Genomic DNA, 223,973 nt, shown 5'->3' with positions numbered 1-223,973 from the left:
GAAGCGTCGCTGTTTGCCGCCGGCGAGCCGCTGAAGAACACGCCGGACTACCGCCGCGACCTGGTTGAACGGGTGCTGCATTCGCAGGACCCGGAGGCCTTCAATGCGCTGGCGCCGGGCATGGGGCTGCGCGCTGCCGGTGACAAGGCGCTGACCGGATACGTCGCCGGCGATCCGCTCAGCGAACTGGCCTGGCGCATGGCCGCCTGCGAACTGGGCATGCCATGCGGCCCAGACAGTGTGCTGGTCAACAGTTACTGCGCGAACGGCGGCATCTGTTCGACCAGTGGCGGCCAGGATTTCCGGGATTTCGTTTATGACGCCGCAGTGTCGCGGCAGGGTTCGGGGAAAATGAACGAGTGGGTCAAGCAATTGCTCAAGACGAGGGGACGTCGATGAATTACCGTCGATTCCTGCACGGGGCCAAGTTCTGGTTCTGGGTGGTGTTGTTCGTGGCGTATTCGGCCGGTGCGGTCGGGTTGTTGATGATCGATACCTATGAAGACCGGTACCGGTACCTGTCCAAGGTCGAAACCACGTCGGTGGCGTCACGTGACGAGGTGCGCCGTGCCGGTGCCAGCCAGGTCGCAGCGGTCTACCGCGCGCAGAGCGGCATGCCGTTCTCTTCCCTGCCGGCCGGCAGCACGTTCCAGGTGGTCTGGCCCGATGGCTCGACCGAGACGATGGTGGTGGTGGACCCGACCTCGCCCAACGGCGTGCAGCCGCTGTCCCGGACGCAGGTGCCGGCCACTGCGGCGGACGCGCGCTGAGCGCACCGCCGGCAGCCGCCAGGCAATGAAAAAGGGCGGGGAGTTCCCCGCCCTTTTTCTGTGTCCCGCGCGTGCGGGGCGTCAGGTCAGCGCGATCGACTGGTTCTTGCGCTCGGCCAGGCGCTTTTCCAGGTAGTGGATGTTCTGCCCACCGCCCTGGAAGCCCTTGTCGCGCATGATCCGCTGCTGCAGCGCGATGTTGGTCTTGATGCCATCGACCACCATCTCGCTCAGCGCCACGCGCATGCGGGCGATGGCGGTTTCGCGGTCCGGGCCATGCACGATCAGCTTGCCGATCATCGAATCGTAGTTCGACGGCACGCGGTAGCCACTGTAGATGTGGGTGTCCACGCGCACGCCGGGGCCGCCCGGCGGATGGAAGCCGGTGATGGTGCCCGGGCTCGGCACGAAGGTTTCAGCATCTTCGGCGTTGATGCGGCATTCGATGGCATGGCCGGTCAGCACCACGTCGCTCTGCTTGATCGACAGCTTCTGGCCGGCGGCGATCTTCAGCTGCTCGGCCACCAGGTCGATGCCGGTGACCATTTCGGTGACCGGATGCTCCACCTGGATGCGGGTGTTCATTTCGATGAAGTAGAAGCGACCGTCTTCGTACAGGAACTCGAAGGTGCCGGCGCCACGGTAGCCGATGCGCACGCAGGCTTCGGTGCAGACCTTGCCGATCTGCTCGCGCTGTTCGGCGCTGATGCCCGGGGCCGGTGCTTCTTCCACCACCTTCTGGTGGCGGCGCTGCATCGAGCAGTCGCGCTCGCCCAGGTGGATGGCGTTGCCCTGGCCGTCGGCCAGCACCTGGATTTCCACGTGGCGCGGGTTCTCCAGGAACTTCTCCATGTAGACCTCGCCATTGCCGAACGCGGCCTTGGCTTCGCTCTTGGTGGTTTCGATGGAGGTCTTCAGCGCGGCTTCGGCGTGCACCACGCGCATGCCACGGCCACCACCACCACCGGCCGCCTTGATGATGACCGGGTAGCCGATCTCACGGGCGATCTTGGTGTTGGCGACGATGTCCTCGCCGAGCGGGCCGCCCGAGCCGGGCACGCACGGCACGCCGGCGGCCTTCATCGCGCGGATGGCTTCGACCTTGTCACCCATCATGCGGATGGTGTCGGCCTTGGGGCCGATGAAGATGAAGCCAGACTGCTCCACGCGTTCGGCGAAGTCGGCGTTCTCGGACAGGAAGCCGTAGCCGGGGTGGATGGCCTGTGCGTCGGTGACCTCGGCGGCGGCGATCAGTGCCGGCACGTTGAGGTAGCTTTCCGGCGACGGCGCCGGGCCGATGCAGACCGATTCATCGGCCATGGCCACGTGCTTGAGGTTGCGGTCGACCGTGGAATGCACGGCGACCGTGCGGATGCCCAGGGTGTGGCACGCGCGCAGGATGCGCAGCGCGATCTCCCCTCGGTTGGCGATGACGACTTTGTCGAGCATGGCGTGAGCCCCTTAGCCGATCACGAACAGCGGCTGGTCGAACTCCACCGGCTGGCCGTTTTCGCCGAGGATGGCGACGATCGTGCCCGACGCATCGGCTTCGATCGGGTTGAACATCTTCATCGCTTCGATGATGGCCAGGGTTTCACCGGCCTTGACCTGCTGCCCGACGGTGACGAAGGCCGGCTTGTCCGGGGCGGCCGAGGCATAGAAGGTGCCGACCATCGGCGAGCGCAGCACGTGGCCTTCCGGCAGCGCCGGGCCCGGCTTGGCGGTGCCGCCGGTGGAGGCTTCGGTCGGCGACTGCATCGGCATCGCCTGCGGCGCCGGCGCGGCCGGGGCGGCATACACCGGGGCAGCGACCGGGGCGGCATAACCCGCGACCGGGGCACGCGACAGGCGCACGGACTCTTCGCCTTCCTTGATTTCGATCTCGGCCAGGTTCGACTCTTCCAGCAGGTCGATCAGCTTCTTGATTTTGCGCAGATCCATGGGGGCCTCTTTGTTTTTTATCTGGGTGAGGTAGGGCGGGTACGCCCGACGTGGATGATCAGGGGGTCAACGGGGCGCCACGCGCAGCAGCGCAGCGTCCATGGCATAGCGGTAGCTGTCCGCGCCGAAGCCGCAGATCACGCCCACCGCCTTGTCGCTGAAATAGCTGTGCTGGCGGAACGGTTCGCGGGCATGCGGGTTGGACAGGTGGATCTCGATGAACGGCACGGCCACCGCGGCCAGCGCGTCGCGCAGGGCGACCGAGGTGTGGGTGAACGCGGCGGGGTTGATCAGGATGAACGCGGTGCCGTCGTTCTGCGCGGCCTGCACCCGGTCCACCAGCACGTGTTCGGCATTGGACTGCAGGCTTTCCAGGGTGTGCCCGGCGGCGGCGGCCTGTGCCTGCAGCGCCTGGTCGATCTGCGCCAGCGTGGTGTGCCCATAGACCCCCGGCTCGCGGGTGCCGAGCAGATTCAGATTGGGGCCATGCAGGACCAGCAGCTGTGCCATGGGGACCAAGGGTACCGGGAAGGGCGGCAGTCTGGCGGAACCCGGAATTAATGTCCAGTTCGGCGAAGTTTCGTGCGTTTCAATCGCCTGTTTGAATCCGTGGGGCGGCAGCGGTGGCGTGGATACAGCATTCCATCCCCGTGGCTTGTGAGGGAAATTCCGGATGTTACTTTTGGTAGGTAATGACCTCCCGGACCTTTCCCCATGCACAGCCTGATCGTTCTTGCCCATCCCGACCCCGCCTCGCTGACCCATGCCGTCGCCCACCGCATCGGGCAGGCCATCCTGGCGGCCGGCGATGACAATACCGTCGCGTTCGCCGATCTTGCCGCCGAAGGCTTCGACCCGCGTTTCACCGGGGCGGACAACGCGCTGTTCCGCCAGACCGGGCCGGTACCGGCCGATGTGGCTGCCGAACACGCCCGGCTGGCGGCGGCCGATACCCTGGTGCTGGTCTACCCGCTGTACTGGTGGTCGTTCCCGGCGCTGCTCAAGGGCTGGATCGACCGGGTGTTCACCCAGGGCTGGGCCTATGCCGACGGGCCCGACGGCAAGGTCGAGAAGAAGCTGCAGCACCTGCAGGTGCACCTGGTCGGCCTGGGTGGGGCAGGGCAGGACATGATCGAACGCCGCGGCTATGGCGCGGCGATGAAGACGCAGATCGACAAGGGCATCTTCGATTACTGCGGCGCGCGCGTGCTGTCCTCCACGCTGCTGCTGGACAGCGACACCGGCGGCGCGCAGGCGCATCTGCAGGCAGCCACGGCGATCGGCACTAAGATGGCGGCACCCACGCCGTGATGAGTTTCCGCACCCGCCATGCCTGCTGCCCCTGCCCGCCGCCGGATGCCCCGCCCGCAACGCACGCGCCAGCTGCTTGACGTGGCCTGGGCCCTGGTCGGTGCGGAAGGCACCGACCAGCTCTCGCTGGGGCGGTTGGCGGAGGCGGCCGGCGTGACCAAGCCGGTGGCCTACGATCACTTCGCCACCCGCGAAGGCCTGCTGGCCGCGCTGTATGACGACTACGACCGGCGGCAGACGGCCCTGTTCGACGAGCGCATCGCCGCCGCCGGTGCGACCCTGCAGGAACGGGCCGGGGCCATCGCCTCCGGCTACATCGACTGCGTGCTCACCCAGGGCCGCGATGTGCAGGACATCCTGGCGGCATTGAGCGGCTCGCCGGAGATGCTGGCGGTCAAGCGCCGCTACCAGCAGGACTTCATCGGCAAGTGCGCGGACTGGCTGGCGCCGTTCGCGCCCGGTGCGCGCGTGCCGCGTGCTGCGCTGTGGACGGTGCTGGGGGCCGCCGAGGCGCTGTCCGATGCCGTAGCCGCCGGTGCATTGGCCCAGCCCCAGGCGCAGGCCGAACTGCAGCAGCTGATCCAGTCCGTCGCCATCCGCGGCGACTGAGCCCTGTTCCCGCGATCGGCCGGACTGAACGCCGGTTTACCGTTTCTGGCTGTTAAGTCTACATATGTAGACATTGGTGGGGCCGGTCTCTACAGTGCGCCCAACCCCGTTCTGTAAGCTGGAGCCTTCCAGCGGAACGGATGGAGAACGTGCATGAACGCTTCGATTTCCCCGCAGACTGTGCTGGTGACTGGTGGCACCGGCTTCATCGCCCAGCACTGCATCCTGTCCCTGCTGGCCGCCGGGTACCGCGTGCGCACCACCGTGCGTTCGCTCAGCCGCGAAGAAGAGGTCCGCCGCCAGCTGCTGGCCGGTGGCACCGACGCCGGTGACCGCCTGTCCTTCGTGGTGGCCGACCTGACCGACGATGCGGGCTGGGCCGAGGCCGCCGCTGGCTGTACCTTCGCCCTGCACTGCGCCTCGGCCACGCCGACCGGCGAGCAGCGCAGCGAGCAGGACTGGATCGCCCCGGCCATCGACGGCACGCTGCGCGTGCTGCGCGCCGCCCGCGATGCCGGGCTCACCCGCGTGGTGCTCACCTCGGCCTTCGGTGCCATCTGCGCCGGGCACTCGGAACTGGATCGCCCGTTCAATGAAACCGACTGGAGCGATCTGACCGCCGAGGATGTGTGGCTGTACCAGAAGTCCAAGACGCTGTCCGAACAGGCGGCCTGGGCGTTCATCCGTACCGAAGGCAACGGCCTGCAGCTGTCGGCGGTCAATCCGACCGGCGTGCTCGGCCCGGTGCTGGGGGCGGACTACTCGCACTCCATCCGCCTGATCAAGGACCTGCTGGAAGGGCAGCCGGGCGTGCCCCGGATCAACTGCGGCTTTGTCGACGTGCGCGATGTCGCCGATCTGCACCTGCGGGCGATGACCCACCCGGCCGCCAACGGCGAGCGCTTCCTTGCCATCTCCGGCGACAGCCTGTGGATCATCGACGTCGCCCGCGTGCTGCGTGAGCGGCTGGGCGAGGCGGCCGGCGCGGTGACCTCGACCGAGCTGCCGGACGAGGTGGTGCGCCAGGCAGCGGTCGGCAGCCCTGCGCTGCGCGGGGCGCTGCCGTTGCTGGGCCGGAACATGAACGCCACCAGCGAAAAGGCCATCCGCCTGCTGGGCTGGCAGCCGCGCCCGCGCGAGGAGGCCATCGTGGCCACCGCTGAAAGCCTGCTGCGGTTGGGGCTTATCGCCCGGCACGCCGCCGCCTGAGGTGCCTCACGCGCGCCGGCCTCCTGAGCGGGGCCGGCATGCTGGATCGTGATATATGGATCGTATATGATTCATATATCACCCTCAGGAGCCCCCCATGGGCATCGTCAACATCGACGACGAACTGCACGACCAGCTGCGCCGTGCCTGCACCGTCAGCCACCGCTCGATCAATGCGCAGGCCAACTTCTGGATCAAGGTCGGCATGCTGTGCGAGATGCACCCGGAACTGAGTTTCCAGGACATCGTCGCCCGTGAACTGCGGGCGGCCGGCGTGCAGCCACAACCGATGGCGCCGGGGCGGGCATGAACGGCAGCGGCATGGTCAAGCAGCCGGCCGAACTGGCATTGATGGCGCAGTCCGGCGCGTTGCTGGCGCAGGTGTTCCATGCGCTGGACCAGCTGCCGCTGGAAGGGCGCAGCACGATGGCGATCAATGATTTCGTCGAACGCATGATCGTCGATGACCTGCAGGCGCGGCCGGCCAGCAAGGGCCAGTACGATTTCCCGTATGTGCTCAACGCCTCCATCGACGATGTGGTCTGCCATGGCATGCCATCCCACCAGGACGTGCTGCGCAGCGGCCAGATCGTCAACCTGGACATCACCCTGGAGAAGAACGGGTATATCGCCGATTCCAGCACCACCTATCTGGTCGGCGAGGTGGACTACGCAGCGCGGCGGCTGGTACGCACGGCCTACCAGGCGATGTGGAAGGGGATTGCCGCGGTCCGTCCCGGCGCGCGGCTGGGCGATATCGGCCATGCCATCGCCCGTCATGCACGCGAACACGGCTACAGCGTGGTCAAGGAATACTGTGGCCACGGCATCGGCCGGGAGATGCATGAGGAGCCGCAGATCCTGCATTACGGGCATGCCGGCACCGGCCTGGTGCTGGAAGAAGGCATGGTGTTCACCATTGAACCCATGCTCAACCAGGGCAAGGCGGCGATCCGCCATTCACCCGATGCCTGGCCGGTGCACACGCGCGATGGCCGGTTGTCGGCGCAGTTCGAGCACACCGTGGCGGTGACCCGCACCGGCGTGCAGGTGCTGACCCTGCGCCCGGGTGAAACCCCACTGTGCGTGCTGGGCTGATGGCGTAAGGTCGAGCCATGTCCATCGTGGAGGCCGACATGCATCCTGCCCCGACCGATCTGGCCGCGCGCCGCGCCGCCTTCCGCGCGCTGCATGCGCAGGGCTGCTTCGTGCTGCCCAATCCGTGGGACGTGGGCAGCGCCCGCTACCTCGCCCGGCAGGGCTTCGCGGCGCTGGCCACCACCAGTGCCGGTTGTGCCTGGAGCGAAGGCCGCCCTGACGGCGCAGTGTCCCTGCAGGCCACGCTGGAGCACCTGCGGCTGATGGTGGCTGCCACGCCGTTGCCGGTGAATGCCGATTTCGGTGATGGCTTCGGTGCCACGCCCGATGCGGTCGGCCAGGCGGTGGCAGCGGCCATCGATACCGGTGTTGCCGCACTGTCGATCGAAGATGCCAGTGGCGATGCGCAGGCGCCGGTACGCCCGCTGGACGATGCGCTGGCGCGCCTGCGCGCCGCGCGCGTGGCGATCGACCGCAGCGGTGCCGATGTCCTGCTGGTGGCCCGTGCGGAAAACTTCTTCGTCGGCGTGCCCGACCTGGACGACACGCTGCGGCGCCTGCGCGCGTTCGCTGCTGCCGGTGCCGATGTGCTCTATGCGCCGGGCATCCAGACCCGCGAGCAGATCGTGGCCGTGGTGGATGCCGTGGCCCCCAAGCCGGTGAACCTGCTGGTGGGCGGCCCGGTGCCGTTCACCCTGCCGGACCTGGCTGCGCTGGGCGTGCGCCGGATCAGCCTGGGTGGCGCGCTGGCGCGTGCCGCGTGGGGTGGGTTGATGCAGGCGGTTGAACCGATATGCGGCCAGGGCCGCTTTGACGGATTGCAGGGCGCAGCGTCCGGTGCAGCGCTCAATGCGTTGTTCGCCTGAGCGCCTGTGACGGATCGTCCCGGGCATGGGCGTGTGCAGCGATCCAGGCCGCGAACGCATCCAGGTCGGTGGTTCCGGCATTGGAAAGCAGGATGACGGTCAGCCCGCCATCCAGATCGTGGTACAGCTTGCTGCGTGCCCCCATGATCCGCCCGGGCCGCGACAGGAAGCGGTGCGGGGTGCCGGCAATGCGCTGCGATCGGATCCACACCCCATAGCCATGGTCATCCAGGCCCGGGGTGGTCATACGGCGCTGGGCATCGGGTGCCAGCAACCGGCCACTGAACAGCGCATCGCTGAAGCGCAGCAGGTCTTCGGCCGTGGAGTACAGGCCACCGGCCGCATCCCAGTTCTCGGTGTACACCGGTGGATCGTTTTCCAGCGTCGTGCCGTCGGCGGCCAGTGAATAGGTGCTGGCCAGGCCGGGAACAGGCACCGCCTGCCGGGCCATGCCGGTGTGCGTCATGCCCAGCGGGGCCAGTAGCTGTTCGGTGAGCACCTGCGTGTAGGACGTGCCGTGCAGCGCCTCGATGATGCGGCCGAGCACGATGTAATCGGCATTGTTGTAATCAAAGCGTGTTCCCGGTGGCGCCACCCGGGGGCCGCGGCAGAACCGCTGCATCAGTTCTTCCGGCGTGTAAGGTGTCTGGTAGAGCGGCAGGCGCTGCTGCGTGCGGGCATCATCCAGCGCGGCGGCGATCCAGGCGCGGCGGTCCTCGATGTTGGGAATGGCATCGATGTTGGCCAGCCCGGAGGTGTGGTTCAGCAGCTGGTGCAGCGTGACCTGCCCGACAGCATCGTGCGCCAGGGCCGGCAGGTAGTGGGCCACCGTCTGCTGCAGGTCCAGGCGCCCCTGTTCGTGCAGCTGCAGTACCAGCACCGCGGTGAACAGCTTGGTGATCGACGCGATGCGGTAGACCGTCTGGTTGGTGTCGGGCACGCCGAAGCGGCGGTCGGCAAGCCCGAAGCTGCGCAGCAGCAACGGTTGTCCGGCCTGCTGCACCAGCACGGTGCCGTTGAAATCCAGCGCCTGGGCGCGTTGTGCGACGAGGTCCGGCAACGGGTCCCGTGCCAGCGCCAGCATCGGCCAGCACAGCAGCATGGACAGCAGGAACCGGCGTGCGCGGTGCATGAGGGACGTCCTGGTCGGCCGATGGCGGCCCGAGCCTAGCAGGTGCCCGCAACGCGCGCGCGTGCCGTCGGTCCTGTGAACGTCTCAGCCGGCCACGACATCGGCGTACCCTACAGTGGAGGCGTTACCGACATGCAGGCGGAGGCACGGAAGACGTGAAGCACGCATACGCAGGTGAGGTGCGCTGGCTGAGTTTCAGGCTGCGCAATGGTCAATCGATCGGCCCGGCGGCATTGAGCGCCGGCTGGAGCCAGGCGGCGGCCACCAACGGCTGCACGGTGCGCCGTGAAGCCATCGAAGGTGCGGGCGTGGTCTACGCGCTGTACGGGCCCAATTCGCTGCCCTCGCCGCGTGCGGCGGAACTGAACATGCGTCGCTTCCTGGAAGACGCCGGTTATGTCTTCACCATGGGCTCGCTGGGCGGGCGGGTCGCACCGGTCGCCTGAGCCGCGCGCTTATGGGCGCGCACCGGGCCCGCCCCGCAGGGTCACGGCCTGTCCCGCGCGTGCGAAGGCATCGCGCAGGAACGGACCGGCCGTGAGCAGTTCCACGTCGGCGAACAGGGCGTGGCGTGCAGCCGCATCGCGCGCCACCGGCACGGCCACGGCCTGCGCGATCACGGTGAAACGGTCAGGCAGCACGCGATGGCCCGGATGGGCCTGCGCCCAGGCCTGCAGCGGTTGGCGCACGCCTGCCGCAGCCTCCAGCCGTTGCTGCTGGAACAGGGTGATCGCAGCGGCGGAGGTGGCGGCACGTTCAATGACGGCATGCTGCAGCGCACGCGCAAGGAACAGGTCGTAGGCCGCACCACGCCCGACGGCGATGCGCGCGCCGGGATGGTCCAGGTCGGCTACCGACCGGGCGGGACTGTCATCGCGCACCAGGTAGGTCCCTTCGATTTCCGCATACGGCGCACTGAACGCGATGCGCTCGGCACGGGCCGGGTCCACCGCCAGGAAGGCAAGATCCCAGTCGTCGGTGCCGGCGGCCGCGACCACGTCGGCGGCCGCCGGATGGCAGGTGAAGTGCACCGGTGCCTGGAGCCGCCGGGCCAGTTCATGGGCCAGCTCCACCGAAGGCCCGCGCGGTGCTTCGGGCGTGCCCTGGGCCAGCACCGGGTTGCCAAGATTGATCGCCACCCGCAGTACGCCGTGCGGTGCCAGTGTGGCGCGATGATCGACAAGCGGCATGTCCGGCTCCCGGTCGCCATGGAAAACGCCAGCATGGCATCCTGCCGTCCTTTCCCGCGTGAGCCCGCCGATGATGAACCCGGTCCTGCACGTTGAAATACCGGCCACCGACCTGCAGCGCGCCTGCCGCTTCTATGCGCAGTGGCTGCAATGCGAAGTCCAGGCGCCGGTTGATCTGCACGGGTGCCGGATGGCCTACCTGCCGTTCGATGATGACGGTGCGGGTGCCAGCGTGGCGCTGGTGAGCGGCGAGGGCTATCTCCCCGCCGCACGCGGCGCGCGCCTCTACTTCGGTGTCGATGCGCTGCAGGCCAGCCTGGCGCGGGCGCTGCAGGCCGGTGCCGTACTGCGTTTCGGTCCGGCGCAGGCCGGTGACTGGCATGTGGCGGAGATCCTGGACAGCGAAGGCAATCTCATCGCGCTGCAGGCGGAGCAGGCCTGACGGTCAGGCCTGGGCTGAACGCTGCAGCCAGTCGCTGATCGCCGGGTCCAGCCGCGGGTCATCCGGCAATGCCATGCCGAACGCCTCGCGCAGTACCTGGCGGACGTCGGCGGCGTCGCGCAGCGCACGCCTGTCCGCGGGCTGGCCCGGGTGGTACTGGGTGTAGTGGCCGCTGCCGATCGTGCGGCGCCAGTCCGGCCCGGTCAGCGAGGCACGCAGCTGGCCGGGGAAGCTGGAGTCGGGATGGGTGCAGACGTACCAGTTGGCGACCACGTTGTCGGCCGCTTCCGGTGCCTGCAGATCGAAACGGTACAGCCGGCGCCAGCCCTGCTCGCCTTCGGCCAGCAGCGTGAAATCCTCGCCGTCGCGGTCGATGCGGTAGGCCTCATGTGGCGTGGCCTGTACCGCGCGGTCGTGCAGCCGCAGGGGAACGGTCGGGGTCAGGCTGCCGAAGCCGGCATCCACCAGCCAGTCATCGCCCTCCAGGTGGACGCGCAGCAGCAGGTGCGTGCGTGCGCTCAGCGCGCCATCGGCCACCGACAGCAGCACGCGTGCGGCCAGTGGCCGGGCGTCGAAGCCCAGCGCCTGCAGCAGGGCCAGCAGTGCGCCATTGAGTTCGAAGCAGTAACCGCCACGGCCCTGCACCAGCAGCTTGCGCTGCACGCTGTCCAGGTCGATCGGTACCGCATCGCGCAGCAGGCTGGTCACGGTTTCAAACGGCAGCAGAGCGTTGTGGCGCTGCTGCAGCAGGGTCAACCCGGACAGGCTGACCGCTGGGGCGGTCTGCAACTGCAGGCGGTGCAGGTAACGGGGAACATCGAGCGTGGTCATGGCGGGGGCCGGGAGCCGGTGGGGCACCTACTGTGCGACCGCAACCGGGGTTGAGGTCAAGCGCGGTGTCATCGGCGCGTCGCCTGCGGCCGGTACAAAGGCCGCGCGCGCCAGCCCTCCGGCGTGTGCGGCTCAGGCCCTGCACGGCGACGGCGTGCCACATGCGACCCTAAAGTTGCTGGAATGCCTGCCGATAACGAGGCGTCATTACGCCTGGAGTCTGACATGCTGGCCGTCGTTCCCCGCCTGCGGTCCCTGCGCACCCGTGCAGCGGCGCTGCGTCCCGCCCTTCCCGGCCTGTTGGCGTGGCTGCAGCCGCACCGGCTGAGCGTTGCCAACAAGCTCAAGGCCACCGTGCTGGTATGCAGTGCCGGCCTGGTGGCCATCGCCGCAGTCTATGGCTGGAGCCATCATGCCAGCGCGCAGGCTGAACGCAGCTATGCCAGCTACCAGCGCGGCACCGACCTGGCCGCCTCGCTAGCCACCCAGGTTGCCGAAGCGCGGCGCCTGCAGACGCAGTATGCGCGCAGCTTCGATGCGGCGGACCGCCAGCAGCTGCTGGCGGCGCAGAAGGCCCTGCAGGAAGACCTGCGCGCGCTGCGTGCATTGCCGATGGATGCCGGCCGGCGGAAGGCCCTGCAGGCACTGGCCGCGTCGGTGGACAGCTTCGCCGAGGGCATGGCGGCGCTGTTCGCGCGGGTGGATGAAATGGGGCGCGGGGAGGCCGGGCTGGCAGCCCAGCTGCAGCAGGCGGCCGATACCCTGCAGTCGCGCGTGGACGCGGCGCAGCGCCCTGCGCTGGACCTGCACCTGCAGAAGATGCGGCGGCAGGAGGCCCTGCTGCTGCTCAGCGGTGATGCCGCCCATGCCGACCGGGCCAGCGAGGAAAAACTGCCGTTCGAACTGGGGTTGGCCGGTCTGCGGGCCGATGCGCAGGATGCACTGCGTGCAGGCATGGAAGCCTACCAGGGCAGCCTGCTGGCATACACCGCCGCCCGCGTCGGCCTGGACGTGGAGGCCGCGTCGCTGGCCGATACCGCGGCCACCGTTGCTTCGGCGCTGGATACGCTGCAGCAGGCGCAGGCCACGGCCCTGGCCAACGCACGGGCACGCCAGCAGGCCGCGGCACGCACGATGACGGTGCTGTTCGCGGCGACGCTGCTGCTGGTGGCCAGCGTGCTGATCACCAGCCTGGTGCTGGTGCTGCGCGCGGTACGCCGCCCGATCGAAGACACCCTGCGCTTTGCCGGTGACATCGCCGATGACCGTCTTGATACCCAGCTGCGTGTCTACAACGCCAATGACGAGATCGGCCAGCTGGCGCAGCGCCTGATCCACATGCAGCAGCAGCTGCGCGAGCGCATCGATACCGAACGCGCGGTGGCACGCGGCAACAGCCGCGTGCGCCAGGCACTGGACTGCGCACAGACCGGCCTGATGGTGGTCGATACCGATGGCCGGGTGGCCTACGCCAACCCCGCACTGCTGGCCCTGCTGGGCATTCCCGCACCGGCGCTGCTGGGCCAGCCGGCCGATGGCCTGCACCCGGCACTGGCCGCGCTGCTGCGGGTGCGCCGGCGCGAGGAGCGGGAAATCACCCATGACGGCACCCGCTTCCAGCTGGTGGCCAATGCCATCATCGAGGACGGCCATGCCCTGGGGGTTGCCGTGGAATGGCGCAGCCGCGCGCTGGAGACCCTGATGGAAACCGAAGTGGCGGCCCTGGTGGATGCCGCTGCCCAGGGCGAACTGCAGGGCCGGATCGCGCTGGAGGGCAAGCAGGGTTTCGTGCTGACCCTGTCCACCAGCCTCAACCGCCTGCTGGCGGCCTTCGAGCGCAACCTGGGTGACCTGCAGGCGCTGCTGGCCGCGTTGGCACGCGGAGACCTGAGCGTACGCATGGACGGCGACCTGCAGGGCGTGTTCGCCACCATGCGCGACGATGCCAACGCCACCCTGGCCCAGCTCAACCGCATCGTCGGCCGCATCCAGCAGGCCGCCCATGCGATCGATAGCGACGTGGCCGGCATCGCGGCAGGCCACCATGACCTGTCACGCCGCACCGAACAGCAGGCCGCCAACCTGGAGGAGGCCGCCGCGTCCATGCATGAGCTCACCGATACGGTGGGCCGCAATGCCACGGCGGCCGGCGAGGCCGATGCGCTGGTGCAATCCACCGCCGATGTCGCCACGCGCGGTGGGCAGGCCGTGGGCAAGGTGGTGGCGACCATGCAGGACATCAGCGGTGCATCGCGCCGCATCGGTGAGATCACCAACCTGATCGATGGCATTGCCTTCCAGACCAACATCCTTGCGCTCAATGCCGCCGTGGAAGCCGCGCGTGCCGGTGAGCAGGGCCGCAGCTTCGCCGTGGTGGCCGCCGAAGTGCGGCTGCTGGCCCAGCGCAGCGCCGATGCCGCAAAGCAGATCAAGGGACTGATTGCCGATTCGGTGGCCCAGGTCGGCCAGGGCACGGCGCTGGTGGCCGAAGCGGGTACCACCATGGAAGCGATCGTCGAAGGCGTGCGGCAGCTCACCACGCTGGTGGCCAGCATCCGTGCCGCCTCGCAGGAACAGCATGCGGGCATCGCCCAGGTGAACCAGACCGTGGTGCAGATGGAAGCCACGACCCAGCGCAATGCCAGCCTGGTCGAGGAGGCCGGCGCATCCACCCAGGCGATGCAGGCCCAGGTGCGTGCGTTGGCCGATGCCGTGGCCGCGTTCCAGCTGGCACCATCGCCACGCCGCGCGGCGGCGTGAGGCAACGGCAGTGCGACCCGGGGCCAGCGCCCCGGATCGTGCTGTCAGGCCTCAGTAGACATCACGCCGGTAGCGCCCCTGTTCCAGCAGGCTTTCCACGTGGTCCTCGCCCAGCACGTCGCGCAGCACGGCATCCACGCCACTGGCCATGCCCTGCAGCGAACCACAGACATGGATCACGGCATCGTGTGCCATCCACGCGCGCAGCGTGTCGGCGGCGCCGGCCAGGCGATGCTGCACGTAGTCCGGCGTGGCGCCATCGCGCGAGAAGGAGCGGTCCACCCGTACCAGGTGCCCGCTGGCCTGCCAGGCCATGATCTCCGCGTCGAACAGGGCGTCGTGCGCACGCTGGCGTTCGCCGAACAGCAGCCAGTGGCCGGCTTCGCCCGCATGCGCCGCTTCGCGCAGCAGGCTGCGCAGGCCGGCAATGCCGGTACCGTTGCCGATCAGCAGCATGCGGTGGCCAGGCAGGCGGTGGAAGCCGGCATTGCGGTGCACGCGCGCGGCAATGCGGCCGCCCACGGGGGCATGCAGGCACAGCCAGCCCGAACCCAGCCCCGGCCGGCCGCCAGCATCACGGACCTGCCGCACGACCAGTTCCACATCGGTGTCGTGGCCGGCGCTGGCGATGGAATACTCACGACCGGGCAGCAGGGGCAGGCCGGCCAGCCAGCGTGCGCCGTCCTGCACCGGCAGCGCGCTGCCGGCATCGGGCAGCTGGCGTTCGGCGGCCAGCTCCAGCAGGGTGCGCAGCTGCCCATCGACCTGCACCGGGCACAGCGGGTCCACGCCATGGGCGTCAAGCACGGCTGCCACCTGCCGGGGGTCCTGGCGTGGTGCGATATGCAGGATGTCGCCGGCGTTCCAGGCGGTGCCGGCGGGGGGCGCCAGCCGCACCTGCCAGATCGGGCCGCCCTGGCTGCCGGCGTTGAGCAGGTGGCGGCCCTGCAGCGTCCAGTCGTGCAGCCGGGTGCTGGGCGGCAGCGCGCTGTCCTCGTCGGTGGCCACGCCGGTCAGCGTGGACAACTGGCGCTGCCAGTGCCGCAGCATGCCGGCATCGGCGGCGTCCACGTCCACGCGTGCGAACAGCGCCCGCGCGCCCTGCCGCAGCAGCCAGTCATCCACCTGCCGGCCGAACCCGCAGAAGCGCGGGTACTGCTGGTCACCCAGTGCGAGCAGCGCGTAATGCAACTGCGGCAGCGGCGCCACCTGTGGCAGTACCTGGCGTGCGAAACGGCGCGCCGAATCCGGTGGCTCGCCGTCGCCGAAGGTGCTCAGCACGAACAACGCGCGCGTGGCGCGCTGCAGCCGTGCCACCTCCAGCCGTACCAGCGGCAGCACCTGCACCGCCATGCCGGCGCCCTGCAGCTGCGCCGCGGCCCGCCAGGCCAGCTGTTCGGCCAGGCCGCTCTGGCTGGCGTGGACCACCAGCCACGGTGCGTCGGTGCCGGCCGGCGGTGCCGGGGCGGGCGCGGTGTGGCGCAACGCCCGTGCAGCGCGCTGGCTGCGGCGGCGGTCCAGGTACAGCAGCCAGCCGGTGATGAAGAACAGGCTCATCGCCAGGCTGGTCAGCATCAGCACGATGCGGCCGGGTACGCCGAAGAAGCTGCCCGAGTGCAGCGCGAGCATGCTGATGGTCAGCTTGGTGCCGGCAGTGAGCGTGGCATAGGGGCGGTAATCGAGGATGGCGCCGGTGGCCGGGTCGAGCTGTAGCAGGTCCTGGGCACGATCGTGGTGGCCGCCGCGCAGGGCCGGATCACCCGCCATCACGCGCGCCGTCAGCGGCTGCCCGGGCTTGCCGGGCAGGCGCAGGTCGATGAAGCCGGTGCGGACCCCCGGCAACGCATACAGGCTGGCCTGCACCCGTTCCAGGTCCAGCCTCGCCTGCGTGTCGGCAATCACATGTACCGGCGGCGTGGCACCCAGCAGGCGCGTGGCGCCGTTGCGGTACCAGTCGAAGGACCACCACAGCCCGGTCAGTGCACTCATCAGGTACACCAGCAGCACCCAGCTGCCGACCACCGAATGCAGGCTCCACAGGAAGCTGCGGCCGCTGCGCTGCCATTCCACCACCAGCCAGCTGCGCCAGTGCCACCAGCGCCGGGGCCAGCGCAGGTACAGGCCGGACAGGGCGAAGAACAGCAGCGCGATGGCACAGCTGCCGACCACCAGCTTGCCGCGCTCGCCGACGGCCAGATGGCGGTGCAGGTCTTCGACGAAGTCGAAGAAGGCCTGCCCGCGCAGCGCGCTGAAGCGCTCGCCGGTATAGGGATCGAACGTGATCCAGTGTTCCTTGCCCCCGGTGAAGCGGGCGGTGGACAGGCGCTGGCCGGTGGCATCCACGCGCAGCCGCTGCAGCGCGCGGCCATCCTCGTGGGCCAGCCGCGGTACCAGTTCATCCAGGGGCAGCGGTGGCTGGCCCTGCTGGTGCTGTTCGACGATTTCCTGCAGGCCCGGGTTGAGCGCCCGCAGCATTTCGTCCTCGAAAGAGAGGGTCGCGCCACTCAGGCCCATCACGGCCAGTACGGTGCCCGCGGTGATGCCCAGCAGCCAGTGCAGTTGGAACAGAACGGTCTTGAGCATCGGAAGGCAACCGGCGCGCTGCCGCCCGTCTCCGTGCGCAACAGCAAATGAGAATTGATCGCGAATTCTGCGGGGCCCGGGCAGGGCGGTCAACTGCGGGCGCGGGTGCTCAGGGCGCGCTTGCCCAGGCTTCGATCTCGCCGTGGGCGAAGGGCCCCAGCCGGGTCTTCAGCAGGCGGCCCTGGGCATCGAACAGGGCCGTGTAGGGCAGCAGCCCCTGCCGGTTGCCCAACTGCACGCTGGCATCGGCCGGGCCGGGCGTTTCCAGCACGATGGGGTAGTCCACCGGCACCTGTTGCAGGAAATCGCGCACACCCTCGGGCGTGTCCAGCGCCAGCCCCAGCACCTGCACGCCGGCCGGGCCCTGGGCCTGGGCGAAGCGGGCCAGTTCAGGCATTTCCTCCACGCAGGGGGCGCACCAGCTGGCCCATACATTCACCAGCAGGGGCCGCCCGCGGGCGTGCTGGCGCAGGTCCAGCGGCGGTCCGTCCAACTGCGGCAGCACCAGGGCGGGCAGGGCGTCGCCGGGCTGCAGGGGCGCCACCGCCGCGCGCGCGGCGGGCGCGGCCGCAGGGGGGATGGCCGGGGCACTCAGGCGGTGGCCCGCCCACAGGCCCAGGCCACCGGCCAGCACCGCTGTCCACAGCAGTGCGGGCCGGCGCCAGTTCACCGGGCGGTGCGCAGCAGCGCTTCTTCGACCAGTGCCTGGGTCAGCACGGTCGGCAGCACGGTCGGCGGTGCGCCGGGGCCGTACACCACGTACAGCGGCACGCCCACGGCCTTGTGCTCGTCCAGGAAGGCGGTGATCACCGGGTCGACATTGGTGTAGTCACCGCGCATGTACACCGCGTTGGTGCGCTTGATCAGGTCCTTGAATTCCTTGCGCCCGAGCACGGCGCGTTCGTTGGCCTTGCAGCTCACGCACCAGTCGGCGGTCATGTTGACGAACACCACCCGGTTGTCCGCGCGCAGGCGGCCGAGCAGTTCCGGCGAATACTCCACCACGTTCTCGCTGACCGGCTGCGCGGCACGTGCCGGCGGGTCCATGCGGGTGACCATCCAGGCCGGCACCGCGGCCGACAACGCCAGCAGCACGCCCAGCAGGCTGGCTGCCTGGCGGCTGCGCCAGCGGCTGCGCTCGTACAGCCACAGGCCCAGTGCCAGCAGCAGCAGGCCGAACAGGGCCAGCGCCATGCCATCCACACCGCGCTGCTTGCCCAGCACCCACAGCAGCCACAGCGCGGTGGCGTACATGGGGAAGGCCAGCACGTTCTTCAGCGTTTCCATCCACGGGCCGGGCTTGGGCAGGCGGCGTGCCAGCGCCGGCACGAAGCCGATCAGCAGGAACGGCAGCGCCAGGCCCAGGCCGAGGAACAGGAACACCAGCATCGCCTTGAACGGCGGGGCGATGAACGCATAGGCCACCGCGCCGCCCATGAACGGGCCGACGCAGGCGCTGCCGACCACGCAGGCCAGGGCGCCGGTGAAGAAATCGCCCAGCGGCCCGCTGCGGTTGGCCAGCGACTGGCCCAGGTTGCCCAGCCCACCGCCCAGGGTGAACACGCCGGACAGGCTCAGGCCCACGGCGAACATCACAAAGGCCAGCGCAACCACCACGCCGGGGTGCTGCAGCTGGAAGCCGATGCCCACCGCCTGGCCGAGCATGCGCAGGCCGACCATCAGCGCGCCCACCACCGCGAAGGCCACCAGCACGCCCAGCGTGTACCACAGGGCGTGGCTGCGGGCGCGTTCGGCGCTCTCGCCGCTCTGCGCCACGCTGAGCACCTTCAGCGACAGGATCGGCAGCACGCAGGGCATCAGGTTCAGTACCAGCCCGCCTGCCAGGGCCAGCATCAGCACCCACAGGAACGAGCGTTCCGGATCAGGCGTGCTGGCCGGTGCCCGGGTGCGCAGGGCGTTGTCGCTGCGTGCATCGGCGCTGCCGATGGGCGCGGCGTCGGCCGCCGCGGCATTGGGCACGGTGGGCAGCAGGCGCAGCGGCGCCCCGTCGGTACCCGCGCGGTTGCCCGGCACATCCACCGCCTGCGCCGTGGCGATGACGGCGCTGCTGGGAGCTTCCCCGGCGGCCTTGGTGCGGGTGTCGCCCGCCGGGATGGCCAGCTTCACCCGCCGGGTCATCGGCGGGTAGCAGATGCCATCGGTCTGGCAGCCCTGGAAGGTCACCACCAGGGTGCCGTCAGTGGCTTCGGCACGGCTGCGGTTGAGCGGCAGCGGCACTTCCACCTGGTTGAAGTACACCGCCACATCGCCGAAGTGCTCGTCGCGGTGCGACTGCGCGGCCGGCCAGCGCAGCGCGGCCGGCTTCACGCCGGCGGCGTTTTCCAGCTTCAGCGAGGTGCGGTCGCGGTACAGGTAATAGCCCGGTGCAGGGCTGAAACGCAGCAGCAGGGTGTTGCCGTCGGTGGCGATGGCATCGAAGCCGAACGCCTGCTCGGCCGGCAGCGGCAGGGCCTGCGCGGTGCTGGCCGTGCCCGGCAGGCGCAGGCCGCCACTGCTGCCAGCGCCGGCCAGCGGGTTGCGGAACGGCGTGCCCTTGTCCGCGGCCAGCGGGGCGCTGGCCGTCGCATCACCGCCGGGCAGGGTTACCTGCACCACGCGCTTCTGCGGCGGGTAGCAGACGCCGGCATCGGCGCAGCCCTGGTAATGCACTTCCAGGCTGATGGTACCGGCCGCGTCGGTCGGCGCGCCGGGCAGGGTGGCCTGCAGGCGCTGCCGGTAGGTTTCCACCTCGCCGAAGAAATCGTCGTGGTGCTTGTCGCCGGCCGGCATCTGCAGCGTGCCGGCATTGAAGGCCGGATCGGCCTTGACGCTGGTGCGGTGCCGGTAGAGGTAATAGCCGGGGGCGATCCTGAAATCCAGCTGCACCTGGTCACGGGCGGTGGCCTTGGTGGTCAGCGCGAAGGCCTGGTCCACCGGCAGCAGGTCTTTCTCGCTGACCGCCCAGGCGGGCAGGGCGAGCAGGTACAACGCGCCCAACAGGGCGGCACGACGAAACAGCGTCATCAATCAGCGTCCTCCCGGGTCTGTGCCCGGATCCAATCCAGATAGGCCGGCAGTCCGGCCCGGGTTTCGACCGCGATGCACTCGGGGAGTTCATACGGGTGCAGTTCGACAATCCGGGCAATTGCGTCATCGACGCACGCGGCCGTGGTTTTCACCAGCAGCTGCAGCTCGGTGTCGGTGGTGATCTCGCCCTGCCAGCGGTAGGTGGACTGCGCGCCTTCAAGGCGCGTCACGCAGGCGGCCAGCTGTTCGCCCACCAGCGCGTGCGCGATGCGGTCGGCACTGGCCCGGTCCGGGCAGGTGGTGAGCAGCAGCAGAACGGGCGAGGCAGTCGGCATGACCGCCGAGTATAGGGCCGCTGCCCGGCCACAGGGGCCGGGCAGCGGGATACAACATTTCGTAAATCGATGCCGCCGGCCGGTTCAGTTCGCCAGCTGGCAGGTGGCCGGTTTGGTGGAGGTGAACAGCGCCGGGGTCGCCCACTCCGGGTGGTCGATGAACGGGTTGCGGTTGCCCTGGAAGCTGTAGACCACGTCGTTGCGGGCGCGTTCGGTGGCATCCGGCGGGTCGGCCAGGTGCCATTCGATCAGGGTCGAGAGCAGGCCCATGTAGGCCGGCGAGCTGCTGGTCTTGACGATTTTGCTGCGGTCGTCGGTCAGCTCCAGGTCCGGCTCGGACTGGCCGGTGGCCGCATCCTTGCCGCCCTCATAGCGGATGGCCATGTACATCACCGCACGCGCCATGTCGCCCTTTCGGTGGCCCCATACCTGGAAGGTGCCGGCATTGCCATCCGGGCTGCGCACCCAGTTGGAGTTGCCCGGGTAGCCGCCGCTGCCGCCGCCCTGGCCGTTGTTGGCCTCGGTGGCGCGCTCGCCACAGCTGGCATCGCAGGTGCCGAACGGCTTGTTGCCACGGTCGGCGTTCCACTGCGCATCGGTCAGGTACAGCATGTGGGTGTCGGTGTAGGGCGCATACGGCAGGCCCTTGTCGCCGGTGGTGCTGGCAAAGCCCAGCGAGTTGGGCCAGGTGTGCTCGCGGTTGTACTTCAGGCCGCCGCCACTGCCGGCGCGGTCGGTGACCTTGGCATAGCTGCGGTTGCGGTAGGCATCCAGGATCCGGTTCGGGTTGTTCGGGTCCTCATCGGCGATTTCCAGGATGGTCCAGGTGCTGGTGCCCGAGCCGCTGTACGGGTACACCGTGTGGCCCTTGATGGTGGCGTGCAGCGAGCAGCGCAGCTGGCTGGGGCTGGAGGTATTCACCCGCGCGTAGTAGCCGGCCGGGCCGCCGGGGGTACCCGGGTCCGGGTTGCCGGTGCTGCTGGCCACGGTGAAGGCGATGCGCGAATCGGCCGCCGGATGGGCGCCGTCGGCATCGGTGATGCGCGCGGCGCGGATGTCGAAGCGGCAGGCCTCGCCGGCCACCAGTGCCGTGTTGGTGGACAGCTTGACCGTGCGGCCGCTGGCCGGGTGGCTCAGGGCGATGGCCCCGGACTGGCCGCAGCTCAGCGCGAACGCGCCGCTGGCCAGGTTCACCGTTTCGCTGAACACCACTTCCAGGTCGCCGGCGGCCGGGAAGGTGCTGCTGCCCTGCGCCGGGGTGGTGGTGGACACCGAGGGCGGCGTGTTCGGGCCCGGGGTGCCGCCGCCGCCGTTGAAGGCCTGGCCGTGGTTGCAGCTGCCGAAGGTCTGCGCGGCCGATTCGGCCCAGGTGAAGTGGGCGTACTGGCTGCCGCTGCCGGTCAGCTGCAGCGAGGTGCCCGGGGCGGTGCTGTTGGTCTCGGCCACCGGGATGTTCTGGCTGGTCATGCCCGCCGCCGGGCCGTTGGCCGCGGTGATGCCGCCTTCATAGCTCAGGAACTGCACGACCTTGCCGCTGGCATCGACCAGGGCGATGCCGTCGTTGGGGCCGTTCTGGATGCCGTTGGTCGGGTAGGTGACCACGGCCAGGGTGGCGCTGCCGCAGCCGGCGGCGGTGCCGGCCGGCACCGCGGTGTTGGCATAGACGGTTGCGGCCGACGGCGTGCTGCCGTTGTACAGGTACAGGCGGTAGCCGGTCAGGTCCTCGCCGGCGGTGGCGACGACCTCGATGGCCTCGCCGACGTCGCCGGCGGGCGTGCTGTCGTCGTAATGCAGCTCGTTGATGAAGACATCGGCCCGGGCCGGGCTGGCGGCCAGGGCCAGCAGGCAGGCCAGGGCAATCGGGGACTGCGGTCGCATCGAACACTCCTTGTGATTGATGTTTCCCGGCCGAATCTACCCAAACCATGTGACAGGGCTATCGAGTGACCGGTAGCGCGTGCCCGATCCGCGACGTGGGTCACCCAAAAATTTTCGGCAGGCGCCCCTTGAAAGGTCCGGGGTGGTCTCCATCTCTGCTTCGTCCCGAGTCATCGGGTTTCTTCACGTGCGGTTCTGGCAGTCCCCTGGGGGGAGTGCTAAAATCGCCGGACTTTTTCAGACCAATCAACAACTTAAGAGGTCTCACATGAGCATCAAGCCGCTGCACGACCGCGTCGTGGTCAAGCCGATCGAAGCCGACGAAATCTCCGCCGGTGGCATCGTCATTCCGGATTCGGCCAAGGAAAAGTCCACCAAGGGTGAAGTCGTGGCCGTCGGCCCGGGCAAGCCGCTGGACAACGGCAGCGTGCGTGCGCCGTCGCTGAAGGTCGGCGACAAGGTCATCTACGGCCAGTACGCCGGCAGCTCGTACAAGAGCGAAGGCGTCGAGTACAAGGTCCTGCGCGAAGACGACGTGCTCGCCGTCATCGGCTGAGCCCCGGCGCGACCTGTTCCATCCCCTGATTCCAAACACCCAGCCGCCGGGCATGGCCCGGCGCTACCAATGAGGTAATCGCAATGGCTGCCAAGGATATTCGTTTCGGTGAAGACGCCCGTTCGCGCATGGTGCGCGGCGTCAACGTTCTCGCCAATGCCGTCAAGGCCACCCTGGGCCCGAAGGGCCGCAACGTCGTGCTGGAAAAGAGCTTCGGCGCCCCGACCATCACCAAGGACGGCGTCTCCGTCGCCAAGGAAATCGAACTGGCTGACAAGTTCGAGAACATGGGCGCGCAGATGGTGAAGGAAGTCGCTTCGCGCACCAACGACGACGCCGGCGACGGCACCACCACCGCCACCGTGCTGGCCCAGGCCCTGATCCGCGAAGGCGCCAAGGCCGTGGCCGCCGGCATGAACCCGATGGACCTCAAGCGCGGTATCGACAAGGCCGTCGTGGCCGCCGTCACCGAGCTGAAGAACATCTCCAAGCCGACCGCCGACGACAAGGCGATCGCCCAGGTCGGCACCATCTCGGCCAACTCGGACGAGTCGATCGGCCAGATCATCGCCGACGCGATGAAGGAAGTCGGCAAGGAAGGCGTCATCACCGTTGAAGAAGGCTCGGGCCTGGACAACGAGCTGGACGTGGTCAAGGGCATGCAGTTCGACCGCGGCTACCTGTCCCCGTACTTCATCAACAACCAGCAGTCGCAGACCGCTGACCTGGATGACCCGTTCATCCTGCTGCACGACAAGAAGATCTCCAACGTCCGTGACCTGCTGCCGGTGCTGGAAGGCGTCGCCAAGGCCGGCAAGCCGCTGCTGATCGTTGCCGAAGAAGTCGAAGGCGAAGCGCTGGCGACCCTGGTGGTCAACACCATCCGTGGCATCGTCAAGGTCGTGGCCGTCAAGGCACCGGGCTTCGGCGACCGTCGCAAGGCGATGCTGGAAGACATGGCCGTGCTGACCGGCGGCACCGTGATCTCCGAAGAAGTCGGCCTGTCGCTGGAAAAGGCCACCATCAAGGACCTGGGCCGCGCCAAGAAGGTGCAGGTTTCCAAGGAAAACACCACCATCATCGACGGCGTGGGCGACAAGGCCAACGTTGATGCACGCGTGGGCCAGATCAAGACCCAGATCCAGGACACCTCCTCCGATTACGATCGCGAGAAGCTGCAGGAACGCGTGGCCAAGCTGGCCGGCGGCGTGGCCGTGATCAAGGTCGGTGCCTCGACCGAAATCGAAATGAAGGAAAAGAAGGACCGCGTCGACGACGCCCTGCACGCTACCCGTGCAGCCGTTGAAGAAGGCGTGGTCCCGGGCGGCGGCGTGGCCCTGGTCCGTGCGGTCACCGCACTGGCCGGCCTGAAGGGTGCCAACGAAGACCAGAACCACGGCATCCAGATCGCCCTGCGCGCGATGGAAGCCCCGCTGCGCGAAATCGTCGCCAACGCCGGTGAAGAGCCGTCGGTCATCATCAACAAGGTCAAGGAAGGCACCGGCAGCTTCGGCTACAACGCCGCCACCGGCGAGTTCGGCGACATGCTGCAGTTCGGCATCCTGGACCCGACCAAGGTGACCCGTTCGGCCCTGCAGAACGCTGCCTCGATCGCTGGCCTGATGATCACCACCGAAGCCATGGTTGCCGAAGCGCCGAAGAAGGACGAGCCCGCCATGGGCGGCGCCGGTGGCATGGGCGGCATGGGTGGCATGGGCGGCATGGACTTCTAAGTCCACGCGTTCCCGATGCAATCAGAAAACCCCGCCGCAAGGCGGGGTTTTTTTGTGGGCCGCTCTACGCCCGCCGGCAGATCCACGCCCTGCGGGGAGGATCTCAGCGCACGAACACCTTCTTCGCCCCGTACTCCCACGTCCACGGCACGCCGGTATCGCCCAGCACGAAGGCCACCAGCGCCGGGAACGTCGCCTCGGCCCGCACATCGTTGCCCAGGATCACCACGCAGCGCTGGCCCTGTTCGATGCACACCAGCGTGTTGCCCACCGCATCATCATGGCCGCCCTTGTAGAAGCCGGCGCCCTGCGGCCCGCTGAAGGTGACCACGCCCAGCCCGGCCGACAGGTCCTTGCGACGCTGCGCCACCGGCAGTTCCGGCTGCAGCGTGGGGAACTGGCTGGCGGTGGTGATCGGCAGCTGCGGGCGCACCAGGTCACGCCGCGCAGCCGTTGAAAGGCCGTTGCCGCTGACATAGCCGGCAGCGAAGTTGGCCATGTCGGCGATGGTGGTATCCATCGAGCCGGCCGCACGCACGCGGCTGCGCTCATCGTGCGGTTCGGCCGTGCCGTCCTGGGTCCAGCCATCGGCCAGGTTGCCGGCAAAATCCGCGCGCCACATCATGCTGGTACGGGGCATGCCGAAGCGGTCGAACACCCGTTGCTGCATCAGTGCACCCACGTCCTGGCCCAGCCCGCGTTCCAGCACGAACTGCAGCAGGATCAGCCCTTCGCCGCTGTAGCCATAGCGGCTGCCCGGGTCGAAGTGGAACGTCAGCTTGCCGTCGGGTTCGAGAAACCCGAAGTTGGCAAAGCCGCTGGCGTGGTTCAGCAGCAGGCGCGGGGTCAGCTGCCGCCAGCGTGCATCGTCGGCCAGCACGGTGTAGTCGGCGTACTTCTTCGGTTCGGCCGCGTAGTCGGGCAGCGGCTTGGCCAGGTCGTCGGCGATGGAGGCATCCAGGCCGATCACCTTGTCCTGCGCCAGCTGCGCGACCAGATGCCCGAACGCCATCTTGGTCAGCGATGCGGCATACATCACCGTGTCGGTCTGCAGGGGATCGCCGGCGGCGTTGCGTTCGCCATAGGCGGCCACGTGCACCACCCTGCCGCGGTCGATGACCGCCAGCGCCATGCCGCGGGCCTGCGCGGCCTGCATCAACCGGCGGGCTTCGGCATCGATCTGCGCAGGGGAAGGGATAGGGCGTTGCGCGGCCAGGCAGGCCAGCGGGAACAGCGTCAGCAACAACAGGACAGCACGGCGCATGCGTGGGACTCCCGGGAGGACGTGGCGCCGATCCTACGCGGGCCCGGCGCCGTCGTCATGGCCGAAGGTCATCCCCCGGCCTGGCGCCGCAGGCAGATGCGTTCGGCGCCGGCGCTGATGTCGACCTGCCCATCACGCAGGGCATCGGCCCCCAGGATCAGCGCAGGCCGGTCCTCCAGCCCGATGGCCCGGAACACCGACAGCGCGCTGATGCGTACTTCCATGGCCGGGTGTTGCCATCCCGCGCTGGCCAGCACGGGCAGGTCATGCAGCCAGGTCGGCTGCGGCTGGCCGCCCAGGCCCTCGGTCCCCTTGGCACGCACCCGCACCCGCGCGTCGCTGCCATCGATGCGCAGGCCCAACGCCCGGGCGGCGGCCAGGTTGAGCACGGTCTGGGCGGCACCGGTATCGACCACCGCGATGGCCGGTACCTGCGGCTGGCCCAACTGCACGGTGATGATGGCGAAATCGCGCAGGCCCTCCCCGCGGTGTGGCAGTGCATTGGGCTGGCAGCCGGCGCCGTTGCCCAGCGTGCCGGGCTGCCACAGTGCCAGCGTGCCGCCGGCGAAATCCCAGCGCGTATCCCAGCGAGCGGTGATGTCGTTGCCGATGATGCCGTCGATGGCCGGGGCATCGCCATTGGCCAGGTTGCCCAGATCGGCCTGCACGCCGCTGGCCTCGAACTGCAGGCTGCCCAGCTGCCAGCGCGTGCTGCGCAGGCGGCGCAGTTCCGCGCCCTGTGCGCTGGCGCCCTGCGCCTGGCTGACCGGTGCGGTGGTGTCCTCCAGCCCGTAGCGGCGTGCCACCCGCCCATCGACCAGCGTGGCACCGGCCGCACTGTCGACCACGAAGCGCAGTGGTTCGGGTCGCCCCTCCAGCGTGACAGCGATGGCGGGGTGGTTTGACTGCATCCACAGGGGCAGCGCATGGACGGGCGCGGTAGTGGGCAGGGCGGCGGCAAGCAGGGCGAACAGGGGCATGGCGATGGGCCGTCAGGAAGGAGCCGCCATTCACGCGCGCAGCGGTATCGCGCGGATGTCCGGGTTGATACCGTGCCGATACACAGCCCGGGGATACTGAGCGCATGACTGCTCCTGCCCGCATCATCGTTGTCGATGACGATGCCAGCATCCGTGATGCCATCGCCGACTGCCTGGAACTGCAGGGCTACCAGGTGCGCCTGGCGGCCGACGCGGTGGCGCTTGACCAGCTGCTGCAGACCGAGCGCCCCGACGCGATCATCCTGGACTGGATGATGCCCGGCGAAGATGGGCTGTCGGTCTGCCGCCGGCTGCAGGCGCGGGCCATTCCGATCCTGATGCTGTCGGCGATGGGCAGCACGCCCGACCGGGTGATCGGGCTGGAAATGGGCGCCGATGATTACCTGGCCAAGCCGTTCGACCCGCGCGAACTGCTGGCGCGCGTGCGCGCGCTGCTGCGCCGGCAGGACAAGCTGCGCGTGCAGGAAGTGGTCGAGCTGCGCTTTGCCGGCTGGCGGTTGTTGCCCGCGCAGCGGCAGCTGATCGCACCCGATGGCAACGACGTGGCGCTGAGCCGCGGTGAATTCACGTTGCTGCAGGTGTTGGCCGAGCGCGCTGGGCGGGTGCTGCATCGCGAGCAGTTGATGCAGCTCACCCGGGGGGATGACAGCGAGAGCGTGGACCGCGCGATCGACCTGGCCATCAGCCGCCTGCGGCGCAAGCTCGGACAGGCCGCCACCGGCGGCGAGGTGCTGGTGCAGACCCTGCGCGGCGAGGGCTACCGCTTCAGTGCGGTGGTGGAGCGGTTGTGATGCGGCGCGGGTCGACCACCCGCTGGATCGTGATGCTGGCCACCACCAGCGTGGTGCTGGCCACGCTGGTGAGCATCCTGGTCATTGCCTGGATTCCGCGCCCGCCACCGCCGGCGATGCGCCTGCAGGAGGCCGTGCAGGTGCAGCGCGGCCAGGTGTCCGCGGCAGCCGTGGGCCTGCGCGTGAGCCTGCGCGCGACGCCGCCACAGGGCACCCGCAGCGACTGGCTGTCACGCCTGGCCGCGCAGCAGCTGGGCCGGCCACCGGCACAGGTACGCCTGGTCTGGGTGGGGGGCGGCAAGGTGCCGGAGGTGCAGGTGATCGAAGGCGGTACGGTGCTCGATGGCGGTGGCCGTGATCGTGTCCTGAAGGAGCAGGGCGCGTTGCTGGCGGCCATGCAGTGGCCCCTGTTCGAACTGGGCGTGCAGCAGCCCGACGGGCGTTGGCAGGTGGTGGGCAGCGACTACAGCGGCCTGTCGGCGTGGCGCCGGCAGGCACTGCTGGCATTGCTGGGGGGGATGGTGCTGCTCGCTCCGCTGGTCGCCTGGGCCGCCGTCCGCCTGGGCCGCCCGCTGCGCCGCCTGGCCGAGGCCAGTGAAGTGATCGACCTGCATGCCTCCACGCCGCTGCCCAACGACGGGCCGCGCGAAGTGCAGGTGCTGGCCGATGCCATCCATGCCGGGCGCGAACGCCTGCGTGAGCAGGCGCAGGAAATGACACGCATGCTGGCGGCGGTGGCGCACGATCTGCGCACGCCATTGACCGGCCTGCGCCTGCGCGCCGAGTTCGCTCCCCCGGCGCAGGCCGCGCGCATGGTGGCCGACATCGAGCGCATGAACAGCATGATCACGCAGGTGCTGGACTATGCCCGCGGTGAACTGGAACCGCCGGATCTGCAGCTGCTGGATCTGGTGCCGATGCTGGAGGACAGTGTGCACGCCGCGCGGCTGCGTGGCGTGGCGATCCACGCCGATCTGCCTGCAACGCTGCCGTGGGTCGCCGACGCACTGCTGCTGCGCCGTGCGCTGGACAACCTGATCGACAACGCGGCGCGCTACGCCGGTGCGCTGGAACTGCATGGGCAGCAGCACGGTGACACGCTGCACCTGGATGTTCTGGACCGTGGCCCCGGCATTCCCCTCGTGGATCGTGAGCGCCTGCTGCAGCCGTTCCAGCGCAGCGAGGCCTCGCGCAGCCGCGCCACCGGCGGTGCGGGGCTGGGCCTGGCCCTGGCGGCCAATGCCGCGCGCCAGCACGGCGGGCAGCTGCAGCTGCTGGATCGCGAGGGGGGGGGATTGAGGGCCCGGTTGCTGCTGCGCAGGGCTCCGTAACGTGGGCTGGACGGCACGCTTCCCTGCCGCTGCCGCCGGCCTGAACGGTTGTTGCAGTTGCTGTTGAAACATTTTGCACTGCGCAAAAGCTGTGTTATCAATAGCCCCATGAACGCAGCCGCTACCCGCTTTTACTGGTATTACTTTCCGAAGCCACTGGCGGAGGAAGGACTGCGCTCACCCTGAAGAAACCTTCAGACGCATTCCCGAAAGCCGCCAGCGAACCTGGCGGCTTTTTTCATGCCGCCACGCTGGGGACCCCCAACGTTCCGGAGATCTCCCCCATGCCCCCCCATACCGACGACCTGCGCATCCGCAAGATCGAACCGTTGACACCGCCGGCCCAGTTGCTGGCGCTGCTGCCCTGCGACGATGAAGCCTCCGCCACCGTCAGCGCCTCGCGCGCGGCCCTGCACGAGATCCTGCATGGCCGCGACGACCGCCTGGCCGTGGTGGTCGGGCCCTGCTCGATCCACGATCCCGTCGCTGCCATCGAATACGCCCGGCGCCTGAAGCCGCTGCGTGACGCGCTGGCCGGCGAACTGGAAATCGTCATGCGCGTGTACTTCGAGAAGCCGCGCACCACGGTGGGCTGGAAGGGCCTGATCAACGACCCGGACCTGGACGGCACCTTCAACATCAACAAGGGCCTGCGCGTGGCGCGGGGCCTGCTGCGCGACATCAACAAGCTGGGCCTGCCGGCCGGTGTCGAATTCCTTGACGTGATCTCGCCGCAGTACATCGCCGATCTGGTCGCCTGGGGCGCCATCGGCGCGCGCACAACCGAAAGCCAGGTGCACCGCGAACTGGCCTCGGGGCTGTCGTGCCCGGTCGGCTTCAAGAACGGCACCGATGGCAACGTGAAGATCGCCGCCGATGCGGTCGGTGCGGCGTCCAACCCGCATCATTTCCTGTCGGTCACCAAGCAGGGCGACACCGCCATCGTGGCCACCGCCGGCAACCCCGATTGCCACGTCATCCTGCGGGGCGGCAAGCAGCCCAACTACGATGCGGCCAGCATCGCCGAGGCCTGCCAGGTGCTGGCCAAGGCCAAGCTGCCGGCCCGCCTGATGGTCGATGCCAGCCATGCCAACAGCCTGAAGAATCCGGACAACCAGCCCCGGGTGATCGATGACATCGCCGTTCAGCTGGAAGACGGCGAACAGCGCATCGTTGGTGTGATGATCGAGAGCCATCTGGTGGGTGGCCGCCAGGAGCTGGTGGAAGGGCAGCCGCTGATCTACGGACAGAGCATCACCGATGGCTGCATCGATTGGGACACCACCGTGCAGGTGCTGGAGCGGCTCGCCCTTGCCGTTCGCGCCCGCCGTGAGGAGACGGTGTCCGAAGCTGCCTGAGTGCGGCACGCGTGTGGATGGCGGCCTGCGCCTGCGGGGGTGCGGCCGCGATCAATGGTGGACGCTGTGTTGGCAGCGTCCGCGTCCGCACCGGCGATGCGCCTGGCGCTGCGCATGCGCGCCAGCGCCAGGTCCATCGCCGGGGTGGTGGAGCGGGGCGGCGTGCCCCGGCCCCTTCAATGCACCTCGTCGTGGTACACGAACTTGGGCATTTCCCAGCGGTAATGGATGGCCAGCAGGCGCAGCGCGAAGCCGCCGCCCAGGCAGCACAGGATGGCCACGCTGTCGGCCACGTTCCAGTACAGCAGCAGCAGGTACGCCGCACCGGTCAGCAGCGAGATGATCGCGTACAGTTCCTTCTGGAAGATCAGCGGCACTTCGTTGCAGAGGATGTCGCGCAGCACGCCACCGAACGCACCGGTCAGCATGCCGGCGATCAGCACGATGGGCGTGGCGTGGCCCGCATCGCGTGCGATCGCGCAGCCGATCAGGGTGAAGGCGATCAGGCCCAGGCCATCGAGTACCAGGAAGGTACGGCGGAAGTGGTGCATCCAGCGCGCCACCCAGGTGGCGATCAGCGCCGCACACACGGTGAAGCCCAGGTACTCGGGGTGCTTCACCCAGCCCAGCGGGTAGTGGCCGAGCAGGATGTCGCGCAGCGAACCGCCGCCCAGGGCGGTCACGCAGGCGATCATGACCACGCCGAACAGGTCCATGCGGCGGCGGCCGGCGGACAGCGCGCCGGTCATGGCTTCGGCGGAAATGGCGATCAGGTAGATGATGGACAGCAGCATGGGACAGGCTCCGGGCGCGGATGGGCCGGCCATGCGCCCATCACGCCATTGCCTGCGCAATGACGGGATGAGGATGACCGGTGCCGCTCCCGCTGTCCTTTTGCCTGAGAGTTCAGCGGCGTGGGCCGCGTGCCCCTTCGGCGGATCGTCCCGGGCATGCCCGGGGACCTCTCTCCAGCTCGGCGAGTCGGATGCATGGTTGGTGGGATTCCAGCCCACCGGCCTGAGCGATCATGGGAGCCTGCGCCTTCGGCGGGCGCCAGCGCGGCGCCTCTCTCCTGCATCCGGGGGCAGTATATCCGCTGCACTGCAGCACGGCATAATCCGGGCATGGCCCCGTCCCTCCGTCCGTGGTTCCTGTACCTGCTCGAATGCCGTGACGGCAGCTTCTACGCCGGCATCAGCACCGACGTGGACGCCCGTTTCGCCGCCCACCAGGCCGGCAAGGGCGCGCGCTATACCCGCGCCCGTCCGCCGCTGCGCATCCTGGCCGTGCGTGAGTACCCGGATCGCGCTGCCGCCTCGCGTGCCGAATGGCAGCTCAAGCAGCAGCCGCGCGAGCGCAAGCTGGCCTGGCTGCTGGCGCCGGATCCGGCCCCCCTGTAGATCCACCCCATGCGTGGATGGGGTGATCCCATGCGATGATCGCCCCGCCCTCAGCGCTGGAGATCCGGATGTCCGCCGTTGCCCTGCTGTTTGCACTTTCCGCCGCTGCCAGCCCCACCGCCGATCCCGCCACGATCGCCGCCATCGAGGCCACCTGCCACGATTACGTGGATGGCCAGCTGGAAGGTGACCCGCAGCGCGTGGCCCGTTCGCTGCACCCGGACCTGGCCAAGCGCGCGGTGCTGGGGGATACGCCCGACGAGCGCCTGGGCCTGCGCCGGATGTCGAAGGAGGAACTGGTCGCACTGACCCGGCAGGGGGCGCTGAAGACCCCGAAGGACCAATGGGACCGCCGCTGCACCGTACTCGATGTGACCGGCAATGCCGCCTCGGTGCGATTGGAAACCCCATGGTTTGTCGATTACTTCCACATGGGGCGCTTCGACCAGCGCTGGGTCATCGTCAACGCGCTGTGGTACCCGAAGCCGAAAGCGGACTAGGCAATGCCCGGCGCAACGCAGAGGCCCGCCATCCACGCATGGCGTGGATCTACCGGTCGAGTGCAGTGCGTGAATCATCTTCCAGCATGATCAGGAGGATTGCCTGCTCGGGTAGATCCACGCCATGCGTGGATAGGGCGCAGCAAGTTACCGGGGCCGGCGATCCTCCTGGTCATCGCCAAAAATGATCCGCGCACTGCGCTGGTAGCTCCAGTACGCCACGGCCCAGTTGAGCAGCACCACGATGCGGTTGCGGAAACCGATCAGGAAGAACACGTGCGCGGCCAGCCAGAACCACCACGCCAGGATGCCGGACAGCTGCAGCCGGCCCAGGTGCACGATCGCGGCCATGCGGCCGATGGTGGCCAGGTTGCCGAAGTCGGCGTACTTGAAGGGCCCCGGAGAGGGCTTGCCGTGCAGCCGTGCGCGGATCGTCGCGGCCACGTGCTTGCCCATCTGCTTGGCCGCAGGGGCAACCCCCGGCACCGGTTTGCCGTCGGCCTGGCTGACGGCGGCCAGATCGCCGGCCACGAAGATGTCCGGGTGCCCGTCCAGGGTCAGGTCGGGCTGCACCGGCACGCGGCCGGCGCGGTCCAGCGGCACCTCCAGCGTGCGTGCCAGCGGCGAGGCGGCAACGCCGGCGGCCCAGACCACGGTGCGCGCGGCGATGAACTGCCCGCCCAGCTGGAAACCTTCGCCATCGATGTGGCTGACCGGGGTGCCGGTCAGCACGTCCACGCCGAGTTTTTCCAGCTGCCGGCGGGCCTTGAGCGAAAGCACCTCGGGGAAGCTGGACAGTACGCGCGGGCCGGCTTCCACCAGACGCACCTTGGCACTGGCCGGGTCGATATGGCGGAACTCATTGCGCAGCGTGTGCCGTGCGATCTCGGCCAGGGTGCCGGCCAGTTCGACGCCGGTCGGGCCGCCGCCGACCACTGCAAAGCTCAGCCACGCCGCCTTCTTCGCCGGGTCCGGTTCGGCCTCGGCACGTTCGAAGGCCAGCAGCAGCTTGCGGCGCAGCGCGATGGCGTCATCCAGGGTCTTCAGGCCGGGCGCATCCTCGGCCCACTGGTCATTGCCGAAGTAGGCATGGGTGGCACCGGTGCACAGCAGCAGCGTGTCGTAGCCCAGCGCGGTGCCGTCGGCCAGGTGGACCTGGCGCCCGCCCTTGTCGATGGACACCACCTCGCCCAGGCGCACTTCCACGTTGCGCTGCTGGCCGAGGATGTGGCGCAGCGGCGCGGCGATGTCCGGTGCGGACAGGCCGGCGGTGGCCACCTGGTACAGCAGCGGCTGGAACAGGTGATGGTTGCGGCGGTCGACCAGGGTGATGCGCATCCGTTCGCCGGCCAGGGCGCGGGTGGCCCAGAGGCCGGCAAATCCGCCGCCGACGATGATCAGGTGGGGGACACGATCACGGCTCATCGATTCACTCCAGTGTGGGGAGGGTGGGGGGGAATCGAGCGTCATCTTCGCACGTCACGTCGCGTGCCAGCGGCAAGGCGCATACTGCAGTTCAGACAGCCGCCGAGGAGTTCCTGTGTCCGAACCGGAAAAGCGCATCGCCCTGCTGATCGACGCCGACAATGCGCCGGCCTCGAAGATCGATGAAGTGCTGGCAGAGGTGGCGCGCTACGGCGTGGCCAATGTCCGCCGCGCCTATGGCAACTGGAAAAGCCCGCGCCTGAAGGGCTGGGAAGCCGTGCTGCACGAGTACGCGATCCGCCCGATCCAGCAGTTCGCCTACAGCAAGGGCAAGAACGCCTCGGACATGGCCATGGTCATCGATGCCATGGACCTGCTGTACGCACGCAACCTGGACGGTTTCGCCATCGTGTCCAGCGATGCCGACTTCACCCCGATGGTGATGCGCCTGCTGACCGACGGGGTGAAGGTGTATGGCTTCGGCGAGAAGAAAACCCCCGAGCCCTTCGTCAATGCCTGTTCCAAGTTCACCTACCTGGAAGCACTGGGGCAGGCCCATGCCTCCACGCCGGATGTCGAACAGGCGCCCAGCGAAACCGTGGCCAGTGACGAGGCACGCCCGCGCAAGTCCGGTGCGGAACTGCGCAGCGACACGCGCCTGGTGAAGATGCTGCGCCGGGCCGTGTCTTCGGCCGAAGGCGAGGATGGCTGGTCCCACCTGGGGCCGGTGGGCAGCCAGATCGGCAACCAGGCTTCGTTCGATCCGCGCAACTATGGCTATGGCAAGCTCAGCGACCTGCTGGCCGCCATCGGCCTGTTCGAACTCAAGAAGGACGGCAAGTCCTCCTACGTGCGCGCACTGCCGAAGAAGGTCAGGTAGCGCCGGGCCATGCCCGTCCAAGTCGTGGGGGCATCACAGCGTGCGTGCCCCCGCGTTGGCATAGCCTTCGGCGACGCCCCTGCTGAAGTCCTCCACACCGTTGGAGGCCAGCAGCAACAGCCCGGCGCACAGCATCAGGTTGCGGCTGGAACGGCGGTACCCCAGCACCAGCGCGGTCACGCCCAGTGCCAGCAGCGTGTAGTTGGCCACATCCCATGCGTTCATCTCGTCACTCCTTGTCGATGGGCGTATCGTAGCGGCTCCGCGCCATCGTCGCGCACGCCTGCCTGCAAGGAATACCCGCATGTTGAAGATCTGGGGCCGCCGCAATTCCAGCAACGTCCGCAAGGTGGTGTGGTGTGCGGAAGAACTCGGCCTGGCCTACGAATCGATCGAGGTCGGCGGCAGCTTCGGTGGCAACCGCACCTCCGAATACACGGCGATGAACCCCAACGGGCTGGTGCCGGTGATCGAGGATGAAGGCCTGGTGCTGTGGGAATCCAACAGCATCGTGCGCTACCTCGCCTCACGCCATGCCGCAGGCACGCTGTATCCGCTGGACCCGGCGCAGCGCGCGCAGGGCGAGAAGTGGATGGACTGGACCATTTCGCGCATGGCGCCGCTGTACTCGGAACTGATCTGGGGCGTGATGCGCACGGCACCGGCCGACCGCGATGAAACCCGCATCAATGCCGCGCTGGTGAAGGCCAGCGACCTGCTGGCAATGGCCGATGCCACGCTGGCCCGGCAGCCGTACCTGTCCGGCGAGCAGTTCGCGATGGGGGACATTCCGCTGGGCGCACTGGTCTATGCCTGGTTTGAAATGCCGATCCAGCGCCCGCACATGCCGCACCTGGAAGCCTGGTACGCCCGCCTGCGCGAGCGCCCGGCGTACCAGCGCGGCGTGATGACCTCGATGACGTAAGGGGGAAGCCGGGCATGCCCGGCACCGCCGTCAGTACAGATCCACCGGGTCCACATCCAGCGACCAGCGCACCTTGCGTGCCTCCGGCAGTGCGTACAGCTGCGGCACCCGCGTATCGAGCAATGCGTGCAGCGGCGGCCGCTGCGCGCACGACAGCAGCAGCTGGGTGCGCTGGTAGCCCGCACGCCGTGGCATCGGTGCCGGCATCGGCCCATAGACATCCACCGCGCGCTGTTCGCCCAGCAGGCTGCGTGCGGCCAGCAGGAAGGCATTGGCATGCTCAAGCTGCTGCGCTTCGGCACGCAGCAGCGCCAGGTGCGCGAACGGCGGGAAACCGGCGGCCTGGCGCTGGTTCAGTTCGGCCTGCGCGAACGGGTGGTAGCCACCGCTGACCAGCGTTTCCAGCAGCGGGTGGCCGGGGTGGTGGGTCTGCAGCCAGACTTCGCCCGGGTCGCGTGCGCGGCCGGCGCGGCCGGCGACCTGGATCAACTGCTGCGCCAGTTTCTCGCTGGCGCGGAAATCGGCCGAGAACAGCCCTTCGTCGATGCCCACCACCACCACCAGGGTGAGCTTGGGCAGGTCGTGCCCTTTGGCCAGGATCTGCGTGCCGACCAGGATGCCGGCCCTGTCCCCCAGCGTGGCCAGCTGCTGTTCCAGTGCGTCACGGCGCGCAGTGGTGCCGCGGTCGATGCGCACCACCGGGTAATCGGCGAATGCACTGGCCAGGTGTTCTTCCAGGCGTTCGGTGCCGATGCCCTGCGGCTGCAGCGCCAGGCTGCCGCAGGCGGGGCAGGCCAGCGGTGCCGGCTGCCGTGCGCCGCAGTGGTGGCACTGCAGCCGGCGGCCGCCGCCGTGCACGGTCATCGGTGCGTCGCAGCGCTGGCACGGCGCGGTCCAGCCGCAGTCATGGCACAGCAGCACCGGTGCATAGCCGCGGCGGTTCTTGAACACCAGCACCTGCTGGCCCGCGCGCAGGTGCTGGCCGATACCCTCCAGCACATCGGCGGACAGGCCATCACGCAGCGGCCGTTTGCGCACATCCAGGATGCGCACCCGTGGTGGGCGCGCATCGCCAGCACGCTGTTTCAGGCGCAGGTGGGCGTAACGGCCGGCATGCGCGTTGTGCAGCGATTCCAGCGACGGCGTCGCGCTGCCCAGCAGCACCGGCACGCCCAGCGCCTTGCCACGTACCAGCGCGAAATCACGCGCGTGGTAACGGATGCCGTCCTGCTGCTTGTAGCTGCCGTCGTGTTCCTCGTCGATGATGATCAGCCCGGCCGCAGGCAGGGGCGTGAACACCGCCGAGCGCGTGCCGACGATCACCCGTGCTTCGCCGCGCGCGGCGGCGGCCCACACGCGCGCGCGTTCGTTGTCGTTCAACCCCGAATGCAGCGCGTGCACGGCGATTCCCAGGCGCCCGCGGAAACGGGCCAGGGTCTGCGGCGTCAGGCCGATTTCCGGCACCAGCACCAGCGCCTGGCCGCCGCGTGCCAGGCACTGCACGATGGCCTGCAGGTACACCTCGGTCTTGCCGCTGCCGGTCACTCCGTCCAGCAGGAAGGGCTGGAAGCCGTCAGCGCTGTTGATCGCGGCGACGGCGGCGGCCTGTTCCGGGTTCAGGCGGGGTCCCGGCAAGGGCTGGGCGTGCTGCGGGGCCACGCTCAGCCCGATGCGCTCGACCAGGCCGCGCTTGGCCAGGCTGCGCGCTGCGCCGCGCCAGTCCTCCATGCGTGCGCCCAGCACGTCCTCGTCCACCACGGCGTCGGCCAGCAGCTCGGCCAGTTGCCGTGGGCGGCTGCCGGCCCGCAGCCGGTCGCGCTGGGCGTGGCCGTCGGCGGTCAGCTGCCAGCCCCAGTGGTGGGTGTCCGGCAGCGGATCGCCCTGGCGCAGGGGGGCGGGCAGGGCGGTGCTGAGCACCTCGCCCAACGGGGCATGGGTGTAGCGCGCCAGCCACTGCAGGCTCTGCCACAGCTCGCCCTGGAACAGCGGGGCTGGATCGGCCCAGGCCAGTGCCTGGCGCAGCCCCTGCCCGTCATCCAGCTGGCCATGGCCCGCCACCAGGCCGACCAGCTCGCGGTTGCCGAACGGCACTTTTAGCCGGCAGCCCACCGCGACCTGCGGCGCCGGGCCGTCCGGGGCCAGGTAGTCGAACAGCCGCGGCAGCGGCACGGGCAGGGCGACCTGCAGGGTCGGAATGGGTCCAGGCATCGGGCCAGTGTAGCGGTCCGGTGCCGTGCGCTGGCCGGGGTCGGGCAAGGGCGACAGTCATGGGGCGGACCATAAATGCCACCTAAATATCGGTGTCTATTGGAGATTCAGTCTTATCCACATCTTCTGTGGATAACGTTGTGCGTTAACGGTATACGAGGCGCTCCAATGCCGATGGCAACGGCGTTACGCTCGGGTTGGTCAAAAAATAGCCACATACAAAAGTATATTTAAATCAATACTTTGCATGTGAAACAAAGCTGAAACAGGGTGAATGGCCACCGTCACAGGGGTTTTCCCGCAGGGTTTCTTGACGCTGTGCACAACCTGCAGCACGAAGCGCCCGGCGGCGCAAGTCCTGCCGGCCATCGATGGGCTGCCGCTATCATTCCGATAGATCCCTGGAGTGACTGATGACGGCTGCGCCCGCCCCTGTTTCCCCGACTGCGGCCGCTGCGCTGTCGGCTTTCCTGCGAGGCGTCGAGCGCCGTGCCCTGGTGGTTGCTGAACTGCAGTGTGGTGATGCCGCGCGTGCCGAGCAGGCCCTAGTGGCGGTGATGCGCGCCTTCACCGCCGTGGCCAGCGACCTGCCGATGGCACAGTGGCCACCCCGCTTCTGGGCCCTGCTCGCCCAGCGCCAGGCGTTGCGTGAACCGGCCGGAGGCCATTGGCCGGCACCGCTGCAGCACCTGGGTACGCTGCCGCCGCTGCCGCGCCTGGCCCTGCTGCTGCGGGTGGGGGGCAGCCTGGATGAAGGCATTGCCGCGCGCGTGCTTGACCAGGAGGAGGCGCATTACCAGGCCCTGCTGGCCCAGGCCTGCCCGCGTGACGGCCGTGGCCAGCCCGATGCGGTGGCCTGGCGTGCCGTGGCCGAGCGGGTGCAGCAGCAGGTGCGTGAGCTGCCGCTCAAGCGCCTGCAGCAGTTGCAGCAGCCGGCCGCGCCGCCGGCGCCGGGCAGCAAGGACAACAACAGCCGCAGCTGGCGTGCCCCCGTGGCGGACGAACGTCCCGCCCCCCGGCGCCGTCGTGGGGGCGGCCGCCCGCGCTGGCGTGGCCCGGCCATCCTGCTGGGCACGGTGGTGGTGCTGCTGCTGGCCGCACTGGGCTGGCGTCACTGGCAGGGCCGCACGGTGGCCGCCGCGGGCGATCTGCCCGACGGGGTCGTGGCGGAAGCCGGCCCGGTCAGCGTGGAAGCGCTGCCGGACAGCACGGTCAGCCCCGGGCCTGCCGCCGCCGGGGCGCAGGCGGCCGAGGATGCCCAGATGCTGGCCGATCGTGATTCGGCCCTGGTCCCCGATGCGGACCTGTATGCCTGGATGGCCGCCGGTGGTCCGCTGCCGGTGGACGAATCCACTCCAAAGCCCACCCGCCCCGAGCCGGTGGGTGCCGCACTGGAGACGGCGGCGGCTGATGAATAAGATGCTGCTGCCGATCCTGCTGCTGGTGCCGGCGCTGGCCGCTGCCACCCCCAACAACCGCCTGCCGGTGCCGTTGCCCGCCCCGGATAGCAGCACCGCCGTCGGGCCGGCCCCGTGGCAGCAGCTGGACCCGGCGCAGCAGCGCCAGCGGCGCACCGACTACGCGGCATGGCGGGCCCTGCCGGACAGCGAGCGCGAGCACATCCGCCAGGCCGCTGCGCGCTTCAACGCCCTGCCGGCCGACCAGCAGCAGCGCCTGCGCACGCAGTTCAACGCCCAGGACCAGGCCTTCCGCGATGGCTGGCGCCTGGGGCCGCAGCTGGGCCTTGCGTTCCCGAAGCTGCAGGGCCTGTTCGGGTTCGTGCCCGCCGGGGAGCGCGAGGCCACGCTGGCCGTGCTGCGCCAGCTCAGCCCGGCACAACTGGTCCAGTTGTCACTGGTGGCCCAGCGCACTCCGCCACAGGATCGCGACAGCGTACGCAGCGCGTTCCTGGCGGTGCCAGCGGCCGAACGCGACAGCTGGCTCAAGCGTCAGGCCGGGCAGTAACCCCATCGGGGCCGGACAGGCCCCTTTTTGGTGCCGCCCGCGCGTAAAATGGCGGCCCGCTACCCGGTGCCTGTGCCCTTCGCGCGCAACCGTAGTCGCGTCCTGCAACGCCATGTCTACCGCAACCCCCTCGCCGCGCTTCAGCAAGGAAGTCGGCGCGACCGGTCTGCTCGCCCTGCCTCTCGTGCTCGGGCATGTATCGACCGGTCTGATCTCCTTCGTCGACAACGTCATCGCCGGCCACCACGGCACCCAGACCCTGGCCGCAGTCACCATCGGCACGGCCCTGCTGTGGCTGCCGATGCTGATCCCCATCGGTACGCTGATCTCGCTCACCGCCTCGGTATCGCAGCTGCACGGTGCCGGCCGCGAGCGCGAGATCGGCCCCCTGTTCCGCCAGGCGCTGTGGCTGGCGCTGGGCCTGGGGCTGATCATGTTCACCTTCCTCACGGTGGTGCCGCCGCTGCTGCCGGCCTTCGGCATCGCGCCGGACATCGTGCCCGGCGCCACCGGCTTCCTGCATGCCGTGCGCTGGGGCGGGCCCGCGCTGACGCTGTATTTCTGCATGCGCTACCTCAGCGAAGGCATGCACTGGACGCTGCCGACCATGCTGCTGGGCTTCGGCGGCCTGCTGGTGCTGGCGCCGATGGGCTACGTGCTGGCCAACGGCAAGCTTGGCTTCCCGGAACTGGGCGCCGAGGGCCTGGGCATGGCCTCGGCCATCATGATGTGGCTGCAGGCCATCGCGTTTGCCACCTACCTGTGGCGGACCAAGCGCTTTGCCCACCTGCAGCTGTTCTCGCATTTCGAGCCGCCGCGCCTGCCTGCCATCTGGGACCTGCTGCGGACCGGCCTGCCGATCGGCATCACCGTGCTGATGGAAGGCGGCCTGTTCATCGTCACTGCGCTGCTGATCGGCCGCCTGGGCGCCAACGAGGCGGCCGCACACCAGATCGCCATCAACGTGGCGCAGCTGTGCTTCATGATCCCGATGGGCGTGGCCGAAGCGACCACCGTGCGCGTGGGCCATGCGGTCGGCCGTGGCGATGGCTTCGGCGTGCGCCGCGCGGCCTGGGCCGGCTACGCGATCATCATGGGCACGCAGACACTGTCGGCGGCCGTGCTGCTGTTCGGCCACGATGCCATCGTCGGTGTCTACACCAACGACCTGGCCGTGGCCGGGCTGGCCTCCACCCTGCTGCTGTATGCGGCCACCTTCCAGTTCCCCGACGGCATCCAGGTGCTGTCCGCCGGCGCGCTGCGCGGGCTGAAGGACACCCGCGTGCCGATGTTCATCGCCATGTTCGCCTACTGGGGCCTGGGCATGCCGCTCGGTGCCGGCCTCGGCCTGGGCTGGGGCATGGGCCCGCAGGGCATGTGGATCGGGCTGATCGTCGGCCTGACCGCCGCGGCGGTGCTGATGGGCTGGCGCCTGTACCGCAGCAGCGCCCGGATAGGGCAGTCATCGTTGACGTGACTGTCCACGCCGTTGCCCGATCATGACCGCCGCACCCCTGACTTGTGTCCGATGCCGCCACGACCGGCATTGTCTAAGCTGATCCAGCACATACACTGGCATGACGCCAACCGGAGCAATCCATGAATCAACCCGTGCCCCCACTGCCCCCGCTGCCCCCCGCGCGCCGCAACCCGGTCGCCAGCTTCTTCGTGGGCCTGTGGGACGTGATGAACTTCACCCGCCGGTTGATCCTCAACCTGCTGTTCTTCGGCCTGCTGCTGCTGATCCTGATCGGCATGGTCGTGGCCGCCGGCATGGGCGCCAGCGGCAGCAAGGCGCTGCAGGACCGCACCACCCTGGTGATCGCACCGGAAGGCCGCCTGGTCGAGCAGTTCAGTGCCGACCCGGTCAGCCGCGCGCTGGCCAAGGTGGTGGGCGACAACGGTGCCGAGGAAATCCAGCTGCGTGACCTGATCCGGGTGATCGAGGCCGCCAAGGATGACAAGAAGATCGAGCGCGTCGTGCTGGAACTGGACAAGCTGCAGCCGTCCGGTTTCGCCTCGCTGCGCGAAGTGGCCGCCGCGCTGCAGGAGCTGCGTGCCTCGGGCAAGCAGATCGTGGCCTTCAGCCAGAGCATGAGCCAGGCGCAGTACCTGCTGGCCGCGCAGGCCGACGAGGTCTACCTGGACCCGATGGGGTCGGTCGTGCTGGAAGGCCTGGGCCGTTACCGCCAGTATTTCCGCAGCGGCCTGCAGGACAAGCTGGGCGTGGACGTGCACCTGTTCAAGGTGGGCGAGTACAAGTCGGCCGCTGAACCGTACGTGCTGGATGCGGCCTCGCCGGCCTCCAAGGAAGCCGACCTGTACTGGATGAACGACGTGTGGCAGCGCTACCTGGGCGACATCGCCAAGGCACGCCGCCTGGACCCGGCACAGCTGGCCGCCGGCATCGACACCCTGCCCGAAGGCATCGCCGCCGCCGGTGGCGACCTGGCCAAGTTCGCGCTGCAGCAGAAGCTGGTCACCGCGCTGAAGACCCGCGAGGAGTTCGAGGACCTGATGATCGAGCGCGGCGTGGCCGACGACGATGCCGACGGCGGCTTCCGCAGCGTCAACCTCGATGCCTACCAGACTCTGGTCGATGCCCGCCGCAACCCGGTGGATACGCGTCCGCAGGTGGCGGTGGTGGTCGCGGCCGGCGAGATCAGCGGCGGCGATCTGCCGGCGGGCCGCATCGGCGGCGAATCAACCTCGGCGCTGCTGCGCGAAGCGCGTGACGACGACCAGGTGAAGGCCGTGGTGCTGCGCGTGGATTCGCCCGGCGGTGAAGTGTTCGCTTCCGAGCAGATCCGCCGCGAAGTGGTGGCCCTGCAGGCCGCCGGCAAGCCGGTGGTGGTGTCGATGGGTGACCTGGCCGCCTCCGGTGGCTACTGGATCAGCATGAACGCCGACCGCATCTATGCCGATCCCTCGACCATCACCGGTTCGATCGGCATCTTCGGCATGATCCCGAACTTCAACCGTGCGCTGGACAAGATCGGCGTGCATACCGATGGCGTGGGCACCACCCGCTTTGCCGGTGCCTTCGATGTCACCCGCCCGATGGACCCGGCCGTGGGCCAGGTCATCCAGTCGGTCATCGACAAGGGCTATGCCGACTTCACCGGCCGCGTGGCCGAAGCGCGCAAGAAGCCGGTCGAGGCCGTGGACGAAGTGGCCCGTGGCCGCGTCTGGAGTGGTGCGCAGGCCAAGGAACGGGGCCTGGTCGACGACTTCGGCGGCCTGAAGGAAGCGGTGGCCGATGCGGCCGGCCGCGCCAAGCTGGGGGCCACCGACAAGTACCGCGTGCGCTACATCGAAAAGGCCGCCTCGCCGTTCGCGCAGTTCGTCAGTGGTTTCGCCGGCAGCCGCGCCGGTGCGTGGATGCTGTCCGATTCGGGCATGGCGCGCATGATGCTGGCCCGCACGATGCCGGAAATGGATACCCAGCTGCGCTTCGTGGAGAACGCGGCCCGCGACAAGGGCAACGGCGCCCCGGTCAAGGCTCTGGCCTACTGCTTCTGCGGGTTCTGACCGGGTAACGCATCCACGCAGGGCGTGGATCGGCTGGAAACCAGAACGCCCGGCTTTGGCCGGGCGTTTTTTTTGTCGGGTACCGCCGGGCGTGGCCTGGTGCCTGCCGCGCTACTGCGCGTCGGCCGCGGCCTGCTGTTCGCGCTTGGCCGCATCGTCCACGGTCTTCTGCACGCCTTTGGCGCGGTCCAGCGGCGCGTTGACCGCCTGGCGCAGCGCCTGTGGTTCCGGCGGCTTGTCACGGTCGGGCGTGGGCGGGCGTTGGCAGGCGGCCAGCAGGGGAAGCAGGCACAGGGCCAGGGACAGGGCGCGCATGGCGTTACTCCACGGTGGCGGTGAGGCGAGTGTGCCACCGGCGGCGGCCGCGCACCGTGAGCGCGTATCCTTGCGGCAACGAAACCGGTTGGGCGCAGGCCCGGAGGAAGCATGAACCCGCAGCGTTGGCGCCTGGATGGACAGACCGCCCTGATCACCGGGGCCAGTGCCGGCATCGGCCTGGCGATCGCCCATGAACTGGCCGGTTTCGGCGCCGACCTGATGATCGTCGGGCGCGACCTGGATGCGCTGGAATCGGCGCGCGACGAACTGCTCGATGCCTATCCCCAGCACCAGGTGCATGCGCTGGCGGCCGATGTGTCCGATGACGAGGACCGCCGGCAGATCCTGGACTGGGTGGAGGACCATGCCGACGGCCTGCACATCCTGGTCAACAATGCCGGCGGCAACGTCACCAAGGCGGCGACGGAGTATTCCGAGGACGAATGGCGCGGGATCTTCGAGACCAACCTGTTCTCGGCCTTTGAACTGGCGCGTTATGCGCATCCGCTGCTGGCCCGCCACGCGGCGTCGAGCATCGTCAACGTCGGCAGCGTATCGGGCCTGACCCATGTGCGCAGCGGCGTGGTGTACGGCATGACCAAGGCGGCCATGCACCAGATGACGCGCAACCTGGCGGTGGAGTGGGCCGAGGATGGCATCCGGGTCAATGCCGTGGCCCCGTGGTACATCCGCACCCGTCGTACGTCCGGTCCGCTGTCCGACCCGGACTACTACGAGGAAGTGATCGCACGCACGCCGATGCAGCGCATCGGTGAGCCGGAGGAAGTGGCCGCTGCGGTGGGCTTCCTGTGCCTGCCGGCCGCCAGCTACGTCACCGGCGAATGCATCGCCGTGGACGGTGGCTTCCTGCGCTACGGGTTCTAGCCAGCAGATCGGGGGCGCTGGATCCACGCCCTGCGGGGATGGCGCGGTCCATGGCGCCAGGCGCTTTGCCCGGTACTGGCGGTTACTGCGGTACCGGGCAATGACTGGCCTGCAGCACGCCCTGCAGGCGCTGGCGTTCGGCCTGCGCGGCGGCCTGGTTGTCCGGCGTGGCGAAGCGTTCGCGGCCGCGGGCATCGCGGAAGCGCTGCTGCCAGGTGCCACAGGCCTGCTCGGCCGGCACTTCGGTGCAGGTATCGCGCACGACTTCGCAGCTGGCCGCGTTCACCGGTGTCGCACCACCGCCCAGTCCGCTGATGGCCAAGGCCACGCAACGGGGCGGGGCGGGTTCGCGCTCGTGCAGGTAGCGGCCGCCATCGGCGCCCTGGCACTGGAAGATCGGCGGCAGGGGAAGCGCCGCAGCGGCATCGGCATCCGCGTCGACGGCCGGTTGGGCGCGCGGCAGCAACGCGCTGTCGAGGATGGCGTCGCCTCCCTCATGCTCGACCATGCGCGCTTCCATGATCGTGCGTTCTTCGCCGGCGCGTGGTGGTGCGGGGGGCGGTGCGGCGGTGGCCGCCGCTGCCGTGTCGGCTGCCGGGGCCGCGGCACGAGGCGCGGTGTCGGGCACTGTCAGGATGCGCTGCTGGCTGCCGGCGGGGCAGGGCGTGCGCTGCAGGGTGGGGACACCGTCGCCGGACGCACAGCGGTAGATGACGGTGTCCTGGGCCAGCGCGGTGCCTGGCAGCAGGCACAGGGCCAGCCAGAAGAATCGGTTCATGCGTGCAGGGTACACCGCGCCGGTGCAGGCCTAGCGGCGCCCGCAGTCCTGCGCGATGCGGGCATCGATGCTGCGCTGTTCGCGGGTGATGGCCGTGCGTTCACTCTGCAGGGCACTGTTGTAGCGCCGGTCCAGTTCCCAGCGGCGGTCGTCCAGGCGCGCGCAGACTTCCTGCTGTGGCAGCGCATGGCAGGTGTCGCGGACCAGGATGCTGCCAGCGGGCAGGCTCACCCCGACACCGACCGAGGGCGGGTGCGGATACCCGCCCGGCCCACGCAGCGGCTCGGCGCCGGCAACCTCGGCCGGCCTGACCGGTGCGATGCCGCCGCCGCGCCCGTCCCAGGGCCGGCGATGCGGCGCCCAGGCCGTGGCCCACAGCGGCACCCAGCGTGGGTTGCCCTCGTTGCTGTCGCTGACGTAGCGGTCACCGTCCTGGCTGATGCATTCGTACATCGGCTGCGGCGGCTGCACGAACACATGGCGCACTTCGCGTTCGGGCCGGGGGGCGGCTGCGTCGGCGGGCGGGGCATCACTGCGTACCCCCCGCGGTGCCGGATCACGCGGGCGCTGCAGGTCGCGGACTTCCTGCCTGCCCTGGCTGCATGGGCGGTCCTGCAGGGACACGCTGCCGGTGCTGCTGACGCAGCGGTACACGCGCACCTCATCGGCCGTGGCCACGGTGGCCGCGGGCAGGCACAGGCCCAGCAGCAGGAGCAGGCGCAGCAGGTTCATGGGCGCAGCGTGCGTGAAAGCGGGCGGCCGCGCAATCACCGGGTCAGGACCGCAGCACCTGGCCGCTCAGGGCATCGCGGATCGGCGTGGGCTGGGCCAGGCCGCCGGTATCGCCATCGAGGATGCCATCGAGCAGGCGCAGCAGGCGCGGGTCCAGTTCGGCGCGCGCGCGCGCGGGGGGCTCGCCGGCCAGGTTGGCACTGGTGGACACCAGCGGACCGCCCCAGGCACGGCACAGCGCCGCCACCAGCGGGTGGTCGCTGATGCGCACGGCAATGCCGCTGTGCTCGCCGGTGATCCAGCGCGGCGCGCGCGGGCCGGCCGGCAGGATCCAGGTATTGGCGCCTGGCCAGCTGGCCAGGACTTCGCGCTGGCGCGCATCGGGCAGCGCGTGCAGGTGCACCCAGTGCTGCAGCTGCGGCAGCTCGGCGGCGACCAGGATCATGCCTTTCTCGATCGGCCGCTGCTTCAGCCGCAGCAGGGCATGCACGGCGGTTTCATGGCTGGGGTCGCAGCCCAGGCCCCAGACGGCCTCGGTGGGGTAGGCGATGACGCCGCCCGCGCGCAGGGTCGCGACGGCGGTGTCCAGGGTGAGTTCTTTCATGGGGGCGACGTGCCGGGCCGGGACGGCCGGCCTGTGGGCCGATTATCCTCCCCGCGCGTGCACAACGGGTGGATCCTGTGGGGGCTGGCCGGGCGCCTGGTGGGGCGGACCTGGGTCCGCGCACCCCCTCATCCACGCAGGGCGTGGAGCTACTTCTTGACGGCCTTTTTCACGGCCTTCTTGGCTGCCTTTTTGGCCGGTGCCTTCTTGGCGGGGGCTTTCTTGGCAGCGGCCTTCTTCGGCGCGGCGTCCTTCTTCACCGCTTCCTTCTTCACCGCCGCCTTCTTGGCCGGGGCCTTCTTCGCAGCGGCCTTCTTGGCGCCGAAGCCCTTGCGCACCGGCTTGCCGGTTTCTTCCATCAGCTGCTGCACTTCGGCCAGGGTCAGCGAGGCCGGTTCGCGATCCTTGGGGATCTTGCCGTTCATCTTGCCGTCGCTGATGTACGGGCCGAAGCGGCCGTTCAGCACCTGGATGTCGCTGCCGTCGAATTCCTTGATGATCCGGTTGCGCGCGATCTCTTCCTTCTCTTCGATCAGGAACACGGCGCGGGCCAGGTCGATGGTGTACGGGTCATCTTCCTTCTTCAGCGAGGCATAGGTGCTGCCGCGCTTGGCGAACGGGCCGAAGCGGCCGATGCCGACGCTGACCGGCTCGCCGTTGTCCTCGCCCAGGGCGCGCGGCATCAGGAACAGTTCCAGCGCGTCTTCCAGGGAAATGGTGTGCATCGACTGGCCGGGGCGCAGCGAAGCGAACTTGGGCTTCTCCTCGGCGTCCTCGGCGGTGCTGCCGATGGCCGCATACGGCCCGAACCGGCCCAGCCGCACGCTGACCGGCTTGCCGGTCTTGGGGTCGGTGCCCAGCTCGCGCGCGCCACTGGCTTCGGCGCGGTCGACCGATTCCTTCTTGTCCTCGACCAGTTCCTTGAACGGTTCCCAGAAGCGCGACATCAGCGGGATCCACTCTTCCTCGCCACGCGAGACGGCATCGAGCTCGTCTTCCAGCTTGGCGGTGAAGTCGTAGTCCACGTACTGGGTGAAATGGCTGGACAGGAACTTGGACACCGCGCGGCCGACGTCGGACGGGCGGAAGCTGCGGCCTTCCATTTCCACGTACTTGCGGAACAGCAGGGTCTGGATGATCGAGGCGTAGGTCGAGGGACGGCCGATGCCGTACTCTTCCAGCGCCTTCACCAGCGCCGCTTCGGTGTAGCGCGGCGGCGGCTGGGTGAAGTGCTGCTCGGCCAGGACGCGTTCCAGCGGCACGCGGTCGCCGGGCTTCATCGCCGGCAGCTTGCGGCCTTCGTCTTCATCCTCGGCGCTCTTGTTGTCCTTGCCTTCCTCGTACACGGCCAGGAAGCCGGGCACGACCACGGTGGTGCCGCTGGCGCGGAACACGTGCTCGCTGCCGGCCGACAGGTCGACGCTGACGGTGTTGAGCGTGGCCGGGATCATCTGGCAGGCCACGGCGCGCTTCCAGATCAGCTCGTACAGGCGGCGCTCGTCGTCGCTGAGGAAGCGCGCGACCTGGGACGGGGTGCGCAGCGCCGAGGTCGGGCGCACCGCTTCGTGCGCTTCCTGGGCGTTCTTGGACTTGGTCTGGTAGGTGTTGGGCTGGTCCGGCAGCGACGCGATGCCGTAGTCACGGGCGATCACGTCGCGGATCTCGGCCAGCGCGTCCTGCGACAGGTTCACCGAGTCGGTACGCATGTACGAGATCAGGCCGACGGTGCCTTCATCGCCAATGGCCACGCCTTCGTACAGCTTCTGCGCCACCTGCATGGTCTTGCGGGTGGTGAAGCCGAGCTTGCGCGAGGCTTCCTGCTGCAGGGTGGAGGTGGTGAACGGCGGCGCCGGGCGGCGCTTGCGTTCCTTGCTGGCCACGTCGGTGACATGCAGCGCGCCCTGCGCGGCCTGCTGGATGCGCAGGCGTGCCGCTTCAGCGGTGTCGCCGTCGGTGATGGTGAACTGCTCGAACTTCTGCCCGTCCAGCTTGATCAGCTTGGCGTTGAAGTGCTGGCTGGGGTGTGCGCACTCGGCGGCGATCGACCAGTATTCGCGGGCGATGAAGGCTTCGATCTCCTCCTCGCGCTCGACGATCATGCGCAGCGCCGGGCTCTGCACGCGGCCGGCGGACAGGCCGCGCTGGACCTTGCGCCACAGTACCGGGGACAGGTTGAAGCCGACCAGGTAGTCCAGCGCGCGGCGCGCCTGCTGGGCATCGACCAGGTCGCTGGCGATCGCGCGGGGCTGGTTGATGGCTTCCTTGATGGCGCGCGGGGTGATTTCGGTGAACACCACCCGCTGCATGGGCTTGTCCTTGACCAGCCCGCGTTCCTTCAGGATCTCGGCGATATGCCAGCTGATCGCCTCACCCTCGCGGTCCGGGTCGGTCGCCAGCAGGATGTCGTCGGCGCCCTTGGCGGCCTTGGCGATGGCATCGACGTGCTTCTCGTTCTTGTCGATGACGTCGTAGTGCATGGCGAACCCGTTGTCCGGGTCGACCGCGCCTTCCTTCGGAATCAGGTCACGCACATGCCCATACGAGGCCAGGACCGTGTAGTCCTTGCCGAGGTATTTGTTGATCGTCTTGGCCTTGGCGGGCGATTCGACGATGAGCAGGTGCTTGGGCATGTCGGAGGAGGTCTGTGGGCGGACCGGGGGGGAGGGGCCGCTAGGGTGGAGCAAATGGACGCATTAGTGAAGCGGCCACGGCGAAATCCATAAACCGAACGCCCGGGTGTGGACCGGGCGTTCAGGTTTCCCTACTAGTGGAATCACGCCCGGGCCGCCCCTGTCAAGCGGCCGGATGTGAGGATGGCCTCAGGCCATCTTGGCGATGTAGCCGATGAAGACAGCCAGCAGGGCCAGCAGGACCAGCAGGCCGATGCCGCCCAGCACCAGCACGATGACGGTGGCCGTGCCCAGTTCCTTGCGCTGCAGGTGGGGCTGGTCGGTGAAGGCCCAGCGATCGACGACCACGGTGTCGCACATCATGTCGTGCAGGGCCTGCTTGCGGTCGGTGAAGGCGGCCATCACATAGCCGATGCACAGCACCAGGCTGCTGACGATGGTCGCGAAGAAGCGGCCGACGCCGCGCAGGAAGGTGATCCGCTCGCCATCCGGGCGCACCACCTTGATGCCGATGGCCATCTTGCCGGGCGTGGCGCCGCCACGGGACGCATGGAAGCCGGCGTAGTAGGCCACGCCCAGCGCCAGCGTCACCAGCAGGTTCACGATCTGGGCCAGCACGCTGCCGGCGGTCTCGCCTGCGGCCACGCTGGCCACGCCACCCACGGCCAGCACCACCACCACCGCCACGATCCAGGTCGCCACGGTGACGATGACGTAGTCGATCAGGTAGGCGGCCACGCGCTTCCAGAAGCCGGCATAGACCACTTCGCCCCCGCTGACGTGCTGGGCGGCATAGGCGGCCGAGGACGGGGCACTGTACGGGGAACTGCTCAGGGCGCCGGTGCCGGGCAGGGGCGCGGTACCGTTGTCGATGGCCGTGTAGTCGCCGCGCAGGTCGATGCCGTTGCCGGCGTCGGTGCTGGCCGATGCCAGCGTCTGCAGGCCCAGTTCGTCCACCACCTGGCGCAGTGCGGCCCATTGCGGCATTCCTTCGCGCCAGACCAGGGTGTCCAGGGACAGCTGGGCGCGCTGGAAGCGCTGGCGGATGTCCTCCACCGGGAACGGGCCGTGGCGCTGCTGGCCTTCTGCGTAATACCACTCAGTCATTGCATCTCCCCCGGTTTCGGGTCGTCCTTGGATCGGGATGGGGCGGGCCGGCTATCAGCCCCGGCACTGCAGCGGCAGTACCTTGTCCGGGCTTTCACCGCTGCATTCCCAGCGGTTGCCCTCGCGGTCGTATTCCAGCCACAGCAGGTCGCCATCGATGGGCTCGCCGGGCACGGCAAGCGCGGCTTCGATACCGCAATGCCCGCTTTCGAAGCGGCCGATGTTGACCGTGGCCAGGCCGTTGCTGGTGAAGTCGCCCGGGGCCGGGAAGCCGGCATCGTTCTCGTTCGGGCAGCGGCCGTTCTGCAGGGTGAATTCTTCCACCTGTGCCTTCAACGGCCCCAGGGTGGCCACCGCGCCGGCCACCTTGGCACGCACGGTGTACTCCTGGTAGGCCGGCAGGGCGATGGCCGCCAGGATGCCCAGCACCGCGATCAGCAGCAGGAGCACGCCACCGATGACGATCGCGATGATCGCACCGCTGGACAGGCCTGATTTCGCCGGTGCCGCCGAGGCGGGGGCAGGCGGGGCAGGGCTGGCATAGGGGGTGTCCGGCAGGGAAGGGGGCGCCGGTGGGGCCGGGGGCAGCGGTGGCTGCGCATCCACGGCCGGAACGATCAGGCCCAGTTCGTCCACGACGGCGCGCAGGGGCTGCCACTGCGCCATGCCGTCGCGCCAGACAAGGGTGTCCAGGCTGACCTGGTTGCTGCGGAACAGTTCCACCAGTTGCCCGGCCGGAACCGGGCCCTGTTGGCGGTTGCCTTCTGCATGGAACCACTCACTCACGGGGACGCTCCTGAATGCGCAAGGGCCCCAGTGTACGGTCAATGCAGCGGTTCTGGCTCGTCCATGAACATCTGGGTTTCCATCCAGGCGTAGGCCGCCTCGGCCCCGGGCTGGTTGAACAGGACCATCAGCACGACCCACTTCAGGTCGTCCAGGTCCAGTTCGTCCTGGTCCAGCGCCATGGCACGATCCAGCACCAGTTCACGCTGGCCCGCATCGAGGATGCCGTGCTGTTCCAGATACAGCAGGAAGCCACGGCATTCCACGTCCAGCTTGTCCAGTTCCGGGCCATGGTAGATGCGCACCGGGCCATCGACCCGTGCCTGGGCCACGCTGGGGCGCTGCGCGGCCAGCGCATCGAGCCAGTCGAAGGCCTTGTTGATCTCGGTGGGGCTGAAACCGGCCTGGATCAGGCCGTTCTGGAGCGAATCGCGGTCACGGATCAGGTCCGCATCTTCGCTGAAATAGTGTTCAAACAGGTACAGCAGTACATCCAGAATGCTCTCTTTCATTGCCCCTCGGCCTGCGTCGGCGGACGCTGTGGAGGTGAAGAAACTAGGGACGTCGACAGTAGCGGCCGTGTACGGACACCACGATTCCCGCCAGTTCCATGGCCAGCAGCATGGAGGACACCTCCGGCGCCGTCAATCCGCAGCGCGCGATCAGTGAATCCATACCGGTGGGGTCGTGGTCCAGCGCGCGCCACAAGCACTGGTAGTGGGGGTTGTCGGCCCAGCCTGCCGGCAGGGTCGCCGGCGCTGCCTGTTCAGTGGGGGCGGCCAGCTGCTTTCGCAAGGCCGGCAGGTGGTGGGCCAGGACCGGGGCGAGCAGGGCCAGGACTTCATCCGGGCCTTCCACCAGGGCCGCGCCCTCGCGGATCAGGCGATGGCAGCCCTGTGAACGGGGGTTGAGCACCGAGCCGGGCACGGCGCAGACCTCCCGGCCGGCCTCGGCGGCCAGGCGGGCGGTGATCAGCGCGCCGGAGCGGTGGGCGGCCTCGATCACCACGGTGGCCAGCGCCAGCCCCGCCACCAGCCGGTTGCGGGCGGGGAACTGGCCCGGGCGTGCCGGCGTACCCGGCGGGTATTCGCTGAGCACGACGCCCTGGTGGGCGATGCGCGCCTGCAGGGTGCGGTGGCCCGCCGGGTAGGCCTGGTCCGGGCCGGTTCCGATGACCGCCACCGTGGTGCCACCGGCGTCCAGCGTGGCGGCATGGGCGGCCGCGTCGATGCCGGCCGCCAGCCCGCTGACGACGGCCAGTCCGGCGCGGGCGAAATGTGCCGAGAAACGTGCCGCCAATGCGCGCCCGGTGGGCGTGGGGGAGCGGCTGCCCACCACCGCCACCGCCGGTTGCCAGGTCAGTACCGGATCACCGGCGGCAAACAGCGCCAGCGGTGCTTCGGGCAACGTACGCAGCACCGGTGGCGTGGCCGGGGCGTGCAGAGGCAACAGGTGCCGGTCGGGTGCGGCCAGCCATTGCCGGGCGCGGGCCTGTCTGGCCGGATCGGGCCGCCCCAGTGCCGCGCACTGGGGCGGCGTGCAGCCGTGGGCCTTCCAGGCAGCGCTGCCGGCAGCCACCGCCGCCGCGGCGCTGCCGGTAGCCGCCAGCAGCGCCCGCCGGGGCGCGAGCGGGCCGCCGGCCAGTACCAGGGTCAGCAGGGCATCGTCATGGTCCACCCGGCAACTGTGGCGTACAGACGAAGACGGCGCCCTCGGGCGCCGTCGGATGCTGCTGTCAGGTACTGCCGCGCGCTGCGGTCAGTTGGCGTCCGGGTGCTTGCCGGCGTAGCCCACCAACACCGGCTTCACGCCCTGCATGACCAGCGCGTAGCTGACGTTGTCGAAGGTGCGGAACACCATGGCATGCGCGGCGTACTCGTCGGGCAGGTCCACCCGGTTGGCACCGGCGGACAGGCCCTGGGTGTCCTGCGAGGTGGTGGGGTGCTTGATCCGGTCCACCACGTGGCGGCCCTGCCGCCACAGCGAGAACACCGTGCCGTTGTCCACGCCCTGGGCGCGCCCGGCCGACAGCGCGATCACGTCGCGGGGCCCACCGACGATGAACGCATCGGTCACCGCCAGCACGCGCACGTCCAGGCCTTCCACGCCGGCCGCAGGCACATGCGGCACGAACTGCAGGTCGTACGGGGTCGCTTCGACCGGGACCAGGCGGTCACCGGTGCGCACTTCGCGGCCATCGCCATTGTCCTGCAGCAGCAGCGAGGTGACCCCGCGCGGGCCTTCGGCCACCTTGGTCACCGTGCCCACGGTCAGCTGGGCCAGTTCGTAGCCCAGCATCTGGTGGCGCTTGCTCTGCACCGTGAAGGATTTCCATAGGTTGCCGCTGCCGGGAACCACATCGCCACTGGCGGTCAGGTCTTCGGTCGGCTTGGGCAGGCTGTAGCGCACGGTGGGCCGTACCACCGCCCAGCGCTGGCCGGGCTGGGCGCCCTGCAGGCCGTTCACGTAGGCGGTCTGGCCGCTGGTGGCGCGCAGGCGGTTGTCCTCAAGGCTGACCACGTAGGGCAGGTCCTTGATGCTGTCCACCACGCTGAGCTGCTTCAGGAACGGTTCCACCTGGGCCAGCGGAATGGCGTTGATCGGCGCTTCCTGGCGGGGGCCGGGCTGGGCCGTGACCTGCTGGACGCGGTCCAGGTAGGCCAGGCTGAGTACGTCACCGGGATAGATCAGGTGCGGGTTGGCGATCTGCGGATTGGCCTGCCAGATTTCCGGCCAGAGCCAGGGTTTCTTCAGGAAACGCGCAGAGATGTCCCAGAGGGTATCCCCCTTGCGCACCACATAGGTGTCCGGGTGCCCGCCATTCACTTCCACGGCGGTAGCATAGGCAGCCACGGTCAGCATCGCCGCGGCGAAGACCGTACGAAAACGAAGCAACATAAGAGTGTGAGCCCTGATTCCCCAACAGGTTGCCGCACTATAGTCCAGAAACCGGGGCGCAAGGCAAGCGTTGGCGGTAGAATCTGCGACGTATGCCGGCGTACCCGGCCCCCAACCCGGAACCTGCCATGGCCCTGCTCCCCATCCTCGAGTTTCCCGACCCGCGCCTGCGTACCAAGGCGGCGCTGATCGACGCCGCCGAAGTGACCACGCCGGCGTTCCAGGCACTGATCGACAACATGTTCGAGACCATGTACGACGCTCCCGGCATCGGCCTGGCCGCCAGCCAGGTGGATGTGCACAAGCGATTCATGGTCATTGACGTCAGCGAAGAAAAAAATGAACCGCGGGTGTTCATCAATCCGGACATCGTCGCCAAGGACGGGGGACAGGTGTACCAGGAGGGCTGCCTGTCGGTGCCGGGCATCTTCGCCGACGTCACCCGTGCCGACACCATCACGGTGAAGTACCTGGACCGCCAGGGCCAGCCGCAGGAGCTGACCACCGATGGCCTGCTGGCCGTGTGCGTGCAGCACGAGATGGACCACCTGGACGGTAAGCTGTTCATCGATTACCTCTCGCCGCTCAAGCGCGAAATGGTCCGCAAGAAGCTGGCCAAGCAGCGCAAGCACGTGGCGTGACCCCATCGCGGGGCCGCCCTGCGGGGTGGTCCCTGCCCGCGCCGGGGGCGTGGGCCGTACGGCGCCTTGCGATGGCGCCGTTTTTTTTCCCGCACGTTTTCAATCTGCAAGTGGGGTAGCCATGAGGATTGTCTTTGCCGGTACGCCGGAATTCGCGGTGTCGTCGCTGCGCGCAGCGGCACGCCACCATGAAGTGGTCGCCGTGTACACCCAGCCGGACCGACCGGCCGGCCGTGGCCGCGGCCTGGCCGCCTCGCCGGTCAAGCTCGAAGCGGTGTCCCGTGGCATCCCGGTGTACCAGCCCGAATCGCTCAAGGACGCGGCCGCCCAGCAGCAGCTGCGCGACCTGCAGCCGGACCTGATGGTGGTGGTGGCCTATGGGCTGATCCTGCCGCGTGCCGTGCTGGACATTCCCACCCATGGCTGCTGGAACGTGCATGCCTCGCTGCTGCCGCGCTGGCGCGGCGCCGCACCGATCCAGCGTGCGATCCAGGCCGGCGATGCCACCACCGGCGTGTGCCTGATGCAGATGGAAGCCGGCCTGGATACCGGTCCGGTGCTGCTGCACCAGGAAGTGGCCATTGCCGACACCGCCACTGGTGGCCAGCTGCACGACACGCTGGCCGAACTGGGCGCACAGGTGCTGGCCGATGGCCTGGGCCTGCTGCGGGCCGGCATCAAGCCGATCGCACGGCCGCAGCCGGCGCAGGGCGTGACCTACGCGCACAAGCTGGACAAGGCCGAGGCGAAGCTGGACTGGGCGCAGGAGGCGGCCGGGCTGGCGCGTACCGTGCGTGCGTTCAACCCGTGGCCGGTCGCCGAAGCCACCCTGGCCGGCGAACGCGTGCGCATCCACGGTGCCGTGGCGCTGGACCTGGCCCACGGCCAGGCACCGGGCACGGTCCTGGCGGCCAGCCGCGAGGGCATCGACATCGCCTGCGGGCAGGGCGCACTGCGCCTGCGCGTGCTGCAGCGTGAGGGCGGCAAGGCGATCACCGCGGCCGACTACCTCAATGCCCGCCGCGACCTGCGCGTGGGGGCCTGATCCGGTGGCTGCACCCGCTTCTTCCCGCCCGGCGCAGGCCCCGGGCGTTCCGACCCGCCTGCTGGCCACCCGCGTGCTGGCCCAGGTGCTGGGCCGCGGCCGTTCGCTGAAGGCCGAACTGTCCGCGGCGCTGCCGCGGCTGGCCGATGGCCGTGACCGCGCGCTGCTTGAAGCCCTGTGTTTTGCCGTGCTGCGCCGGCGCAATGCCTACGATGCCGCGCTGGCGCAGTGGATGCAGAAGCCGCTGGCCGCGCGTGATGCCGACCTGCGGGCCCTGTTGATGGTCGGTTTCGCCCAGCTGGATGTGCTGGCGTTGCCGCCGCATGCCGCGTTGTCGGCCACGGTCGATGCCGCCCGCGCGCTGGGGCGCGAGCGCCAGGCCGGGCTGGTCAACGCCATCCTGCGCCGCGCGCAGCGTGAAGGCTTCCCCGAGCAGCCGCCGCGTGCAGCGTTCCCTGCCTGGCTGGCGCAGCGCATCGTGCAGGACTGGCCCGGACAGGCCGAGGCGGTGTTCAGTGCCAGCCTGCAGCCGGCCCCGCTGTGGCTGCGGGTGAACCGCCAGCAGGGCAGCCGCGAACAGGCCCTGCAGGCGCTGGCGGCCGCCGGCATTGCCGCCGAGGCATCGCCGATCGGCAGCGACGCCCTGCGCCTGGACGAGGCGGTGGCGGTGAACCAGCTGCCGGGTTTCAGCGATGGCGCGCTGTCGGTGCAGGACCTGTCGGCGCAGCGCGTGGCCGATGCGCTGGCGCCGGCCGCCGGAGCGCGTGTGCTTGATGCCTGCGCCGCACCGGGCGGCAAATCCGCGCACCTGCTCGAGCGCGACCCGACCCTGCGCCTGCTGGCGCTGGACATCGACCCACGCCGCATGCAGCGCATCAGTGACACCTTCGCCCGTACCGGCGTGGGCCAGGCGGCACAGGTGCGTGCGGCCGATGCCGGCCATCCTGCCAGCTGGTGGGATGGCACGGCGTTCGATGCGGTCCTGCTGGATGCGCCCTGTTCGGCCACCGGCATCATCCGCCGCCAGCCCGATGTGCTGCTGCACCGGCGTGCAGAGGACATCGACGCGCTGGTGGCCACGCAGGCGCGCCTGCTCGATGCCTGCTGGAGCGTGCTGCGCCCCGGTGGCGTGCTGGTCTATGCGACCTGCTCGATCCTGTCCGCGGAAAACGCAGCCCAGGTGCAGGCGTTCCTGCAGCGCCAGGCCGATGCGCAGCTGCAACCGCTTGATGCGGGCTTCGGCCACGATGTCGGGGCGGGCCATCAGCGCCTGCCGGGTGAAGACGGCGCCGACGGGTTCTTCTACGCGCGCCTGCTGAAAACCGGCTGACGCCACCGCGGCTGCCCCCACCGCCTTCCCCGCAGGGCCGGGGGCGGGCGGGGCTGCTGCGGGCCGGGGGGCCAAGCGGACGGGCCCGGTTGCCGGTGCCGGCGCACCGGACTCACGCTTCGTTACAGGATCTGCGACGATACTCCGCGACGTTTGCCGTCTGCCGGAATCCGCGCCTCCCGTGCACGGGGGCGGACAGAACTGCCCGCTGATGCCCTTCCGACTGTCCCTGCCCTGCCTGTGATCGCCAACGCTTCTGTGCACTCTCCTCTCGTCCGTTTCCTTGGCTGGGCGTTTGCCGGCATCACCGGGTTGCTGCCGGTCCTGTTGATGACCACCACCGACGGTGGCAGTGCGGGCTACTACCTGCTGGTGCTGCTGGCCGTGCTGCTGCTGGCGCTGCCGCGCGCGCCGGGCCTGCCGGTGCTCGATACCGCCCATCGCCGTGCCTACCTGGGCCTGGGTATCGCCGCGGGCGTGCTGTTGCTGGGGGTGATGGTCAGCCTGCTGGTGCACGGGCTGTGGAAAGGGTCGGAAGTGGAGAAGGGGGCCCGCCTGCTGACCGTGGTCGGCCTGCTGCTGGCGGCGCTGCGCGTGCCGCGTCCGGTGCTGGCGCGGGCCCTGCTGGGCACGCTGCCAGCGGTGTGGTGCGCGGCCGCCACCGTGGGCTGGCTGGTGCTGTCCACCGGCGGCCGCCCGGCCACGGCGCAGTTCAACGCGGTGACCTATGGCGACCTGACCCTGCTGTTCTCGGTCATCTGCTTCTTCTCGCTGGGCATGCAGCTCACCCCGTGGCGGCGTACCGAAACCGTGCTCAAGGTCATCACCTGCGTGCTGGGCGTGGGGGCCTTCCTGCTGACCCAGACCCGCGGCGGGCTGCTGGCCATTCCCTGCTTCGTGCTGATCGGCATCCTGGTGCAGGGCCGGCGCATGAACCTGTACAAGTGGGCCGGTGCGCTGGTGCTGCTGGCGGGCATCGGCGCGCTGGTGGCGCAGGACAGTTCGCTGCGCCAGCGCATCGATGCCGGCGTGAGCGAGTACAGCGACTGCCAGCCCACCCATCTGGCCGATACCTCGGTGTGCATCCGCCTGCAGCTGTGGAACGCGGCCCTGCACATGTACCGCAGCGAGCCCTGGGTGGGCGTGGGCGGGGGCGACCGCTTCCGCCAGGAGCTGGAGGCGCTGGCCAGCCAGCAGAAGGTGTCGGAAATGGTGGCGCGCGACTTCGGCGAAGCCCACAACGACCTGCTGTACTTCATGGCCACCTATGGTGTGCTGGGCGGGCTGGGCCTGGTGCTGACCTACCTGGCGCCGGCCCTGCTGTTCGCGCCGCGGCTGTGGCGTGGCAGCCCTGCCCAGCGCCTGTTTGCCGGGGCCGGCATGGCCATGTGCGTGGGCTTTGCGGTGTTCGGCATCACCGAGATGATGCTGCGTGACATGCGCACCGCCTCGTTCTATGCCGCGTGGATCGGCCTGTTCCTGGCACTGTCGCACCGCCGCGCCGAGGATGCTGCCGATCAGCCCCCGGCCAGCGCTGCGCGGTAACTGGCGTCGGTCGCCTCGGCAAAGTCCTGCACGCTGAACGCACGTTCGGCGTGGGCGCGGGCCGCGATGCCACGCGCATGCAGCGCATCGCGTTCGTGCAGCAGGGCCTGCACCTGGGCGGCGATGGCCGCCACGTCGCGCACCGGCACGACCCAGCCATCTTCGCCGGGGGTGATGTTTTCCGGCAGGCCGGCGTAATCGCTGACCATCACCGGCAGCCCCATGGCCATCATTTCGCGGCACGCGAAGGAAATGGTTTCCACATCGTAGGACAGCACGAAGCCGGCATCGCCGGCGGCGATGAACGGCCGCGGGTCGGCCAGCAGGCCGGCGTGGTGCACCTGTGCGGCCACGCCCAGGGCCTGGACCTCGGCCATCAGGTGCGGTTCCGGATCACGCCCGGCGATGGCCATGTGCACGCGCGTGCGCAGCGCAGGGGGCAGGCGGGCGATGGCACGCGCCAGGTCGATCCAGCCCTTGTGGTCATCGGTGCCGGCATTGCTGACCAGCACCAGCGCAGCGGGGTCCTGCGTCCAGCCGGCACGCAGTTCACGGCCCTGCGCGGCATGCCCCGGGGCGAAGTGCTGCAGGTCCACGCCATTGCGGATGACATCGATCGGCAGGCGGCGGTAAGGCGTATCGAGCAGCAGCCGACGGGTGTGCGCCGATACCGCGATCACCCGGTCGGTACCGAAGCGCGCGCGCCAGGCATTGCCCAGGCTGCTGCTGGATTTGCTGTTGTGCTTGGTGAAGACGATCTTCGGGCGGTTGCGCAGGCCGGACAGGGCCTGCATCACGAAGCGATGGTCGCGCGCACCGTTGGCATGCACCAGGTCGATGCCCCGGTCGCGCACGAGCGCACGCAGCGTGCCGATGTCGCGGCGCTGCTGTGCGAACGTGGCCAGCCCGCTGCCGAAAGCGATCTGCAGCGGACGGGCCGTGCCCTCGGCCGCCACCGTGCGCAGCACGCGGCTGTCGGCCGGGCTGGCCACGTGCAGTTCATGCCGGGCGCCCAGCGCGCGGGCCAGCGAGACGATGTAGGTGGTATGGCCGCCGCCATCGCCTTCGTGGAAATTGGTATAGAGGATTCGCATGGGCAACCCGTTTCAAGCCGGGGTAGTGTGCCATGCGGGGCTCAGGGGGTCTTGTCGTCCGCTGGCGGGTCGGCCACGGCCTGGCCGTTGCCCAGCATCCACAGCATGATGGTCTTCTGCCGCACGTAGTTGGCACGCACATAGGCATAGACCAACCCATGCCAGCCATCGCGGAAACCACCGCGGAACACGAAGCCGCGCCAGAACCGCCAGGCCGGGGCCAGTACCAGCTTGCCCAGGGTGGCACGCTTGCCGCGCGCGAATTCGTGCTCGGCCATCATCCGCGCGTACTTCTCGGTCTTGGCCAGCTGCTGCTGCAAGGAGCGGTAGGGGTAATGGATGAGATCGCCGCGCAGGGTGCCGACGCTGCCATCCACGCTGGCCGCCTCGTGGATCTCGCGCTTGCCGCGCCAGCCACCCTGGCGGCGGTCGAACAGGCGCATCACCCGGTCCGGGTAGGCGTTGCCGTGGCGCAGGAACCGGCCGAAATACTCGGACAGGCGGGCGAAGCGGTAACCGGCATGGCCGGCGAAACCGCCCTCACGGGCCTGCTCGATGGCCGCGCGCAGTTCGGGGCTGATGCGCTCGTCGGCATCCAGGCACAGTACCCAGTCGTGGCGGGCCTGCGCCACGCAGAAGGCCTTCTGGCTGCGGAAGCCCTCGAACGGGCGCTGCAGCACGCGGGCGCCTGCCGCCTCGGCGATGGCCACGGTGGCATCGGTGGAATGGGAGTCCACCACCACGATCTCATCGCAGAAGGCCAGTGAGGCCAGGCAGTCGCCGATGCGGCCGGCCTCGTTGAACGCGATAATGCAGGCCGAGATGCGAGGCCGTTCGATGGGGACGGTCGTGGAGGACATGATGGCCGGGTACCTGTTGTTTGCGACGGAGCGCTACGCGCTGCCTATTCTCGCCCCGTTGGCGCAGGCCTTGCACGCCTCCGGCCAGGAGGTGGCGGCCTGGTTCGAGGACGGCGCGGCCGGCAGCAGCCTGCCGGGGGTGCCCAGCATCGGCCTGAAGCAGGCCCTGGCGATGCGCCCGCGCGCGGTGTTCAGCGCGGCCAACTGGGTACCGACCTTCCTGTCCGGGGCCAAGGTACAGCTGTTCCATGGCTTCAACGTGGAAAAGCGCGACAGCGCGCGTGGCCACTTCCGGGTGCGCGGCATGTTCGACCTGTACTGCACGCAGGGCCCGGCCACCACCACGCCGTTCCGCGAGATTGCTGAGCAGCAGGGCCATTTCGCGGTGGCCGAGACCGGCTGGCCGAAGCTGGACCCGCTATTCCGCGACGATGGCGGCGAAAGTGCCGCGCTGCGCGCGCCGGCCGGCGGTCGCCCGGTGGTCCTGTTCGGTTCCACCTTCACCGAACGGCTGAGCGCGGCGCCGCACCTGCATGCGCAGATCACCGCCGACATCGCCGCCGGTGAACGCTACTGGCTGCTGACCCTGCACCCGAAGTGCCCGCCGGAGCTGTTCGAGCGCTACCGCGCGCTGGCCGGTGCCAACGCGCGCTTCATCGAGCCGGAGCAGGTGATGGCCGCGCAGCGCGCCGCCGACGTGCTGGTCTCGGACACGTCCTCGATCGTTTCGGAGTTCATCGTCCAGCACAAGCCGGTGGTGACCTTCCGCAACCGCGTGCCGAAGCCGCACATGATCGATTTCGACGACCCCGCGCAGCTGCCGGCCATGCTGCAGCGTGCGCTGCATCCCGATGCGGCGCTGCAGGCGCAGATCGTGCAGTACGCCGATGCCATCCACCCCTACCGCGATGGTCGCTCCAGCGAGCGGGTGATCGCCGCCACCGAAGAGTTCCTGTCCGGTGAACTGGGCCGGCTGCGGCGCAAGCCGTTCGGCAGCTGGCTGCGCAACCTGCAGATCCGCAAGGACCTGGGTTACTGGGGCCCCTCACAGCGCTGAGGCGTGCTTACCGGCATTGCGCCCACGCTCTGGGTAGGGGCTCCGGGTTCCGCCATGGATTCATCCAGGCATGGCCTGGATCTACCCGATGCGGGGAGGCCTCGGGTGCTCGTGGCCCGGTAGATCCACGCCGTGCGGGGAGGCGTCGGGTGCTCGTGGTCCGGTAGATCCACACCATGCGGGGAGGCGTCGGGTGCTCGTGGTCCGGTAGATCCACGCCGTGCGGGGAGGCGTCGGGTGCTCGTGGTCCGGTAGATCCACGCCATGCGGGGAGGCCTCGGGTGCTCGTGGTCCGGTAGATCCACGCCATGCGGGGAGGCCTCGGGTGCTCGTGGTCCGGTAGATCCACGCCATGCGTGGATGGGGGCGCCCGCTACCAGCGCAGCTTCCGCCGGGCCAGGGCCCCGCCCAGCTGGTCCATCAGCCTGCGTGCCTGGGCCAGGTCCAGGAAGCGCAGCTGCAGCGGAACATCACCCTGCGCACCGGCGGTATCCAGCACCAGGCTGGCGGTACCCAGCAGCTTGTCCAGCGGGGTGCGCTGCAGCCGCAGGCCCTGCACCTTGTCCAGTTCGGCCCAGCGCCACCAGCGTGTCCACCAGCCGCCGCGCACGGCGACCAGGCGTTCATCCACATGCCAGCCGATACGGGCGATCTGCTGGCGTGCCACCCACAGGGACAAGGGCAGCCAGGCCAGGGCCAGCAGGCCCCACGGGCCCCAGCGCCATACCAGCACGGCGCTGATCAGCGGCACCAGCAGCAGTGCATCCAGGCTCAGCCGCCACCAGCCGCGCTGGGGCACGGGCTGCCACTGCGCGGGCGGCCACTGCACCTGTGGCAACAGGTGCTGCACCAGCGCATCGCACGCCGCCGGCGTGGCCAGCGGGGCCAGTTCGCGCAGCGCCCGCTGCTGGCCATGTTCGCCTGTGCCACCGGCCGCGCTGTCGATGCGCAGCTGGCGGCGCCCGAACAGGCGCTGCAGCAGGGTTTCCTGCAGGGTCCAGGCCTGGATGCGGCGGCGTGCCACGCTGCTGCGGGTGCGGCTGAACATGCCCGACACCACGGTCAGGCGCCGGTCCTGTTCGCCCAGGGTGAAGCCGTGGTAACGCAGCAGTGCCAATGCCACCGACAGCACCCGCAGCAGCAGCCAGCCGGCCAGCAGCACGGCCACGCCCACCAGCAGCAGCGTGGGCAGCCCACCCTGCAGGTGCGTGGCATAGCCGAAGGCTTCGCGGCCGCCACGCTCGATCACGCTGTCGAGCTGGTTGCGGGGAAGCAGCTGCAGCAGGCCACCCACCGCGGCCGCCACCAGCACCCAGCCCCGGTTGCTGAGCAGGCCCAGCCGCACCAGCTCGGCCGTGGGCAGGCGCAGCAGTACCTGGCCGCCGGCATCCGCGTGGGCCCCCGGCAGCGGGGGGGGCACGGCCTGGGCGGCGTCCTGCGCCGCAGTGGGAGCCTGCGCACGCTGGCGCACCAGCTGTTCCAGCGCCAAGGCCTGGTCCAGCCGCAGCACGCGCATCTGCGCTTCCGGTTCGGTGCCGCCGGCCGATTCCAGCCGGACCTCGGCCACGCCGAACACACGGTGCAGCGGGTTCTGCTGCACTTCCACGTTGTGGATGCGCGCGAAGGGAATTTCGCGGCGGTTGCGCGAGAGCAGGCCGCTGCGCACGGTGATGGCATCGGCGCCGATGCGGTAACGGAAACTCAGGTACTGGGCGATGGAGATGCCCACCAGCACCACCAGCACGATCAGCGGGGTGAGGTGTGCCCAGAACGGGTCGCGGTCGCCACGCTGGCCGAACACCACCAGCGCAATCAGCGGCAGCAGGTAGTGGCGCAGCTGCATGAGCAGTACGAACAGCCACGACCACGGGTGCAGCCGGTGGTCGCCACCGTCGGCAGGCAGCGGCGAGGGAAGGGGGGGCGGGTGGCTCACAGGGCGTCGTCGTCCTGGTCGAGCTGGTGGGAGAGCGTGTCACGCAGCCGCTCGGCGTCGGCGACGGCCAGCCCGTGCACGCTGACCGCGCTCATGCGGGTGCCGGCGGTGTGCACCACCAGCGTGGCCAGGCCCAGCGAACGCTGCAGCGGGCCGCGGCGCAGGTCCAGGTGCTGCACGCGCGAAACGGGTACGCGCGATTCCACCTGCCAGAGCAGGTCGCGGCGCAGGCCCAGCCCCTGTGCATCCAGCCGCCAGAACGTGCGTCGGGTGCGGCGGTGGCCGATGAAGGCCATCAGCGCGGCGGCGGCCAGCAGCAGCGCCGCCGCCGCCCACAGCCCGCCGGGCCGGTCGGTGAACCACCACCCGGCCAGCAGCGGCAGGCCCGGCACGAACAGGCCGCCGAGCAGGCCTTCCAGCGCCTTCAGGTGGGCGGCACGGGGCGGCAGGGGCTGCCAGTGGGCAGCAGGGAGGGCATCGGCGGGAAGGTCGTGCACGCAGGCGTCCGTCAGCAGAGGGGCGGGCGGCCCTCATGGCCGCACCGCGCTGACGTTAGCAAATCGCCGCGCTTACTGGGCGGCCTGGATCAGCGCGTCCACGTCCAGCAGGTGGCCGGCACGCGCGGCCTTGGTGCGCAGGTACTGCTCGTTCTCGGTGGTGATCTCACCGGTGACCGGAATGCAGTCCAGCACTTCGATGCCGGCATTGCGCAGGCGCTGCGCCTTGGTCGGGTTGTTGCTGAGCAGGGCCACGCGGCTCACGCCCAGCCCCTGCAGCATCGCCACCGCGCTGCCGTAACGGCGCTCATCGGCGCCAAAGCCCAGCTGCGCGTCGGCATCGATGGTGTCCAGCCCGTCGTGCTGGTAGCCGTAGGCGCGCATCTTGGCGGCGATGCCGGTGCCACGGCCTTCCTGGTCCAGGTACAGCAGCACGCCGCCGCCCAGTTCCTTCAGCTTGAGCAGGCCGCGCCGCAGCTGGTCGCCGCAGTCGCACTTGAGCGAGCCGAACAGATCGCCGGTCAGGCATGAGGAATGCACCCGCACCGGCACCACGGCCGACAGGTCCGGTTCGCCGACGATGATCGCCACCTGGTCGCGCTGGGCCACGCCACCGCGGAACACGGCAAAGGTGGTCATGCCCACATCGCGCAGCGGCACCGGGGTGCGCGCCACCAGTTCGTAATCGTGGACCGCATGCGCGGCGCCCTCGACCAGGTCGCACAGGCCCACGTCGGCCGCACCGTCGAACGCCGTCTCGCCTTCGGCCAGCGGCACGGCCACCATCGCCGGCAGCAACAGGCCCAGGCGGGCCAGTTCCACCGCGCCGGCATCGAAGGCATCGCCGGCGGTCCAGCCCGGCGGCATCGGGCCCGGTTCGCGCAGGTAGCCCAGCGTGGGCAGCGCATCGAAGGCCACGCCCGCCAGCGGCAGGCGCGCACCGTGCGGTGCATCCACGCCCAGCACCCGGGCACGGATGCTGGTCAGGAACAGGTAATGGCGGTCCTGCGCGGCCTGGGCGAAGGCCGCGAAGCTGCGCGCGGTGGCGCTGTCCAGCGCGATCACCGCCAGGCGCTGGCCCTGGTCGTCATGGAGCAGGACCGGGCGGCCGGCACGCAGTTCGGCGACCGCGCGTTCGCAGCGGATCGCGGCCGGGTCACCGAACAGGGAAGAAGCAGCAGGCATGGCAGGACCGGGGGAGGGGGACATCGCTGCTCTCTATGGGGGCTGCCCGGTCGTATTCAACACGGCGGCCAGCCGGCGGCCAGGGCCTCAGTGCGGGTGCCGGTCGGTGGCGTAGGGGTCTTCCTCGCCGCTGCCGGGCGGCCGCAGCGAGTAGCGCTTGTAGGTCCACTGGTACTGCGCCGGATCGCGGCGGGCGATGCGCTCGATACCGGCATTCAGCGCGGCCACGCCCACCTGCGGGTCCGGGTCGGCCACGGCCGGGTCGGCCGGTTCCACATGCAGGGCGAACTGCATGCCCGGGCCGATGCGCTCGCACCAGCCGTACAGCACGGTGGCGCCGGTGCGCTCGGCCAGGCGGTTGACCAGGGTCATGGTCAGTGCCTGCCGGCCGAAGAACGGCACGAATACGCCATCGCCGGCCTTGGGCTGCTGGTCGGGCAGGATGCCGGTGGCGCCGCCTTCCTTGAGCACCTTGAACAGCTGGCGCACGGCCGGGCCTTCGGCCCGCACCTGCTGCACGTTGTCGCCGCCGCGTACCAGCTGCAGGAAGGCGTCGCTGGCTTCTTCCTCCGGCGGTTTGTAGACGATGGCCACCTTGCCGCGCGAGGCCAGCCACTGGTTCAGCAGCTCCCAGTTGCCGAAGTGCGGAGCGGCCACGATCACGCCCTTGCCGCTGGCCAGGGCCGCGTCGTACAGCGCCTCGCCATGGCGCTCGCGCAGGTGCAGGCGCAGGTTGCGCTCGGCCGGGCGGGTCCACAGGGCCAGGGTCTCCACCGCCTGCAGGGCCGTGGAGCGCAGCACCTGCTGGTGCATCCGGGCGCGCTCGGTCGCGCTCACTTCGGGGTAGGCCAGCTCCAGGTTGCGGCGGGTGACCCGGCTTTCGCGGGCGTCCAGGCGGATCCAGGCCCAGGCCAGCAGCCGGGCGAAGCCGCGCAGCACAAGCCAGGGCAGGCGGGTGAACAGGGCGGCGGCGCGGTAGGCCAGCTGGGCTTTGCGGTGCGGATTCATCAGGCCAAGTTTAGGCTATGGTGCCCGGCTGTTCCCTACCGGTGCCGCCCATGCTCGTCCTGATCCAGCGTGTTTCCCAGGCCGCCGTCCATGTCGATGGCCAGGCCGTCGGCCAGATCGGGCCGGGCCTGCTGGCCCTGGTGGGCATGGAGCCGGGCGATACCGAAGCGCAGCTGCAGCGCATGGCCCAGCGCCTGCTGGGCTACCGGGTGTTTGCCGACGATGCCGGCCGCATGAACCGTTCCCTGGCCGATACCGGCGGCGGCCTGCTGCTGGTCAGCCAGTTCACCCTGGCCGCCGACACCCGCTCGGGCATGCGGCCCAGCTTCACCACGGCCGCCCCGCCGGAAGAGGCTGAACGCGGGTTCAATCGATTTGTGGCGATCTGCCGTGAAAATCACGCGCCGGGGGTGGAAACGGGGCAGTTTGGTGCCCATATGGTCGTCAGCCTGGTCAACGACGGCCCGGTCACTTTCCTCCTCCGACCCTGAGCCTGCGGGACCACCGCCCGGCAGGCAGGGCGGCAGGCTGGTATAATGCTACGTTCCCTATTTCCCTCCCAGCCGGTGGCGCGAGCACTACATGGCCAACGAACGTCCTGCCCAATCCGAAATCAAGCAACTGATCAGCAAGGGCCTGGAACAGGGCTACCTGACCTACGCCGAAGTCAATGACCATCTGCCGGACGACATGGTCGACCCGGAGCAGATCGAAGACATCATCGGCATGATCAACGGCATGGGCATCGATGTCCATGAAGTTGCCCCCGATGCTGAAACCCTGCTGCTCAACGACGGCAACACCGGCAACCGCGAGGTGGATGACACCGCCGCTGAAGAAGCCGCCGCCGCGCTGAGCGCACTGGATACCGAAGGTGGCCGCACCACCGACCCGGTGCGCATGTACATGCGCGAAATGGGTACGGTCGAGCTGCTGACCCGCGAAGGCGAAATCGCCATCGCCAAGCGCATCGAAGAAGGCCTGGGCCAGGTGCAGGCCGCCCTGGGCCTGTTCCCGGTCTCGGTCGAATCGCTGCTGCTGGACTACGACGCCCACAAGGAAGGCAAGAAGCGTCTGGCCGAAGTGATCGTCGGCTTCAACGACCTGACCGAAGAAGAGCCGGCCCCGCCGGCGGCCGTCGCGTCCGACGACGGCGATGATGCCGACGCCGATGCCGACGAGGACGAGGACGACGATGTCGACGGCGGCGATGAAGAAGCCGCGCCGACCGGTCCGGACCCGGAAGAAGTGGCTGCACGCATGCAGGCCCTGGCCGATGCCTACGGCGCCTTCAGGAAGGCGGCTGCCAAGGGCGACAAGAAGAACCTGCTGAAGCTGCGCGAAGACATGTCGGCGGTGTTCGTCACCCTGAAGCTGCCGCTGCCGCTGACCGACGTGCTGACCAAGCAGCTGCGCGACACCATGGCCGACATCAAGGCCCATGAGCGCCGCGTGCTGAACCTGGCCACGGTGACCGCGCGCATGCCGCGCAAGGACTTCATCCGTTCCTGGGAAGGCAACCAGACCAACCTGGAGTGGGTGGAAGACGCACTGAAGCGCAAGCAGAAGTGGTCCTCGGCCCTGCGCGATGTGAAGGACCAGATCATCGCCGAGCAGCAGGCCACCATCGACATCGAGAAGGCCACCTCGCTCGACCTGGACGACCTGAAGGAAATCAGCCGCGCGATGGCCTATGGCGAAGCCAAGGCACGCAAGGCCAAGAAGGAAATGGTCGAGGCCAACCTGCGTCTGGTCATCTCCATCGCCAAGAAGTACACCAACCGTGGCCTGCAGTTCCTCGACCTGATCCAGGAAGGCAACATCGGCCTGATGAAGGCCGTGGACAAGTTCGAGTACCGCCGCGGTTACAAGTTCTCGACCTACGCCACCTGGTGGATCCGTCAGGCGATCACCCGCTCGATTGCCGACCAGGCACGCACCATCCGTATTCCGGTGCACATGATCGAGACGATCAACAAGTTGAACCGCATTTCCCGCCAGATGCTCCAGCAGTACGGCCGCGAGGCCACGCCGGAGGAGCTGGCCAAGGAAATGGACATGCCGGAAGACAAGATCCGCAAGGTGATGAAGATCGCCAAGGAGCCGATCTCGATGGAAACCCCGATCGGCGACGACGAGGATTCCCATCTGGGCGACTTCATCGAGGACACCAACGTGGAGTCCCCGATCGAGAACACCACCAACATCAATCTGTCTGAAACCGTGCGCGACGTGCTGGCCGGCCTCACCCCGAGGGAAGCCAAGGTGCTGCGCATGCGCTTCGGCATCGACATGAACACCGACCACACGCTGGAAGAAGTCGGCAAGCAGTTCGACGTGACCCGCGAGCGCATCCGCCAGATCGAAGCGAAGGCCCTGCGCAAGCTGCGTCACCCGAGCCGTTCGGAACAGCTGCGCAGCTTCCTGGATATCGACTGATACCGGGTAGTTGGTGAAGCGTTGAGAGAAACCCCGCCTGGTGCGGGGTTTTTCTTTTTTGGGGTGGTGCTGGGTCGTGTTGGGTGCACGCGAATCTTCCGCTTCCTTTTCCCGCCCAGTAGCGCCAGGCCATGCCTGGCGGATGTTTCCGAAGTCGCGTATGCCCTTTGAACTCTTCGCGCAGTGCCTGCAAGCTGGCTGCGCAGATGCTCAACACATCACGTAGGCGGGCCGGTCATCACCGGTACCGGTGCAGGCGCGCAACAGGTCACGCACACCCCGTGCGGCCTGGTGCGGTGATTCGTTATGCATCTGGAGATACGCCATGAATGATGTAGATCGCGACAGGCCTGATTCCCTGCGAACCGACTTCCTGCCGCTGCTGGGCTGGGAGGAGGTGATGCAGGATGAGCAACAGGATCGGCTGGGCTTTGCCCGCCGTGCCACCCTCGCGCTACTGACGAAATCCGGCCCGGCGCTTGTTGAGGGCTTCCGCCGTGGTGGTTGTGAGGCGCTGGGTTCGGCGATGGTGGCCGTGGATACCTTTGATCAGCAACTGCGTGAGAAGGCTGCCATGGCACTGCTGGCGCGGGACCGGTTGCTGCGGGTGGCTGAGGCGCTGGGTTGGAATGGGGCGCCTGAGTAGCGGTCGGGAGCGCCGGTCTACTACACTAGACCGCTGCGCTAGGGCCTATAGCTCAACGGTTAGAGCAGGGGACTCATAATCCCTTGGTTCCAGGTTCGAATCCTGGTGGGCCCACCAATTAGACGTCTAAGGACGTCCAGAGCAGTCCAAAGAATCTCCGAAAGCGCAAAATACAAGGGTTTTGATGTCGCCGAGGTTTCCCTTTATCTGCACCGGTAGGACGTCCTCGGTCCGGCTGCGATGGCGCGCGAGGTCGCGGGGCTATACCGCCGGAGCTCTTCTATTTGGAGTGAACCTGTGCCGCAGACTAGCCCTAAATCGCCGTACGCGAAGATTAAACTGCTGGAAGCCCAGAGGAGGCTGATCGAGTAGCGTGATGGCGAGATAGCTAATGCGCTGGCCTTGCTCCAGAAGTACGCCAAGGTACTACCACTGTTCAGGGGCCCCGTACGCGGTGTGAAGAGGCGAGGGAGTCTCAGACCGAGGTAGCTAAGAGCCTCGGTTGGCCCCAGCAGCAGTGGCTTCCGGCTATGGAGGCTGGAGCCCGCCGGCTCGACATCACTGAGTTCGTTGAGCTCACTGGGCACCTCGGCCTGGATCCCTCGAAGACGATCAAGAAGCTCACATCTGGCTAAGTCTGATGTGAGACGGAGGCATGCTGGTGGCCTACCCGCAGGATGAGCTGGCAAGCCTCGAGAACTACGATACCTAGTGCTGCCCTGACAAACTCTTGATCCTGTCAGTTGCTCGCATGCGATTGCTTACAGATGCTGTCTTCCACCTCAATGGTAAAGGCTAGATCGTAGCGCCCTGCAATGCCACCTTCCCAGGTGCGCTGTTTCAGCGCCAAAGCGTATCCATTGATCACAATGGGTTGCTCGTTGACCTTGATGTCGAGGTGCTGTCCGGAGAGCCGCCAACCCGGGATTGCCGCGTTTGCAAGGAGCGATGCGAGCTGCGAGAAGCGCTCTTGCGCCTGCTCTGCTTCCTCTGGGGCGTTGACGTTCAGAACCAGCTTCAGCTTTGCAACGCTGAGCTCGGCACCTTCAACGTAGTAAGCGATGTTGTTGGGAAACGGCGCTTTTCCGACATTCAGGTAGTCCGAGCTTGCTCGCCAGCCATCATGTGTAGGGTGGTAGGCATTTGTAGGAAGGCCCGCACTGGCTAGGAGCGTGGTTGCGTGGTGCGGAAGCCAGCCAAACCGAGGAGATACCTTGGGAGGTCGTACTGAAAGACGTCTCGCTTTACTGACTTCTGCAATTGACGCATCTATCTCGGCCTCATCCTGAGGCGGGAACAAGGCTACGTGATGCTGCCAACGTAGCAATCCCACGGTGTCTGTCCTAAGTGCTTTGATCAGCTTCCATGCCGCATAACGACGCAGGGTCGGATCCTTCATGGCGAAGTGAAAGCTGGAGAACACACTTTCGTAGACCGAGTAGAGGTGAAGGCAGTAGAGGAACGGCAGGAACATCACCGTAAGTAAAATTGGGATGGCGAAATCGCGCGCAGTGACTGCACTAGCGAATTCATTGAGACGGGTAATGGAGTAGTAGATCGAGTTTCCGAGCATCAGCAAGCCTAGTACGATCATTAGCGCCATGCCTCCGAGATGAATCGACCTCAGCTTCTCGGTCCGATCACTCAGTGCGACGACCAAGCTCAACAGAACTAGGGCAGCGGCAATGATCAGCTCAGTAACGAGGCTGAAGGTGTGGCTCGCGGTGACAAAGGAGACCACGGCCGCCAGGCCGGTTGCCTCAACTAACGTGGACTTGAAGTAGGCCTTTCCAGCCGAAATTTTCTGGAAGTTGTAGAGAGAAAGCAGCGCCGAGCCACCCGCCCAGAGCAGCGTAGTCTTTAGATTGTCCCACCGCCACCATCCCAAGGCGGAAATCACCCATACAGATGCAAGCACATATAGGGTTGCGGAGCCGAAAACGTATGCCAGCGGTGGCTTGGCGAGCAGGCTGAGGGCTCGAAACGGGCTCCGGGGCAATCTTATCGTGCCTTCACCTCTGTTCCACTCTTGTCTATTGGCGGTTGCCCGGAAGCGCGAGCATTCACGAGGGCGGTATTCCTGAGTGTGTCAGGGAATTCTTACCCCTCATTGTGCTGCGTCTAGTGGAGGTTTCTGCTCCCGCGCGGCATGATAGGCGCAGGGGAAGGAAAAGCTGCTCAATTGAGACTTGGGTTCCAATCCCCACCACTTCCATATTGCAGGGGATATCGATGGCTTACACCGCTGAGATCAGCAGAACCAGTCCAACCGCGTTCCTGTTTCTCGTCGATCAGTCCGGATCGATGCAGGACACGATGGAAAACGGCAAGTCCAAGGCGCAGTTCGTCGCAGATGTGCTCAATCGCACGCTCGCAACCTTGATCACACGATGCACCAAGTCCGAAGGCACCCGCGATTATTTTGAGGTCGGGGTCCTGGGTTATTCGGGTTCTTCGGCCGAAAACGGGTTGAGCGGTGGACTGGCATCGAACGTACTCAATCCCATTTCCCAGATCGAAGCCGACCCTCTGCGAGTCGAGAACCGCAGCAAGCGCGTGGATGACGGTGCCGGCGGTCTGGTCGATCAGTCCATCAAGTTCCCCGTGTGGTTTGAAGCCAAGGCCTCGGGTGGAACTCCCATGTGCACAGCGATCACTTCTGCCGCTGGCGAACTGGTCGCCTGGTGCGACGCTCATCCGGACAGCTATCCGCCGACGGTGCTCCACGTCACCGATGGCGAGTCCACTGACGGGGATCCGGAAGCGCTTGCCCAACAGCTGCAGCAGATCAGTACCAACGATGGCAACGTGCTGCTGTTCAATCTGCACGTGAGCACCAGTGGCGGTGATCCGGTCAAGTTCCCGAGTTCGGATGCGGGCCTGAGCGACGCCTACGCCAAGCTGCTGTTCCGGATGTCTAGTGCGCTGCCGCCCCATCTGCAGAAAGTCGCAGAGGAAAAGGGTATCAAGGCAACCATGGAGTCCAAGGGTTTCGTGTTCAACGGTGAGATTGCCGAGATCGTGGACTTCTTCGATATTGGCACGAGGGCTGCGCAGCTGCGCTGATCATGGCACTGACCGTTCTCTTCGAAGGGACGGTGGCCAAGCATGTTGAGTCACCGGATGACAATGAGGATGCCCGCTGCCTGGCCCCTGAGAGGGGGCGGGTGGTGCTGTCTGATGGCGCGTCTGAGTCGTTCGATGCCCGCAACTGGGCGCGTCTACTTGTCGAGCGCATCCTGGAGGAAGAGCTGTCGATGGATACGGTTGCCGTATGCGCGCGGTCATACGAAGCGATCTATGATCCAGACACTCTTTCCTGGTCAAAGGCAGCGGCCTACGAGCGAGGTAGCTTCGCCACGCTCCTGATTGCGCAGGATCTGCCCGATGCTAATACCGTACAGATCACCGCAGTGGGGGACAGCCTGGCTGTATGGCTAGACGGTGATCAGTGGATGGCCTCAGCCCCCTATGAGCGCTCAGACCAGTTCCAAGAGAAGCCTTCGTTGCTGGCCACTCGGCTGGAGCTGAATGAGTCTGATGATGAACATTGGAGTGTTCGGGAATGGAAGTATGAGGCCCAGGGAGATCGCTTTCTTCTCTGCATGACCGACGCGCTTGGCGCCTGGCTTCTGGCTCATCAGGAACGGGGCGATTCTTCGGCACTAAAGCTGTTGTCTGGCATACGCTACGTACAGGAGCTCACAGAGCTGGTTGAGAGGGAGCGTTCTGCAGGGCGAATGCGCCGAGACGACTCCACGCTGATCATCGCGTCTGTAACCCAGTCCTGAGGCGCACCGAGCGATGGCCTACCCATCTTTGGAGCAGTACAACGAGGCCCTGCAGCACCCGCATCTGGTGTTACTTGACCCTGAGCTCAAGCGCGGCACCCTGAGAACCACCGGACTGGGATTGCCACTGGCGCTATGCGGCGGCTTCGCCTTGACCTATGCGGTTACGGTTGGTGCAAAGAAGTACGCGTTGCGCTGCTTCCACAAGGAGTCTCGGGAGCTGGAGCGGCGCTACCAGGCCATCTCGACCCGACTGGATCAGCTCAAGAGCCCGTACTTCCTGCCATTTGAATTCAATCCTGCCGGGATCAGGATTCAGGGTAGCACGTACCCCACCGTCAAGATGGCTTGGGCCAACGGCAGCACGCTGGCCGAGTTCCTTGAGGCCAAGCACGCCAACAAGGTGGCTCTTCAGAATCTCCGCAAGGCCCTGACGTCCTTGGCCAGTTACCTGGAGCAGAACAACCTCGCCCACGGAGACATCCAGCCCGAGAATCTGATGGTCAGCGCCGATGGCGCCAAAGTCCAGTTGATTGACTACGATGGTCTCTATGTTGAGTCGCTCAAAGGGTCGAGGGCGACCGAGTTAGGCCAGCTCAACTTCCAGCATCCCCAGCGGTCCGCGAATGACTTTGGTCCCACGCTTGATCGCTTCTCGTTCCTGACGCTGGATGTCGCCCTACAGGTCCTGATTGCCGCTCCCAGGATGTGGGCAACCTCGCGCTCCGAGCCGAGCGCCGTTGTATTCCGGCGAAATGACTTCCTCGACCTTGCGCAGTCGACCGCATTTCAGGACGCGGTTGCCTTACCCGGCGTCAAGGCTCATGTGGAGAATCTGGCTAAAGTTGCTGCGGGAACCTTCTCGGCTGTCCCATCCCTCGTTGATTTCCTGCAGGGCAAGGGAGTTCCTGCGGGCTCGATCGCTATTCGAGCTGCTGCCCAAGCACTGGTGTACCAAGGCCCCTATGTGGTTGCCGACGCCGCCGATTACGGCCAGGTCCTCCAGATGGTGGGAAGTCGCGTTGAACTTGTAGGACGCGTTTACGGTGTGACGCATCAAAAGACCAGTAGTGGCAAGCCCTACATCTTCGTAAACTTCGCTGATTGGCGAGGCTTGGCGGTCAAGCTATCCATCTGGTCGGAGGGCATCGATGCCATCAAGCCCAACCTGCCCGACAAGTCATGGGTTGGACGCTGGCTATCGGTCTCGGGCCTGATCGATCCGCCCTTCAGCAAGAGGTCCTACACGCACCTGTCGATCACCATCAGCTCACCTGGACAGATTCAGACGCTGGCGGAGAAGGATGCAAAGTTCCGTCTGCAGGTCGCAGGAAAGGCGGCTGGTGCTGCTGCGCCGACCGCGAACAGTCACAATGCGGGCATCTTGAAAGGCATGGGAGGGGGAGCGATAAGGCCGATAGTCCCGGTAGCTCCATCGACTCCACCCGCGCCTCCGCAGAGTCGCAATCAGTCCATTCTGGGCACGATGCAGCGACAGACGACGAATCAGGCTCCCGTCCCATCCCATCGACCGGCCCCTCCGAGTACGCCACAGCTGGGATCCACGTCATCCAACAAGGGGTGTTGGCCGGTGCTGCTTATCGGCGGATTCTTCCTGCTGGCGCTACGGGCATGCGCTGGATAGGGCGAACAGCTCGTACGTTCGGAGCAACTCAATCTGCCGATGCGTAGCCCATCACTTGTATGGTTGGCTTCGCGGCGCATGTTCTATCAATCTATAGGGGATGGTCATGTCCAGTTTGGTTCAGGAGATTCAGCGAGATGCGCTCGACCCAGCGGTGGGTGTGAGCGACTTATTGCGTAAGGCGCTGGTTGTTTCAACCAAGCTCAAGATCACCGTTGATACCGCGTGGATCAAGTCAGAGCTATCGGGCTATGGGGGTGATGTCGAATTGCCAAATTACAGGGAACTTCGCGGTATCCCTCAAGTTCATAACCCTCGGCACGGCTACATGCCTCTTCAGATGCCGCCGGAGATGGAACTGGAGTTCTGCAGGCTTCCGATGGGATTTAGCGTGGCTGAGGTTGAGTCGCTCCTTCAGCAGAACGAGGGGCTGCTCCGCTTCACCTTTCCCGCGCCGGTCACAGCTCACTTCTTGAAGCATATGGAAGTGAAGATGCAGCCTTCATTGGCCATTTCCCCCAGCGTCTTCCATGGAGTGCTGGACACGGTACGCAACCGCGTTCTGCAGTGGGCTCTCGATCTGGAAGGTGCGGGAGTCGTTGGCGACGGCATGAGCTTCAGCCCAACAGACGTGAAGGCTGCGCAGCACGTGACCACTATCACCAACAACATTGGGTCGATGCACAACTCCCAGCTTCAGCAGCTTTCTTCTGGCCAGCAGTCGTACCAGATCGCGGAAAGCCGTGAGGAGCTCTCAGCCCTTCTGAAGGAAATCAGAAGTGCGGCTGAGTCGAAGGTCGGAGCAGGGCAGGTTCTGGTTGACGTTGACACCGTGTTGGTGCAACTCCAGTCAGCAGAGCCAAAGTGCGGAATCGTCGAGGAATCACTCAGGTCGTTGCGGACTGTGCTTGAGGGTGCCGCTGGCGGAGCATTGACAGCCTATGTACCAAAGCTCATCGCTTTGATGGCCGCGATCGGGATGGGATGAAGGTGCTCAGGTCATCTGGCGGCACGCGCGACGTTCGAATGAGCACCCCACCGCGAATGTCAGGGGTATCAACCAATTGCCACCACTCGAACGACGGTTCGGCTATCGCCAATCGAGGATTGGGACCTGGGTGGCTAGAGAACTCTCAATGCGAGTCACACACCCTGGCTTCGGGTTGACCAAGAAGCGCTCGTGGGCAAGCTCCAGAACTGGAAGGTCTGTACTGTGGTCGTGTAGGTCGCTGCCCACGGTGGGGCGCGCCGGCAAGCTCCTGAGAGACAGGGGCTTCCTGCAGATCAACTTGATGGCAGTTCGCTTGATCTCTGCCCATATCGAGTCCGCACTTCTTCCTTTTGAGGAGAGGTTGGTACGGGCAGCAGGAGCTGACTTATCCGGGACGGCAGCTCTGTTCCGGCAGTCGGGTCATCTGTCGGGGGCATAGATGGGGAGGGCGGCGGATCGGGTGCTGCGGGTACTGGGTAGCGCGACCCTCCGGGCGGCGCGGAGGTTGGCCGGTGACGGGGCGGTGGTCAGAGTGAGCCGAGCTGGTTGCGTCCATGCCTTTGGACCTCTCTCGATCCATTCAGCTCGGACCCGGTAGTTGGTCGGAAAGGAGGGCTGCGGGTGTCTTGCAAGGCTGGTTAAGAACGGGTCAGAAGCGAAGATCTGGAGCTGCTGCAATGTAAGTTTTTGAAAAATAAAGCTTAATTCGTTCAGATCTTCTCTCGACAGCGCTGGCGTCCGTGGTCTGAGTTTGCTATAAAAAGCGATATGTTTTTTATAGAAAATTGACATGAAGCTGCCCGTCCCAGCTCCTCAGGTGAGCGAAATGCTGATGAGTCATCACGATCAGCTATCCAAGATCCTTTCGGCCAATCTGGGTCCGGAAGTCAATGGAGTGTATGAGCACTGGGACAAGCTCAGGCACCGGACTCCGCCGGCCGGTCTGACGCCTGAGGAGTGGTGGCTGGCCATCAGGTTTCGCAGGTCAGGCATGGCCAAGCGACTGCCATTGGTCGACAGTGCGCAGAAGCACTTCGTGCTTTCCTTGACTGACTCAATGCAGCGTCGCCTTCACTTCATTGATCGGGAGGCGGCCGGCGCGATCAAGGGAATGGACGCCTCTGGCAGCCAGGGCCGCTTCCTGATTCGTTCGCTCATTGAGGAGGCGATGACATCGTCTCAGCTGGAGGGAGCAGCGACAACTAGAGCGGTTGCGAAGGAGATGCTCTCCACGGGGCGGCCTCCGCGGGATCAGTCCGAGCGGATGATCTACAACAACTACGTAGCCATGAACATGATTCGGGAACGTGGTGTCAGGCCAATCACTCCTGAGGAAGTGTTGGAGCTCCACAGCATTCTGACCGACGGCACCTTGGAGGCCGCCTCTGACTGTGGCCGATTCCGGACTGCAGAAGACAATGTAGTGATCTACGATCGAGGAAGTCCCCCGACGTTGCTCCACATACCGCCCCCCGCATCCCAAGTCTCAGATCGTCTGGCCAAGCTGTGCGCCTTCGTGAACGACGGAGCCGGCGAACCTTTCATCCACCCGGTTGTTCGAGCGATCGTGCTGCACTTCCAGATCGGGTATGACCATCCGTTCGTTGATGGCAATGGAAGAACCGCCAGAGCACTCTTCTACTGGGCGATGATGAATGCTGGGTACTGGCTGACAGAGTACCTGTCCATCTCCAGTGTCCTGAAGAAGTCTCCGGCCAAGTACATGCGCGCCTATCTCTACACCGAGAGTGATGGGCAGGATGTCAGTTACTTTGTCGCTCAGCAGCTTGAAGCACTGGAAGAATCCATCCAGGCGCTTCACGCCTACATTGCCAAGAAAAATCAGGAAGACAGAGCGGCACGGCGCGTACTGCGTAGCGCGAAAGTGGGAGAGGTGGTCCTTAACCATCGCCAGCGGGCGTTGTTGGTCAATGCGCTCAAAGACCCCGATCGCGTGTACACAGTTGCGAGCCATCAGGCTGCGCATACGATCACCTATCCAACAGCATTGAACGACCTCAACGTCTTGGTCGGCGCGGGCCTCTTGCTCAAGCAGAGGATCGGGAAGGCCAACGAGTTCCTGGTTGTTCCGGGTCTTGGAAAGAAGTTGGCCCTCTGATGGTCCGTGCTTGGCAGCTGGGGGACCTCATCACAGCCTTGGATCTTGATCAGAAGTGCGCCCGCAGCTGCGATAGCAAAGCTCGTTGGGATCTAAGCTGCGCTGATTCGACCATCTGATAGAGTCCAGGGAATGGGACGCACAGGCACATGGAGATGAGCGACGTGGCAGGAAGATCGTCTGGGACAGCTGGAATGGTCATCGTCGGACTCCTGGTAGTGGTCATTGCCATGTGCAACGGAGGCGGGCGGCAAGGCCCTCAGTCCTTGTCGTCAGATAGGGAGCTGCTCCCCACGCCAATTGAGCCGGAACCCCGTCCCGTAGAGAATGCAGAGGCACAGTTTGTCTCGGCGACCGCTCTCAACCAGCGTTCCTCGCCCAACGGCAAGGTCGTCGGAAAGCTGGCCGGTGGCGACTCCGTTGTGGTGTATGAACGTCAAGGGAGCTGGGCACGGGTGTCGCCCGAGGGTTCTTCCGCCAGATGGGTCAGCTCCAACCTTCTTTGCAGCGGGAGCGGGTGCTACAGGTCTGCTAGCAAGCCCTCTTCGCGATCACCTGAAAGCTCTCGTCGAGCTCGCAGCAACTATCTGGATGGAGGGTGCCCATGTTCGGGGTCTCGAGTGTGTATTGGCCCGCGCGGTGGACGCTACTGCATTACATCTGGTGGGAACAAGCGATACGGCGTCTGATGAAGTCAGCTGCTGCCGCTGAAAAAGGCAGGGTGCCCGCCGATCACAGGTGGCACCCGGGGGCGAACGGCCGTTTGCACGCACAAGGAGAGTAGATTGGTGGAGATTGACTGGACAGCGATCGCTGCAGGAATAGCTCTTTTCATCTGGATTGCCGATAAATTCCAGCGATCGCGTGAGAGGTCCGCTACCAGGAGACTATTGGCGCAGATTATGACGTCTCCAATAGGAAACGCGCGCCTCGATGTTGTAAAGATACGTTTCGGGCTTGCCGAGAATGGTGCCGAACAGCTTCAGGATTTGGCGAGCTCTCGCGATGCGCGCGTCGATTTCTGGGATCAGATTAAGTCCCTGAACGTTGATCTGCCACCTCAGTTCTACGACAAAGCAGACATCTTTGATACCTCAACTACCCGGACTCTGGCCGTAGCGCTCTCGGCGGTAAACGAGTTGCGGTCCATCGTTAAGATGACCTCCGAGCTAGCCGCTTCGGCAACAGAGGACGATGTCTATGCTCACATTCGCACAGTCGGCGAGAAGGTTATTGCCGCGGACGCTGCACTGGAGCATGCCTTCGATGAACTGATAAGAGTTGGGAGGGTAAGTTAGCTCAGTCACTTGATCAAGAGTGTGGTTCACAAGCTGGACATCTCGTCATCCCTCGCTATAACGGCCCACGGGGCTGCTCGTGTAAGGCTCCCCCGCATCCATCTTTCGTGGGAGGTAGTTGAGGCGCACTGCGTTGGCTCCAGGCGGATGAGGCGACTGGCTGGAGTCCCGTGCGCTGATGCTGGCCACTACTGCGTGGAATGCACTGGATGCCGACTATCGCTTCTTCCTCATGGCAGATACTTCGTGGTGAACTCAGAGAGAGACAGAAGGAGGTCATCGTCCTTTGCTTTCCCATTGACGAAAACGGCTCTCTGCCAACGCTTGACGGCCCTGCACCAAGCCCTTTCGTCACCAATTTCGTATGTCCCGAGGGCCCGTCTAGCCTGAGTTACCAAGATGCCATTCGTCTTGGGGTCCATCGATCCCGCCGGATCCTTAGGGCTCTGATAGATCCCTTCGAAAGAGATCTTGTCTGAGGGAAGGTCGTAGTAGAACGAGAGTATCTCTGCGGCCGGGGGCATCTTCGTCCAGTTCTCCCAGGCATCGATGCCGCTCCCTAGTTCTTCTTGGAGCTGCGCTACCTTCCTTTCAACCTTTCTGCTGTAGGGTTCATAGTCGAGACTGATGAACAGGCTCTTCATCGCGAATGCTTTGGGGTTCTCCTTCACCGCGCTGAGCAGGTCGAGTGGGTCCACACGAAGCGTAGGCGGTGCCCGGTCAGCTTGCTCGAGCAGGATCTGAGCAATCTCTGGGATAGAGAGGTCTGCTGCTATCTTCCAGAGCGAGTCAAACCAGGCAGTCAGCTGACTGATCTCATCAGGGCCGTCGATCAACGTACAGGCCTCGTTCCAGCCAGATCCGTCCTTGTTGAGACCCAGTCCATCGGCTGACGCGTTGGCCGAGCCAAGTACGGCCGAGGTGGGACCCAGGTAGACCTTGGCATGCAGGGACGCAAGTGCACGCACCTGGAAGCCACGTTTGATCAGATCACGGATCACGTCAGGATTGCAGCCGCCTACAGACAGGTTGCAGAGGATTCGCACTCCAGCCGTTTGGCTTCTCTCCAGCCCAAGTGCCTTAAGCGCCCCCCAGCCCCAGAAGGGAACGGCGATGCGAGCTGGTGACAGGGCAATTGCTCGCTTGATGGCGCCACAGATGGCATTCGGGCACGTCAGAATCGATGTTGCCATAGCCTGCTTATAGCCAGTGATTGAACACATTCAGAGTAGCAGCTGCGTGGGAAATGGGGGGATCCCTGATGGAGTCGGGCATTGCGTTCGAGGCGCCCTGCTCGGAAGTAGTACGCCAAGAGCATCGCCGCCGCCTATCAGCTAGCAGGGGTCTCCAAATGGGTGATATAGGGTTCTTCCTCCCGGACCTTCCCCAATTCACCGGAAATAGGTCGAAGTAGCGCTGAAGAGTTCGCCCTTGGGTCTGACTAGCTAAGGGATAGCTCTCCCAAGTTCTATGCGCCGTCGTCCTATCACGGCCTGGAGCCCAGATATCGTCTCTGCTGATCGGACGCGAATGGGGGGCGCAGTCGACTAGTCTGGGCGCTAGTAACAAGCACTTCGCGCAGAAATCCGCCTGCCACGGCGCATTAGATCAAGCTGACGGTGCGTGCATTACATGCGTCTACGCACAATCCGGACGGGTTCCCTTAGTGGATGCCCACCATGATCGAACTCGGTTAGGTGAGTGCTAGCGCTCTTCAGTTGCGGCGAGCAGCTGATCAGCTAGTTCTTTGGCGCGCACCTCTCCGCAGCCGCGAGCGGTGCAGATTCGATTCTGTCGTCATCTCCGACATGCACTGGTTTGCCAGTATACGAAGTACTGCCGCCCGTTGATCGCATCATTCCGGTACTGCATCAGGTGCTGTCCGAGCTTGCTCGACAGTTGCGTGTAGGTCCGAGCGCGTACCAGTGTCTCGCTCCGGTCTCTGAAGAGCGCGTTTAGAGGATACATAGGCCGTACAAAAGATGCCTGAGACAGGGCCTACGTTCTGGCGTTGTGCTGCCGTGGCGAAGGGAGGTCAATTCTGTGGTTTGTGACTGGGCCCAAGTACCCTTCGCCAGACCGCAGTCCCCCGACAACGTGCTCCGCACCTTGTCGAACCACCGTTAGCGTATGGACTATCTCGGCAGTAAACATCTGCAATGAACTTCCTTCCGCAGTACGCATGCCCTTGATCACAAATGAATGGTTTGCATCAGAGTCGTTCGCGCCGTCATTTTCCGGTTCGTCGGTCCAAGGGAACGCGGAGGTCATAAACCACGATTCGTTGAGTATGCAGATGCTGCCAGGCATTTGGTCAATGTTGCTAATCCCCAGTTGCGTCCATAGTTCGCCGCTAGTCATTGCAGCCGTAAACTGTCCGGTCGCTGTACTTCCATATCCGATGATTCCTGCAAAGTAATGATCACGCGGAACGCCCGAAGCATCAAGTAGATCGATTGCGCTTCTAATATTGTTCAGTGCGTCAACGAGAGTTCCGGCCCATTCGTACTCGCCTATAGAATCCTGCCATCGTCCCTGGGTGTTGTCCTTTGATCGCTTTTTGAAAAGCGTGAGGTCGCTCTTGATTTCGATTACTGCAGCGACTGCTTTGGGAACGACGATCGTGAAATCGGTCGATTTCAAGAGTGGCGCGTATAAGTTCTGCTCGTGGATCAAACAGTCGATCTGCTTGGATGAATGCTTGTAGATGCTGCCACTATGGGGGTCGTGGGCGGTTACAAAGCCGGTCGTCACCTCATAGCTTGCCGAGACCTGCTCAGCAATGTACTGCCGAAGTCGCGCCTCGCGGAATGCGCCCAAAGCGCCTGGATGATTGGTAAAAAGTGCGACTTTCTCTCCGTCAGCTAGGATTTTGCGTGCTTCAAGGTCATAGAACGTCGTGATGCTCATGGGGCGCGAAGTTTCCGGCTGGCTTATTCTGGGGAATGAAGGAGTATACGGTGAAGTCAGCAGAGCCGAGCCAGGGGTCGCGATCCGGTCGCTTCGTCGGGACTTGCTTCAACTAGGACGCAGTCGTGAAACTCTCCTTCTGGCCGGAAGCGGACATCAGCACTGCGTCGGCGCCTGGTCCGGTGCTGTTCTACGCTTTCGACCCATAGCGGCCATTGGTGGCGCCGCCAAGCCTAGAGGTGGGTCAGGTTATACGCTGCCTTGTTAGCCGGACCCAGCCGCCCTAAGATCGAACTGTATCAGGGGGAAAGCCACCATACGGTGCTTTGTGGATAAGTCGTATAACCGGATCCATGGGTCCGTCTATTAGGTAGTTAGATGTGCACATGGATCCAATCACCGTGAAGGAAGCCGTTCTCTTCGTAGCCGGCGCAGCTGTTGGCGGACTGCTCTCCTGGCTAATAACGCATCGCTACTACGTGAAGGCGGGTGCTGATCAGAAAGCAGCGCTGAAGGACCTGACCGCGATTCTGCAGAGTGGCAACACGCTCGAACGCTTTGAGGCACTCCTGCGCAACCCTGGCTGGTCAAAACGCCTCATCGAGAACCGAGAGACTTGGATCTGCGATCTAGACAACACCTTTCAGATCGTCCAAGGAAATCGCGAACGCGATTTCCGCGAGCCATGGACTGAGAACCTCGCAGACCCGAACGCGTCTGTGTATCCGGTCTACCTAAAAATCGGAACAACTACGGTCAAAGAGCTTCAATTTATCTCAGCTGATGGCGCGCGTATATTTGTGGTTATGCCGGAGATCGGCTTTGATGACAACATGGGGCGACATCTGTTCTGGAACCAAAACAGCATTGGGGTGCTCGTGACAAACATCATCGGTGATTTCTACATATATGAGACTCTGGCTGGGTTCGCAGCTCGCAGCAAGATTGAGATTGTCGAGTAGCGCATCTAACAATTCATTCAAGCCGACGCCGCCTCGCGGATCGGTTTAGCACCGGAGTTTCGAACGTCCGCTGGTGGCCGAAAGCGGAAACAGGACTGAGCAAGCGCCTAGCGATGGCTAGGTTTCCATCCAGCCACTTAGTCATTTCAACTTGTCAATGTGTCGTGGCGGCCCCAGTATCTGCCTCTCTAGATGTGTTCGCAGCGAGCCCCAAGGCGCGAAATTGGCACAGGTGGCTGTGTTTGTCCGATGTAAATACCGGTGAGTAGCATGAACGAATCGTTTGACCAGGCCGAAGCGTTACAGAATCTTTTGATCTCGCATGCCACCGGAGGCAGCGAGAGCAATCAAGAGTATGCAAGCCTACGCAACTCGTTGATGAATAATGCGTCGGTGGAGGCATTGACCCCGCGCTTTGTGCGGACCTGTCGCAACCTCGATCAGTTCTGGCAGTTCATCAAGTTCGAGCTTCCAACCTACGCGGAACGCAGGCAGCTCATATGGGACACGTTCCGTCCTATTCTGGAGACGCTTGAGCGCGCTTCCATCTCACCGGCCGACCACATCTTTGCAGACAGGCTGAGTGCCGTGGACGCTTTGCATGTTCAATCGGCATGGACAAAAGCGTTGGAACGCCGCGCGACCGATCCCGAAGGTGCAATTACATCTGCTCGGACATTGATCGAGTCGGTATGCAAACACATCCTAGATAAGTCTGGCACTGATTACGACGATGGCGCAGATCTTCCGAAGTTGTATAAGGCCACGGCCGAAGTGCTAAACCTGGCCCCATCCCAACACACTGAGCCGGTTTTCAAGCAGGTGCTTGGAGGTTGCACATCGGTTGTCGAGGGGCTGGGGTCGCTTCGTAATCGCCTTAGCGATGCGCACGGGAAGGGCAAGATAGGTTCCAGACCAGCGCCGCGTCACGCAGAGCTTGCCGTGAACCTATCGGGAGCGCTGGCTACCTTCCTTCTCGCTACTTGGGAGGCCCGCTGCCAGGATTCCATCAAATAGGCTGGGATCGCGCATTTCACGTCGAGATGCCACTGCGCATTGCGGCATAGCCACTGGTGCCGGATCAAACCAGCCGCGTGCTGCCAATATTCCCTTCTCGCATATCTCCATGCGCAGCAAAAAAGTCCAAGTCGGTCCGGGTCTTAGCGGACCTTGGTGGACAGCTGTCTGAATAGAGGTGCGAAGCTGCTGCTGATCCCCCAGCACAACCTGGTGCTCGCTACGCGTGGATCCACGCAGTTCTTCCTTCGGATCTACGAGCTCGCTCTGCAGGCCAGTTTTCGAGCTGACTTCACTATGGAGCAGCTCATGGCTGAGCTGGGCCTGGTCATTGATCAACTCTGGCCAAATTACGAGAGGGCAGCGGCCGAGGCGGGCTTGCCGATCGAGCATCTTGGTACAGAACTCATCTTGGGGGGATGGTCGCCCCAAAGTAGCCGCATGATGGCTACCGCCTATGCCAAGAGCGACAGTCAGCGCCCTACTGTGGTGCAACCGATCAGTGGACAACTGGCATCTCCCGGCGAGCCGTTGCACGGAGTGCCGGGAAGCATGGCGAAGGCAGAACTGATGGCTGCCGGCCGGCTTCAGGCAGCCTACCTCAATGGGAAAATGGGCCGCACGGTAGCGGGTGGTCACATGCTGATCGGATTTCTGCAGTACGGCCAAGCGGTCGTGAAGGATCTGGGGCCGATCTGACTGGGGCCGGTCGAGAGAGGCCGTTGCAGGCACTCAGCGACCGAGCGTCGGCCATGTGGGCGGCCTCCCGTGAGCGGTCGCCCCTCCTTATCAGCTCTTCGGCGCGAGGGTGGGGGCCGATCGCGACTCCGGGATCTAGCTCGGTGCGGGCTCTTGCGCAGCGTCGAGTGAGGGAGCCTTCTTCACCTGCGCTTTAGCATTCTTGGAGACTGCCCGGCGTATGCGCTGCTGGGCATCCTTCACCTTCTCTCCGTCCAGGACCTCACGCTTCAGAATCTCGTTGTTGAGAAGCTCAACAACTGCCTCCGACTCGATCTTCAGTTCCGGGAACAGACGGCGAAGCTCTCGGCGGATGACAGAAACGACCGGCTCACCGAGAACAACTTGCGCGACCGTAAACTTGTTGAGTACCGAGATGTGCTGGTGATACAGGCCCATTGCGTCAGAGGTGATTCCTTCTCTGCAGAGTAGGAACAACTTCCGCTGGTCTTCTTCGTTCTTCAGGTTGACATCTGCTATGCAGAACGATGAGACGAGTTCGTACTCGATGGGTTGGCCGAACTTTATTCTGTAGAGGCGCCACTCCAACGCGTTGGTGAGCACGATCCACTCGATGCCTTCGTGGGCGCCATAGTTGATGGCCTGGCGCAGATGTGTCTCGTTTAGCGAGATTGCTGCTGCTTTCACTTCGATCAGAACTCTGATCTTGCCATCGATCTTTACCGCCAGGTCGCAGAACGTTCCCCTGATCTGCTGCTCGCTAGTCAGTTCGTTGTACTTGTCGTAACCGAAGATGTCGGCAAGCATGTCCTTGACCAGGGTCACGGTATCGGCTTCAGACACATCTTTGGTCTTATGGGAAACGGCGACCGAGACCAGCGACCTTACCGTTGTCGGCCATCTGTCCGAGACCTTCTTTGGAATCTTCAGCACATCCATGCTCCTTCCCGTTGTCGTCTGCGAATACTGATGCTTTGACCACTCCTGCGCAATGGAGTGCAAGGGGCAGGGGCGTCCCCGCCGTCTATTACCGTCCAGGCTGATCCTGCGCTGATTCGGTAGTGTCCTGAAGAGCGGGATCTGGGAGAAGTGCTGGCCACTGCCTCAAGGGCCCGCCAAAAGTGAACGAGATCGCACGCCCGCCCACTTGAGGCTTGCCTGGGCGGGGAGGGTAGATCCGGTTTTCGGGCCGGACATTCGCGTGAAAGGTGCGCCCGCAATGGGAACCGATCATTGAGAGGGCCACATGTGCATGAGCCAGTTCGGGTTGAACTCGATCTCCCCGTCCGCAAGCGTGATGCTTCCCAGTGGCGCATCAGGATGCTGACGCATATGGCATGCACCTGGCTGATGACGGACGATACGGCTGTGGCCATTGCGGGGCCGCCGGGGCACTGGACGGACGTGTAGAAAAGCAGTCAATTAATCCATTGGTTCTGGGTTCGAAGGCAGCTCACAGGCCTAATTAAAGTGAGTCAAAATGTGAGTCAAATCTCAAGGAAATGATCCTTGATGTCTTTATGAATCAATGGCATACACTTTCAATGTGAGTGCTGGTGGGCCATCGAGTTCGCCGCGGCCCGGAATTCAGTACTTGATGCAATATTTCCAGTGAGCTGATTCGCCATGGGGAAACACAATGTCGCTTCCAATCGCACTGCTCCTGGCCCTTATCAGTGTCGGCGCGAATGCCGCAGAACGACATGATTCCGTTCCTACCAAATTCCTAGGCGAGTGGAGCGCAGACCTCGGCGCATGTGGGACTGACACCGACGATTCCGTTCTTGTCATCCGCCCGCACCACATCACCTTCTGGGGAAGCAACGGTCCCATCAAGGCCGTGGTCACCCGCGGCGCGCTGGAAATCATGCTGATAGTGGAGTCCACAGGGGAAGGCGAGACCTGGCTCGATGCCCAGCATTTTCGATTGAGTGCTGATGGCACACGCCTGGCCACGCTTCATGACGGTACCGAATCATTTATGCGGTACCGGTGCCCCGCTGCAAAGCGAAGTGTCAATAAATGAGCGTGCACGGTCGGCCCTGAAGAGGTAACCAGTCGTTGCCCAACCTATGGCCGATGACGCCCCCCCGCATGCCTGCTACGGTCCCCACGTCCACCCCACTCACAATGCTCCCGTGCACGCACTCGCCACCCGGCAGGCCATCTTCCTTCCCCTCGGTGCGATGCTGGCGCTGATCGCTTTCGCGTTCACCGTGCCGGGCTACCACTCCCTGTCCCAGCACTTGAGCGAGCTGGGGCTGCTGCCCGGCCTGCCGGCGCAGGCGGTGCTGCTGGGGCCGTCCATCAGCGGCTGCAGCATCATCATTTTCAGTCTGTCCCTGCTGGTGCAGGCGCGGCGTTTCGCCCTGACCGCCGTGACCTCCACGCTGTTCGGCGCGGCCATGCTCAGCAATGGCCTGGTCACCACCGGCAGCCCGATGCATGGCCTGTATGGCGTCGGCATTTTCTCGGTGCTCACGCCGCTGTTGTTCCTGGTGGAACTGGGACCGCAGGCGTCATCGCGCATCCGCTGGGTGTCGTGCTGGACGTCGCTGCTGGGCATGGCCTACCTGTGGATGATGGTGACCGGCATGGACCCGCCTGACTATCGCGGCCTGACCCAGCGGTTGGCCCTGCTGCCGGCGTTCGGCTGGTACGCCTTCGCGGCCATCGAGCGGCTGAAGATAATGCCGGCGCGCTGATTCCAGCAGGCGCTGCTTCACGCATACCTTGACACCCAGCCCGGCGCAGTAGACCTTTCCCGCCATGACTATTGATATTGAATCGCTCAGCCTTCGGGAGCTGGGTGCCTTGGTGGTTGCCGCTGAACAGCGGAAACAGCTTGTTTCCAGCCGCCGCCCGGCCAGCGCGGTGCGCCGCCTGCTGAAGGCAGCCGCGGCCGAAGCGGGCTACACCATCGAAGAACTGTTCGGCAATGAGGCTACCGAAACGGCGGCCCCCGCGCGTAAATCCCCCCGTCGCAAATCCGGCAAGGTCGCGGCCAAATACCGCGATTCGGAATACAAGCGCCTGACCTGGTCCGGCCGCGGGCGGATGCCGCGCTGGCTGACCGCCCGCATCCAGCAGGGCCACAAGGCGACCGATTTCCTGATTCCGGGGTTGGCCAAGCCGACGGCGCGCAAGAGCAGCACGATCGGCAAGCGCACCGTCGTCAAGAAGGACTGAGCGCTGCGGTACCCGCAGTGCGCGGCGGTAGCCGCAGTGCAGCAACCCTGCTGATATGAATCGATCTAAACTGCGTCCATCGATCCAGCATGGGAGCGCACGGCATGGTGTTCGGGAAGTGGATGATGGCCGCCTGCATGGTGGCGGCGATGGCAGCAGGTGCGCAGGCGGCACCGCCCACCTCGGGCAACCCGATCCTGCCGGGCTGGTATGCGGACCCGGAAGCGGCGGTGTTCGGCAACCGCTACTGGATCTTCCCCACCACCTCGCAGCCGTACGATGCGCAGACTACGTTCGATGCGTTTTCCTCGCCGGATCTGCTGCACTGGACGAAACACCCCGATGTGCTCAATGCCAAGGCGGTGCCGTGGGCCAAGCGTGCGATGTGGGCGCCGGCGGTGGTGCAGAACAAGGGCCGGTACTACTTCTTCTTCGCCGCCAACGATATCCAGAAGGATGGCGAGCTGGGCGGCATCGGCGTGGCGGTGGCCGACCGCCCGGAAGGCCCCTACCAGGATCTGCTCGGCAAGCCGCTGGTGGGTGCGTTCCACAATGGCGCGCAGCCGATCGACCAGTTCGTCTTCCACGATGACGATGGTGCCTGGTACATGATCTACGGCGGCTGGAAGCACGCCAACATCGTGCGCCTGAAGGACGATTTCACCGACGTGCAGCCGCTGGCCGATGGCACGCTGTTCAAGGAAATCACGCCGGCACCGGAATACGTGGAAGGCTCGCTGATGTTCAAGCGGGGCGGGCGCTATTACTTCATGTGGTCCGAGGGCGGCTGGGGCAGCCCGGATTATTCGGTGGCCTATGCCATCGCCGATGCCCCCACCGGCCCGTTCACGCGCATCGGCAAGGTGCTGCAGCAGGATGCGGCCATCGCCACCAGCGCGGGCCACCATTCGGTGATCCAGGTGCCGGGCACCGACCGCTGGTACATCGTCTACCACCGCCGTCCGCTGGGTGAAACCGATCGCAATCATCGGGTGACGGCCATCGAGCGCATGGACTTCGATGCGCAGGGGCACATCCTGCCGGTGAAGATCACCCACACCGGCGTGCCGGGCGATCCGCTGCCCTGAGCCTGCACGGCGCAGCGCATCACGCTACCCTGCACGGGGTTCGCACAGGAAGGACGCACGTGATGGCACACAACGGAACCCTGACGATTCCGCCGAAGGCGTTGTACCTTGCCGGTGGCGTGGCCGTGCTGGTCAGCCTGCTGGCCTGGTCGGTGGAGTGGAGCGGGCTGGCCTATGTGTGCCCGTACTGCCGCGTGCAGCGCACGGTCATCGGCGTGCTGGGCGTGCTGCTGCTGTTCGCGCGACCGGGTGGCCTCGTGGTGCCGTGGCTGGCGTACACGAGTGGTGGTTTCGCGTTCGTGGTCGCAGCGATGCAGCACTTCAACGGCTGGAAGCGCATTTCCTCCGGCGCTTTCTCGCTCAACGCGCAGTGGTATTTCGACCCGTGGTTGTTGTCGGGCTGCGCGATGCTGATCCTGGTGGCGCAGCTGATGCTGGTGAACGCCGCCTGCCGGCGCGCCCTGCGTTGAAGCCACCGCCGCGGTGTGCCCGCGGCGGCGTTTCCGTGTCGTTGCCGTGCCGGTCTTACGCCGGGTTCATCAGCGCGAACAGTGCATCGTACTGGCCATCCCGTTCGGCCCAGCGCCGCGGCTGGTCGCGGTCGAGCAGCAGTTCGCCGCGCGGGTGGTCACCGCGTTCCAGTTTCTGCAGCACCTGCTGTACGTATTCCTCCACGGGCATGGCGCGCGGGTCGCTGGCCTGCGCCGCGCCGGTCAGCGCGGTCTGCACATAGGGCGGCGACAGCTCCAGCACCTCCACCGGCAGGTGCCGCAGCTGGTGGCGCAGCGAGACCAGCCACGAATGCAGGAAGGCCTTGCTGGCGCAGTAGGTGGGGAAGCTGGCCAGTGGCAGGAAGGCCAGCGCCGAGCTGGTGGCCATCAAGGTGGCATGCCGCTGCTGGGTGAGCAGCGGCAGGAAGGTGGCCACCGTGCGCAGCACGCCCAGGATGTTGGTGTCGATGATGGCCTCGGCGTCGTGGCTGTTCCACTGGCCGCTGGCCAGGTTTTCAGGGCGCGAGATGCCGGCGTTGGCGATGAGGACGTTGAGGCTGGGGAACTGGATACGCACACGGTTGGCCAGTTGCGTGAGCGAGGCGTGGTCGCGCAGGTCCAGCGGCAGGCCGGTCATGCCCGGGTGCTGCGTGCAAAGGGCTTCAAGCGCTGCGGCATCGCGGCCGGTGATGATGACCTGGTTGCCACGGTCATGCAGGGCTTCGGCCAAGGCGCGGCCGATGCCACGGCTGCCGCCGGTGATGAGGATGGTGTTGCCGGTGAGGTTCATGGGGGTGCCTTTCCAGAGGGACTGGGGAAAGGCCACGGTGTGGTGCATCCCTTCCGGGGGAAGGGAATGGCAGGGCAGTACCGTGGCGCCTGTAAGCCGGGTTCCCTCTGCTGAGGCCCTCCCGGGTGTGGGCGCGTTGGATGACGATAACGCCTGCGGCAGCACCCGTTGCGGGGCTGCGGCGCCGACTGTAGGCGTCTGCCGGGCGGGCGTCAACCGCGCCGCGGCGTTCAGGCGGCCGGCGGCGCCAGCCCCAGCAGCAGGGTGGGAATCAGTTCGGACACGGTGGGGTGGATCGGCACCGCCCAGCGCAGCTCATCGAGCGGGCGGCCGGCGCTGACCATGTCCAGAATCCCGTGGATGGCCTCATCGGCGCCGGTGCCGAGCAGGGCGGCGCCGAGGATCGCGCGGCTGTCGGCGTCGGCGACGATCTTCATGAAGCCCTGGGTTTCGCCCTTTTCCACGGCGCGGCCGACGCGCGTCATCGGCCGCTTGGACACCAGCAGGCGCCGGCCCGAGCGCGCGGCTTCGGCATCGCTCATGCCGACCCGCGCCAGCGGCGGATCGATGAACAGCGCATAGCCGGGGACGCGCTGGTCCAGTCCGCGCGCCTCGCCGTCGAGCAGGTTGGCGGCGACGATCTCGAAATCGTTGTAGGCGGTGTGGGTGAACGCACCGCGGCCATTGCAGTCGCCCAGCGCCCAGACGCCGGGCACGCTGGTCTGCAGCGCGTTGTCCACGGTGATGTAGCCGCGCGCGTCGCAGGCGATGCCGGCGGCCTCCAGCCCGAGGTCATCGGTGTTGGGGCGGCGGCCGATGGCCAGCAGCACGTGGCTGCCGCTCACGGTGTGTTCGCCGGCCGCATCGGTGAAGGTGACGGCGGCACCGTCGGCATGCGGCTGGAAACGCATCTGCAGCGCACCGGTATGCGCGGTGATGCCTTCGTTCTCCAGGATGCTGCGCACGCCTTCGGAAACATCAGCGTCTTCGCGCGCGATCACGCGGTCGGCGCGTTCGAGCACGGTGACCGCTGCGCCGAAGCGGCGGTACATCTGGGCGAACTCCAGCCCGATGTAGCTGCCGCCGATCACGATCAGGTGGCGTGGCAGCGTCTCCAGCGCGACGATGCCGGTGTTGGTCAGGTAGGGAATGCTGTCCAGCCCGGGCAGATCGGGAACGGACGCCCGGCCACCGACGTTGATGAAGATGCGCGGTGCGGTCAGCCGCTGCCCGCCCACGCTCACCACGTGTGGTCCTTCGAAACGGGCATGGCCGCGGATCAGTTCGACAGTGGCCATGCCGGCCAGCCAGTCTTCGTTGCCCTGCCGCGAATCGAGGATGACCTTGCGCGCGCGCGCCGCCACGGTGGGCATGTCCACCTGCACCGGGCCGGTGGAAAACCCGTAGTCGGCACCGCGCCGAGCCAGGTGTGCGGCATAGGCACTGGCCACCAGCGTCTTGGTCGGCTTGCAGCCGGTGTTCACGCAGGTGCCGCCCACCAGGTGGCGTTCGATGATGGCCACGCGCTGGCCGGCATCGTGCAGGCGGCCAGCCAGGGAGGGCCCTGCCTGGCCGGCGCCGATGATGATGGCATCGAAGGCACGGGGGGCGCCGGTGGATGATGAGGACGCAGGGGACATCGGGAACTCCTTGCGGAACCAGGACGATACGCGGGCTTACGCTGCCGACAGCAGGAACAGGCCGAACGGCTGGGCGTGGTCGAGCCAGTGGCGCTTCATCTGCCACCCCGCGCATTCTGCGATCGCGGCCAGCCGCTGCGGCGTGAATTTGTACGAATGCTCGGTATGCAGGCCTTCGCCCTGTGCGAACGGGAAGGCATGCCCGTGCAGGTGGACGGTCTGTGCGCGTTGACTGACCAGCCACATCTCCATGCGTGATTCGGCAGGGTTCCAGCGTGCGCGATGCAGGAAGGCCTCCGGGTCGATGTCGGCGCCGAGTTCGCGGTTGATGCGCGCCAGCAGGTTGCGGTTGAACGCGGCGGTGACGCCGGCGGCATCGTCATAGGCTGCCTGCAGCGTGCGGCTGTCCTTGACCAGATCGGCGCCGACCAGCAATTGCGCGCCGCTGCCCAGAAGATGGCGCAGGTGGGCCAGCAGGGCCACGGCTTCGCCAGGCGGGAAGTTGCCCAGCGTGGAGCCGGGGAAGAACCCCAGGCGGGCGCGCTGCCGGGCAAGGGCCGGCAGCGCGGTGGCGGTGCTGAAATCGGCTACCTGCGGTTCGATCGCCAGCGCCGGGTAGTGTTGCTGCAGCGTGGCGGTGGCATCGGCCAGTGCGGCGGCGCTGATGTCGATGGGCACGTAGGCCCGCAGGTGGGACGTGGCATCCAGCAGCACGCGGGTCTTCAGGCTGGCACCGCTGCCGAATTCCACCAGCACGCTGTCCGGGGCGATGTGCGAGGCGATATCGCTGGCCGTGGCCTGCAGCAAAGCCAGTTCGGTGCGGGTGAGATAGTACTCGGGCGTGCGGCAGATGGCCTCGAACAGGCGCGAGCCTTCGGCATCGTAGAAATACTTCGGCGGCAGCGCTTTGGGCGTGGCCGACAGGCCCTGCAGCACATCGTGCAGGAAGCCGGCATCGACGCTGTCGGCCTGGCCTTCGGCATCACGCGCCAGGCGCACGCCACTGGCCATCCAGCGCTGTGCAGGCGCGAAGAAGTTGCGGTAGCTGGGGCGCGTATGGCCGGGCGCAGTGATGGCCGCGCCGCCGCGCAGCACCATCTGCCCGACCATGAACTTGCCGTTGTATTCGCCCACCGCGCCTGCGGCTTCACGGAAGCCGGGATAGGCCGCATAGGCGCTGCGCGTCCATTGCCAGGCCTGGTCATACAGGCCGTGCAGGCCAGGTACGCTGCGGGCGGCATGCTCCCATTCGGCCTCGCTGGGCAGGCGTGCACCGGCCCAGCGGGCATAGGCATCGGCTTCGTAATAGCTCACGTGCTGCACCGGGGCATGCAGGTCCAGCGGCACGCGGCCGTGCAGGGTGAAGGTGCTCCAGTGATCGCCTTCCTCGCGCCAGTACAGCGGCGCCTGCCAGCCCTGCGCCTGCACGGTGGCCCAGCCCTCGGCCAGCCACAGCGCCGGACGCTGGTAACCACCATCGGCGATGAAGGCCCGCCATTCGCCGTTGCTGACCAGCCGGTCGGCCAGGGCATAGGGCTGCAGGTACACCCGGTGGCGCGGGGTTTCGTTGTCGAAGGCGAAGCCCGGGGTATCCGCGCCGATCTGCACCACGCCACCGGCGAACGGGTGCCAGCCGGTCGCCGCCGGCGGCGGCGATGGCACGGGTGGTTCCGGCCGGTAGGCCGGTGACAGCGCCGAGCGCGAGAGCAGGTGCAGCGCGTCCATCAGGATCAGTTCCTGGTGCTGTTCCTCGTGGGCCAGCCCAAGCGCTGCCAGCGCGGCGGCGTCCGGGGACAGCTGCGGCATCAGCACGTCCATGGCGGCGTCCACATGGGCGCGGTAGCCGCGTACTTCCTGCGCCGTGGGGCGGGTGAGCAGGCCACGTTCGGCACGCAGCGGCCGGGGGCCGATACTGTCGTAGTACGAATTGAACAGGTAGCCGAACGCCGCATCGAAGACCGCATAGCCAGGCAGGTACGGCACCAGCAGGAAGGTTTCAAAGAACCAGCTGGTGTGCGCCAGGTGCCATTTGGTCGGGCTGGCGTCGGGCATCGACTGCGCGGCCTGGTCTTCGATGCCCAGCGGCGCGGCCAGGGCGAGGCTGCGCGCACGCACGCGCAGGTAGCGGGCGCGCAGGTCACTCACCGGTTCAGCCCTGGCGTGCCTTGGCGCGTGCGGTCTTGATCGTCAGCCAGATGGCCGAGAGCAGGAAGTAGAACGCCCCCAGGCCGGCATACGGTGCCACGGTGGCCACATCCAGCGGGATGCCGCTGCTGGCCTGCTTGAAGAAGAACGCACCGGCGGCGGCGGACTGTGCGCCGCTGAGGATCATCACCCACTGGCCGCCGGCCTGCTTCCAGCGGCGCACGGCGGTGGCCAGCTGCAGCAGGCCGGAGAGGATGGCCCAGGCGCCGAAGACCTTGATGGTGGCGGCCATGCCCGCGGTCAGTGCCACGCCGATGGCCACGGCGGTCAGCACGCTGATGACGAAGTTGAGCATCTGCGTGCCGTTGGCGGCCAGGCCGCCGGTGCGGCGCGCATCGATGTAGTTCGCCAGCGCATCCCAGGCCGGGTACAGCACCAGCAGCACGGCGCCGACGGCCGGGTTCTGGCGGCCGACCAGCACGGCCAGCAGGATCCAGGCGATGGAGACGCCCGCACGCAGGAAGTAGTAGCGCTGCAGCCAGGGGGCGGGCGAGGAAGCGGGAAGGGCGGTGGCGGACATGGCGGTTCTCCGGGCAGGTCAGGGACATGGGTCGGCGGACGGGTGCCTGCCAACCAGTAGGTAGGTATCCGGCATGCCCTTCCCATGGGAGGGGGCGTGTCGATGCGCGGATATTGGCCTACTAGTTGGTAGGCAGTCAATCCAGTGCCGGGGCCCGCCGGGTGTCCGGTTGCGTTCCGTTCATGGGCCGGCTGGGCCCCGGGCGGGCGTCAGATGCCCTGGCCGCCGGATACCTCGATGCGCTGGGCATTGACCCAGCGGTTGTCGCTGGACAGCAGGCTGGCAATCATCGGGCCGATATCCTCGGCCACGCCGACCCGTCCCAGTGCCGTCATGCCGGCGAAGAAGGCATTGAAGGCCGGCGTATCGCGCACCGCACCCCCGAAGAAGTCGGTTTCGATCGCACCGGGTGCAACGGCATTGACGGTGATGCCGCGGCTGCCCAGCTCCTTGGCCATGTAGACGGTGAGCACCTCCACCGCGCCCTTCACGGCGGCATAGGCCGACCAGCCTTCGGCGGACACGCGGGTCAGGCCGGTGGACAGGTTGATGATGCGGCCACCATCGGCAATGAGCGGCAGCAACTGCTGGGTGAGGAAGAACACACCCTTGAAGTGCACGTCCACCAGCGCATCGAAGGCGGTCTCGCTCATGCTGCTGATGGGGGCGACATCGCCGTGGCCCGCGTTGTTGACCAGATGGTCGAAGCGATCACGGCCCCAGGTCTGCTGCAGCACCTGGGCCAGCTGCGTGGCGAAGGCGGCAAAGGTGCCCGCCTGGCCCACGTCCAGTGGCAGGGCCACGGCCTTGCGGCCCAGGGCCTGGATCTGGGCGACCACCTCGGCGGCCTCGGCCTGGCCCTGGCGGTAGGTGAGGATGACATCGCCGCCGTGGCGGGCGATCGACAGTGCGGTGGCGCGGCCCAGGCCGCGGCTGGCGCCGGTGATGAGGGAAAGGGTGTGCATGGCGGTTCCTGGTGGGTGATGGGGGAGGCGCCAGTCTGCGTTGCCCGCTGCCGTCCGCCTTTGCCCGAACTTCGCCGATGCTGGCCTGTTCCTGCAGGACCGGCGCGGTACCCGTGGGACGCCGCTACGATGGCCCTGCACCGATTCGGCAGGACTGCTGCGATGACAGACACTTTGCGCGATGCTGCGTACCGCCATGCGGCTGCGTTGGCCAACCCGGCCGGGGTGGCACGAACCTCCATTCCCGGCCTGTCCCTGATCCAGGCCGCGGCCCCGAGCGGGATCGACTATGCGATCTCCCGGCCGCTGCTGTGCCTGGTGCTGCAGGGGGCCAAGCGGGTGACGCAGGGCGCGGCCACCTTCGATTTCGCCGAGGGCGATGCCCTGCTGATCACGGCCGACGTGCCCACCGTCAGCCAGGTCACCCGGGCCAGTGCGATGGCGCCCTACCTGTCGCTGGTGCTGGACCTGGACCTGCCGGCGATTGCCGGGCTGGCGCTGGAGATGAAGCTGGGCCCGGCCGCGCGCGGGGCACCGATCCGCGTGGAACGCGCCGACGCCGATGTCACCGGTGCGGCGCAGCACCTGCTGCAGCTGCTGGACCACCCGGCGGCGCTGCCGGTGCTGGTGCAGCAGCGGTTGCGCGAACTGCACTACTGGCTGCTGGTGGGCCAGCACGGGTTGGCGGTACGGCAGCTGGGGTGGCCGGGGGCACATGCCCAGCGTGTGGCGCGTGCGGTGGCCCTGCTGCGCAGTGACTTCGCCCGGCCGTTGCCGGTGGAGCGGCTGGCGGCGGTGGCCGGGATGAGTCCATCGGCGTTCCACCAGCATTTCCGTGCGGCAACCTCACTGTCGCCGCTGCAGTTCCAGAAGCAGCTGCGGCTGATCGAAGCACGGCGACTGCTGCTGGCCGAAGGGCTGTCGGCCAGCAGCGCAGCGTTCGCGGTGGGCTATGAAAGCGTGCAGCAGTTCACCCGCGAGTACCGCCGGATGTTCGGCCTGCCGCCGGGGCGCGATGCCGGGGGGGCACGCATGCAGGCCCCGGCGCCGCACTGAGCCGGGTCAACCGGAAACCGGCTGGCCCTGGAAGTGCTGGGCGACCCACGGCTCGCATGCCGCCCACAGGCTGGGGGCACCGTCGCGGATGACCGGGCCGTAGCGCGCGATCACCTGTTCCATCGATACGCCGTTTTCCGTCCAGGTGCCACCACCGGTGAACACGTTCACCAGCAGGGGCTGCAGGCGGTCCAGTGCCTTGGCGAATTTCGCGTCGGCGCTCTGCGCCTGCTCGAACTCCTGCCACAGTGCCAGCAGGCGGGCGCCCTGCGGTTGCGGCAGCAGGCCGAACAGGCGCTCGGCGGCAACCGCTTCCTGCTGCGCCTGCAGCGTGGCGGAGGTGCCGCCGTGGATGGGCATGTCACCCACGTCGATTTCCACGATGTCATGCAGCAGGAGCATGCTCAGCACCCGGCTGACATCCACGGCCTGGGCGGCATGTTCGGCCAGTACCAGGGCATACAGCGCCAGGTGCCAGGAGTGCTCGGCCGAGTTCTCGCGGCGGCTGCGGTCGAGCAGTGGTGATTGCCGCACGACCGATTTGAGCTGGTCGATTTCGCGCAGGAAGGCCAGTTGCTGTTGCAGGGGCGTGGTTGCCATGGGGCTGTTCCGGACGTTCAGGCGGTGGAGGCAAGGCGGTGGATGGCCACGCGCACCAGCGATTCGAAGGCCAGCGGATCGCCCAGCCCGCGTGCGGCAAGCATCGCACCATGCACCGATGCCATGAACATGCGCGCTTCCACCTGCGGCGTGCCCTGCAACCGCAGCTGGTGGCGCGCGCTGCCGCGTTCCATCGTGGTGGTGAGCCAGCCGCTGAGATCATCGAAGTGCCCGCGTACCTCCACGGCCACTTCCGCAGGCAGGGTGGGCAGCTCGGCCGCCAGCATCGCGCCGATGCAGAACGAGGACGTGCCACCGGCGATGCAGGTGGACCAGTAGTCGGCGTAGGCGGTCAGCTCACCCAGCGGGTTGTCCAGCTGGCGCTCCAGCAGCGACAGGCCCGTACGGGCCTCGGCGCGGTAGCGGGCCACCACCTCGCGCACCAGATCCACCTTGCTGGGGAAATGGTGGTGGATGCTGGCCTTGCTGATGTTCACCTGTGCGGCGATGTCGGCGTAGCTGAAGCTGTTGTAGCCACCCGCTTCCAGCAACGTGCGGGTATAGGCCACGATCTCGGCGGCTTTGGGGGATAATTCTGCAGGCATGGCAGGGGGCACCACGGTCGATCCGGGTTGCCAATCTACCAGTTGGTAGGATTCGGGGCAATGCAGCACCTTCAGTCGGTGCGGTGCCGTACAGCCTGACGGCCGCTGGACAGCCGGGCGTTGCTGATCGCCTGACGCACGCCGCAGGCCGGGCAGGCCAGCACGGTCCCGCCGGGCAGGTGCTCGATGTCCTGCTCGCGCCAGGCACTGAACGTACCGCAGGCCGCGCAGCGGGCCTGCACGCTCAAGGCGCGCAGGGGCCGGCCGTTGGCATCGGGCAGGTACTGCAGTTCGAGGATTCGAAAAACACCGGTATCGCTCATGGGGGCAGGGCTGGGAAGTCCGATGGCAGCCTAGCCTGCGCCGGATCATGGGCAGGTGGCGGCCATGTCGAGCCTGCGTCAGCGCACGGGCTTGCCGGTGCTGCCGCCTACCAGCGGGTAGCCGCTGAACGGCTTGACCTCGTCCATCAGGAACTGCGAGACGATTTTCTCCACGCCGTAGTCACCGCCCAGCAGCAGGCGCGCGACGTCCTTCCAGTGGTGCACATCGTTGACGATCACCCGCAGCAGGTAGTCGTAGGAACCGGAGATGCGGCTGGCTTCGACCACTTCGGGCATCGCCAGGATGCGCCGGTCGAACTCGGTGAATTCCTCCAGGGCGTGCTGCTTGAAGGCCACCAGTGCCAGCACCACCGTGGCCGAGCGGATGCGGTCCACGGCCACGTGCGCGCGGTAGCCCCGGATGAGCCCGCGTGATTCCAGCGTGCGCACGCGCGCCAGGCAGGCACTGGGGGAAAGGGCCACGCGTTCGGCCAGGGCCTGGTTGGTGATGCGTGCATCCTGCTGCAGCACGTCGAGGATCTTCAGGTCGGTACGGTCCAGCGTCTTGGCGTTCATTCGAGTCCCGGTGCGGCGAGGTGCCGCAGGTTGTTCGCAATTTGCAGGCCCCTACCGCAGATCCTGCGTATTTCACCGCGCATATCGCCCGAATCTTCGGCTTTTCGGAAAATAACCATAGTTCAATCAATGATTTGCCGCCAGTGCGTACCCCGTTGATTCTGCTGGACAGCGATGGCCGTTTTCACTTTCACTCGACCTCAGCCATGTTGGCTGCGGCGCGTGACAACGCGCTGGCGGCCACGTCCATCGCCACCTGGGGGACCGTGCCATGTCGTCGCATTTCCGTCTTCGCCCACTTACCCGTAGCATCCGCCGCGCCTGTTGCCTGGGCCTGCTGGCCGCCAGCCCCGCCTGGGCGCAGGAGGCCGCACCGCCCGCACAGGGCGATCCTGCCAAGACCCTGGACACCATCGTGGTGACCGCCGGCAAGCTGAAGGAATCGGTGCGCGAGATCGCCGGCTCCGTTTCGGCGGTCACCGACCAGCAGCTGCAGGACATCGGCGCGCAGTCGCTGGCCGACTACATCCAGCGCACGCCGGGCGTGGTGTTCAACAACTACCAGCCGGGCGTTTCGCACGTGGTGATGCGTGGCATCGCCACCAGCTCGGGCAATGTGCAGGGCCAGCCGACCACCGGCTACTTCCTCAACGAAGTGCCGCTGACCGAGCCGGGCTGGACCATCGCCATTCCCGATATCGATGCGTTCGACCTCAACCGGGTGGAAGTGCTGCGCGGGCCGCAGGGCACGTTGTTCGGCTCGGCCTCGATGGGCGGCGCGGTGAACTACGTGGCCAACGTAGCCGATGCCAGTGGCTTCGATGCGGCGGCCGAGGCGACGTTGAGCCAGACCAAGAATGCCGACGTGGGCTTTGCGGCCAAGGCGATGGTGAACGTGCCGATCAAGCAGGACCTGCTGGCCGTGCGCGCCGTGGCGCAGTACCGCGATGACCCCGGCTTCCTGGACAACATCGGCACCGGCACCCGGGGGTCCAACACCAGCACGCTCGACGGTGGCCGCCTGTCGGTGGTGCTGACGCCCAACGAAGGCACCACGCTGACCTGGCTGAGCCTGCTGCAGAACAGCGACAGCGACGACAACAGCTACCGCATCGCCGGGCTGGGTGATCTGCAACGTCGCACGGCGCTGCCCGAATTCACCCACACCAAGGTGAGCGTGCACAGCCTGCGGCTGGACCAGGACCTGGGCTTTGCCGACCTGACCGCGCTGCTGGCCTACCAGAAGAAGAAGCAGGACTGGCGCTTCGATTACACGCCGGTGCGCGCGGCCTACAACGCGGACCTGGGCCTGGACCTGACCGCGCCACTGTACATCGCTTCCGGCGGTGAAAGCACGGGCAAGAGCATCGAGCTGCGGCTGGCCTCCAAGCCCGGTGGCCGCATCGACTGGCTGGTGGGCGGCATGTACTTCGATTCGGACAAGTCGCTGCATGAGCAGCTGGGCGCCGAAGGCGCGGCCGGCGCGTTCAACCGCTCGCCGCTGTATGGCCCGGGCAGTGGTGCGGTGATCGCCCCGGACGGGCAGATCTTCAACAGCTTCCTGACCGATCTGTCCGGCTCGGAAGCCGCGCTGTTCGGCGAGGGCAGCGTCCACTTCAACGACCAGTGGAAACTGACCGTCGGTGGCCGCCTGTTCCGCAACAAGGTGCGCACCGTCAGCACGCAGGTGGGCTTCTCCACCTATCCCGGCGCACCGAAGATCTCCACGCAGGAAACCAAGGAAGACGGCTTCAACCCGAAGGTGTCGCTGACCTGGCAGGTGACGCCGGATGTGATGGTCTACGGCCTGGTGTCCGAAGGCTTCCGCTTTGGCGAACCGAACACGGCCGGCCTGAGTGCCTACCCGGTGCCGTCCGGTTCGAAGAGCGACAGCCTGGTGAACTACGAACTGGGCACGCGCACCCGCTGGGCCGGTGGCCGCCTGCTGGTCGATGCCACGCTGTTCTACGTGGACTGGAAGGACATCCAGCTGCGCCTGCAGACCCCGGACCTGTTCAACTACGCCAGCAATGGCGGCAAGGCCTACAGCCGTGGCATCGAACTGTCCACGACCTGGCGGCCGGTGGATGCGTTTGAATGGCAGGCCTCGGCCACCTGGCAGCGCGCGCGCCTGGATGAGGATCTGTTCATCCTCTACTACGGCACCGCACCGAAGGGATCGCAGCTGCCGGGGTCGGCCGACTGGACGGTCAGCAACCTGCTCACCTGGCATTTCGATGCGCGGTTCTCGCCCACGCTGTCGCTGTCGCACCAGTACGTGGGCAGCGGCATCAGCGATCTCAATTCGGCGGTGCCGGGCATCACCCCGAACCGGCAGGGCAACTACAACCTGTTCGACCTGCGTTACCGCATGACCTTCGGCACCACCGACGTCACCCTGTTCGGCAGCAACCTGACCGACAAGCGTGGCATCACCCGGTCGGTGACCGAAACCAATGGTATCGGCGAAGGGCTGGTACGCCCGCGTACCGTCGGCGTGACCGTGCACTGGCGTTACTGACGCGATGGATCGGAGCACTGGCGTGAACGTTCGTCCGATCGGGCGCTGGCAGCTGGCGGCCCGGCGCAAATCCCTGGAAGCGGTGGTGGCCGATGGCGAACGCGCCGGCCTGCACCGCCGGCTGGGTGCAGGCAGCCTGCTGGTGCTGGGCGTGGCCAACATCCTGGGCGCCGGCATCTACGTGGTGACCGGCACCGCCGCGGCCAGCTTCGCCGGGCCGGCGGTGGTGCTGGCCTTCGTGCTGGCCGCGCTGGCCTGCGGCTTCACCGGCCTGTGCTATGCCGAACTGTCCTCGGTCATCCCGGTGTCCGGCTCGGCGTATTCGTACTGCCAGGTGACGCTGGGCGAGGGCGCGGCCTGGGCGCTGGCGTGGATGGTGATCCTGGAATACCTGCTGGCCGCCGCCGCAGTGGCCGCCGGTTTCGCCGGTTACCTGACCAGCCTGCTGGGCGATCTGCACGTGCAGGTGCCCTTGGCGCTGGCCACCTCCAGCGTGGTGGCCAGCGCGCAGGGCGGGCATACCGTGCTGTCCTTCAGCGGCGGCATCAACCTGGTGGCGGCACTGGCCGTGCTGGCTGCCGCGGCGGTGCAGATTGCCGGGGTGGGACGCTCGGCGCTGGCCAACCTGGTGCTGGTGCTGATCAAGATCGCCGTGCTGCTGGCCTTCATCGCGGTCGGCGTGCAGTTCATCGACACCGCGCACTGGCAGCCGTTCCTGCCCGCCAACGAGGGCGGTTTCGCCTACGGTTGGCCCGGCGTGCTGCGCGCGGCGGCGATGCTGTTCTTTGCCTACCTGGGGTTTGAAACGGTGTCCATGGCGGCAGCGGAAGCGCGCCAGCCGCGGCGCGATGTGCCGGTGGGCATTCTCGGTTCGCTGGTGGTGTGCACGGTGTTGTACATCGCTGCCGGTGCGGTGCTGACCGGGTTGGTGCCGTTCCGCGAACTGGGCGTGCCCGATCCGGTGGCATTGGCGGTGGACCGCATCGGCTGGCCGGGCTTTGCGGTACTGATCAAGATCGGTGCGCTGACCGGCCTGGGCTCGGTGCTGCTGGCCAATGCCTACGGCGCGTCGCGCATCAGCCTGAGCATCGCCCGCGACGGACTGCTGCCGGCATTCTTCACCCGCGTGCATCCGCGGCTGGGTACGCCGTGGCTGGCCAGCGTGGCCTTCGGCAGTGCCAGTGCGCTGCTGGCCGCGCTGCTGCCGATCAGCATCCTGGGTGACCTGATCTGCCTGGGCATCGCCTCGGCGTTCATCGTGGTGTGCATCGCGGTGATGTGGCTGCGCTCAACCCGGCCGGAACTGCGTGGTGGCTTCCGCGTGCCGCTGGGCGGCGTGCGCATCGGCCGGGTGTGGCTGGGCGTGGTGCCGGTGCTGGGCATCGTGATGTGCCTGGCGATGATGGCCCCGGTGCTGGGGGACATGGTGGCGCAGGTGCGCCGTGGCGATCTGCTGCCGGCCAGCATCCTGCTGGGCTACGTGCTGGTGGGTGCGGCGCTTTATCTCGGTTATGGCCAGCGCCGTGCGCGCCGGCAGGTACAGGACACGACGGCATGATTCCTGATGAGTTTCCGCTGGCCCAGGCCCTGCAGCTGGGCTGCCTGGATGCGCATGACCAGTACGCGCTGGTGCGCCGTGGCGAGGTGTCGCCACGTGAACTGACCGCGGCGGCCATCGTGCGTGCGCGGCACCTGGACCCGGCGCTGGGAGCGTTGAGCCATGTGGATTTCGACGCGGCCCTGGACCGGGCCGGGCGCATCGAGCGCAGCGCACCGATGGCCGGCGTGGCGTGGCTGCCGAAGGATTCCCTGCGCTACCCGGGCATGCCCACGCGCGGGGGCTCGCGTTCGCGCACCAGTCTGCCCGCGCTGGAGGCGCCGCCGTTCGCACAGCGTTTCGACCGCGCCGGGCTGGTGGCCATCGGCAAGAGCGCGATGCCCGAATTCGGGCTGATGGGCTCCACCGAACCGTTGCTGGGCCCGGTCACCCGCAATCCCTGGCAGCCGACGCATTCGCCGGGCGGGTCCAGCGGCGGTGCCGGTGCCGCACTGGCGGCCGGCATCGTGCCGCTGGCCCATGGGAGTGATGGTGCCGGTTCGATCCGCATTCCGGCCTCGGCCTGCGGCGTGGTCGGCCTCAAGCCCGGCCGTGGCACCACGGTGGCGGTGCGCGGGCGCCACGCCATCGAAGACCTGATCGTGGCCGACAGCCTGATGTCGCGCAGCGTGCGTGATACCGCCTGGGCGTTCGCTGCGGCGCATCCGCAGCCCACGCTGCCGGTCGATGCATTGTTGCGCCCGCCCGGCCCGCTGCGCGTGGGGATCATCAGCACCTCGCTGGCCGGGCTGGAGCCGCATCCGGCGGTAGCGGCCGTGCTGGACCGGGTGGCCACGCTGTGCGTCTCGCTGGGCCATGCGGTGGAGAAGACAAGCTATCCGCTACCTGCCGATGGCATCTGGCAGGCGCTGCATACGCTGTGGTCGCGGCTGGGCCAGGATGCGGTCGAGCTGGCCACCGCACAGGGCGGGGACGAATTCGCGACGCTGTCGCTGGAGCCGTGGACGCACGGCCTGGCCCAGTACCACCGCGCGCGTTGCGGCGTGGCCGAACTGGAGCAGGCCTACCGCATCGTGGCTGAACTGCCCGCCGCCTTCGCCGCCTTCCACCAGCGCTTCGATGTGTTGCTGACGCCTACCGTGCGCACGCCGCCACCGCTGCTGGGCGAACTGGCCCCCGATCGTGATTTCGACAGCGTGCTGCCGGCGATGTTCCAGTGGATCAGCTACACCCCGCTGCAGAACCTGGCCGGTACGCCCGCCATCTCCCTGCCGCTGGGCCAGGCCGATGGGCTGCCGGTGGGCGTGCAGTTCGCCGCCGACCGTGGGCAGGAAGCGATGCTGCTGCAGTTGGCGGCACAGATCGAACAGGCCGTGCCGTGGCACGACCATTGGCCACGCATTTCCGTGGCCGCCGCCTTGAAGGAGACGTACTGATGGGACATGCCCGCGACAGCCGCTATGCGGCGCGCCACGGCGAGGATGTACTGCGCCTGCTGGCCGAGCAGCCGTTCGCCTGGCTGGTGTCTGCCGGTGGCGAGGATGCGGCGTTCACGCCGCTGCCATTGCGCGCCGAGTGCGATGCAGAGGGCGTACTGGTGGCCCTGCGCGGCCACCTGGCCCTGCGCAACCCGCATGTGGCGCGGTTGCTGCGCGATGGCCGCGCGCAGGCGCTGCTGATGGGCCCGCATGCCTATGTCTCGCCCAGCTGGCTGGACGACCGCACGCAGGCGCCGAGCTGGAACTATGCCGCGGCCATGTTCGACCTGGACGTGGCAGTGAGCGCGGAAGCGGATGACATCCGCGACGAACTGGATGCGTTGATCACGCAGATGGAAACCGGCCGCCCCAAGGCGTGGTCGCTGCCGGAAATGGGCGGGCGCTATGCACGGCTGGCCAGCGGCGTGGTGGTCCTGCGCGGGGTGGTCCGCGAGGTGCGGGCCACCTTCAAGCTGGGCCAGGATGAAGCCCGCCACGATTTCGCCCAGCTGCTGCTGGGCCTGCAGGCCGGTGGCGAGCACGCGCTGGTGGCATGGATGCAGGATTTCGCCGGCGCGGCGGAGGATCGCGCATGAGCCGCAGCCTGGACGCGCTGGACCCGCAGATCCGCCAGTTCATCGAAGCGGTCTGCACCGAAGGTGCACGGCTGCGCGCCGGGCGCACGCTGGGCTGGCCCGAACAGCGTGCCATCGCGTCGCTGGCGCGCGCGCCCTGGCGCGAAGGTGGGCCCGTGATGCGCGAGGCGATGGATGTGCGGCTGGGGTCGCCCCACGGCAGCTTCGGCGTGCGTGTGCTGTACCCGCAGACGGCGCCCACCGCGCCACAGCCGGCCCTGGTGTACCTGCATGGCGGGGGCTGGTGCCTGTTCGGGCTGGATACCCACGACCGCCTGCTGCGCGAGTATGCGGCGGCCACCGGGTTGCCGGTGGTGGCGATCGATTACAGCCTGGCGCCGGAACATCCGTACCCGGCGGCACTGGACCAGGCGGTGATCGCACTGGAATGGCTGCGCACGCACGGTGCCGACCTGGGCATCGATGGCACGCGCGTGGTGCTGGCCGGTGATTCGGCCGGCGCCAACCTGGCCGTGGCCACCGCGCTGCGGCTGCGCCTGGCCGGGCAGCTGCAGCATGTCCGTGCGCTGGTACTGAACTACGGTGCGTGGACGCCGGTACTGTCGGCCGTCGCACGCGCCACCCTGGGCACGGCCGATGACATGCTCAGCGGCGAGGAAATGGATGCGTTCTGGCAGGCCTACCTGGGCCCGGGGGCCGAGCAGGTGGCCACGCCCCTGTCGGCACCGCTGCAGGCGGCGCTGCATGCGCTGCCACCGGCGCTGTTGCTGTGGGGCGACCGTGACGTGCTGGCCGAGCAGAACCAGGCCATGGCCGAGCGCCTGGCAGAAGCGGGGGTGCGGGTGCAGACGCGGATCTATGCCGGTGCACCACACAGTTTCATCGAGGCCATGGCGGTGTCCACGCAGGCGCAGGATGCCATCGCCCGCGGCGCGGAATGGATGCGCCATCATCTGAGCGATACCCGACAGGAGGAACCCGCCGCATGATGCCACTGCTGCCCCGGATGCTTGTTGCCTGCCTGTGCGCCGGTATGGCCTGGACCGCACAGGCGGCCGATCGGCCGGCGGCGGTGGTGCCGACGCCGGACATGATCATGCGCCTGAAGGCCGTCGGCGATCCGCAGATCGATCCGCAGGGCCGCTGGATCGCCTACACGGTGGGAACACCGCAGGACCAGGGCCGGCCGCCGCTGAGCCGCATCTGGCGCGTACCGGCGTCCGGCAGCGGGGCGGCCATCGCGCTGCCGGCCCCGGACGGCGCCAACGAGGAACACCCGCGCTGGCGTGCCGATGGCCGCTTCCTGGATGTCCTGTCCAATCGACCGCTGCCGGCGGGCAGCGCGGCAGCGGACACGGCCGATACCCAGGTATGGCGGCTGGACACACAGGGCACGGCGGCGGAGCCGCTGACCCGTTCAGCAGGTGCGGTATCGGCCTTCGAGGTGAGCGCCGATGGCGCGCGCATCGCCTACATCGCCACTGATGCGCCCAGCCCGGCGGAGGTGGCGCGGCGCGATGCGCGTGATGATGCCGCGGTGGTGGAACAACCCACACGGTTCGCACGGGCATGGCTGCGTGACCTGCGCAGCGGTGCCACCCGCGCGCTCAGCGCGGTGGGAACCCAGGTACATGACCTGGCCTGGGCGCCGGATGGCCGCACGCTGGCGCTGCGCGTGTCCGAGGGCACCACGCTCAATGACTACTGGTACCGCTCGCGCGTGGTGCTGGTGGATGCCGCCACCGGCGCGCTGGTGAAGGTGCTGGAACCGCGGGCGTCCGCCCACCCGTTGCAGTGGTCGCCCGATGGCCGCCGTCTGCTGTATGGCCATCTGGGCGAGCACGGCATGGTGGCGGCGTTGACCGTGCAGGACATCGCCAGTGGCGACCGCGTGGTGCTGGCAGGCGACTGGAAGGGCACGCTGTGGCAGGCGCGCTGGCAGGATGCGCGCACCCTGGTCGGCCTGGGCCAGCGCGGCGTGCGCGGTGCCTTCCTGCGCCTGCAGGCCCGCGATGGCCGCTGGCAGGAAGTGGCACGTCCGCAGATTCCGTTCGCGGCACTGAGCACCTCGCGTACCGGCCGCACCGCCTACCTGGGCATCGCCGATGACCAGCCGACCGAGGTGTGGACGTTCGATGGCACGGCGCTGGCCGCGCGTACCACGACCCACCCGGAAGTGGCGGGCTGGGCGCACGGGCAGGTTCGCGAGTTGGCCTGGACATCCTCGCGCGATGGCCTGCCCATCACCGGCCTGCTGGTGACCCCGCCGGGCTGGAAGCCGGGCACGCCGCTGCCCACGCTGGTGCAGGGCCATGGCGGGCCGGCCTGGGCATGGTGGTCGGGCTGGCTGGGGTCATGGCATGACTGGGCGCAGCTGCTGGCCACGCACGGCTATGCGGTGTTCCTGCCCAATCCCCGCGGGTCCGAAGGTGGTGGCGCGGCCTTTACGGAAATGGCGCGCAACGACTGGGGGGGCGGCGACTTCCAGGACATCCTCGATGGCGTGGACATGCTCGAGCGCGAGGGCGTGATCGATCCGCAGCGGCTGGCCATCGGCGGCTGGAGCTACGGTGGCTACATGGCGGCATGGGCGGTCACGCAGAGCACGCGATTCCGCACGGCGATCGTGGGTGCCGGGGTGATCGACATCGGGGCGATGGCGCTGACCACCGACACCCCCGATTATCTGCCCGGCTACTTCGGCGATCCGCTGGCCCACCGTGCCACCTACGATGCGCATTCGCCCATCCGCCATGCCGACCGCATCCGCGTGCCGGTGCTGATCCTGCATGGCGAGCAGGACAAGCGCGTGCCGCTGGCGCAGGGCGAGATGCTGTACCGCGCGTTGCGCTTCAGCGGAACACCGGTGCAGATGGTGACCTACCCGCGTGGCCCGCACTGGTTCTTCGAACAGGCGCACGGGCGCGATGTGCAGCAGCGGGTGCTGGACTGGCTGGATACGCAGCTGGGCGTGGAGCGCCCGCGATGAGCCACGCCGTGGAGATCGCCTTCATCGGTGGCGGGCAGATGGCGCGCTGCCTGGTGGAGGGCCTGCTGCGGCGGGGCACGCCACCAGCACGGATCGCCGTGGCCGATCCGCTGGCGAACGCGCGTGAGGCACTGGCCACGCAGCTGGGGGTCAGCGTGTACGCGCAGGCGGCGGATGCCGTGCGGCAGGCACCGGTGTGGGTATTGGCGGTGAAGCCACAGGTGGCGCATGAGGTCTGCCAGTCACTGTCCATGCTGGCCGTGCGCCAGCGCCCGCAGGTGATCTCGATCATGGCGGGCGTCACGCTTGCGTCGCTGCAGCAGTGGCTGGGTATCGACACAGTGGTGCGCAGCATGCCGAACCAGCCGGCGGCGATCGGTGCCGGCATCACTGCGCTGCACGCGGCCGGGGTGCTGGATGCCGGGCAGAGGGCGCAGATCGAGGCAGTGTTCAGCGGCGCTGGTGCGACGCTGTGGCTGCACGATGAAGCGCAGATGGATCTGGTGACGGCAGTGGCCGGCAGCGGCCCGGCCTATCTGTGCCTGCTGGCCGAAGCGATGCAGCACGCCGCCGCATCGCGCGGGCTGCCGGCGGACACCGCGCGGCAGCTGGTCACGCAGACCCTGCTGGGGGCGGCGCGCATGCTGGATGAAACCGATCTGCTGCCGGCGCAGCTGCGCGAACGCGTGACCTCGCCCGGCGGTACCACCGAGGCGGCCATCGCCGTGTTGCAGCAGGCCGGGTGGCCGCAGCAGGTGGATGACGCCGTGGCTGCGGCCAGTGCCCGCAGCCGGGCACTGGCCACACCGCCGGCTCAGTAGCGGTACTGCCAGGTCAGCTTGAGCACGCGCCCACGCCCGGAGAAATAGCTCGGGTTGGTGGGCGTGGTCTGCGAGTAGTAGCTGATGTACTGGGTATTGGCCAGGTTCTGCACGCCCAGGGTGAACACGTGCTGGTCCATCGCATAGCGCGCCACCAGGTCCAGCGTGGTGTAGCCGTTGAAGCGGGCGGTTTCCTTGCCGCGGGTACTGAAGTCACGGTCGAAGGCGCGGCTGGCCTGCAGGCGGGTACTGAAGGCATGCGTCCAGGCCTGTTCCCAGAAGGCGGTCATGCGGTTGGGCGCGATGTTCACCCCGGCCAGGTCGCTGTCCAGCCGTCCATCCTGGTCGGCATCGTAGCGGCCATTGGCACGCGCATAGCCCAGGCCGACGCGGCTGTCGCCCAGGCGCACCGCCAGGTTGGTTTCCAGCCCTTCGACCTTGGTGGCCTGGCGCTGCACGTTGTAGGCATCGATGCCGGCGTCATAGACCAGCAGCGAGCCCAGGTCCGATTCGGAGATGTAGTAGGCGATGTCGCCGCTGAAGCGGCCGTCGTCGTATTCCAGGCCCACTTCGCGGTTGTTGGACACCACCGGGGACAGGTCCACCAGGCTGTCCACGCGCTGGCCGGGAAGGGTGATCGCGCGCAGCACGCGGCCGACATCGGCCACGGTGTAGCCTTCCGAATACGACGCGTAAGCGTTGAGGCGGTCGTTGATGTACCAGACCGCGCCGAGGTTGGGCAGGGTCTCGCTCATGGTCGGCTTGCCGCCGGCCACGGCGCGGCTGCCATAGCGCGGCAGGGTCGTGTAATCGCCGACCTCCAGCTCGCCCTTCTCATAGCGCAGCCCGCCGGACAGCAGCACGTGCGCGGTGGGCCACCAGTGCACCTGCAGCAGCGGCGACAGGCTCTGGTAGGTGGTCTGCGGCACCCAGTTCATGCCGCTGGCCAGCAGCACCTGGTGGGTGCGGTCGCGCAGGCCGTCGATGCCCACGGTCAGGTCGAGCGTGCTGCCGCCGATGCGCTGCCAGGCCTGGGTCAGCTTGAAGCCGCGCTTGTCCGATTCGTTCTGGGTCTGGTCCCAGGCAGCGTTGGCGCCGGTATTGCCCCACGGGTCCCACTGGCTGGCGCCGTAGCGGCCTTCGAAATCCACCGCGAAGGCCTGCGCCTGGAAGCGCCCGCCCAGCAGCGAGGGCGCGCTGTAGTCCACGGTCAGCGACTGCGAGCGGTTCATCGGCGGGTCCAGTGGCGTGTCGCCGCGCACCGACACGGTGGGCTTGCCCAGCCGGTAGTCGCCATTCACGGCCAGGTAGTTGTCCAGGCCGCGCAGTTCATAGCGGTTGGCCATCAACTGCAGGCGCTGGCCGTTGTCGAAGTTCCAGCCGACCTTGGCGAACACGTTCGACGATGTGGAATCCATCAGCTCGCCCTGCGCGTTGGTGCCGATGGCGCGGCCCTTGCCGTCGTAGTACAGGCCCTGGCGCTCGTAGGCCAGGCCGGCGACCAGGTCGAGGTGGCGGCCGCGCGTGCCGATCAGCGCCGAGGCACGCTGCCCGTCGTCATCGCTGCGGCGCGGTGCGGCCGTGGACAGCGACAGCGTGCTGTCGAGCATGAACGTGCCCGGCTCGCTCGGCGCGCTGCGGGTGATGATGTTGACGATGCCGCCGGTACCGCCGATGCCCTGCAGTGCGTTGGCGCCGTGGATCACCTCGATGCGCTCGATCATCGCCGGGTCGATGGTGTGTGAATCGCGCGAGCCGTCGCGCAGCGGCGTGGACTGCGGCACGCCGTCGACCATGTACAGGATGCCGCGGCCGCGCAGCGTTTCACCGTAGTTGGACATTTTCTCGCGCGCTGGCGCGAAGGCGGGAATCTGCGCGGACAGCAGCCGTGACACATCCGCGCCCAGCGCCAGCTGCTGCTCGATGTCCTGGCGGGTGAGCACGGTGATGGTGTTGGGCATGGCCGTTTCGCCCTGCGGCATGCGCGCGGTGGAGGCCGACACGGTGACCCGGGCCAGCGAGGTCGCAGAGGCCGTCGGCGGCGCCGGCGCACGCGGTGCGGCAGCCGGGGCGGTGGCGCGGATCACGTAGACGCCGGGGCTGCGTTCCTCGGCCTGCAGCGGGTGGCCTGCCAGCAGCTGCTGCAGGGCATCGCGCGGGGCCAGCGTGCCGTCCAGCGCCCGCGCACTGCGGCCAGCGGTGGCATCAGACGGGAACAGCAGCTGCAGGCCGGTCTGCCGGGCCAGGCTGTTGAGCGCCTGTTCCAGCGGCCCGGCGGCGACGTGGATCGTGCGGGGCGCTGGCGTGGGCTGGGCCAGGGCCGGCAGGGCCGTGCACAGGCAGGCGGCCAGCAGGCCGGGCGCGAGCCGGCGCAGGGCCGGGGAGGGAGAGCGGGTCATGCAGGGTCCTTCACTGGGGTTCGTGCTGTCTGCCGTCCGGCACGGCCGCCAACCCACCCTCGGCCGTCATGGCGGCCGCCGCTGGATGTGCACGCTGCCATCGTCACCGGCCTGCACGACCACCGGCAGGATGTCCGGCAGCAGCGCCAGGGCGGTGGCGCTGCGATCGCTGTCGAACACGCCGGAGACCGCCAGCGTGCCGAGCGTGGGGTCGTCCAGTACGATGCGGCCGGCGTGGTAGCGCTGCAGTTCGGCCAGCACCTGCACCAGCGGCGTGGCGCTGAACTGCAGGCGGCCCTGTGGCCAGTCCTGCTGGCCAGCGGTGATCGGCATCGGCCGGCCGACCCCGTCCGGGCCGGCACTGACCTGTTGCCCGGGCTGCAGCCGCTGCTCATCACCCTGTGCCGGTACGCGCACCCCGACGCTGCCCCGCCACAGCATCACCTCGCTGCGCGCACCGCGGCGGCTGACATCGAACACCGTGCCGTAGTTGCGTACCTGCACCGGGCCGGCATCGACCTGGAACCGGCGCCAGTGCGAGGACACCACCGCGAAGCGTGCCCGCCCCTCAAGCAGCGCGACGCGGCGGCTGAACAGATGGCGCTGCACGCGCACGTGGCTGCCGCCATCAACGGTGAGGCGGCTGCCATCGGCCAGCACCAGGGCGCGCCGCTCGCCGGGCGCGGTCTGGATGTCGCTGGCGGGCAGGCCGGGGTCCCATGCATACAGCCCGACCAGTGCCAGCAGGCAGCCTGCGGCGGTGCCGGCAAGCGCGGGCGTGCGCCGTGCCGGGCGCAGGGCCTGCGCGTCCGGCATCGGGAACAGCTGCCGGAGCGCATCGCGGTGGCGGTCGATCGGTGTTGCTGCGACCGCTGGCGTGGGCATGCCGTCGGTGGCCGTTGCGTCGTGGCGCTCGCGGGTGCCGGGCCTGTCGCGTGGCGTGTTCATGCCAGCCGCCCTGCGCGGCAGCTGGCCATGGCCAGGCGCAGGTGCCGTTCCACGGCCTTCAAACCGATGCCCATGCGCTGCGCGACCTGCGCCTGCGGTACCTCGTGGATCTTGTGCAGGATGAACACCTGGCGGCGACGGCGTGGCATCGCCTCGATGGTCGCGACCAGCCGCGCCAGTTCCTGTTCGCCATCCAGGCGCTGTTCCATCGCCGGTTGCGGGCAGGGCGCATCGGGCAGCTGCTGCCGTGCTTCCACCCAGTGTCGGCGCAGGTCTTCGGCACGGCAGCGGTCCACCGCGGCATCGTGGGCGATGCGTCGCAGCAGCGCGATCGGCTGCTGCGCATCGGTGCGTGCGGGGGCTTCCAGCAGCCGTACGCAGACATCGTGCACCACCTCGCGGGCCATGCCCGGGGCACCGAAGCGACGGCGCACGTAGGCCACCAGTTCGTCGTAATGGCGCACCAGCGAAGCAACCAGCGACGGGGCCGGTGGGGATGAGGGAGGCGGTGATGTCATGCGTCGGGCGGGAAAGGGCGGAAGGGCGTGCGCGAAGGCCCTGCATCCCTGCAGGCTGTTCCAATGTTAGTGCGAAGCATTCGCATCTGCTATCGTTAACACAATCGTAACCCGCGCCTCAGCCGCCGCTCCGGGCGTTTCCTCCCCAAGCAGGCCCTGCCATGTCCCTGATCGCCTTCCCCTCCCGCGCCCCCGCGCGCACGCTGCTGTCCGCCGCCCTGCTGCTGGCCCTGCCATTGGCCGCACACGCGCAGGCCCCGGCCGATGCCGGTGACGCCACCACCCTGGATGCGGTGCGGGTCAATGCCTACCGCACCACCACCCATACCTCCGGTGCGACCAAGACCGATACGCCGGTGGCCGAGATGTCCCGGTCGGTGTCGGTCATCGCCCGCGAGGAACTGGATGCACGCGGCGTGCAGAACCTCAACGAGGCCATGCGCTATGTCGCGGGCGTATCGCTGGAAAGCACCGGCATCGACAACCGCGTGGATGACTTCCGCATCCGCGGCTTCGATGCCGGCAGCTGGAGCAACAACGTCACCCTCGATGGCATGCGCGCGCCGCAGGGCGGGCAGTGGAACCGCACCATGGTCGACAGCTGGAACCTGGACCGCGTGGAGGTGCTCAAGGGCCCGGCAGCGGTGATGTATGGCCAGGTGGCGCCCGGTGGCATGGTCAACCAGGTCAGCAAGACCCCCACCCCGGACCAGCAGCAGGTGCTGCGCGTGGGCATCGATGGCAACGGCCAGTACAACAGCGCGTTCGACGTGGGGGCGGCCTCGGCCGACCAGCGCCACCTCGGCCGCCTGGTGGGCCTGTACCGCGATGGCGATACCCAGATCGACCACACGCAGCAGAAGCACGGGTTCCTGGCACCGAGCTACACCTTCCAGATGGCCGAGCACACCCGCCTGACCCTGCTGGGGCTGTACCAGCGCGATGACGGCGGTTCGACCTACCAGTTCCTACCGCAGGCAGGCACCCTGCAGCCGACCCGCTACGGCTACATGAAGAACACCACGTTCATCGGCGAACCGGGCTGGAACACCTACGACCGCACGGTATGGACCGCCGGCTGGCTGTTCGAGCACGCTTTCAACGCGCACTGGACGCTGAGCCAGAGCGCGCGCCGCACGCATGTGGATTCGACCTTCCGGACCGTGGTCACCAATGGTGGGCTGAACCCGGATGGGCGCACGCAGAAGCGCCGCGCCACCTGGGGCGAGGGCGATTCGCGCGGGGACACGGTGGATACCCGCGTGACCGGAAAATTCAGCACCGGCGCGGCCGAGCACACCCTGCTGCTGGGCGTGGACTGGCAGAAGGCCGATTGGACCGCCGCACGCGGCACGATGGGCACGCCGAACGACCAGCCCACGGCGATCGACATCTTCAACCCGGTGTACAGCGGCTACATTCCGGCCACCACCTCGATCGGCTACTCCGGTGGCATCAACCGCCAGACCGGCGTGTACGTGCAGGACCAGATCGCGCTGGGCGCGTGGCGCTTCACCGCCGGTGGCCGCTACGACTGGACCGATGATGACACCTGGGCACAGAACTACACCGTGGCCACCGGGGTCTACGCGCCACGCGTACCCAGCCGCATCAAGAACGAAGCGTTCACCGGCAATGCCGGCGTGCTGTTCGTCACCGACAGTGGCTTCACCCCGTACCTGAGCTACGCCGAATCCTTCCAGCCGGCCAGCAGCACTATCCTCCAGTCGTTCACGCGCACCCCCTTCGATCCGGTCACCGGCAAGCAGTGGGAGGCCGGCGTGAAGTACCAGCCGGCGCGCATCGATGGCCTGGTCACGCTGTCGGCCTACGACCTGCGCCAGCAGAACATCCTCGTCGACGACCCGGACATCGGCCACATGAACTGTGGCAGCACGGGCAACGCCCGGTGCCAGATACAGGGGGGCGAAGGCCGGGTGCGTGGTGTGGAACTGGAAGGGCGGATCACCCCGCTGGCCGGCTTCAGCGTGATCGGTGCGGCCTCGTGGATGGATTCGGAGGTCACCCGCAGCACCAGCGGCTACACCGGCAAGCAGCTGGCCATGGTGCCGGACTGGACCGCGGCGCTGTGGGGCGACTACACCTTCCAGGCCGGCGCGCTGGAGGGGCTGAGCCTGGCGGCGGGCGTGCGCTACAACGGCCAGAGCTATGGCGACAGCGCCAACGCGTTCCACATTCCGTCCTACACCCTGTGGGATGCGGCCATCCGCTACGACCTGGGCGCCATCGGTGGCGTGGGCACGCTGCTGTCCATCAACGCCAGCAACCTGGCCGACAAGCGCTTCGTGTCCACCTGCACCGGGGTGTCCTCGTGCTACTACGGCACCGGCCGCACGGTGACCGCCACCGCACGTTTCAGCTGGTGATGCCCGGCCGGACGGCGCCGTGGGGGCGCCGTCCGCGTGAAACGTGAATGCGTTCATAAATTCACGCGATCGTAACTGGGGGTGTTTGCGTTTATCTGCAGTTAACTTTCTGGTTGATCCCCGAACACAGGAAGTTGCCCGATGAACCACCCGCTGCTTGGCCGTCCGTCCCGCACCCGTTCCCCGCTGCCCAGCGCCCTTGCGCTTGCCGTGACCAGCTCGCTGCTGTTCGCCGCTGCCCTGCCGGCGCAGGCCCGCCCGTCGATCGAGGACTGGCAGCAGCAGCGCCAGTGGCAGGCCGCCTGGTCGTCCTCGGCCGGTGTCCAGGCCGACATGCCGGCGCCAGCGCCGGCCGCCGTCCCCGGGGATGCCCCCACGGCGCTGCTCGGCAACCCGGGTGACCCGGCCAGCTGGCGCAGCACCGAATTCAACACGGACTGGGGCCTGGGCGCGATCAACGCCGATTACGCCTATGCGCGCGGGCTGACCGGCCAGGGCATCCGCCTGGGCGTGTTCGACAGCGGTACCGGCCTGGACCATCCCGAATTCGCCGGCAAGAACCATCGCAGCATCCGCGTGGCCGACCTGCTGGCCGATGGCACCCGCTGCACCAACACCACCGTGGTCCGCGGCCCGGCGGCCTGCTTCGCCAGCGATGGTGATGATGTGCAGGTCAGCTATGTCGGCTACAACGCCAACGTGCCGGACAACATCCGCCGCATCATCGAATCCGGTGCATACGTACAGCCGGGCATGCAGTTCGAGATCCACGGCACGCACGTGTCCGGCACCATCGCCGCCAACCGCGATGGCAACGGCATGCATGGCGTTTCCTTCGGTTCGGACCTGACGGTCGCGCGTCTGTTCTCCAACAGCGTGCGCGAGTGGCAGCGCACGGCCCAGGGCTACCAGGTGGTGACGCTGGGCGCGGTGGGGCCCAAGCTCAGTGCCTTCGAGGACATGTACGCGCAGATGAACGCACAGGGCGTGCGTGCCATCAACCACAGCTGGGGCCTGGTCAACGAACCTGCCAGCGCGCAGGAACTGGACGAGATCTACAATGACCCGGGCGACCGCGCCTACCTGAACACCTTCGCCGAGGGGTCGCGCACGCGCGGCATGATCCAGGTCTGGGCGGCGGGCAACACCAACAGCGTCATCCCGACCCCGGCCCAGAGCCCCATCGCCGGCATGTACGCGACCCTGCCGCGTGCCTTCGCCGAGATCGAACCGTACTGGCTGAGCGTGGTCAACGTCGGCACCAACCTGACCCTGAGCAGCCGCTCCAACAAGTGCGGCCTGAGCGCCAACTGGTGCCTGGCCGCGCCGGGGTCGGACATCGTGTCCACCGCCTATGGCGCCGATTCCAACCTGGCCGGCAGCGTGGGCATCGATGCCAACGGCAACGTCAGCCTGGACATCCAGCAGCGCGTGGCCACCTATGGCTATGCCCTGCTCAGCGGTACCTCGATGGCCGCCCCGCACGTCACCGGTGCGCTGGGCCTGCTGTTCGAACGCTTCCCCTACCTGGACAGCGCGCAGGTGCGCGACATCCTGCTGACCACCACCACCGACCTGGGTGCACCGGGCATCGATGAGATCTACGGCTGGGGCCTGCTGAACCTGCGCAAGGCCATCGAAGGCTATGGTTCGCTGCGGGTGGATACCAACGTGGTGATGAACCAGAAGGCCGGCGGCCTGAAGGTGTGGGAGGGCGATGCGTGGGATGACTGGACCAACGACATCGGCGGCCCGGGCGCACTGACCAAGAGCGGCATCGGCTGGCTGCGCCTGAGCGGCAGCAACACCTTCAATGGTGCGGTACTGCGCGAAGGCACGCTGGAATTGAACGGCAGCAACACGCTCACCTCCGCCGTGGATGTGCAGGGCGGCCAGCTGCTGCTCAACGGCAGCCTGGTGTCCACCGCACTGAACACGGCCGGCGGCCTCACCCAGGTCAGCAGCACCGGCGTGCTGAAGGACAGCAACCTGACGATCAACGGCGGCGTGGTGTCCTTCAATGGCACCCAGACCGGCGGCACCACCTTCGTCGGCGCCAACGGCGTGCTCAAGGGCACCGGCCAGCTGGGCAGCACCACCGTGGCCGGCACCATCGCGCCGGGCAACTCCATCGGCACGCTGACCATCAACGGCGATTACGTGCAGACCGCCACCGGCATCTACGCCGCCGAACTGGCCCCGGGTGGTCGCAGCGACCAGCTGCGCGTGAACGGCACCGCCACCCTGGGCGGCACCCTGGTCGCGCTGCCCGAACCGGGCGTGTACTACCTGGGCGAACAGTTCAACTTCATCACCGCCACCGGCGGGGTGAACGGCCAGTTCGCCAAGACCGACTTCAGCGCGTTCTCGCCGTTCCTGAAGTTCAACCTGGCCTACGCCGCCAATGGCGCCCAGATCGATGTCGTGCGCGGCAACGCACTGGCCAGCGCCGCAGTGACCGGCAACCAGCAGGCGGTGGCCGCCAGTGCGGACACGCTGGCGATCGCGCAGGGCCTGCCGCGGCCGCTGACGCAGCTGTTCCCGCAGCAGCTGGGCGCGGCCCTGGATGGCCTGAGCGGTGAACTGCATGCGGCCACCCCGCTGGCGTTGCTGCAGGACAGCCGCCAGGTGCGTGATGCCGCGCTGGCCCGCGCCCTGCCGGCCCGCGCCCCGGGCGATGCCGGTGACACCCACAGCGCAGCCTGGGTGCAGGTGACCGGTGGCAACAACCGCCTGGATGGCACGGCCAACACCGCACGCACCGAAGCCAACAGCCATGGCGTGCTGGTCGGCGTGGACCATGATTTCGGTGGCTGGCAGCTGGGCGTGCTGGCCGGTGGCGGGCGTACCGACATCAAGCAGGCCGACGGCCGCGCGGCGCGTTCGAAGGCGGACAACACCCATCTGGGCCTGTATGTGGGCCATGCGTGGGGTGCGTTCGGCCTGCGCGGTGGCCTGGGCTACAGCCGCCATGACATCGACAGCACCCGCCAGGTTGCTTTCCAGGGCTTCAGTGACAGCCTGTCGGCCAGCTATGACGCCACCACGCGCCAGGCCTTCGTGGAGGCGGCTTACCGCTTCGGCGGCCGCGAGGCCGGGCTGGAGCCGTACCTGCAGCTGGCACGCGTGGAAGTGGATGTCGATGACGTCCGCGAGCGCGGCGGTGCAGCCGCACTGCACGGCCAGGTGGGCGACACGCGTACCACGCTGGCCACGGCCGGCGTGCGCTTCGACAAGGGGCTCAAGGCCTCGTTCCAGCAGGACAGCTGGCTGCACGTGCGTGGCGGCCTGGGCTACCGCCGCGCCAGCGGCGACCGTGACCAGGTTGCCCAGCTGGCCTTCAGCGGTGGCAGCGCGTTCGCGGTCAGCGGTGCGCCGCTTGCCGATGGCGCCGTGGTGGCCGAACTGGGCCTGTCGGCCTGGCTGAGCCCGCGCCAGCAGCTGGAACTCGGCTACAGCGGCCAGTTCGGCGATGAAAGCCGCGACCACGCGGCCAACCTGCGCTGGTCCGTCCGCTTCTGATCCGCACCGCCCTGTGCAAGGGCATTGGGCGGCCTTCGGGCCGCCCTTTTTTTTGGAGCATGGCAGGTGCCGCCGGCAGGACGATTGCCGATGCAACCGTACGGCTGCAGCTCAATGAATCCTATCGCCGCTGTCGTCATCGACGCCTAGAATCAGGACATCCCGGTAGCTCCCGGGCGCTGTGAGTGAATGGATTCAATGAAGATCCTGTTGACCGGAAGTTCCGGACGCATCGGCCGCGCCATCTTCGGCGCGCTGGCGTCCACGCATGAGGTGGCGGGGCTGGACCGCAGTCCTTTCGCGACCACCCGCATCATTGCCGACATCACCGACCGCGCGGCGCTGGAGCGCGCCGTGCAGGGCGTGGATGCGGTCATCCACACCGCCGCGCTGCATGCGCCGCACGTGGGGCTGATTCCCGATGCCGTCTTCCAGCAGGTGAACGTGGAAGCCACGGCCACGCTGGTGCAGCTGGCCCGCGATGCCGGCGTGCGCCGCTTCGTGCTGACCAGCACCACGGCGCTGTACGGGCATGCCGTGGTGGCCGGTGGCTGCCGCTGGATCGACGAGGATGTCGCGCCGCTGCCGCGTACCATCTACCACCGGACCAAGCTGCAGGCCGAAGCGGTCGTGCAGGCGGCGGCCAGCGAGACCTTCGCCGTGCGCGTGCTGCGCATGTCGCGCTGCTTCCCGGAACCCCCCGAGCGCATGGCGATGTTCCGCCTGCACCGCGGCATCGATGCGCGTGATGTGGCGACCGCGCATGCAGCGGCACTGACCAATACCGGGGACTGCTTCCAGCGCTACCTGGTGGCCGCGCCCACGCCGTTCCTGCGTGGCGACTGCCTGGCACTGGCCAGCCACCCGCGCCAGGTGCTGCAGCAGCGGGTGCCGCAGCTGCTGGCCGAGTTCGACCGCCGGGGCTGGCCGCTGCCGCTGTCCATCGACCGGGTCTACGACGGCAGCCGCGCGCGCCAGGCGCTGGGCTGGCAGCCGCGGTTCGGGCCGGAGGAAGTGCTGCACCAGTATGCGGTGGGCAGCATCGAGGTGCTGCCACGCGCGCAGTGGATCGGCGACCGCGTGGCTGAATGATGGGCCGTGGGGCCGCCCCGGCGGCTCAACCTTGTCCGTCCCAGGCCGCTATCAGCGTGCACGGCCACCGTGGCCGCGCCTTGGTCCTGCCACGGAACCCCCTTCCATGTCTCCGTCCCGCCACGCTGCCGCCGCCCGTCCCGGCAGCATCGCCAACAAGTTGATGCTGGGCACCGCCCTGGTTGCACTGCTGTGCTTTGGCATCACGGCCCTGTTGATCTACCGCCAGGCCAGTTCGGCGCTGGTGGCGGCGTCCCGGCAGACCATGGCCAGCGAAGCCGCCGCCGAAGCCCGCCAGGTGGCCGCCGACCTGGGCACGGCCTTTGCCAGCAACGATGCCATGGTGGAAGCCGTGCTGGCCCAGCGCGCCCGTGGCGATGCGCCGGACCGGGCCAGCCTGGCGGCGATCCTCGGGCGGCAGCTGCAGGCGCACCCGGAGTGGCTGGGCAAGAGCACCATGTGGGAAGCCAATGCCTTCGATGGCAAGGATGCGGATTTCATCAACACCGAAGCGCACGATGCCAGTGGCCGCTTCATGAGCTACTGGGCCTGGCAGGACGGCAGGCCGCAGCAGTCGCCGATGACCGACTACACCGAAGCGGCGGACGGTTCAGCCGACTGGTACATCGTGCCCAGCCGCGACAGGCAGCCCAAGGTGAGCGAGCCCTACGCCTATGACATCGGCGGCAAGCAGGTGCTGATGAGCACGCTGACCACGCCGATCATCGATGGCGCCGGCACGTTCCTGGGCGTGTTCACCGTTGATTTCTCGCTGGCGGCCCTGCAGAAGCATCTGGCGACGCTGACTCCGATGGGGGCCGGCCATGTCGAACTGCTCTCACCCAAGGGCGTGGTGCTGGCCTCGGCCGACGCCGCCGAGATCGGCAGGCCGCGCCATGATGCGCTGACCCAGCGCATGCTGGCGCAGATTGCTGCCAACCGTGCCTTCGAGGCATTTACACCGGATGCGGCCGGCAACGTGCGCCTGTACGTGCCGCTGCAGGTGGGCGATGCACCGCAGCGTTTCGCACTGGGCGTGGTGGTGCCGCATGCGGTGATCGTGGCCCAGGCGCGGCAGCTGCTGTGGATCATCCTGCTGGTGGGCGTGGTGGCCGCGCTGGCGCTCAGTGGTGGCGTGTACCTGCTGCTGCAGCGGTTGGCGATCCGGCCGCTGGCGCAGGCCGTGCGCGTGGCAGGTGATGTGGCCGCCGGGCGTCTGGATTCCACCCTGCCTGCAGCCGGCAATGACGAAGTGGGGCGCCTGCTGCTGTCGATGCAGGCCATGCGTGGCCAGCTGCAGGCGGTGATGGCCGCGCAGGCGGAGATGGCCCACCGGCATGCGCAGGGCGAGTTGAGCTACCGCATGGACGCGCGCGCCTTCCCCGGCGAGTACGGGCGCATGGTGGCCGACAGCAACGCGCTGGTGGCCGCCGGCAACGCGGTCACCCAGCGCCTGGTCGAGGTGATGCAGCGCTATGCGGTGGGCGACCTGAGCGTGGACATGGAGCCGCTGCCGGGCGAACGGGCGGCGTTCACCGCGGCGATGGCCACCACCAAGGCCAACCTGGGGGCCATCAACGAGCAGATCCAGCAGCTGGCGGCTGCAGCGGCGGCCGGCGATTTCGCCGTGCGTGGCGATGAAGCGCGCTTCGAGCACGATTTCCGCCGCATGGTGGCCACGCTGAACACCATGATGCAGGTCAGCGATGACAACCTGGCCGCCCTGTCCACGCTGCTGCAGGCCATCGCCGCCGGCGACCTGACCCTGCGCATGCAGGGGCAGTTCCAGGGCGTGTTCGCACGCATGCGTGATGATGCCAACAGCACGGTCGAGCAGCTGACCGGTATCGTCGGGCAGATCCAGCAATCGGCCGCCAGCATCCGCCTGGCGGCCGGCGAGATCGCGGCGGGCAACAACGATCTGTCGCGGCGTACCGAGCAGCAGGCCGCCAACCTGGAAGAGACCGCCGCCTCGATGGAGGAACTGACCTCCACCGTGCGCCAGAATGCCGACCATGCCGTGCAGGCCAACCAGCTGGCCGCCTCGGCTGCGGCTGTCGCAGGGCAGGGCGGTGCGGTGGTCAGCCAGGTGGTGGACACCATGGCCAGCATCGAGGCCTCGTCGCAGCGTATCGCCGACATCATCGCGGTGATCGACGGCATCGCCTTCCAGACCAACATCCTGGCGTTGAACGCCGCCGTGGAAGCGGCACGGGCCGGTGAACAGGGCCGCGGTTTCGCCGTGGTCGCCAGTGAAGTACGCGCGCTGGCGCAGCGGTCGGCCGGTGCCGCACGCGAGATCAAGGGGCTGATCGATACGTCGGTGGCCCAGGTCGGGCAGGGTGCGCAGCTGGTGCACGGCGCGGGCCGCACCATGCAGGACATCGTCGGCCAGGTGGGCCGGGTGAACGCGATCATGGCCGAGATTTCAGCGGCATCGCGCGAGCAGAGCGCCGGCATCGAGCAGGTCAACCAGACCGTGGTGCACATGGACGAAGCCACCCAGCAGAACGCCGCGCTGGTGGAAGAAGCCACTGCGGCCGCACGCGCCATGGAGGAACAAGCCGAACAGCTGGCGGTGGCGGTGGCCCGCTTCCGCCTGCAGGCCGCACCGGCCGCACGCCGCGCGGCGTGAGCCAGGCCTGCAACGACGACGCCCGGCCGGGGCCGGGCGTCATCAAGCCGCAACAGGACTGCGGCGGATCAGGTCAGTGCAGGGCTGTCAGAACATGCCTTCGAACGGGTTCCAGCTGGTCGAGCCGCGCACCTGGTCGAGGTAATAGTTGTAGTTGGTGCTGAACGCCACCAGCAGGTTCAGTGCCACGAACACCGCCCGCCCGACGAAATCGGGCAGGAACGCGGTGACCAGCACCAGGGCGACGTTGATGCCGATCAGCATCAGCGCCTTGCGCCACATGCCCAGGATGAACAGGTAGATCGCGCCGAAGAACAGCGCGAAGAAGTTGATGTTGATCTTCAGGCGCTCGCCGAACGGCAGTGCTTTCCAGGCCTGCTTGAAGCCGGCTTCCTTGGGGCTGCCGTGCTGCTGGAAGAAGTTGAAGCGGAACTGCCACTTCGGGCTGAAGCGGGAAAGGTCGATCATGTTCATCAGGTAACGTCCGTGTTGGTAATCGTTTTCATCCTAAAGATGACGCATTCAGCCCGCCAGTGGCGACCGTCAAAAATGTGACGGTAGGCAGCCTTGATCGGCGTTTTTGTTCAGCTTTGCCGTCACCCACCTGCCGTCTTTTTAGGGTAGGGTGCGCAGTTCCGCCGCTGGCCCCGCTGTGTCCGGCCGGCAGCGGGATGTCCTTGGAGGTTGCATGACCACACCTGTTACACCGGAAAACGCACCGGGACCGGTGCTGCTGCCCACGCCCGAAGTGGTGCAGGCACAACAACTGCTCGCCACCCAGCAGCTGGCGGTGGCAATGCGCCGCGCGCGCGCGGCGGCCACGCAGGAGACGGCGGACGCCGTTCCCGACCCGACCTGACGTCCCCCTGCGAAGATCGCGCTGGCCACCGGCCAGCGCGATCACGCCGGCCTTCAGAAGCGCGCGGTGATACCCAGGAACCAGCTGCGCCCGGCCACGAAGTAGTCGGCGGCGCCGTCGGCATACACCTTCTTGCCGGCCAGGTTGCTCACGCCGCCACGCAGGGTCAGCACCTCGTTGACGTTCCATGCCGCGGTCAGGTCATACAGCGTGTACGCCCGCAGGAAGGTGCTGGCCACGCCGGTCTGCTTGCCGGTGTACTGCGCTGACAGGCTGCTGGAGAACGCTGCACTGGGCGTCCAGTCCAGCGACGAGTAGCCGGCGAATTCGGGCGTGTCGATCAGGTTGCGGCCGGTGGTCAGGTTTTTCGCTTCCTTCATCCAGGTGGCCGAGGTGCGCCAGCGCCAGTGTTCACCGAAGCGCACGTTGACGTTGCCTTCCATGCCCGCCGTGCGGGCGCGCGCGATGTTGGTCATGCGCGTCCACCAGTAGCCGTTGAAGTAACCCAGTGCGGCGTACTCGATCTTGTTGTTGAAATCGGTGTGGAAGTAGGTCACGCCCGCATCCAGCACGTCGTTGTCGAAGCTGATGCCGATCTCGCGGTTGGTGCTGGTTTCCGGGTCAAGATCCGGATTGCCGGCCATGTAGCAGCCACCGCGCACGTAGCCCAGCGGGATCAGCGAGGTGCAGCCACGGCCACCGGACTGGGTGGCGGCACTGGGGGCATTCTCGGTCAGGCTGGGGGCGCGGAAGCCCTTGGACACGCCGCCGCGGATCGTCCACTGTTCGCCCGGGTGCCAGACCAGGTAGGCCCGTGGACTGACGTGGCTGCCGAATTTCTCGTGGTGGTCCAGGCGCGCGCCCAGGGTCAGGGCCAGCGTGCGGTGCAGCTTCAGTTCGTCTTCAACGAACAGCGCCCAGGTGTCCACCTGCAGTTCCGAGCCGCGTACCGGGTTGCCGGCGTAGTCGATCGGGGCCTGGCCGATGGTATCGGTGTTGGTCAGTTCCTGGCGCTTCCACTGGCCGCCGACGGCCAGCTGGTGGTCCACGCCCCAGGTGAACGGTGTGGACAGGCTGCCCTCGACAATGGTGTCGGTGGCTTCGGAGCGGCCGGTGGGGCCGATGTCGTTCTTGTACTCGGTGCGGTAGGCGCTGATCTTCGAGGTACCGAAGTCCCAGCTGCCATCGTGGGCCAGGCCCAGCGAGGTGCGCTTGAGTTCACTGGCGCCCCAGGCGCCGTCGCCCTCCCGTTCCAGCGCCTGGCTGGCGAAGGCCTGCTGCACGCCGTGGCCGGCTTCCAGCGAAACCGTCTGTCGCTCGCTTGGCCGCCATTCCAGCAGCGCGTCCACGTTGCGGTCCTTTTCGCCGGCATAGGCATTGCCGGAAACGCCGCCGTTGGAACTGTCCGAATCGCGGCGCATGCTGTTGGCGCCGATGCGCAGGCCCACCGTTTCGCCCAGCGGACCGGAGAAGGTCGCGCCGATCTGCTGGGTGTCACCGCGCTTGTCGTCCTGCGGGCGGGTGTAGCTGTGGGTGGCGCTGCCGCCCCACTGCTTGCCGATGCGCTTGGTGATGATGTTGATCACCCCGCCCATCGCATCGGAGCCGTACAGCGAGGACATCGGCCCGCGCACCACCTCGATGCGCTCGATCTGGTCCGGCGCGATCCAGTTCAGGTCCTGCCGGCCCAGGTCGGGGCGGTAGTTGGTCGAGGCCGAACTGCCCATGCGCTTGCCGTCCACCAGTACCAGCGTGTAGTTGGACGGCATGCCGCGCAGCTTGATCTTGGATTGTTCGCCCACCGCGCTGAGGCCACCGGTCACGCCGGGCACGCGGCTGAGCAGGGTGGCCAGGTCGTGCACCGGCTGGCGCTCGATGTCTTCGCGGGTGATGACGCTGATGCTGGCCGGGGCATCCTTGATCAGCTGCTGGTAGCCCGAGGCGGTGACCACCACGGTGTCCAGGTCCTTGGTCGAGGCGTCGGCGGCGGTGGCGGCCAGTGCAGGCAGCGGCAGCAGGCAGGCGGTGGCCACGGCGGCGGCCAGGCGGGTGCGCAGCGGGCGCACGGGGGCAATGAGGTTGGCAGGCATGATGACTTCCGTAAGAGGGGGAAGACCCGTGCGGAAGCGGCATGCAGGCGGCACCAGGCCGCGCCCCTCCCTGGGTCGTCGGGCGCGCGGTACAGGACCGGCGCGGCTGGGTGGGTCGCGCGGCGTTGCCGGGACCTGCCTGGTTAACGTAATGATAACCGTTCTCGTTTGTTACGTGCCAGTACCGGCGGTTACGTCCGGTGCCGGCAGGCGCTGGCGGCGGGCCGGGCCTGCTGTATGCTGAATGGGCGAAAACACCGGGCGATACCTTCGCACCCGGCTTACATCCTGACCCCTAGACTGGGCCGCCTTTTCGTATCCGCCCGTTGGAGATCGCGTGGGTTCCGGTAGTGACAGACATCGACTGCGACGCGGCCCCGGGCCGGCGCAGCCAGGACAAGTACGCGCGCCCGGACGGCGCGCCAGGAGCTTCCACGCGCGGGATGCGGCCAGGGCGGCCCTCTGCGTGGGCCGGACGGTGTAGCTGATGACCACCCAGACCCCCATCGCCGGGCATGATGCAGGCCAGGCCCTGCTGCCGGCCGAATCACCGTTGGCGATGCCCGAGCAATCCCTGCGCGAGGGCAGCCTGCACGTACAGCGGCACCGTACTTCCCCGCGCATGATCGGCCTGCGTCGGCTGTACATCCTCGGCGGTACCGTGGCGATGACCGCCGTGGCCACGCGGATGATGTGGCGCGTGCTGTCGGTCAACGGGATCAGCGTGCTGGAAGCCTGCCTGCTGGTGCTGTTCGTCGGCCTGTTCGCCTGGATCGCGCTGTCCTTCGCCAGCGCCGTGGCCGGCTTCCTGACCGCGGTGTTCGATCGCGGCTACCGGCTGGGCATCGACCCGGACATGCCGTTGCCGGTCGTGCACAGCCGCACCGCGCTGCTGATGCCCACCTACAACGAAGACCCGCGCCGCCTGCTGGCCGGCCTGCGTGCCATCTACGAATCGGTGGCCGAAACCGGGCAGCTCGACCGTTTCGATTTCTTCGTGCTCAGCGATACCCGCCGCGAGGACATCGCCCACGCCGAGGAGGCCGTGTTCGCCGAACTGCGCGATGCCGTCCCCGATGGCCATGCCCGCCTGTTCTACCGCCGCCGTGGCGACAACAGCGGCCGCAAGGCCGGCAACATCGCCGACTGGGTGCGCCGCTTCGGTGGCGCCTACCCGCAGATGCTGATCCTGGACGCGGACAGCCTGATGACCGGCGACAGCATCGTGCGCCTGGTGGCCGGGATGGAACACAACGCCGATGTCGGCCTGATCCAGACCCTGCCGGCGGTGATCGGCGGACGCACCCTGTTCTCGCGCATGCAGCAGTTCGGTGGCCGCGTGTATGGCCCGGTGATCGCCCGTGGGGTGGCCTGGTGGCACGGCGCGGAAAGCAACTACTGGGGCCACAACGCCATCATCCGCACCCGCGCCTTTGCCGAGCAGGCCGGCCTGCCGGCGCTGCCGGGCCGCAAGCCCTTCGGTGGCCACGTGCTCAGCCACGATTTCGTGGAAGCGGCGCTGATGCGCCGTGGCGGCTGGGCCGCGCACATGGTGCCGTACCTGAAGGGCAGCTACGAGGAAGGCCCGCCGACCCTGACCGACCTGCTGGTGCGCGACCGCCGCTGGTGCCAGGGCAACCTGCAGCACGCCAAGGTGGTCGGCAGCCGTGGCCTGCACTGGATCAGCCGCACCCACATGCTGATCGGCATCGGCCATTATTTCACCGCGCCGATGTGGGCCATGCTGATGCTGATCGGCATCGCCGTGCCGCTGTTCCAGGATGGCATCGACTTCAACGCCCTGCTGCACCTGTCGCCCAGCGTGTACTGGCGCTCGCAGGACGAAGAGCAGGTGGTGCGCCTGTTCGGCGCGACGATGGTCGTGCTGCTGGCCCCGAAGGTGCTGGGCTACCTGGCCATGCTGCTGGACCCGGTGGATCGCCGCGGCTGTGGCGGCGCCATCCGCGCCTTCATCGCCATGCTGGTGGAAACCGTGCTGGCTGCACTGATGGCACCGGTGGTGATGTACGTGCAGTCGCGCGGCGTGGCCGAAGTGCTGTCCGGGCGTGATTCGGGCTGGGATGCGCAGCAGCGCGATGATGGCAAGATTTCCTGGTGGCAGCTGCTCAGGAGCTACGGCGGGCTGGGCGTGTTCGGCGCGTTCATGGGGGCGCTGGCGTGGGCGGTGTCGCCGCCGCTGGCCGTATGGATGTCGCCGGTGATCGCCGGCATGGTACTGGCCATTCCCGTGGTCGCCCTGACCTCCTCGCGTGGCCCGGGCAGCTGGATGCACCGCTGGGGCCTGCTGGACATCCCTGAGGAGAACACGCCGCCGCCGGTGCTGGTGCGTGCCGCCCAGCTGCGCCGTGAGGCCGCCGAAAAGCCGCCGCTGTACTGATCGGCGGCCACCGGCGGCATAATGCGGCCCAGATGCCTTGGAGTCGCAACATGCTGCAGACCGTGGAACAGGAAACCGGCGCTTCGCCGCAGTGGTCGATCATCTGGCTGCACGGGCTGGGGGCGGACGGCCATGATTTCGCGCCGATCGTGCCGGAACTGGTGCGCCCGCACTGGCCGGCGCTGCGCTTCGTCTTCCCGCATGCGTCGGTGCGCCCGATCACCATCAATGGTGGCGTGCCGATGCGCGGCTGGTACGACATCGTGGGCATGGATTTCCGTTCCCGTGCCGATATGGCCGGCGTGCACGCCTCGGTGGCGGAACTGGATGCGCTGATCGCGCGTGAGGTCGAGCGCGGTGTCGCCGCCGACCACATCTTCCTGGCCGGTTTCTCGCAGGGCGGGGCAGTCATCCTGACCGCCGCCCTGACGCGCACCGCACCGCTGGCCGGGCTGATCGCGCTGTCCACCTACCTGCCCGAAGCGGACACCGCGCGGCGTGCCGATGACGCCGTGGACGCACCGGTGTTCATGGCGCACGGCAGCGGTGATCCGGTCATCCCGCAGGCGGTGGGCGCGCACAGCGCGCAGGCCCTGCGCGATGCAGGCCTGGACGTGCAGTGGCACAGCTACCCGATGGCCCACCAGGTCTGCGCCGAGGAAATCCAGGCGCTGGGCGACTGGTTGCAGCAGCGCCTGCGCGTGGCCTGAACCATGGCGCCGGCCACGCCGCCGTGGATGCCGGAACTGTGCCGCCTGCCGCGGCTGGCGGCGATGCTGGGCATGGCCCAGCTGGTGGTCGTGCTGCTGGCCCTGGCCCCGGATGGCAGCCGTCACTGGACAGTGGGCGAACTGCTGTCGGCCAGTGGTTTCGCACTGTGGCTGGCCCTGGCCGTCAGTGCCAGCCTCTGCCTGCTGCGCCAGCCGCTTTCGCGCCTGCCGCCGGTACTGGGGGCGGTGGCGGCCATTGTCGTGGCCGCGACCATCGCCGTGGCCTGCGCAGGCATCATCCACGCCCTGTATGCGGTGCTTGGTGACGCTTTTGCCCAGGGCATCAGCTTCTGGCGCTTCACCTCCGGCAGTGCGGCCACCACCGCGCTGATCACCGCGCTGGCACTGCGCTATTTCTACGTCAGCGACCGCTGGGCGGCGCAGGTGCAGGCCAATGCCCGTGCCGAGGCCGATGCCCTGCAGGCACGCATCCGCCCGCACTTCCTGTTCAACAGCATGAACCTGATCGCCAGCCTGCTGCACCGCGACCCGGCCGTGGCCGAGCGTGCCGTGCTGGACCTGTCCGATCTGTTCCGTGCGGCGCTGGGCGCCGGCGAAGGCGATTCGACGCTGCGCGACGAATGCGAACTGGCCGAGCGCTACCTGTCCATCGAATCCCTTCGCCTGGGCGAGCGCCTGCAGGTGCGCTGGCAGCGTGATGAACCGCTGCCATGGGAGCAGCCGCTGCCACGGCTGGTGCTGCAGCCCCTGGTGGAAAACGCGGTGCTGCATGGCATTTCGCGGCTGCCGGAAGGCGGCACCATCGAACTGGTGCTGCGTTGCCAGGGCGACATGCTGGTGGTGGAAGTACGCAATCCCGCGCCCGACCCGCAGGCGCCGGGCCTGCGGCTGGGACGCGGGGCCGGCCACGCCCAGCGCAGCATCGGCCATCGCCTGTCATGGCGTTTCGGCACGGCCGCGCGGATGACGGCCGGCTGGAGCGGGGGCTACTATGCCTGCCAGGTGACAGTGCCGATCCAGCAGGGAGGACGCGCGTGAGGGTGGTCATCGCCGATGACGAACCGCTGGCGCGCGAGCGCCTGCGCAGCCTGCTGGCCGATCAGGCCGGTGTGGAGGTGGTGGCCGAAGCCGGCAACGGCGAACAGGCGCTGCATGCCTGTGCCGAGCTGCAGCCGGACCTGGTGCTGCTGGACATCGCCATGCCCGGCCTGGACGGGCTGGAGGCCGCGCGCCATCTGGCCGGGTTCGAGCCGCGTCCGGCAGTGGTGTTCTGCACCGCCTATGACGCCCATGCCCTGTCGGCCTTCGAGGCTGCGGCCATCGATTACCTGATGAAGCCGGTGCGTGCCGAGCGGCTGGCCGCCGCGCTGGCGCGTGCGCGCACGTTCCTGGCCGGGCGTGGCCCGGCGCCGGAGCAGGGCAGCCAGCAGGCACGCAGCGTGCTGTGTGCACGGCTGCGCGGCAGCCTGCGGCTGATCCCGCTGGATGAGATCCACTACCTGCAGGCCGAGGAAAAGTACGTGGTGGTGCATCACGCGCGTGGCGAGGACCTGATCGAGGAATCGCTGAAGTCGCTGGAGGAGGAGTTCACCAGCCGCTTCGTGCGCATCCACCGCAACTGCCTGGTGGCCCGCCATGAACTGGTGGAGCTGCGCCGCGGCAGCGGCGGGCAGGTGCAGGCGGTGCTGCGCCATGGCAAGCAGCCGCTGGAAGTGAGCCGGCGCTGCGTGTCCACGCTGAAACAGGAACTGCGGCATCTGTGAGGGGCCGCGCGGCCTGTCAGCAAGCGCTTCGGTAGATCCACGCCATGCGTGGATGAGGCCGTTGATCGGATCGCGTACGACGGACACATTCCGCCGGCGCTAGCGTGTGCGCCGTTGGTGAATCCCCCGATGCATGGATGGCGCTTGTGACCGCCTCCGGCAGGGGCTCATCCACGCATGGCGTGGATCTACACGACCCCTGACCCCGGAAGTCACCGGCTTCTGCGCTTCTCCTTTCTGATCTTCCGTGGCCGAGGCGCACGGAAACCGTCAGAGGTCGGGGCGGTGAGGGCAGGCGGCCAAGCCCCCATGGATGGGTTTACGGCGTCCCCCGCGCGCCCATCCCACCCGGCCACGCTGGCATGACCTGCCGCGCCACCAGACAGCCACGAGGGGCCCCGCCGTTGGCCGTCACCCCGCCGAAGGCGCGATAATGGCCGGATGGAAACCGTCCGCATCGCCACCCGCAAAAGCCCGCTCGCCCTGTGGCAGAGCGAATACGTCGCCGGCCAGCTGCGCCAGGCCCACCCCGGCCTGCACGTGGAACTGGTGCCGATGAGCACCCGCGGCGATGAAGTGCTGGACCGCTCGCTGGCCGCCATCGGTGGCAAAGGCCTGTTCCTGAAGGAGCTGGAACTGGCCATCCAGCGCGGGGAAGCGGACTGCGCGGTGCATTCGCTCAAGGATGTACCGATGGACCTGGATGCCCCGTTCGCGCTGCCGGCCATCCTGCCGCGCCACGACCCGGCCGATGGCTTCATCTCCAACCTGTATGCCGCGCTGGAGGTGCTGCCCCCCGGCGCACGCGTGGGGACATCCTCGCTGCGGCGGCAGGCCCAGCTGCGCGCGCTGCGCCCGGACCTGCAGCTGCTGGATCTGCGCGGCAACATCAACACGCGCCTGGCCAAGCTCGACAACGGCGGCTACGACGCCATCGTGCTGGCGGTGGCCGGGCTGGAACGACTGGGCCTGGGCAACCGCATCGTGGCCCGCCTGCAGCCGCCGGCCTGGCTGCCGGCACCGGCGCAGGGCGCGGTCGCGGTCGAATGCGATGGCGGCAATGCGCGGGTCATGGCGCTGTTCGCGGCGCTGGACCACGCACCGACGCGCAGCTGCGTGGAAGCGGAGCGGGCCATGAACCGTTCGCTGCATGGCAGCTGCCATGTGCCGGTGGCGGCCATCGCGCAGTGGCAGGGCAGCGACCTGCACCTGCAGGGCCTGGTCGGCAGTGCCGGCGACGGGCGTGCGGTGCGGGCCGACGCCGTGGGCCCGGGCAGCGATCCCGACGCATTGGGCCAGCAGGTGGCCCGGCTGCTGCTGGAGCGCGGCGCCGATACGATCCTGGCCGAACTGTCCCTGTAACACCGGCACATACGAAAACGGGCGCCTGGCGCCCGTTCCGCTTACTTGAACTTGTAGACCACGTTCATCGTGGTCAGGGTGTCGGTCTTGCGCTTGTCCTCGGCCACGTCGCTGTTGTAACGGGCCTGCCAGCCGGCCTTCAGGGCCAGGTGTTCGTTCATGCTCACCGACACGCCGAAATCGTTCTGGCCGAAGGTGTTGTACGAGCCCGATTCGACCAGCAGCGTGTTCACCAGATCCGTGTTCGGGGTCAGGGTGTACTTCAGTTCGAACTGGCCACGACCGATCAGGCCGGTGCGGGTGCGGTCGTCTTCGGTGCTGTGGGTGCGGCGCACACCGGGGCCCAGCTGCGCATCCAGGTAGAAGCGTTCGGTGTTGAACAGGCGCGTACCGTAGCCCAGACCGAACGAACCCTGGCGGTCGTAGGTGGCGAAATCATCGCGTTCCACACGCACCGTCGCGGTGATCTGGCGGTGCTCGCCCAGCTGCAGCGCGCTGCCGGCGGTGCCGGTGTAGCGGTTGGCGGTGGTGTTGGTGCGACGGCGGGTGGTGCCGTCCGGCTCGGTTTCATTCACCTTGGAACTGGAGCGCAGGCCGAACAGGTCCATGCTGTGCACCCAGTCATCGTCGGTGTAGCGCAGGCGCAGGCGGCCGTTGGCGCTTTCGGTGCTGCTGTTGCCGCGTGCGGAAGCGAAGCCCAGCTCGCCACCGCTGCCGCTCCACGGCGAGGTCATCGCCGCCAGCTCGGACGCATCCTGCGCGTACGCCAGCGGGGCGCACAGCAGCAGGGGGATCAGCAGGGTCACGCGCACGGACATCGAAGCGTCTCCAGAACAGTTAATGGCACGTGATGATACTGGAAGCATGATGACCGTCCGACGCCTGCAGGCGCCGCCGCTTCAGCACACGTTGCGTGGCCCGCTTGCGGGACGCTGCCTGAATGGGCAGCGTGTCAGGGCAGTTCGACCCGCAGTGCCGGGTCGTTGAAGCGCGAGTAGCGCAGCTGCAGCTGGAAGGGCTGGCCCTGCGGATTGTGGCCGCTGCGCTGGATCTGGCGTGGCAGTCCCTGGCCGTCGATCCAGTAGTCCAGTACCTCGCCGGCCTGGGTGCCCTGCACGCGGTAGTGGCGGGTGGCCACGCCGTCCAAGGTCTGCGCACCCAGGTCCTGGGCCTGCAGGTCGGTGGGCGTGGCCGTGGCCGGCAGCGGGTTGCGCCACTGCTCCAGCAGCCCCGGCGGCACCGGTACCTGCTGCAGGCGACCCTGGGCCTGCAGCATGAAGGTATCGCCAATGATGATCTGCGGGCCGGCAGCGGTATCCACGCGGAAACGGTCCGGGGCCACGAAGTCCATCGCCGCGCGTACCGGGGCCGGCGCCGCGCCCCCGCGCACCTCCAGTTCCGCATGGAAGCTGCGCAGGGCGGCAAAGCGCTGGCTGGCATTGAGCACCGCCTGTGCCGGGTCGGCATCCGGGACGGCGGCGGTGCCCTGCGGGGTGGCGCGGTCACCGCAGCCGGCCAGCAGCAGGCAGGCCAGCAGGGGCAGGGCAGAAGGCAGGCGCATGGGGCATCCGGGGCATCGGGGCGCCCACCATAGCCCAAAGCGCCGCCACAACGCCCGCGACTCGGACATAATCGGGGGCATGGACCGATACGAACGCATCACTGCCCTGCATCGCCTGCTCAAGTCCGCCCGCTATCCGGTGACGGTGGCCACGCTGCAGGACAAGCTGGGTTGCTCCCGCGCGACGGTGTACCGCGACCTGGCGTTCCTGCGCGATGCCCTGATGGCGCCGATCGAAGGCGACGGCGAAGCCGGCTTCCGCTACCAGGCCGATGAAAGCGACCGCTTCGAGCTGCCCGGCCTGTGGCTCAGTTCGGAGGAACTGCATGCGCTGCTGGCGTCGCAGCACCTGCTGGCGCGCACCGGGGGCGGCGTGCTGTCTTCGGTGCTGGCACCGCTGCAGCAGCGCATCGAAGGGCTGCTGGCCGCGCAGGCAGGCGTCTCCAACTGGCCGGTGGACCGGGTCCGGGTGATCCCGCACCGCGGCCGCAAGTTCGACGAAGGCAGTTTCCGCTCGGTGGCGTCGGCCGTGCTGGAACGCAAGCAGCTGGCATTCGAGTACCGCGCCCGCTCCACCGATGAGCCGACCCGACGCACCGTATCGCCGCAGCGCCTGACCCACTACCGCGACAACTGGTACCTGGATGCCTGGGACCATGACCGGCAGGCCCTGCGCAGTTTCGCCGTGGACCGCATCAACAAGGCGCGGGTGGTGGACCAGGCCGCGCGTGATGTGGCCGACAGCGAGCTGGACGAGCAGCTCGGCGCCAGCTACGGCATCTTTTCCGGTACGCCCAAGGGGTGGGCAACCATCGTGTTCAGCGCCAAGGCGGCGCGCTGGGTGGCCGACGAGCACTGGCATTCCAAGCAGCAGGGCCGCTTCCTGGCCGATGGCCGCTACGAACTGAAGGTGCCCTACAGCGTCTCGCGCGAACTGCTGATGGACGTGCTGCACTACGGCTCGGATGCGGAAATCATCGAGCCGATGATGCTGCGCGAGCAGGCCAAGACCCTGCTCGAACTGGCCCTGAGCAATTACGATAGATCCTGAACTCCCCCGAGACCGGTTGCCCCCATGAAGAAGATCCTGTTGCTGCCCCTGCTCGCCGCCTCGCTCGCGCTGGCGGCCTGCGGCAAGTCCGGCGAGCCCTCGCAGAAGCTGGTCGTGGCCGCCACCGCCGTGCCGCACGCGGAGATCCTGGAGGTGGTCAAGCCGCTGCTCAAGCAGGAAGGCGTGGACCTGGACGTGCGCGTGTTCAATGACTACGTGCAGCCCAACGACCAGCTGGTGCAGAAGCAGGTGGATGCCAATTACTTCCAGACCGAGCCGTACCTGGATGCGTACAACCGCGACCGCAAGACCGAACTGGTCAAGGTCATCGGCGTGCACATCGAGCCGTTCGGCGCCTATTCGCGCAAGGTGAAGTCGCTGGCCGAGCTGCGCGACGGCGCCGACGTGGTCATTCCGAACGACCCCAGCAACAACAGCCGCGCGCTGATCCTGCTGCACAAGGCCGGGGTGATCCAGCTCAAGGACCCGTCCAATGCGCTGTCCACCCAGCGTGACATCATCGCCAACCCGAAGAACCTGAAGTTCCGCGAGCTGGATTCGGCCATGCTGCCGCGCGTGCTGGACCAGGTGGACCTGGCGCTGATCAACACCAATTACGCCCTGGATGCCGGCCTGAACCCGACCCAGGATGCGCTGGCGATCGAGAGCAAGGATTCGCCGTACGTGAACTTCCTGGTCGCGCGCCCGGACAACAAGGACGATGCCCGCGTGCAGAAGCTGGCCAAGGCGTTGACCAGCCCGCAGGTGAAGGCCTTCATCGAAAGCAAGTACAAGGGCGCGGTGCTGCCGGCGTTCTGACCCGCGGATGACGCCGGGCCTGGCCCGGCGCTGTCGTCCTCAATCGACGTGGAAGGCCAGGGTGGCGGCGACTGCCTGCTGCCACCCGGCGTACAGCTTCTCGCGGCGTTCGGCGGCCATCGTCGGCTCGAACCGGCGGTCCAGCCCCCACTGCGCGGCGATCTGCTCGCGGCTGTCCCAGAAGCCCACAGCCAGCCCGGCCAGGTAGGCCGCGCCCAGCGCGGTGGTTTCGGTCAGGCGCGGGCGCAGCAGCGGTACGCCGAGGATGTCGGCCTGGAAGCCGGCCAGGAAGTCGTTGCCGATCGCACCGCCATCGGCGCGCAGTTCACTCAGCGCGATGCCGGCATCGGACTGCATCGCATCAAGCACGTCGCGGGTCTGGTAAGCCATGGCCTCCAGCGCGGCACGCACGAAATGCGCTTTGCTGGTGCCTCGGGTCAGGCCGAACATCGCCCCGCGCACATCGCTGCGCCAGTAGGGCGCGCCCAGCCCGACGAAGGCCGGCACCAGGTAGGCGCCGGCACTGTCGGGCACCTGCTGGGCCAGGGCCTGGCTGTCGCTGGCGCGGCCGACCATCTGCAGGCCATCGCGCAGCCACTGCACCACCGACCCGGCAACGAAGATCGACCCTTCCAGCGCGTACTCCACCTTGCCATCGATGCCCCAGGCCAGGGTGGTCAGCAGGCCGTTGGCCGAGCGCACGGCCTTGTCGCCGGTGTGCATCAGCATGAAGCAGCCGGTGCCGTAGGTGTTCTTGACCATGCCGGGCCGGAAGCAGGCCTGGCCGAACAGCGCCGCCTGCTGGTCACCGGCGATACCGGCAATGGGCAGGCGGTGGTCCAGGAAGTACTGCGGCCGGGTGTGCGCGTAGACCTCGCTGGAATCGCGCACCTGCGGCAGCATCGCGCGCGGGATGTCCAGCAGCGCCAGCAGGTCGTCATCCCAGTCCAGCGTGTGGATGTTGAACAGCAGCGTGCGTGCGGCGTTGCTGTAGTCGGTCACGTGCGCCTGGCCACCGCTGAGGTTCCACACCAGCCAGCTGTCGATGGTGCCGAACAGCAGTTCGCCGCGCTCGGCACGTTGCTGGGCGCCGTCGACATGGTCGAGGATCCAGCGGATCTTGGTGGCGGAGAAATAGGCGTCGATCAGCAGGCCGGTGCGCTCGCGCACCAGCGCTTCGTGGCCCGCCGCCTTCAGCCGTTCGCAGATTGCATGGCTCTGCCGTGACTGCCAGACAATCGCATTGTGGATCGGCTGGCCGGTCGCGCGGTCCCAGACCACCGTGGTTTCGCGCTGGTTGGTGATGCCCAGTGCGGCGATCTGCGCCGGTTCCACCTGCAGGCCGCTGAGCAGCTCGGTAATAGTGGCGTAGACGCTGGTGATGATCTCGCGCGGGTCATGTTCCACCCAGCCCGGCTGCGGGAAGTGCTGGGTGAATTCACGCTGTGCACTGCCGACCACGTTGCCGGCCTGGTTGAACAGGATCGCGCGCGAACTGGTGGTGCCCTGGTCGATGGCCAGGATGTAGCGGGGAGCCATGGGACGTCTCCGGTGGCGATGGCGAAATCGTAATGCATCGATTGTGCGGGGCACCGCCCTGCGTCACGGCAGCGCCTCGGCCATCCAGGCCTGCAGGCGTGCGACCTGCGCGGCATCCAGCCGCAGCCCCAGCTTGGTCCGCCGCCACAGGATGTCCTCGGCGCTGTGTGCCCATTCCTGTTCGCACAGGAACCGGACCTCGCGGGCATGCAGGCCCGCGCCGAAGTGTTCTCCCAATCCACCGACGTCCTGCAGGTCGGCCAGCAAGGCCAGGCTGCGGCTGCCATAGGCGTTGGCCCAGCGCTGTGCCAATCCCTGCGGCAGCCACGGGGCCTGGTGCTGCAGCCGGGCCTGCGCCTGCCCGGCGTCGCCCCAGTCGCTGCCGGGCAGGGGATCACCGTTGGCGGTCCACGCCGGACCGCATCCGGGCAGGTGCGGTGCCAGCAGGTCCAGCGCTTCCTCGGCCAGCACGCGGTAGGTGGTCAGCTTGCCGCCCAGCACATGCAGGGCCGGTGCCGGGGCCGCCTGCAGCTGCAGCCGGTAGTCGCGGCTCAGCCGCGACGCGCGGGGATCGGGGTCGGCCAGCAGCGGGCGCACACCGGCAAACTGCCAGACCACATCGCGGGGCCGCAGGCGTTCGCGCAGGTAGGCGTTGGCCGCAGCGCACAGGTAGTCGATTTCCCCGGGCAGCACGCTGCAGCGGGCGGGATCGCCCCGGTAGTCGGTGTCGGTGGTGCCGATCAGCAGGTGGTCCTGCGCGAACGGCAGCAGGAACACGACGCGGCCATCGGCCTGCTGCAGCAGGCAGGCCTGGCCCGACGGCCAGGCACGGCGCACCACGATGTGGCTGCCCTGCACCAGGCGCAGCGCCGGGCCGTGGCCACCGCCGTGCATCCGTTCCAGCAGCCCGCCCGCCCATGGGCCAGCGGCATTGGCCACCGCGCGGGCGCGCACCTGCAGCGCCGTGCCATCCGCGGCCAGCAGATCGGCCCGCCAGCCGTCCGGGTCCGCCTGCAGGCCGGTACAGCGGGTGCGTGGCAGGATCCGGGCGCCCCGCTGCGCGGCATCCAGCACGTTGAGCACCACCAGCCGTGCGTCATCGACCGTGGCATCGGCATAGCTGAAGGCGCTGCGCAGCCGGGGGCACAGCCAGGCCCCCAAGGGGTCATCGGCCAGGTCCAGCCGCCGTGAGGCGGGGAAGGCCGGCCCGCGCTGGCCCAGGTGGTCATACAGCCACAGGCCCAGGCGCAGCAGCCAGCGCGGCCGCAGGTGGGGCTGCCAGGGCAGCACGAAGCGCACCGGCTGCACCAGGAACGGTGCCTGCCGCTGCAGTATGTTGCGTTCGCCCAGCGCCTTGCGCACCAGCGCGAATTCACGCTGTTCCAGGTAGCGCAGGCCGCCATGCACCAGCTTGCTGCTGGCACTGGAGGTATGCGCGGCCAGGTCGTCCTGCTCGCACAGCAGCACGCGCAGGCCGCGGCCGGCGGCATCGCGGGCGATGCCGGCGCCATTGATGCCCCCGCCGATGACCAGCAGGTCGACGTCGTGCATGCACTCTCTCCGTAGCGTCGACGGTCAGGCGACTGCGGTTGCAGCCCGTCCACTGACTGTCGACTCTACAGGCCTGGGGTGACGGAAACGACGACGGGCCCCGAAGGGCCCGTCGCGGTACAGCGGTGCAGCAACGGCGCTTAGAAGCGGGCGCCGATGCCCACGCCGACAGTCCACGGGTCCAGCTTGGCTTCGCCCACGGTCTCGCCGGCCAGCTTCAGGTCCGGGCGGGCGCGCATGTAGCGCGCGTCGGCACGGGCGAACCAGGTCGAGTTGATGTTCATGTCCACACCGACGGTGCCGATCACGCCCTTGGCATCCTTCAGGCGGTAGTCGGTGCTGCCGCCGTTGGCCAGCGATTCACCGCTGAAGCTGGACTGGAAGTAGCCCACGCCCACGAACGGACGGAACACGTTGTCGGCCTGGCCGAAGTGGTACTGGCCGCTCAGTGCGACCGGCTGCTGCTCGACATTGCCCAGGCGCGCGCCATTGGGGCCGTTCACCTTGTGGTCGAACTTGTCGGCCGCGCCCCACAGTTCAACGGCCCAGTTGTCGTTGACGTAGTAGCTGAAGCTGACGGTCGGGGCCGGGCCACCATCGACCTTGTGCACGCCGTCGATCGGATTACTCTTCGGCTGCAGCAGGGTGACGCCACCGACCACGGCAAAATGCTTGCCCGATGCCGTGTCGGCAGTGGAATCCTGCGCGAAGGCAGCCGGTGCGAAAGCGGCGGAGGTCAGCAGGGCGAGGCTCAGGATACGAATGGAGCGCATGGGGGAATCTCCTCAGTGTTATTGCTTTTCTGGCCCCCGGTTGCGGGGCGAGCACACCGTAGAGCGCACAACATGAATCGAATCCGACGCGCGTTAAAAAATAGTTCCGTCCGTTCAGCGGGCGGCGCGAAAATGCTGATTCCAAGGTGTTTTTCATCGCACTGGATATTCACGCAGATGGTGGCGGCGTGAGCACGATCGAGCACTGCCAAGGCTTTCCCGCGCAGGTGAATGATCAATGTACGGTGCTGCTGCTGGGCTCGATGCCGGGCATCGCATCGCTGCAGGCCGCGCAGTACTACGCGCATCCGCGCAATCGCTTCTGGCCACTGATGGGGGCGTTGTGCGGATTCGATCCCGGGCTGCCGTACGCGCAGCGGCTGCGCGCGCTGCAGGACAGCGGGGGCGGCCTGTGGGATGTCATCGGCCAGTGCCAGCGCCGCGGCAGCCTGGATGCGCACATCGTGCGGGGCAGCGAAGTGCCCAACGCCCTGCCGCCGCTGCTGGCCGGGCTGCCCCGGCTGCAGCTGGTCGGCTGCAATGGCGGGGCGGCCTTCCAGGCCTGGCAGCGCTTCATCGCGCCACAGTTGGCAAACCCGCCCACCGTGCTGGCGCTGCCCTCCACCAGCCCGGCCAATGCCGGCTGGTCGCTGCCGCGCCTGCGCACTGCGTGGGCGCCGGTGGCTGCCGCACTGGCGACACAGCGCTGACATCGACAGGACAATACGCTACCGACTGGTTGCCGCCGGGCATTGTGCCAGCAGGGGCAGGCCCGTTGCAGCAACAGCGTGTCCCGGGTCAGTGCGGACTGAAAACAGCTGTAACGGTTGGCGCTGGACCGCGCTGGCCGCACAATAGACGTTTCCCCTACACCAGATTGCCGGAGTTCTCCCCATGGCCGAAATCAAGGAAGCCCTTGTCCCCGATATCGGTGACTACAGCGATATCCCGGTAATCGAGGTGCTGGTCGCCGTGGGCGATACCGTGAAGAAGGACCAGGGCCTGGTCACGCTGGAAAGCGACAAGGCCACGATGGAAGTGCCGTCCTCGGTCGCCGGTGTGGTCAAGGAAATCAAGGTCAAGGTCGGCGACAACCTCTCCGAGGGCAAGGTCGTGGCCCTGATCGAAGTGGCTGAAGGCGAGGCGGCCAAGCCCGCCGCTGCCGCCCCGGCTCCGGCCAAGGCCGCTGCCCCGGCCGCCGCCACCCAGAGCGCCCCGGCCCCGGCCGCTGCAGCGCCGGCCGCCCCGGCTGCCAGCGGCGGTGCCGTTGAAGCGCGGGTGCCGGACATCGGTGATTACACCGACATCCCGGTCATCGAAGTGCTGGTTGCCGTCGGCGATACGGTCAAGAAGGACCAGGGCCTGGTCACGCTGGAAAGCGACAAGGCCACGATGGAAGTACCGTCCTCGGTCGCTGGCGTGGTCAAGGAACTGAAGGTCAAGGTCGGCGACACCCTGTCCCAGGGTGCCGTGGTGGCCATCATCGAGGCCGAGGGCGCTGCTGCCCCGGCTGCTGCCCCGGCCCCGGCCGCAGTGGCTGCTGCCCCGGCTGCCGCACCGGCCCCGGCCCCGGTCAGCGCCCCGGCGCCGGCTGCGGCGGCACCGTCTGCCGGCGCCCCGTCCAGCCCGCCGGTGCAGTTCAACGCCGATGGCGTGCTGCCGGCCAAGGTGCCGTACGCCACCCCGGCCGTGCGCGTGTTCGCCCGCGAACTGGGCGTGGACCTGCTACAGATCAGCGGCACCGAAAAGGGCGGCCGCATCACCAAGGGCGACGTGCAGAAGTTCGTCAAGGCCGCGCTCAGCGGTGGCGTGCCGGCGGCTGGCGGTGGCACTGTTGCCGCCGGTGGTGGCCTGAACCTGCTGCCGTGGCCGAAGGTCGACTTCAGCAAGTTCGGCGAGACCGAAGTCCAGCCGCTGTCGCGCATCAAGAAGATTTCCGGTGCCAACCTCGCCCGCAACTGGGCGATGATCCCGCACGTCACCCAGTTCGAGCAGGCCGACATCACCGACCTGGAAGGCCTGCGCGTGGCGCTGAACAAGGAAAACGAGAAGGCCGGCATCAAGCTGACCATGCTCGCCTTCCTGATCAAGGCCAGCGCCGCGGCACTGAAGAAGTTCCCGGAGTTCAACGCCTCGCTCGATGCCAGCGGTGAAAACCTGACCCTGAAGAAGTACTTCCACATCGGCTTCGCCGCCGACACGCCGAACGGCCTGGTCGTGCCGGTCATCCGCGACGTGGACAAGAAGGGCGTGGTGCAGATCGCGCAGGAAACCACCGAACTGGCCAAGAAGGCGCGTGACGGCAAGCTGGGCCCGGCCGACATGAGCGGCGGCTGCTTCTCGATCAGCTCGCTGGGCGGCATCGGTGGCACCGCGTTCACCCCGATCGTCAACGCACCGGAAGTGGCCATCCTCGGCGTCTCCAAGTCCGCCATCCAGCCGGTCTGGAACGGCAAGGAATTCGCGCCGAAGCTGATGCTGCCGCTGTCGCTGAGCTACGACCACCGCGTCATCGATGGCGCCCTGGCCGCACGCTTCACCACGTACCTGTCGCAGGTACTGGCCGACATGCGCCGCGTGCTGCTGTAAGGCACCGCTTCGCCCCCACCGTGCGGCCGCTGCCTGCTGGCGCGGCCGCGTGAACAGATGCAGTGACAGCCCGCCGGCCGTGCCGGCCGGGCACGAGGAAAACCACCATGGCCACGATTGAAGTCAAGGTTCCCGACATCGGTGATTACAGCGATGTGCCGGTGATCGAAGTATTGGTCGCCGTCGGCGACACGGTGAAGAAGGACCAGGGCCTGGTGACCCTGGAATCGGACAAGGCCACCCTGGAAGTGCCGTCCTCGGCCGCCGGCGTGGTCAAGGAAATCAAGGTCAAGCTCGGCGATACGCTGTCCGAAGGCGCCGTGGTCGTGCTGCTGGATGCCGAAGGCGCCGCTGAAGCCCCGGCCAAGGCCGCCGCGCCGGTCCCGGCAGTGGCTGCCCCGGCCAGCAAGCCGCCGGTGACCCCGTCGCACCGCGCCCCGGCCGAGCCGGTCGCACCGAAGCCGGCGCTGTCCAGCGGCAAGCCGGCCGACATCGAATGCGAAATGGTCGTGCTGGGCTCGGGCCCGGGCGGCTACACCGCCGCCTTCCGTGCCGCCGACGTCGGCCTGGACACGGTGCTGGTCGAGCGCTACGCCAGCCTCGGCGGCGTCTGCCTCAACGTGGGCTGCATTCCGTCCAAGGCGCTGCTGCATGCCGCGGCCGTGATCGACGAAGTGGCCCATGCCGGTGATTTCGGCGTCGAGTTCGGCAAGCCGACCATCACCCTGGACAAGCTGCGCCAGTACAAGGAAAAGGTCGTCAACCAGCTGACCAAGGGCCTGGCCGGCATGGCCAAGCAGCGCAAAGTCCGCAGCGTGCAGGGCGTCGGCAAGTTCCTGTCGGCCAACGAGCTGGAAATCACCGCCGCTGACGGCAGCACCCAGCTGCTGCGCTTCCAGAAGTGCATCATCGCCGCCGGTTCGCAGGCGGTGAAGCTGCCGAACTTCCCGTGGGACGACAAGCGCGTGATGGATTCCACCGATGCGCTGGAGCTGGCCGACGTGCCGGCTTCGCTGCTGGTCGTCGGCGGCGGCATCATCGGCCTGGAAATGGCCACCGTGTATGGCGCGCTGGGCAGCAAGGTCACCGTGGTCGAGTTCATGGACCAGCTGATGCCGGGTGCCGACAAGGACCTGGTCAAGCCGCTGGCCGACCGCCTGAAGAAGCAGGGCATCGACGTCCACCTGAAGACCAAGGCCTCGGGCGTGACCGCCGATGCCAAGGGCATCACCGTGACCTTCGAGGCCGCCGAGGAAGGCCAGTCGCCCGCCCTGGCGCAGGGCACCTTCGACCGCGTGCTGGTGGCCGTGGGCCGCTCGCCGAACGGCAAGAAGATCGACGCCGAGAAGGCGGGCGTGCAGGTCACCGACCGCGGCTTCATCCCGGTGGACCGCCAGATGCGCACCAACGTGCCGCACATCTTCGCCATCGGTGACATCGTCGGCAACCCGATGCTGGCCCACAAGGCCACGCACGAGGGCAAGCTGGCCGCCGAAGTGGCGGCCGGTCACAAGAAGGAGTGGGTGGCCCGCGTGATTCCGTCGGTGGCCTACACCAACCCGGAAATCGCCTGGGTCGGCGTCACCGAGACCGAAGCCAAGGCCAAGGGCCTGAAGGTCGGCGTGGCCAAGTTCCCGTGGGCCGCCAGCGGCCGTGCGATCGGCATCGGCCGTACCGAGGGCTTCACCAAGCTGATCTTCGACGAAGAGACCCACCGCATCATCGGTGGTGCGATCGTCGGTGTGCATGCCGGTGACCTGCTGGCCGAGATCGGCCTGGCGATCGAGATGGGGGCCGAAGCCGAAGACATCGGCCACACCATCCACGCCCACCCGACGCTGAGCGAATCGGTGGCGATGGCCTCGGAAATCTACGACGGCACGATCACCGATCTGTACATGCCGAAGAAGCGGTAGCGCCAGGCCATGCCTGGCGGGATTGCCTGGCAGAGCAGAAAACCCGGCGCAAGCCGGGTTTTTTGTGGGCGGCGTGTCTGACTTCGGCTGCGGTCATTGCGAGCGGTGGGGCCGCTGAGCGGGTGGCGGGCATTTCGACAAATGTCCCCCGTCGCCCGCCTGTGGCGGTCGCCTCCTCCTTTACTTCGTCGAAACGCCCGCCACCCGCGCAGCGGCTCGGCTTGCGGAAAGTAGAGCCACTGCCGCTGCCACTGCCACTGCCACTACAAAGGCCGCGTGGATGCCTGACACGCGGGGGAAGAGGGGCTTGCGTGCGAAGTCAAGGAGGAGGTGACGGCCGTAGGCCGGCGCCGGGGGACATTCGCACGCAAGCCCCTCTCCCCCAGCGCTCGACCAACCCGCTTCTGCTTGACCGTGCAAACAGAAAACGCGGCCCCGATGTTCCGGAGGCCGCGTCAGGAGAGGGTGTGCCGTGGAAGGGGCGGGGGATCAGAACACGAAGCTGATACCGGCCACCGGGCCCTTGAACTCCTGCTTCAGGCCGATGGTGCCGTCGCTGCCCTTCTTGTCCACGTCCAGCTTGAACCAGTCATAGCCGGCGAACACGCCGAAGTTCTTCGTGAGGCGGTAATCGACGATGGCGTTGGCGCGGCTCAGGTCGCCCTTGTAGTCATCGAAGCTGCCCCAGCGGGTGTTGAGGTACTGGCCCTGCAGGGTGATCAGCCACTTTTCCGACGGCGTGAAGCTCAACCGGGCACCGACCACCGGCGCGATGCCGTCGGCCTTCTCGTTGAGGAACTGGCCCTCATACACCGTACCCAGGTCCGCATAGCCCTTGGTGCTGACCTTGGCGTACTCACCACCGATCTGCAGGCCCAGGTCGAAGCCATCGGTATCGATCACCGAATAGTCGTACACCAGGCTGGCCACCTGGTACTTCAGCTCGCCCTTGACGAAGCTGCCGGCCGGCACGGTCTCGCCGCCGAAGGAAATCCCCTCGTCCAGGCTCTCACGGCGGTCCTTGTCGTACTTGAAGTAGTTGAACAGCAGGCGCTGGCGGTTGCTGATGCGGAACATGCCGTCGATGCGCGGCTCCCACTCCTTGCCGCCCAGCTTGAAATCCTGGTCCAGGGCGATGTCCTGCCCGGCCACCGTGGTCCTGCCACGCAGCGTGTTGTCCGAATCGATGTTCATCGCGCCCAGGCGCAGGGCGAAACGGTCATCCCCTTCGGCGGCATGGGCACTGGAAGCGACGCCCGCACCGGCGGCGAGCAGCGACAGGGCGAGCAGGGTGGGCATGGAGCGCATCGGCAGAGTCCTTGCAGTGGTTCGTAAAAGTGAGAACCACTGTGCCAAGCCGTCGCGTCCACCATTCGTGAACGTATGGTGCAGGGCATGTCGAGCGTTCAGCGCTGTCGTGCCTGCGTCAGCGCGCGGCGGGGCCGCCGTCGCCGCGGGGAAAGATGGCCCCGCGGTCAGGCGGGGCCATCCTTCGGGCCTGCGGGGCGAAGCGTCGACGAGGGTGCAGCAGGCAGGCCTGTTCCTGTGACTCGGGCCTGCGACGAAAGTTCAACGTGATGCGCTGCAACACGGCGCGGACGCGATTGTCCCCCTTGTGGTCCCTAAAAAACGAGGCGATACCGCAACTTGCGGCCTGCGCGGATGAACAGGGGGCGGTTGTCTCGCAAATTGTCCCATTGCTATAATTTGGCGGCTCGATGAGGCACCCAAGCTGTAGCGGCCTCCGCCTTCCACAAGAACCATGCGGGACATCCTGTGCTGAACTCCGTTGATGCGGGTCGGCGACTGATGCTGCGCGCTGCGGTCTATCCGCTGGCCGCAGTGGCTGTCCTGGCCCTGGCCTTCCTGCTGATGGGGCCGAAGTACGCGCTGGGCGCGCTGGCCTCCGGCGTAGCGGTCTCGGCCGGTGGCTGGGTGGCGGCGCGGATGGCGCTGAGTGGGGGCGCGGTGGCGGCAGGGTCGGCGATGGCACGCCTGATCATCGCCATCGTCGCGAAGTGGGCGGTGGTTTTCGGCGTCCTGCTGGTGGGGTTCGTGGTCTTCAAGCTGCCTGCATTGGCGCTGCTGGCCGGTATCGCCGTCGGTTTGATGTTCCAGGTCCTGGCCATGGCCAGGCGTTGACACAGAATTCAATTAACTAAGGTTCCGGACACATGGCGGGCGAGGCTCTAACCCCTACCACCTATATCCAGCATCACCTGCACAACCTGACCGCTCCGGTGGGCAATGGTGAAGGTGCGTTCTGGCATATCCACGTCGATACGTTCGTCACTGCGGTCCTGATGGGCCTGGTGATCGTGGTGGCCTTCTGGCTGGGGACCCGCAAGGCCACGGCCGGCGTGCCGGGCAAGTGGCAGGCCTTCGTGGAAATCTGCCTGGAGTTCGTCGACCGCCAGGCCAAGGACACCTACCACGGCAAGAGCAAGCTGGTCACGCCGATCGCGATCACCATCTTCTTCTGGATCCTCCTGATGAACCTCATCAAGATGATCCCGGCCGATTTCATCGCCAAGCCGCTGGAATGGGCTGGCATCCACTACTGGAAGCCGGTGCCGACCGCCGACGTCAATGCCACCCTGGGCATGGCGATCAGCGTGTTCTTCCTGATGTTCTTCTTCGCGCTGAAGTCCAAGGGCGTCGGCGGCTTCATCAAGGAGTTCCTGACGGCGCCGTTCGGCAAGTGGATGATGCCGTTCAACCTGATCCTCAACATCGTCGAGTGGCTGAGCAAGCCGATCTCCCTGGCGATGCGACTGTTCGGCAACATGTTCGGCGGCGAAATCGTGTTCCTGCTGATCTGGGTGCTGGGTGGTGCCGGTTTCTTCGGCGCCATTGCCGGTGGCGTGTTCGGCCTTGGCTGGATGCTGTTCCACCTGCTGGTGATCCCGCTGCAGGCCTTCATCTTCATGATGCTGTCGATCGTGTACCTGAGCCTGTCGGAAGACGCTCACTGAGTTCTAGCTTCAACGCGTTTCAACCTTCATCCGTTTCATCACCCTTAGCAACTTAAGTTCCTGGAGATAACCATGTACTTCGCCGTCCTGACCAACTTCGCGCAGATTCAGAGCTCCACCGCCCTCGCCGTCGGCATCATGATCGGCCTGGCCGCGCTGGGCGCTGGTCTGGGTCTGGCCATCATGGCTGGTAAGTTCCTGGAGTCGGCCGCTCGCCAGCCGGAACTGATCCCGGTCCTGCAGGTCCGCATGTTCATCACCGCCGGCCTGATCGACGCCGCGTTCATCATCTCGGTCGCCGTGGGCCTGCTGCTGGCCTTCGCCAACCCGCTGTCGGCTGCCTTCGCTGGCGCCGTCACCAAGGCTCTGGCCGGCTGATACAGCGGTTTGAGACGACCGGGTGCCATTGGCGCACCCGGTTTCGGATGAAGGCCGGATGCGCCGCTTCGGCGGCGCGTCCACCCCGAAACCAGCGATCGAGCTAACCATGAATATCAATTTCACCCTTCTTGCGCAGGCGCTGGCCTTCGCTGGTCTGATCTGGATCATCGCGACCAAGATCTGGCCGCCGCTGATGAACGCGATCGAAGAGCGCCAGCAGAAGATCGCTGAAGGCCTCGCCGCTGCCGACCGCAGCCAGAAAGATCTGGCCCAGGCGCAGGAAAAGGTCAACGAAGCGCTGAAGGAAGCCCGCACCAAGGCCAACGAGATCATCGACCAGGCCCACGCGCGTGCCAACCAGATCGTGGACGCTGCCCGCAGCGAAGCGATTGCCGAAGCCACCCGTCAGAAGGAACTGGCCCAGGCTGAAATCGACGCCGCCGCCAACCGTGCCCGTGAAGACCTGCGCAAGCAGGTGTCCGCGCTGGCCGTGACCGGTGCCGAAAAGCTGCTCAAGCGCGAAATCGACGCCAACGCCCACAAGGCGCTGCTCGACGAGCTGGCCTCGGAGATCTGAGATGAGCCAGGCCCTCACGCTTGCCCGCCCGTACGCCCGCGCCGCGTTTGCGACCGCGCGTGACGAAGGTGCGTTCGCGCCGTGGTCGGACGCCCTGGCGTTCTCCGCCCACGTCGCCGCCGACCCGCGCGTGGCGGCCCTGCTCGCCAACCCGGAGCTGGGCCGTGACGATGCCGTCGCGCTGCTGGCGCCGGAAACGCACGGCGACACCTACGCACGCTTCCTCGGCCTGCTGGCCGAATCCCACCGCCTGCCGCTGCTGCCGGAAATCGTCGGCATGTACGACGCCCTGCGCGCCGAAGCCGAGCATGTGGTGAAGGCCACGGTCACCTCGGCCAGCGAGCTGTCGGCCGGTGAGCTGGACGCGATCAAGGCGGCCCTGCGCAAGCGCTTCAACCGCGAGGTCGATGTGACCACCGCGGTCGATGCCTCGCTGATCGGCGGCGCCGTGATCGATGCCGGCGACGTGGTCATCGATGGTTCGCTGAAGGGCAAGCTGGCCCGCCTGCAGACCGCGCTCGCTAACTGAATTCTTTTAACGTCCGGCCTGACCGCCGGCACTAGGACTTGACGATGGCAACCACGCTCAACCCCTCCGAAATCAGCGAACTGATCAAGAACCGCATCGAGAAGGTCAAGCTGGCCGCGGAATCGCGCAACGAAGGCACCGTGACCAGCGTGTCCGACGGCATCGTGCGCATCTTCGGTCTGGCCGACGTGATGCAGGGCGAAATGATCGAACTGCCGAACAACACCTTCGCCCTGGCCCTGAACCTGGAGCGCGACTCGGTCGGCGCCGTGGTCCTGGGTGACTACGAGCACCTGCGCGAAGGCGATGTCGCCAAGACCACCGGCCGCATCCTGGAAGTGCCGGTCGGTCCGGAACTGCTGGGCCGCGTGGTGAACGCGCTGGGCGAGCCGATCGACGGCAAGGGCCCGCTGGGCACCGACCTGACCGCTCCGGTGGAGCGCGTTGCCCCGGGCGTGATCTGGCGCAAGTCGGTCGACCAGCCGGTGCAGACCGGTTACAAGTCGGTCGACTCGATGATCCCGATTGGCCGTGGCCAGCGCGAGCTGATCATCGGTGACCGCCAGACCGGCAAGACCGCGATGGCGATCGATGCGGTGATCAACCAGAAGGGCACCGGCATCAAGTGCGTGTACGTGGCGATCGGCCAGAAGGCTTCGACCATCGCCAACATCGTGCGCAAGCTGGAAGAGAACGGCGCGCTGGCCCACACCATCGTGGTGGCCGCGACCGCGTCCGAATCGGCTGCCATGCAGTACATCAGCGCCTACTCGGGCTGCACCATGGGTGAGTACTTCATGGACCGCGGCGAAGACGCGCTGATCGTGTACGACGATCTGTCCAAGCAGGCCGTCGCCTACCGCCAGATCTCGCTGCTGCTGAAGCGCCCGCCGGGCCGTGAAGCCTACCCGGGTGACGTGTTCTACCTGCACTCCCGCCTGCTGGAACGCGCTGCCCGCGTGTCCGAGGAATACGTGGAGAAGTTCACCGAAGGCAAGGTCACCGGCAAGACCGGTTCGCTGACCGCGCTGCCGATCATCGAAACCCAGGCCGGCGACGTGTCCGCCTTCGTTCCGACCAACGTGATCTCGATCACCGACGGCCAGATCTTCCTGGAAACCGACCTGTTCAACGCCGGCATCCGCCCGGCCGTGAACGCCGGTATCTCGGTGTCGCGCGTCGGCGGCTCGGCCCAGACCAAGATCATCAAGAAGCTGTCCGGCGGCATCCGTATCTCGCTGGCCCAGTACCGTGAGCTGGCGGCGTTCGCGCAGTTCGCCTCGGACCTGGACGAAGCGACCCGCAAGCAGCTGGAGCGTGGCCAGCGCGTCACCGAGTTGATGAAGCAGAAGCAGTACGCGCCGATGTCCATCGCCAACCAGGCGCTGTCGATCTACGCCGTCAACGAGGGTTACCTCGACGACGTGCCGGTCAGCAAGCTGCTGGCGTTCGAAGAAGGCCTGCACGCCCACTTCGCCAACACCCAGGGCGAGCTGGTCAGCAAGGTCAACGCCACCGGCGGTTGGGACAACGACATCGAAGGTGCCTTCAAGAAGGGCATCGCCGAGTTCAAGACCACCGGCAGCTGGTAACGGCATGTGGAGCGGGGCCTGGCCCCGCTCTACCGTTGAACAACGCGGGGCGATGCCCCGCGCCACGGGAAACAAGAGATGGCAAGCGGACGCGAAATCAAAACCAAGATCAAGAGCGTGCAGAACACCCGCAAGGTGACGCGCGCCCTGGAAATGGTCTCGGCCTCCAAGATCCGCAAGGCGCAGGATCGGATGAAGACCTCGCGTCCGTACGCGCAGGCGATGAAGCAGGTGATCGGACACCTGGCCCAGGCCAGCACCGATTACCAGCATCCGTTCCTGGTCGAGCGTGAGCAGGTCAAGCGGGTCGGGTTCATCGTGATCTCCTCCGATCGCGGCCTGGCCGGCGGCCTGAACAACAACCTGTTCCGCAAGATGCTGGGCGAAGCCAAGGCATGGCAGGACAAGGGTGCCGAAGTGGACCTGGTGACCATCGGCCAGAAGGCATCGACCTTCTTCCGCCGCGTGAAGGTCAACATGGTCGGCAGCGTGACCCACATCGGCGACGTGCCGAAGCTGGAATCGCTGATCGGTGTGATCAAGGTCATGCTCGACGCCTTCACCGAAGGCAAGGTCGACCGCGTGTACCTGGTCTACAACCGCTTCGTGAACACCATGACGCAGAAGGCCAGCTTCGATCAGCTGCTGCCGCTGCCGGCGGCTGAGAAGCAGGTCGCGCACCACGACTGGGATTACCTGTACGAACCCGATGCCGCGACCGTGCTCGAGCACGTGATGACGCGTTACATCGAGTCGCTGGTGTACCAGGCACTGCTGGAAAACGTCGCCTCCGAACATGCCGCACGCATGGTCGCGATGAAGGCGGCGAGCGACAACGCCAACAAGCTGATCGGTACCCTGCAGCTCGTCTACAACAAGGCGCGCCAGGCAGCGATCACCCAGGAAATCTCCGAAATCGTCGGCGGCGCGGCAGCAGTCTGACCGCGTTCGTTCAAAGCACACATTTAGAGGATGCAGCAATGAGTCAGGGCAAGATCGTTCAGATCATCGGCGCGGTCGTCGACGTCGAATTCCCGCGTGAGTCGGTGCCGAAGGTGTACGACGCACTGAAGGTCGAAAACACCGAAATCACCCTCGAAGTCCAGCAGCAGCTGGGCGACGGCGTGGTGCGTACCATCGCCCTCGGTTCCACCGACGGCCTGAAGCGCAACCTGGTGGCCGTCAACACCGACCGCGGCATCTCCGTGCCGGTCGGCGCCGGCACCCTGGGCCGCATCATGGACGTGCTGGGTCGCCCGATCGACGAAGCCGGCCCGGTGGCCGCCAGCGACAGCTGGGAAATCCACCGTGCGGCCCCGTCGTACGAAGACCAGTCCCCGGCGACCGAACTGCTGGAAACCGGCATCAAGGTCATCGACCTGATGTGCCCGTTCGCCAAGGGCGGCAAGGTCGGCCTGTTCGGCGGCGCCGGCGTCGGCAAGACCGTCAACATGATGGAACTGATCAACAACATCGCCAAGGCGCACAGCGGTCTGTCCGTGTTCGCCGGCGTGGGTGAGCGTACCCGTGAGGGCAACGACTTCTACCACGAAATGAAGGACTCCAACGTCCTGGACAAGGTGGCGATGGTGTACGGCCAGATGAACGAGCCGCCGGGCAACCGTCTGCGCGTCGCCCTGACCGGCCTGACCATGGCCGAGTACTTCCGCGACGAGAAGGACGAAAACGGCAAGGGCAAGGACGTCCTGCTGTTCGTCGACAACATCTACCGCTACACCCTGGCCGGTACCGAAGTGTCGGCGCTGCTGGGCCGTATGCCGTCGGCCGTGGGTTACCAGCCGACCCTGGCCGAGGAAATGGGCGTCCTGCAGGAACGCATCACCTCGACCAAGAACGGTTCGATCACCTCGATCCAGGCCGTCTACGTTCCCGCGGACGACCTGACCGACCCGTCGCCGGCGACCACCTTCGCCCACCTGGACTCGACCGTCACCCTGTCGCGTTCGATCGCCTCGCTGGGTATCTACCCGGCCGTCGATCCGCTGGACTCCACTAGCCGCCAGATGGACCCGCTGGTCATCGGCCACGAGCACTACGACACCGCCCAGCGCGTCCAGCAGACCCTGCAGAAGTACAAGGAACTGAAGGACATCATCGCCATCCTGGGCATGGACGAACTGTCCGAAGAAGACAAGCAGGCCGTGTCGCGCGCCCGCAAGATCGAGCGCTTCTTCAGCCAGCCGTTCCACGTGGCCGAAGTGTTCACCGGTTCGCCGGGCAAGTACGTGCCGCTGAAGGACACCATCCGTGGCTTCAAGGCCATCGTCGATGGCGAGTACGACCATCTGCCGGAGCAGGCGTTCTACATGGTCGGCGGCATCGAAGAAGCGGTCGAGAAGGCCAAGAAGATGGCCGAGAAGGCCTGATCCGGGACGGGCGGGAGCGATCCTGCCCGACCTGACGCCGGCGCCGGGCAACCGCCCGCGCCGGTGGACCCCCACGGTGGCATTGCGCCGCCGCGAACAGCGAAGAGATTTGCATGAGCACGATCCGTTGCGACATCGTCAGCGCCGAGCAGGAAATCTTCCGTGGCGAAGCGACCCTGGTCGTGGCCACCGGTGAGCTGGGCGAACTGGGCATCGCGCCCAAGCACGCGCCGCTGATCACCCGCCTGAAGCCGGGCAAGGTGGTGGTGACCACGCCGAACGGCGAGCAGCTGGATTTCGCCATTTCCGGCGGCATCCTGGAAGTGCAGCCGCAGGTGGTGACCGTGCTGGCCGACACCGCGATCCGCGCGCAGGACATCGACGAAGCCTCGGTCCGCAAGGCCAAGGAAGAAGCCGAGCGCATCCTGGCCAACCGTGGTGAAGCGATGGAAGTGGCCGAAGCCCAGCAGAAGCTGGCCGAAGCCGTCGTCCAGCTGCAGGCACTGGAGCGCCTGCGCAAGACCCTCAAGCACTGAGGTTCTGCAGCCCTCCCGCAGAAACGCCGGCCCCGTGCCGGCGTTTTTGTTTGTGTGCCCAGTGCAACGGGGGAATCCGCGCTAGCGCTGTCCCGCCGTGCTCAGCGGTACACCACGTAGCGCATCAGCAGGAACGACACCACCGCCAGCCCGCCCTCGACCACCGGCTTGGCCAGCCAGGCATAGCGCAGCCCCAGCGCGTGATCGGCGGTGGACACCAGCACGGTACTGGCGGCCGTCAGCAGCAGCCACAGCGTGAAGAAGCGGGCGAAACGGCGCCAGCCCAGCCGCTGTCCCGCGCCGGTGGCGAACGTATAGCGGCCATTGAGCCAGAAGCCCAGCAGCATGCCGGCCAGGCGTCCGGCAATGTTGGCTGGCACTACCGGCAGGCCCACCGCGGTGGTGGCGACGAACACCAGCCAGTCCAGCAGCAGCTGCACCAGCCCGATGACGATGTAGGCGCTGCCCTGGCGGAGGAGGCTCATGCGGGGGGAAGGGAACACGGGCCTCCATGTTAACGGCCCGCGTTCTAGAATCGCAGGCAACGAACCACGGACTGTCGCCCCATGAGCCAACCCCTGCACGTGATCATCCTGGCCGCTGGTGCCGGCAAGCGCATGAAATCGGTGCTGCCCAAGGTGCTGCAGCCCATTGCCGGGCAGCCGATGCTGGCGCATGTGATCGCCACGGCCCGTGAACTGCAGCCCGATGCCATCCACGTGGTGCATGGCCATGGCGGGCAGGCCGTGCGCCAGCACTTCGCCAACCAGCCCGACCTGCTGTGGGCCGAGCAGGCGCAGCAGCTGGGCACCGGCCATGCGGTGGCGCAGGCGATGCCCGACGTGCCCGATGCCGCCCAGGTGCTGGTGCTGTACGGCGACGTGCCGCTGATCCGCGCGCAGACCCTGCGCGATCTGCTGGCGCAGCCGGGCCGGCTGGCGGTGCTGGTGGCCGAGGTTGCCGACCCCACCGGTTATGGCCGCATCCTGCGCGATGCCGAAGGCCGGGTGGCGGCCATCGTCGAACAGAAGGATGCCGACGAGGAACAGCGGCGCATCCGCACCATCAATACCGGCATCATCACCGCTGAATCGACCGCGCTGCGGCGCTGGCTGTCGCAGCTGTCCAACGCCAACGCGCAGGGCGAGTATTACCTGACCGATGTCTTCGCCTTCGCCGCGCGCGAATACACCCCGGCGGAAATGGCCATCGTCGCGGATGCCCAGGACGCCGAAGGTGCGAATGATCCCTGGCAGCTGGCCCAGCTCGAACGCGCCTGGCAGCGCCGCGCCGTCCGGGCCCTGTGCGCGCAGGGCGCACGCGTGCTCGATCCGGAACGGCTGGATGTCCGCGGCCAGGTCACCGTCGGCAGCGACGTGCTGATCGATGTGAACGTCATCCTGGAAGGCCGCGTCGAGCTGGCCGATGGCGTGACCATCGGGCCGTTCACCCGCCTCAAGGATGTACGCCTGGGCCCCGGCACGCAGGTGCGTGCGCACTGCGACATCGAAGGCGTGGTCAGCGAGGGCGCTGCGCAGATCGGGCCGTTCGCGCGCCTGCGCGAGGGCACCGTGCTGGCCGATGGTGTGCACGTGGGCAACTTCGTGGAAACCAAGAAGGTCAGCCTGGGCGTGGCCAGCAAGGCCAACCACCTGGCCTACCTGGGCGATGCGGTGATCGGCAGCGGTGTGAACATCGGCGCCGGCACCATCACCTGCAACTACGACGGGGTGAACAAGTCGACCACCACCATCGGTGACAACGCCTTCATCGGTTCCAACAGTTCGCTGGTGGCACCGGTACTGATCGGCGAAGGGGCGACCATCGCGGCCGGCTCGGTCATCACCCGCACGGCGCCGGATGGCAAGCTGACGCTTGCACGTGCACGACAGGAAACCATCGATGGCTGGCGCCGTCCGGTCAGGAAGCCCTGAGCCACGCCTGGCACGCGCCGACGAACTGGCGGCGCTGCCCGGCATCGAGCAGCGCGCGGGCGAACGGTTGCGCGGTCATGAAGCCTACCCGGTGTTTGCCGGCCACGGCCTGGACCAGGACACGCTGCGGGCGGGCCTGCAGCGGCGGCAGCTCTGGGTGGTGGAGGCCGAGGGCGGTGACCTTGCCGGTTACCTGCTTGGCGGCGAGCTGGAGCGCCGGTTCCATGTCCTGCAGATGGACGTCGATCCCCGGCATGCCCGGCGCGGCCTTGGCCGTGCGCTGCTGCGCCATGCGCTGGCCAGCGCGGCAGGGCAGGGCTACGGCAGCGCCGTGCTGACCACCCTGTCGGACGTGCCATGGAATGCCGCCTTCTATGCCAGCGAAGGATTCATCGTGGTGCCACCTGCCCGGTGGAGGGCGGGAATGCAGGCGGTGATGGCCGAAGAAGCCGCGCTGGGCTTCCCGATGCACCTGCGGGTGGTGATGCAGCGTGCCCTTCAGGGCGATCCCGGTGGCCTTCTGTAGATCCACGCCGTGCGTGGATGCGGTTGCTTGATGCGTTGGCAAAGCCATCCACGCATGGCGTGGATCTACAAAGCGCTGCTTCCGGTAGATCCACGCCATGCGTGGATGCCGTTGATTGATGCGCTACCGCAGCAACGCGGTGCTCACGCGGGCAGCAGGATCGACACGCACAATCCACCATCGCTGCGGTTCTGCAGCGAAATGCGCCCGCCGTGCGCTTCCACGATCTCCCGCGTCAACGCCAGCCCCAGCCCCGTGCCATTGCGCTTGGTGGAATAGAACGGCATCAATGCGTTCTGCAGCACCTGCTCGTTCATGCCCTTGCCACGGTCGAGCACGTCCAGCCGCAGCCACTGCGGCAACCGCGTCAGCTGTACCTGCACATCCTCGTTCGGTGGGTCCGCCTCCGCGCACGCCTCATGGGCGTTCTTCAACAGGTTCAGCAGCGCCTGGCCGAACTGGGCGATATCGATGCGGCTGCACAGTTCCTCATCCGGCTCCTGTGGCATGCCGAATGGAATCTGCTGCCGCAGGCTGGACAGGAAGGGGGCCCAGTGCACTGTCTGCAGCTGCGGATGCGGCAGCTTGGCAAAGCGCGCGTAGCCCCGGATGAAGCCCTCCAGGTGGCGCGCACGGTCTTCCACCGTGCTGAAGATCTCCGGCAGGCGGTCGTAACGCTCGCGCTTGACCAGCTCCCCCCCGGAATGGGCCAGCGAGGCGATGGGCGCCAGTGAGTTGTTCAATTCATGGCTGATGACCCGGATCACCTTCTTCCAGGTCTGCACTTCCTGCCGGCGCAGCTCGGCGGTCAGCAGGCGTACCAGCAGCAGGTCATGCGGACGGCCGTTGAGCTGGAACGCGCGGCGCGAGAGGTGGTAGACCTGCTCGTCATCCTCGTCGCCCTCCTCGCCTTCGCCACGTACCGAGAACAGGCTGTCACCGCCGCGCGCGATCGCATCGCGCAGCTCGACCGGCACCTGCTCCAGCAGGTCCTCCAGGCGTTGGCCCTCCAGCTTCCAGCCACCGTGCAGCAGCTTGCGCGCGGCCAGGTTGGAAAACACCACGCGGGGAATGCCATCGCCGCCGGAGGCGACCAGCAGCATCGCCACGGGCGTGTTCTGCACCATGGTGTCCAGCAGCAGTTCGCGCTGCACCAGGCCCTGGCGCTGTGCACGCAGCACGTCGCCCAGTTCGCGGTGGGCCTGCACCAGGTCGCCCAGTTCGTCATTGCCGGGCCAGTGCACGCCGAAGTTGTATTCGCCGTCGCGGTAACTGCTGGTGGTGCCGGCCAGGGCGCGCAGCAGCGAGCGCACCGGGGCGGTGGCGCGGCGCAGGCTCCACCACATCAACGACAGCAGGACCAGCGTCGACAGCGCCGTCACCACCCAGCCATGGTCCAGCCAGAAGGCGAGCAGCCACGGCAATGCGGCGGCCAGCGCCAGCACCGGCAGCAGGCGCAGGAACAGGCGGGCGGTGAAGGAACTGCGCTTCATTCGCGGGGAATGCCGTGGCGGTCCATGCGCCGGTACAGCGCCTGCCGGCTCAGTCCGAGTTCGGCGGCGGCCTGGGCAATGATGCCGTGGTTGCGGGCCAGTACCTGTTCGATGCGCTCGCGGTCCGGATCATTGCCGGCGCTCGGGGCCGGGCGCGGTGCCGCCGGTGCACGCGGCAGGTTCAGGTCGCCCACTTCGATGCGCTCGCCGGTGGCCAGCAGTTCCGCACGCTGGATGACATTGCGCAGTTCGCGCACGTTGCCCGGCCAGGCGTGGCGCTGCAGCGCCGCGATGGCGGCGGCCGACAGCGGCTTGCCGGCCGTCAGGAAGCGTTCGGCCAGCGGCACGATGTCACCGGCGCGCTCGGCCAGCGGTGGCAGCGCCAGTTCAACCGTGTTGAGGCGGTAGTAGAGGTCTTCGCGGAAGCTGCCGTCGCGGATCATCGCCGGCAGGTCGGCATTGGTGGCGCTGACCACGCGCACCTTGACCTGGCGCTCGCGGTTGGAGCCGAGCCGCTCGAAGCGCCCGGTTTCCAGCACGCGCAGCAGCTTCATCTGCCCGCCCAGCGAGAGGTTGCCGATTTCATCGAGGAACAGCGTGCCACCGTCGGCGGCTTCGAACTTGCCTTCGCGGGCCTTGTTGGCGCCGGTGTAGGCACCGGCCTCGGCGCCGAACAGTTCGGCCTCGATCAGTTCCGAGGGCAGGGCCCCGCAGTTGACGGCCACGAACGGGCCTTTGGCCACCAGCGAGTTGGCCTGGATGATCTGCGCGATCTTTTCCTTGCCGGCGCCGTTGGGGCCGGTGATCAGTACCGGCAGTTCCGAACGGGCGACCTGGCAGGCCAGGGCGATCACCCGTTCACTGGCGGGGTCGGCAAACACCGCCCCGCACAGCGCGTACCTGTGTTCCAGTGCGCTGCGCTGGCGCTGCTCGCGCTGGCGGCGCTGCTCCAGTTCGCGCCGGGCCTCGGACAGTTCCAGCAGGTTGTTGACCGTGGTCAGCAGCTTGCGGTCATCCCAGGGCTTGGCCAGGTAGTCGGCGGCACCGGCCTTGACCAGGTCCACCGCGCTGCTCAGGTGGGTCCAGGCGGTCAGCAGGATCACCGGCAGGTCGGGGTGGCGGCTGCGGATCTGCGCGAACAGGGCTTCGCCTTCTTCGCCGGAGGTGGTGTCCTCGCTGAAATTCATGTCCTGGATCACCAGGTCCACCGGCTGTGCCTGGAGTGCGGCCAGCCCTTCGGCCGGCGTGCTGGCGTGCACGGTGTCGATGTCGTGCAGCGAGAACAGCACGTCCAGTGCGGTTCCCACGCTGGCATTGTCGTCGATGATCAGGATCGAGGGCATGGGGTCAACGTTGGTAGCACCGGGCCATGCCCGGTGTAGGCGGATGCAGTGTGGCTGGCGGATCCGCCGGGCAGGGCCCGGCGCTGCCGCACTCCTGCCCAATATAGCCAAACCGGTGGCGGTACAGGGCCGCCACCGGTGGTCAGCGCGGTGGCGGCGGTGGTGGAGGCGCTGCGGGCGCGGGGGGCGGTGCCACGGCGCGCCAGGCATCGGTAGCCACCGGCACCACGATGTCGCGGCCACGGCGCTGCACCTTCACCTGCACCGTGACCTTGCTGCTGGTGGCCAGCGCCTGGACCAGCGTGTCGATGGCGCGCACCGGGCGGCCATCGACCGCCAGGACGCGGTCACCGCCGCGCAGCCCGAAATGGCCTTCCGGCAGGGCCGTGTGGACCTGCACGACCTGCTGTTCCGACGCCAGCGCCAGGTGCCGGTTGCCAGCGTGCCAGGACATCGATGCCGCGGCGTGGTCGCTGCCGGCCCGGGCCGGAGCGGCCAGGGCCAGCAGGCACAGCGCCAGTGCGGGCAGCACGGGGCGCCTCATCTCAGGCGCCCCGGGTGGCCACGGCCGGCGGCACGGCTGCGGCACGACGGGCCGGGCCGAACACCGCGATCTGGCCCAGCAGCCACAGCAGCACGGCGCCGATGGGCAGGTACACCAGCGGCATGCGCGGCAACTCGTACATGTTCATCAGTGCCAGGTTGATGGCATAGGCCGCGAGCATGCCCAGCACGATGCCCAGCGTGGCCAGCAGGAAGTTCTCGGTCTGGAAGTAACGCAGGACCTGGCCACGGGTAGCGCCCAGTGCACGGCGGATGCCGATCTGCTTGCTGCGCTGCTGCACCCAGAAGCTGGCCAGGCCCACGATGCCCAGCGCGGTGACCACCAGCAGGGCCACGCAGACCGTGGTCAGCAGGCCGACCATCGCCCGGTCGTTCTTGAAGTAGTCCGCACGCTGTTCCTCGTAGGTCAGCTTTTCGCGCACCAGGCGGTTCGGGTCGTTGCGTTCCAGTGCAGCCAGTGCGGCCTTGAGCACCTCCTGGCGGCGTTCCGGCGCGGTGCGCAGCATGTAGATGCCGCTGCCGAAGACATTGCGTGCCGGCAGGATCAGCGATTCGGTGGTGTTGTCGCCCCAGCCGGTCGGGGTGGCCAGGTAGTCGACGATGCCCACCACCTTCAGTGCCTGCTTGCCCATGTAGTACGTCTTGCCCAGCGCGTTGCCGTCGCGTTCCATCTTCGCGGCGGCGGCCTGGCTGAGGATGACCGGCACGGTCATGTTCTGCGTGCCCCCCTTGAGGGCATCGCTCAGGTCGACGTACTCGTCGGGCAGGAAGTCACGGCCGGCGGTCAGGTTCAGGCCCAGCGTGCGTGCGCCGTCCTCGGCGATGCTGTACATCGCCACGTGGGTGGTCGGGCGTTCCTGGTCGGGGGTGTTGGTCAGGCCACTGTTGGAGGAACTGGAACGGAACGGCAGCTGGTTGACCACGCTGACGCTGGTCACGCCGGGGATGTTGCGCAGCGAGGCCAGGTCTTCGCGGGTGCGGGCCATGGCGTCGGTCTGCTTGCCGATGCCGCTGACGCGGACCATCACCAGTTCTTTTTCGGCCAGCCCGCTGGGCAGGCTGATCTTGTCCACGCGCTGGCTGACCAGGAACAGCGCGTTGCAGACGATGGCGCAGGTCAGCGCGATTTCCAGCACGATCAGGGCGGCAGCGGTCTTGTGCCGGCGCAGCGTGCTGAGGATGGGGCGGATGTCCATGATGTGTCCTCGGAGGCAGTGCTTACTGCGACTTGAGCTGGATGGCGGGAGTGACCTGCATGGCGCGCCAGGCGGGCAGGAAGCCGGCGGCGAGGCTGGCCAGCAGGGTCAGGCCGATGGCCAGCAGCAGCATGCTGCTGTCCAGGTGGGCCAGCTGCGCGTAGTCCACCGGCTGCTGGCGCACGGCATACAGGCCGAGCAGGGCCAGGCCGATGCCGAGCACGCCGCCGACCACGCCCACCGCACCGGCCTCGACCAGGCACTGCAGGAAGATCTGGCCACGGCTGGCGCCCAGGGCGCGGCGCACGCCGATCTCGCCGCTGCGGCGCAGGAACTTGGCCAGCAGCAGGCCGACCGTGTTGACCAGGCACACGCCCAGGAAGCCCAGCGCCAGCCACATCTGCAGGCGCACGTCGTTGGGCACCGCGCCCTTGAAGTCCAGCCACTGCATCACGTTGAGCAGCTTGACGTTGGAGGGGCGTTCGAAACGGCCGGCCTGGTGCTGCTGGGCCGAGTAGTTGGCCAGGTACTGGCGGTAGTCTTCGGCCTTGGACGGGTCCATTTCGGCCCAGTACTGCAGCCACGAGCACGGCGCATTGAGCGCATAGCTGTTGGTGTTCGGGTTTTCGCCGAAGCAGTTGATGTTGCCGTTGCTGCCCATTTCCAGGTCGATCGAGGTGGAGATCGGCATGTAGATGTCTTCATCCTTGCCGAAGTTGCCGGTGGTCACGTCGAAGAAGTGCGGCTCCGGATTCCATTCCCTGGTGACGCCGACGATGCGCAGGGTCTGGCCGGCCACGCGCAGGTCGCGGCCGACGCTGTTCTCGCCCTGGAACAGCTTGTCGTTCAGCGCCTTGGACAGCACGATCACACGCGCACGTGCATCGTCATCGGCCCGCGTCCAGGGCTGCCCGTACTGCATCGGCACCTCGAACATCGGGAAGAAATCGGCCGAGGTCCAGCGCGTGTCCACCGAGAACGGCTTGAGCGTGCTGTTGCCGGGTTCGATGGTGGCACCGCCGGCGCTCATCATCGCCTGCCGTTCGGCACGCGCATCGCGCAGCAGCGCTTCGGCATCGAAGCGTGTCATCTGCTCTTCCGGCTCATCGCCGAGCACATAGCCACCGCGTGGGCGCGGGTCGATCTGCACGTAGAACAGGCGGTCGCTCTTGCTCGGGATCGGGTCGCCGGACAGCACATGGAACACGGTCAGGGTGGTCATGGACGCACCGATGCCCAGCGCGATGGCGATCACCATCAGCGCGGTGAGGATCTTGTTGCGGCGGAAACTGCGTACCGCCAGTCGGGCGTAGTAGGCGAACATGGGCGTGACCTCACTCGTTGACGGCAGCGACGCGGCGCGGGGTGGCCAGCACCGGTTCGCGCACCAGGTCGGTGACCTGGCCATCGACGATGTGCACGTTGCGCTGCGCGCGCGCGGCCAGTTCCGGATCATGGGTGACCATGACGATGGTGGTGCCGGCGGCGTTGATCTCCTCCAGCAGTTCCATCACGCCACGTGCCATCTGCGTGTCCAGGTTGCCGGTCGGTTCGTCGGCCAGCAGCAGGCGCGGGCTGCCGGCCAGGGCGCGGGCGATGGCCGCACGCTGCTGCTGGCCGCCGGACAGTTCATTGGGGTAGTGCTTCATGCGCGAGCCCAGGCCGACCTGGCTCAGGGCCTTCTCGATGCGCTCGCGGCGCTCGGCCGCGCTCATGCCACGGTAGCGCAGCGGCACGTCGACGTTGTCGAACAGGTTCAGGTCGGGAATCAGGTTGAAGCCCTGGAAGATGAAGCCGATCTTCTGGTTGCGCAGGCGGCTGCGTGCATCGTCGCCGAGCTTGCTGACGTCCTGGCCGTCGAGCATGTAGGTGCCGCTGGTGAAGGTTTCCAGCAGGCCGGCGATGTTCAGGAAGGTGGTCTTGCCCGAACCGGACGGGCCGGTGACGGCCACGAATTCGCCTTCCTTCACCTGCAGCTCCAGCGAACGCAGGGCATGGGTTTCCACCTGCTCGGTGCGGAACACCTTGGCGACCGAACGCATTTCAAGCATGTACATGGGATGTCCTCTCTCTCGTAAGTCGTGTTCGTTGGGGTCAGTTGACGGTCACGCGTTCGGCGTCCTTGAACAGGTCGCTGCCGGAGACCACGATGCGGTCACCCGCCTGCAGCCCGGACTTGATTTCCACTTCACCCAGGCTGGTCACGCCCAGCTCGGCCTGGCGGCGCACCGCAGTGCGGCCATCCATCACATAGACGATGCCGTTGCCCTGTTCGACGAACGGGCCACGCTCGACCTTCAGTACGTTCTTGCGGGTATCGAGCAGCACGCGCACCGACATGCGCTGGCTCTGGCGCAGGCCCTCCGGCTGCTTGTCGGCGAAGCGCACGCGGGCATTGACCTCGCCGTTGACCACTTCCGGCGACACCGCGCTGATCTCGCCCGGGAACGGCTGGCCGCTGCCGCTGGTCAGCTGCGCAGGCATGCCGATGGCCAGGTCGCGGGCGAAGCTTTCCGGCACCTTGATCTCGATTTCGAACTTGGACAGGTCCACCACGCCCAGCACCGGCGCGTTGGCCGCCAGGTTGGTGTGCTGGATCGCCTGCACCTGGCCGACCTGGCCGTCGAACGGGGCGCGCAGGGTCAGCGCATCCACCTGGCGCTGCACTTCGGCCACCACGGCCTTCTGGCGGTCGGCCAGCAGGCGCTTGTTGCGGGCATCCAGGTCAGCGCCCTGACCCTGCAGGCGCGCGTCGGTGCTGGCATTGGCCAGGGTGATGTCGGCCTTTTTCAGGGTGTCCTTGGCCTTGGCCAGGTCGATCTGCGGCACCGCACCGCCGTCATAGCCACGCTGGTAGCGCTGCAGGTCACGCTCGGCGGCCTGGCGTTCGATGCTGGCCTGGTCGGTTTCCTTGCGCGACTTGGCGCGGGCCAGGGTGGCATCGAGCGCGGCGCGGCTGGCTTCGGCTTCCAGGCCGGCCAGGGTGGCCTGTTCCTGGGCCAGCTTGCTGCGCAGCTCCGGGCTGTCGATGACCGCCAGCTCCTGGTCCTTCTTCACCACGTCACCGGCGACCACCTTCAGGTCCACCGTGCCGGCGGAGATCGCGTACAGCACCGGGCTGTTGGCGGCGATGACGCGGCCGTCGGCGGCGATGTCACGCACCAGGTCGCCGCGCTGCACCTCGGCGATGCGCACGCGGCTGCTGTCGAAGGAGCGGCTGGCATTGAGCCAGCCGTGCACGGCCCAGCCGATGCCCAGCAGGACGACGACGGTGGCCAGGGCCGGCCAGCGGTAGCGGTGCCATGCTGCCGGCGCACGGCCGGTGGCGCTGGCGGTGGAAACGATCTGGTCCTGGGCGGAGGTGTCGCGGATCATCGAGGGATGCCTGGTGGTTGCGCTCAAGTTGCCCAGTACCAAGCAGGGAACGTGCCAACTTTTATGCCCTGTAATTTCAATGGGTTGTGAATCCGCGTCGCCTGTCCGGGTGTCCGCGGACACCGCAGCGGACACTTTCGTTAAGCGGACAGGGGGGCGCTGGCGGACACGCGGGCTAGAATGCGGGCACTCCTTTTGACGGAACTGCTGGCATGTGTGGAATCGTGGGCGCGATCGCGGATCGTGACGTGGTACCTGTCCTGATCGATGGACTGAAGCGACTGGAATACCGCGGGTACGATTCTTCCGGCATCGCCGTGGTCGACCAGCGGGAAGTGCGCCGCGTGCGGCGTACCGGGCGTGTTTCGGAAATGGCGACCGCCGCGCAGGCCGAAGGCTTCAACGCCGTGCTGGGCATCGGCCACACGCGCTGGGCCACCCATGGCGGCGTGACCGAAGCCAATGCCCATCCGCATATCAGCCAGGGCGTGGCGCTGGTGCACAACGGCATCATCGAGAACCACGAAGAGCAGCGCGAGAAGCTGACCGCGCTGGGCTACACCTTCGAGTCGCAGACCGATACCGAAGTCATCGCGCACCTGATCCACCACCACCTGGCCGGCGGCGACGACCTGCTGGGCGCGCTGCAGCGCACGGTGAAGGAGCTGACCGGCGCCTACGCACTGGCCGTGATGAGCCGCGCCGAGCCGGACCATTTCGTCTGCGCGCGCATGGGCTGCCCGCTGCTGGTCGGCCTGGGTGAAGGCGAGAACTTCGTGGCGTCGGACGTGTCGGCCATCATCTCGGCCACCCGCAAGGTCATCTTCCTGGAAGAGGGCGACACCGTGGACGTGCGCCGCGACGGCGTGCAGGTCTTCGATGGCAACGACCAGCCGGTGGTGCGCGACCTGCACCTGTCCGACGTGTCGCTGGCCTCGCTGGAGCTGGGCCCGTACCGCCACTTCATGCAGAAGGAAATCCACGAACAGCCGCGCGCGCTGGGTGACACCATCGAAGCGGCGATCGACGCCGGTGGCTTCCCGGCCGAGCTGTTCGGCAAGAACGCCCATGCCGTGCTGTCGGGCATCGAGGGCGTGCAGATCCTGGCGTGCGGCACCAGCTACTACGCCGGCATGACCGCGCGCTACTGGATCGAAGCCATCGCCGGCCTGCCGTGCACCGTGGATATCGCCAGCGAGTACCGCTACCGCGCCGCCTATGCGAACCCCAAGCACCTGATCGTCACCATTTCCCAGTCCGGCGAAACGCTGGATACGATGGAAGCGTTGAAGTACGCCAAGTCGCTGGGCCACAAGCACACCCTGTCGATCTGCAACGTGCCGGAAAGCGCGATTCCGCGTGCCAGCGAACTGGTCTGCTACACCCGTGCCGGTGCCGAGATCGGCGTGGCCTCGACCAAGGCCTTCACCACCCAGCTGGCCGCGCTGTTCCAGCTGACCGTGGTGCTGGGCAAGCTGCATGGCCGCATCGATGAAGCGCAGGAAGCCGATTACCTGGAGCAGCTGCGCTTCCTGCCGGGCAGCGTGCAGCATGCGCTGAACCTGGAGCCGCAGATTGCCGCCTGGGCCGAGCAGTTCGCGCGCAAGTCCAACGCGCTGTTCCTGGGCCGTGGCCTGCACTACCCGATCGCGCTGGAAGGCTCGCTCAAGCTCAAGGAAATCTCCTACATCCATGCCGAGGCCTACCCGGCCGGCGAGCTGAAGCACGGCCCGCTGGCGCTGGTGGACGAGCAGATGCCGGTGGTGGTGATCGCCCCGAACGACAGCCTGCTGGAGAAGGTGAAATCCAACATGCAGGAAGTGCGCGCGCGTGGGGGCGAGCTGTTCGTGTTCGCCGACCAGGACAGCAACTTCCATGAATCGGCCGGTGTGCATGTCATCCGTACGCCGCGCCATGCCGGCGTGCTCAGCCCGATCGTGCACACGATTCCGGTGCAGCTGCTGGCCTACCACACCGCGCTGGCGCGCGGCACCGACGTGGACAAGCCGCGCAACCTGGCCAAGAGCGTGACGGTGGAATGATCGCCGCGCGGCAGGGACAGTGTCATTTTCGACGCTGCCCCTGCCGTTTGACGCAGCCTCAGCTGCAGGGCGCGGACCGTGCGCTGCTGCCGCCGACATCAAGCCAACGGTTGGGGTGAATGATGTGGTACTGCGCGCACGCAATTTTCTACTACCGGTACGACGGGCAGGATTCCTATCCTGTACATGAGAATGTCTACCTGATCTCTGCGCCAGCGGAGGAACAGGCAATGCGTGCGGCCGCTGCCATTGCTGCCGAATACGAGCAGTTGGGTGGGGATAGCCAGCTGGAGATCGACGGGCGGAAAGCGGAATACGTTTTTGCCGGCGTGAGAAAGCTGATCTCCATCGAATCCGGCGTGGAAGACTTTGGCGTGGATGCCGCCTCGGGGGTCGAAGTGACCTATTCCGCTTTCGACGTCGAGAGCCTTGCGGATGTACTGAGCCTTGCGTCTGGCGATCCGGTTGCGGTTGTGTATCGCGAGTAGACCGGTTTCCGCTAGGCTGGCACTGCCATCGTTCATCGCCACCGCGTAGAGGTCCCCATGCTCTGGATGCTGCTTGCCGCCGCTGCAACGTCTCCTGCAGCACCTGCCCCCCATACCGATGCCGGCTATGCGCAGGCGCGTGACGTGGCCTGGCGCGAGGAAGCCAGCCTGGATGCGGCCGCGTCGACGATCATGATCGGCAATCTGGGCGAGGCCGGCGGCAAGGCGTTGCAGGTTTGCCTACCCAAGCGCACCGAGCGCGTGCCGCCGGTGTTTACCGTGGTGCTGCAGCTCGACGCACGCGGCAAGGTCGGCAAAGCCTGGGGGCAGGGCGAACCGGCGCTGGTGGCCTGCATGAAGCACGAACTCACCGGCAAGACCGTCTTCGCGCCCCCGCAGGCGCCGTTCCACGTGGCCTTCGAGCTGCTGCCCGACGACGTGGAATAAGGGCCGGGCCCGGGCGTCGCCGGACCGGAGTGTGAAGGGCCGCCAACAGTGGGCGGCCGATGGGCCTTATCGACCCCCGCCGGAGGGCCTTGAGCGTGTTTTCCCGGTGCCATTCAGCCTCGGTTTTCTTCCTGGTGCCATTCTCTGGATCGTCAGCCGGTTCCCGCGACGAACCGTCCCAGAAATGCCGACGACCGGTGCTGGGGGCAGTCGTAGAATCGAATTGACCGAGGACGCCGCAGGTCATCTGCAACGGCCCTCGTTCGCGATGCAGCACTTCGTTCGCCGAAGGGAAACCCGAGACAGCGACGTGTAACAGACGTGCGCTGGACGGTCCGTCGCCAGGGTGGGGGCGAATCGGAGGGGCACACTTTCGACTTCAGTAGCCTGTACCAGGAAACAAGAATGAACGTCCGCGAACTCCTGCAATCCAAGAAAGAAGCCATCGTCACCATCGATGTGGAAGACACGATCGGCGCTGCCGCGCACAAGATGAGCGCGCACAAGATCGCTGCCCTGGTGGTGGTGAAGGACGATGCCCCCGTGCGTATCATTTCCGAGAAGGACATCGTGCGTACCCTGGCCGACGATGGCCCGCAGGCCGGGCGCCGCGTGATCGCGACGCTGCCCTCGGCCGGCCTGGAAGGCATCGCCCCGGAAGCCACCCTCAAGCAGGCGATGGCGCTGATGACGTACTCGCGTCACCGCCACCTGATGGTCACCGAAGAATCGCGCCTGGTCGGCATCATCAGCCTGGGCGACATCGTCAAGAACCTGCTGAGCGAGCTGGAACTGGAAAAGGCGGTGCTGCAGGACATCTACATGGCCGCGCACTGAGCGCCACCTGCGGATGAAACGAAGCCGGGCATCGCCCGGCTTCTGCGTTCAAGGCGCTGGCGCGTTCAGAACGTGACCTTCACCGAATCGGCGCTGTAGTGTGCCGGGCCGTGGTAGACCACTTCGATGTTGTTGCCATCCGGGTCGAGCACGAACGCGCCGTAGTAGCCGGGATGGTAGGGGCGCTCGCCCGGTGCGCCGTTGTCGGTGCCACCGGCGGCCAGCGCGGCGACGTGAAACGCATCGACCGTGGCCGCATCGCGGGCCTGGAAGGCCAGGTGGTGGCGGCCGGTCAGCCGGCCGGCGGCGGCCTCGCTGCTGGCGCTGGAAACAAACAGCTCATCGGCCCAGAAGAAATCCGGCCCTTCGCCACCCAGCGGTATGCCGATGACATCGAAGACCGCCTGGTAGAAGCGGCGGCTGGCCGCCAGGTCGGCGACCACCAGCTGCAGGTGGTCGATCAGGCGGCCGCGGTGCAGTTCCATCGTTTCCATGCCTACCTCGTGAACAGGGGACAGCGCGGATCCACGCGCGTGTCCGGCAGCATGCCAGACCCGGCGTGCAGGCGCCGTCCCCCGCCGGGGTCAGGCGTTGGCGATGATTTCCACCCAGTAGCCGTCCGGGTCCTTGATGAAGGCCAGGTTCTTCATGCGGCCGTCGGTCAGGCGCTTCTGGTAGGCCACGCCCAGGTCGTCAAAGCGCTTGCAGGCCGCCTCGATGTCCGGCACCGACACGCAGATGTGGCCGAAGCCGCGCGGATCGCTGTTGCCGTCGTGGTAGACCGGGCCGTCCTGGGTTTCGGTGCCGTGGTTGTGGGTCAGCTCCAGCACGCCCGGCAGGCCGGCCATCCATAGGCGGCGGGCGGCATCGTCTTCCGGCACGGCCACGCCGGCCGGCACGTAGGCCAGGAAGTACAGGCTGAACTGGGCCTCCGGGAAGTCGCGCTTGTCGATCAGCTGGTAGCCCAGCACGCGGGTGTAGAAGTCCAGCGAGGCAGCACTGTCCTTCACGCGCAGCATGGTGTGGTTGAACACGAAACCGGCGGTTTCGGCCGGGGCCTGGGCGGTCACGCCGGGCACATCGCGCAGGGCGGGCAGGGTCATGGGGGAACCTTGGGGGAAAGGGCCATCAGTGGCCGGACGGGCCATTGTAGCGGCGGGCAGCTGACGGGACGGCGACGTACAATGGCGCAACGACCGTTCTGTCCGGACCACATTCCGCCATGTCCCAGCGTGAATGGGTGGCCGCTGCCATCCGCAAGATCGAAGCCGATTTCAACCGCTCCGCCGACACCCACCTGATTCCACTGGCGCTGCCCGGGTTCGATGGCATCGATGCCTACCTGAAGGATGAATCCAGCCACCCCACCGGCAGCCTCAAGCACCGGCTGGCGCGTTCGCTGTTCCTGTATGCGCTGGCCAATGGCTGGCTGCGCGAGGGGCGGCCGGTGATCGAAGCATCCAGCGGTTCCACGGCCGTATCCGAAGCCTACTTCGCCCGCCTGCTGGGCCTGCCGTTCATTGCCGTGATGCCGGCGACCACCTCGCCGGAGAAGATCGCCGCGATCGAGTTCCATGGTGGCCGCTGCCATCTGGTCGAGCGGGCGTGCGACCTGAACTGCGATTCGGAAAAGCTGGCCCGCCAGACCGGCGGCCACTTCATGGACCAGTTCACCTATGCCGAGCGGGCCACCGACTGGCGGGCCAACAACAACATCGCCGAATCGATCTTCAAGCAGATGGCCGAAGAACCCAGCCCGGTGCCGGAATGGATCGTCTGCAGCCCCGGCACCGGTGGCACCGCGGCCACGCTGGGCCGTTACGTGAGCTACCGCCGCCATGACACGCGCATCCTGTGCGCGGACCCGGAAATCTCGGTGTTCTTCGAAGGTTACCGCGCTGCGGTGGCCGGTGCGCCATGGCGCGAGCTGACCTGCGAAGGGGGCTCGCGGGTGGAGGGCATCGGCCGGCCGCGGGTGGAGTCGAGCTTCATTCCCACCTGCGTGGATGCGATGGTGAAGGTGCCCGATGCCCTGAGCCTGGCCGCGATGCGCCATGTCAGCCGCCAGCTGGGCCGCCGCGTGGGGGGCTCCACCGGCACCAACTTCATCGGCGTGCTGCAGGCGGCGCAGTGGATGCGGGCGGCCGGGCGTACCGGCAGCATCGTCAGCATCCTGTGCGATGCCGGCGAGCGCTATGCGCACAGCTATTACGATCCGGCCTGGTATGCCCGCCAGGGCATCGATGTGGAGGCTGCCGATGCGCAGCTGGCTGCCGCCGTGGCCGGGCAGGGGCTGCCGGTGCTGCCGACCTGCAGCCTGGAAGGCCTCTGAGCGGAACATCCCGCACTGGGCGCGGTCGTCGACCGGCCGCCGACGCTGCCGCCGTCCCGCCTAATACCCCGCGGCCACGAACGCATCGACCACCGCGTCGCGCAGGCTGTCGGGCAGGGCCTCGATGTCCATCGCGCGATCGTCCAGGTGCAGGCGCGGGTCCAGCCCGGTGGCGCGGCCCTGGGCCAGTGCCTGCAGCCACAGCAGCAGGCAGATCACGAATTCGCGCTCATGGCCCGGGTGCAGCTGGCTGGCGCCGCGTTCGATCACTTCGTACGGGTACCACACCTGGTCATCGCTGAAATGGCCGGCCTGGCGTTGCAGGCGCTGCAGCTGGTCCAGGTGGCGCCCGGCATCGTCGCCGGCGTCGCACAGTGCAGCGATCCAGGCCAGCTCGACGGCGCTGGCCGACAAGGCCAGGCCCAGCGTGGGGGGAACAGACGCAAACGCATCCATGTGATGCCTCCAGGCATGTCCTGTTGCGGCTCCCCCGCGCGGCCAGCTTCAGCGGGATGACGTAAGGCCCGCGTGAACGTGTGGGCCGTCCCCCTTGCGCGGGCGCGCCGGCAGTGCCATATCCAGCCTATTCCCCCGATCCACCGTTGCTGGAGATGCCCGTGACCGCTGCCAACCCCCTGCTCGATTTTTCCGGCCTGCCGCGCTTCGATGCGATCCGCCCCGAGCACATCGGCCCGGCGCTGGATGCCCTGTTGGCCCAGGCCGAGGCGGCCGTGAAGGCGGCCGAGCAGGTGCAGCCGGTGCGCTGGGATACCTTCGTTGCGCCGCTGGACGATGCGACCGAGCGCCTGTGGCGGGCCTGGGGCCAGGTGGGCCACCTGCAGGGCGTGGTCAACACGCCGGAACTGCGTGAGGCCTACAACCAGAACCTGCCGCGGGTGACCCGCTTTGCCAGTGCGCTGGGCCAGAACCTGGCGCTGTTCCGCCAGTACCAGGCGCTGGCGGCCAGCCCGGAAGCGGCCGGCTACGATGACGCACGCCGCAAGGTGCTGGACAACACCCTGCGCGACTTCCGCCTGGGCGGCGCGGAGCTGGCGCCCGCCGAGCAGGCGCGCTTCAGCGCCATCAAGGAAGAACTGTCGTCGCTGTCGGCAACCTTCTCGCAGAACGTGCTCGATGCCACCGATGCGTGGTCGCTGCAGGTGCAGGACCCGGCGCGCCTGGCCGGCCTGCCCGAGGACGTGAAGGCGGCGGCGCGCGCGGCCGCGGAAAAACAGGGCAGCGAAGGCTGGATGCTGACCCTGCAGATGCCGTGCTACCTGCCGGTGCAGACCTATGCCGAGGACCGCGACCTGCGCGAGATCCTCTACCGTGCCAGCGCGCAGCGCGCGTCTGAATTCGGCGATGACGGGCTGGACAACAGCGGCAACATCGACCGCATTCTTGCGCTGCGTGCCGAGCTGGCCGCGTTGCTGGGCTTTGCCTCGTATGCCGAGTATTCGGTGGCCACCAAGATGGCGCGGGACCCGGCCGAAGTGCTCGGCTTCCTGCGCGACCTGGCCGCACGTGCCAAGCCGTTCGCCGGCAAGGACCGCGCCGAGCTGGAGCAGTTCGCCCGCGAGCAGCTGGGGCTGGACACGCTGCAGGCCTGGGACCTGGCCTTCGCTGCCGACAAGCTGCGCCAGGCGCGCTACAGCTACTCCGAGCAGGAAGTGAAGCAGTACTTCACCGAGCCGAAGGTGCTGGCCGGACTGTTCTCGGTCATCGCGCAGCTGTACGGCCTGCAGGTGCAGCCCGACCAGGCCCCGGTCTGGCAGGAGGACGTGCGCTTCTTCCGCCTGGTCGATGCGCAGGGGGCGCTGGTGGGCCAGTTCTACCTGGACCTGTACGCACGCCCGGGCAAGCGTGGCGGCGCGTGGATGGACGATTGCCGCAACCGCCGGGTGTTCGCCGATGGCCGCGTGCAGACGCCGCTGGTGTACCTGGTGTGCAACTTCGGGCGTGGCGCCGAGGGCAAGCCGGCCACTTTCAGCCACAACGAAGTGACCACGCTGTTCCATGAAATGGGCCATGGCCTGCACCAGCTGCTGACCCGGATCGGCGAACTGGGCGTGGCCGGCATCAATGGCGTGGAGTGGGATGCGGTGGAACTGCCCAGCCAGTTCATGGAGAACTTCTGCTGGGAATGGGGCCACCTGCAGGGCATGACCGCGCACGTGGACAGTGGCGAGCCGCTGCCGCGCGCGCTGTACGAGCGCATGCTGGCCGCGCGCAACTTCCACAGCGGCATGGCGACCGTGCGCCAGTTGGAATTCGGCCTGTTCGACATGCTGCTGCACAGCCAGTTCGAACCGGCCCAGGACAGCGTGCTGGCGCTGCTGGACCGCGTGCGCGCCGAGGTGGCGGTGAACCACCCGCCGGCCTGGAACCGCTTCCCGCACCAGTTCAGCCATATCTTCGCCGGTGGCTACGCAGCGGGGTACTACAGCTACAAGTGGGCCGAAGTACTCAGCGCCGATGCCTATGCCGCGTTCGAGGAGGCGCCGGGCGCGCTGGCCGAGACCGGCAAGCGTTTCCGCGATGAAGTGCTGGGGCGGGGGGGCAGCCGCAGCGCGGCGGAAAACTTCCAGGCGTTCCGTGGGCGCGCGCCGCAGATCGATGCGTTGCTGCGCCATTCGGGCATGGCCTGAGCCAGCGCATGCGGGGGCATGTGCCAACCCTGGTTGGCACATGACCGTCATCCACGCAGGGCGTGGATCTACTTTCCCACCGCCCGTGGCGTGGATGAGGTGCCGGTTACTCGGCGTAGATCATCTTGCGGGTCATGCCGCCGTCCACGACGAAATCCTGGCCGGTGGTGAAGCCGGACAGCGATGACAGCAGGTACACCGCCAGCGCGCCGATGTCCTCGGGCTGGCCGACGCGGCCCACCGGGTGCTGGGCATGGTCGGTGGCGGACAGGGCCGGCGTGCGCCGGCGCGAGGGCGCCTGCCAGGCGGCGGTGCTGATCCAGCCGGGGCTGATGCTGTTGACCCGCACGACCGGGCCGGCGCTGATGGCCAGCGCGTGGGTGAAGGCCAGCAGGCCGCCCTTGGCCGCCGCGTAGGCTTCGCTGTCCGGTTCGGACTGCCGCGCGCGGGTGGAGGCCACGTTGATGATCGCACCGGCACCGCTGTCGATCAGCGCCGGCAGCGCATGCTTGCTGCACAGGAACGCGCCGTGCAGCGACGACAACCGCCGCTGCCATTCATCGATCGTCATCTGCGCCAGCGGCGTGCCGTGCGGTGCGGCGATGCCGGCATTGTTGACCAGGCCGTCGAGGCGGCCGAAGCGCTGCAGGGCCACGTCGATGAAGGCGCGCACGCTGTCTTCGTCCGCGATGTCCAGGCGTTCGAACACGGCGTCCTGCCCACGCTGCCAGTCGGCCAGGCAGGCGTTGCCGGCCTCCACGTCCAGATCACCGATGACCACCCGGCCCCCGGCCCCCAGCACCGCCTGGGCGATGCCGCGGCCCACGCCGTTGGCGCCGCCGGTCACCAGCACCACCTTGCCGTCCAGCGGCGTGGCCGGCCAGGCGGCGATGCCGGGCACGGCGGTCATGACTGGTCCTGCCCGCGCAGGCGGCGGAACCAGCCTTCCACGCCGATCCGGTCCAGGGTCTGGATGTTGCGCTCGACGATCACGTCCGGGTCCGGGAAGGCTTCCACCGCCCGGGCCACGCTGTCTTCGCGCAGCAGGTGCAGGGTGGGGTAGGGCGCGCGGTTGGTGTAGTTGCTGGCGTCGTCGGCGGACACGCCATCGAACTGGTAGTCCGGATGGAAGCTGGCCACCTGCAGGATGCCCTGCAGGTCCAGCGCCTCGATCGCCGCATCGGCATTGTCGAGGAAATCGTTGTAGTCCAGGAAATCGGCCAGCACGTGCGGGTGCACGATCAGCGTGGTATCGATCTGCTCGGCGGGAGTGTCGCGCAGCAGCACCAGTTCCTCGGCCAGTTCCTCCACCAGGGCTTCGGGCGTGGTGGCGTCGCTGAGCACGAAGCGCACCTGTTCCTTCACGTACACGGCCTTGGCGAACGGGCACAGGTTCAGGCCGATGACGATGCGTTCCAGCCACTGGCGGGTGGCGAGGATCGGATCTTCGGCCGGCGTGCCGTCGGGGGACATGCTGTCGGCGGGGAGAGCGGAATCGGTCATGGCGGGCACGTCGGCTGGCAGGGCCGCCATTGTAGGCGCGTCGCTGGCAACGCGCCGTCGTGCCGCTGTCGCGGGCAGTGCCGGGCCTTGCCCGGCGGCGCCGTCAGTCGCGGAAGTTGTTGAACTGCAGCGGCAGCTCGAACTTGCCGGCCTTGAGCACGGCAATGGCGTCCTGCAGATCGTCGCGCTTCTTGCCCTGCACGCGCAGCTTGTCGCCGTTGATCTGGCTTTCCACCTTCAGCTTGGCGTCCTTCAGCGCCGCGGCGATCTTCTTGGCGACCTTCTGCTCGATGCCCTGCTTGACGGTGATCTTCTGCCGGGCCTGGGCCAGGTTGGTCTCGATGTCGCCGAACTCCAGGCTCAGCACGTCGATGCCACGGGCGGCCAGGCGCGCGCGCAGGATGTCGTTCATCTGCTTGAGCTGGAACTCGGTCGGCGCGCTCTGGGTGATGACATCGCCGTCGCGCTCGAACTTCGCTTCCACGCCCTTGAAGTCGAAGCGGGTCGCCAGTTCGCGGTTGGCCTGGTCGATGGCGTTGGTCAGCTCGTGGGTGTCGACTTCGGACACAACGTCGAAGGACGGCATGGGGGCATCTCCTGGAATGGTGTGCACCCATTCTACCCAGTGGTGGACGCCGCGCCGGGGCCGGCGATAATGGGCCATGAACGTGCAACGCTCCCCGTCGCGCGCGGTGGCCTGGATGGTCGCCGCTGTGGCCTGCTTCTCGCTGATGGATGCGGGCATGAAGCAGCTTTCCACGACCTATCCCTCCCTGCAGGTCACCTTCCTGCGCGGTGCGGCATCGCTGCCGTTCGTGCTGGTCTGGGTACTGGCCAGCGCCGGGCCGCGCTCGCTGGTGCCGCGCCGCTGGGGGCTGCACCTGCTGCGCGGTGCACTGGGCATGGTCATGATCGGCTGCTTCGTGTTCGCCCTGCGCGACCTGCCGCTGTCCACCGCCTACAGCATCTACTTCGTGGCCCCGCTGCTGATCGCCGCGCTGTCGGTGCCGCTGCTGGGCGAGCGGGTGGGCCCGCGCCGCTGGGTGGCCATCGGCATCGGCCTGCTGGGCGTGATCGTGGTGCTGCGTCCCGGCGTGGACGGCTTCATCTCCATTCCCGGGCTGATGGTGCTGGCCGCGGCCACGGCCTATGCCATCGCCGCGATCACCGTCAGCCTGCTCACCCGCACCGATACCTCGCAGTCGATGGTGGTCTGGTTCCTGGTCATCATGGCCGTGGGGGCCGGGCTGCTGGCGCTGCCGGACTGGGTGCCGCTGCAGTGGGCGCATGCGCCGCTGATCGCCGGCATGGGCCTGGCCGGGGCGCTGGGCCAGATCGCCTTGACCCGGGCCTTCCAGCTGGGCGAGGCGTCGATGATCGCGCCGCTGGAATACACCGGCCTGGTCTGGGTGATCGGCTGGGACCTGGCCTTCTGGGGCCAGCTGCCCGATGCCTACACCTGGGTGGGGGCGGCGATCATCGTGGCCTCCGGCCTGTACCTGCTGCACCGCGAACGGGTGAACCGGGTGCAGCCGCCGGCGCCGCTGGACCACCCCTGACCGGCCGGGGGCGGCGTGGCCCGGCAGGGCCGCTGCCCGCGTGAGAACGCCCGGGCGGCGCCTTAGAACCAAAAGGAATAACATTCCGGTGCAGGGTGCGAGCGCGCGAGCGCCTGCGCTGGTAGGCTGCACGCCCCTTTCTCCCCCCGCCGGTGAGCTGTCCCCGTGATCCAGTTCCAGCGCCTGCACAAATCCTATGCCGTGGCCGGCCGCGCCGTCAGCGCCCTGCAGCCGCTGGACCTGAGCATCCAGGCCGGCGAGGTATTCGGCATCATCGGCCACTCCGGCGCCGGCAAGTCGACCCTGATCCGCATGATCAACCGGCTGGAGGAGCCCTCCGGCGGCCAGCTGCTGATCGACGGCGAGGACATCACCCGGCTCGATGATGAAGGCCTGCGGGGCCTGCGCCGCCGCATCGGCATGATCTTCCAGCACTTCAACCTGCTGTCCGCGCGCACGGTGGCCGGCAACGTGGCCTTCCCGCTGGAACTGGCCGGCACGCCGCGTGCGGAGATCGACGCGCGCGTGGCCGAGCTGCTGCAGACCGTCGGCCTGGAAGCGCATGCACAGAAGTACCCGGCGCAGCTTTCCGGTGGCCAGAAGCAGCGCGTGGGCATCGCCCGGGCGCTGGCCACCCGCCCGCAGATCCTGCTGTGCGATGAAGCCACCAGCGCGCTGGACCCGCAGACCACCGCGTCGGTGCTGGCGCTGCTGTCGAAGATCAACCGCGAGCTGGGCCTGACCATCGTGCTGATCACCCACGAGATGGATGTGATCCGCCGGGTGTGCGACCGGGTGGCCGTGCTCGATGCCGGCCAGCTGGTCGAAACCGGCCCGGTCACCCAGGTGTTCCTGCACCCGCAGCACCCGACCACGCGCCGCTTCGTCAGTGAATCCGAACACGTGGACGAAGGCACCCTGCACCGTGATTTCGATGCCGTCGGGGGCCGCATCGTGCGCCTGACCTTCCTGGGCGGCGATACCTATGAACCCCTGCTGGGCAGCGTTGCCCGGCAGACCGGGGTGGACTACAACATCCTGTCCGGCCGTATCGACCGGATCAAGGACACCCCTTATGGCCAGCTGGTCGTTGCCCTGGTGGGTGGGGACCAGAATGCCGCGCAGGCGGCCTTCGTCGCCGCTGGCGTGCATGTGGAGGAACTGCGTCGATGATGATGGCCACCACCGGCGGGTTCTTCCGCCACCTTGATGCGGGCAAGTGGGCCGATATCGGCCAGGCCACCGTCGATACCCTGCTGATGCTGGCCGGCTCGCTGCCGTTGACGCTGGCCATCGGCCTGCCGCTGGGCGTGCTGCTGTACCTGTTCGGTGCGCCCCAGATGCGCCGCCGCCCCGTCGCCTACGGCGTGCTGGCGCTGCTGGTGAACCTGCTGCGTTCGGTGCCCTTCATCATCCTGATGATCGTGCTGATCCCGGTCACGCTGTTCCTGATGGGCACTTCGCTGGGCGTGCGTGGCGCGATCGTGCCGCTGGTCATCGGTGCGGCCCCGTTCTACGCACGGCTGGTGGAAACCGCGCTGCGCGAAGTGGACCGCGGCGTGATCGAAGCAACCCAGGCGATGGGCGCCACGCCCTGGCAGCTGGTCACCCGTGTGCTGCTGCCCGAAGCGCGCCCGGGCCTGATTGCCGGTGCCACGGTGACCACCGTGGCGCTGATCGGCTTCACCGCAATGGGCGGTGCGATCGGCTCCGGTGGCCTGGGCGACCTGGCCTTCCGCGATGGCTACCAGCGTTCGCACACCGATGTGGCGCTGGTGACCGTGGTGCTGCTGCTGGTGCTGGTGCAGCTGCTGCAGATGCTCGGCGACCGCCTGGTCGCGCATTACACCCGCAAGTAGGCCGGTGACGCGTGCCTGCGCTTGGGCGGGCACGCTCTGATTGGAAACCTGGATCGCCAAAGCGGAACTGGCGGCGCGCTTCTGGGTTTGATGTATTCCGTTTTGCGTAATACGTTCGGCGTAATGATCCGATCATTCCGCTGCAAGCACACCCGTGCACTGTTCGAAGCAAGCTGCCCGCGCCACTGGCTGCCGCTGCGGCGAGTGGCCGAACGCAAGCTGCAACTGCTGGATTCCGCGCAGACGCCTGCGCAGCCCGCCGGGAAACCGTCTGGAGACGTTGTCCGGTCGCCGCTCGGGACAGTACAGCCTGCGCATCAACGATCAGTGGCGCATCTGCTTCATCTGGTCCAACGGCGGTGTCGAGGCCGTGGAAATCGTCGCCTACCATTGAGGTGCCGCCATGGCTGCAATCCATAACCGCATGCGGGCCATCCACCCCGGCGAGGTGCTGCGTGAGGAGTTCCTGCTGCCGCTGGCGTTGAGTGTGAATGCGCTGGCACGCGCGCTGGATGTGCCGGCGACGCGGTTGCATGCCATCGTCCATGGCGACCGTGCCATTACCGCTGACACGGCCGCGCGCCTGGCGCGTCATTTCGGTGGCGATGCCGCTTCATGGCTGGCCCTGCAGGCCGCGTACGACCTGAAGACGCTGCCGACGCAGCGGGAAATCGAACAGCGCGTGCAGCCGCGGGCGGCCTGAGCGGCCCGGGGCATCGCCCCTTTGGCAGGGGCGTTGTGACTCAGCGCTTGTTGGGCACTTCAAAGCCCAGCTTGTCCACCTGCTCGGGGTGCTGCGGCACGCGCTTGAGCTTGTCGGTGTTCACGCCGTATTCGTCGCGCAGGCGGGTGGCCAGCTCCTTGTACAGGTCGCGGTCCATGTCCGGCTTGCGGGCGAAGATCCAGGCCATTTCCCGCCCCGGGTACCCGATCAGGGCCCAGGAATAGTCCGGGGCGACTTCCAGCACCCGCGAATGGGTCGGCACCACGCGGTAGAACCAGGTCCGCCAGGCGTGGTTGCCGCTGTCGGCATCGACGCTGGCGCGCGCGCGGACTTCCTGTTCCGGCTCGCCGAAGCCATCCCGGTAGCGGTAGGTGATGGATACCTTCTGCGCATCGCGCAGCTGGTACTCGTTGACGCTGGCCACATGCCCGCGTTCGACGAAGTTGGGCACGCGGCCGATCACGTACCAGGTGCCCATGAAGCGCTTCAGGTCCACCGGCGCATCCGGATCGCCGCGCTGGGTGGTATCGGTGCGGCTGGGCGGCGGTTCGACGGCGGCCACGGCCGGGCCGGCAAGGACGGCAGCCAGCAGGGCGGCGCAGATCGGGCGGATCGGGGTCATGCTGCAGCTGGCTCCAGAAGGCGTGCCCCAGCATGGTCGAATGGCCGCGATGGATCCGTCAATGGTCGTCGCATGCGATGGCATGCCGATGCGGCACCGTGCCGCGGCCGGCGGTGTTCCACGCGTTGCCGGCCCGGCTGATCCACGGCCGCGCTGGCCGCTGCACCGGTGGGGGGGGCGCTATGCCTGTGGCCCTGGCCGGGCCGGCGGCCTGACCTTCGACACGGGGGCGGCAGGGGAACGGTGTGCTAGCGTTCGGCAGCTTATGACTGCCTGGAGCTGCAATGTCACGACTCGCTTCCGCCTGCCTGCTGGCCGGCATGATGACCGCTGCGTCGATGGGGACCGCCATGGCCGCTGACGACACCGATCGCTACGCCTGGCTTGAAGACGTCACCGGCGACAAGCCGCTGGCCTGGGTGAAGGAACAGAACGCCAAGTCCGAGGCGCGCCTGGCGCAGACCCCGGCCTTCAAGCAGATGGAAGCCAGCATCCGCGAAGTGCTCGACTCGGACGCCAAGATTCCCGGCGTGCAGAAGATCGGCGATTACTACTACAACTTCTGGAAGGACAAGCAGCACGAGCGCGGCCTGTGGCGCCGCACCACGCTGGCCGAGTACCGCAAGACGGCCCCGCAGTGGGAAACCGTGCTGGACCTGGATGCCCTGAACAAGGCCGAGGGCGAGAACTGGGTCTGGCATGGCGCCGACTGCCTGCGCCCGGACTACAGCCGCTGCCTGATCGCGCTGTCGCGCGGCGGTGCCGATGCCGACGTCACGCGCGAGTTCGACCTGGCCAACAAGGCCTGGATCAAGGATGGCTTCTTCCGCCCCGAATCCAAGGGGGGCCTGAACTGGATCGACCGTGACACGGTGTTCGTCTACACCGATTTCGGCGCCGGCACCATGACCACCTCCGGCTACCCGCGCGTGGCCAAGCTGTGGAAGCGCGGCACCCCGCTGAGTGCGGCGCAGGTGGTGTACGAAGGCAAGCCGGACGACATGTACATCGCGGCCATGCACGATGACACCCCCGGCTACGAGCGTAACTTGGTCAGCCGCACGCTGGCCTTCTACAACAACGAACTGTACCTGCGCGGCAACGACGGCACGCTGGCCAAGATCGATGCGCCGAATTCGGCCGAGAAGGGCCTGCGCAAGCAGTGGCTGAGCCTGGAGCTGCGCGAGCCGTGGACCGTGGGGGGCAAGACCTACACCGCCGGTTCGCTGCTGGTGACCAGGCTGGACGACTTCATGGCCGGCAAGCGTGACTTCCAGGTGCTGTTCACCCCGACCGCGACCACCTCGCTGGCCGGCGTGGCCTGGACCAAGAACCATGTCGTGCTGAACGTGCTCGATGACGTGAAGAACCGCCTGTCGGTGCTGACCCCGACCGGTTCGGCGTGGAAGAAGAGCGAATTCGTCGGTGCACCGGCCTTCGGCACCCTGGGCGTGGGAGCCGTGGACGCCGATGAAAGCGATGCGGTGTGGCTGACGGCCACCGACTACTTGACCCCGACCACGCTGGCCCTGGCCGAGATCGGCCAGCAGCCGGAAGTGCTCAAGACCATGCCGGCATTCTTCGATGCCAAGGACAAGGTGATCGAGCAGCACTTCGCCACCAGCAAGGACGGCACCCGCGTGCCGTACTTCGTGGTGCACGACAAGGCGATGAAGCTGGACGGTTCCAACCCGACCCTGCTGTACGGCTACGGTGGCTTCGAGATCTCGCTGACCCCGAGCTACTCCGGTGGCATGGGCCGCGCCTGGCTGGACAAGGGCGGCGTGTACGTGGTCGCCAACATCCGTGGCGGTGGTGAATACGGCCCGCGCTGGCACCAGGCCGCACTGAAGCAGAACCGCCACAAGGCCTATGAAGACATGGCCGCGGTGGCGCAGGACCTGGTCACCCGCAAGATCACCACCGCCAAGCACCTGGGCGTGCAGGGCGGCAGCAACGGTGGCCTGCTGACCGGCAACATGCTGACCCAGTACCCGGAGCTGTTCGGTGCCGTGGTGGTGCAGGTGCCGCTGCTGGACATGAAGCGCTACAGCCACCTGCTGGCCGGCGCCTCGTGGATGGCCGAGTACGGCAACCCGGACACCAGCGACTGGGAGTTCATCAAGACCTTCTCGCCGTACCACCTGTTCGATGCGAAGAAGACCTACCCGCCGGTGCTGTTCACCACCTCCACCCGCGATGACCGCGTGCACCCGGGCCACGCCCGCAAGATGGCGGCCAAGATGATCGACGCCGGCAAGGACGTGACCTACTACGAGAACATCGAAGGTGGCCACGGCGGCGCAGCCAACAACGCGCAGGCCGCGCACATGTCCGCACTGGCCTACAGCTTCCTGTGGGAGCGGTTGGGCGGCAAGTAAGCAGAATGGAAAACGCCGCCCTCGGGGCGGCGTTTTTCGTTGGGGCCGCGTATCCACGCATGGCGTGGATCTACCCGTGTACCGCGATGTGGTTCACGCGTGGCGTGGGATGGGTGGGATCGGCGGCGTTTTTCGTTGGGGCCCGCGTATCCACGCATGGCGTGGATCTACCCGTGTGCCGGGATGTGGTTCCGGTAGATCCACGCCATGCGTGGAGGCTGTTGGTGCGGGGCGATCAGGCGCCCCAGCTTTTCAACCCGCGTGCGATGCGGTACACCGCCTCCTGCAGCCGTGGGATTTCCTGCGTATAGGCCAGCCGCACGTGCTGGTTGGCGCGGTGGAAGCCGAAATCCAGGCCCGGGGTGAACGCCACGTGCTCGGTTTCCAGGAAGTGCGCGCAGAACGCCTGCGCGTCATCGGTGAACGCACTGACATCGGCATACAGGTAGAACGCGCCCTGCGGTTCCACCTCGATGCGGAAGCCCAGCGCGCGCAGTGCAGGCAGCAGGAAATCGCGGCGCTGGCGGAACGCCTCGCGGCGCTGCTCGAAGATCGCCATCGCCTCACCGCTGAAGCAGGCCAGCGCAGCGTGCTGGGCGATGCTCGATGCGCTGATGTACAGGTTCTGCGCCAGCTTCTCCAGCTCGGGCACGGCGGCCGGCGGGGCCACCAGCCAGCCCAGCCGCCAGCCGGTCATGCCGAAGTACTTGGAGAAACTGTTCAGCACGAAGGCGCTGTCATCGACCTGCAGCACGCTGGGCGCATCCAGCCCGTAGGTCAGGCCGTGGTAGATCTCATCCACCACCAGGTGGCCGCCGCGCGCATGCAGGGTGTCCGACAGCGCGGCCAGCTGGGGCGTGGACAGCACCGTGCCGGTGGGATTGGCGGGTGAGGCCACCAGTGCGCCAACGCTGTCGGCATTCCAGTGCTGTTCCACCAGCGAAGGCGTGAGCTGGTAGGCGGTGTCCGGCCCGACCGGCACCAGCTGCGCCCCGCCTTCGACCAGGCGCAGGAAGTGGCGGTTGCAGGGGTAGCCGGGGTCGGCCAGCAGCCAGTGCCGGCCCGGATCGACCAGCAGGCTGCTGGCCAGCAGCAGCGCGCCGGAGCCACCGGGCGTGACCAGGATGCGTTCGGGATCGATGTCCAGCCCGTAGTGGCTGCCATAGAAGCGGCTGATCGCCTGCCGCAGTGCGGGCAGGCCGCGCGCGGCCGTGTAACGGGTATGGCCGGCGGCCAGCGCGGCCTGCCCGGCGCGCACGATGGGGGCGGCGGTGGTGAAGTCCGGCTCGCCGATCTCCAGGTGGATCACGTCATGGCCGGCCTGTTCCAGCGCCTGCGCGCGGGCCAGCAGGGACATCACATGGAACGGGGCGATTTCGTGGCTGCGCCGGCTGTAGCCCGGCGGGTGGGGCAGGGTGCTCATGCGCCCATGGTACGCCGAGTGCCGGCCATGACGATCCGCAGGGTTGCCCAGGCACCGCGATTGGGGTCAGATGCCCGGGTTGCGGGGAAAAGGACCTGTCCCTGTCGAAAACCATTGCATTGATGCGCCTGGAGCCTTATCTCATGAAACCTACCCTCTGCCTGTTGCTTGCCAGCCTGATGACCACCACTGCCACCGCCGCTGCCCCGCCCGTTCCGCCGGATGTCGAGAAGCGTCCGCACGTGGTCAAGGCGCCGTTCGGCGCGACCCGTACCGACGACTACTACTGGCTGCGCGACGACAAGCGCCAGGACAAGGCCATGCTGGCCTACCTGGCAGCGGAAAACGCCTATACCGACCAGCTGCTGGCGCCGCTCAAGCCGCTGGAAGACACCCTGTACAAGGAAATCGTCGGCCGCATCAAGCAGGACGACGCCAGCGTGCCGGCACGCGAGCGCGGCTACTGGTACTACACCCGCTACGAGACCGGCCAGGATTACCCCATCCACGCACGCCGCAAGGGCGACATGCAGGCAGCCGAGGAAATCCTGCTGGACGTGAACGCGATGGCGGCCGGCAAGGGCTACTTCAGCGTGGGCGCGATGGAAGTGAGCCAGGACAACCACCTGCTGGCCTGGGCCGACGATGACGTCGGCCGCCGCCAGTACGTGATCCGCTTCAAGGACCTGCGCACCGGCCAGGTGCTGCCCGATACGCTCACCGGCACCTCCGGCAACCTGGTCTGGGCCGATGACAACCGCACCGTGCTGTACGTGGAGAACGATCCGGAAACCCTGCTGACCGTGCGGGTGAAGAAGCACGTGCTGGGCACCCCGGCCAGCGCGGATACCGTTGTCTACGAGGAGAAGGACGACAGCTTCTACATGGGCATCGGCCGCACCCGCGACGACCGCTTCATCACCATCGGCGTGCACAGCACCGTGTCCTCGGAAGAGCGCTACGCCCCGGCCAGCGACCCGGCCACCTTCACCGTGCTGGCCCCGCGCCAGCGCGATGTCGAGTACGACGCCGACCACTACGATGGCCGCTGGGTGATCCGCACCAACGACGGCGCCAAGAACTTCAAGCTGGTCACCGCGCCGACCGACGCCACCGCGCGCACGCAGTGGAAGGACTGGATCGCCCATGACGATGCGGTGTTCATCGAAGGCTTCGAGCTGTTCGACACCTACACCGCCATCGCCGAGCGCTCGCAGGGCCTGGAACGCATCCGCCTGCTGTTCAAGGATGGCCGCAGCGACTACGTCAAGGCCGATGAGCCGGCCTATTCGATGGGCCTGGGTGACAACACCGAGGCCGACACGCCGTGGCTGCGCTACACCTACACGTCGATGGCGACCCCGACCACCGTATATGAGCTGAACACGGCCACCGGCGAGCGCCGCCAGCTCAAGCAGCAGCCGGTGATCGGCTATGACGCCTCGAAGTACGAAACCGACCGTGTCTGGATCACCGCGCGCGACGGGGTGAAGGTGCCGGTGTCGCTGGTCTACCGCAAGGGCTACCAGAAGGACGGCAAGGGCGCGCTGTTCCAGTACGCCTACGGCAGTTACGGCATGTCGATGGACCCGTACTTCAACCAGACCGCGGTGAGCCTGCTCGACCGTGGCGTGGTGTATGCCATTGCCCATATCCGCGGTGGCCAGGAAATGGGCCGCGACTGGTACGAGAACGGCAAGCTGCTGCACAAGCAGAACACCTTCAACGACTTCATCGACGTCACCCGTGGGCTGGTCGCCCAGGGCTGGGCGGCCAAGGACCGCGTGGCCGCCTCCGGTGGCAGTGCCGGCGGCCTGCTGATGGGCGCGGTGGCCAACCAGGCCCCGCAGGACTACCGGGTGATGGTGGCGCAGGTCCCGTTCGTGGACGTGGTGACCACCATGCTGGACCCGACCATCCCGCTGACCACCAATGAATACGACGAATGGGGCAACCCGGAGCAGAAGCCGTACTACGACTACATGCTGTCCTACTCGCCCTACGACAACGTGAAGCAGCAGGCCTACCCGGCCCTGTTCGTGGGCACCGGCCTGTGGGATTCGCAGGTGCAGTACTGGGAGCCGGCCAAGTGGGTGGCCAAGCTGCGTGACGACAACACCGGCCACTTCCCGATCGTGTTCCGCACCAACATGGAAGCCGGCCACGGCGGCAAGTCCGGGCGTTTCCAGCGCTACCGCGAGCTGTCCGAATCGTATGCGTTCGTGCTGCAGCAGCTGGGCGTGAGCGGCGCGACGCCGTAACGCCAGGGCAGCGGGGGCGGCCGCCATGGCTGCTCCCGGTCCCCGCCGGGGCAGGTGCGCCGGCATGACCAAACGCTCAGGCGGCAATGGCTATACTCGGGCCATGAGCATCCCCCATCGCAATCGAATCCTGATCCCGCTGGCAGCGGCCTCGCTGCTGTTCCTCGCCGCGTGCGGCAACAAGGGCCCGCTGGTGCTGCCGCAGAAGCCGGTGGAAGTGCAGGAGCAGGCCGTGCCCGTGCCGGCCACGGATGAACAGGCGCCGCCGGCCACCCAGCCCACCGGTGACGGCAATCCGGCCCCCACCCCTGACCCGGTCAAGAAGACGGACGGCGGGAATGAGTAAGGCAGGCGCCCACGTGGTTCGTTTCAGCAAGATGCACGGCGCAGGCAATGACTTCGTGGTGCTGGACCTGCGCGATGGCAGCGCACCGCCCACCCCGGCGCTGGCCGCGCGGCTGGCCGACCGCCATACCGGCGTCGGCTGCGACCAGATCCTGACCATCGAGCCGCCGCGTGCGGAAGGTTCGGTGGCGTCCTACCGCATCTGGAATGCCGACGGTTCCAATTCCGAACAGTGCGGCAACGGCGCGCGCTGCATCGCCGCCTGGCTGGTGCGCGACGGCAGTGCGCAGGGGCCGCGTTTCAGCATCGACAGCCCGCTCGATACCCACCCCGTGGAGGTGCTGGGCGAGGGGCGCTACGCGGTGACCATGGGCGTGCCCGTGTTCGAGCCGGCGCGCATCCCGCTGGTCGGGTTCGCCCACCCGCGCGAGGAATACCTGCTGCCGCTGCAGGGCGAAAGCGTGCGCTTTGCGGCCGTGTCGATGGGCAACCCGCACGCGGTGATCGAAGTGGGCCTGGTCGATGCCGCGCCGGTGGAACGGCTGGGGCCGCTGCTGCAGCAGCACGCCTCGTTCCCGCAGTCGGTCAACGTGGGCTTCGCCCAGGTGATGGACCCGGGCCATGCACGGCTGCGCGTGTACGAGCGCGGTTCCGGTGAAACGCTGGCCTGTGGCAGTGGTGCCTGCGCTGCCGCGGTCACGCTGATGCAGCGCGGCCGCCTGCAGCGCCAGGCCCGCATCAGCCTGCCCGGTGGCGAGCTGGGCATCGACTGGCCCGGTGACGGCCAGCCGGTGGTGATGTCCGGCCCGACCGCATTCGTCTTCGAAGGGGAGTGGATCGCATGACCGAAACGGCCGACAAGCTCGGTGCCCATGAGGTCGCGGCGTGGTTGCGCCGCCATCCGGGCTTCCTCAAGCAGTTCCCCGACCTGGCGCTGACCCTGGTGGTCCCGCGCGATGACGGCCCGACCGCCTCGCTGGCCAGCTACCAGCTGGAAGTGCTGCGCGAGAAGAACCGCGAGCTGTCGCGCCGGTTGGCCGACCTGGGCGCGACCGCCCAGGTCAACGAACGCCTGGCGGTGCGCACGCACCAGCTGACCCTGGCGCTGATGAAGCAGGACAGCGCCGCCGACACGCTGCGCGCCATGGCGGCCTCGCTGCAGGAGGATTTTGCCGGTGACCTGGTGCGGCTGGTGGTGCATGTGCCGGTGGCCGGGCTGGAGCAGGCCGAATGGCTGCAGGTCATCGCCGCCGATGATCCGGCGCTGGGGCCGTTCCGCGATTGCCTGAAGGATGGCGAGCCGATCTGCGGCCGCCTGCAGCCGGAAAAGAACGCCGTGCTGTACGGCGCGCGCAGCGAGGAAGTGCAGACCACCGCACTGCTGCCGCTGCCGGGCGTGGGCCTGATCGCCGTCGGCAGCCACGACGCCAATCGTTTCTACCCCGGCATGGGCACGCTGTTCCTGCGCATGATGGGCGACGCGCTGGCCACCGGCCTGAAGCGCTTCGCGCGCTGAACGGGGCACGCGGATGAGTGCAGTCCAGGCCTTCCTGCAGCACCTGCAGGTGGAACGGCGGATGTCGGCGCATACGCTCGACGCCTACCGCCGTGACCTGGACGCGCTGGCGGCCTGGGCACAGCCACGCGGCACCGAGGTGGACGCGCTGGACAGCGAAGCGCTGCGCCAGTTCGTGGCCGATGAGCACCGGCGCGGGCTGTCGGCCAAGAGCCTGCAGCGCCGCCTGTCGGCCTGCCGCAGTTTCTATGCCTGGCTGCTCAAGCATGGCCGCATCGAGGCCAGCCCCGCGGCCACCCTGAAGGCACCGCGCGCGCCGCGCCGGCTGCCGCAGGTGCTCGATGCCGACGAAGCGGTGCAGCTGGTGGAGCTGGAGCCGGAGGGCGAGCTGGGGCGTCGTGACCGCGCGCTGCTGGAGCTGTTCTATTCCTCGGGCCTGCGTCTGAGCGAAGTGTGCGCGCTGACCTGGCGTGACCTGGATTTCGACAGCGGTCTGGTCAACGTGCTGGGCAAGGGCAACCGCCAGCGGCGGGTGCCGTTCGGGCGGCCGGCGCGCGAAGCACTGCAGGCCTGGCGCAGCGAAAGCGGTGGCGGCCCGGCCACGCCGGTGTTTCCCGGCCGCAATGGCCCGATCAGCCAGCGCGCGGTGCAGATCCGCATCCGCCAGCTGGCCCAGCGCCAGGGCCTGTTCAAGCACGTCCATCCGCACATGCTGCGGCACAGTTTCGCCAGCCACATCCTGGAATCCTCCGGCGATCTGCGCGGCGTGCAGGAGCTGCTCGGCCATGCCGACATCGCCACCACGCAGATCTACACCCACCTGGATTTCCAGCATCTGGCCAAGGTCTACGACGCCGCCCACCCGCGGGCGAAACGGCGTCCGGGCAAGGGCAACGGCGCGGAAAGCTGAACGCTGGCCCTGCGGCCGGCAGGGTGGGGCGGCTTGAAGGGCGCGGTGCTGGCCCCACCTCTGGTTCTGTCACCCCGGAGGCTCCATGGACCCCAGTCAGAACCCTAACGTTTTCCACGCCACCACCATCGTCTGCGTCCGTCGCGGCGAGCATGTGGCCATTGCCGGCGATGGCCAGGTCACCCTGGGCCACACGGTGATGAAGGGCAATGCACGCAAGGTGCGCCGCCTGGGCCGTGATGGCCAGGTGCTGGCCGGTTTCGCCGGTGCCGCCGCCGATGCCTTCACCCTGTTCGAGCTGTTCGAGGCCAAGCTGGAAAAGCACGGCCAGCTGACGCGCGCGGCGGTGGAACTGGCCAAGGACTGGCGCACCGAGCGCCGCCTGGGCAAGCTCGAAGCACTGCTGGCGGTGGCCGACAAGGAAACCTCGCTGATCATCAGCGGCACCGGTGATGTGATCGAACCGGAGGACGGCATCATCGCCATCGGTTCCGGTGGCTCCTACGCCCTGTCCGCCGCACGTGCGCTGCTGGCGCACACCGGACTGGATGCACGCACGATTGCCAGCGAAGCGATCAACATCGCCGGCGACATCTGCATCTACACCAACCGCAACGTGGTGGTCGAGGAGCTGTAAGGCTTCCCGATCCGCCGGGCATGGCCCGGCGCTACCGACAACGAATTCGTGAGCACACCCATGTCGAAGATCGAAGTTTCCTCCGCCACCATGACCCCGCGCGAGATCGTGCAGGAACTGGACCGGCACATCGTGGGCCAGCACGACGCCAAGCGTGCGGTGGCCATCGCCCTGCGCAACCGCTGGCGCCGCATGCAGCTGGCCCCGGAGCTGCGCAACGAGGTCATGCCCAAGAACATCCTGATGATCGGCCCGACCGGCGTCGGCAAGACCGAGATCGCCCGCCGCCTGGCCACGCTGGCCAACGCGCCGTTCGTGAAGGTTGAAGCCACCCGCTTCACCGAAGTGGGTTACGTCGGCAAGGACGTGGAGCAGATCATCCGCGACCTGGCCGATACCGCGGTCAAGCTGTACCGCGAGCAGGCCAAGGTGCGCGTGCGCACGCAGGCCGAGGAACGTGCCGAAGACCGCATCCTCGACGCGCTGCTGCCGCGCCGCAGCGGCGGCATCGGCTTCGACCCGGAAGCCGCCCGCAACGAGCCGTCCGCACAGGACAGCGAGACCCGCCTCAAGTTCCGCCGCATGCTGCGCAATGGTGAACTGGATGAGCGCGAGATCGAGCTGGAAGTCTCGGCCAACGTCAGCATGGACATCATGACCCCGCCGGGCATGGAGGAAATGGGCCAGCAGCTGAAGTCGATGTTCGCCAACCTCGGTGGCGGCGCCAAGGCGCAGAAGCGCACGCTGACCATCAAGGCCGCCCGCCCGCTGCTGGTGGAAGAGGAAGCCGGCAAGCTGGTCAATGAAGACGACATCCGCACCGCTGCCATCGAAGCCTGCGAACAGCACGGCATCGTGTTCATCGACGAGATCGACAAGGTCGCCAAGCGTGGGGACAATGTCGGTGGTGGCGATGTGTCGCGCGAAGGCGTGCAGCGCGATCTGCTGCCGCTGGTGGAAGGGTCCAACGTGTCCACCAAGTACGGCACGATCAAGACCGACCACATCCTGTTCATCGCCTCCGGCGCGTTCCACCTGGCCAAGCCCAGCGACCTGATTCCGGAACTGCAGGGCCGCTTCCCGATCCGCGTGGAACTGGGCGCGCTGAGCAAGGATGACTTCGTGCGCATCCTGACCGAGCCCAAGGCCGCGCTGACCAAGCAGTACGAAGCGCTGCTGGCCACCGAAGGTGTCAAGGTCAGCTTCAGCGACAACGCCGTGGACCGGTTGGCCGAGATCGCCTTCCAGGTGAACGAGCGCCAGGAAAACATCGGTGCGCGCCGCCTGCATACCGTGCTGGAGCGTCTGCTGGATTCGCTCAGCTATGAAGCGCCGGACCGTGATGGGGAAACCATCACCATCGATCATGCCTACGTGGACAAGCACCTGGGCGAGCTGGTGAAGGACCCGGACCTGAGCCGCTACATCCTGTAAGGCAGCAAAGCCGCCGCAAGGCGGCTTTTCTGTATGCCGGCAGGGGAGTGACCCCGCCGCTGCGTCATACCTGCGGCAGTGGCTCGGGCAGGGCCCCCGGGGTGAACACGCCGTCCTTCACGTAGGCGGCCAGGGTCATGTCCACGGCCAGCATGCCGTCGCGCTGCAGGTCCATCATGTCCGGCTCGACCATCGCGCCGTGGATCACGCCCAGCACCGTGGCATGCAGCATGCGCGCGGCGATCTGCGGGTCGGCGCCGTCGCGCAGCTGGCCCAGCTGCTGCGCACGGCGCAGGGCGCGGGCCATGCGTTCCTGGCCATCGCGGAACCCTTCCTGCTGCATGTCCGCCAGCAGCTTGTTCTCGCCCGACGCATCGCTGCGCAGCATGATTTCCATGGTCTTGCGCAGGCGCTCGTCCTGGGCCAGATCGATCAGCGACCCCACCAGCACCGAGCGCAGGTCCAGCACCGGCGTCGAACGTTCCTCGGTGGAGGTGCGCTCCAGTTCCTGCATGAAGGGCAGGTGCACCCGCTGGATCAGCGCGGCCAGCACCTCGGCCTTGTTCTTGAAATGCCAGTAGACCGCGCCACGGGTGTAGCCGGCGCGCGCACCGATCATCTCCAGCGTGGTGCGGGCCACGCCGTGTTCATGGAAGCAGGCCTCGGCGGCATCGAGGATGCCGTCATAGGTCGCCTGGGTGTCCTCTTTCGTCTTGCGGGCCATTGCTACGAGTGCGCGTGAAACGTGGCTGAATTGTACCGGTTTACAAACAAACAATCATGTATGTATATTTGCAGTCGATGATCCCCGCCAAGTACCTGCGGTCAGCAATGACGGCATATCGGCCGGGGATGGCCGCGATCTGCGGGCAACCGGCGAGCTTCCGCCAGTCCGTTGCGTATCACGGCTTGTTGAGATCACCTTCCCCTACGAGTTCCCCGTCCCCATGCAACTGACCCGTTTCCGTCCTTTCATGCTGTCGCTGGCGATCGCCGCGACCGTGGCCGCCTGTGGCGGCAATCCGCAGGCCCCCGAGCAGGGGCCCGGCCAGGTGACCGTGGTCACCCTGAAGCCGGAAACGGCAGCGCTGACCCGCGAACTGCCCGGCCGGACCACCGCGTTCCTGGTCGCCGAGGTGCGCCCGCAGGTCAACGGCATCGTCGCCAAGCGCCTGTTCACCGAAGGCAGCCTGGTCAAGGAAGGGCAGCCGCTGTACCAGATCGAGGACGCCAGCTACCGCGCCCAGGCCAACAGCGCCCGTGCCCAGCTGGCCCGTGCCGAGGCCACGGCCAATGCGGCCCGTCTGAGCGCGGCACGCATCACCGAGCTGGCCAAGGTCGATGCGGTCAGCAAGCAGGACCTGGAAAACGCCGTGGCCGCACAGAAGCAGGCCGAAGCCGACGTGGGCGCGGCCAAGGCCTCGCTGGACGCGGCCAACGTCACGCTGGGCTATGCCCGCATCACCGCGCCGATCAGTGGGCGCATCGGCAAGTCCTCGGTCACCCAGGGCGCGCTGGTCAGCGCCGGGCAGGCCACCGCGCTGGCCACCGTGCAGCAGCTGGACCCGATCTACATCGACCTGGCCCAGTCTTCGGCCGAACTGCTGCAGCTGCGCCGTGAACTGGCCCAGGGCCGCCTGCAGGACAACAAGGAACTGCCGGTGAGCGTGCTGCTGGAAGACGGCAGCACCTTCGAGCACAAGGGCACGCTGGAGTTTTCCGAAGTCAGCGTCGATCCGGGCACCGGCAGCTTCGGCCTGCGGGTGAAGGTGGACAATCCCGACGGCACGCTGATGCCGGGCATGTACGTGCGTGCGGTGATCGGCGGCGGCGTGCGCGCCGATGCGCTGCTGGTGCCGATGCAGGGCATCGCCCGTGATCCCAAGGGCGATACCTCGGCGATGGTGGTCGGCAAGGACAACAAGGTGGAAGTGCGCCAGGTCAAGGTCAGCCGTGCGCTGGGTGACAAGTGGCTGGTCGAGGATGGCCTGAAGGCCGGCGACAAGGTCATCGTCGAAGGCCTGCAGAAGATCGGGCCGGGCATGCCGGTGCAGGCCACCGAACAGGGCGCCACCCCGACCAAGCCGGGCAATGCCCAGCCCGCGGCCCCGGCCGCCGGCGCGCAGTAAGCGGAGACTTCCATGGCACGTTTCTTCATCGATCGACCCATCTTCGCGTGGGTGATCGCGATCATCATCATGCTCGCCGGTGGCCTTGCGCTGTTCAAGCTGCCGGTCTCGATGTACCCCAACGTCGCCCCGCCGGCGGTCGAGATCACCGCGACCTACCCGGGTGCATCGGCCAAGGTGGTGGAAGACTCGGTGACGCAGATCATCGAGCAGAACATGAAGGGCCTGGACGGGCTGATCTACTTCTCGTCCAACAGTTCGTCCAACGGCATCGCCACCGTCAGCCTGACCTTCGAGAGCGGGACCAACCCGGACATCGCGCAGGTGCAGGTGCAGAACAAGCTGCAGCTGGCCATGCCGCTGCTGCCGCAGGAAGTGCAGCGGCAGGGCATCAACGTGGCCAAGTCCAGCTCGGGCTTCCTGAACGTGGTGGCCTTCGTCTCGCAGGACGGCAGCATGGATGCCAACGACATCGCCGACTACGTCGGTTCCAATGTCGTGGACCAGCTCAGCCGCGTGCCGGGCGTGGGCAACATCCAGGTGTTCGGCGGCAAGTACGCCATGCGCATCTGGCTGGACCCGAACAAGCTGCACAGCTACGGCCTGGCCGTGCCGGACGTGGTCGCCGCCGTGCAGGCACAGAACGCACAGGTGGCCATCGGCCAGCTGGGCGGTGCGCCCTCGGTGAAGGGCCAGCAGCTCAACGCCACCATCAACGCGCAGTCGCGCCTGCAGACCCCGGAGCAGTTCCGCAGCATCATCGTGCGCAGCGCGGAGAACGGCGGTGAGCTGCGCCTGGGCGATGTCGCCCGCGTCGAGCTGGGCGCCGAGTCCTACGACTTCATCACCCGCTACAACGGCCAGCCGGCCAGCGGCCTGGCGATCACCCTGGCCACCGGCGCCAACGCGCTGGATACCGCCGCCGGCGTGCAGAAGACCCTGGATGAACTGCAGTCGTTCTTCCCGGCCGGGCTGAAGGCGGAAATCCCGTACGACACCACGCCGTTCGTGCGCGTGTCGATCAAGGGCGTGGTGCAGACCCTGATCGAAGCGATCGTGCTGGTGTTCGTGGTGATGTACCTGTTCCTGCAGAACTTCCGCGCCACCCTGATCCCGACCATCGCCGTGCCGGTGGTGCTGCTGGGCACCTTCGGCGTGCTGGCCGCACTGGGCTTCTCGGTGAACATGCTGACCATGTTCGCGATGGTGCTGGCCATCGGCCTGCTGGTGGACGATGCCATCGTGGTGGTGGAGAACGTCGAGCGCATCATGTCCGAGGAGGGCCTGTCGCCGCTGGAAGCCACCCGCAAGTCGATGGGCCAGATCACCGGCGCGCTGGTGGGCATCGGCCTGGTGCTGTCGGCGGTGTTCGTGCCGATGGCGTTCATGAGCGGCTCCACCGGCGTGATCTACCGGCAGTTCTCGGCCACCATCGTGTCGGCCATGGCGCTGTCGGTGCTGGTGGCCATCGTGCTGACCCCGGCGCTGTGCGCGACCATGCTCAAGCCGCTGAAGAAGGGCGAGCACCACACCGCGCACAAGGGCTGGTCGGGTCGCTTCTTCAACGCCTTCAACCGTGGCTTCGACCGTTCCAGCGAGAGCTACCAGCGTGGCGTGAAGGGCATCCTGGCCCGCCCGTGGCGCTTCATGGGCATCGTGCTGGCGCTGTTCGTGCTGATGGGCGTGCTGTTCATGCGCCTGCCCAGCGCATTCCTGCCCAACGAAGACCAGGGTGTGCTGATGGCACTGGTGCAGGCACCGGTCGGTGCCACCCAGGAACGCACCATGGAGTCGATCAAGGCACTGGAAAACCACTTCCTGGACAATGAAAAGGATGCGGTCGAATCGGTGTTCTCGGTGCAGGGCTTCAGCTTCGCCGGCATGGGCCAGAACGCGGGCATGGCCTTCGTCAAGCTCAAGGACTGGAGCGAGCGTGATGCCAACAACGGCGTGATGCCGCTGACCGGGCGCGCGATGGCGGCACTGGGCCAGATCAAGGATGCCTTCATCTTCGCCTTCCCGCCGCCGGCCATTCCCGAACTGGGCACCGCCTCGGGCTACACCTTCTTCCTGAAGGACAACGGCGGGCAGGGCCACGAGGCACTGCTGGCCGCCCGCAACCAGCTGCTGGGCCTGGCGGCCAAGAGCGGCAAGCTGGCCAACGTGCGCCCCAACGGCCAGGAAGACTCCCCGCAGTTCCGCATCGACATCGATGTGGCCAAGGCCAGCGCGCAGGGCCTGTCGATCCAGCAGATCAACAGCACCCTGGCCACCGCGTGGGGCAGCCAGTACATCGATGACTTCATCGACCGTGGCCGCGTCAAGCGCGTGTACGTGCAGGCCGACCAGCCGTTCCGCATGGTGCCGGAGGACTTCGACCTGTGGTCGGTGAAGAACGCACAGGGCCAGATGGTGCCGTTCAGCGCCTTCGCCACCAAGCACTGGGATTACGGTTCGCCGCGCCTGGAACGCTACAACGGCGTGTCGGCCATGGAAATCCAGGGTGAACCCGCGCCCGGCGTGGCGTCCGGTGATGCCATGGCCGAGATCGAAGCACTGGCCGCGCAGCTGCCCAAGGGCTTCGGCATCGAGTGGTCAGGGCTGTCCTACCAGGAACGCCAGGCCGGTTCGCAGACGCCGCTGCTGTACACGCTGTCGCTGATGATCGTGTTCCTCTGCCTGGCGGCACTGTATGAAAGCTGGAGCGTGCCGACCGCGGTGCTGCTGGTGGCCCCGCTGGGCATCCTCGGCGCGGTGCTGGCCAACACCTTCCGCGGCATGGAGCGCGACATCTACTTCCAGGTGGCGATGCTGACCACGGTGGGCCTGACCAGCAAGAACGCGATCCTGATCGTGGAATTCGCCAAGGAACACCTGGAGAAGGGCGCGGGCCTGGTCGAGGCGACGATGCACGCGGTACGCGACCGCCTGCGCCCGATCATCATGACCTCGCTGGCCTTCGGCATGGGCGTGCTGCCGCTGGCGATCTCCAGCGGTGCCGGCTCCGGCGCCAAGCAGGCCATCGGTACCGGCGTGCTGGGCGGCATGGTGGTGGGCACGCTGCTGGGCGTGTTCTTCGTGCCGCTGTTCTTCGTGGTGGTGCAGCGCGTGTTCAACCGCAACAAGGGCAAGGGCGGGGATACCCCGCCGGCGCCGGGCCAGGACGTGGCCCACGGAGGTTCCCATGAGTAAGTCCCCCCTGGTGCTGGCGCTGGCCGCCAGCCTCGGCCTGGCCGGCTGCGCCAGCCTGGTGCCGAAGAACACCGCCGTGGCCCCGGCCATTCCCGCACAGTGGCCGGCCGAGGCCGGCCAGGGCCAGGCCGCCGACGTGGCGGCGCTGGGCTGGCGCGATTTCTTCAGCGATGAACGCCTGCAGCAGGTGATCGACCAGGCGCTGGAAAACAACCGCGACCTGCGCGTGGCGGTGCTCAATGTCGAACGTGCGCGTGGCCAGTACCGCATCCAGCGCGCCGACCGCGTGCCGGGCCTGGCCGTGCAGGGGCAGATGGAACGCCGCGGTGGCGATGTGCCGGTCAGCGAGCAGTTTACCGCCGGGCTGGGCGTGACCGAGTTCGAGCTGGACCTGTTCGGCCGCGTGCGCAACCTCAGCGAAGCCGCCCTGCAGCAGTATTTCTCGGTGGCGGCCAACCGCCGCAACGCGCAGCTGAGCCTGATTGCCGAGACCGCCACGGCGTGGCTGACGCTGGGCGCGGACCGTGAACAGCTGCGCCTGTCCGAAGCCACGCTGGCCGCCTACGAACAGTCCCTGCGGCTGGCCGAGGCGCGCCACGAACGCGGTGGCAGTTCGGCGCTGGAGCTGAGCCAGACCCGCACGCTGGTGGAAACCGCGCGCACCGACGCCGCCCGCCTGCGCGGGCAGGTGGCGCAGGACCGCAACGCGCTGGCCCTGCTGGCCGGTGGCCAGGTGGCCGACGACCTGCTGCCGGACAGCGCCGACGCGCAGTTGCAGGCCCTGGCCCCGCTACCGGCCGGCCTGCCCAGCGACGTGCTGCTGCAGCGCCCGGACATCATGGCCGCCGAGTACCAGCTGCTGGCGGCCAACGCCAACATCGGTGCAGCACGTGCCGCGTTCTTCCCCAGCATCAAGCTGACCGGCAGTATCGGCAGCAGCTCCACCGAACTGTCCGGGCTGTTCGACAGCGGCACACGGGTCTGGAGCTTCCTGCCCACGATCACGCTGCCGATCTTCCAGGGCGGCAAGCTGCGCGCGAACCTGGCGGTCGCAACGGCCGATCGCGACATCGCCCTGGCGCAGTACGAGAAGGCGATCCAGGTCGGCTTCCGCGAAGCCTCCGATGCACTGGCACTGGGCAGCAGCCTGGATGCACAGGTGCAATCGCAGCAGGCGCTGGTGGTGGCGGCCGAACAGGCACGCACGCTGTCGCAGGCACGCTACGACGCCGGGCTGGACAGCTTCATCACCCTGCTCGATGCGCGCCGCACCGCCTACGGTGCGCAGCAGACCCAGCTGCAGGCCACGCTGGCGCAGCAGGCCAACCGCGTCACCCTGTACAAGGTGCTGGGCGGCGGCTGGCACGCGCGGGGATAACCCCCTCGGCAGCGTCGGGCCCTGCCCGGCGCTGCCGCCCATCGGCTCACACCGCTTCGTCGTCGCGTGGTGGTGTACGGCAGGCACGTACCCGTGCCAGCGCATCGCCGGCCTGGCGTGCCATGCGCTCATACTCGCGGCGGATCTCTTCCAGCCGCTCCTCGTCCATCTCTTCGAGGTCGAGCAGTTCGTTGTTGGCGTCGGCGGTGGCGCGGATCAGCTCGTCCAGCTTGATCTGCATGGCCGCGGTATCGGCGTTCTGCGAATGCTGGATCAGGAACACCATCAGGAAGGTGATGATGGTGGTGCCGGTGTTGATCACCAGCTGCCAGGTGTCGTTGAAGTCGAACAGCGGCCCGCTGATGCCCCACAGCACGACGATGGCCAGGGCGAGGAGGAACGTCCACGGCGAACCGGCGGCGGCCGAAGCGCGTTTGGCGAGGGTGTTGAACAGATGGCGAGCAGGCATTTGCGTCATTCCCGTGGACTGCAGGCGATGATCGGCAGCCGGCTGTGCAGGCCGCGTGCTCTGGCACGCGGCAGGGAAGACGTGGCCTGGTTTACACCGCGCGCAGGCGCTGCAGGCGGGGGGCGTGCTGCTGCGGCACCGGGCTGGTGCGGTACAGGTGGTCCCAGCAGCGTTCAACGAAATCGCGCGCCTGTGCTTCGGTCAGGCGCGGCATGATCTGCAGGGCGTAGTGGGTCTGGAAGGTGTCCTCACGCTGCGCATCGGTGGCGCGCGGCTGGGTGATCAGCGAATCGCAGGCGAACTTGATCCACGGGATGTAGTGGCCGAACGACCCGTTGCCCAAGGCCCCCCCTGCATGCTGCTGGCGCCAGTGATTGAGCTCGGCGTCAACATCGATGACGGGCGGGATGGCGGGAACTTCAGTGCGCATGGCAATCCAATAGATAGGTAGGGAAAGTGGCGGGGGTGAACCCTGAGTGTTACCCCGCCGCGGGTGCAGGCAGCGTCAGCGCGGCGTGGAGCCGGCGTGGCGGCCCGCCAGCAGCTGGGCATGTTCGACAGCACCCAGTCGTTCAGCCAGCCCGGCCATCGCATTGCACAGGCGGACGTGGTCATGCGGATGCTGCCGCACCAGATCCTGCTGCAGACCCTGGTACGCACTCCAGAACGGCGCGCTGCGCTGGTGCAGGGCGAACTGCTGCTGCAGCCGTTCCCAGACGATGGCCAGGGCGGGCTCCATGTCAGGTCGTGCAACAGGCGCGGTGACGTGGGCGCTCATGGCGATCCTCCGGTGCGTGCCCCCTGTGCAACCACCATAGGCGCAGCTGCCAGCGCGGGTGTTATCACCGCGTGTGCATGCTTGAAGACGATGTGCGTGGCGACGTACCGCTACCCGCGGCATCCCTTGCAGGAGAGGGCCTGCGCACGTGCGCGCAGGCCTGAAGCATTCATTAACCGCTGCGACACCGTGTCGCAGTGCTGCTCATTCACCGATGTCTTCGTTCCAGACATCCGGGTGGCGCGCGATGAAATCGCCGAGCAGATCCACGCATTCCTGGTTGTCCAGGTCGATCACGTTGACCCCGCTCTCGCGCAGCCAGTCGATGCCGCCCTGGAACGTACGCGATTCGCCCACCACCACCGTGCCGATGTTGAACTGGCGCACCAGCCCAGAGCAGTACCAGCACGGCGCCAGCGTGGTGACCATGATGGTGTCGCGGTAGCGGCGCTGGCGGCCGGCCTTGCGGAAGGCATCGGTTTCGCCGTGCACCGACGGGTCGCCTTCCTGCACGCGGCGGTTGTGGCCGCAGCCGAGCAGGCGGCCATCGTTGTGGTACAGCGCCGCGCCGATCGGCACGCCGCCCTCGGCCAGCCCCTGGCGGGCTTCGGCGATGGCGGTCTGCAGCAGGGCCGGGTAGTCGGGCGTGGCGATCATGGGAAGCTCCTTGGGGAATATCGAGCCGCCATGATACGCAGCGGGGGTGCCCCCGGCGGCGCTGGGGGTGCGATAATCGGGGCCATGAGCGAATCCCCCTACAAGTCTGGCACCACCCATTTCGGGTTCCGCGACGTCGCCGCCAAGGACAAGCAGAAGCTGGTCGGCCAGGTCTTCACCTCGGTCGCGCGCAACTACGACCTGATGAACGACCTGATGAGCCTGGGCATCCACCGGGCATGGAAGCGCTACTACGTGGCCACCGCGCAGGTGAAGCCGGGTGACCGCGCGCTGGACCTGGCCGGTGGCACCGGCGATATCGCCGCGCTGATCAAGGAGCGCGTGGGCAGCGAAGGGTCGGTGGTGCTGGGTGACATCAACGCCGGCATGCTGTCGGTCGGCCGTGACCGCCTGACCAACCGCGGCCTGGTGGCGGGCCTGGACTACGTGCAGTGCAACGCCGAAGCGCTGCCCTTCCCGGATGCCAGCTTCGACCTGGTGACCATCGCCTTCGGCCTGCGCAACGTGACCGACAAGGACGCCGCCCTGCGCGAGATGTACCGCGTGCTGAAGGTCGGTGGCCAAGCGCGCGTGCTGGAGTTCTCCGAAGTGACCGTGGACTGGTTCAAGCCGATCTACGATTTCCACTCGTTCAAGGTGCTGCCGAAGCTGGGCGCGCTGTTCGCCCGCGACGGGGACAGCTACCGCTACCTGGCCGAGAGCATCCGCAAGCACCCGCCGCAGGAAGAGCTGAAGGCGATGATGGCTGCGGCCGGCTTCGAGCGCAGCCACTACAAGAACCTGACCGGCGGCATCGTCTCGATCCACTCCGGCTACAAGCTGTAAGCCTTGCCCTGGTAGCTGCCAACCTGGGTTGGCACGCTCCGCCGCGGGCGGTGATGGATCCGCGCCAACCCAGGTTGGCGCCTACCGGGGGCAACCTTCACCCCGCAGCGCGCAACGCCTGCGGGAGCCGGGGAAGGTACCATTGGGGGTCTGATCCCCGTAACGGTCCCGATTCATGCGTAATCCGCTGATGCTCCTCCCGCTGGCCGTGGCCCTGGCCGCCGGCTGCTCCCAGGAGGCGGCCGCGCCCGCCGCCGCCCCGACCGCCCAGAAGGCCCCCGCCGCGCCCGTGAACGCCGAAAACCGCAGCCACGACGAAAGTTCGTACGCCCAGCCGGACAAGGTCGTCATCAAGGACATCGCCCTGGACCTGAAGCTGGACTTCGACCAGAAGCAGATCGGCGGTACCGCCACCTACACCCTGGAATGGAAGCAGAAGGATGCCCAGCAGCTGGTGCTGGACACCCGCGAGCTGAGCATCGCCAAGGTCGAGGCCATCGGCGCCGACGGCGCGCGCAGCCCGCTGCAGTTCGTGCTGGCCCCGGTGGACAAGGTGTTCGGCAGCAAGCTGACCATCGAGGCCCCGCAGCAGCCGGCCAAGGTGGAAGTGACCTACCACACCGCGCCGACCGCCTCGGGCCTGCAGTGGCTGGCCCCGTCGATGACCGAAGGCAAGAAGCTGCCCTTCATGTTCAGCCAGTCCCAGGCCATCCACGCCCGTTCGTGGGTGCCGCTGCAGGACACCCCGAGCGTGCGCTTCACCTACAGCGCCCACGTGACCTCGCCCAAGGACGTGATGGTGCTGATGAGCGCCGACAACGATCCCAAGGCCGCGCGTGATGGCGACTACCGCTTCACCATGCCGCAGCCGATCCCGTCCTACCTGCTGGCCATCGCTGCCGGCGACCTGGTGTTCCAGCCCATTTCCGGCCGTTCCGGCGTGTGGGCCGAGCCGACCATGGTCGGCAAGGCCGCCAAGGAATTCGAGGACACCGAGAAGATGATCGGTGCCGCCGAGAAGCTGTACGGCCAGTACCGCTGGGGCCGCTACGACATGCTGGTGCTGCCGCCGTCGTTCCCGTTCGGTGGCATGGAAAACCCGCGCCTGACCTTCGCCACCCCGACGGTGATCGTCGGCGACAAGTCGCTGGTTTCGCTGGTCGCCCATGAACTGGCGCACAGCTGGTCGGGCAACCTGGTGACCAACGCCAGCTGGAAGGACATCTGGCTCAACGAAGGCTTCACCACCTACGTGCAGGGCCGCATCACCGAAGCCCTGTACGGCACCGAGATGGCCGAGATGGAAAAGCAGATCGACCAGACCGACCTGCTGGCCGAAGTGAAGGACATGAGCCCGGCCGACCAGGCGCTGGCGCTGCCGCCGCTGAACGAGCGTGACCCCGACGAAGCCCTGAGCCAGGTGGCTTACGTGAAGGGTTCCTGGTTCCTGGAGTTCCTGGAACAGCGCTTCGGCCGCGACACCTTCGACCCGTTCCTGCGTGGCTGGTTCGATGACCATGCCTTCCAGAGCGCCAATACCGACCAGTTCGTCGATTACCTGAAGAAGCACCTGCTGCCGAAGAATCCCAGCGCGGTGACCGAGGCCGAGCTGCACGCGTGGCTGGACGAGCCGGGCATTCCGGCATTCGCGGTGAAGGCCAAGTCGCGCAACTTCAGCAACGTGGACACCGCACGCATCGCCTTCGATACGGCCGGCACGCTGCCCAGCAGCCAGCTCACCGCCGAGTGGAGCACGCAGGAATGGGTGCGCTTCATCGATGGCCTGGGCAAGACCCAGACCAAGGAAAAGCTGGCCCAGCTGGACCGTACCTTCCACTTCACCGGCACCCCCAACGGCGAGATCGCCATGCGCTGGTACCCGCTGGCCATCCGCAGCGGCTACAGCGAAGCCAATGACGCGGCGGCGGCATTCATCGAGCGCGTGGGTCGCCGCAAGCTGATCCTGCCGATCTATGCCGAACTGGTGAAAACCCCCGAAGGCCTGGCCTTCGCCAAGGCGGCCTTCGAGAAGGCCAAGCCGGGCTACCACCCGATCACCACGGTCTCGGTGCAGGACATGCTGGCCAAGGCCGAGGCGGGCAAGTAAGCCTGGCCTGCAGCCCGTGTGCACCGGCAACGGCGGGGAAACCCGCCGTTGCTGTATCCGCCTTCCGCAGCCGATACACTCCGGCTGCAACCTGCCGAGGAATCCTGCAATGAAACGACTGATCCTGCTGACTGCCTGTTCGCTGGCCCTGGCCGCCTGCTCCAACCCGGAAGCCGAGCGCCAGGCGCAGGAACAGGCCGCTGCTGCGGCCAAGGCGCAGAAGGAGGCCAAGGCCGAGGACGTGGGCAGGCAGTACGACAGCGCGGTGGCCGCGCAGGACTGGGAGCGCGCACGCCTGCAGGGCGGGGTGCTGCTGGACCAGTACAAGGACACCGCCGTGGCCGAGCGCATCGCGCCGGGCTTCGATGCGGTCAAGGCCAAGGCCGATGCCGCGCGCGACCTGCGCCGCATGCAGGGCCTGTGGCAGTACAACGAGATTCCGGTGGCCGGCAAGGGCACCCAGGTGTCGGCCTCGCTCTTCAGCAAGCAGCGCGTGGACGTCGATGGCAGCGGCCCCAAGCCGGTGCAGCTGGTGTTCCGCGACCATCCCGAATGGAAGCGCCACGCCTACCTGGTGCTGCAGGCCGGTGATTTCCGTTGCCCGCAGTGCACCGTGAAGGTGAGCGTGGACGGCGGCAAGCCGGTGTCGATGGCCGCCTGGCGGCCGAAGACCGACGAAGCCATCGCCCTGTTCATCACCGACCAGAAGGCCCTGTGGAAGCTGGCCCACCAGGGCAAGTCGATCAGCATCGAGTTCCCGGTGAAGGCCGGTGGTACCCGCACCGCCGAATTCGAGACCGGTGGCGTGGATGTGCGCCGCATGCCCAAGTGGTGGCAGTGATGCCCCCGCGCCCACGGAGGGGCCGATACGGGACGCTGGCGGCGCTGCTGCTGGCGGCCACCACGGCGGTGGCGTCCGAGGCCAGCGACGCCGACGGCGGCGAGGGCCGGCCGTTCCCGATCCATGGCGAACAGGTCCAGCATGCGATTCCTGCCGGTTGGACCCTGGCCTGGATGGATGGCGACCGCAGCGGCAATGGCGAGGTGATGGCCGAATACCTGCCGCCGGGCGAGGATATCCAGCACTGGCGTGGGGGGTATCTGCTGATCCGGCGTTTCCCGGTGCCGGCCGCCGATGTCATGCAGCAGGTGGCCGCCAGTGGCCACAGCCTGATCGAGGTGGGCATCGCCCAGCAGCAACAGAAGGCACGCCAGTTCTGCGCGGGGACGTTCACCCCGACCAGTGCGCGCAGCAACACATTCAATGGCGTCGATTTCGCCGTTGCCGGTGGGTTCTGCGACAAGGTCGGGCCGGCGGCACCGTTCGGCGAGGGCGCGGTGGTGGCGTTCCTGCAGGGCCGCACCTTCGTGCACCAGGTGCAGTACGGCTGGCGTCCGGCCGATGCGTCCGAACAGAAGCGCAACCGGCCCTACCGCATCGACCCGGCCCGGATTGGTGGCTACATGCAGGCCATCACCGCGACCACCCTGTGCGGGGGCGACCAGCAGCCGGCCTGCGTGCCGGCCACCCCGTAGCGCCCCAGCGCCCAGCCTGCACCGCGAGGGTTCCCGCAAGCGGCGCTGCCAGTCGATGCCGGGCGCAGCGCAGTGTATTGTGCGTGGCTGGCGCGCCGGGCGATGTCCGGACGTTCGATCAGGGGTGAGGGCGGGGCGGTTGGGGAACCGCAGCCGGTAGCCAGCGCGACCGGGTCGAGGCGGTATCGCGCGGGGTGACGTTGGCCGGATGTCCGGCGCGTTTACCGCGATGCCGTGCAGCACGTTGATCGGTGTAGCCCGCTCCCAGGCATGGGCGGTGGGCGTCTGTCGTTCCCTTCCTGGATTTTCTTCATGCGCCGAGTTGTGTGGGTGTCGCTGTACCGTCGTCTGTGTCCGATCGCTGCCTTCTTCCTGTTTGGCCTGGTGGCCTTGTCGTTGTCGCGGCTGGGGTTGGCCCTCTGGCACGCCGCGCGGGTCGAGGCAGCCGATGGCTGGGCCACGGTGTTCCTGCAGGGGCTGCGGGTGGACGTGGCGACGCTGTGCCTGCTGTACGGCATCCCTGCCGTGCTGGCGCTGCTGTTGCCGGTCGAGGGGCGGTTGGGCCATGCCTGGCGGCAGCTGCTGCGCGCGTGGTTGATCGTGGCCAGCGTGCTGCTGGTGTTCATGGAGCTGGCCACACCTGGCTTCATGGCCGAGTACGGACTGCGCCCGAACCGCTTGTTCCTGGAATACCTGATCTATCCCGAAGAGGTCGGGATGACGCTGCTGCGCGGTCATCTGCTGGCTGTGGTGATCGAAGTGATGGCGGTGATCGTGCTGTCCTGGGGGCTGCTGCGTGGGTCGCGTCGCTGGGCAACCCGCCTCCCGCCAGGCGCCGCCGAGGCCGGCTGGCTGTGGCGGTTGCCACTGGCCTGTGCGGTGCTGCTGCTGGCGGCCCTGGGCGTACGCTCCAGCTTGGGCCATCGGCCGCTGAACCCGGCGCTGGTCGCGTTCTCGACCGATCCGACCGTCAATGCGTTGCCGTTGAACTCGCTGTACACCGTCGGCCATGCCGCGCGCCAACTGGCGACCCGCAGCGAAACCTCGCGCGTCTACGGCGACCTGCCCCTGGCCGAGGTGGTCAGGGAGCTGCGCGCCAGCAGCGGCCTGCCGGCGTCGGCGTACGTGTCCGGGGCGTTGCCGACCCTGGCCCAGCGCCAGCCGTTCCACCAGGGCGCCCCCCGCAACCTGGTGATCGTGCTGGAAGAAAGCCTGGGCGCGCAGTTCATCGGCAGCCTCGGCGGACGGCCGCTGTCGCCCAATTACGACCGCTTGAGCACACAGGGCTGGGCGTTCGAGCGGCTGTATGCCACCGGCACGCGCTCGGTGCGCGGCATCGAGGCGGTGCTGACCGGGTTCCCACCGACCCCGGCCGAATCGGTGGTGAAGCTGCCTGCCACCCGGCAGCGGTTCTTCACCCTGGCCGACGTGCTGGGCCGGCACGGCTATGACACCGGCTTCTACTACGGCGGCGAGAGCCACTTCGACAACATGCGCGAGTTCTTCCTCGCCAACGGCTTCACCCGCATCGTCGACCGCAAGGACTACCGCACGCCGGCCTTCGTCGGTTCCTGGGGCGCCTCGGACGAGGACCTGTTCGGCCTGGCCGATCAGCACTTCCGCCAGTTGAACGCACAGGGCAAGCCGTTCTTCGGCCTGGTGTTCACCTCCAGCAACCATGATCCGTTCGAATTTCCAGACGGCCGCATCGCCCTTTACGAACAGCCGAAGCAGACCCGCGACAACGCCGCCAAGTACGCCGACTACGCGCTGGGCGCGTTCTTCCACAAGGCGATGGCGTCGCCCTACTGGAAGGACACCGTGTTCCTGGTGGTGGCCGACCATGACTCCCGGGTGTTCGGCAAGAACATGGTGCCGATCGGCAATTTCCATATTCCGGGGCTGATCCTGGGCGGCGGCATCGAGCCGCGCCGCGATGCCCGCATCGTCAGCCAGATCGATCTGGCCCCGACCTTGTTGTCGCTGCTGGGCATTGCCGACCCCACGCCCTTGCTGGGACAGGACCTGACGGACATGCGGCGGCTGCAGCCGGGGCGCGCGCTGATGCAGTACGACCGCAATCTGGCGTGGATGGAGGGCAACGATGTGGCCATCCTGCAGCCGGACAAGCCGGCACAGGGCTTCCGCTACGATCCGGTCAGCGACCAGCTGCAGCCGCAGCCGCTGAGGCCCGAGCTGGCGCGACGTGCGCACGCCCATGCGATGTGGGGCACGCTGGCCTACGAAAAAGAGCTGTACTGCCTGCCGGAGAAAGCCACGCACTGACCCGGAAGGGCAGGGCGGCGATCAGGGGTGATGCCGGCCGTGGGCCGGCCGTGTCGACCGAGGTCGACACCTACCAGAAGCATTTCCCCACACCGCAGGGTCGGGGGGGAAATGCGCGGGCAGTTCGATTACGCGTTCAACGCGTAACCGAACTGCTGCTTGAACTGCTCGTTGAACTCGTCGAAGGTGAAGCGCTGGTTCTGGGTGCCCGGGTGCTCGACCTTCAGCGCGCCCATCAGGTTGCCCATGCGGCCGATGGTCAGCCAGTCGTAGCCCTTCTGGATGCCGAAGATCAGGCCGGCGCGGAAGGCATCGCCGCAGCCGGTCGGGTCGACCACGCGGCGCTCGTGCGCCGGCGGGATGTCGTAGGTCTTTTCCGGGGTGTGGATGACCGCGCCCTTCGGGCCGCGGGTGGTGATGTAGGCCTTCACCCGGCTGACGATTTCCTGCTCGTTCCAGCCGGTGCGTTCCTGCAGCAGGTTGGACTCGTAGTCGTTGACCACCACGTAGTCGGCCTGCTCGATGAATTCGCGCAGCTCCGGGCCGTTGAACAGCGGCATGGCCTGGCCGGGGTCGAAGATGAACGGAATGCCGTCCTCGTGGAACTCCAGGGCGTTCTGGATCATGCCCTCACGGCCGTCCGGGCCGACCAGGCCCAGGGTCACGCCCGGCACGCCGCGCACGTGGTTCTCGTAGGAACGCATCATGGCGCCGGGGTGGAAGGCGGTGATCTGGTTGTTGTCGTGGTCGGTGGTGATGAAGGCCTGAGGGGTGAACAGCTCATCGATCACGCGCACGCGCGACAGGTCGATGCCCAGGCCGTCGAAGTATTCACGGTACGGGCCGAAGTCCGAGCCGACGGTGCCCATCGGGATCGGCTTGCCGCCCAGCAGGTGCAGGTTGTAGGCGATGTTGCCGGCGCAGCCGCCGAACTCGCGGCGCATGCGCGGGACCAGGAACGACACGTTCAGGATGTGCACCTTGTCCGGCAGGATGTGATTCTTGAACTGGTCCGGGAACACCATGATGGTGTCAAAGGCAAGAGAACCACAGATCAGAGCGGACATCGATGTAAGCCTATGCGGTGAATTTTGGGGTGGGCTGGCCCGGTTCCGCGGGCAAGCAAACGGCGCCCTTGGGCGCCCGACGGCGCAAAGGTTACCCGCTGGTGCCGCTCAGGGCCAGAACCGGTGATGCCCGATCGGGCCGAAACGCAGCCAAGTCGCGGGTTCAGCTAGTTTTTTCCTTGCTCGGCGGCAGGCGGGTTGCTAGGCTTGTCGGCCTCGAATTCTGCCCATTTTTTCGCCATCCCGCGGCGGGCACGACACCCCTCAGGACTCCTTCCTCAGATGTTCAAGAAACTGCGTGGCATGTTCTCCAACGACCTGTCCATCGACCTGGGCACGGCCAATACCCTTATTTACGTGCGCGGGCAGGGGATCGTGCTGAACGAGCCGTCGGTCGTGGCCGTGCGCCAGGACCGTGCCATCGGTGGTACCCGCTCGGTGGCAGCCGTCGGCGCCGAGGCCAAGCAGATGCTGGGCCGTACCCCGGGCCATATCACCACCATCCGCCCCATGAAGGACGGCGTCATTGCCGATTTCACCTACACCGAGGCGATGCTCAAGCACTTCATCAAGAAGGTGCACAAGTCCCGCGTGCTGCGCCCGAGCCCGCGCGTGCTGGTCTGCGTGCCGGCCGGCTCGACCCAGGTCGAGCGCCGCGCGATCAAGGAATCGGCCGAGGAAGCCGGTGCCCGTGACGTCTACCTGATCGAGGAGCCGATGGCCGCCGCCATCGGTGCCGGCATGCCGGTCACCGAAGCCCGTGGCTCGATGGTCATCGACATCGGCGGCGGCACCACCGAAGTGGCGGTGATCTCGCTCAACGGCATCGTCTACTCGGCCTCGGTCCGCATCGGCGGTGACCGCTTCGACGAGTCCATCACCAACTACGTGCGCCGCAACCACGGCATGCTGATCGGTGAAGCCACCGCCGAGCGCATCAAGGTCGAGCTGGGCTGCGCCTACCCGCAGGCCGAGGTGCAGGAGCTGGAAATCTCCGGCCGCAACCTCGCCGAGGGCGTGCCGAAGATGATCAAGATCAGCTCCAACGAGGTGCTCGAGGCCCTGCACGAGCCGCTGTCGGGCATCGTCAGCGCGGTCAAGCTGGCCCTGGAACAGACCCCGCCGGAACTGTGCGCCGACGTGGCCGAGCGCGGCATCGTGCTGACCGGTGGCGGCGCCCTGCTGCGCGACCTGGACCGCCTGATTTCCGAGGAAACCGGCCTGCACGTGCAGGTGGCCGATGACCCGCTGACCTGCGTGGCCCGTGGCGGTGGCCGTGCGCTGGAGCTGGTCGACATGCACGGCAACGAGTTCTTTGCGCCGGAATAAGCCGTCCCGGCCGGTCCTGCCCGCAGCGCCCTTCCGGGGTGCGGCCCGTTCGCGCGGGCCGGCACCGGCGGGGCGCCGCCGTGTTTCCCCTTCGCCCTTTTCCAGCTGAAACGTTGCCGTGCCGCCCTACGCCGGTCCTCCTGTAGCCTCCCGATCCGGTGATGCCGCCAGTCCGCTGCGACTGCTCGCCTACCTCGCCCTGGCCATCACCCTGATCGTCCTGGACGACCAGGCCGGCTGGCTGGCGCGCCTGCGCGCGCAGGCCGACACCCTGGTGCAGCCGGTCTGGGCCCTGGCCGGCCTGCCCGGCAAGCTGGGCAGCCAGGTGCGTGACAACGCCGCCAGCCACGGCCAGCTGGTGGCCGAGAACCGCGAACTGCGCAACCAGCTGCTGCTGGCCAACGCCCGCCTGACCCGCCTGCAGACCGCCGCGCTGGACAACGCCCAGCTGCGCGAACTGCTCAACGTGGCCGAGCGCAGCGGCCTGGACGTGCAGCTGGCGCCGATCCTGGACATCGACCTGGATCCGGTGAAGCGCCGCCTGGTGCTCGATGCCGGCAGCCGTGATGGCGTCCACGTCGGCCAGGCCGTCATCGATGCCGGCGGCCTGATGGGGCAGGTGATCAGCGCCACCGGCGGCACCTCCACCGTACTGCTGCTGACCGACCCCGACCATGCCGTGCCGGTGACCGTGGCCCGCAACGGCGTGCGCCTGATCGTCTACGGGCGTGGCGACACCCTGGAGCTGCGCGACATTCCGCTCAGTGCCGGGGTCGAGATCGGCGATGAGATCGTCACCTCCGGCCTGGGCGGGCGCTTCCCGCCGGGCTTCCCGGTCGGCACCATCACCGCGCTGCGCCCGGACGATACCCATGCCTTCCTGGTGGGTGAACTGAAGCCGGCCGCCCAGCTTGACCGCGGGCGTGACGTGCTGCTGCTGCGCCCCGGTGCGGCGATCCGCATTCCGCCCAACCTGCGCCTGGACCCGGATGCCGTGGCGCCCGGTGGCCCGGCCGAGGCCGGTGCACTGCCGGCCGGCACCCCGCCCGCGGCTGCCGGCACGACCCCATCCGCCGCAACGGCCACCCCGCCCGCATCGGCACCGGCCGCACAGGCGGCGCGCGCACGGCCGGCGGCCACGGCGGCGCCACGCCCGGTCGAACCGGCCGCGACTGCACCGGGTGCCAACGACGCGCCGGCTGCCGATCCGGCCGCCGCCCCCACGCCACCGACGCCGGAGACCCAGCGATGAGCCGCCTGCGCGACAACCCCTGGGTGCTGCCGGCCAGCCTGGTGATGGCCCTGCTGCTGGGCCTGCTGCCGCTGCCGGCGCTGCTGCAGCCGCTGCGCCCGTATTGGCTGGCGCTGGTGCTGGCGTACTGGGTCATCGAAGCGCCCGAGCGCGTCGGCCTGGGCATCGCCTTCGCCAGTGGCGTGGTGGCCGACCTGCTGTATGGCGGCGTGCTGGGCGAACAGGCGCTGCGGCTGGTCATGCTGGCCTTCATCCTGCAGCGCTTCCGCGCGCGCATCCGCTTCTTCCCGATGTCCCAGCAGATGTTGGCCATCGGCGGCCTGCTGTTCAACGACCGCATCGTCAGCGCGCTGGTGCACATCGTGGTCGATGAACCGACCCTGCCGTGGTCGTACTGGTGGGCGCCGCTGCTGGGCATGCTGCTGTGGCCGCTGGTGTTCGTGCTGCTGGACGCGCTGCGCTACGGCCGCCGCGGGCGCTGACCATGTTCAACCGTCGCCAGGTCAAGAACCCGCACGCCGAGGTCGAACAGTTCCGGCGCCGTGCCACGCTGGGCTTCCTGGGCGTGCTGGTCTGCCTGCTGGGCCTGGGCGGCTGGTACTTCAAGCTGCAGGTGCTCGACCACGACATCTACGCCACCCGTTCGGACGCCAACCGCATCAAGCCGCGGCCGGTGGTGCCCGGGCGCGGCATGATCTATGACCGCAACGGCCGCCTGCTGGCCGAGAACGTGCCGGCCTTCCGCCTGGACGTGACCCCGGACAAGGTCAAGGACATGGACGCCACCCTGGCCGGGCTGGGCAAGATCATGAGCATCAGCCCGGAGGAGATCGAGGCCTTCTGGAAGGCGCGCAAGGCACGGCGCAGCTTCCTGCCGGTCACCCTGAAACTGCGGGTGAGCGATGAGGAAATGGCCCGCTTCGCGGTGGACCGCTGGCGCTTCCCCGGCGTGGAGCTGGAACCCTACCTGACCCGGCGCTACCCCTATGGCGACCTGTTCGCGCACATCATCGGCTACGTCGGCCGGGTGGACGAGAAAGACCTGGAAATCATCGGCGAAGGCAACGCCGCGCTGACCCACATCGGCAAGTCCGGCCTGGAGCGCTATTACGAGCAGCAGCTGCGCGGCAAGGTCGGCTACGAACAGGTGGAAACCAACGTGCAGGGCCGCGCCATCCGCACCGTCGGCCGTGTCGCCGCGCAGTCCGGCGCCGACCTGCGCCTGTCCATCGATGCCGACCTGCAGCGTGCGATGGTGGCCGCCTTCGGCGACCAGGAAGGCTCGGCGGTGGCGATGGACCCGCGTACCGGTGAAGTGCTGGCGATGGTCAGCCTGCCGTCCTACGATCCCAACCTGTTCGTCAACGGCATTTCCCATGCCGATTTCAAGGCGCTCAACGACAACCCCTCGCGGCCACAGTTCAACCGCCTGGTGCTGGGCGGCGTGGCCCCCGGTTCCACGCTCAAGCCGCTGATCGCGCTGGCCGGCCTGGATGCCGGCGTGCGCCGGCCGGAAGACAAGATCCTGTCCACGGGCATGTTCTACCTGCCCGGCACCAGCCGTGGCTGGGGTGATGCCAACCGCGGCGGCCATGGCTGGACCGACCTGCGCAAGTCGATCGCCCAGTCGGTGAACACCTATTACTACCGGCTGGCGTTGGACCTGGGCATCGAGCGCTTCGACCACTACATGGGCTACTACGGGTTCGGCGAACCGACCGGCATCGACCTGACCGGCGAGATCGGCGGCATCCTGCCCTCGCCAGCCTACAAGCGCAAAAGCCGCAAGGAAGCCTGGTACCCGGGCGACACGGTGAACATCAGCATCGGCCAGGGTGACTGGAAGGTCACCCCGCTGCAGCTGGTGCGCGGGGTGAGCGGTCTGGCCAGCGGGCAGCTGCACACGCCGCACCTGGTGATCCAGCAGCGCGAGGGGTTTGATCGCGGCTGGACCGGCGTGCCCGCCGGCGAGAGCAAGCCGGTCAGCCCCAGCGCCAGCAACGTGCAGGCCGTGCGCGAAGGCATGATGGCCACGATGCAGCCCGGCGGCAGCGGCTGGCGCGTGGCCGCCGGGGCGCCGTACCTGATGGCCGGCAAGACCGGTACCGCGCAGGTGATCAGCCGCCGTGGCACGGCAGCGGTCAATCCCAAGAGCCTGCCGATGCACCTGCGCCACCGCGCGCTGTTCGTCGGCTTCGCGCCGGCCGAGCAGCCGGTGATCGCGCTGGCCATCGCCGTGGAAGGCGGTGGTTACGGTGGCTCGGCGGCGGCACCGATCGCCCGCAAGGTCTTCGATGCGTGGCTGCTGGGCAAGATGCCCGACGGCATGCAGTCGCTGGACAGCGAGCGCGGCACCACGGCCATCGGCGCCACCGCGTTCGACAATGAAGACCCGGGCGCGCGCAAGGCGGGCGATGAGGCCGCCGCGCACCTGGTGGATCTGCCGGTGCAGATCGGCCTGCCGCTGGCGCCGGCGCCCGCCCCGGGTGCCCCGGCCACGCCGCCGGCGGCCGCACTGCCGCCACCTGCCGCCCCTGCGCGGGCCAGCGGAGCATCACGATGAAGGTTTTCCTGCGCTGGGTTGGCGATCTGCTGCGGCGCTTCTTCAGCACCCTGGACTGGGTGCTGTGCCTGGCGCTGGGCGCCCTGATGGTGATCGGCCTGGCCACGCTCAAAAGCGCAGGCGGCGACAGCCTGGTGATGGCCCAGGGCGCGCGTTTCGCGGTGGGCCTGGCGGCGCTGTGGGGCATTTCGCGGGTGCCGATCCTGCGCATCCGCTCGGCCACCCCGCTCATCTATGCGATCTCGATGATCCCGCTGCTGGCGGTGTTCGTGCTGGGCACCGGCAAGTACGGGCGGCAATGGCTGGACCTGAAGCTGTTCTACCTGCAGCCGGCCGAACTGCTCAAGGTCAGCCTGCCGATGATGGTGGCCTGGTACCTGCACCGCATGCCGCTGCCGCCGCGCATCAGCACGGTGCTGACCGCCCTGGTCATCATCGGCGTACCGACCGGGCTGGTGATGCTGCAGCCGGACTTCGGTACCGGCGTGCTGATCGCCGCCAGCGGCGTGTTCGTGCTGCTGCTGGCCGGCCTGCCCTGGTGGTGGGTGGGGCTGGGCGTGGGGGGTGTCACCGCGATGGCGCCGGTGGCGTGGTTCTGGCTGCTGCGGCCCTACCAGAAGGACCGCATCATGATGTTCCTCGACCCGGAAATGGATGCGCGCGGGGCGGGCTGGAACATCATCCAGTCCAAGATCGCGATCGGCTCGGGTGGGATGAGTGGCAAGGGCTGGGGCGAGGGCTCGCAGTCGCACCTGAACTTCATTCCCGAGCAGACCACCGATTTCGCCTTCTCGGTGTTCAGCGAGGACTTCGGCTGGATCGGCGTGGCGGTGGTGATGACCCTGTACCTGGTGGTGATCGGCCGCTGCCTGTACATCGCCAGCCAGTCACGCGATTCCTATTCGCGCCTGCTGGCCGGCGCGACCGGGCTGGCGTTCTTCGTGTACGTGCTGGTCAACGGCGGCATGATTTCCGGTGTGCTGCCGGTGGTGGGCGTGCCGATGCCGCTGATCAGCTACGGCGGCACCTCGGCGGTCTCCCTGCTGGCCGGGTTCGGGCTGGTGATGGCGGTGCGCAGCCACAATCCGGTGCATGGCGGTTACGGGTAGCGGTTGCCCGCTGGCGCGCGTACCGGATAGGCATCCCCGCCATCCGGGGCATCCCATCCCCGCCTGACAGCTTCACGCAAGCGCGGGTTGCTACCGTGCCCGGCGTGGAATGGAAACGACTCCTGGGGCACTGCCACGGCGCGGTGCGCACGCTCGACCTGCCGTTGCTGGTCGCGTTGCTGATCCTGATGGCTGCCGGTCTGGCCGTGCTGTACAGCGTGGATGGCCCGGTGCGCGGGCAGGCGCTGCGCTTTGGCGGCGGGCTGGTGGCGATGGGAGTGCTGTCGCGGGTGTCGCTGGTGCGGCTGCGTGCGTGGACGCCCTGGCTGTATGCCGCCTCGATGCTGCCGCTGCTGGCGGTGTACGTGGTGGGCACCGGCAAGTACGGCCAGCGCTGGCTGAACCTGGGCGTGTTCTACCTGCAGCCCTCGGAACTGCTCAAGCTCAGCCTGCCGTTGATGATTGCCTGGTACCTGCACCAGCGGCCGCTGCCGCCCTCGCCGCGCACGGTACTGGTATCGGCACTGCTGATCGGGGTGCCGGCGCTGCTGATCCTGCTGCAGCCCAACCTGGGCACGGCCACGCTGGTGACCGCCAGCGGGGTGTTCGCGCTGCTGCTGGCCGGCCTGCACTGGGGCTGGGTGGGCACGGGCGCGGCAGGGCTGGCGGTGGCGGCGCCGCTGGCGTGGTTCGGGCTGCTGCGGCAGTACCAGAAGGACCGTGTGCTGACCTTCCTGGATCCGGCCGCCGATCCACTGGGTACCGGCTGGAACATCCTGCAGTCGCGCATCGCCATTGGTTCCGGTGGCTGGCAGGGGCGCGGCTGGGGCAACGGTACCCAGGCCACGCTGGATTTCCTGCCCGAGTACACCACCGATTTCGCGTTCTCGGTGCTGGCCGAGGAATTCGGCTGGATCGGCGTGGTCACCGTGCTGGCGCTGTACCTGTTCGTGGTCGGGCGCTGCCTGTGGATCGCCAGCCGTGCCCGCGACACCCATGCGCGCCTGCTGGCCGGCAGCCTGGGCCTGGCGTTCTTCGTCTACGTGCTGGTCAATGGCGGGATGATTTCCGGCGTGCTGCCGGTGGTGGGCATCCCCATGCCGCTGATCAGCTATGGCGGCACCTCGGCGGTGTCATTGCTGGCCGGCATCGGCCTGGTGATGGCGGTGCGCCAGCATCACCCGGTGCATGGCGGGGGCGGGTGAGCGCCGGCGGGCATCGTTCCGGATGAAACCGTTTGCAAACGAATGTTTCAAAAAAAGTGAGTTCCAGTTCACATTTCAATCGAATGTGTTGATTCGAATCAATGGACATGACGCAAACGGCCTGCAAAATGGCGCCCGTCCGGCTCTGCGCGCAGCCCAGGCAGCGCGAAGGGGGCGCCGGACAGCTTGCAGTACAGGTCCAGCAGGACCGGTTGCGGCGTACTGCCACTGGGGAGTGGCGGCCGTACCGGTTCCACCGGATCCGGTGGCCGGTTGCGCCTGCGGGGATGGGGGCGCAACCGGCACCCTCTGCCTGAATGGGGAAGGGCGATCACCTGCCTTTCACATTTCCGGCTGCTGGCAAGCAAATCGTTGTGATTCATGGTGTTAGGGGTTTTAATTCATCCATGACCTGCTAACCTGCGACGATGATTCGACGCACTCTGGCCTGCATGCTCACCCTCGGTCTGGTCGCCTGCGCGACCCAGCCGACGTCTCCGCCCTCATCGCCGCAGGCCAGCAGCACGCCGCGCGAGCCGTCCAGCCGCCACAAGGGCCCGGCCGAAGCCGCGCCGGAAGCCGCCGCCGCCACGGCCGCGCCGGTGGACCTCACGCCGGTCCCGTTCGAGACGGCCCGCGCCCGTTTCGTTGCCGATACCGCCAAGCGCTATGGCCTGCAGCCCGATGCGATCAGCCGCGTGCTCGACCAGGCGCAGGTGCGCCAGCCGATCATCGCCGCCATGTCGCGCCCGGCTGAGCGGGTCAAGCCGTGGAACGAATACCGCCCGATGTTCATCAGCAAGGCGCGCATCGATGGTGGCCGCGCGTTCCTGGCCGAGCACCGTGCCGAGCTGGAGCGGGTGCAGCAGCGCACCGGTGTGCCGGCCGAGGTGATCGTGGCGATCATCGGGGTGGAAACCAGCTATGGGAAGAATGCCGGCAGTCACCGCGTGCTCGATGCGCTGTACACGCTGGCCTTCTATTACCCGCGCAGCGGCGACCCGGGCAAGCTCGAGCGCGAAGTGCGCCGGGAACTGTATTTCCGCGATGAACTGGCCAAGCTGTTCGAACTGGGCCGCGAGGAAAACCTGGACATCACCACGCTCAAGGGCAGCTATGCCGGTGCGATGGGCATGGGCCAGTTCATGCCGTCCAGCTACCTGGACTACGCCGTGGACGGCAACGGTGATGGCCGCCGCGACCTGTTCAACAGCTACGACGACGTGTTCTCGTCCATCGCCAACTACTTCGTGAAGAAGGGCGGCTGGGTGCGCGGTGGCCAGGTGGCGGTGCCGGCAACGCTGGCCGCTGGCCGTGAGGAATTCAACCCGACCGAATGGACCCCGCGCTGGAGCCTGGCCGAGCTGGCCGCGCGCGGTTACCAGCCCGGCGCAGCGGTGCAGCCGGGAGTCACCGCAACGCCGGTCACGCTCGAAGGCAGCACCGGCAAGCAGTACTGGCTGGGCTTCCAGAACTACTACGCCATCACCCGCTACAACATTTCCAAGATGTACGCGATGGCGGTGTTCCAGCTGTCGCAGGCCATCACCGGACAGGAGCTGCCGCCGGCATGAACATGAAATGGCTGGTCCCGGGACTGATCATCCTCGCGCTGGCCGCCTGCAGCAGCGCACCGAGCAAATCCGGCAAGGCCGGCACCGGCAAGCCGGTGGGCACGGTGGTGCACGGCAAGGGCGGGCGTCCGGCGCATTGCCCCGACGGCTCTCCCTATGCAGCAGCCAAGGAAGACCCGAACACGCGCGGCAACTACACCGCCGGCGGCCTGTACCGCCCCGGGGTGAAGGACAGCACGCCCGACTACATCCCCAACGTGGCCTGCATTCCCGAGCCGCTGGTCACCAGCGAGGCGCGTTCGGCGATCGGCAACAAGACCCCTTACGTGGTGCTGGGCAAGGAATACAAGGTCCTGGATGACACCCGCAACTATGTCGAGCGCGGCACGGCGTCGTACTACGGTGCCAAGTTCCATGGCCGCCTGACCTCCAACCGCGAGGTCTATGACATGTACCAGTTCACCGCCGCGCACAAGACCCTGCCGCTGCCGAGCTTTGCCCGGGTGACCAACCTGGACAACGGCGAATCGGTGATCGTGCGCGTCAACGACCGCGGCCCGTTCCACGATGGCCGCGTGGTGGACCTGAGCTACGCCGCCGCCGTGCGCCTGGGCATCACCCAGCGCGGCACCGGCAACGTGGAAGTGCGCGCGCTGCAGCCTGGCGATGACAACCTGCTGGCCGGTGGCTCGCGCCGTGAGCGCCGGGCGGCGGCCGCAGCGGCGGCCACCGTGGCCGCTGCACGGCCGGCACCTGCGCCGTCACGCCCGTCGTCCAGCAACATGGACCAGCTGGTCCAGCGCCTGCCCGACCGCACCGTGGCCGCTGCCCCGGTGCGCGGAACCCCGGCCACCACCCAGGCCGCCAGCAGTGACCTGCCCGAGGTCGCCGTGGCCGAACTGCCGGCTGCTGCGCCGGTGCGCAGTGCGCCGCCGGTGGTGGCGGCCACGCCGCGCCCGCCGGTCGCCGCCGTGGCCAGCACCGCGCCGCGGCCCGACCCGAGCCTGCCGCAGCAGGTGCTGGGCGCGGTCATGCTGCAGGTGGCCAGCTTCGCCAGCCGCGAAAACGCCACCCGCGCGCTGGGCCAGCTCAATGCCGCCGGCATCGTCAACGCGACCATCAGTGACATCGCCGCCGGGGGACGAACCCTGTGGCGCCTGCGCGTGCCGGCCAGCGACCATGCCACGGCCACGGAACTTGCCGGCCGTATCGCCGGTCTTGGCCTGGGGTCGCCGCAGATCGTGAAGGACTGACCGGTCAATCGCCCGGGTCGGCCACGCCGGCCCGGCAGCCACGGCCTACAATGGCCGACGTTCCACCGTCGTACCCCTCTTTTCCGCTCGTCCCTGGAGCCCGCTGTCCCATGAATTTCCGTTCCGCCGCCACCGCGCTGGCCGCCACCCTGGTGGTGGGCCTGGCTTCCGCCCAGACGCCGCTGCCGACGCCTGCCGCCCCGACGCCTGCCGCCGCTGCCGCGCCGGCAACCGTGGCCATCCCGCCGGCACCGGTGCCGAGCGTGTCCAAGGCCTGGGTCCTGATGGACTACGCCACCGGCCAGGTGCTGGCAGGCGAGAACATCCACGTGCAGCTGGCCCCGGCCAGCATCACCAAGGTGATGACCTCGTACGTGATGGCGGCCGAGGTCAAGAACGGCAAGGTGCGCCCGGATGACCAGGTGATGATGAGCGAGCGCGCCTGGCGCGAAGGCGGCGCCGGCACCGACGGCAGCTACAGCGGTTTCCCGGTGAACCAGACCGCGCGCCTGGAAGACATGGAAAAGGGCATGGCCATCCAGTCGGGCAACGACGCGGCCATCGCCCTGGCCGAGCACGTGGCCGGCAGCGAAGAAGCGTTCGCTTCGCTGATGAACAGCTACGCCGCCAAGATCGGCATGAAGGATTCGCACTTCGTCAACGCCCACGGCCTGAGCGCCGAAGGCCACCACAGCACCGCCTATGACCTGGCGCTGCTGGGCCGGGCAATGGTGCGCGATTACCCGGAAACCTACGCATACAACAAGATCAAGGAATTCACGGTCGGCAACATCAAGCAGCCCAACCGCAACCTGCTGCTGTGGCGCGACGGCAGCGTGGACGGCATCAAGACCGGCCACACCTCCGAAGCCGGCTACTGCCTGCTCAGTTCGGCCCAGCGCGGTGACCAGCGCCTGATCGCCGTGGTGCTGGGCGGCGCATCGGAAAAGCAGCGCGCCGATGACAGCCTGGCCCTGCTCAACTGGGGTTTCCGCTTCTACGAAACCCACCGCATGTACGAGCCGGGCAAGGCCGTGGCCGAGCACAAGGTGTGGAAGGGCACCAGTGACAAGGTGCAGCTGGGCGTGGCGCAGCCGATGCTGGTGAGCGTGCCGCGCGGCCGCTACAACGACCTCAAGCCGAGCATCGACGTGCCCAAGACCCTGGAAGCACCGTTCACCGCCGGCCAGCAGGTCGGTACGCTGAAGGTCACCCTGGATGGCAAGGTGGTGGCCCAGGCCCCGCTGGTGGCCGTGGCTGCCGTCGAACAGGCGGGCTTCTTCAAGCGCCTGTGGGACAGCTTCTGGATGTGGTGGGAATCGGAATGATCCACGCCCCGGCGTGGTGAACGGAAAAAGGCCGGCGCACGCCGGCCTTTTTCGTGGGAGGGCGCCGGGCAGTGCCCGGTGGGCCGCAGCCCGGATTACAGCGAACGGCTGATGGTGAAGCTGCCGAACACCGGCGCCTGCTGCTGGCCGTAGAACTCGCGGGTGCTGTGGTAGCGCGCCACGGCGAACTTCCAGCGGCCGTACATCACCGCCACGCCATAGCCGCCGGTGGCGACCACGTGGCGCTTGTCCACGCTGTGGCTGTTGCGGAACGTGTTGCCATCCAGAGTGATGTCGCGCAGCACCCAGGCCGCGTCGGTGGTGGCGAACAGGTGCCAGGACCAGCCACTGGCACGACCGCCACGGCTGGGGGCGGTGTTTTCCCCTGCCGGGCGCAGCGGCGTGCTGCCGAAATCGTCCGGCAGTTTCCAGCCGAAGCGCACTTCGCCGCCGGCATTGGCGTGGGTCTGGAAGTTGCCCAGCGCGCCGCCGTAATGGCTGATGGCATCCCAGCCCCAGCCCTGCGCGTTGACGCTGGCGTCGGCCGGCCAGCGACGCATGCGTTCGTGGGTCAGCATGAACACCGGTTCATTGTGCAGCTGGTTGTCCCAGCCTTCGAATTTCTTGTCGCCCAGCACGTCGTGCACGGCCTGCTGCACCTGCTTGCCCAGCGCCCAGGGACCGACCACGCCCAGCCCCAGCTGGGTGGTCTGCAGGCGGTCGCCGCTGCGGGCGTTGAAGCCGAAGCTGGCCATCAGCACCGCGGCATAGGGGCGGTCATCCGGGATCAGGTCCCGGCGGCTGCCATCGGTGGGGGTGTACAGGCCCTGGCCGACGGTGAAGATCATGTTCTGCTGCTCGTACCGGCCCGGATGCAGCGCCTCCAGGTGGCTGTTGACCCAGCGCGCCAGCCGCGGCAGGCAGGGGTCGTCGGTGTAGTCGACCAGGTTGGGCGAGACCAGGGTCAGCAGTGCACCGCTGGTGTACCCCTGGTCCTGGTGGCGGCCACCGAACAGGTCATTGTCCACCCGGATGTTGATCTGGGGCGGGGTGTCGCGCATGGCATCGGCAGGGCACTGTTCGGCCGCCTGCGCAGGGGCGGCGGCCATGGCCAGCAGGCCGGCCAGGGCAGAGGGCAGGGCAAGGGACTTCAACATGGGGATCCGGCAGTCGTTTCGATCGTTTTAGTCGCGTACAGGGTAGTGACGGCGTGAGGCTGATGAAAGCGCCGCGCATGCACTTGTCCGTTTTGCGAGCGACAACGACCTTTTCAGGTCCTGTTCGACGCCAGTGTGCGCAATATGCGACAAGGCTTGGGTTCGGCGGCCGGCATCCCCATAATCGCGCCATGGAAATCAAGTCCGACAACCCCGACCACGGCTTCCAGTTCCCCGGCCAGTTCGAGCTCAGCGCCATGGGCGCGGCCAACCGAGGCCTGGAGCATGAGCTGCCCCGCCTGCTGCAGTCCGCTGGGATCGATGTGCTCAACGAGCGCATCAGCTGGAAGCACTCCTCCAACGGCAAGTACGTGTCGGTGCGGGTGGTGTTCCGCGCCGAGACCCGCGAGCAGTACGACCTGGCCCACCAGGCGCTGCGCGACCACCCGGAAGTGAAGTGGACGCTGTAGCGCCCGCCTGCGCGGCCACGGCCGCCGCGCCGGCCGGTCCCGGCCAGCCGGCGCTGGTGCGCGATCTCGGCCGCCAGCCCTATGCGCCGGTGTGGCGTGCCATGCAGCGGTTCACCGATGCCCGTGGCGAGGACACCCCGGACGAACTGTGGGTGGTCGAGCACGACCCGGTGTTCACCCTGGGCCAGGCCGGCAAGGACGAGCATGTGCTGGCGCCGGGGGACATCCCGGTGCTGCACGTGGACCGCGGCGGCCAGGTGACCTACCACGGCCCGGGCCAGCTGGTGGTCTACCCGCTGCTGCGCCTGCCGCGGCTGGGGGTGGGCGTGCGCGACTACGTGTGCCGCATCGAACAGGCCATCATCGACACCCTGGACGAGTGGAACATCGGTGCCGAACGCCGCGAGGGCGCCCCGGGCGTGTATGTCGGCGGGGCCAAGGTGGCCGCGCTGGGCATCCGCGTGCGCCGCGGCTGCACGTTCCACGGCCTGTCCTTCAACGTGGCCATGGACCTGGAACCCTTCCACCGCATCAATCCCTGTGGCTACCAGGGGCTGCAGGTGACCTCGGTGGTAGACTTGGGGGGTCCGTCGGGAATGGACGCCGTCAAGCCGGTACTGCTGGACCACCTGGCCCGCCAGTTCGGCCTGGCCCTGCAGACCACGCCCGACCTGCCCGATTTGTCTGAGACGGCCTGACCGCCGCCGGAACCGCCATGACCGAATCCACTGCCCGCTCCATTCCCCTGCAGATGCTGCAGGGCGAGACCGCTCCCGTTGCCGCGCCCCTGCAGGCCGGCGTCAAACAGCTGGGCGGGGACAAGATCAACCGTTCGCCGGTGCAGTTCGCCGATGCCCCGGTGCTGCGCAAGCCGTCCTGGATCCGCGTGCGCATCCCGTCGGGCAACGCCGTGCAGCAGCTCAAGGCCAAGCTGCGCGAGAACCGCCTGGTGACGGTGTGCGAGGAAGCCAGCTGCCCGAACATCCACGAATGCTTCGGCCACGGCACCGCCACCTTCATGATCCTGGGCGAAGTCTGCACCCGCCGCTGCTCGTTCTGCGACGTGGCCCACGGCCGCCCCAAGCCGCCGGACGCCAACGAGCCGGCCAGCCTGGGCCAGACCGTGGCCGACATGGGCCTGAAGTACGTGGTGGTGACCAGCGTGGACCGCGATGACCTGCGTGACGGCGGTGCCCAGCACTTCGTCGACTGCATCACCGCCATCCGCGAGAAGTCGCCGGGCACCCGCATCGAAGTGCTGACCCCGGACTTCCGTGGCAAGGGCCGCATGGAGCGCGCGCTGGAGATCCTGGCGCAGAACCCGCCGGACGTGTTCAACCACAACATCGAAACCGTGCCGGACCTGTACCGCAACGTGCGCCCGGGCGCCGATTACCAGTGGTCGCTGAACCTGCTGAAGAACTTCAAGGCGCAGCACCCGTCGGTGCCGACCAAGAGCGGCATCATGCTGGGCCTGGGCGAGGAGTTCGAGCAGATCAAGGCCACCATGCGCGACCTGCGCGCGCACGACGTGGACATGATCACCATCGGCCAGTACCTGCAGCCGACCGCGCACCACCACCCGGTGCTGAAGTACTGGACCCCCGAGGATTACAAGGCGCTGGAAGACTACGGCTACGAGCTGGGCTTCAGCCACGTGGCCTCCGGCCCGATGGTGCGCTCGTCCTACCACGCCGACGTGCAGGCCAAGGGCGCCGGCGTCCGGTAAGCGGTTGCGCCGGGCCAGGCCCGGCGGCTCTTTCCCCGTGCGCTCGCCGGGCATGGCCCGGCGCTGCCGAACCGATCGGCGGGCCTGCCGCCGTCATGGCGCTGCACCGTGTGTCCGCGTGCCTTGCCCTGCATTCACAATTTGCTACACCGGCCCCGCTAGGCTGGTTTTCGGCCGGAACGTGGGCGGGTGACAAACCCGGCAACTTTCGGCACTGTCGTGGTGTCTGAACACCCCGCAGTCTCCCCCTTGGCAAGGCGCCTTCGAGCACGTCCATGAAATTCAAAGCCCCCGCACTCCTGATGGCCCTGGCGCTGAGCGCGCCGCTGGTGCTGTCGGCCAAGGCCGATTCGCCGGCATTGCCGGCTGCCGCCACCGCCGACCAGGTGACCACGTCCAAGCTGGTCTACGGACTGCTGTCCGACAGCCGCTACGCCTACCGGCCGCGCGCGCTGGACGAAGCGACCGCCAAGGATGTCTTCAAGCGTTACCTGGAAACGCTCGACGGCGGCAAGCAGTACTTCACCCAGGCCGATGTCACCCGCTTCGCGCCGCTGGAGGCGGGCACCGCCAACGCCATCCGCGGCGGCGAGCTGGACCCGGCCTTCCAGGTGTTCGCCGTCTACAAGCAGCGCGTGGGCGAGCGCGTGGCCTATGCGCGCAAGCTGCTGAAGCAGGAACCGGACTTCACCCTCGACGAGAAGTTCGAGTACGACCGCAAGAAGGTGCCGTGGGCGGCCAGCAACGCCGAGCTGGACGAGCTGTGGCGCAAGTCGGTCAAGAACGACTGGCTGCGCCTGAAGCTGGCCGGCAAGAAGCCCGACGACATCCGCAAGACGCTGGACAAGCGCTACGCCACGCTGGAAAAGTCGGTCAATGAACTGAAGGGTGAAGACATCTTCCAGTTCTTCATGAACGCCTATACCAGTGCGGTCGATCCGCACACCGACTACTTCACCCCGCGCACGGCCGAGAACTTCAACCAGGCCATGTCGCTGTCGCTGGAAGGCATCGGCGCGCAGCTGCAGCGCCAGGACGACATGGTGGTGATCCGCGAGATCATCGCCGGTGGCCCGGCCGCGGTGGACGGCACGCTGAAGCCGGGTGACCGCATCGTGGGCGTCGGCCAGGGCAAGAGCGGCCAGGTCGAGGATGTGATCGGCTGGCGCATCGACGACGTGGTGGCCAAGATCCGTGGCGCCAAGGACACCCAGGTCAAGCTGGAATTCATTCCCGCTGCCGAAGGCGTGGACGGCAAGCACCACTCGCTGGTGCTGACCCGGCAGAAGGTGCGCCTGGCCGAACAGGCCGCCAAGGGGGAAACCCTGAGCATCCCGGCAGCCAATGGCGAACCGGCACGAAAGATCGGCGTGATCAAGCTGCCGACCTTCTACCAGGACTTCGAAGGCCGCCGCCGCAACGCGGCCGACTACGCCTCGGCCACCCGCGACGTGGCCAAGCTGCTGGCGGGCTTCAAGACCGACAAGCTCGACGGCGTGGTGCTGGACCTGCGCAACAACGGCGGTGGTTCGCTGGATGAAGCCATCGAACTGACCGGCCTGTTCATCGAGCAGGGGCCGGTGGTGCAGGTGCGCGAGGCCGGTGGCCGCGTCACCGTCAACAGCGATCGCAACCCGGCCGTGGCCTGGGACGGCCCGCTGGCCGTGCTGATCAACCGCGGTTCGGCCTCGGCCTCGGAAATCTTCGCCGGTGCGATCCAGGACTACGGCCGTGGCCTGGTCATCGGTGAGACCACCTTCGGCAAGGGCACGGTGCAGAACATCGTCGACCTGGACCGTTGGCCCAGTGGTGAAACCCAGCGCTTCGGCCAGGTGAAGCTGACCATCGCGCAGTTCTTCCGCATCAGCGGCAGCAGCACCCAGCACAAGGGCGTGGTGCCGGACGTGGCCTTCCCGACCAGCATGGATGCCACCGAGTTCGGTGAAAGCACCTACGACAACGCGCTGCCGTGGACCCGCATCGCGGCCGTGCCGCACACCCAGTACGGCAACTTCGCCCCGCTGCTGCCCAAGCTGGAGCAGCGCCATGAAGCGCGCATCCCCACCGACCGCGAATTCCAGTGGTGGACCGAGGACGTGCAGCACTTCCGTGCCGAAGCGGCCAAGAAGTACATCTCGCTCAATGAAACCGAGCGCCGTGCCGAGCGTGACCGCCAGGAAACGCAGCGCAAGGACCGCCAGCAGGTGCGCAAGGAGCTGGGCCTGGACCTGGACCCGCTGGCCGATGACAGCAGCGATGACGGCCTGACCGGCAACGAGCGCGACATCGTCAAGGATGCCGCCCGCGAGAAGGCCGCCGAGAAGCGCCCGGACCCGCTGCTGCGCGAATCGGCCTCGATCCTGTCCGATGCGGTGAACCTGCTGGAAAACGACCGCCCGCTGTCGGCGCAGGTGCTGCCGCAGTCCACCGGTGCCGGCCGTTGGGCTGACTGAGCCCGGCCGCAGAGGAACCCCCAGGGGCCGGCATTGCCGGCCCCTTTTCGTTGCCGGCGCATGAACCGGCAGCAACAGGCCGGCCCGGCCCGTCCGGTCGTCGACCCGCCGCACACGAGGGGAGGACTACCCTTGGGGCACCGTCCTCGCAGGAGTACCCATGCGGGCCTCCCGTCTTTCCGTTGCGGCATTGGCCATTGCCGGCACCGTGGTACTGGCCGCCTGTGGTGGCCACGCGGCCGACAGCACCGTGCTGCGTGAATCGTTCGATTCCGGCGATACCTTCTCCCGTACCGTCGATGGCCGTCCGGCCGATGCCTGCGAGGCGGCCCGCCGCACCCTGCTCAGCCAGGGCTATGCGGTGGCCCGCGCCGATGGCAGCACCGTGGAAGGCAGCAAGAACTTCCAGCCGCGCCCTGATGAACATGAGCAGCTGGTGCTGCGTGTGTCCTGTGCCCCGCGTGGCGAGCAGGCCCTGGTGTTCGTCAGTGCCGTGCAGGACCGCTATGCGCTGAAGAAGAGCCCCACGTCGGCCAGTGTGGGCGTGGGGGCGATCGGTTCGGTGTCGCTGCCCTTCGGCAGCAACGACGACTCCCTGGTGAAGGTGGCCAGCAGCACCGTGGTCGATGCCGGGTTCTACACGCGCTTCTTCCAGCGGCTGCAGCAGTACCTGCCTGTTGCTGCGCCGGTGCCGCCACCGCCGCCGCCGCCGGCCGTGACACCGCCCCCTGCACAGGAGCCTGCTGCTGTTCCGGCTGCGGCCGGCCAGGAGTGAGCATGCGCGGCAGGGGAATGGGCCTGGCCCTGCTGCTGGCCTGGCCGCTGCAGGCCCTGGCCGTGCCCGGCTGCATGCAGGGGCTGCTGGAACGGTTGGGCTGGCGTTTCGAGGTGGCGGCGGTCGCAGCGCCGCAGGTGCACGGCGGTGCGGTGTGCCAGCGGGCCTCGCTGGCGGCCGCGCAGGCCGCCGGTGATCTGCGCGTGCAGTGGCCGATGGGGATGGAGGAGGCCGAACGCCAGGCGCTGCTGGCGACGTTGCTGGATGACCCGGCCACCGTCTGCGCTTACGCCTTCGAACTGGGGGCGGCCGCCCAGCGTGCCACGCAGGCATTGCAGGACAATCCGGGCTTCCGCTTTTCCGGCCTGCAACTGGGCTGGATCGGCTTCGGCCTGGGCGGCGCGCCGGCACAGGGCTGGCAGCGGGTGCGCAGCTTCGGGCGCGGCTACGTGCCGACAGGCCACAACAGCCGTGCGCTGCAGGCGTTCTACAGCGGCAACGTGCGCGCTGAATGTGGTGTAGGGCGGCAGGTCGCGCAGCTGGCCACCCAGCGCGAACTGTATGGCGATGCGGCGTTCGATGCCGAGTTCACGCCGGCCGAGCTGTCCATCGGCACGTTCCTGGCCCTGCACGGCACCGACAGCATCCTGCTCGGCGCGCATGCGGGTGAGTACGTGGCCGATGGCAAGGCCGTGCGCACCTCCGCGCTGGGGCGCCAGGCCTTCGTCGGCGTGCCCGGCTTCATCGAGCATGTCTTCGATCCGGCCACGCTGGACGACCTGAGCAACCAGGCCGAGAACTTCATCGTGGTCAGCGTGGGCGAACAGGCCGCGCAGGCCCTGGCCGACCACGGCGGCCTGGCCTGGTACGACCAGCGCAACCGTGAACTGTGGGCATTGGCGCAGGACCTGTCGCGGCTGGGCCAGCGCTACTTCGAGCGGCTGCTGTTCGAGCGCGATGCCGGGCTGCGCGCGCAGCTGGCACCGCGCTACCGGCCCGTGGTGGAGCGCATGGACCAGCTGCTGGACGATCCGTTCTACCAGCAGTTCGTGATCTACGTGCATCCGCGCGGTATACGTCCCATTGGCTACCACGTGATCCGCCTGCTCGACCGCAACCCGCGCACGCCGTTTTCGATCGA

The 223,973-nt window shown here is 67.6% G+C and carries 202 protein-coding genes, 1 tRNA gene, 2 pseudogenes and 2 riboswitches (2 of these 207 running past the window's edge); of the genes and pseudogenes, 124 read left to right on the top strand and 81 right to left on the bottom strand.

Annotated elements, in window-relative coordinates; all coding sequences use genetic code 11:
* Positions 1-399: the end of a hypothetical protein gene (locus Q9R17_RS06285; protein ID WP_308157574.1), read on the top strand. Its footprint begins 564 nt before the window's first position; 399 of the gene's 963 nt are visible here — the last part of the coding sequence; its start codon lies beyond the left edge, outside the window; it ends in the stop codon at positions 397-399.
* Positions 396-770, top strand: coding sequence for a hypothetical protein (locus Q9R17_RS06280; protein ID WP_308157573.1), 375 nt, complete (start codon positions 396-398; stop codon positions 768-770). The genes Q9R17_RS06285 and Q9R17_RS06280 overlap by 4 nt, the downstream gene beginning before the upstream one ends.
* Positions 771-851: 81 nt before the next feature.
* Here Q9R17_RS06280 and accC read toward each other — a convergent pair whose 3' ends face one another.
* The 3 genes from accC to aroQ form a co-directional block, all read right to left on the bottom strand.
* Positions 852-2,219, bottom strand: coding sequence for an acetyl-CoA carboxylase biotin carboxylase subunit (accC, locus tag Q9R17_RS06275; RefSeq protein WP_308157572.1), 1,368 nt, complete (start codon positions 2,217-2,219; stop codon positions 852-854).
* Between the two features lie 12 nt (positions 2,220-2,231).
* A complete protein-coding gene (accB, locus tag Q9R17_RS06270; protein ID WP_308157571.1) occupies positions 2,232-2,711 on the bottom strand; it encodes an acetyl-CoA carboxylase biotin carboxyl carrier protein in 480 nt (159 codons plus the stop codon).
* A 66-nt stretch (positions 2,712-2,777) separates the two neighbouring features.
* Complete coding sequence (aroQ, locus tag Q9R17_RS06265) at positions 2,778-3,221, bottom strand: type II 3-dehydroquinate dehydratase (protein ID WP_308157570.1); 444 nt, start codon at positions 3,219-3,221, stop codon at positions 2,778-2,780.
* A gap of 204 nt (positions 3,222-3,425) precedes the next feature.
* Here aroQ and Q9R17_RS06260 point away from each other — a divergent pair, with 204 nt between their 5' ends.
* From Q9R17_RS06260 to Q9R17_RS06235, 6 genes are all read left to right on the top strand, one after another.
* A complete protein-coding gene (locus tag Q9R17_RS06260) occupies positions 3,426-4,022 on the top strand; it encodes an NAD(P)H-dependent oxidoreductase (RefSeq protein WP_308157569.1) in 597 nt (198 codons plus the stop codon).
* 18 nt (positions 4,023-4,040) lie between these two features.
* A complete protein-coding gene (locus tag Q9R17_RS06255) occupies positions 4,041-4,631 on the top strand; it encodes a TetR/AcrR family transcriptional regulator (protein ID WP_308157568.1) in 591 nt (196 codons plus the stop codon).
* Between the two features lie 153 nt (positions 4,632-4,784).
* Positions 4,785-5,840: an aldehyde reductase gene (locus Q9R17_RS06250; RefSeq protein WP_308157567.1), complete on the top strand. Its 1,056-nt coding sequence runs from the start codon at positions 4,785-4,787 to the stop codon at positions 5,838-5,840.
* Between the two features lie 97 nt (positions 5,841-5,937).
* Positions 5,938-6,150, top strand: coding sequence for a ParD-like family protein (locus Q9R17_RS06245; RefSeq protein WP_308157566.1), 213 nt, complete (start codon positions 5,938-5,940; stop codon positions 6,148-6,150).
* An 11-nt stretch (positions 6,151-6,161) separates the two neighbouring features.
* Positions 6,162-6,938, top strand: coding sequence for a type I methionyl aminopeptidase (map, locus tag Q9R17_RS06240; protein ID WP_308158293.1), 777 nt, complete (start codon positions 6,162-6,164; stop codon positions 6,936-6,938).
* Positions 6,939-6,976: 38 nt separating this feature from the next.
* Entirely contained in the window at positions 6,977-7,804 is an 828-nt protein-coding gene (locus tag Q9R17_RS06235; RefSeq protein WP_308157565.1) for an isocitrate lyase/phosphoenolpyruvate mutase family protein, read from the top strand.
* Here Q9R17_RS06235 and Q9R17_RS06230 read toward each other — a convergent pair.
* Positions 7,785-8,936 (bottom strand): serine hydrolase domain-containing protein, encoded by a 1,152-nt coding sequence (locus Q9R17_RS06230; RefSeq protein ID WP_308157564.1) that lies wholly within the window; start codon positions 8,934-8,936, stop codon positions 7,785-7,787. The genes Q9R17_RS06235 and Q9R17_RS06230 overlap by 20 nt on opposite strands.
* Positions 8,937-9,091: 155 nt before the next feature.
* Between Q9R17_RS06230 and Q9R17_RS06225 the strand changes: the two genes are divergently transcribed.
* Positions 9,092-9,382: a hypothetical protein gene (locus Q9R17_RS06225; protein ID WP_308157563.1), complete on the top strand. Its 291-nt coding sequence runs from the start codon at positions 9,092-9,094 to the stop codon at positions 9,380-9,382.
* Positions 9,383-9,391: 9 nt separating this feature from the next.
* Here Q9R17_RS06225 and Q9R17_RS06220 read toward each other — a convergent pair whose 3' ends face one another.
* Positions 9,392-10,126, bottom strand: a complete 735-nt coding sequence (locus Q9R17_RS06220; RefSeq protein ID WP_308157562.1) for a transporter substrate-binding domain-containing protein — start codon at positions 10,124-10,126, stop codon at positions 9,392-9,394.
* 70 nt (positions 10,127-10,196) lie between these two features.
* On the opposite strand from Q9R17_RS06220, the gene Q9R17_RS06215 reads away from it, so the two are divergent.
* The gene (locus Q9R17_RS06215; protein WP_308157561.1) at positions 10,197-10,568 is read left to right on the top strand and encodes a VOC family protein; all 372 of its coding nucleotides are present in this window, start codon (positions 10,197-10,199) and stop codon (positions 10,566-10,568) included.
* Positions 10,569-10,571: 3 nt separating this feature from the next.
* Here the strand turns inward: Q9R17_RS06215 and Q9R17_RS06210 are convergent, their stop codons facing one another.
* The gene (locus Q9R17_RS06210; protein WP_308157560.1) at positions 10,572-11,399 is read right to left on the bottom strand and encodes an arylamine N-acetyltransferase; all 828 of its coding nucleotides are present in this window, start codon (positions 11,397-11,399) and stop codon (positions 10,572-10,574) included.
* A 225-nt stretch (positions 11,400-11,624) separates the two neighbouring features.
* Between Q9R17_RS06210 and Q9R17_RS06205 the strand changes: the two genes are divergently transcribed.
* On the top strand, positions 11,625-14,159 hold the full coding sequence (locus Q9R17_RS06205) for a methyl-accepting chemotaxis protein (RefSeq protein WP_308157559.1): 2,535 nt from the start codon (positions 11,625-11,627) through the stop codon (positions 14,157-14,159).
* Positions 14,160-14,210: 51 nt separating this feature from the next.
* On the opposite strand, the gene Q9R17_RS06200 is transcribed toward Q9R17_RS06205, so the two are convergent.
* The 5 genes from Q9R17_RS06200 to Q9R17_RS06180 form a co-directional block, all read right to left on the bottom strand.
* Positions 14,211-16,742, bottom strand: coding sequence for a sulfite reductase flavoprotein subunit alpha (locus Q9R17_RS06200; RefSeq protein ID WP_308157558.1), 2,532 nt, complete (start codon positions 16,740-16,742; stop codon positions 14,211-14,213).
* Positions 16,743-16,851: 109 nt separating this feature from the next.
* Complete coding sequence (locus tag Q9R17_RS06195; protein ID WP_308157557.1) at positions 16,852-17,412, bottom strand: TlpA disulfide reductase family protein; 561 nt, start codon at positions 17,410-17,412, stop codon at positions 16,852-16,854.
* A complete protein-coding gene (locus Q9R17_RS06190) occupies positions 17,409-19,766 on the bottom strand; it encodes a protein-disulfide reductase DsbD domain-containing protein (RefSeq protein ID WP_308157556.1) in 2,358 nt (785 codons plus the stop codon). Before Q9R17_RS06190 ends, Q9R17_RS06195 begins: the two co-directional genes overlap by 4 nt.
* Positions 19,766-20,104 (bottom strand): divalent-cation tolerance protein CutA, encoded by a 339-nt coding sequence (gene cutA, locus Q9R17_RS06185; protein ID WP_308157555.1) that lies wholly within the window; start codon positions 20,102-20,104, stop codon positions 19,766-19,768. Before cutA ends, Q9R17_RS06190 begins: the two co-directional genes overlap by 1 nt.
* Before the next feature lie 84 nt (positions 20,105-20,188).
* Positions 20,189-21,982: an endonuclease gene (locus Q9R17_RS06180; RefSeq protein WP_308157554.1), complete on the bottom strand. Its 1,794-nt coding sequence runs from the start codon at positions 21,980-21,982 to the stop codon at positions 20,189-20,191.
* Positions 21,983-22,250: 268 nt separating this feature from the next.
* On the opposite strand from Q9R17_RS06180, the gene Q9R17_RS06175 reads away from it, so the two are divergent.
* Together Q9R17_RS06175 and groL are read left to right on the top strand one after the other, a co-directional pair.
* Entirely contained in the window at positions 22,251-22,538 is a 288-nt protein-coding gene (locus tag Q9R17_RS06175) for a co-chaperone GroES (RefSeq protein WP_006396661.1), read from the top strand.
* Between the two features lie 83 nt (positions 22,539-22,621).
* The gene (gene groL, locus Q9R17_RS06170) at positions 22,622-24,271 is read left to right on the top strand and encodes a chaperonin GroEL (protein ID WP_108766502.1); all 1,650 of its coding nucleotides are present in this window, start codon (positions 22,622-22,624) and stop codon (positions 24,269-24,271) included.
* Between the two features lie 103 nt (positions 24,272-24,374).
* Here the strand turns inward: groL and Q9R17_RS06165 are convergent, their stop codons facing one another.
* Together Q9R17_RS06165 and Q9R17_RS06160 are read right to left on the bottom strand one after the other, a co-directional pair.
* Positions 24,375-25,535 (bottom strand): serine hydrolase domain-containing protein, encoded by a 1,161-nt coding sequence (locus Q9R17_RS06165; RefSeq protein WP_308157553.1) that lies wholly within the window; start codon positions 25,533-25,535, stop codon positions 24,375-24,377.
* 68 nt (positions 25,536-25,603) lie between these two features.
* Positions 25,604-26,515 (bottom strand): aspartyl protease family protein, encoded by a 912-nt coding sequence (locus Q9R17_RS06160; RefSeq protein ID WP_308157552.1) that lies wholly within the window; start codon positions 26,513-26,515, stop codon positions 25,604-25,606.
* Between the two features lie 104 nt (positions 26,516-26,619).
* On the opposite strand from Q9R17_RS06160, the gene Q9R17_RS06155 reads away from it, so the two are divergent.
* The 3 genes from Q9R17_RS06155 to Q9R17_RS06145 all read left to right on the top strand — a co-directional run bounded on the left by Q9R17_RS06155 (position 26,620) and on the right by Q9R17_RS06145 (position 30,016).
* Complete coding sequence (locus Q9R17_RS06155; protein WP_308157551.1) at positions 26,620-27,327, top strand: response regulator transcription factor; 708 nt, start codon at positions 26,620-26,622, stop codon at positions 27,325-27,327.
* Positions 27,328-27,359: 32 nt separating this feature from the next.
* Positions 27,360-28,658 (top strand): HAMP domain-containing sensor histidine kinase, encoded by a 1,299-nt coding sequence (locus Q9R17_RS06150; RefSeq protein ID WP_308158292.1) that lies wholly within the window; start codon positions 27,360-27,362, stop codon positions 28,656-28,658.
* Positions 28,659-28,942: 284 nt separating this feature from the next.
* A complete protein-coding gene (locus Q9R17_RS06145; RefSeq protein WP_308157550.1) occupies positions 28,943-30,016 on the top strand; it encodes a 3-deoxy-7-phosphoheptulonate synthase in 1,074 nt (357 codons plus the stop codon).
* Positions 30,017-30,192: 176 nt separating this feature from the next.
* On the opposite strand, the gene Q9R17_RS06140 is transcribed toward Q9R17_RS06145, so the two are convergent.
* A complete protein-coding gene (locus Q9R17_RS06140) occupies positions 30,193-30,810 on the bottom strand; it encodes a trimeric intracellular cation channel family protein (RefSeq protein WP_308157549.1) in 618 nt (205 codons plus the stop codon).
* Positions 30,811-30,894: 84 nt separating this feature from the next.
* Positions 30,895-30,998, bottom strand: a riboswitch (glycine riboswitch).
* A 13-nt stretch (positions 30,999-31,011) separates the two neighbouring features.
* A riboswitch (glycine riboswitch) is annotated at positions 31,012-31,101 on the bottom strand.
* 39 nt (positions 31,102-31,140) lie between these two features.
* Here Q9R17_RS06140 and Q9R17_RS06135 point away from each other — a divergent pair.
* On the top strand, positions 31,141-31,416 hold the full coding sequence (locus Q9R17_RS06135; protein ID WP_308157548.1) for a GIY-YIG nuclease family protein: 276 nt from the start codon (positions 31,141-31,143) through the stop codon (positions 31,414-31,416).
* Positions 31,417-31,484: 68 nt separating this feature from the next.
* On the top strand, positions 31,485-31,916 hold the full coding sequence (locus Q9R17_RS06130; RefSeq protein ID WP_308157547.1) for a nuclear transport factor 2 family protein: 432 nt from the start codon (positions 31,485-31,487) through the stop codon (positions 31,914-31,916).
* 147 nt (positions 31,917-32,063) lie between these two features.
* On the opposite strand, the gene Q9R17_RS06125 is transcribed toward Q9R17_RS06130, so the two are convergent.
* On the bottom strand, positions 32,064-33,341 hold the full coding sequence (locus Q9R17_RS06125) for an NAD(P)/FAD-dependent oxidoreductase (protein WP_308157546.1): 1,278 nt from the start codon (positions 33,339-33,341) through the stop codon (positions 32,064-32,066).
* Positions 33,342-33,456: 115 nt separating this feature from the next.
* On the opposite strand from Q9R17_RS06125, the gene Q9R17_RS06120 reads away from it, so the two are divergent.
* Positions 33,457-34,221 carry an NYN domain-containing protein gene (locus tag Q9R17_RS06120; protein WP_308157545.1) on the top strand — a complete coding sequence of 255 codons (765 nt, stop codon included), beginning with the start codon at positions 33,457-33,459 and terminating at the stop codon, positions 34,219-34,221.
* A 33-nt stretch (positions 34,222-34,254) separates the two neighbouring features.
* On the opposite strand, the gene Q9R17_RS06115 is transcribed toward Q9R17_RS06120, so the two are convergent.
* On the bottom strand, positions 34,255-34,446 hold the full coding sequence (locus tag Q9R17_RS06115) for a hypothetical protein (RefSeq protein WP_308157544.1): 192 nt from the start codon (positions 34,444-34,446) through the stop codon (positions 34,255-34,257).
* A gap of 79 nt (positions 34,447-34,525) precedes the next feature.
* Here Q9R17_RS06115 and Q9R17_RS06110 point away from each other — a divergent pair, with 79 nt between their 5' ends.
* Entirely contained in the window at positions 34,526-35,146 is a 621-nt protein-coding gene (locus Q9R17_RS06110) for a glutathione S-transferase (RefSeq protein ID WP_308157543.1), read from the top strand.
* A gap of 30 nt (positions 35,147-35,176) precedes the next feature.
* Here the strand turns inward: Q9R17_RS06110 and Q9R17_RS06105 are convergent, their stop codons facing one another.
* Entirely contained in the window at positions 35,177-37,354 is a 2,178-nt protein-coding gene (locus tag Q9R17_RS06105) for a primosomal protein N' (protein ID WP_308157542.1), read from the bottom strand.
* A 413-nt stretch (positions 37,355-37,767) separates the two neighbouring features.
* On the opposite strand from Q9R17_RS06105, the gene Q9R17_RS06100 reads away from it, so the two are divergent.
* The 4 genes from Q9R17_RS06100 (at position 37,768) to sppA (ending at position 42,850) form a co-directional block, all read left to right on the top strand.
* Positions 37,768-38,772 carry a hypothetical protein gene (locus tag Q9R17_RS06100; RefSeq protein WP_308157541.1) on the top strand — a complete coding sequence of 335 codons (1,005 nt, stop codon included), beginning with the start codon at positions 37,768-37,770 and terminating at the stop codon, positions 38,770-38,772.
* Positions 38,765-39,319: a DUF3106 domain-containing protein gene (locus Q9R17_RS06095; RefSeq protein ID WP_308157540.1), complete on the top strand. Its 555-nt coding sequence runs from the start codon at positions 38,765-38,767 to the stop codon at positions 39,317-39,319. Before Q9R17_RS06100 ends, Q9R17_RS06095 begins: the two co-directional genes overlap by 8 nt.
* A gap of 112 nt (positions 39,320-39,431) precedes the next feature.
* Positions 39,432-40,796 (top strand): MATE family efflux transporter, encoded by a 1,365-nt coding sequence (locus tag Q9R17_RS06090; RefSeq protein WP_308157539.1) that lies wholly within the window; start codon positions 39,432-39,434, stop codon positions 40,794-40,796.
* Between the two features lie 122 nt (positions 40,797-40,918).
* Positions 40,919-42,850: a signal peptide peptidase SppA gene (gene sppA, locus Q9R17_RS06085; RefSeq protein WP_308157538.1), complete on the top strand. Its 1,932-nt coding sequence runs from the start codon at positions 40,919-40,921 to the stop codon at positions 42,848-42,850.
* Positions 42,851-42,961: 111 nt separating this feature from the next.
* Here sppA and Q9R17_RS06080 read toward each other — a convergent pair whose 3' ends face one another.
* The gene (locus tag Q9R17_RS06080; protein ID WP_308157537.1) at positions 42,962-43,165 is read right to left on the bottom strand and encodes a hypothetical protein; all 204 of its coding nucleotides are present in this window, start codon (positions 43,163-43,165) and stop codon (positions 42,962-42,964) included.
* A 111-nt stretch (positions 43,166-43,276) separates the two neighbouring features.
* On the opposite strand from Q9R17_RS06080, the gene Q9R17_RS06075 reads away from it, so the two are divergent.
* Positions 43,277-44,053, top strand: a complete 777-nt coding sequence (locus Q9R17_RS06075; RefSeq protein ID WP_308157536.1) for an SDR family oxidoreductase — start codon at positions 43,277-43,279, stop codon at positions 44,051-44,053.
* 82 nt (positions 44,054-44,135) lie between these two features.
* Here Q9R17_RS06075 and Q9R17_RS06070 read toward each other — a convergent pair whose 3' ends face one another.
* From Q9R17_RS06070 to Q9R17_RS06030, 9 genes are all read right to left on the bottom strand, one after another.
* Complete coding sequence (locus Q9R17_RS06070; RefSeq protein ID WP_308157535.1) at positions 44,136-44,831, bottom strand: hypothetical protein; 696 nt, start codon at positions 44,829-44,831, stop codon at positions 44,136-44,138.
* A 30-nt stretch (positions 44,832-44,861) separates the two neighbouring features.
* Positions 44,862-45,563 (bottom strand): DUF4124 domain-containing protein, encoded by a 702-nt coding sequence (locus Q9R17_RS06065; RefSeq protein ID WP_308157534.1) that lies wholly within the window; start codon positions 45,561-45,563, stop codon positions 44,862-44,864.
* Positions 45,564-45,606: 43 nt separating this feature from the next.
* A complete protein-coding gene (locus Q9R17_RS06060) occupies positions 45,607-46,167 on the bottom strand; it encodes a Sua5/YciO/YrdC/YwlC family protein (protein ID WP_308157533.1) in 561 nt (186 codons plus the stop codon).
* Between the two features lie 149 nt (positions 46,168-46,316).
* Complete coding sequence (locus Q9R17_RS06055) at positions 46,317-48,797, bottom strand: DNA topoisomerase I (RefSeq protein WP_308157532.1); 2,481 nt, start codon at positions 48,795-48,797, stop codon at positions 46,317-46,319.
* Positions 48,798-48,986: 189 nt separating this feature from the next.
* The gene (locus tag Q9R17_RS06050; RefSeq protein ID WP_308157531.1) at positions 48,987-49,904 is read right to left on the bottom strand and encodes an RDD family protein; all 918 of its coding nucleotides are present in this window, start codon (positions 49,902-49,904) and stop codon (positions 48,987-48,989) included.
* A 54-nt stretch (positions 49,905-49,958) separates the two neighbouring features.
* Positions 49,959-50,690 carry a pilin gene (locus Q9R17_RS06045; RefSeq protein WP_308157530.1) on the bottom strand — a complete coding sequence of 244 codons (732 nt, stop codon included), beginning with the start codon at positions 50,688-50,690 and terminating at the stop codon, positions 49,959-49,961.
* A 38-nt stretch (positions 50,691-50,728) separates the two neighbouring features.
* Positions 50,729-51,202, bottom strand: coding sequence for a DUF494 family protein (locus Q9R17_RS06040; protein WP_308157529.1), 474 nt, complete (start codon positions 51,200-51,202; stop codon positions 50,729-50,731).
* 43 nt (positions 51,203-51,245) lie between these two features.
* Positions 51,246-52,367 carry a DNA-processing protein DprA gene (gene dprA / locus Q9R17_RS06035; protein ID WP_308157528.1) on the bottom strand — a complete coding sequence of 374 codons (1,122 nt, stop codon included), beginning with the start codon at positions 52,365-52,367 and terminating at the stop codon, positions 51,246-51,248.
* Between the two features lie 81 nt (positions 52,368-52,448).
* Positions 52,449-53,588: a LysM peptidoglycan-binding domain-containing protein gene (locus Q9R17_RS06030; RefSeq protein WP_308157527.1), complete on the bottom strand. Its 1,140-nt coding sequence runs from the start codon at positions 53,586-53,588 to the stop codon at positions 52,449-52,451.
* Between the two features lie 128 nt (positions 53,589-53,716).
* Between Q9R17_RS06030 and def the strand changes: the two genes are divergently transcribed.
* The 4 genes from def to Q9R17_RS06010 all read left to right on the top strand — a co-directional run bounded on the left by def (position 53,717) and on the right by Q9R17_RS06010 (position 58,149).
* Positions 53,717-54,229, top strand: coding sequence for a peptide deformylase (def, locus tag Q9R17_RS06025; RefSeq protein ID WP_308157526.1), 513 nt, complete (start codon positions 53,717-53,719; stop codon positions 54,227-54,229).
* A gap of 121 nt (positions 54,230-54,350) precedes the next feature.
* Positions 54,351-55,274 carry a methionyl-tRNA formyltransferase gene (gene fmt, locus Q9R17_RS06020; RefSeq protein WP_308157525.1) on the top strand — a complete coding sequence of 308 codons (924 nt, stop codon included), beginning with the start codon at positions 54,351-54,353 and terminating at the stop codon, positions 55,272-55,274.
* A gap of 4 nt (positions 55,275-55,278) precedes the next feature.
* Entirely contained in the window at positions 55,279-56,604 is a 1,326-nt protein-coding gene (gene rsmB, locus Q9R17_RS06015; protein ID WP_308157524.1) for a 16S rRNA (cytosine(967)-C(5))-methyltransferase RsmB, read from the top strand.
* Between the two features lie 330 nt (positions 56,605-56,934).
* Positions 56,935-58,149: an O-antigen ligase family protein gene (locus Q9R17_RS06010; RefSeq protein WP_308157523.1), complete on the top strand. Its 1,215-nt coding sequence runs from the start codon at positions 56,935-56,937 to the stop codon at positions 58,147-58,149.
* Here Q9R17_RS06010 and Q9R17_RS06005 read toward each other — a convergent pair.
* Positions 58,122-59,243: a glycosyltransferase gene (locus Q9R17_RS06005; RefSeq protein ID WP_308157522.1), complete on the bottom strand. Its 1,122-nt coding sequence runs from the start codon at positions 59,241-59,243 to the stop codon at positions 58,122-58,124. The two genes, Q9R17_RS06010 and Q9R17_RS06005, sit on opposite strands and share 28 nt — an antisense overlap.
* A 41-nt stretch (positions 59,244-59,284) precedes the next feature.
* Positions 59,285-60,103, bottom strand: a complete 819-nt coding sequence (locus Q9R17_RS06000; RefSeq protein WP_308157521.1) for a glycosyltransferase family 2 protein — start codon at positions 60,101-60,103, stop codon at positions 59,285-59,287.
* Between Q9R17_RS06000 and Q9R17_RS05995 the strand changes: the two genes are divergently transcribed.
* A complete protein-coding gene (locus Q9R17_RS05995; RefSeq protein ID WP_308158291.1) occupies positions 60,102-61,160 on the top strand; it encodes a CDP-glycerol glycerophosphotransferase family protein in 1,059 nt (352 codons plus the stop codon). The two genes, Q9R17_RS06000 and Q9R17_RS05995, sit on opposite strands and share 2 nt — an antisense overlap.
* A 373-nt stretch (positions 61,161-61,533) precedes the next feature.
* Here Q9R17_RS05995 and Q9R17_RS05990 read toward each other — a convergent pair whose 3' ends face one another.
* From Q9R17_RS05990 to Q9R17_RS05975, 4 genes are all read right to left on the bottom strand, one after another.
* Positions 61,534-63,093, bottom strand: coding sequence for a PH domain-containing protein (locus Q9R17_RS05990; RefSeq protein WP_308157520.1), 1,560 nt, complete (start codon positions 63,091-63,093; stop codon positions 61,534-61,536).
* Positions 63,090-63,590 carry a PH domain-containing protein gene (locus tag Q9R17_RS05985; protein ID WP_308157519.1) on the bottom strand — a complete coding sequence of 167 codons (501 nt, stop codon included), beginning with the start codon at positions 63,588-63,590 and terminating at the stop codon, positions 63,090-63,092. The genes Q9R17_RS05990 and Q9R17_RS05985 overlap by 4 nt, the downstream gene beginning before the upstream one ends.
* Before the next feature lie 72 nt (positions 63,591-63,662).
* Positions 63,663-64,799 (bottom strand): GTP cyclohydrolase II RibA, encoded by a 1,137-nt coding sequence (gene ribA / locus Q9R17_RS05980; RefSeq protein WP_308157518.1) that lies wholly within the window; start codon positions 64,797-64,799, stop codon positions 63,663-63,665.
* Between the two features lie 63 nt (positions 64,800-64,862).
* Positions 64,863-65,783: a lauroyl acyltransferase gene (locus Q9R17_RS05975; RefSeq protein WP_308157517.1), complete on the bottom strand. Its 921-nt coding sequence runs from the start codon at positions 65,781-65,783 to the stop codon at positions 64,863-64,865.
* Between the two features lie 50 nt (positions 65,784-65,833).
* Here Q9R17_RS05975 and dtd point away from each other — a divergent pair, with 50 nt between their 5' ends.
* The 4 genes from dtd to Q9R17_RS05955 all read left to right on the top strand — a co-directional run bounded on the left by dtd (position 65,834) and on the right by Q9R17_RS05955 (position 68,985).
* Positions 65,834-66,274, top strand: coding sequence for a D-aminoacyl-tRNA deacylase (gene dtd, locus Q9R17_RS05970; RefSeq protein WP_308157516.1), 441 nt, complete (start codon positions 65,834-65,836; stop codon positions 66,272-66,274).
* A 91-nt stretch (positions 66,275-66,365) separates the two neighbouring features.
* Positions 66,366-68,222 (top strand): RNA polymerase sigma factor RpoD, encoded by a 1,857-nt coding sequence (gene rpoD, locus Q9R17_RS05965; RefSeq protein WP_308157515.1) that lies wholly within the window; start codon positions 66,366-66,368, stop codon positions 68,220-68,222.
* A gap of 325 nt (positions 68,223-68,547) precedes the next feature.
* Positions 68,548-68,868: a hypothetical protein gene (locus Q9R17_RS05960; RefSeq protein ID WP_308157514.1), complete on the top strand. Its 321-nt coding sequence runs from the start codon at positions 68,548-68,550 to the stop codon at positions 68,866-68,868.
* A gap of 41 nt (positions 68,869-68,909) precedes the next feature.
* A tRNA-Ile gene (locus tag Q9R17_RS05955) sits at positions 68,910-68,985 on the top strand.
* 622 nt (positions 68,986-69,607) lie between these two features.
* Here Q9R17_RS05955 and Q9R17_RS05950 read toward each other — a convergent pair.
* Positions 69,608-70,768 carry a hypothetical protein gene (locus Q9R17_RS05950; RefSeq protein ID WP_308157513.1) on the bottom strand — a complete coding sequence of 387 codons (1,161 nt, stop codon included), beginning with the start codon at positions 70,766-70,768 and terminating at the stop codon, positions 69,608-69,610.
* 332 nt (positions 70,769-71,100) lie between these two features.
* Here Q9R17_RS05950 and Q9R17_RS05945 point away from each other — a divergent pair, with 332 nt between their 5' ends.
* The 6 genes from Q9R17_RS05945 to Q9R17_RS05920 all read left to right on the top strand — a co-directional run bounded on the left by Q9R17_RS05945 (position 71,101) and on the right by Q9R17_RS05920 (position 78,712).
* Positions 71,101-71,934, top strand: a complete 834-nt coding sequence (locus Q9R17_RS05945; protein ID WP_308157512.1) for a vWA domain-containing protein — start codon at positions 71,101-71,103, stop codon at positions 71,932-71,934.
* A 2-nt stretch (positions 71,935-71,936) separates the two neighbouring features.
* Positions 71,937-72,659, top strand: a complete 723-nt coding sequence (locus Q9R17_RS05940; RefSeq protein WP_308157511.1) for a hypothetical protein — start codon at positions 71,937-71,939, stop codon at positions 72,657-72,659.
* A 13-nt stretch (positions 72,660-72,672) separates the two neighbouring features.
* On the top strand, positions 72,673-74,304 hold the full coding sequence (locus Q9R17_RS05935) for a protein kinase family protein (RefSeq protein WP_308157510.1): 1,632 nt from the start codon (positions 72,673-72,675) through the stop codon (positions 74,302-74,304).
* A 106-nt stretch (positions 74,305-74,410) separates the two neighbouring features.
* Positions 74,411-75,292, top strand: a complete 882-nt coding sequence (locus tag Q9R17_RS05930; protein WP_308157509.1) for a hypothetical protein — start codon at positions 74,411-74,413, stop codon at positions 75,290-75,292.
* 793 nt (positions 75,293-76,085) lie between these two features.
* Positions 76,086-77,414 (top strand): Fic family protein, encoded by a 1,329-nt coding sequence (locus Q9R17_RS05925; protein WP_308157508.1) that lies wholly within the window; start codon positions 76,086-76,088, stop codon positions 77,412-77,414.
* A 785-nt stretch (positions 77,415-78,199) separates the two neighbouring features.
* Entirely contained in the window at positions 78,200-78,712 is a 513-nt protein-coding gene (locus tag Q9R17_RS05920; protein ID WP_308157507.1) for a hypothetical protein, read from the top strand.
* A gap of 230 nt (positions 78,713-78,942) precedes the next feature.
* Here Q9R17_RS05920 and Q9R17_RS05915 read toward each other — a convergent pair whose 3' ends face one another.
* Positions 78,943-79,905 (bottom strand): phospholipase D family protein, encoded by a 963-nt coding sequence (locus Q9R17_RS05915; RefSeq protein ID WP_308157506.1) that lies wholly within the window; start codon positions 79,903-79,905, stop codon positions 78,943-78,945.
* Positions 79,906-80,710: 805 nt separating this feature from the next.
* Positions 80,711-81,622 carry a DUF6602 domain-containing protein gene (locus Q9R17_RS05910; protein WP_308157505.1) on the bottom strand — a complete coding sequence of 304 codons (912 nt, stop codon included), beginning with the start codon at positions 81,620-81,622 and terminating at the stop codon, positions 80,711-80,713.
* Between the two features lie 386 nt (positions 81,623-82,008).
* Between Q9R17_RS05910 and Q9R17_RS05905 the strand changes: the two genes are divergently transcribed.
* The 3 genes from Q9R17_RS05905 to Q9R17_RS05895 all read left to right on the top strand — a co-directional run bounded on the left by Q9R17_RS05905 (position 82,009) and on the right by Q9R17_RS05895 (position 84,300).
* The gene (locus Q9R17_RS05905) at positions 82,009-82,584 is read left to right on the top strand and encodes a hypothetical protein (protein WP_308157504.1); all 576 of its coding nucleotides are present in this window, start codon (positions 82,009-82,011) and stop codon (positions 82,582-82,584) included.
* 270 nt (positions 82,585-82,854) lie between these two features.
* A complete protein-coding gene (locus Q9R17_RS05900; RefSeq protein ID WP_308157503.1) occupies positions 82,855-83,601 on the top strand; it encodes an abortive infection family protein in 747 nt (248 codons plus the stop codon).
* 309 nt (positions 83,602-83,910) lie between these two features.
* Positions 83,911-84,300, top strand: coding sequence for a hypothetical protein (locus Q9R17_RS05895; RefSeq protein ID WP_308157502.1), 390 nt, complete (start codon positions 83,911-83,913; stop codon positions 84,298-84,300).
* Between the two features lie 135 nt (positions 84,301-84,435).
* Here the strand turns inward: Q9R17_RS05895 and Q9R17_RS05890 are convergent, their stop codons facing one another.
* The gene (locus Q9R17_RS05890) at positions 84,436-85,239 is read right to left on the bottom strand and encodes a type I restriction enzyme HsdR N-terminal domain-containing protein (RefSeq protein WP_308157501.1); all 804 of its coding nucleotides are present in this window, start codon (positions 85,237-85,239) and stop codon (positions 84,436-84,438) included.
* Positions 85,240-85,939: 700 nt separating this feature from the next.
* Between Q9R17_RS05890 and Q9R17_RS05885 the strand changes: the two genes are divergently transcribed.
* The 5 genes from Q9R17_RS05885 (at position 85,940) to Q9R17_RS05865 (ending at position 89,047) form a co-directional block, all read left to right on the top strand.
* Positions 85,940-86,326 carry a hypothetical protein gene (locus tag Q9R17_RS05885; RefSeq protein WP_308157500.1) on the top strand — a complete coding sequence of 129 codons (387 nt, stop codon included), beginning with the start codon at positions 85,940-85,942 and terminating at the stop codon, positions 86,324-86,326.
* Between the two features lie 112 nt (positions 86,327-86,438).
* Entirely contained in the window at positions 86,439-87,005 is a 567-nt protein-coding gene (locus Q9R17_RS05880; RefSeq protein ID WP_308157499.1) for a DUF998 domain-containing protein, read from the top strand.
* A gap of 64 nt (positions 87,006-87,069) precedes the next feature.
* The gene (locus tag Q9R17_RS05875) at positions 87,070-87,489 is read left to right on the top strand and encodes an H-NS histone family protein (protein WP_308157498.1); all 420 of its coding nucleotides are present in this window, start codon (positions 87,070-87,072) and stop codon (positions 87,487-87,489) included.
* A gap of 104 nt (positions 87,490-87,593) precedes the next feature.
* Positions 87,594-88,577: a glycoside hydrolase family 43 protein gene (locus tag Q9R17_RS05870; protein ID WP_308157497.1), complete on the top strand. Its 984-nt coding sequence runs from the start codon at positions 87,594-87,596 to the stop codon at positions 88,575-88,577.
* Positions 88,578-88,639: 62 nt separating this feature from the next.
* Positions 88,640-89,047, top strand: coding sequence for a hypothetical protein (locus tag Q9R17_RS05865; RefSeq protein ID WP_308157496.1), 408 nt, complete (start codon positions 88,640-88,642; stop codon positions 89,045-89,047).
* Between the two features lie 55 nt (positions 89,048-89,102).
* Here Q9R17_RS05865 and Q9R17_RS05860 read toward each other — a convergent pair whose 3' ends face one another.
* From Q9R17_RS05860 to Q9R17_RS05835, 6 genes and pseudogenes are all read right to left on the bottom strand, one after another.
* The gene (locus Q9R17_RS05860) at positions 89,103-89,858 is read right to left on the bottom strand and encodes an SDR family NAD(P)-dependent oxidoreductase (protein ID WP_308157495.1); all 756 of its coding nucleotides are present in this window, start codon (positions 89,856-89,858) and stop codon (positions 89,103-89,105) included.
* A 230-nt stretch (positions 89,859-90,088) separates the two neighbouring features.
* On the bottom strand, positions 90,089-91,498 hold the full coding sequence (locus Q9R17_RS05855) for an FAD-containing oxidoreductase (RefSeq protein ID WP_308157494.1): 1,410 nt from the start codon (positions 91,496-91,498) through the stop codon (positions 90,089-90,091).
* A 36-nt stretch (positions 91,499-91,534) separates the two neighbouring features.
* Entirely contained in the window at positions 91,535-92,434 is a 900-nt protein-coding gene (gene egtD, locus Q9R17_RS05850) for an L-histidine N(alpha)-methyltransferase (RefSeq protein ID WP_308158290.1), read from the bottom strand.
* 45 nt (positions 92,435-92,479) lie between these two features.
* Positions 92,480-93,643 (bottom strand): annotated as a pseudogene (egtB, locus tag Q9R17_RS05845) (ergothioneine biosynthesis protein EgtB); the annotation flags it as partial.
* Positions 93,644-93,647: 4 nt separating this feature from the next.
* Entirely contained in the window at positions 93,648-94,223 is a 576-nt protein-coding gene (locus tag Q9R17_RS05840) for a DUF308 domain-containing protein (protein WP_308157493.1), read from the bottom strand.
* A gap of 209 nt (positions 94,224-94,432) precedes the next feature.
* Positions 94,433-95,188 carry an SDR family oxidoreductase gene (locus Q9R17_RS05835; RefSeq protein WP_308157492.1) on the bottom strand — a complete coding sequence of 252 codons (756 nt, stop codon included), beginning with the start codon at positions 95,186-95,188 and terminating at the stop codon, positions 94,433-94,435.
* A 162-nt stretch (positions 95,189-95,350) separates the two neighbouring features.
* Between Q9R17_RS05835 and Q9R17_RS05830 the strand changes: the two genes are divergently transcribed.
* Complete coding sequence (locus Q9R17_RS05830) at positions 95,351-96,244, top strand: AraC family transcriptional regulator (protein ID WP_308157491.1); 894 nt, start codon at positions 95,351-95,353, stop codon at positions 96,242-96,244.
* Positions 96,245-96,250: 6 nt separating this feature from the next.
* Here the strand turns inward: Q9R17_RS05830 and Q9R17_RS05825 are convergent, their stop codons facing one another.
* The 4 genes from Q9R17_RS05825 to Q9R17_RS05810 form a co-directional block, all read right to left on the bottom strand.
* Positions 96,251-96,844, bottom strand: a complete 594-nt coding sequence (locus Q9R17_RS05825; RefSeq protein ID WP_308157490.1) for an HD domain-containing protein — start codon at positions 96,842-96,844, stop codon at positions 96,251-96,253.
* Positions 96,845-96,861: 17 nt separating this feature from the next.
* Entirely contained in the window at positions 96,862-97,449 is a 588-nt protein-coding gene (locus Q9R17_RS05820) for a TetR/AcrR family transcriptional regulator (RefSeq protein WP_308157489.1), read from the bottom strand.
* A 71-nt stretch (positions 97,450-97,520) separates the two neighbouring features.
* Positions 97,521-97,772, bottom strand: a complete 252-nt coding sequence (locus Q9R17_RS05815; RefSeq protein ID WP_308157488.1) for a hypothetical protein — start codon at positions 97,770-97,772, stop codon at positions 97,521-97,523.
* Between the two features lie 78 nt (positions 97,773-97,850).
* Positions 97,851-98,348: an Lrp/AsnC family transcriptional regulator gene (locus Q9R17_RS05810; RefSeq protein ID WP_308157487.1), complete on the bottom strand. Its 498-nt coding sequence runs from the start codon at positions 98,346-98,348 to the stop codon at positions 97,851-97,853.
* 271 nt (positions 98,349-98,619) lie between these two features.
* On the opposite strand from Q9R17_RS05810, the gene Q9R17_RS05805 reads away from it, so the two are divergent.
* Genes Q9R17_RS05805 through proC form a run of 7 tightly spaced genes read left to right on the top strand, consistent with a single transcriptional unit; the run spans position 98,620 to position 108,311 of the window.
* On the top strand, positions 98,620-100,869 hold the full coding sequence (locus Q9R17_RS05805; RefSeq protein WP_308157486.1) for a TonB-dependent receptor: 2,250 nt from the start codon (positions 98,620-98,622) through the stop codon (positions 100,867-100,869).
* 22 nt (positions 100,870-100,891) lie between these two features.
* Positions 100,892-102,427, top strand: coding sequence for an amino acid permease (locus Q9R17_RS05800; protein ID WP_308157485.1), 1,536 nt, complete (start codon positions 100,892-100,894; stop codon positions 102,425-102,427).
* Positions 102,424-103,863, top strand: coding sequence for an amidase family protein (locus Q9R17_RS05795; RefSeq protein WP_308157484.1), 1,440 nt, complete (start codon positions 102,424-102,426; stop codon positions 103,861-103,863). The genes Q9R17_RS05800 and Q9R17_RS05795 overlap by 4 nt, the downstream gene beginning before the upstream one ends.
* Complete coding sequence (locus Q9R17_RS05790) at positions 103,863-104,501, top strand: FMN-binding negative transcriptional regulator (RefSeq protein WP_308157483.1); 639 nt, start codon at positions 103,863-103,865, stop codon at positions 104,499-104,501. The genes Q9R17_RS05795 and Q9R17_RS05790 overlap by 1 nt, the downstream gene beginning before the upstream one ends.
* Positions 104,498-105,490 (top strand): alpha/beta hydrolase, encoded by a 993-nt coding sequence (locus Q9R17_RS05785; RefSeq protein ID WP_308157482.1) that lies wholly within the window; start codon positions 104,498-104,500, stop codon positions 105,488-105,490. The genes Q9R17_RS05790 and Q9R17_RS05785 overlap by 4 nt, the downstream gene beginning before the upstream one ends.
* Positions 105,487-107,490: a S9 family peptidase gene (locus Q9R17_RS05780; protein WP_308157481.1), complete on the top strand. Its 2,004-nt coding sequence runs from the start codon at positions 105,487-105,489 to the stop codon at positions 107,488-107,490. The genes Q9R17_RS05785 and Q9R17_RS05780 overlap by 4 nt, the downstream gene beginning before the upstream one ends.
* Positions 107,487-108,311: a pyrroline-5-carboxylate reductase gene (gene proC, locus Q9R17_RS05775; protein ID WP_308157480.1), complete on the top strand. Its 825-nt coding sequence runs from the start codon at positions 107,487-107,489 to the stop codon at positions 108,309-108,311. The genes Q9R17_RS05780 and proC overlap by 4 nt, the downstream gene beginning before the upstream one ends.
* Here the strand turns inward: proC and Q9R17_RS05770 are convergent.
* From Q9R17_RS05770 to Q9R17_RS05760, 3 genes are all read right to left on the bottom strand, one after another.
* The gene (locus tag Q9R17_RS05770; protein WP_308157479.1) at positions 108,305-110,710 is read right to left on the bottom strand and encodes a TonB-dependent receptor; all 2,406 of its coding nucleotides are present in this window, start codon (positions 110,708-110,710) and stop codon (positions 108,305-108,307) included. The two genes, proC and Q9R17_RS05770, sit on opposite strands and share 7 nt — an antisense overlap.
* A 66-nt stretch (positions 110,711-110,776) precedes the next feature.
* A complete protein-coding gene (locus tag Q9R17_RS05765; RefSeq protein ID WP_308157478.1) occupies positions 110,777-111,658 on the bottom strand; it encodes a FecR domain-containing protein in 882 nt (293 codons plus the stop codon).
* Positions 111,655-112,176: an RNA polymerase sigma factor gene (locus Q9R17_RS05760; protein WP_308157477.1), complete on the bottom strand. Its 522-nt coding sequence runs from the start codon at positions 112,174-112,176 to the stop codon at positions 111,655-111,657. Before Q9R17_RS05760 ends, Q9R17_RS05765 begins: the two co-directional genes overlap by 4 nt.
* A gap of 161 nt (positions 112,177-112,337) precedes the next feature.
* Here Q9R17_RS05760 and Q9R17_RS05755 point away from each other — a divergent pair, with 161 nt between their 5' ends.
* The 4 genes from Q9R17_RS05755 to Q9R17_RS05740 all read left to right on the top strand — a co-directional run bounded on the left by Q9R17_RS05755 (position 112,338) and on the right by Q9R17_RS05740 (position 121,812).
* Complete coding sequence (locus Q9R17_RS05755; protein WP_308157476.1) at positions 112,338-114,563, top strand: TonB-dependent siderophore receptor; 2,226 nt, start codon at positions 112,338-112,340, stop codon at positions 114,561-114,563.
* Between the two features lie 141 nt (positions 114,564-114,704).
* A complete protein-coding gene (locus tag Q9R17_RS05750) occupies positions 114,705-118,085 on the top strand; it encodes an autotransporter domain-containing protein (RefSeq protein WP_308157475.1) in 3,381 nt (1,126 codons plus the stop codon).
* Positions 118,086-118,283: 198 nt separating this feature from the next.
* Positions 118,284-119,177 (top strand): NAD(P)-dependent oxidoreductase, encoded by an 894-nt coding sequence (locus Q9R17_RS05745; RefSeq protein WP_308157474.1) that lies wholly within the window; start codon positions 118,284-118,286, stop codon positions 119,175-119,177.
* A 106-nt stretch (positions 119,178-119,283) separates the two neighbouring features.
* Entirely contained in the window at positions 119,284-121,812 is a 2,529-nt protein-coding gene (locus Q9R17_RS05740; RefSeq protein ID WP_308157473.1) for a methyl-accepting chemotaxis protein, read from the top strand.
* An 87-nt stretch (positions 121,813-121,899) separates the two neighbouring features.
* On the opposite strand, the gene Q9R17_RS05735 is transcribed toward Q9R17_RS05740, so the two are convergent.
* Positions 121,900-122,286 (bottom strand): DUF2628 domain-containing protein, encoded by a 387-nt coding sequence (locus Q9R17_RS05735; protein ID WP_308157472.1) that lies wholly within the window; start codon positions 122,284-122,286, stop codon positions 121,900-121,902.
* 214 nt (positions 122,287-122,500) lie between these two features.
* Between Q9R17_RS05735 and Q9R17_RS05730 the strand changes: the two genes are divergently transcribed.
* On the top strand, positions 122,501-122,671 hold the full coding sequence (locus tag Q9R17_RS05730; RefSeq protein WP_308157471.1) for a hypothetical protein: 171 nt from the start codon (positions 122,501-122,503) through the stop codon (positions 122,669-122,671).
* Between the two features lie 53 nt (positions 122,672-122,724).
* On the opposite strand, the gene Q9R17_RS05725 is transcribed toward Q9R17_RS05730, so the two are convergent.
* On the bottom strand, positions 122,725-124,761 hold the full coding sequence (locus Q9R17_RS05725; RefSeq protein WP_308157470.1) for a TonB-dependent receptor: 2,037 nt from the start codon (positions 124,759-124,761) through the stop codon (positions 122,725-122,727).
* Between the two features lie 487 nt (positions 124,762-125,248).
* Between Q9R17_RS05725 and mdoH the strand changes: the two genes are divergently transcribed.
* The 5 genes from mdoH to hemC all read left to right on the top strand — a co-directional run bounded on the left by mdoH (position 125,249) and on the right by hemC (position 131,015).
* Entirely contained in the window at positions 125,249-127,159 is a 1,911-nt protein-coding gene (gene mdoH / locus Q9R17_RS05720; RefSeq protein WP_308157469.1) for a glucans biosynthesis glucosyltransferase MdoH, read from the top strand.
* A 50-nt stretch (positions 127,160-127,209) separates the two neighbouring features.
* The gene (locus tag Q9R17_RS05715; RefSeq protein WP_308157468.1) at positions 127,210-127,869 is read left to right on the top strand and encodes a dienelactone hydrolase family protein; all 660 of its coding nucleotides are present in this window, start codon (positions 127,210-127,212) and stop codon (positions 127,867-127,869) included.
* A 3-nt stretch (positions 127,870-127,872) separates the two neighbouring features.
* Positions 127,873-128,928, top strand: a complete 1,056-nt coding sequence (locus Q9R17_RS05710; RefSeq protein WP_308157467.1) for a sensor histidine kinase — start codon at positions 127,873-127,875, stop codon at positions 128,926-128,928.
* Positions 128,925-129,653 carry a LytTR family DNA-binding domain-containing protein gene (locus tag Q9R17_RS05705; protein ID WP_308157466.1) on the top strand — a complete coding sequence of 243 codons (729 nt, stop codon included), beginning with the start codon at positions 128,925-128,927 and terminating at the stop codon, positions 129,651-129,653. The genes Q9R17_RS05710 and Q9R17_RS05705 overlap by 4 nt, the downstream gene beginning before the upstream one ends.
* A gap of 441 nt (positions 129,654-130,094) precedes the next feature.
* Entirely contained in the window at positions 130,095-131,015 is a 921-nt protein-coding gene (gene hemC, locus Q9R17_RS05700) for a hydroxymethylbilane synthase (RefSeq protein WP_308157465.1), read from the top strand.
* Positions 131,016-131,056: 41 nt separating this feature from the next.
* Here hemC and Q9R17_RS05695 read toward each other — a convergent pair whose 3' ends face one another.
* Positions 131,057-131,833: a DUF481 domain-containing protein gene (locus Q9R17_RS05695; RefSeq protein ID WP_308157464.1), complete on the bottom strand. Its 777-nt coding sequence runs from the start codon at positions 131,831-131,833 to the stop codon at positions 131,057-131,059.
* Positions 131,834-131,967: 134 nt separating this feature from the next.
* Positions 131,968-132,576, bottom strand: coding sequence for a hypothetical protein (locus tag Q9R17_RS05690; RefSeq protein WP_308157463.1), 609 nt, complete (start codon positions 132,574-132,576; stop codon positions 131,968-131,970).
* A gap of 79 nt (positions 132,577-132,655) precedes the next feature.
* Here Q9R17_RS05690 and Q9R17_RS05685 point away from each other — a divergent pair, with 79 nt between their 5' ends.
* Together Q9R17_RS05685 and Q9R17_RS05680 are read left to right on the top strand one after the other, a co-directional pair.
* Positions 132,656-133,627 carry a YafY family protein gene (locus tag Q9R17_RS05685; RefSeq protein WP_308157462.1) on the top strand — a complete coding sequence of 324 codons (972 nt, stop codon included), beginning with the start codon at positions 132,656-132,658 and terminating at the stop codon, positions 133,625-133,627.
* Between the two features lie 24 nt (positions 133,628-133,651).
* Positions 133,652-134,446 (top strand): MetQ/NlpA family ABC transporter substrate-binding protein, encoded by a 795-nt coding sequence (locus tag Q9R17_RS05680; RefSeq protein WP_308157461.1) that lies wholly within the window; start codon positions 133,652-133,654, stop codon positions 134,444-134,446.
* Between the two features lie 39 nt (positions 134,447-134,485).
* Here Q9R17_RS05680 and glpK read toward each other — a convergent pair whose 3' ends face one another.
* From glpK to Q9R17_RS05665, 3 genes are all read right to left on the bottom strand, one after another.
* Positions 134,486-135,985 (bottom strand): glycerol kinase GlpK, encoded by a 1,500-nt coding sequence (glpK, locus tag Q9R17_RS05675; RefSeq protein WP_308157460.1) that lies wholly within the window; start codon positions 135,983-135,985, stop codon positions 134,486-134,488.
* Between the two features lie 63 nt (positions 135,986-136,048).
* Complete coding sequence (glpD, locus tag Q9R17_RS05670) at positions 136,049-137,536, bottom strand: glycerol-3-phosphate dehydrogenase (RefSeq protein WP_308157459.1); 1,488 nt, start codon at positions 137,534-137,536, stop codon at positions 136,049-136,051.
* Positions 137,537-137,676: 140 nt separating this feature from the next.
* Positions 137,677-138,309 carry an OmpW family outer membrane protein gene (locus Q9R17_RS05665; protein WP_308157458.1) on the bottom strand — a complete coding sequence of 211 codons (633 nt, stop codon included), beginning with the start codon at positions 138,307-138,309 and terminating at the stop codon, positions 137,677-137,679.
* A 188-nt stretch (positions 138,310-138,497) separates the two neighbouring features.
* Here Q9R17_RS05665 and Q9R17_RS05660 point away from each other — a divergent pair, with 188 nt between their 5' ends.
* The 3 genes from Q9R17_RS05660 to lpdA all read left to right on the top strand — a co-directional run bounded on the left by Q9R17_RS05660 (position 138,498) and on the right by lpdA (position 142,814).
* Complete coding sequence (locus tag Q9R17_RS05660; protein ID WP_308157457.1) at positions 138,498-139,019, top strand: DNA-deoxyinosine glycosylase; 522 nt, start codon at positions 138,498-138,500, stop codon at positions 139,017-139,019.
* Between the two features lie 184 nt (positions 139,020-139,203).
* Positions 139,204-140,898 carry a dihydrolipoyllysine-residue acetyltransferase gene (aceF, locus tag Q9R17_RS05655; RefSeq protein ID WP_308157456.1) on the top strand — a complete coding sequence of 565 codons (1,695 nt, stop codon included), beginning with the start codon at positions 139,204-139,206 and terminating at the stop codon, positions 140,896-140,898.
* Between the two features lie 107 nt (positions 140,899-141,005).
* Positions 141,006-142,814, top strand: coding sequence for a dihydrolipoyl dehydrogenase (gene lpdA, locus Q9R17_RS05650; RefSeq protein ID WP_308157455.1), 1,809 nt, complete (start codon positions 141,006-141,008; stop codon positions 142,812-142,814).
* Positions 142,815-143,303: 489 nt separating this feature from the next.
* On the opposite strand, the gene Q9R17_RS05645 is transcribed toward lpdA, so the two are convergent.
* Positions 143,304-144,122: a hypothetical protein gene (locus tag Q9R17_RS05645; protein ID WP_308157454.1), complete on the bottom strand. Its 819-nt coding sequence runs from the start codon at positions 144,120-144,122 to the stop codon at positions 143,304-143,306.
* Between the two features lie 468 nt (positions 144,123-144,590).
* Here Q9R17_RS05645 and Q9R17_RS05640 point away from each other — a divergent pair, with 468 nt between their 5' ends.
* From Q9R17_RS05640 to Q9R17_RS05600, 9 genes are all read left to right on the top strand, one after another.
* Positions 144,591-144,956, top strand: coding sequence for a hypothetical protein (locus Q9R17_RS05640; protein WP_308157453.1), 366 nt, complete (start codon positions 144,591-144,593; stop codon positions 144,954-144,956).
* 32 nt (positions 144,957-144,988) lie between these two features.
* The gene (gene atpB, locus Q9R17_RS05635; RefSeq protein WP_308157452.1) at positions 144,989-145,789 is read left to right on the top strand and encodes a F0F1 ATP synthase subunit A; all 801 of its coding nucleotides are present in this window, start codon (positions 144,989-144,991) and stop codon (positions 145,787-145,789) included.
* Between the two features lie 72 nt (positions 145,790-145,861).
* Positions 145,862-146,167 (top strand): F0F1 ATP synthase subunit C, encoded by a 306-nt coding sequence (gene atpE, locus Q9R17_RS05630; protein ID WP_005411133.1) that lies wholly within the window; start codon positions 145,862-145,864, stop codon positions 146,165-146,167.
* 109 nt (positions 146,168-146,276) lie between these two features.
* Complete coding sequence (locus tag Q9R17_RS05625; RefSeq protein WP_308158289.1) at positions 146,277-146,747, top strand: F0F1 ATP synthase subunit B; 471 nt, start codon at positions 146,277-146,279, stop codon at positions 146,745-146,747.
* 1 nt (position 146,748) lies between these two features.
* Entirely contained in the window at positions 146,749-147,276 is a 528-nt protein-coding gene (locus tag Q9R17_RS05620) for a F0F1 ATP synthase subunit delta (protein ID WP_308157451.1), read from the top strand.
* Positions 147,277-147,320: 44 nt separating this feature from the next.
* Positions 147,321-148,868 carry a F0F1 ATP synthase subunit alpha gene (gene atpA, locus Q9R17_RS05615; protein WP_308157450.1) on the top strand — a complete coding sequence of 516 codons (1,548 nt, stop codon included), beginning with the start codon at positions 147,321-147,323 and terminating at the stop codon, positions 148,866-148,868.
* 78 nt (positions 148,869-148,946) lie between these two features.
* Positions 148,947-149,810, top strand: a complete 864-nt coding sequence (atpG, locus tag Q9R17_RS05610) for a F0F1 ATP synthase subunit gamma (RefSeq protein ID WP_053518734.1) — start codon at positions 148,947-148,949, stop codon at positions 149,808-149,810.
* A gap of 38 nt (positions 149,811-149,848) precedes the next feature.
* Positions 149,849-151,255, top strand: a complete 1,407-nt coding sequence (gene atpD / locus Q9R17_RS05605; protein WP_308157449.1) for a F0F1 ATP synthase subunit beta — start codon at positions 149,849-149,851, stop codon at positions 151,253-151,255.
* A 113-nt stretch (positions 151,256-151,368) separates the two neighbouring features.
* On the top strand, positions 151,369-151,791 hold the full coding sequence (locus Q9R17_RS05600) for a F0F1 ATP synthase subunit epsilon (RefSeq protein WP_005411127.1): 423 nt from the start codon (positions 151,369-151,371) through the stop codon (positions 151,789-151,791).
* Positions 151,792-151,892: 101 nt separating this feature from the next.
* Here Q9R17_RS05600 and Q9R17_RS05595 read toward each other — a convergent pair whose 3' ends face one another.
* Entirely contained in the window at positions 151,893-152,276 is a 384-nt protein-coding gene (locus tag Q9R17_RS05595) for a GtrA family protein (protein ID WP_308157448.1), read from the bottom strand.
* A gap of 81 nt (positions 152,277-152,357) precedes the next feature.
* Here Q9R17_RS05595 and glmU point away from each other — a divergent pair, with 81 nt between their 5' ends.
* Entirely contained in the window at positions 152,358-153,725 is a 1,368-nt protein-coding gene (glmU, locus tag Q9R17_RS05590; RefSeq protein WP_308157447.1) for a bifunctional UDP-N-acetylglucosamine diphosphorylase/glucosamine-1-phosphate N-acetyltransferase GlmU, read from the top strand.
* Entirely contained in the window at positions 153,694-154,251 is a 558-nt protein-coding gene (locus Q9R17_RS05585) for a GNAT family N-acetyltransferase (RefSeq protein ID WP_308157446.1), read from the top strand. The genes glmU and Q9R17_RS05585 overlap by 32 nt, the downstream gene beginning before the upstream one ends.
* Before the next feature lie 143 nt (positions 154,252-154,394).
* Here Q9R17_RS05585 and Q9R17_RS05580 read toward each other — a convergent pair whose 3' ends face one another.
* The 7 genes from Q9R17_RS05580 to Q9R17_RS05550 all read right to left on the bottom strand — a co-directional run bounded on the left by Q9R17_RS05580 (position 154,395) and on the right by Q9R17_RS05550 (position 162,222).
* Entirely contained in the window at positions 154,395-155,744 is a 1,350-nt protein-coding gene (locus tag Q9R17_RS05580) for an ATP-binding protein (protein ID WP_308157445.1), read from the bottom strand.
* On the bottom strand, positions 155,741-157,087 hold the full coding sequence (locus Q9R17_RS05575; RefSeq protein ID WP_308157444.1) for a sigma-54 dependent transcriptional regulator: 1,347 nt from the start codon (positions 157,085-157,087) through the stop codon (positions 155,741-155,743). Before Q9R17_RS05575 ends, Q9R17_RS05580 begins: the two co-directional genes overlap by 4 nt.
* A 142-nt stretch (positions 157,088-157,229) precedes the next feature.
* Entirely contained in the window at positions 157,230-157,631 is a 402-nt protein-coding gene (locus Q9R17_RS05570; protein ID WP_308157443.1) for a PDZ domain-containing protein, read from the bottom strand.
* 1 nt (position 157,632) lies between these two features.
* The gene (locus Q9R17_RS05565; protein WP_308157442.1) at positions 157,633-158,847 is read right to left on the bottom strand and encodes an FtsX-like permease family protein; all 1,215 of its coding nucleotides are present in this window, start codon (positions 158,845-158,847) and stop codon (positions 157,633-157,635) included.
* 22 nt (positions 158,848-158,869) lie between these two features.
* The gene (locus Q9R17_RS05560) at positions 158,870-160,171 is read right to left on the bottom strand and encodes an ABC transporter permease (RefSeq protein ID WP_308157441.1); all 1,302 of its coding nucleotides are present in this window, start codon (positions 160,169-160,171) and stop codon (positions 158,870-158,872) included.
* A gap of 10 nt (positions 160,172-160,181) precedes the next feature.
* Positions 160,182-160,904: an ABC transporter ATP-binding protein gene (locus Q9R17_RS05555; RefSeq protein ID WP_308157440.1), complete on the bottom strand. Its 723-nt coding sequence runs from the start codon at positions 160,902-160,904 to the stop codon at positions 160,182-160,184.
* Between the two features lie 37 nt (positions 160,905-160,941).
* A complete protein-coding gene (locus Q9R17_RS05550; protein ID WP_308157439.1) occupies positions 160,942-162,222 on the bottom strand; it encodes an efflux RND transporter periplasmic adaptor subunit in 1,281 nt (426 codons plus the stop codon).
* A 212-nt stretch (positions 162,223-162,434) separates the two neighbouring features.
* Between Q9R17_RS05550 and glmS the strand changes: the two genes are divergently transcribed.
* The 4 genes from glmS (at position 162,435) to Q9R17_RS05530 (ending at position 166,036) form a co-directional block, all read left to right on the top strand.
* Entirely contained in the window at positions 162,435-164,264 is a 1,830-nt protein-coding gene (gene glmS, locus Q9R17_RS05545; RefSeq protein WP_308157438.1) for a glutamine--fructose-6-phosphate transaminase (isomerizing), read from the top strand.
* Between the two features lie 119 nt (positions 164,265-164,383).
* Positions 164,384-164,752 carry a DUF4288 domain-containing protein gene (locus Q9R17_RS05540; protein WP_308157437.1) on the top strand — a complete coding sequence of 123 codons (369 nt, stop codon included), beginning with the start codon at positions 164,384-164,386 and terminating at the stop codon, positions 164,750-164,752.
* 57 nt (positions 164,753-164,809) lie between these two features.
* Entirely contained in the window at positions 164,810-165,199 is a 390-nt protein-coding gene (locus Q9R17_RS05535; RefSeq protein ID WP_308157436.1) for a hypothetical protein, read from the top strand.
* Between the two features lie 405 nt (positions 165,200-165,604).
* Positions 165,605-166,036, top strand: a complete 432-nt coding sequence (locus Q9R17_RS05530) for a CBS domain-containing protein (protein WP_308157435.1) — start codon at positions 165,605-165,607, stop codon at positions 166,034-166,036.
* A 65-nt stretch (positions 166,037-166,101) separates the two neighbouring features.
* Here Q9R17_RS05530 and Q9R17_RS05525 read toward each other — a convergent pair whose 3' ends face one another.
* Both Q9R17_RS05525 and gloA read right to left on the bottom strand, forming a co-directional pair.
* Positions 166,102-166,530 carry a VOC family protein gene (locus Q9R17_RS05525; protein ID WP_308157434.1) on the bottom strand — a complete coding sequence of 143 codons (429 nt, stop codon included), beginning with the start codon at positions 166,528-166,530 and terminating at the stop codon, positions 166,102-166,104.
* 90 nt (positions 166,531-166,620) lie between these two features.
* Positions 166,621-167,139, bottom strand: a complete 519-nt coding sequence (gene gloA / locus Q9R17_RS05520; RefSeq protein WP_308157433.1) for a lactoylglutathione lyase — start codon at positions 167,137-167,139, stop codon at positions 166,621-166,623.
* Positions 167,140-167,258: 119 nt separating this feature from the next.
* Here gloA and Q9R17_RS05515 point away from each other — a divergent pair, with 119 nt between their 5' ends.
* Positions 167,259-168,368, top strand: a complete 1,110-nt coding sequence (locus Q9R17_RS05515) for a PLP-dependent cysteine synthase family protein (protein WP_308157432.1) — start codon at positions 167,259-167,261, stop codon at positions 168,366-168,368.
* 60 nt (positions 168,369-168,428) lie between these two features.
* Here the strand turns inward: Q9R17_RS05515 and Q9R17_RS05510 are convergent, their stop codons facing one another.
* Entirely contained in the window at positions 168,429-168,824 is a 396-nt protein-coding gene (locus tag Q9R17_RS05510; RefSeq protein ID WP_308157431.1) for a hypothetical protein, read from the bottom strand.
* Positions 168,825-168,979: 155 nt separating this feature from the next.
* Here Q9R17_RS05510 and Q9R17_RS05505 point away from each other — a divergent pair, with 155 nt between their 5' ends.
* Positions 168,980-171,016, top strand: a complete 2,037-nt coding sequence (locus Q9R17_RS05505) for a M3 family metallopeptidase (protein WP_308157430.1) — start codon at positions 168,980-168,982, stop codon at positions 171,014-171,016.
* Positions 171,017-171,122: 106 nt separating this feature from the next.
* Here Q9R17_RS05505 and Q9R17_RS05500 read toward each other — a convergent pair whose 3' ends face one another.
* From Q9R17_RS05500 to Q9R17_RS05490, 3 genes are all read right to left on the bottom strand, one after another.
* The gene (locus tag Q9R17_RS05500) at positions 171,123-171,926 is read right to left on the bottom strand and encodes an SDR family oxidoreductase (protein ID WP_308157429.1); all 804 of its coding nucleotides are present in this window, start codon (positions 171,924-171,926) and stop codon (positions 171,123-171,125) included.
* A complete protein-coding gene (locus tag Q9R17_RS05495; protein WP_308157428.1) occupies positions 171,923-172,519 on the bottom strand; it encodes a DUF1415 domain-containing protein in 597 nt (198 codons plus the stop codon). Before Q9R17_RS05495 ends, Q9R17_RS05500 begins: the two co-directional genes overlap by 4 nt.
* A gap of 103 nt (positions 172,520-172,622) precedes the next feature.
* On the bottom strand, positions 172,623-173,105 hold the full coding sequence (locus Q9R17_RS05490; RefSeq protein ID WP_308157427.1) for a YajQ family cyclic di-GMP-binding protein: 483 nt from the start codon (positions 173,103-173,105) through the stop codon (positions 172,623-172,625).
* 76 nt (positions 173,106-173,181) lie between these two features.
* Between Q9R17_RS05490 and Q9R17_RS05485 the strand changes: the two genes are divergently transcribed.
* From Q9R17_RS05485 to Q9R17_RS05465, 5 genes and pseudogenes are all read left to right on the top strand, one after another.
* Positions 173,182-174,078, top strand: a complete 897-nt coding sequence (locus Q9R17_RS05485; protein WP_308157426.1) for a DMT family transporter — start codon at positions 173,182-173,184, stop codon at positions 174,076-174,078.
* A 165-nt stretch (positions 174,079-174,243) separates the two neighbouring features.
* On the top strand, positions 174,244-175,251 hold the full coding sequence (locus Q9R17_RS05480; RefSeq protein WP_308157425.1) for a methionine ABC transporter ATP-binding protein: 1,008 nt from the start codon (positions 174,244-174,246) through the stop codon (positions 175,249-175,251).
* Positions 175,248-175,937: a methionine ABC transporter permease gene (locus tag Q9R17_RS05475; RefSeq protein ID WP_308157424.1), complete on the top strand. Its 690-nt coding sequence runs from the start codon at positions 175,248-175,250 to the stop codon at positions 175,935-175,937. The genes Q9R17_RS05480 and Q9R17_RS05475 overlap by 4 nt, the downstream gene beginning before the upstream one ends.
* 123 nt (positions 175,938-176,060) lie before the next feature.
* Positions 176,061-176,331, top strand: a pseudogene (locus tag Q9R17_RS05470) (type II toxin-antitoxin system RelE/ParE family toxin).
* Between the two features lie 9 nt (positions 176,332-176,340).
* On the top strand, positions 176,341-176,640 hold the full coding sequence (locus Q9R17_RS05465) for a HigA family addiction module antitoxin (protein ID WP_308157423.1): 300 nt from the start codon (positions 176,341-176,343) through the stop codon (positions 176,638-176,640).
* 40 nt (positions 176,641-176,680) lie between these two features.
* Here Q9R17_RS05465 and Q9R17_RS05460 read toward each other — a convergent pair whose 3' ends face one another.
* On the bottom strand, positions 176,681-177,283 hold the full coding sequence (locus Q9R17_RS05460; RefSeq protein WP_308157422.1) for a lipocalin family protein: 603 nt from the start codon (positions 177,281-177,283) through the stop codon (positions 176,681-176,683).
* Positions 177,284-177,567: 284 nt separating this feature from the next.
* Here Q9R17_RS05460 and Q9R17_RS05455 point away from each other — a divergent pair, with 284 nt between their 5' ends.
* Complete coding sequence (locus Q9R17_RS05455) at positions 177,568-179,664, top strand: prolyl oligopeptidase family serine peptidase (RefSeq protein ID WP_308157421.1); 2,097 nt, start codon at positions 177,568-177,570, stop codon at positions 179,662-179,664.
* Between the two features lie 235 nt (positions 179,665-179,899).
* Here Q9R17_RS05455 and Q9R17_RS05450 read toward each other — a convergent pair whose 3' ends face one another.
* The gene (locus tag Q9R17_RS05450) at positions 179,900-181,087 is read right to left on the bottom strand and encodes a pyridoxal phosphate-dependent aminotransferase (RefSeq protein ID WP_308157420.1); all 1,188 of its coding nucleotides are present in this window, start codon (positions 181,085-181,087) and stop codon (positions 179,900-179,902) included.
* Positions 181,088-181,230: 143 nt separating this feature from the next.
* On the opposite strand from Q9R17_RS05450, the gene Q9R17_RS05445 reads away from it, so the two are divergent.
* From Q9R17_RS05445 to hslU, 7 genes are all read left to right on the top strand, one after another.
* Positions 181,231-183,348, top strand: coding sequence for a S9 family peptidase (locus Q9R17_RS05445; RefSeq protein ID WP_308157419.1), 2,118 nt, complete (start codon positions 181,231-181,233; stop codon positions 183,346-183,348).
* A gap of 103 nt (positions 183,349-183,451) precedes the next feature.
* On the top strand, positions 183,452-183,694 hold the full coding sequence (locus tag Q9R17_RS05440; protein WP_308158288.1) for a lipoprotein: 243 nt from the start codon (positions 183,452-183,454) through the stop codon (positions 183,692-183,694).
* Positions 183,687-184,538: a diaminopimelate epimerase gene (gene dapF, locus Q9R17_RS05435; protein ID WP_308157418.1), complete on the top strand. Its 852-nt coding sequence runs from the start codon at positions 183,687-183,689 to the stop codon at positions 184,536-184,538. The genes Q9R17_RS05440 and dapF overlap by 8 nt, the downstream gene beginning before the upstream one ends.
* Positions 184,535-185,209, top strand: coding sequence for a DUF484 family protein (locus Q9R17_RS05430; RefSeq protein ID WP_308157417.1), 675 nt, complete (start codon positions 184,535-184,537; stop codon positions 185,207-185,209). The genes dapF and Q9R17_RS05430 overlap by 4 nt, the downstream gene beginning before the upstream one ends.
* Before the next feature lie 13 nt (positions 185,210-185,222).
* Positions 185,223-186,119, top strand: coding sequence for a tyrosine recombinase XerC (gene xerC / locus Q9R17_RS05425; protein WP_308157416.1), 897 nt, complete (start codon positions 185,223-185,225; stop codon positions 186,117-186,119).
* Between the two features lie 85 nt (positions 186,120-186,204).
* Positions 186,205-186,756, top strand: a complete 552-nt coding sequence (gene hslV, locus Q9R17_RS05420; RefSeq protein WP_308157415.1) for an ATP-dependent protease subunit HslV — start codon at positions 186,205-186,207, stop codon at positions 186,754-186,756.
* Between the two features lie 60 nt (positions 186,757-186,816).
* Complete coding sequence (hslU, locus tag Q9R17_RS05415) at positions 186,817-188,190, top strand: ATP-dependent protease ATPase subunit HslU (protein ID WP_308157414.1); 1,374 nt, start codon at positions 186,817-186,819, stop codon at positions 188,188-188,190.
* Positions 188,191-188,254: 64 nt separating this feature from the next.
* On the opposite strand, the gene Q9R17_RS05410 is transcribed toward hslU, so the two are convergent.
* Entirely contained in the window at positions 188,255-188,914 is a 660-nt protein-coding gene (locus tag Q9R17_RS05410) for a TetR family transcriptional regulator (RefSeq protein WP_308157413.1), read from the bottom strand.
* 223 nt (positions 188,915-189,137) lie between these two features.
* Here Q9R17_RS05410 and smeD point away from each other — a divergent pair, with 223 nt between their 5' ends.
* From smeD to Q9R17_RS05395, 3 genes are read left to right on the top strand one after another with little or no spacing between them, the layout of a single operon-like run.
* Positions 189,138-190,319 carry a multidrug efflux RND transporter periplasmic adaptor subunit SmeD gene (gene smeD / locus Q9R17_RS05405; RefSeq protein ID WP_308157412.1) on the top strand — a complete coding sequence of 394 codons (1,182 nt, stop codon included), beginning with the start codon at positions 189,138-189,140 and terminating at the stop codon, positions 190,317-190,319.
* Positions 190,320-190,331: 12 nt separating this feature from the next.
* A complete protein-coding gene (gene smeE, locus Q9R17_RS05400) occupies positions 190,332-193,511 on the top strand; it encodes a multidrug efflux RND transporter permease subunit SmeE (protein ID WP_308157411.1) in 3,180 nt (1,059 codons plus the stop codon).
* A complete protein-coding gene (locus Q9R17_RS05395) occupies positions 193,504-194,889 on the top strand; it encodes an efflux transporter outer membrane subunit (RefSeq protein WP_308157410.1) in 1,386 nt (461 codons plus the stop codon). Before smeE ends, Q9R17_RS05395 begins: the two co-directional genes overlap by 8 nt.
* A gap of 46 nt (positions 194,890-194,935) precedes the next feature.
* Here the strand turns inward: Q9R17_RS05395 and Q9R17_RS05390 are convergent, their stop codons facing one another.
* The 4 genes from Q9R17_RS05390 to Q9R17_RS05375 all read right to left on the bottom strand — a co-directional run bounded on the left by Q9R17_RS05390 (position 194,936) and on the right by Q9R17_RS05375 (position 196,793).
* Positions 194,936-195,358: a low affinity iron permease family protein gene (locus Q9R17_RS05390; RefSeq protein ID WP_308157409.1), complete on the bottom strand. Its 423-nt coding sequence runs from the start codon at positions 195,356-195,358 to the stop codon at positions 194,936-194,938.
* A 91-nt stretch (positions 195,359-195,449) separates the two neighbouring features.
* Positions 195,450-195,788: a hypothetical protein gene (locus tag Q9R17_RS05385; protein ID WP_308157408.1), complete on the bottom strand. Its 339-nt coding sequence runs from the start codon at positions 195,786-195,788 to the stop codon at positions 195,450-195,452.
* A gap of 75 nt (positions 195,789-195,863) precedes the next feature.
* A complete protein-coding gene (locus Q9R17_RS05380) occupies positions 195,864-196,136 on the bottom strand; it encodes a hypothetical protein (RefSeq protein ID WP_308157407.1) in 273 nt (90 codons plus the stop codon).
* Between the two features lie 204 nt (positions 196,137-196,340).
* Complete coding sequence (locus tag Q9R17_RS05375) at positions 196,341-196,793, bottom strand: nucleoside deaminase (protein ID WP_308157406.1); 453 nt, start codon at positions 196,791-196,793, stop codon at positions 196,341-196,343.
* Positions 196,794-196,877: 84 nt separating this feature from the next.
* Here Q9R17_RS05375 and ubiE point away from each other — a divergent pair, with 84 nt between their 5' ends.
* The 5 genes from ubiE to Q9R17_RS05350 all read left to right on the top strand — a co-directional run bounded on the left by ubiE (position 196,878) and on the right by Q9R17_RS05350 (position 203,568).
* Positions 196,878-197,639 (top strand): bifunctional demethylmenaquinone methyltransferase/2-methoxy-6-polyprenyl-1,4-benzoquinol methylase UbiE, encoded by a 762-nt coding sequence (gene ubiE / locus Q9R17_RS05370; RefSeq protein ID WP_308157405.1) that lies wholly within the window; start codon positions 196,878-196,880, stop codon positions 197,637-197,639.
* 175 nt (positions 197,640-197,814) lie between these two features.
* A complete protein-coding gene (locus Q9R17_RS05365; RefSeq protein ID WP_308157404.1) occupies positions 197,815-199,746 on the top strand; it encodes a M1 family metallopeptidase in 1,932 nt (643 codons plus the stop codon).
* A 109-nt stretch (positions 199,747-199,855) separates the two neighbouring features.
* Positions 199,856-200,587 (top strand): hypothetical protein, encoded by a 732-nt coding sequence (locus tag Q9R17_RS05360; RefSeq protein ID WP_308157403.1) that lies wholly within the window; start codon positions 199,856-199,858, stop codon positions 200,585-200,587.
* Positions 200,587-201,282 carry a hypothetical protein gene (locus tag Q9R17_RS05355; RefSeq protein ID WP_308157402.1) on the top strand — a complete coding sequence of 232 codons (696 nt, stop codon included), beginning with the start codon at positions 200,587-200,589 and terminating at the stop codon, positions 201,280-201,282. Before Q9R17_RS05360 ends, Q9R17_RS05355 begins: the two co-directional genes overlap by 1 nt.
* A gap of 312 nt (positions 201,283-201,594) precedes the next feature.
* A complete protein-coding gene (locus Q9R17_RS05350) occupies positions 201,595-203,568 on the top strand; it encodes an LTA synthase family protein (RefSeq protein ID WP_308157401.1) in 1,974 nt (657 codons plus the stop codon).
* A gap of 128 nt (positions 203,569-203,696) precedes the next feature.
* Here the strand turns inward: Q9R17_RS05350 and Q9R17_RS05345 are convergent, their stop codons facing one another.
* Positions 203,697-204,635, bottom strand: a complete 939-nt coding sequence (locus Q9R17_RS05345) for a carbohydrate kinase family protein (RefSeq protein ID WP_308157400.1) — start codon at positions 204,633-204,635, stop codon at positions 203,697-203,699.
* Positions 204,636-204,917: 282 nt separating this feature from the next.
* Between Q9R17_RS05345 and Q9R17_RS05340 the strand changes: the two genes are divergently transcribed.
* The 9 genes from Q9R17_RS05340 to Q9R17_RS05300 all read left to right on the top strand — a co-directional run bounded on the left by Q9R17_RS05340 (position 204,918) and on the right by Q9R17_RS05300 (position 216,248).
* Entirely contained in the window at positions 204,918-205,964 is a 1,047-nt protein-coding gene (locus Q9R17_RS05340) for a rod shape-determining protein (RefSeq protein ID WP_005411077.1), read from the top strand.
* Between the two features lie 118 nt (positions 205,965-206,082).
* Positions 206,083-207,216 carry a rod shape-determining protein MreC gene (gene mreC / locus Q9R17_RS05335; protein ID WP_308157399.1) on the top strand — a complete coding sequence of 378 codons (1,134 nt, stop codon included), beginning with the start codon at positions 206,083-206,085 and terminating at the stop codon, positions 207,214-207,216.
* A complete protein-coding gene (gene mreD / locus Q9R17_RS05330; protein WP_308157398.1) occupies positions 207,213-207,698 on the top strand; it encodes a rod shape-determining protein MreD in 486 nt (161 codons plus the stop codon). The genes mreC and mreD overlap by 4 nt, the downstream gene beginning before the upstream one ends.
* A gap of 2 nt (positions 207,699-207,700) precedes the next feature.
* Entirely contained in the window at positions 207,701-209,779 is a 2,079-nt protein-coding gene (gene mrdA, locus Q9R17_RS05325; RefSeq protein WP_308157397.1) for a penicillin-binding protein 2, read from the top strand.
* Positions 209,776-210,888, top strand: coding sequence for a rod shape-determining protein RodA (gene rodA / locus Q9R17_RS05320; protein WP_308157396.1), 1,113 nt, complete (start codon positions 209,776-209,778; stop codon positions 210,886-210,888). Before mrdA ends, rodA (Q9R17_RS05320) begins: the two co-directional genes overlap by 4 nt.
* 104 nt (positions 210,889-210,992) lie before the next feature.
* Complete coding sequence (rodA, locus tag Q9R17_RS05315; RefSeq protein WP_308157395.1) at positions 210,993-212,093, top strand: rod shape-determining protein RodA; 1,101 nt, start codon at positions 210,993-210,995, stop codon at positions 212,091-212,093.
* Between the two features lie 428 nt (positions 212,094-212,521).
* Entirely contained in the window at positions 212,522-213,667 is a 1,146-nt protein-coding gene (gene mltB / locus Q9R17_RS05310) for a lytic murein transglycosylase B (RefSeq protein WP_308157394.1), read from the top strand.
* Positions 213,664-214,920, top strand: coding sequence for a septal ring lytic transglycosylase RlpA family protein (locus Q9R17_RS05305; protein ID WP_308157393.1), 1,257 nt, complete (start codon positions 213,664-213,666; stop codon positions 214,918-214,920). Before mltB ends, Q9R17_RS05305 begins: the two co-directional genes overlap by 4 nt.
* 110 nt (positions 214,921-215,030) lie before the next feature.
* Complete coding sequence (locus Q9R17_RS05300; RefSeq protein WP_308157392.1) at positions 215,031-216,248, top strand: D-alanyl-D-alanine carboxypeptidase family protein; 1,218 nt, start codon at positions 215,031-215,033, stop codon at positions 216,246-216,248.
* A 95-nt stretch (positions 216,249-216,343) separates the two neighbouring features.
* On the opposite strand, the gene Q9R17_RS05295 is transcribed toward Q9R17_RS05300, so the two are convergent.
* Positions 216,344-217,405, bottom strand: coding sequence for a lipid A deacylase LpxR family protein (locus Q9R17_RS05295; protein WP_308157391.1), 1,062 nt, complete (start codon positions 217,403-217,405; stop codon positions 216,344-216,346).
* A 191-nt stretch (positions 217,406-217,596) separates the two neighbouring features.
* Between Q9R17_RS05295 and Q9R17_RS05290 the strand changes: the two genes are divergently transcribed.
* The 6 genes from Q9R17_RS05290 to Q9R17_RS05265 form a co-directional block, all read left to right on the top strand.
* Positions 217,597-217,875 (top strand): YbeD family protein, encoded by a 279-nt coding sequence (locus Q9R17_RS05290; RefSeq protein ID WP_308157390.1) that lies wholly within the window; start codon positions 217,597-217,599, stop codon positions 217,873-217,875.
* The gene (lipB, locus tag Q9R17_RS05285; RefSeq protein ID WP_308157389.1) at positions 217,863-218,573 is read left to right on the top strand and encodes a lipoyl(octanoyl) transferase LipB; all 711 of its coding nucleotides are present in this window, start codon (positions 217,863-217,865) and stop codon (positions 218,571-218,573) included. Before Q9R17_RS05290 ends, lipB begins: the two co-directional genes overlap by 13 nt.
* Positions 218,574-218,590: 17 nt before the next feature.
* A complete protein-coding gene (gene lipA, locus Q9R17_RS05280; protein WP_308157388.1) occupies positions 218,591-219,604 on the top strand; it encodes a lipoyl synthase in 1,014 nt (337 codons plus the stop codon).
* A 275-nt stretch (positions 219,605-219,879) separates the two neighbouring features.
* Positions 219,880-222,057 carry a carboxy terminal-processing peptidase gene (locus Q9R17_RS05275; RefSeq protein ID WP_308157387.1) on the top strand — a complete coding sequence of 726 codons (2,178 nt, stop codon included), beginning with the start codon at positions 219,880-219,882 and terminating at the stop codon, positions 222,055-222,057.
* A 160-nt stretch (positions 222,058-222,217) separates the two neighbouring features.
* On the top strand, positions 222,218-222,832 hold the full coding sequence (locus Q9R17_RS05270) for a DUF2242 domain-containing protein (RefSeq protein WP_308157386.1): 615 nt from the start codon (positions 222,218-222,220) through the stop codon (positions 222,830-222,832).
* Positions 222,833-222,834: 2 nt separating this feature from the next.
* A protein-coding gene (locus tag Q9R17_RS05265) for a hypothetical protein (RefSeq protein ID WP_308157385.1) crosses the window boundary here: on the top strand, positions 222,835-223,973 show its 5' portion. The gene runs 118 nt beyond the window's last position; the window shows 1,139 of its 1,257 coding nt (coding positions 1-1,139); the start codon lies at positions 222,835-222,837; its stop codon lies beyond the right edge, outside the window.

The organism is Stenotrophomonas sp. 24(2023), from assembly GCF_030913365.1.
Taxonomy (GTDB): Bacteria; Pseudomonadota; Gammaproteobacteria; order Xanthomonadales; family Xanthomonadaceae; genus Stenotrophomonas.
This window is presented reverse-complemented; position numbering and strand designations above follow the sequence as displayed.

Excerpts from the sequence above, each read along its gene's own strand:
- atpA (WP_308157450.1), top strand. The coding sequence starts at position 147,321 with ATGGCAACCACGCTCAACCCCTCCGAAATCAGCGAACTGATCAAGAAC.
- smeE (WP_308157411.1), top strand. The coding sequence starts at position 190,332 with ATGGCACGTTTCTTCATCGATCGACCCATCTTCGCGTGGGTGATCGCG.
- Q9R17_RS06200 (WP_308157558.1), bottom strand. The coding sequence starts at position 16,742 with ATGCTCAAGACCGTTCTGTTCCAACTGCACTGGCTGCTGGGCATCACC.
- Q9R17_RS05665 (WP_308157458.1), bottom strand. The coding sequence starts at position 138,309 with ATGCGCTCCATTCGTATCCTGAGCCTCGCCCTGCTGACCTCCGCCGCT.
- Q9R17_RS05595 (WP_308157448.1), bottom strand. The coding sequence starts at position 152,276 with ATGAGCCTCCTCCGCCAGGGCAGCGCCTACATCGTCATCGGGCTGGTG.
- Q9R17_RS05680 (WP_308157461.1), top strand. The coding sequence starts at position 133,652 with ATGAAGAAGATCCTGTTGCTGCCCCTGCTCGCCGCCTCGCTCGCGCTG.
- Q9R17_RS06215 (WP_308157561.1), top strand. The coding sequence starts at position 10,197 with ATGATGAACCCGGTCCTGCACGTTGAAATACCGGCCACCGACCTGCAG.
- Q9R17_RS05560 (WP_308157441.1), bottom strand. The coding sequence starts at position 160,171 with ATGTTCGCCTACTACGCCCGACTGGCGGTACGCAGTTTCCGCCGCAAC.
- Q9R17_RS05625 (WP_308158289.1), top strand. The coding sequence starts at position 146,277 with ATGAATATCAATTTCACCCTTCTTGCGCAGGCGCTGGCCTTCGCTGGT.
- Q9R17_RS05795 (WP_308157484.1), top strand. The coding sequence starts at position 102,424 with ATGATTCCTGATGAGTTTCCGCTGGCCCAGGCCCTGCAGCTGGGCTGC.
- Q9R17_RS05525 (WP_308157434.1), bottom strand. The coding sequence starts at position 166,530 with ATGGAAACGATGGAACTGCACCGCGGCCGCCTGATCGACCACCTGCAG.
- glpD (WP_308157459.1), bottom strand. The coding sequence starts at position 137,536 with ATGCACGACGTCGACCTGCTGGTCATCGGCGGGGGCATCAATGGCGCC.
- Q9R17_RS05300 (WP_308157392.1), top strand. The coding sequence starts at position 215,031 with ATGAATTTCCGTTCCGCCGCCACCGCGCTGGCCGCCACCCTGGTGGTG.
- dtd (WP_308157516.1), top strand. The coding sequence starts at position 65,834 with ATGCTCGTCCTGATCCAGCGTGTTTCCCAGGCCGCCGTCCATGTCGAT.
- Q9R17_RS05730 (WP_308157471.1), top strand. The coding sequence starts at position 122,501 with ATGACCACACCTGTTACACCGGAAAACGCACCGGGACCGGTGCTGCTG.
- Q9R17_RS05600 (WP_005411127.1), top strand. The coding sequence starts at position 151,369 with ATGAGCACGATCCGTTGCGACATCGTCAGCGCCGAGCAGGAAATCTTC.
- Q9R17_RS05290 (WP_308157390.1), top strand. The coding sequence starts at position 217,597 with ATGGAAATCAAGTCCGACAACCCCGACCACGGCTTCCAGTTCCCCGGC.
- cutA (WP_308157555.1), bottom strand. The coding sequence starts at position 20,104 with ATGCCGACTGCCTCGCCCGTTCTGCTGCTGCTCACCACCTGCCCGGAC.
- Q9R17_RS06160 (WP_308157552.1), bottom strand. The coding sequence starts at position 26,515 with ATGCCCCTGTTCGCCCTGCTTGCCGCCGCCCTGCCCACTACCGCGCCC.
- gloA (WP_308157433.1), bottom strand. The coding sequence starts at position 167,139 with ATGACCCTGCCCGCCCTGCGCGATGTGCCCGGCGTGACCGCCCAGGCC.
- Q9R17_RS05465 (WP_308157423.1), top strand. The coding sequence starts at position 176,341 with ATGGCTGCAATCCATAACCGCATGCGGGCCATCCACCCCGGCGAGGTG.
- Q9R17_RS06100 (WP_308157541.1), top strand. The coding sequence starts at position 37,768 with ATGACGGCTGCGCCCGCCCCTGTTTCCCCGACTGCGGCCGCTGCGCTG.
- Q9R17_RS05505 (WP_308157430.1), top strand. The coding sequence starts at position 168,980 with ATGCCCGTGACCGCTGCCAACCCCCTGCTCGATTTTTCCGGCCTGCCG.
- Q9R17_RS06140 (WP_308157549.1), bottom strand. The coding sequence starts at position 30,810 with ATGCTGCTGTCCATCATCTACCTGATCGCCATTTCCGCCGAAGCCATG.
- Q9R17_RS06030 (WP_308157527.1), bottom strand. The coding sequence starts at position 53,588 with ATGTTGCTTCGTTTTCGTACGGTCTTCGCCGCGGCGATGCTGACCGTG.
- Q9R17_RS05360 (WP_308157403.1), top strand. The coding sequence starts at position 199,856 with ATGAAACGACTGATCCTGCTGACTGCCTGTTCGCTGGCCCTGGCCGCC.
- Q9R17_RS05785 (WP_308157482.1), top strand. The coding sequence starts at position 104,498 with ATGAGCCGCAGCCTGGACGCGCTGGACCCGCAGATCCGCCAGTTCATC.
- def (WP_308157526.1), top strand. The coding sequence starts at position 53,717 with ATGGCCCTGCTCCCCATCCTCGAGTTTCCCGACCCGCGCCTGCGTACC.
- Q9R17_RS05925 (WP_308157508.1), top strand. The coding sequence starts at position 76,086 with ATGAAGCTGCCCGTCCCAGCTCCTCAGGTGAGCGAAATGCTGATGAGT.
- Q9R17_RS05685 (WP_308157462.1), top strand. The coding sequence starts at position 132,656 with ATGGACCGATACGAACGCATCACTGCCCTGCATCGCCTGCTCAAGTCC.
- aceF (WP_308157456.1), top strand. The coding sequence starts at position 139,204 with ATGGCCGAAATCAAGGAAGCCCTTGTCCCCGATATCGGTGACTACAGC.
- Q9R17_RS05390 (WP_308157409.1), bottom strand. The coding sequence starts at position 195,358 with ATGCCTGCTCGCCATCTGTTCAACACCCTCGCCAAACGCGCTTCGGCC.
- Q9R17_RS06115 (WP_308157544.1), bottom strand. The coding sequence starts at position 34,446 with ATGAACGCATGGGATGTGGCCAACTACACGCTGCTGGCACTGGGCGTG.
- lpdA (WP_308157455.1), top strand. The coding sequence starts at position 141,006 with ATGGCCACGATTGAAGTCAAGGTTCCCGACATCGGTGATTACAGCGAT.
- Q9R17_RS05760 (WP_308157477.1), bottom strand. The coding sequence starts at position 112,176 with ATGACATCACCGCCTCCCTCATCCCCACCGGCCCCGTCGCTGGTTGCT.
- Q9R17_RS05440 (WP_308158288.1), top strand. The coding sequence starts at position 183,452 with ATGAGCATCCCCCATCGCAATCGAATCCTGATCCCGCTGGCAGCGGCC.
- sppA (WP_308157538.1), top strand. The coding sequence starts at position 40,919 with ATGAATCAACCCGTGCCCCCACTGCCCCCGCTGCCCCCCGCGCGCCGC.
- Q9R17_RS05905 (WP_308157504.1), top strand. The coding sequence starts at position 82,009 with ATGGATCCAATCACCGTGAAGGAAGCCGTTCTCTTCGTAGCCGGCGCA.
- Q9R17_RS06150 (WP_308158292.1), top strand. The coding sequence starts at position 27,360 with ATGCTGGCCACCACCAGCGTGGTGCTGGCCACGCTGGTGAGCATCCTG.
- rodA (WP_308157396.1), top strand. The coding sequence starts at position 209,776 with ATGAAGGTTTTCCTGCGCTGGGTTGGCGATCTGCTGCGGCGCTTCTTC.
- Q9R17_RS05355 (WP_308157402.1), top strand. The coding sequence starts at position 200,587 with ATGCCCCCGCGCCCACGGAGGGGCCGATACGGGACGCTGGCGGCGCTG.
- Q9R17_RS05865 (WP_308157496.1), top strand. The coding sequence starts at position 88,640 with ATGGCACACAACGGAACCCTGACGATTCCGCCGAAGGCGTTGTACCTT.
- Q9R17_RS05485 (WP_308157426.1), top strand. The coding sequence starts at position 173,182 with ATGAACGTGCAACGCTCCCCGTCGCGCGCGGTGGCCTGGATGGTCGCC.
- Q9R17_RS05910 (WP_308157505.1), bottom strand. The coding sequence starts at position 81,622 with ATGAGCATCACGACGTTCTATGACCTTGAAGCACGCAAAATCCTAGCT.
- Q9R17_RS05740 (WP_308157473.1), top strand. The coding sequence starts at position 119,284 with ATGTCTCCGTCCCGCCACGCTGCCGCCGCCCGTCCCGGCAGCATCGCC.
- dapF (WP_308157418.1), top strand. The coding sequence starts at position 183,687 with ATGAGTAAGGCAGGCGCCCACGTGGTTCGTTTCAGCAAGATGCACGGC.
- Q9R17_RS06210 (WP_308157560.1), bottom strand. The coding sequence starts at position 11,399 with ATGACCACGCTCGATGTTCCCCGTTACCTGCACCGCCTGCAGTTGCAG.
- Q9R17_RS05305 (WP_308157393.1), top strand. The coding sequence starts at position 213,664 with ATGAACATGAAATGGCTGGTCCCGGGACTGATCATCCTCGCGCTGGCC.
- Q9R17_RS06055 (WP_308157532.1), bottom strand. The coding sequence starts at position 48,797 with ATGCCCAAGCACCTGCTCATCGTCGAATCGCCCGCCAAGGCCAAGACG.
- Q9R17_RS05810 (WP_308157487.1), bottom strand. The coding sequence starts at position 98,348 with ATGAACGCCAAGACGCTGGACCGTACCGACCTGAAGATCCTCGACGTG.
- Q9R17_RS05620 (WP_308157451.1), top strand. The coding sequence starts at position 146,749 with ATGAGCCAGGCCCTCACGCTTGCCCGCCCGTACGCCCGCGCCGCGTTT.
- Q9R17_RS05715 (WP_308157468.1), top strand. The coding sequence starts at position 127,210 with ATGCTGCAGACCGTGGAACAGGAAACCGGCGCTTCGCCGCAGTGGTCG.
- Q9R17_RS06125 (WP_308157546.1), bottom strand. The coding sequence starts at position 33,341 with ATGAGCCGTGATCGTGTCCCCCACCTGATCATCGTCGGCGGCGGATTT.
- Q9R17_RS05530 (WP_308157435.1), top strand. The coding sequence starts at position 165,605 with ATGAACGTCCGCGAACTCCTGCAATCCAAGAAAGAAGCCATCGTCACC.
- glpK (WP_308157460.1), bottom strand. The coding sequence starts at position 135,985 with ATGGCTCCCCGCTACATCCTGGCCATCGACCAGGGCACCACCAGTTCG.
- atpD (WP_308157449.1), top strand. The coding sequence starts at position 149,849 with ATGAGTCAGGGCAAGATCGTTCAGATCATCGGCGCGGTCGTCGACGTC.
- Q9R17_RS06000 (WP_308157521.1), bottom strand. The coding sequence starts at position 60,103 with ATGTCCTCCACGACCGTCCCCATCGAACGGCCTCGCATCTCGGCCTGC.
- Q9R17_RS05575 (WP_308157444.1), bottom strand. The coding sequence starts at position 157,087 with ATGCCCTCGATCCTGATCATCGACGACAATGCCAGCGTGGGAACCGCA.
- Q9R17_RS06060 (WP_308157533.1), bottom strand. The coding sequence starts at position 46,167 with ATGAAAGAACTCACCCTGGACACCGCCGTCGCGACCCTGCGCGCGGGC.
- groL (WP_108766502.1), top strand. The coding sequence starts at position 22,622 with ATGGCTGCCAAGGATATTCGTTTCGGTGAAGACGCCCGTTCGCGCATG.
- Q9R17_RS06155 (WP_308157551.1), top strand. The coding sequence starts at position 26,620 with ATGACTGCTCCTGCCCGCATCATCGTTGTCGATGACGATGCCAGCATC.
- Q9R17_RS05350 (WP_308157401.1), top strand. The coding sequence starts at position 201,595 with ATGCGCCGAGTTGTGTGGGTGTCGCTGTACCGTCGTCTGTGTCCGATC.
- Q9R17_RS05855 (WP_308157494.1), bottom strand. The coding sequence starts at position 91,498 with ATGTCCCCTGCGTCCTCATCATCCACCGGCGCCCCCCGTGCCTTCGAT.
- Q9R17_RS05960 (WP_308157514.1), top strand. The coding sequence starts at position 68,548 with ATGAATGATGTAGATCGCGACAGGCCTGATTCCCTGCGAACCGACTTC.
- Q9R17_RS05890 (WP_308157501.1), bottom strand. The coding sequence starts at position 85,239 with ATGGATGTGCTGAAGATTCCAAAGAAGGTCTCGGACAGATGGCCGACA.
- Q9R17_RS06105 (WP_308157542.1), bottom strand. The coding sequence starts at position 37,354 with ATGCCTGGACCCATTCCGACCCTGCAGGTCGCCCTGCCCGTGCCGCTG.
- Q9R17_RS05885 (WP_308157500.1), top strand. The coding sequence starts at position 85,940 with ATGTCGCTTCCAATCGCACTGCTCCTGGCCCTTATCAGTGTCGGCGCG.
- Q9R17_RS05835 (WP_308157492.1), bottom strand. The coding sequence starts at position 95,188 with ATGCACACCCTTTCCCTCATCACCGGCGCCAGCCGCGGCCTGGGCCGC.
- Q9R17_RS05380 (WP_308157407.1), bottom strand. The coding sequence starts at position 196,136 with ATGAGCGCCCACGTCACCGCGCCTGTTGCACGACCTGACATGGAGCCC.
- Q9R17_RS05555 (WP_308157440.1), bottom strand. The coding sequence starts at position 160,904 with ATGTACATGCTTGAAATGCGTTCGGTCGCCAAGGTGTTCCGCACCGAG.
- Q9R17_RS05895 (WP_308157502.1), top strand. The coding sequence starts at position 83,911 with ATGGCTGAGCTGGGCCTGGTCATTGATCAACTCTGGCCAAATTACGAG.
- Q9R17_RS05375 (WP_308157406.1), bottom strand. The coding sequence starts at position 196,793 with ATGATCGCCACGCCCGACTACCCGGCCCTGCTGCAGACCGCCATCGCC.
- Q9R17_RS06245 (WP_308157566.1), top strand. The coding sequence starts at position 5,938 with ATGGGCATCGTCAACATCGACGACGAACTGCACGACCAGCTGCGCCGT.
- mrdA (WP_308157397.1), top strand. The coding sequence starts at position 207,701 with ATGTTCAACCGTCGCCAGGTCAAGAACCCGCACGCCGAGGTCGAACAG.
- Q9R17_RS05735 (WP_308157472.1), bottom strand. The coding sequence starts at position 122,286 with ATGAACATGATCGACCTTTCCCGCTTCAGCCCGAAGTGGCAGTTCCGC.
- Q9R17_RS05935 (WP_308157510.1), top strand. The coding sequence starts at position 72,673 with ATGGCCTACCCATCTTTGGAGCAGTACAACGAGGCCCTGCAGCACCCG.
- Q9R17_RS05540 (WP_308157437.1), top strand. The coding sequence starts at position 164,384 with ATGATGTGGTACTGCGCGCACGCAATTTTCTACTACCGGTACGACGGG.
- mltB (WP_308157394.1), top strand. The coding sequence starts at position 212,522 with ATGATTCGACGCACTCTGGCCTGCATGCTCACCCTCGGTCTGGTCGCC.
- Q9R17_RS05975 (WP_308157517.1), bottom strand. The coding sequence starts at position 65,783 with ATGAATCCGCACCGCAAAGCCCAGCTGGCCTACCGCGCCGCCGCCCTG.
- Q9R17_RS05915 (WP_308157506.1), bottom strand. The coding sequence starts at position 79,905 with ATGGCAACATCGATTCTGACGTGCCCGAATGCCATCTGTGGCGCCATC.
- Q9R17_RS06005 (WP_308157522.1), bottom strand. The coding sequence starts at position 59,243 with ATGCGAATCCTCTATACCAATTTCCACGAAGGCGATGGCGGCGGCCAT.
- accB (WP_308157571.1), bottom strand. The coding sequence starts at position 2,711 with ATGGATCTGCGCAAAATCAAGAAGCTGATCGACCTGCTGGAAGAGTCG.
- Q9R17_RS05995 (WP_308158291.1), top strand. The coding sequence starts at position 60,102 with ATGATGGCCGGGTACCTGTTGTTTGCGACGGAGCGCTACGCGCTGCCT.
- Q9R17_RS05820 (WP_308157489.1), bottom strand. The coding sequence starts at position 97,449 with ATGCCTGCAGAATTATCCCCCAAAGCCGCCGAGATCGTGGCCTATACC.
- atpB (WP_308157452.1), top strand. The coding sequence starts at position 144,989 with ATGGCGGGCGAGGCTCTAACCCCTACCACCTATATCCAGCATCACCTG.
- Q9R17_RS06175 (WP_006396661.1), top strand. The coding sequence starts at position 22,251 with ATGAGCATCAAGCCGCTGCACGACCGCGTCGTGGTCAAGCCGATCGAA.
- Q9R17_RS05870 (WP_308157497.1), top strand. The coding sequence starts at position 87,594 with ATGGTGTTCGGGAAGTGGATGATGGCCGCCTGCATGGTGGCGGCGATG.
- Q9R17_RS06040 (WP_308157529.1), bottom strand. The coding sequence starts at position 51,202 with ATGAAAGAGAGCATTCTGGATGTACTGCTGTACCTGTTTGAACACTAT.
- Q9R17_RS06130 (WP_308157547.1), top strand. The coding sequence starts at position 31,485 with ATGTCCGCCGTTGCCCTGCTGTTTGCACTTTCCGCCGCTGCCAGCCCC.
- Q9R17_RS05725 (WP_308157470.1), bottom strand. The coding sequence starts at position 124,761 with ATGCCTGCCAACCTCATTGCCCCCGTGCGCCCGCTGCGCACCCGCCTG.
- Q9R17_RS05585 (WP_308157446.1), top strand. The coding sequence starts at position 153,694 with ATGGCTGGCGCCGTCCGGTCAGGAAGCCCTGAGCCACGCCTGGCACGC.
- Q9R17_RS05430 (WP_308157417.1), top strand. The coding sequence starts at position 184,535 with ATGACCGAAACGGCCGACAAGCTCGGTGCCCATGAGGTCGCGGCGTGG.
- Q9R17_RS05695 (WP_308157464.1), bottom strand. The coding sequence starts at position 131,833 with ATGTCCGTGCGCGTGACCCTGCTGATCCCCCTGCTGCTGTGCGCCCCG.
- Q9R17_RS06255 (WP_308157568.1), top strand. The coding sequence starts at position 4,041 with ATGCCTGCTGCCCCTGCCCGCCGCCGGATGCCCCGCCCGCAACGCACG.
- Q9R17_RS05270 (WP_308157386.1), top strand. The coding sequence starts at position 222,218 with ATGCGGGCCTCCCGTCTTTCCGTTGCGGCATTGGCCATTGCCGGCACC.
- Q9R17_RS05565 (WP_308157442.1), bottom strand. The coding sequence starts at position 158,847 with ATGGACATCCGCCCCATCCTCAGCACGCTGCGCCGGCACAAGACCGCT.
- Q9R17_RS05495 (WP_308157428.1), bottom strand. The coding sequence starts at position 172,519 with ATGACCGATTCCGCTCTCCCCGCCGACAGCATGTCCCCCGACGGCACG.
- Q9R17_RS05780 (WP_308157481.1), top strand. The coding sequence starts at position 105,487 with ATGATGCCACTGCTGCCCCGGATGCTTGTTGCCTGCCTGTGCGCCGGT.
- Q9R17_RS05765 (WP_308157478.1), bottom strand. The coding sequence starts at position 111,658 with ATGAACACGCCACGCGACAGGCCCGGCACCCGCGAGCGCCACGACGCA.
- Q9R17_RS05710 (WP_308157467.1), top strand. The coding sequence starts at position 127,873 with ATGGCGCCGGCCACGCCGCCGTGGATGCCGGAACTGTGCCGCCTGCCG.
- Q9R17_RS05345 (WP_308157400.1), bottom strand. The coding sequence starts at position 204,635 with ATGTCCGCTCTGATCTGTGGTTCTCTTGCCTTTGACACCATCATGGTG.
- Q9R17_RS06180 (WP_308157554.1), bottom strand. The coding sequence starts at position 21,982 with ATGCGACCGCAGTCCCCGATTGCCCTGGCCTGCCTGCTGGCCCTGGCC.
- Q9R17_RS06110 (WP_308157543.1), top strand. The coding sequence starts at position 34,526 with ATGTTGAAGATCTGGGGCCGCCGCAATTCCAGCAACGTCCGCAAGGTG.
- accC (WP_308157572.1), bottom strand. The coding sequence starts at position 2,219 with ATGCTCGACAAAGTCGTCATCGCCAACCGAGGGGAGATCGCGCTGCGC.
- Q9R17_RS05450 (WP_308157420.1), bottom strand. The coding sequence starts at position 181,087 with ATGAGCACCCTGCCCCACCCGCCGGGCTACAGCCGGCGCAGCCACGAA.
- Q9R17_RS06165 (WP_308157553.1), bottom strand. The coding sequence starts at position 25,535 with ATGCGCCGTGCTGTCCTGTTGTTGCTGACGCTGTTCCCGCTGGCCTGC.
- proC (WP_308157480.1), top strand. The coding sequence starts at position 107,487 with ATGAGCCACGCCGTGGAGATCGCCTTCATCGGTGGCGGGCAGATGGCG.
- map (WP_308158293.1), top strand. The coding sequence starts at position 6,162 with ATGGTCAAGCAGCCGGCCGAACTGGCATTGATGGCGCAGTCCGGCGCG.
- Q9R17_RS05550 (WP_308157439.1), bottom strand. The coding sequence starts at position 162,222 with ATGATCCGCGACACCTCCGCCCAGGACCAGATCGTTTCCACCGCCAGC.
- Q9R17_RS05340 (WP_005411077.1), top strand. The coding sequence starts at position 204,918 with ATGTTCAAGAAACTGCGTGGCATGTTCTCCAACGACCTGTCCATCGAC.
- smeD (WP_308157412.1), top strand. The coding sequence starts at position 189,138 with ATGCAACTGACCCGTTTCCGTCCTTTCATGCTGTCGCTGGCGATCGCC.
- ubiE (WP_308157405.1), top strand. The coding sequence starts at position 196,878 with ATGAGCGAATCCCCCTACAAGTCTGGCACCACCCATTTCGGGTTCCGC.
- Q9R17_RS05805 (WP_308157486.1), top strand. The coding sequence starts at position 98,620 with ATGTCGTCGCATTTCCGTCTTCGCCCACTTACCCGTAGCATCCGCCGC.
- Q9R17_RS05295 (WP_308157391.1), bottom strand. The coding sequence starts at position 217,405 with ATGTTGAAGTCCCTTGCCCTGCCCTCTGCCCTGGCCGGCCTGCTGGCC.
- Q9R17_RS05790 (WP_308157483.1), top strand. The coding sequence starts at position 103,863 with ATGGGACATGCCCGCGACAGCCGCTATGCGGCGCGCCACGGCGAGGAT.
- Q9R17_RS05825 (WP_308157490.1), bottom strand. The coding sequence starts at position 96,844 with ATGGCAACCACGCCCCTGCAACAGCAACTGGCCTTCCTGCGCGAAATC.
- Q9R17_RS06080 (WP_308157537.1), bottom strand. The coding sequence starts at position 43,165 with ATGCGCGCCCTGTCCCTGGCCCTGTGCCTGCTTCCCCTGCTGGCCGCC.
- Q9R17_RS05535 (WP_308157436.1), top strand. The coding sequence starts at position 164,810 with ATGCTCTGGATGCTGCTTGCCGCCGCTGCAACGTCTCCTGCAGCACCT.
- aroQ (WP_308157570.1), bottom strand. The coding sequence starts at position 3,221 with ATGGCACAGCTGCTGGTCCTGCATGGCCCCAATCTGAATCTGCTCGGC.
- Q9R17_RS05815 (WP_308157488.1), bottom strand. The coding sequence starts at position 97,772 with ATGAGCGATACCGGTGTTTTTCGAATCCTCGAACTGCAGTACCTGCCC.
- Q9R17_RS05570 (WP_308157443.1), bottom strand. The coding sequence starts at position 157,631 with ATGAGGCGCCCCGTGCTGCCCGCACTGGCGCTGTGCCTGCTGGCCCTG.
- Q9R17_RS05395 (WP_308157410.1), top strand. The coding sequence starts at position 193,504 with ATGAGTAAGTCCCCCCTGGTGCTGGCGCTGGCCGCCAGCCTCGGCCTG.
- Q9R17_RS05770 (WP_308157479.1), bottom strand. The coding sequence starts at position 110,710 with ATGACCCGCTCTCCCTCCCCGGCCCTGCGCCGGCTCGCGCCCGGCCTG.
- Q9R17_RS05580 (WP_308157445.1), bottom strand. The coding sequence starts at position 155,744 with ATGAAGCGCAGTTCCTTCACCGCCCGCCTGTTCCTGCGCCTGCTGCCG.
- Q9R17_RS06280 (WP_308157573.1), top strand. The coding sequence starts at position 396 with ATGAATTACCGTCGATTCCTGCACGGGGCCAAGTTCTGGTTCTGGGTG.
- Q9R17_RS05385 (WP_308157408.1), bottom strand. The coding sequence starts at position 195,788 with ATGCGCACTGAAGTTCCCGCCATCCCGCCCGTCATCGATGTTGACGCC.
- lipA (WP_308157388.1), top strand. The coding sequence starts at position 218,591 with ATGACCGAATCCACTGCCCGCTCCATTCCCCTGCAGATGCTGCAGGGC.
- Q9R17_RS06220 (WP_308157562.1), bottom strand. The coding sequence starts at position 10,126 with ATGCCGCTTGTCGATCATCGCGCCACACTGGCACCGCACGGCGTACTG.
- Q9R17_RS06075 (WP_308157536.1), top strand. The coding sequence starts at position 43,277 with ATGAACCCGCAGCGTTGGCGCCTGGATGGACAGACCGCCCTGATCACC.
- Q9R17_RS05745 (WP_308157474.1), top strand. The coding sequence starts at position 118,284 with ATGAAGATCCTGTTGACCGGAAGTTCCGGACGCATCGGCCGCGCCATC.
- Q9R17_RS05455 (WP_308157421.1), top strand. The coding sequence starts at position 177,568 with ATGTCACGACTCGCTTCCGCCTGCCTGCTGGCCGGCATGATGACCGCT.
- Q9R17_RS06135 (WP_308157548.1), top strand. The coding sequence starts at position 31,141 with ATGGCCCCGTCCCTCCGTCCGTGGTTCCTGTACCTGCTCGAATGCCGT.
- Q9R17_RS05940 (WP_308157511.1), top strand. The coding sequence starts at position 71,937 with ATGGCACTGACCGTTCTCTTCGAAGGGACGGTGGCCAAGCATGTTGAG.
- xerC (WP_308157416.1), top strand. The coding sequence starts at position 185,223 with ATGAGTGCAGTCCAGGCCTTCCTGCAGCACCTGCAGGTGGAACGGCGG.
- rpoD (WP_308157515.1), top strand. The coding sequence starts at position 66,366 with ATGGCCAACGAACGTCCTGCCCAATCCGAAATCAAGCAACTGATCAGC.
- Q9R17_RS05930 (WP_308157509.1), top strand. The coding sequence starts at position 74,411 with ATGTCCAGTTTGGTTCAGGAGATTCAGCGAGATGCGCTCGACCCAGCG.
- Q9R17_RS05750 (WP_308157475.1), top strand. The coding sequence starts at position 114,705 with ATGAACCACCCGCTGCTTGGCCGTCCGTCCCGCACCCGTTCCCCGCTG.
- mreD (WP_308157398.1), top strand. The coding sequence starts at position 207,213 with ATGAGCCGCCTGCGCGACAACCCCTGGGTGCTGCCGGCCAGCCTGGTG.
- Q9R17_RS05945 (WP_308157512.1), top strand. The coding sequence starts at position 71,101 with ATGGCTTACACCGCTGAGATCAGCAGAACCAGTCCAACCGCGTTCCTG.
- Q9R17_RS06145 (WP_308157550.1), top strand. The coding sequence starts at position 28,943 with ATGCCCCCCCATACCGACGACCTGCGCATCCGCAAGATCGAACCGTTG.
- Q9R17_RS05515 (WP_308157432.1), top strand. The coding sequence starts at position 167,259 with ATGTCCCAGCGTGAATGGGTGGCCGCTGCCATCCGCAAGATCGAAGCC.
- Q9R17_RS05840 (WP_308157493.1), bottom strand. The coding sequence starts at position 94,223 with ATGTCCGCCACCGCCCTTCCCGCTTCCTCGCCCGCCCCCTGGCTGCAG.
- Q9R17_RS05365 (WP_308157404.1), top strand. The coding sequence starts at position 197,815 with ATGCGTAATCCGCTGATGCTCCTCCCGCTGGCCGTGGCCCTGGCCGCC.
- Q9R17_RS05275 (WP_308157387.1), top strand. The coding sequence starts at position 219,880 with ATGAAATTCAAAGCCCCCGCACTCCTGATGGCCCTGGCGCTGAGCGCG.
- Q9R17_RS06235 (WP_308157565.1), top strand. The coding sequence starts at position 6,977 with ATGCATCCTGCCCCGACCGATCTGGCCGCGCGCCGCGCCGCCTTCCGC.
- glmU (WP_308157447.1), top strand. The coding sequence starts at position 152,358 with ATGAGCCAACCCCTGCACGTGATCATCCTGGCCGCTGGTGCCGGCAAG.
- fmt (WP_308157525.1), top strand. The coding sequence starts at position 54,351 with ATGAGGATTGTCTTTGCCGGTACGCCGGAATTCGCGGTGTCGTCGCTG.
- Q9R17_RS05460 (WP_308157422.1), bottom strand. The coding sequence starts at position 177,283 with ATGACCCCGATCCGCCCGATCTGCGCCGCCCTGCTGGCTGCCGTCCTT.
- Q9R17_RS05475 (WP_308157424.1), top strand. The coding sequence starts at position 175,248 with ATGATGATGGCCACCACCGGCGGGTTCTTCCGCCACCTTGATGCGGGC.
- Q9R17_RS05490 (WP_308157427.1), bottom strand. The coding sequence starts at position 173,105 with ATGCCGTCCTTCGACGTTGTGTCCGAAGTCGACACCCACGAGCTGACC.
- atpG (WP_053518734.1), top strand. The coding sequence starts at position 148,947 with ATGGCAAGCGGACGCGAAATCAAAACCAAGATCAAGAGCGTGCAGAAC.
- Q9R17_RS06070 (WP_308157535.1), bottom strand. The coding sequence starts at position 44,831 with ATGAACCGATTCTTCTGGCTGGCCCTGTGCCTGCTGCCAGGCACCGCG.
- hemC (WP_308157465.1), top strand. The coding sequence starts at position 130,095 with ATGGAAACCGTCCGCATCGCCACCCGCAAAAGCCCGCTCGCCCTGTGG.
- Q9R17_RS06090 (WP_308157539.1), top strand. The coding sequence starts at position 39,432 with ATGTCTACCGCAACCCCCTCGCCGCGCTTCAGCAAGGAAGTCGGCGCG.
- Q9R17_RS05900 (WP_308157503.1), top strand. The coding sequence starts at position 82,855 with ATGAACGAATCGTTTGACCAGGCCGAAGCGTTACAGAATCTTTTGATC.
- Q9R17_RS05510 (WP_308157431.1), bottom strand. The coding sequence starts at position 168,824 with ATGGATGCGTTTGCGTCTGTTCCCCCCACGCTGGGCCTGGCCTTGTCG.
- Q9R17_RS05410 (WP_308157413.1), bottom strand. The coding sequence starts at position 188,914 with ATGGCCCGCAAGACGAAAGAGGACACCCAGGCGACCTATGACGGCATC.
- Q9R17_RS05690 (WP_308157463.1), bottom strand. The coding sequence starts at position 132,576 with ATGCGCCTGCCTTCTGCCCTGCCCCTGCTGGCCTGCCTGCTGCTGGCC.
- Q9R17_RS05755 (WP_308157476.1), top strand. The coding sequence starts at position 112,338 with ATGTCCCTGATCGCCTTCCCCTCCCGCGCCCCCGCGCGCACGCTGCTG.
- Q9R17_RS06095 (WP_308157540.1), top strand. The coding sequence starts at position 38,765 with ATGAATAAGATGCTGCTGCCGATCCTGCTGCTGGTGCCGGCGCTGGCC.
- Q9R17_RS05830 (WP_308157491.1), top strand. The coding sequence starts at position 95,351 with ATGACAGACACTTTGCGCGATGCTGCGTACCGCCATGCGGCTGCGTTG.
- Q9R17_RS06205 (WP_308157559.1), top strand. The coding sequence starts at position 11,625 with ATGCTGGCCGTCGTTCCCCGCCTGCGGTCCCTGCGCACCCGTGCAGCG.
- Q9R17_RS06260 (WP_308157569.1), top strand. The coding sequence starts at position 3,426 with ATGCACAGCCTGATCGTTCTTGCCCATCCCGACCCCGCCTCGCTGACC.
- hslV (WP_308157415.1), top strand. The coding sequence starts at position 186,205 with ATGGACCCCAGTCAGAACCCTAACGTTTTCCACGCCACCACCATCGTC.
- Q9R17_RS05875 (WP_308157498.1), top strand. The coding sequence starts at position 87,070 with ATGACTATTGATATTGAATCGCTCAGCCTTCGGGAGCTGGGTGCCTTG.
- Q9R17_RS05860 (WP_308157495.1), bottom strand. The coding sequence starts at position 89,858 with ATGAACCTCACCGGCAACACCATCCTCATCACCGGCGGCAGCCGTGGC.
- mdoH (WP_308157469.1), top strand. The coding sequence starts at position 125,249 with ATGACCACCCAGACCCCCATCGCCGGGCATGATGCAGGCCAGGCCCTG.
- atpE (WP_005411133.1), top strand. The coding sequence starts at position 145,862 with ATGTACTTCGCCGTCCTGACCAACTTCGCGCAGATTCAGAGCTCCACC.
- Q9R17_RS06190 (WP_308157556.1), bottom strand. The coding sequence starts at position 19,766 with ATGACGCTGTTTCGTCGTGCCGCCCTGTTGGGCGCGTTGTACCTGCTC.
- Q9R17_RS05500 (WP_308157429.1), bottom strand. The coding sequence starts at position 171,926 with ATGACCGCCGTGCCCGGCATCGCCGCCTGGCCGGCCACGCCGCTGGAC.
- Q9R17_RS06050 (WP_308157531.1), bottom strand. The coding sequence starts at position 49,904 with ATGACTGAGTGGTATTACGCAGAAGGCCAGCAGCGCCACGGCCCGTTC.
- Q9R17_RS05445 (WP_308157419.1), top strand. The coding sequence starts at position 181,231 with ATGAAACCTACCCTCTGCCTGTTGCTTGCCAGCCTGATGACCACCACT.
- Q9R17_RS06010 (WP_308157523.1), top strand. The coding sequence starts at position 56,935 with ATGACCACCACCGACGGTGGCAGTGCGGGCTACTACCTGCTGGTGCTG.
- Q9R17_RS06065 (WP_308157534.1), bottom strand. The coding sequence starts at position 45,563 with ATGAACCTGCTGCGCCTGCTCCTGCTGCTGGGCCTGTGCCTGCCCGCG.
- Q9R17_RS06230 (WP_308157564.1), bottom strand. The coding sequence starts at position 8,936 with ATGCACCGCGCACGCCGGTTCCTGCTGTCCATGCTGCTGTGCTGGCCG.
- glmS (WP_308157438.1), top strand. The coding sequence starts at position 162,435 with ATGTGTGGAATCGTGGGCGCGATCGCGGATCGTGACGTGGTACCTGTC.
- ribA (WP_308157518.1), bottom strand. The coding sequence starts at position 64,799 with ATGTCCCCCTCCCCCGGTCCTGCCATGCCTGCTGCTTCTTCCCTGTTC.
- Q9R17_RS06250 (WP_308157567.1), top strand. The coding sequence starts at position 4,785 with ATGAACGCTTCGATTTCCCCGCAGACTGTGCTGGTGACTGGTGGCACC.
- Q9R17_RS05645 (WP_308157454.1), bottom strand. The coding sequence starts at position 144,122 with ATGCGCTCCATGCCCACCCTGCTCGCCCTGTCGCTGCTCGCCGCCGGT.
- hslU (WP_308157414.1), top strand. The coding sequence starts at position 186,817 with ATGTCGAAGATCGAAGTTTCCTCCGCCACCATGACCCCGCGCGAGATC.